The organism is Curtobacterium sp. PhB115 (genome assembly GCF_003752025.1).
In the GTDB taxonomy this organism is placed as follows: Bacteria; Actinomycetota; Actinomycetes; order Actinomycetales; family Microbacteriaceae; genus Curtobacterium.
This window is the reverse complement of sequence record NZ_RJKR01000006.1, coordinates 212808-439531: the sequence shown is the minus strand read 5'-3', so window position 1 is coordinate 439531 and position 226724 is coordinate 212808. Positions and strand designations below refer to the sequence as shown.

The following is a 226724-nucleotide window of genomic DNA, read 5'->3' as shown; positions in this document are numbered from 1 at the left end:
GAGTTCTGTCACGCCCCCAGGGTGGCACCGCCGGAGCGATCAGGTGGCGTCCGGTCCCGGACTGTGGACGGCACCCGCCTCCACCGCGTGGTGTGGAGGAACAGTGTGGGCGACGACGGCGACGCTCCCGACCGCCAGGACGAGGGCCAGGGCTCCGGCCGTGCACGCGGTGCCGATGCGCCGGAGTCGCGAGCGGGACGCCCGGTCGCGCGGTGCGAAGCGGGCCAGTCCCCGGCGCGGTTCGGGGCCGACGAGCCACGGGCCCGAGCCGTCCGCGTCGTAGGAGAACGGGCCGGAGCCGTCGGGTGCGTAGCGGTACGGCCCGCTGCCGTCCGACGCGTAGGCGGACCGCAGGTCCTCTGCGGTCCAGCCGAAGTCCTCCGGTGTCTGACGTGTCGTCGCCATGATCGCCCTCCTGCGGCTCTGGAACTGCGGAAGACCAGTCCACCGGGCGTTCCTATGTGTCGCCAGTGCGCCTCCAGGACGTCAGCCGAGTACCTGCCGGACGAAGGCCGCAGCATGTATCTTGATGTCGAGACATCCTGCGCCACGAGTACCGTGGACGTACCGACGGTCGAACAAGGGAGTACCCGCCAGCATGGCCAAGATCATCTACACCCTCACGGACGAGGCGCCGTTCCTCGCCACCCACTCCTTCCTCCCGGTCATCCAGGCCTTCGCCGGCACCGCGGGTGTCGACGTCGAGACCCGCGACATCTCGCTCGCCGGCCGGATCATCGCCCAGTTCCCGGAGCGGCTCACTGCCGAGCAGCGCATGGACGACGCCCTCGCCGAGCTCGGCGAGCTCGCGAAGACCCCCGAGGCGAACATCATCAAGCTGCCGAACATCTCGGCGTCGATCCCGCAGCTCAAGGTCGCGATCAAGGAGCTGCAGGCGCAGGGCTACGACCTGCCCGACTACCCCGACGAGCCGAAGACGGACGAGGAGCGCGACGCCCGCGCCCGCTACGGCCGCGTCCAGGGCAGCGCCGTCAACCCGGTGCTGCGCGAGGGCAACTCCGACCGCCGTGCGCCCCTGTCGGTGAAGAACTACGCCCGCAAGCACCCGCACCGTATGGGTGCCTGGTCCGCCGACTCGAAGACGAACGTCGTCACGATGGGTGTCGACGACTTCCGGTCCAACGAGCAGTCGTGGATCGCCCCTGCCGACGACGTCCTGACGATCACCTTCGTCGCCGAGGACGGCACCGAGCAGGTCCTCAAGCAGTCGATCCCCGTCCTGCAGGGCGAGGTCATCGACGGCACCGTGCTGCACGTCGCCGCACTCGAGGCCTTCCTGAAGGACCAGATCCAGCGCGCCGCCGCCGAGGACATCCTGTTCTCCGTGCACCTCAAGGCCACGATGATGAAGGTCTCCGACCCGATCATCTTCGGCCACGTCATCAAGGCCTTCTTCCCGTCGGTGTTCGAGCGCTTCGGTGCCGACCTCGCCGCCGCGGGTCTCACCCCGAACGACGGCCTCGGCTCGATCCTCGCCGGCCTCGACGCCCTGCCGAACGGTGCGGAGATCAAGCAGGCCTTCACCGACGGCATCGCCGCCGGTCCCGAGCTCGCGATGGTCGACTCGGACAAGGGCATCACGAACCTGCACGTCCCGAGCGACGTCATCGTGGACGCCTCGATGCCCGCGATGATCCGGACCTCCGGGCACATGTGGGGCCCGGACGGCGACGAGCACGACACCCTCGCCGTGATCCCGGACTCGAGCTACGCCGGCATCTACCAGACCGTGATCGAGGACTGCCGCGCGAACGGTGCCTTCGACCCCGCGACGATGGGTTCGGTCCCGAACGTCGGGCTGATGGCGCTGAAGGCCGAGGAGTACGGCTCGCACGACAAGACCTTCGAGATCAGCGGCTCCGGCGTGGTCCGCGTGACGACCGCCGCCGGCGACGTCGTCATCGAGCACGACGTCGAGCCCGGTGACATCTGGCGTGCCTGCCAGACCAAGGACGCCGCGATCCGCGACTGGGTGAAGCTCGCCGTCACCCGTGCCCGCGCCTCGGAGACCCCGGCGGTGTTCTGGCTCGACGAGACCCGTGCGCACGACGCGAACCTGATCGGGCTGGTCCGCCAGTACCTGGGCGAGCTCGACACCGAGGGCCTGCAGATCGAGGTCCTGTCCCCCGAGGACGCCATGCGGTTCTCGCTCGAGCGCATCCGCCGCGGCGAGGACACCATCTCCGTCACCGGCAACGTCCTGCGCGACTACCTGACCGACCTGTTCCCGATCATGGAGCTCGGCACCTCGGCGAAGATGCTCTCCGTCGTCCCGCTGCTCGGTGGCGGTGGACTGTTCGAGACCGGTGCCGGTGGGTCCGCCCCGAAGCACGTGCAGCAGCTCGTGCAGCAGAACTACCTGCGCTGGGACAGCCTCGGCGAGTTCCTCGCGCTGGCGGTCAGCCTCGAGCACCTCGCCGGTGTGACGGGCAACGAGCGGGCGAAGATCCTGGGCGAGACGCTCGACCGTGCCACCGGGACCTTCCTCGAGCAGGACAAGTCCCCGGGCCGGAAGCTCGGCTCGATCGACAACCGTGGCAGCCACTTCTACCTGGCGAAGTACTGGGCGGAAGAGCTCGCGGCGCAGACCGAGGACACCGACCTGGCCGCGTCGTTCGCCGAGATCGCCGGCAAGCTCGACGCACAGGAAGCGCAGATCGTCGAGGAGCTGAACAGCGTCCAGGGGCACCCGGCCGACATCGGCGGCTACTACCGTCCGGACGACGCCAAGACGAGCGCGGTCATGCGCCCGTCCGCGACGCTGAACGCGACGCTCGCCGCGCTCTGATCGCGCACCCATGACGGGACGGGAGGCCCGGTGCCAGCTGGCACCGGGCCTCCCGTCCCGTCCGTGGTCGCGACCAGGGCCGCGCATCGTGAGCAGAAATGGTCGGGTCCGCATCACGAACCCGACCATTTCTGCTCACGAAGTCACGTGCCACTCACGACGCGACGCGGGGCGGGCCGACGACCAGCAGCCCCGAGAAGACGAGGGCGACCGCCACGACTCCGATGCCGGCGGCGACCGCTGGCCGGCGCACCACGAAGAACAGCAGGCGGTCCCAGAACCCCGAGTGGGCGTCCGCCGAACGACGCCAGGGGCCCTCGAGCATGCCGCGCCGGGCGACCGCGACCTCGAACGGCACCGTCGCGTACGGCACGACGGCGCTGACCCACCCGAGCAGCAGCGCACCGACCGACCAGCGCTGGTTCACCGCGACGACCGTGGTGACGACGAGGTACGCCAGGAACACGAAGCCGTGCACCCCGCCGCCGATCCGGACGCCCCAGTCGCCGGCGTCCAGGCCGTACTTCAGCACCATCCCGGCGATGAGCATGGTCCAGGTCACGAGTTCGGCGACCGCGGCGGCACGGAACAGGGTGCGGGGAGTCATGCCCACATCGTCGCGGACGCGTCCCGGGAAACCCCCGACACTCCGGTGGTCGTATCGATTCGACGCCCGGGGAGGCTAGCGTTGGAGTCATGTCAGTGCCGACCGAGAACCGTCCCCTGAACATCGTCGTCTGGAACGAGAACGTGCACGAGACCCGCGGTGACGCGACGGTCGTCGAGCACTACCCCGACGGCATGCACACCGTGATCGCCGCGGCGCTGCGCGAACTCCAGCCGGGGGCCGAGGTCTCCACCGCGACCCTGCAGGAGCCCGACCACGGCATCACCGCCGAGCGGCTCGCGACGACCGACGTCCTGTTCTGGTGGGGCCACGCCGCCCACGACGAGGTCAGCGACGCCGTCGTCGACCTGGTCGTCGACGCCGTGCACGCCGGCATGGGCCTCGTGGTGCTGCACTCCGGGCACTACTCGAAGCCGTTCAAGCGTCTGATGGGCACCACCTGCTCGCTGAAGTGGCGGAACGACGGCGAGCGCGAACTCGTCTGGACGGTCGCCCCGGAGCACCCGATCGCCGAGGGTGTCCCGCACCCGATCGTGATCGACCGCCAGGAGATGTACGGCGAGTACTTCGACATCCCGCGTCCCGACGAAGAGGTCTTCCTGTCGACGTTCGCCGGCGGCGAGGTCTTCCGGTCCGGCGTCGCGTACCGCCGCGGCCTGGGGAAGGTCTTCTACTTCTCGCCGGGCGACCAGGAGTACCCCGTGTACCACCACCCGGACATCCAGCGGGTGCTCTCGAACGCCGCCTCGTGGGCGGCTCCGGTGTCCGAGCGGCGCGAGCTCACCGCCGACCAGCACCCCCGGGACTGGTTCCTGGGCGATGGTGCGGGTAGACAGGACGGATGACCCAGCTCGACACCGCCGCACACCGCACCGCCGTCGTCGAGGCGCTCGGTGTCCTCGGCAGCGGCCCGGAGGAGCGCTTCGACCGCATCACCCGGATGACGCAGGAGGCCTTCGGTGTCCCGCTGACGTTCCTGAACCTCGTGCACCACGACGTCGTGACGGCGCAGTCGACGCAGGGGTGGCAGCAGGGCGGCAGTGCGCCGGCCGAGCAGGTCTTCTGCTCCACGACGGTGCTGTCGAACGAGCCGATGGTCGTGCCGGACGCGACGCTCGACCCGCGGTTCAGTCACCTCGCGGCAGTGACCGAGCAGGGCATCCGGTTCTACGCGGGCGCGCCGCTGTCGATGCTCGACGGCACCCGGGTCGGCACGCTCTGCATCATGGACGCCACCCCGCGTGAGCTCTCCGCCGAGGACCTCGACCTGCTCCGGGACCTGGCACGGTGGGCGGAGCGCGAGCTCGGGCACGCCATCGACCGCGGACGCGTCCGCCGGGTGCTCGACGGACTCGTGCCGGAACCGGTCGACGTGCCCGGTTACGACGTGGACACCCTGGTTGTCCGCCGCGAGGACGGTGGCGGCGACGTCGTCGACTGGCGGGTCGCGTCCGACGGTGCACTCCACGTGACGATCGGTGCCGTCGCGGCAGCCGGCCGTGCGTCGGGTCTGCTCGCCTCGGCCGTCCGCGGTGCCGTCGTCGCACGCACCGAGACCGCCATGCAGGACGCGATCGGCGGCCTGGAGGCACAGATCACCGCCGACCTGTCCGCTGCGGACGCCGTCGGCTCGCTCTTCCACCTGCGGCTCGACCCGGCGTCGGGTCACGTCGTCCACGGCGACGCCGGCCACGGACTCGCGGTGCTCGTCCGGTCGGACGGCACGAACAGGGTCCTGCACTCGCTCGACCTGCCGCTCGGCCTGCAGCCCGACGCCATCCCCCGGTCCCCCGACGAGTTCGACCTCGAGCCCGGCGACCGGTTGGTGCTCTGCACCGAGGGGGTCCTGGCGCTCCGGGACGTCGGGCACCTCGACGCGCTCGCCGACCTGGTCCGGTCGGAGCCGGACGGCGCTGCGGTCGTCGAGCGGGTGCGGTCCCTGGTGCCGTCCGGCGACCTGGTGCAGGACGTCACCGTGGTCGTCGTCGCCCGCCACTGACCGTGGCGGATCGGCGTCAGCCGCGGGGGCGGTCCTGTCGGGTGCGCGGTGCCCCGGTGAGCGCGGCGACGAGCAGCGTCGCGAGCAGCCCGAAACCGGCGAGTTCGATGCCGAGGCCAGCGAGCTGCCAGTAGGCGCTCCCGACGACCTGCGGCTGGGTGATCGCCTCCGGCCACCAGCCGTCGATGAGCGGGAACGACCCCGGGAACGGGTCGAGGCCGAACACCACGAGCCCGCCGAGGAGCATCACGACGCCGAGCGCGGCCATCGCGCCGCGGGACCGTCCGAGCATGTGCACGACGAGTGCGGCCGCCATCCCGGCGAGCCCGACCACGGCGATCAGGAACGCGAGCACGACGATGGTCTGCGGCGCGAGCGCGACCCAGTCGAGCACCGCGATCGGCAGCAGCAGCCACCGTCCTGTGCGTGCCCACCGTGCCGGGTTCAGCGATCCGTCCATGGCCGGAACCGTATGGCACCTGTCCGTACGGACGCCGAACGCGTGACCGCGCACGACTACGATCGAGGGACCATGGCGCAGGACGGACGCACCCGGCAGCAGCGGGCGCAGGCGACGCGAGCGGCGATCGTCGCGGGTGCGGCCCGCGAGTTCGACGAACGCGGCTACACCGGCGCCTCGATGGACGCCGTCGCTGACCGGGCCGGGCTGACCAAGGGCGCGCTGTACTTCCACTTCACGTCGAAGGCCGACCTGGCGGGCGCCGTGATCGCCGAGCAGCACGAGATCTCCCGGCGCTACGGCGAGGCCGCGGTCACCCGGGGTGCGACGCCGCTGGAGTCGTTGATGTGGATGTCGCAGGGCCTCGCGACCCAGATGACCACCGAGGTCGTCGTCAGCGCGGGCATCCGGCTCTCGACCGAGGCGGCGACGGGCGACGTGGCGCGGCAGGACCCGTACACCGACTGGATGGCCGTCGTGTCGGACCTCGTGCGGCAGGCGATCGACGCCGGCGAGGTCGATCCGCAGTGGGACCCGGAACTCGTCGGCCGAGTGGTGATCCCGGCGTACACGGGCGTGCAGACGGTCTCCGACGTGCTGGCCGACCGGACGGACCTCTACGAACGGCTGCGCGAGCTCTGGACGGTCCTGCTCGCCGCGATCGCGACCGAGCGGACGCGGTCGGAGATCCCCCGACTGGTCGCCGTGATCGCCCCGGAGTGACGCGGGTCCCCCCAGGGAAACACCCACGTCACCTTCCCTATGAGGATACCAAGTGGTCGGTTTCGGCACCGGCCCCCGTTCGCGGGCATGTGTCCCGCGGCCCACTAGCCTGAGCCGGTGCCAACCCCCTCCGCCGAGTTCGACGTCGACGTCCCGCTGGTCCGGGCGCTGCTGCACGACCAGCACCCCGACCTGGCGGACCTGCCGCTCGTGGTCGTCGCCAACGGCTGGGACAACGTCATCCTGCGGCTCGGCGACGAGTACGCCGTGCGGCTGCCGCGTCGGGAACTCGCCGCACGCCTGGTCGAGCACGAGCAGCGGTGGCTGCCGGAGATCGCGGCGCTGGTGCGATCGGTGGTGGCGGTCCCGGACCCCGTGCGCACCGGCCGTCCGGCGCTCGGCTACCCGTGGTCCTGGAGCGTCGTGCGCTGGCTCCCCGGTGTCCCGGCGGGCGATGCGGCCCGAGGGGTCCGCGTCGCCGAGGGACTCGCCGCCTTCGTCGGGCTCCTGCACGTCCCGGCCCCGGCCGACGCACCGGCGAACCCGTTCCGTGCGGTGCCGCTCGCGTCGCGGAGCGACGCCGTCCTGCACCGGCTCGCGACCGCGGACGTGCCCCGTGCGGTGGAGCTGGCGGCAGCCTGGCGGACCGCGGCAGCGCTGCCGGCCCACGCCGGGCCTCCCGTCTGGGTGCACGGCGACCTGCACCCGTTCAACGTGCTCGTCGACCGCGCGGACGACGGTGTCGACCGCCTGTCGGCGGTCGTCGACTTCGGCGACGTCACCTCGGGGGACCCCGCCGTCGACCTCGCGACCGCCTGGCTGACGCTCGACCAGGAGGCCCGCCACGCGTTCCGGACGCTCGTCGCGGCCCCGGACGCGACCTGGGGACGCGCCCGCGGGTGGGCGATCGCCATCGCCTCCGCCCTCGCGACGTCCGACGAGCGCGCCTTCCGGACCGTCGCGCGACGCAGCATCGACGCAGTGCTGGACGGCTGAGACCCGGCGGGGCTATCGTGACCGCACCATCCGTGCACAGCCGATCGGAGGGGCCGTCATGAGCCTCGAGTTCCGCGTCCAGCACGACGTCGCCACCGACGCCTCTCCCGCCCCCACCCGAACCGACCGAACCGGCTTCCGCGGGCTCCTCGACCGACTCGCCGAGCGGCGCGCAGCCGCCCGTGTCCGACGCGTCGACGCCCGGCTCCGCGAACTCGGCGAACTCGGACAGCTGCTCTCCGACGCGCGTGGGGTGATCGAACGCGGCTGGATCCAGCACGCCTGGTTCGCGTACCTCGACGAGCACGGCCGTGTGCGCAAGGCCTCCAGTGCCGCGGCCATGGACGTACAGGGCCGGCCGCTCGTCGGCGCCTGCCTCGTCGGGGCGGTGGTCTCCGCCGCCGGCGGTCCGCACGCGGTGCACTCGCCGCGGGTGCAGCACTCCCTCGACCTGGTCTGGCACGCCCTCGTCGTGGAAGAAGGCTCGCCGGTGCTCTGGTGCCCCGCGCCGGACATCCGGATGGGCCGCGTCCGCGACCTGACGAGCTGGAACGACTCCGCGGCCCGCACCTCGGCCGAGGTCGCCGGGCTCCTGCTCACCGCGGAACGGGTCGCCGTCCAGGAATCAGCACGCCTGCAGGACGGTGGAGTGGCACGATCGAGGGCATGAGCGACATCGACGCGGTCCCCGACGTCCGACCGGCGGCGGCGACCGCGTCCCTCGTGTCGAGCGGCAACTCGCTGCTCTCCACCGAGGGCTCCTCGTCGCACCCCGACGAGGCCGTCGTCAAGGAGACCCTCCACCGGTACCTGCAGAAGCACCGCGCTGCCCTCCTCGCCAAGCTCGACGGCCTGGCCGAACGGCAGGCACGGTGGCCGGTCACCCCGACCGGCACGAACCTGCTCGGCCTCGTCAAGCACGTCGCCGGCGTGCAGTCGGGGTACTTCGGCGAGGTCTTCGGGCGACCACTGCCGGATCCGCCCGCGTGGATCGAGTCGTCCGACGGCGAGGACATGTACGCGACGCTCGACGAGACCCTCGACGACGTCGTCGCGTTCCACGAACGCAGTGCCGCGCACGCCGACGCGACGATCGAGGCGCTCGACCTCGACGCCCGCGGGACGGTGCCGTGGTGGCCGGAGGGGCACCGCGACGTCACCCTGCACCGGATCCTCGTGCACATGGCGTACGAGACCGCACGGCACGCGGGCCACGCCGACATCGTGCGCGAGATGCTCGACGGACTCGCGGGTGACGGCGACGGGAACCTCGCCGAGAAGACCCCGGAGGAGTGGGTGCTCTGGCGCGAGAAGCTCGTCGACATCGCGGAACGGTCGGAGCTGCGCGACCTGACCCCGTAGCCGATGGCACCTCACGATCGTTACCGTTCTCCCAGGCTTGACGTTCGTACAGGCACCTGACCAGGGATTCCTTGCAAGGTCCATGCAACCGGAACGATCGCATCGGCCGTCCCCGGTTGTACATCCCGTCCGGTCGCTGCGTAGCTTTGGCCGAGCTCGTGCCCCGATCTGTGGGCAGTTCAGCCGACCGGAAAGGGGAGCGCCCACTCGTGTTCCAGTACGTCGTGGAGCGATGGAGCCAGATCTGGTTCGCATCGTGGCAGCACTTCTCACTGGTGGTCCAGTGCACGGTGCTCGCCACGGCCATCGCCGTCCTCCTCGCCACCCTCGTCTACCGCAGCCCCCGGCTCACCTCCGTGGCGAACGGGGTGTCGGCGATCGGCCTCACCCTGCCGTCCTTCGCCGTGATCGGCCTGCTCATCGTGCCGCTCGGCTTCGGCGTCGTGCCGTCCGTCGTCACGGTCGTCTTCTTCGCCACCCTGCCGATCCTGCGGAACGCGGTGGTCGGCCTCGCCGAGATCCCGCCGACCGTCGTCGAGTCGGCGCGGGGCATCGGCATGAGCCGCTTCCGCACGCTCGTGCAGGTCGAGCTGCCGATGGCGTGGCCGATCATCCTGAGCGGCGTGCGGGTGTCCGCGCAGATGGTGATGGGCATCGCCGCGATCGCCGCCTACGCGCTCGGCCCCGGGCTCGGCGGCTTCATCTTCTCCGGGCTGTCGCGCCTCGGCGGCGCCAACGCCCTGTCCTCCGTCGTGGTCGGGGTGGTCGGCGTCGTGCTGCTCGCCCTCGTCCTCGACCTGCTCCTCATCGGCCTCGGCCGTCTGACCATCTCGAGAGGTATCCGTGTCCAGCACTGACTCCGCCACCACCACCGCTCCCGACGGCGACGTCACCGGCCGCAGCATCCTGCTCGACGAGGTCACCAAGCGCTACCCGGGGCAGGCGAAGCCCGCCGTCGACGGCATCACGCTCGAGATCCCGGCCGGCAAGATCGTCATGCTCGTCGGCCCGTCCGGCTGCGGGAAGACGACGACGCTCAAGATGATCAACCGCCTGATCGAGCCCACCGAGGGCCGCATCGTCGTCGGCGACGACGACGTGACCGGCATCGACGCCGACGAACTGCGGCGCCGGATGGGCTACGTGATCCAGGCCGGCGGGCTCTTCCCGCACATGACCGTCGCCGCGAACATCGCGATCGTGCCGAAGATGCTCGGCTGGTCCAAGGAGAAGACCGCAGCGCGCGTCGACGAACTGCTCGACCTGGTCTCGCTCGACCCCGACACCTACCGCGACCGCTACCCGCGGGAACTCTCCGGCGGCCAGCAGCAGCGCGTCGGCGTGGCCCGGGCGCTCGCCGCGGACCCGCCCGTCCTGCTCATGGACGAGCCGTTCGGTGCGGTCGACCCGATCACCCGCCAGCGTCTGCAGGACGAGCTCCTCCGCATCCAGGAGGAACTGCACAAGACCATCGTCATCGTGAGCCACGACTTCGACGAGGCCGTGAAGCTCGGCGACTGGATCGTCATCTTCACCGAGGGTGCGCACATCGTGCAGTACGACACCCCGGAGCGGATCCTCGCCGAGCCCGCGAACGAGTTCGTCGAGAACTTCATCGGCTCCGGCGCCGGGCTCAAGCAGCTCACGCTGAACCGGGTCCGCGACGTCGAGGTCGTCCCCGCGGTGACCTGCTCGCCGGGCGAAGAGGCGAAGGCCGTGCTCCAGCGCATGCAGGAGGCCGGTGGCCACGGGCACGCGGTCGTCGTGGACCGTCGACAGCGCCCGATCGGCTGGCCGACCCGCCGACAGCTCGAGCGCCTCGACCGCATCCCCGAGGGCATCGAGCCGGAGCTGCCGATCGTCGGTGAGGCCGCGACCCTCAACGACGCGCTCGACACCATGCTCGTCTCGAGTGCCGGCGCAGCGCTGGTCACCGGACGCGGCGAGGCGTTCCGCGGCGTCATCACCGTCGAGGTCGTCATGGACGCGATCACCCGGTCCCGCGCGGCGGCTGCCGACGACCAGGCGTACACACCGGTCGGGACGAACACGAACCCGATCGAGACCATGCCGTCCTCGCCGGCCGCACCCGTGGTGGCACCCACGGGAGAAGACCTGTGAGTGCGGTCGCCGCGGGTCCCGCCACCGGGGCCAGCACCTCGTGGAAGGGGCTGCTGTTCCAACCGATCGCGATCCTGGTCGTGCTCGGCGCGTTCGCGGTCTGGCTCGCGACGGCGGACCTCACCCCGACCGAGCGGACGACCCTCAACCCGGCGGACATCCTCGCCCTGACCGGCCAGCACCTCGTGCTGACCCTCGAGTCGACGGTGCTGGTGCTCGTGATCGGCATCCCGCTCGGGGTCCTGCTCACCCGCGGCCCGCTCCGGCGAGCCAGCGGCTACGTGCTCGCCGTCGCCAACTTCGGACAGGCGGCGCCCGCGGTGGGACTCATCGTCCTGCTCGCCGCGTGGCTCGGGTTGAACTCGTGGTCGGCCGTCGTCGCACTCGTGCTCTACGCGATCCTGCCGGTGCTCCGGAACACCATGATCGGCGTGCAGAGCGTCGACTCCCGCCTCGTCGAGGCCGGTCGCGGCATGGGCATGAGCGCGTTCAGCGTGCTGATGCGCGTCGAGCTGCCGCTCGCGGTCCCGGTCATGCTCTCCGGCATCCGGACGGCCCTCGTGCTGCTCGTCGGCACCGCGAGCCTCGCGACCTTCGTCGGTGCCGGCGGCCTGGGCCTCCTCATCACCACGGGCGTGACGCTGTTCCTGCCGAAGGTCCTCGTCGCCGGTGCGCTGCTCGTCGCGCTCCTCGCCCTCTCCATCGACTGGCTCGGCCGTGTGGTCGAGACGGTCGCACGACCGAAGGGTCTCCGATGAACCGCAGCACCCGTCGCCCCGCCCGCAGCACCCGTCGCACCGCCCGCAGCGTCCGCCGTGGTGCCGCCGTCCTCGTCGCCGGCACCACTGCGCTCGTCCTGGCCGGCTGCGGCCTGCAGCCCGCGACGTCGTTCGTCCCCGAGGCCGGCCCCGGCACCATCGAGCGCATCGACGACCTGCCAGACGGCGCCCACATCACCGTGACGTCGAAGAACTTCACCGAGCAGCTCGTGCTCGGGAAGATCGCGGTGCTCGCCGCGAAGGCCGCCGGGTTCGACGTCACCGACGAGACCAACGTGCCGGGCAGCGTCGCGGTCCGCGAGCTGATGACCTCGCACGCCGCCGACTTCACGTACGAGTACACCGGGACCGCTTGGCTGACCTTCATGGGCCACTCCGAGGGCATCCCGGACAAGACCGAGCAGTGGGAGGCGGTCAAGAAGGAGGACGCCGGAAACGGGCTCACCTGGCTCGACCCGGCGCCGATGAACAACACGTACGCGTTCGCCGTGCGGGACGAGGCGGTCAAGGAGCTCGGGGGCATCTCGAAGCTGTCGGACATCGCGAAGCTGCCGGCCAGCGAGCGGACGTTCTGCGTCGAGTCCGAGTTCAACTCCCGCGCCGACGGCTTCAAGCCGATGCTCGAGAAGTACGGTCTGCAGCTCGGCGGTTCCGGCGACTCGTCGATCCCCACGCGCAACGTCAGCATCCTCGACACCGGCACGGTCTACACCGCGACGGACCGGGGCAAGTGCAACTTCGGTGAGGTCTTCACCACCGACGGCCGCATCAAGTCCCTCGGACTGACCGTGCTCGAGGACGACAAGGGCTTCTTCCCGGCCTACAACGTCGCCCCGGTGCTCGACTCGGCCACGCTCGAGGAGTACCCGCAGCTCGCCGACGTCTACGACCAGATCTCACCGAAGCTCACCGACGCGGCGCTGCAGGAGCTGAACCGTCAGGTCGACGTCGAGGGGCGCGAGCCGGCCGACGTCGCGTTCGACTGGATGGTGAAGGAGGGCTTCATCACGAAGCCGTGAGGGCGGGCGGCGGTCGGTTCGCTCACCCGGTGAGTGGAAATGGTCGGGTCGCCGGGCGGGACCCGACCATTTCTACTCACCATCTGTCGGACGGGAGGCGCGGTGCCAGCTGGCACCGTCCCTCCAGGCACGGCCGTCGCCCCGCTGGCGCGGTGCGCCGGTACCGGCTAGTGGGGCCCACCTCCCGTCCGTGCCGTGGTGGCGTCTCAGGCCGCAGCGATGCGCGCAGCCGTGTCACGGATCGACGCGACCACGCGGGCACGGACCTCTTCCGGGTCGGACCCCTCGTGGCGCGCCGAGCTCCGCAGCCCGGTCATGCACATGCCGAGCAGCATCTCGGCAGCCTGCGGGGTCGCGGCGTCCGGCCCCCATGCCGGATCGCGTTCGAGGATCGTGCGCACCGCACCCGTCATCGCCTCGGCCACGGTCGTCATCCGGCTGACCTGGCGGCGCATGAGCTGCGGGAAGCGCACGATGACCTCTTTCCGGGCGAGCCGCTCGCGCTCGTCCCCGAAGGACTCGCCGAACACCAGGAACGCGAGGTCCACGACCGCCTGCGCCGCCGACTCCCCCGCGACCGTCGCCAGGTGAGCGTCGAGGGTCGAGGGTTCGAGGTCGAGCTCGGTGTGCCCGAGGACCGCGTCCTCCTTGCTCTCGAAGTAGTTGAAGAAGGTGCGGGGCGAGACCTCGGCACGCGCGGCGATCTGCTCGATCGTGGTGTGGTCGATGTCCTGCTCGAGCGCCAGGGACCGCGCGGCCTCGGCGATGCGGTGGCGGGTCTCGATGCGCTTGCGGTCGCGGAGGCCCAGCTCGGGGGTGCGCGCGGTGTCGGGCATGGGCTGACTGTAACCCGTACGTTCCACCGTCTACAGCAGATGCAAACTTGCAGTCGTGCAGCGGACAGTACGCTCGGCACATGACCACTCCCGTGCTCGAGGCCCGTGACCTCGCCAGGACCTACGGCCGAGGCGCGACACGGTTCGACGCGCTCAAGGGGGTGTCGCTCCAGGTGCACCAGGGCGAGAGCCTCGCGATCGTCGGCAAGTCGGGCTCCGGCAAGTCGACGCTCATGCACCTGCTCGCACTGCTCGACAAGCCGTCCGCGGGGCAGGTGCTCCTCGACGGCGCCGACGCCGCGACGCTCAGCCCGCGGCAGGTGAACCGCACGCGCAACAGCACCTTCGGGTTCGTGTTCCAGCAGTTCTTCCTCACCCCGAAGACCTCGGTCCTCGACAACGTCGTGCTGCCGCTCAAGATCGCCGGCGTCTCCGGAGCCGAGCGGAAGCGCCGCGGCATGGCGGCGCTCGACTCCCTGGGCCTCGCCGACAAGGCGAAGAACGACGCGAACGACCTGTCCGGCGGCCAGAAGCAGCGCGTGGTCATCGCCCGTGCGCTGGTCGGCGAGCCGAGCGTCATCTTCGCCGACGAGCCCACCGGCAACCTCGACACGAACACCGGGCAGGTGGTCGAGGACATGCTCTTCGGCCTGCAGCGCGAACGTGGGATCACGCTCGTCGTGGTCACGCACGACGAAGAACTCGCGGGACGCTGCGACCGCAGCGTCAACGTCCGCGACGGACTCATCGTCGGAGGATCGGACGGCATGCCCACCGCCGGTGCCGCCGTCGACCAGCAGGCCACGCACGGAAGGCACTCCGCATGAACTTCCTCGACCTGCTCCGCACCGCGGTCGCGAACACCTTCCGCTCGAAGCTCCGCACCACGTTGACCGTCATCGCGATCTTCATCGGTGCCTTCACCATCACGCTGACCTCGGCGATCGGCACCGGCGTCAGCAACTACATCGACACGCAGGTCTCGTCGATCGGCGACACCGGCTCGCTGACCATCACGAAGGCCGTCGAGACCTCGACGACCGACAGCGGGCCGGCGAAGTACGACCCCGACGAGTCCGGCCAGAGCGTCGACCGCGGTCCGGCGTCGTTCTCGTACCTGTCGCAGACCGACGTCGACGACATCCGCGGAACGAAGGGGATCGACACCGTCCGTCCCGCGGTCGCACTCGCCCCGAAGTACGCCGAGCACGACGACGACGGCAAGTACGTCGTCTCGCTCACCGCCAACGCTGGCGAGCTCGACGCGGACCTGGCGAGCGGGAAGCAGCTCGACGACGACACCGACGCGAACCAGGTGATCCTGCCGACGAACTACCTGGAGAACCTCGGGCTCGGCAGCGCGAAGGCCGCCGTCGGCAAGGAGCTCACCTTCGCCGTCGACGACTACCAGGGCAAGGAGCACACCCTCACCGCCACGGTGGTCGGCGTGCAGAACGAGTCGCTGTTCGGGGGCGGGGCCGGGGCGAACGCCGCACTGACCGACGCCATGCAGGCCGCGCAGGAGATCGGCAAGCCGGACTCGATCGCGACGTCGTACGCCAGTGCCACCGCGACGCTCGACCCCGGGGCCTCCGCCACCACGGTCAAGAAGGCGCTGTCCGACGAGGGCTTCACCGGTCAGACCATCCAGGACCAGCTCGGCCAGTTCCAGACGGTCATCAACGGCATCGTCGGCGTGCTCAACGCCTTCGCCGTGATCGCCCTGGTCGCGGCCGGCTTCGGCATCATCAACACGCTGCTCATGAGCGTGCAGGAGCGCACCCGCGAGATCGGCCTGATGAAGGCGATGGGCATGGGCGGGGGCAAGGTCTACACGCTCTTCTCGCTCGAGGCGGTGTTCATCGGCTTCCTCGGCAGTGCCATCGGTGCCGGGGTCGCGATCCTGCTCGGCACCGGGATCTCGAACGTGCTCGCGGGCACCGTGCTCAAGGACCTGCCGGGCCTGCAGATCATGCAGTTCGCGCCGAGTTCCGTCGCGACGATCATCCTCGTGGTGATGTTCATCGCGTTCCTGGCCGGTACCCTCCCTGCGCGCCGCGCCGCGCGGCAGAACCCGATCGAGGCGCTCCGGTACGAGTAGCGCCCGGCGTGCATAGTGTCGGGACGGTGACGGCATTCGGACGGGACCTCGGCGACGGGTACACGCTGACCCTGCGCGACCTGACGACGATCGAACCCGTGCTCGCACTCGTGCACGCGAACCGGGACCGACTGCGTGCCGCCGAGCCCTGGGCGTGGGGTCCGCAGACGCTCGACGGTGCCACCCTGCACACCGAGCGGCTGCTCGGCCAGTTCGCGATGGACCGCGCGCTCCCCTGCGTCATCCGTGCGGACGACCGGATCGTCGGAGCCGCCTCGTTGTCGTTCGACCCGTACCTCGGGCAGGCGTCGCTCGGCTACTGGGTGGACGCCGGCCTGGAGGGGCGTGGTGTCGTCCGGCGGGCCGCCACCGTCCTCGTCGAGGTCGCCCGGGCACGCGGCACCGCGCGGCTGGAGATCCGCACGGCCGTCGACAACACGCGCAGCCGCGGCCTCGCCGAGCGGCTCGGATTCACGCACGAGGGCACCCTGCGCAGCGGGATGCCGCTCGGTCCGAACCGCGTCGACGTCGCCGTCTACGGTCGGGTGCTCTGACCGGTCGTGCGCCGCGCGTGCGGACGGAGGGTCACCCGCCGCCGGTATCGTCGACGCATGGCCTTGTTCGGACGACGCAACCACGACGTGCGCGATCGACCCGTCAGCCAGGTCGAACTGAAGCGTGCCGTCGACGAGGGGTTCCTCATCGCGAAGGCCGCGGTCACGATCGCCGTCGGCAACCGGATCATCACCAACGCCCTGCGCGACCAGGGGTACTTCGACCACGCCCTGATCGCCGAGGCCACGCGCGAGGAACTCCACCGCATGGCCGAGGAACAGCGTGGCGACGCAGCGCGCATGCGTGACATCCGGTCGAAGTCGAGCAAGCAGAAGGGGCGTTCGCGGCACCAGCACGACTACCGCCGGGGCGACGACCTGAAGCTCCGCACGCGCGAGGCCACCTACGAGCAGCTCGCGACGATGCTCGACAAGCGCCGGGACGACCAGCACTTCGTCGACGGCATCGTGCTCGCCGCCCGTGCCCGCGCCTGGGACGACATCGGCACCACGGTCGTCGGGCGACTCGGCTGGGCGCAGCGTCCCGCCGATGACTACGAGGTCGGCCGCGACGACCGGCTGCAGCAGATGCTCGACGAGGACTTCGCCGCGCTGCTCGCCGAGCACCCCGTCGGCTCGACCCCTGTCGACGCCGACGAGCCCGACGACGCCGACGGCGACCAGGACGAGTCCGACCCGGCTGACCCGGACACCGCCCGCCCCTGACCGGGACCACACGCAGACGCGAGTCCCTAGGCTCGGAGCATGGTTGATGCGGTGGTCGTCGGAGCGGGACCGAACGGACTCGCGGCGGCGGTGACCCTCGCGCGTGCGGGCCTCTCGGTCGAGGTCGTCGAGCGGAACGACACCATCGGCGGCGGAGCCCGGACCGCCGAGCTCACCCTGCCCGGCTTCCTGCACGACGTCTGCTCCGCCGTGCACCCGATGGCGCTGCAGTCCGAGTTCTTCCGGCTGTTCAAGATGGAGGAGCGCATCGAGCTCCGCCTGCCAGAGGTGCAGTACGGGCACCCGCTCGACGGCGGCCGTGCCGGCATCGCGTACCAGGACCTCGAACGGACCGCGGCGGGGCTCGGCGTCGACGGGCCGGCCTTCGCGCAGCTGATGGCTCCGCTCGCGCGGAACGCCGACCAGGTCGCCGACTTCGCCACGGACGCACTGCTGCACGTGCCGCGCCACCCCCTCACGGTGCTGCGGTTCGGCCTCCGGGCACTCGAGCAGGGCAGCAGCGCCTGGAACCTGCGCTTCCGCGGCGACGCCGCCCCGGCGATGGTGTCCGGCGTCGCGGCGCACTCGATCCAGCACCTGCCCTCGCTGTCGACGGCAGCGGCGGCCCTGTCCCTCGGCTCCTACGCCCACGCCCGCGGTTGGCCGGTGCCGATCGGTGGCAGCCAGGCGATCGTCGACGCGCTCGCCGCGGACCTCGTCGCGCACGGCGGTCGGATCGTCACCGGGCACGAGGTCCGGTCGCTCGGTGACCTGACCCCGGCGAAGGCGGTGCTGTTCGACACGAGCGTGCCGGGGATGCTGCGGATCGCGGGGAAGCAGATCCCGACGCCGAAGCGCGGCGCCCTCCGCCGGTTCCGGTTCGGGAACGCCGCGGCGAAGGTCGACTTCGCGCTGTCGGACCCGGTGCCGTGGACGAACGAGGAGCTCCGGAAGGCCGGCACCGTGCACATCGGCGGAACCCGCGCGGAGATCGCCGCCGCCGAACGGGCCGTCGCGCACGGGCAGCACGCCGACCGGCCGTACGTCCTCGGTGCGGAGCCGACCGTGGTCGACCCGTCGCGCGCTCCCGAGGGGAAGCACGTCTTCTGGGCGTACGCGCACGTCCCCGCCGGCTCGGACGTCGACCCCACCGAGGTGGTCACGCGCCAGATCGAGCGCTTCGCGCCGGGCTTCCGCGACACGATCCTGTCGTCGAACTCCCGGACGGCCGCCCAGATGGCGGAGTACAACCCGAACTACGTCGGCGGCGACATCGCCGCCGGTGCTGCGAGCTTCTGGCAGCTCGTCAAACGCCCGGTCCTGTCGAGCGACCCGTGGCGGATGGGCGGCGGCATGTACCTGTGCTCGGAGGCCTCGGCGCCCGGACCCGGTGTGCACGGCATGGCCGGGTGGCACGCGGCGAAGAGCGCACTGCGGCACACCTTCGGGCTGCCCCAGGACGTCGATCTCACCCCGGAGGACTGATCACCATGGCCAAGAACGTCCGCATCCTGCACTGCTCACCGGAGGCCGTCTTCGACGTGCTCGGTGACGGCTGGCTCTACACGACCTGGGTCGTCGGGGCGTCCCGGATGCGCCAGGAGGAGTCCGGCTGGCCCGCCGTCGGCACGCGGCTGCACCACTCGTTCGGCGCGTGGCCGGTCGTGATCGACGACGTGACGACCTCGCTCGTCTGGGACCCGCCGCACCGCATGGTGATCCAGCCGAAGGGGTGGCCGATCGGTGAGGCCCGTGTGGAACTCACGGTTGAGGCGCACCGCAAGGGGTGCAAGGTCACGATCGTCGAGAACGCGGTCGCGGGACCCGGAGCGTACGTCCCCGACTTCCTCATGCAACCGCTCATCTGGATCCGGAACCGCGAGACGCTGCGCCGGCTCGGGTGGGTCGCCACCGGGCGCGCGGCGAACGCCTGAGACGTCCCCACGAGCGGACGGGAGGCGCGGCACCAGCTGGCACCGTCCCTCCCGTCACGGCCGTCGTGCCGCTGGCGCGTCACGCCGGAACCGGCGTGTGGGGCCCACCTCCAGTCCGGCCTGTGGTCGCGTCGACTACTCGGCGCGCGAGAACTCGCTGGCTCGCGTCACCTGGTCGTCCGTCAGGGCGACGCCGGTGTACCGCTCGAACTGGCGCGCTGCCTGCAGCGCGATGACCTCGGCGCCGGTGACGACGTGCTTGCCGGCCTCGCGGCCGGCGAGCACCAACGGGGTCTCCGACGGGAACGCGACCACGTCGAAGACGGTGTGCGCCGCCGCGATCCGCTCCGGGTCGAACGCGAGCGCGTCCTGCTGGTCGCCGCGCATGCCGAGCGGGGTGACGTTGACGACGAGGTCGGACTCCCCCGCCTCGCGTTCCTCGGCGACCCACTCGTACCCGTACTGCGACGCGAGCGCCGGCCCGGTGTCCTCGTTGCGGGCGACGACCGTCAGCCGCTCGAAGCCGGCGCCCCGGAAGGCCGCCGTGACCGCCTTCGCCATGCCGCCGGAGCCGCGGAGCAGCACGCGCGACGCCGTGTCGACCTGGTGGGAGGCGAGCAGTGCGGCGATCGCCTCGTAGTCGGTGTTCGACGCGGTGAGCACGCCGTCGTCGTTCACCACGGTGTTCACCGACTGGATGGCGGCGGCGGACTCCTCGATGTGGTCGACGAGCGGGATGATCGCTTCCTTGAACGGCATCGACATCGAGCAGCCGCGGATGCCGAGGGCGCGGATGCCGGCGACCGCACCCGCGAGGTCGGTCGTGGTGAAGGCCTTGTAGAGGAAGTTCAGCCCGAGTTCGTCGTACAGGTAGTTGTGGAACCGGGTGCCGATGTTGCTCGGCCGGGCCGCGAGCGACATGCAGACCTGCATGTCCTTGTTGAGGATGGGCATGCGCCCAGTCTCGCATCCCCGCAGCGATGGAGCGGTCCACATGAGCGACCCGGACACCCGCGGGGTACCGTCGGAGCCGATGCCTGAGATCCCGGAGACCATGCGCGCTGTCCGTTTCGACGAGTGGGGTGACCGCTCGGTTCTGCACGTCGCCGAGGCGCCCGTGCCCGAGGCGACCCCGGGTCGTGTGCTCGTGCGGGTGCGCGCCGCCGGGATCAACCCCGGCGAGTCCGCCATCCGCCAGGGCCTCGTCGGGGGTGACGTGCCGTCGGGTCAGGGCACGGACTTCGCGGGCATCGTCGTGGCCGTCGGCGCCGAGGTCGACGGGGTCGACGAGGGCGAAGAGGTCATCGGCTGGTCGTGGGACCGCGCGAGCCAGGCCGAGTACGTCTCCGTGCCGGCGACGCAGGTCGTGCAGAAGCCGCACCTGCTCGACTGGAACGTCGCCGGCGGGCTCGACGTCGTCGCGACCACCGCGGCCGCGGCCGTCCGGGCCGTCGACCCACGACCCGGCGAGACCGTCGTGGTCTCCGGCGCCGCGGGCGGTGTGGGCGGCTTCGTCACGCAGCTGCTCACGAACGAGGGCGTCGACGTCATCGCGATCGCGTCCGAGGCGAACCACGAGTGGCTCCGGTCGAAGCGTGCCCGACCCGTCACGTACGGCGACGGACTGCAGGAGCGCATCACCGAACTCGCCACGAACGGCATCGACGCCGTGATCGACACGTACGGCCCCGAGTACGTCCACCTCGGGATCTCCCTGGGGGTGCCGGCGGACCGCATCGAGACGATCATCGCGTTCGAGGCCGCCGCCGAGGTCGGGGCGAAGGCCTCGGGCAGCACGGACACCGCCGATCCGGAGATCCTCGGGGCCCTCGCGCTGCAGGTCGCCAGCGGTGCGATCGAGGTGCCGATCGCGGCGACCTACCCGTTCGAGCGGGTGCAGGACGCGTACGAGGAGCTCGAGCAGGGGCACACGCGCGGGAAGATCGTGCTGATCCCCTGACGGGGTTCGGGGTCTCGGCGGTCGTCGGGGTTCGTTCGGGGGTTTTCCCCACCATGATCAGGGCGCGTGCCGGATTCGGTGCGAGGCCCTCGGTGCGTAGCGTCGACACCATGAGCACACTCTCCCGCCCCCGCAACGGCCGACTCCTCGCCGGGGTCTGCGCCGGCCTCGCCGACCGCTTCGGTCTGTCCCGCACCCTCGTCCGCGTCGCCTGGGTGATCCTGAGCTTCTTCCCCGGACCCCTGTGGATCGCGTACGTCGTCCTCTGGTTCGTGATGCCGACCGAGGGCAGCACCCGCCGCTGAGCACCGGTCCGTCCGGACGGGTTCCAGCCCGCGGGCCGAGTTTCGCGGTGAGCGACATCTCTCGCGCTCGTGAGTCCGTGACCTGTCGCTCAGCCCGGAACTCGGCGCGGCCAGCTCGTGCCTCGGTCGTCCGGACGGGGCTGAGCACCGGTCCGTCCGGACGGGTTAGTGTGGCGGACGTGCCGGTCTCCGTCTTCGATCTGTTCAGCGTCGGTGTCGGCCCCTCGAGCTCGCACACGGTCGGGCCGATGCGGGCCGGTGCCGAGTTCGCCTCCCTGGTCGCCGGGCTGCCGGTCCGCTCGATCGCGGTCGACCTGTACGGATCGCTGGCCTCGACCGGCCAGGGCCACGGGACCCTCGGCGCCGTCGTCGCCGGACTGATGGGCTCGCACCCCGAGAGCGTCGACCCGGACCAGATGTCCGCGGCGCTCGACGCCCTTGAACGCGACGGCCTGCTCCGGCTCGACGCTGGGGCGACCGTGCCGTTCCGGCTGACCGACATCGTCCTGCACCCGCTGACCATGCTGCCGCGGCACCCGAACGCCATGCGGCTGCGAGCCCGTGACGAAGCCGGTGCCGACCTGGCCGACGAGACGTACTACTCGATCGGTGGCGGCTTCATCACCCGCGACGGGATCGCCGACGCCGACGCCGGCGCGGACGTTGCCGACGCAGACGTTGCCGCCGCAGACGTCGCCGGGGCGGCCATCCCGGTCGACGACACCGTCCCGTTCCCGTTCTCCAGCGGCGCGGAGCTGCTGGCCGCGTGCGCCGCCTCCGGGCTGCCGATCAGCGGTGTGGCGCTCGCGAACGAGTCCGTCACCCGCGACGAGCGGGCGATCCGGTCCGGGCTCCTCTGCATCCACCAGGTCATGGAGTCCTGCGTCGACCGCTCCGTGCGGCGCGCCGGTTGCCTGCCCGGCGGGCTCGACGTCCGCCGCCGGGCCGCGACGTGGCACGAGCAGCTCACCCGCGAGGACCCCGACCACGACCCGCTCTTCGCAATGGAGTGGGTGAACCTCGTCGCGATGGCCGTCAACGAGGAGAACGCCACCGGCGGCCGCGTCGTCACCGCCCCCACGAACGGCGCCGCAGGCATCATCCCCGCCGTCCTGTACTACGCACTCACCTACGTCCCCGCGATCACGCCGACGGAACGGGACGACGCCGTCGTGCGGTTCCTGCTCACCGCGGGCGCGATCGGCTCGATCTACAAGGAGCGCGCGTCGATCTCCGGCGCCGAGGTGGGCTGCCAGGGCGAGGTCGGGTCCGCCGCGTCGATGGCCGCAGCCGGACTCGCCGAGGTCCTCGGTGGAACACCCGAACAGGTCGAGAACGCCGCCGAGATCGCCATGGAGCACAACCTCGGACTGACCTGCGACCCGATCGGCGGGCTCGTGCAGATCCCGTGCATCGAGCGGAACGCGATCGCGGCGAACAAGGCGATCAACGCGGCACGGATGGCCCTGCGCGGTGACGGGGTGCACCACGTCTCACTCGATCAGGTCGTCGAGACGATGCGGCAGACCGGGGCGGACATGTCGACGAAGTACAAGGAGACCGCGATGGGCGGGCTCGCGGTGAACGTGCCGCTCTGCTGAGCGGTCCGTGCGGTGCCGCGGTGCCGCCGTGCCGCCGTGTCGCCGTGCCGCCGTGCCGCGGCGCCGGATTCGCGCCCGGTGTCAGGCGTGCAGCAGCGTGAGCAGCCGCGCGGTCTCGGTCGAGATCGCCTCCCGCCCCGCTGACACGTACTTGCGCGGGTCGACGACGTCCGGCCGCTCGTCGAGCACCGTTCGCAGCGCCCGGGTGAACAAGCCGTTCAAGTGCGTCGAGATGTTGATCTTCGTCATCCCGGCCTGCACGGCACCGCGGAGCTCGGCGTCCGACAGGCCGGACGAGCCGTGCAGCACGAGCGGGACCGGGACCGCTGCCCGGAGCCGTTCGACGAGGTCGCGGTCCACCGAGGCCTCGCGGGTCTGCATGGCGTGCGAGGTCCCGACGGCGACCGCGAGGGCGTCGACCCCGGTGTCGGCCACGAACGCGGCGGCGTCGGTCGGGTCGGTCCGGACGCCGGGGGCGTGCACGCCGTCCTTGCCGCCGACCTCGCCGAGCTCGGCCTCGATGGCGACACCCGCCGCGTGGCACCGGGAGGCCAGTTCGGCGGTCGCCGCGACGTTCGCGGCGAAGTCCAGGTGGGAGCCGTCGTACATCACCGAGTCCACCCCGAGCGCGACCCCGGCCGCCACCAGCTCCGGGTCCTCGATGTGGTCGAGGTGCACCAGGACCTCGACGTCGGCCGCGCGGGCGATCGCCTGGGTCGCGGTCGTGATCGGGGCGAGACCGCCGTGGTAGCGGACGCAGTTCTCGCTGATCTGCAGGATCACGGGCAGCCCGGCGCGTTCGGCCCCGGTGACGATCGCCTCGGCGTGCTCGAGCAGGACGACGTTGAAGGCGCCGACGCCGCGGTGTGCGGTGCGGGCGGTGTCGAGCAGGCCCGAGAGGGCGAGGTCGGTGATCATGCTGAGGTCCTCGTTCCGTTGTGGTCGTGGTCCAGGAACCGCTGGACGACGGCGGGGTCGACCTCGCCCGCGACGGGCTGCAGGACGGCCGCGGCACCGTGGGCGGCGGCGGAGCGGAGTGCGCGGCGGAGCAGGGCGTCGTCGAGCGGTCCCGTGTCGTCGAGCAGCCCGGTGTCGTCGAGCGGTCCTGTGTCGTCGAGCAGCCCTGTGTCGTCGATGAACGGGGCACCGACGAGCGCGCGGACCAGGCCGGCCGTCGCCGCGTCGCCTGCGCCGGTGGGGTTGCCCGACACCCCGGGCACCGCCGGGACCTCGATCGTGCGGTCGAGGGTGTGTGCCGCGATGCCGTCCGCCCCGCGCGAGACCACGACGATCCGTGCGCCCCGCCGCAGCAGCGCGAGCGCTCCCGAGCGTTCGTCGGGCGCTCCGGTGGCGTCGAGGAGTTCCTCGCGGTTGGGCTTGCAGATCGTGGCGCCGGCGTCGGCGGCGGCGAGCAGGGCGCCACCCGAGCAGTCGACGACGGTCAGGACGTCGTACCCACGCGCGGCCCCGACCCAGCGGCCGACCACAGCCGGATCGGTGCCGCCGGGCAACGACCCGGAGACCACGAGTGCGGTGGTGCGGGGGTCGTCGACCAGGGCGCTGACCACCACCGCGACCGCGTCCCACTCGGCAGGGTCGAGCACCGGCCCCGGTTCGCCGAACATCGTGGGGTGCGCGAGGTCGTCGACCACCGTCACCGTCGTCCGGGTCTCGCCGTGCACGGTCACGTCGGAGTGGGCGACCCCGAGGGCGTCGAGCGCGTCGGCGATCCAGCGGCCCGGAGTCCCGCCGAGCGGGAGGACCGCGCGGGTGTCGACCCCGGTGGCTGCGAGGACCCTGCCGACGTTCAGGCCCTTGCCGCCAGGACGCCGCGCGACGTCGAGCACGCGCTGGGTTTCGCCGATGCGCTGTTCGGCGACCCGGTAGGTGACGTCGACGGCCGGGTTCGGGGTGACCACGACGATCATGCGCGCACCGCCGTCGGCAGGGACCGCACCGAGCCGGCGACGGGATCGAGTACGAGGAGGTCCGCCGGTGCCCCGACCGTGAGCGGTGCGGGACGGCCGAGCAGGCGGGACGCACGCGTGGAGGAGGCGGCGACGACCTCGGGCAGCGGCGTGCCGGCGAGCACGAGACGGCGGACCGCGTCCGCGACGGTGATGGTGCTGCCGGCCAGGGACGACCCGTCGGCGAGCATCGCCACACCGTCACGGACCGAGACGGCGGACCCGGCGATGGTGTGGTCGCCGTCCGGGCAGCCGGTGGCCGACATGGCGTCCGAGACCAGCACGGTGCGGCCGGGCGCTGCCCGTTGGACGAGTGCGACGGTCTCCGGTGCGAGGTGGTGTCCGTCCACGATGCACTCCAGCAGGACTCGCTCGTCGGTCAGGGCGACGCCGACCGGTCCGGGCGTGCGGTGGTGGAGCGGCGGCATGCCGTTGAACAGGTGCGTCACGAGCGAGGCGCCGGCGTCGATCGCGCGGATCGTCTGCTCGGCTGTGGCGTCGGTGTGCCCGATGGCGACGATGATCCCGGCGGCGACGAAGCGCCGGACGGCGTCGAGTGCGCCGGGGAGTTCGGGGGCCAGCGTGACGATGCGAAGGGCATCGCCCGCGGCGGCGCAGTACGAGTCGACCTCTGTGGGCTCCGGGGCGTGCAGGAGTTCGAGTCGGTGGGCACCCCGTCGAGCGGGCGCGAGCCACGGCCCCTCGAGGTGCAGGCCCGCGAGCGTGCCGTCCGTGACGAGCGGGCGGAGGCGGGCGAGCGCTGCGGCGGTGTCCTCCGGGCGGCCGGTCGCGACGGAGGCCACCAGCGTCGTGGTCCCCCGCCCGCGGTGGTGTGCCGCGGCAGCGCGGGCGTCCTCCGCCGAGCAGCCGGCGAAGTCGCGGCCGAGGGCGCCGTGCGCGTGCAGGTCGACGAAGCCCGGGACGATCGTGCCCGGGACGGTCGTCGCGGTGTCGGTGCGCGGTGGTGTCCCGACCCCGAGCCGTGCCACGGCACCGGCGTCGTCGACGACCAGCCAGCCGTCACGCAGGTCGGCGTCGGCGGTCAGGACCCGCGGGGCACGGACGAGCGTGGTCATGCGGACACCACGACATCGGGACGGACGTGGGCGCGTGCGAGGAGAGCGGCACCGATGGCACCGGCGGCGTCGCCGTGGCGCGCGGGGACGATCGCGGGGACGCGGACGCCGGCGAGTCGTTCGGCGACGGCGGTGCGCAGCGGATCGAAGAGGAGCGCGCCGGACTCGGCGAGTCCCCCGCCGACGACGATGGTGTGGCAACCGGCGACGGCGGTGGTCCACGCGAGGGCATCCGCGAGGGCGCCGATGCACTCGTGCCACACGGCGGTCGCGGTCGGGTCGCCGGCGCGGACCAGGAGCATGGCGGCGTGGGCCGTTGCGGCACCGGAGCGCCGTGCGACTCCCCCGGCCGATGCGATCTCCTCGACCCGGAGTCCGGTGTGCGGGCCGGACGGCAACCGGACCTGGCCGATCTCGCCCGCCCAACCGCCGCCGGGCACGACGACCCCGTCGATGACCAGCGCGCTGGCGAGTCCGGTACCGACGGGGACGAAGGCGACGGAACCGCGCGCCAGGTCGGGACCGCCAGCGCGGACCTCGGCCAACGCTCCGGCTCGGACGTCGTGGCCGAACGCGACCGGGACGTCGATCCCCCGGCGGCCCAGCTCGGCCTGCACGACCGCGCGGACCGGGACGTCCTGCCACCCCAGGTTCACGGCCAGCACGACGGAGCCGCTGGCCTCGTCGACGACGCCGGGCGTCACGAGCCCGACCGCGTCGAGCGGACCGTGCCGGAGCGCCCCGGCGACCAGGTCGGCGACCACGACCGCGAGGGTCGTCGCAGCGGGGTCGTCGCGCGGTGTCGGCACCCGGGTCTCGTCCAGGACGAGGCCGTCGGCACCGGTCAGCCGGGCCTTGATGCCCGTGCCGCCGACGTCGACCCCGAGCACCGCACCTGCGCCGGGCATCAGGTGAGGATGACCGAACGGGTGAGCGACCGGGGGTTGTCCGGGTCGAGCCCGCGACCCTCGGCGAGTGCGACGGCGAACCGGTGCACGACGACGAGGCCGGCGATCGGGTCGAGGTCGTGCTGCACGAAGCGCGCGCCGGTGGCGGCGACCTCGGCGGCGAGCCCCTCGGGTGCCGCGCCGAGCGACCAGACGAGTCGGCCAGGCTGGGCGATGGCGATCGGGCCGTGCCGGTAGTCCATCGCCGGGTACGACTCGGCCCAGAACTGCGCGGCCTCGCGGGTCTTGAGCGCGGCCTCGAACGTCAGGCCGACGGCGGCGCCACGGCCGACGAACGTGACCTGCTCGGCGTCGAGCAGGTCGTCGATCGGCAGCACGAGTGCGGCTTCGGCCTGGGTCGCGAGTGCGTCGACGTCGTCACCGATGGACGCACGGAGCAGCGCGAGTGCCGTGGTGGCGAAGCGGGTCTGCACCACCGAACGCTCGTCGGCGAACGGCAGGGCGACGACGTCGTCGGCGACGGCGGCCGCGGGGCTGTCCGGGACGGCGGTGATCAGGACGGTGCGCTGCGACGGCAGTGCCTGCAGCAGGTCGACGATCTCGGTCGTGGTGCCCGAGCGGCTGATCGTGACGACGCGGTCGTACTCGCGTGACGCGGGGTACTCCGAGCCGGCGAAGGCGTCGGTCACCCCGAGGCCGGCCTGCTCACGGGCGACGGCGTAGCTCATCGCGATGAACCAGCTCGTGCCGCAGCCGATCACCGCGACGCGCTCGCCGGGCTGGGGGAGTGCGTCGGCGAACGTCGGCAGCAGCGCGGCGGCTGCACGCCAGGTCTCCGGCTGGGACGCCAGTTCGGCGCTCACGAAGGTGTCGGTCATGGGAGCCTTCCGGTCCGGTTCGATCCGGGTGATCGATGATCAGGAAGCGTAGCGAGCGATCGTGCGCGTGGGAAGAGCAAAACGTCATTTCCGATCATCGAGCGATCGTCGAGACGCCGTAGGATGACCGACATGACCCCCCAACAGCGGCTGAACGCCCTGCTCGAACTCGTGAGCGAGCGCGGCAACGTGTCGATCGCCGAGATCGGGGAGATGCTCGGGATCTCGCCCGCGACCGCTCGTCGTGACCTCACGACGCTCGCCGACCAGCGGCTCGTCACGCGCACGCACGGGGGTGCCGCGGCGCTCGGCGCCGGGTACGAACTCCCGCTGCAGTACAAGATCGCGCGACAGGCCGAGGCGAAGACGGCCATCGCGCGCGCCGCGGCGAAGCTGGTGCAGCCGGGGGAGACCGTCGGGCTGAACGGCGGGACGACCACCACCGAGGTGGCACGGGAGCTCGGCAAGAGCGAGCGGTTCATCCGCGCCGACGGCGAGTTCGGGATCACCATCGTGACGAACGCGCTCAACGTCGGGTACGAGCTGTCCGTGCGCGCCAACGTCAAGATCGTCGTGACCGGCGGTGTCGCCCGTCGGCAGTCGTACGAACTCGTGGGGCCGCTCGTGCGGGACACCCTCGACGAGTTCGCGCTCGACCTCGTCATCCTCGGGGTCGACGGCCTGACCGGTCAGTACGGCGCGACGACCATGCACGAGGGCGAGGCCGAGGTGAGTCGGCACTTCGCCTCGGTCGGACGCCGGGTCGTCGTGGTCGCGGACTCGACCAAGATCGAACGCTCGACGTTCGCGCGGATCTGCCCGCTCGACCGCATCGACGTCCTCGTGACGGACCAACCCGTGCCGCCGGCGTTCGCGGCCGACCTCGCCTCGGCCGGCGTGGAGCTCGTCGTCGCCGACTGAGCCGACCCTCGAGCGCCCCGGGAACGGGGCGCGACGTTTCGATCGTGTAAAACCCTCCCCGCGTGGACCCATGAGCGATCCGTGAGCGCCTATTGTGCATTCATGATCGATTCGGCATCATTGGCGTCACAATCACGCAAGGGAGCGAGATGAGCGCCTACACGGACAACCCCCTCCGCGTCGCGGTGATCGGGATGGGCCAACGGTCCGCCATCGCCCGGCACGTCGCCGAGGCAGTGGCAGCGGACCAGCGGCTGCAGGCCCGGGTCACCGCCGTCGCCGACGTCACCGCCGCCGGCAGCGAGCGTGGTCACGTCGAGTACCCCGACGCCCTGGTGGTCGAACACCACCGGGAGCTCGTCGGGCAGGTGGACGCGGCGATCGTGACCACCCCGGACTGGACCCACGCAGAGATCGCGATCGACCTGCTCCGCGCGGGCATCGCCGTCTACCTCGAGAAGCCCCTCGCCATCACGGTCGAGGACGCCGACGCGGTGCTGAACACCGCCGCCGAGACGGGAACCCCGCTCTACGTCGGCCACAACTTCCGTCACGCCGCGGTCGTCCGCCTGATGCGCGAGATCGTCGACCGCGGTGAGATCGGCGAGGTCAAGGCGGTCTGGTGCCGCCACTTCGTCGGCAACGGCGGCGACTACTACTTCAAGGACTGGCACGCCGACAGCTCGAAGGTGAACTCGCTGCTGCTGCAGAAGGCCAGCCACGACCTCGACGTCATCCACGCCCTCGGGGGCGGCGACACGGCCCGCGTCGTGGGCATGGGGTCGCTGTCGGTGTACGGGGACGTGACCGACCGGCGCGACCGCAGCGGTGAGCTGATGGGGGACTGGTTCTCCCACGACAACTGGCCGCCGCTCGCTCAGACCGGTCTCAACCCGGTGGTCGACGTCGAGGACGTCTCGATGGTGATGATGACCCTCGACAACGGTGTGCAGGCCAGCTACGAGCAGTGCCACTTCACCCCGGACTACTGGCGGAACTACACGGTGATCGGCACCGAAGGACGCCTCGAGAACATCGGTGACACCGGCGGCGGCGTCGTGAAGGTCTGGAACCACCGCCGGGGCTGGGACACCGCGGGGGACCGCGAGTACCCGATCGACGGCGTCCAGGACGGCCACGCCGACGCCGACCTGCTCACCATGACCGAGTTCCTCCGGTCCGTCGTCCTCGGCGAACCCGCGGAACTCTCCCCGATCGCGGCCCGTGCCGCGGTCGCCGCCGGAGCCCTCGCGACCCGTTCGCTGCGCACCGGCTCCGTCCCCATCGACGTCCCGCCCCTGCCGGCCGAGACCATCGCGCACTTCAGCCGACCCGCCACGCACTCCACCCGACCCACCACGCAGTCCCTCTCACCCACCCACCCCGCCCAGACCGTCGGTTCCTGACGGCCGTGCGAAAGGACTCCCTGATGACCGCACACATCCCCGCCCGAGGAACCGGCGTGCGCCGCCTCCTCGTCGGCGCCGTCGCCGCCCTCGGTGCGGCCGCACTCCTCGCCGGGTGCTCCACGTCCTCCGGAGCGTCCAGCTCCGGCGGCGACTACACCGCTGCCGCGAAGGACACGAAGGCGACCCTGACGTACGCCGTCTGGGACGAGAACCAGGTCAAGGCGATCAAGGCGAACCTCAAGGGCTTCAACGAGGAGTACCCGGACATCAAGGTGAACGTCGACGTCACGCCGTTCGCCAACTACTGGACGAAGTTGCAGACGCAGGGCTCGAGCAACACGCTGCCCGACCTGTTCTGGATGAACGGCCCCAACTTCCAGCTGTACGCAGCCAACGGCAAGCTCGCGCCGATCACCGGCGAGGTGAAGGCCGGCGACATCGACCCCGCCAAGTACTCGAGCGCCCTGAACGACCTGTACACCTACGACGACACCCAGTACGGCGTGCCGAAGGACTTCGACACGATCGGCGTCTGGGTGAACAAGGCGCTCTTCGAGAAGGCCGGCATGGACCTGCCGTCGAAGGACTGGACCTGGGACGACTTCCAGAAGACCGGTGCCGAGCTCAGCAAGAAGCTGAAGGCCGACGGCGCGTACGGTGCCGCCGGTGGCATGGACGGCCAGACGACCTACTACGACACGATCTTCCAGGCCGGCGGGTCCGTCGTGAACGCCGACGGCACGAAGTCCGAGTACGCGTCGAAGGCGTCCGAAGAGGGCCTGCAGTTCTGGACCGACCTGATCGCGTCGGGCGCCTCGCCGTCGATCAAGCAGCTCACCGACACCACCGCCGACCAGTGGTTCACCTCGGGCAAGCTCGCGATGTACCAGGGCGGCAGCTGGTTCCGCTCCGCCCTGACCGGCACGGACCTCGAGAAGGACATCGTCGTGTACCCGCTGCCGAAGGGCAAGGAGCAGGCGACCGTCATCCACGGCGTCTCGAACGTCGTGTCCGAGGCCAGCAAGAACAAGGCGGCCGCGCAGGCGCTCCAGGTCTACCTCGCCGGCAAGACCGCCCAGCAGCAGCAGGGCGACATGGGTGCCGTCATCCCCGCGTACGAGGGCACGCAGGACGCCTTCACGAAGACGATGCCCGACGCCGACCTGCAGGTCTTCCTCGACGCAGTCGACTACGCGAAGCCGCTGCCCGTCTCGAAGAACACCGCTGCGTGGAACACCCTCGAGACCACCCTCCTGCCGAACGCCTTCGACGGCTCGACCCCGGTCGACGACGTCGCGAAGGAGCTCGCGCAGAAGATGGACGCCGCCCTCGCCAAGGAACAGTAGGGCCCGCGCCGTGACGATCAACACCGAGCGGCCCCCGGCCGCCTCCGCCCCCGCCCGGACGACGCGTTCGTCCGGGCGGGGCGCCCCCGGCCCGGAGGCCGGCGGCAAGCGCCCCGCACGCCGGACGGACGGCTTCTGGCCGTGGCTGTTCGTGCTCCCGTTGCTCGTCGGTGTCGGCACGTTCTACATCTGGCCGATCATCCAGACGTTCTGGTACTCGTTCACCAGCTGGGGCGTCTTCGGCGGAGCGACCTTCAGCGGCGTCGCGAACTACGTCCGGCTCGTCGGCGACCCGCAGCTGTACCAGTCGCTGCTCAACACCGTGATCTACACGGTGATCGTCCTCGCCGGCATCCCGATCGCGGTCTGGCTCGCCAGTCTGCTGAACACCCCTGGTCTGCGGTTCGCGCAGTTCTACCGGGTCCTCTTCTTCCTGCCGTACGTCGCCATGCCCGCAGCCATCGCCCTCGTCTGGCGGATCATGTTCAACGGCGACTACGGCATCGTGAACTGGTTCCTCGGCAACTTCGGCATCGACGGCCCGTACTGGATCTCGACGCCCGGGTTCGCCCTCGTGGCGGTGAGCCTCGTCGGCCTGTGGTCGTCCCTCGGGTTCTCGATGATCATCCTCGGAGCGGGGCTCAAGGACATCCCGCCGGAACTCTACGAGGCCGCCGAACTCGACGGCGCGAGCCGCTGGCGACAGTTCCGCTCGGTCACCGTCCCGCTGCTCAGCCCGAGCATCTTCTTCGTGGTCATCGTCACGACGATCTCGAGCTTCCAGCTGTTCGACCTGCTGTACGCGATCCTCGGCAGCACCAACCCGGTCATCCCGAAGACGATGTCGCTCGTCTTCTACTTCTACAACGCCGGGTTCATCGACAACGACAAGGGCTTCGCGGCCGCGATCGCCATGGTGATCTTCCTGCTCATCGGCATCGTGACGCTCGTGCAGTTCCGCGTCCAACGGAAGTGGGTGCAGGCATGACCGCCACCGTCTCACCGCCCCGGGCCACAGCGCCCCGCGCCACCCGTCGACCTGGTCGTCGCGGCGGCAGCCACTGGTGGATCCACGTCGTCCTGGGCGTCGGCGGGTTCGTGATGGCGTTCCCGTTCCTCTGGCAGATCATCATGTCGCTGTCCACCAACGCGCAGGTGCAGTCGGTCACGCCGGTGTTCTGGCCGGGGGAGCTGCAGTGGCAGAACTACGCGCAGGTGTTCGAACGCCTGCCGTTCCTCAGCCAGCTCGGCACGTCCGTGTACGTCACGATCATCCGCACCATCGCGCAGATCGTGCTCTGCACGCTGGCCGGGTACGCCTTCGCCCGCATGCGCTTCCGGGGCCGCGCAGCCCTGCTCGCGATCGTGCTGTCGATCCTCCTGGTGCCCTCGCAGGTGTACCTGATCTCGCAGTACCAGATCGTGCAGGGACTCGGATGGCTCGACACCCTGATGGGGATCGTGGCTCCGGGACTGTTCAGCGCCTTCGGCACGTTCCTGATGCGGACCGCGTTCCTGAACATGCCGCCCGAGCTGGAAGAAGCTGCGCGGATGGACGGTGCGAACCCGTTCCAGACGTTCTGGCGGATCATGCTGCCGCTCGCCCGGCCCTCGATCAGCGTGCTCGCGATCACGACCGTGCTCTGGTCGTGGAACGAGCTGCTCTGGCCGCTCGTGGTGTCGACCCGTGCCGAGGACATGCCCTTGGCAGCTGGCCTCGCCACGCTGTCGAGCGACCGGACGATCGACTACCCGGTGCTGATGGCCGCGAGCCTGATGGCCATGGCGCCGGTGCTCATCATGTTCGTGTTCCTGCAGCGGCGGGTGATGGACGGGCTCGCGTCGTCCGGTCTGAAGTGACCACCGACACCACCGGCCTGGAGGCCCGTCCCGCGTCGGTCTCGGTCCTCGCCTCCGCCGTCGGGTCACCGGACGACACCGCGACGGTGGCGGCGGCGCTCGCCGCCACCGTCGCCGACGCGGAGCCCGCAGAGCGGGACACCCTCCTGGTGTCGGCGCTCCGCGCCGCGGTGCCGGTCACCGCGGCGGCGCTCGCGGCACGCGGGCTCCCGCCGGCGGTCGCCGACGCGTCCGTCGCCGACGTCGACCGCAAACTGGACCGGTACGGCCTGCGGGGCACGGGGGTGGACTGGCTCGTCGCGGTGGCGACCGGTCGTGTGGTGGCCGTGGAGCGCCTCCAGTTCGAGGTCCGTGACCACCTGGCGGACGGATCGCCGGCCTGGGGTGTGCACGTGCCGGAGACGGGGCCGCTCGATCCCGGGTCCTGCGACCGGGCGTTCGCCCACGCGCCCGACCTGCTCCGGTCCCTCGCGCCGGACCACGTGCCCGAGCGGTGGCGGTGCCGCTCCTGGATCCTCGACCCCGGTCTCGCCGCCGCACTCGGACCGGACGCCAACCTCGTCCGCTTCGCCCGTCGCTTCCGGCTCGATCCGAGCGGACCGCACGACGCAGCCGAGGGCGACGAGAGCGTCGCGAAGTTCGTGTTCGGGGTGCCGCTCGCGACTGCTCGTGCGGCTGCTCCGTCCGGCCGGCTGCGCGCCGCGGTGCTCGACCGGTGGGCGAGCGGGGCGCACTGGACCGAGCGCACCGGCACCGCGCCCGTCGCCTGACCGGGCGCAGGGGACTGCGGGTACCCTGCACCCCATGACGAAGCCCGACCACGACCACCTCGACGACGGTGTGGACATGACGTTCGAGGAACGCCGTCAGGACACCTTCCGGCGCATGTCCGGGTCCGACGAGCACGACGCCGACCCCCGGGTCGAGGTCTCGCGCGCCGAGGACGGCGACGTCCGGATCGACATCGCCGACACGGCCGCGGTCCGCCCGGGCGACTGAGTCCCCGGCTGACGGTCGGCCGGTGACGGTGGGGCACGGCATGATCGTTCCGTGCACCTCGTCCTCAGCCGTGTCGACGGCGGCGTCCTCGCGACGCCCCTGACCGACGCGGGGACCGCGGACGGCGAGCCGATCCGCCTGGACGAGCCGCGCCTCCCGGCCTTCATCGCCGAGCGGGACGCACCGGGCGTGCGATGGGTGTGGGACGACACGGCCCGCTGGTACCCGGCCGTCCTCGCCGCCGGCGGCCGCGTCGGTCGGTGCGTCGACCTGCGGCTGTGCCGCCGGATCCTCCGACAGGCGCTCGCCGCGCGCGGTTCGGCGCTCGCCGCCGCCCCGAAGGACGCCCTCGACGCCCCCGTCCCGGAGCAGCGCGTCGTCCGACCGACGCAGGCGCAGCTCTTCGACGACGCCCTCTTCGCCGGTTCCGCACCCGACGGCGACGTCGACCCGGTCGCCGAGTTCCGCGCCCAGCTCGACGCGGTCTCCGGCTCCGGCGCGCTCCGTCTCCTGCTCACGGCCGAGTCCGCCGGTGCCCTCGTCGCCGCAGAGATGCTGCACGCCGGGCTGCCGTGGCGCGCCGACGTGCACGAGCGACTGCTCGAGGAGACCCTCGGCCCCCGCGTGCCCTACGGCGTGCGGCCGCGACGGCTCGAGGAGATCGCCGCCGTCGTGCGCGAGCGGCTCGACGACCCGACGCTCAACCCGGACTCACCCGCCGACGTCCTCCGTGCCCTCCGACGGGTCGGCCTGATGGTGACGAGCACCCGGAAGTGGGAACTGCAGGAGATCGAGCACCCGGTCATCGAACCGCTGCTCGAGTACAAGCGACTGGCCCGGCTCCTCACCGCGAACGGCTGGACGTGGCTCGACGAGTGGGTGCGCGACGGCCGGTTCCACCCGAAGTACGTCGTCGGCGGCGTGGTCACCGGGCGCTGGGCGGCCGACGGCGGGGGAGCGATGCAGCTGCCCAAGGGGATCCGCGGGGCGGTCATCGCCGACCAGGGCTGGAAACTCGTCGTCGCCGACGCCGCGCAGCTCGAGCCACGGGTGCTCGCCGCGATGTCCGGCGACCAGGCGATGGCATCGGCCGGCGACGGTCGCGACCTGTACGACGGCGTGGTGGCCTCCGGTGCCGTCGAGACCCGGCAGCAGGCCAAGGTGGCGATGCTCGGCGCCATGTACGGGGCGACCCAGGGCGAGGGCGGTCGACTCGTGCCGCGCCTGGTCCGGGCGTTCCCGCGCGCGCTCGACCTGGTCGAGCGCGCCGCTCGCGCGGGGGAGCGGGGCGAACCCGTGACGACGCTGCTCGGACGCACCTCGCCCGTTCCCGAGGACTCCTGGTTCGAGGCGAGGAAGCAGGCCTACACGGTCGAGGGCACCCCGGCGATGCAGCGGGCCGTCGAGTCCCGCGCCCGGAGCTGGGGGCGGTTCACCCGGAACTTCGTCGTGCAGGGCACCGCGGCCGAGTGGGCCCTGGCGTGGATGGGGTCGCTGCGATCTCGGCTCGTCTCCCGGTTCCCCGGAGCGGTGACGGACGGGCCGCACCTGGTGTTCTTCGTGCACGACGAGATCGTGGTGCACGCGCCGGAGGAGCACGCCGAGTGGGTGGCCGTGCAGATCCGGCAGGCGGCGGTGGACGCCGGGCGGCTGTTGTTCCAGGACTTCCCGGTGACGTTCCCGTTGTCGGTCGCGGTGGTCGACGCGTACTCGGAGGCGAAGGACTGACCGACGCGCAGCTGTCGGGTCACTGCTGTTCGGCACGGTAGGCGACGGCGCCGTCCCGCCAGCGGTCGGCCTCGGCGTCGAAGTCCGGGATGCTGTCGAGGTCCGGGCCGCCGACGGCGTAGTGCTCGACGATGGCGTCGTTCGCGGCGCGCCCGATGGCAGCGCCGCGAGCGGTCATGCGTTCTTCGTAGGCGCGAACCGCGTCGTCGAGGGAGCTGCCGCCGTGGACCGCCGCCACGATCGCGCGTGCGAGTTCCGCACCGTCGAGGAGCGCGAGGTTGACGCCGTTGCCGCCGAACGGGGACATCACGTGTGCTGCGTCGCCGAGCAGTGTGACGCCGGCACGGTGTTCCCAGCGGGTCGGTGTGGGCAGCGCGAAGATCGGGCGGTTCGGCAGCGAGCCCTCGCTGTCGTCGATGACGCGGAGGAGCTCCGGCGCGAAGTCGGCGAACCGCTCACGGAGCGCCGCCCGGACGCGCTCCGTGTCCGTCGTCTGCGTCCCGTTCGCGTCCAGGACGCCACCGCGACCGTCGGCGACTCCGATCCCGGCGTGGGCGAGCCAGTCGAGTTCCGCGCGCATCGAGACGTAGCCACGGACGACGTCGCCGCTGTTGCGCTGGAGCACGAGTGTCCGTCCGTCGCCGTTGGCCCACATGTGACCGTCGCCGACGAGCTTCGCGATCTCGGGGTGCTGTTCGGAGACGTTGGTGAACAGGGCCTCGATGAACGTGACGCCGGTGTAGGACCGCACCGCATCGGTGAGCGATGCGCGAACTCGCGACCACGCACCGTCCGCGCCGATGACCAGGTCGGCCGACACCGTCGTGCCGTCCTCGAACGTGATCGTTCCGCCCTCGACGGCCGCGACCCGTTGCCCCCAGCGGATCGTGTCCGGCGCGAGTGACTCGACGAGCATCCGGCGGAGCTGCGCACGGTCGATCTCGGGTGCGGCGGTGTCGTCCGAGGCGGGGACCTGTTCGGCGAGGACCGTGCCCGCCTGGTCCAGGAGGCGGTGTGCCTGTCCCTCTGGGCGGGCGAGGGCGGCGAACTCGTCCGTCAGCTGCGCGTCCTCGATGGCGATCTGGCCGCTGTCGGCGTGGAGGTCGAGCGTCCCGCCCTGGTCGCGCGATGCGAGCGACGGGTCGGCGTCGTACACGGTGACGTCGATCCCGCCGAGCTGGAGCACCCGCGCGGCGAGGAGGCCGCCGGGGCCCGCACCGACGACGGCGATGGAAGGGGTGGTGGTGTCGGTGCTGCTCATGGGGTCTCCGTCCGTCGTGGCTGACCGAACGATCGTTCGGCGACAGTGACATTACTTACCGAACGATCGTTCTGCAACTACGATGAGGGCATGGACGCGACGACCACCCGGCGACCCGGCAGCGAGACGCGAGCGGAGATCCTGCGGGTCGCCCTCGAGCAGTTCACCGAGCGCGGGTACGAGGGGACGTCCATCCGCGACATCTCCGCGGCCCTGGGCATCACGAAGTCGTCGTTGTACTACCACTTCACGAACAAGGAGGCGATCGTCCGGGCGCTCCTCGACGGGCGGCGCAACGAGATCGACGACCTGATCGCTTGGGTCGATGCGCAGGACGCCGGTCCCGACCTCCTGCGTCGGACGGCGTTGCGGTGGGTCGAGTCCACCGGCCGTGAGCGCGTGCAGGGCATGCGGTTCGCCCACGCCAACCGGCCGATCATGCAGAAGCTTGCCGGCGAGGGGAGCGACCGTCGGTCCTGGTTCGACGCCGTGGTCGATCGCGTGCTCCCCGACACGGCCCCGCGTGCCGATCGACTGCGGGCGCAGATGGCGTTCGACACCGTGAGCGCGGCGCTGTTCGCCGCGCAGGGGTCCGATGCCTCCGACGACGAGGTCCTCGAGGCCGCTCGTGCTGCGACGATCATGCTGACCGCGACCGGTCACGAGGACGGGCGCTCGTAACGCGCTCCACCGCACCTGGGCAGGCTGGACGGATGGACACCGAACGCGGGGACGCCGCCGACCGTCGCCTCGGTGAGGTCGACCTGACCGACTGGCGCACCCGGGCCGGGCGCTCGACGGCCCGCGGCGCCACGGTGCTCGGGCACCGGTACGGGGCCATGCCGCTGCTGCTCGTGACGCTCGCCGTGGGGCTCGGCATCGCCGTCGTCGCCACCTGGGTCGCCTCCGAGGTCTACGACGCCGTGCGTGAGGCCGACGACGTCGCGGCGCTCGACCGTCCGGTGCTCGACTGGATGCTGACGCTCCGGTCTCCCACGGGGGACCGGCTCGTCACGTGGTGGACGGACATCGCCGGCACGATCGGCATGCCCATCGTCGCCCTCGGTTTCCTGGTCGGGTTCACGATCCAACGCCGGGCGTGGACGCCGTTGGTGCTGCTGGTGGCGGCGAGTGGCGGTTCGCTCCTCATGACGATCGCGGGCAAGGACCTCATCGGTCGGGCTCGGCCGCCGCTGTCCGACGCGGTGCCGCCGTACGAGCACTCGCCGTCGTTCCCGTCCGGCCACACGCTCAACGCGACGGTGATCGTCGGGACCATCGTGTACCTGCTGCTCCTGCGTCAGTCGCGTGTCGTCACGCGGGTGTGGACGATCGTCATCGGCACCCTGTTCGTGCTGTCGGTCGGGGTGTCACGGGTGTTCCTCGGGCACCACTGGCTCACCGACGTGCTGGCGGCGTGGGCGCTCGGGCTCGCCTGGCTCGCCCTCGTGATCACGGCGCACCGGTTGTACCTGACGGCGCTCCGGTACGGCGCCGAACCCGCACCCGCACCCGACCCCGCGAGCACTCGGTGAGCAGGAGATGTCGGGTCGGGTGGCGGGACCCGACATCTTCTGCTCACTCGACGCCGCTCGATGCCGCTCGACGCCGCTCGATGCCGCTCGACGCCGCTCGATGCTGCTCGACGCCGCTCGATGGCGATGGACGGGCCCGAACCCGCCCCCGCCCCCAGCAGATGAGCGGGGCCGTCAGCGGCGACCGGTAGGTTGCCCGTCATGGAAGAACGGGTCTTCGGCGGCAGGTACCGCGTCACGGGCACGCTCGGACACGGTGGCATGGCGTCCGTGTACCGCGCGGTCGACGAGCAGCTGGGGCGTGAGGTCGCCGTCAAGGTGTTCCGCATCGGACCGGTCGACCACGGGGAACGCGCCCGTGCCGAGGCCGAGATCCAGACCCTCGCGACGCTCCGGAGCCCCGCGCTGGTCACCCTCTACGACGCCGCACTCGACGACGTCGACGGCGACTCGTACCTCGTCATGGAGCTCGTGCCGGGCAGCGACCTCGCCACCCGGCTGCGCGAGGGTGCGCTCGATCCGGCGACCGCCGCCCGCGTCGGCGCGCAGGTCGCCGACGGGCTCGCCGCCGTGCACGCGCAGGGGATCGTCCACCGTGACGTGAAGCCCGCGAACGTCCTGCTCGAGAGCGACGGCAGCCACGTGAAGCTCGCCGACTTCGGGATCGCCCTGCTCCGTGACGCCTCGCGCGTGACGGGGACGGGGACCGTGATGGGGACGGCTGCGTACCTCGCACCGGAGCAGGTCCTCGCGCAGGAGATCACCGGCAAGGCCGACGTGTACGCCCTCGGCCTCGTGCTGCTCGAGTGCCTGACCGGAACGAGGCCGTTCCCCGGCAGTGCGGTCGAGTCGGCGACGGCGCGACTGACCCGTGGTCCGGCGATCGACCAGCACCTGCCGACGGCTTGGCGCACCCTGCTGCACGTGATGACGTCGCAGGACCCGGCCGATCGTCCGTCCGCAGCCGAAGCGGCCGAGCGGCTCCGGGCCCTCGGGCGTGACGAGCCGCCGACGGCCACGCACCTGCTACCGGGCGGTCCGGGGACCGTCACCCCGGCCGGAGCCGCGGGTCTCGGTGCCGCTGCGGGTGCTGCCGGGGCGGCCGCCGCTGCCGGAGCCGCGCACGCGGACGACGCGACGCGCGTGATGCCGGCGAGCAGTGCCTCCAGTCCGGGTGGGACGCAGGCTGCGGACGACGCGACCCGCGTCATGAACGCCCAGCAGCCCAACGCCGCGGACGACGTCTCGACGACGGTGCTCGGCGCGCAGGGCGGCGCACAGGGTGCCCAGGGCGGCCCCGGCGGCGCGACGCCCCCACCGGCACCACCCGTCCGCCCCGGTCCCGGGAACGACCCGACGAAGCGTGAGAAGCGTCGCAAGGGTCCGATCATCACGGCGATCGTCGTGGTCGTGCTCGTGCTGATCGGCATCGGCGTCGCCGTGTTCGCCCTGGGTGGCGACGACGACAAGACGCCGGCACCGACGGACACGACCTCGACCGCCCCGACCGAGCAGCAGCCGAGCGAGCAGCCCAGCGAGGAGCAGCAGCCGAGCCAGCCGACCGAGCAGCAGCCCTCAGAGCCCGAGCAGCAGCCGTCAGAACCGGAGCAGCAGCCCTCCGAGCCGAGCGAGGAGCCGAGCCAGCCGACCGAGCCGAGCCAGGACCCGTCCGTCGGGCCGGAGCCGAGCACCCCGGTGACGAACCCGGTGCAGGACCCACAGGACAGCGCCGACACGGAGTCGGACACCGGCCCGGCTGCCGACGCGGGCGCTGACGCGGGCACCGACGCAGTCTCCGACACCGCTCCGGGGAACTCCGAGAACGCACCGGGGCAGAACAAGGGCTGACACGCCGCGGGTTTTCGTCCAGACGCTGGAGCAAATAGGCTCGGACGGTGCGAGAACTGCAACGGAGCGGTGGGCCCACGACGGCCCTCGCAGCGCGGAACGGTGTCGGGTTCGGATCGGCCGAGGGGTGGCTGGTCGAACGACCAGACGGGGAAGGTGCCGTCACGGCGCTGGTCCCCGGCTTCGGTGGGCGCACGGTCGCGCCGGGCGACGAGCTCTCGTGGGTGTGGTTCCCGGAGCGCACCCTGCCGGACGGGGCATCCGAACCGACCGAGGCGGACCTGCCGCACTTCTGGGACGCGACGGCGTTCGCGCTCGACGTCGTCTTCACCGACGGCAGTCGGCTGAGCGCCGGCACCCGTGACCAGTACGGCGACGTCGACGACGCCGGCCACCGCGACGGCGACAGCGCCGGCACCCGTGACCAGTACGGCGACGCCGTCACCCCGGAAGCACAGGACCTCGCCCGCAAGACCTGGGTCGACCAGTGGAACCGCCGCGCGGTGGACCTCACGCCGTTCGCGGGCCGGGTCGTCGACCGCCTGGAGGCCCGGCTCGGCTCCGACACGTCCCCTGCGGAGGACGACGGGGAACGCCCGGCACTCCGCGGCTGGCTGGACGACGTCCGACTGGAGGCCGCACGCCCGGCCCCGTCGACACCGCTCGACCACGTCCGCACGACCCGGGGCACCCAGGCGTCGTCGCGGTTCTCCCGCGGGAACAACGCGCCGCTCGTCGGGATCCCGCACGGTGGCGTGTTCGGCCTGCCGATGACCGATGCCTCGAGCAACCGGTGGCCGTACGCGTACCAGGAGCACGACCGCACCGACGCCGAGGGCCGGGTCCGTCCGGCGATCCAGGCCTTCGCGACGAGCCACATCCCGTCGCCGTGGATGGGGGACCGCGGCGTCTTCCAGGTGATGCCGTCGCCGCTCGACACCCCGGACGTCGACCGGGCGGCACGCGCGCTCGGGTTCGACCACGACGACGAGCTCGACGGCCCGCACCGGTACCGGGTCGCCCTCGACCAGGGTGTCGCCGCCGCGGTGACCGCCGGGGAGTTCGCCCTCGGGTTCCGGTTCACCGGGGTCCGGAGCATCGTGCTCGACCACCACGGTTGGGTGTCCGACGTCTCCGTGACGATCACCGACGGGACCGCCGTGGTCGAGGCCGTCCTCGACGACCGTCCGGGCACGCCCCCGCACCACGTGCACGTCCGCGTGCCGCACGTGACCGCCGACCACACGACGATCGGCGAGCGTGAACTCCGCGGCTGGCTGTCGGTCTCCGGCGACGTCGACGTGCTGCTCGGCATCTCCACGGTGTCGATCGAGGACGCGCGTGCGAACCTCGACGCCGCCGGGTCCTTCGACGCGATGCTGGCCCGTGCCGAGGGACTCTGGACCGAGAAGCTCGCGACGCTGTCCTTCGACGGAGCGACGACGGACCAGCTGACGAGCCTGTACTCCGGCATGTACCGGCTGTTCCTCTACCCGAGCCGTGCCGGCGAGACCGCGCTGACCGGGTCGCCGCACCACCGCTCCCCGTACGGTGCCGTCCTGGCCGAACCGATCCGTGACGAACCGGGTCCGGAGATCGTCGACGGACCGTTCACGACCACGAACGGGTTCTGGGACACCTACCGGACGGCCTGGCCGATGCTCGCGCTCCTCACCCCGGAGACCGCGGGCGAACTCGCCCAGGGCGTCGTCGAGCACCACCACGACGGCGGGTGGACGCCGCGCTGGAGCGCACCCGGCGCCGAGGACTGCATGACGGGCACCACGAGCGACACCGTCTTCGCCGACCTCGCCGCGAAGGGCATCACCGGCTTCGACCTCGTCGAGGCGTACCGGAGCGCACTGCGGAACGCGACCGTCCCGCCGCGGGACGAGCGTGTCGGACGCAAGGGGAGCCTCCCGGGAGCCTTCCGCGGCCACGTCGACACCGCGACCGCCGAGGGGATGTCCTGGACCCTGGACGCCGCGATCAACGACTGGGGTCTCGCCGTGATGGCGGGCCTGCTCGCCTCACGCGCCGAGACGCCCGCGGACCTGTCCCGGTACGAGGCCGAGGCCGAGTGGTTCGCCCGTCGGTCACTGCAGTACCGGAACGTCTTCGACTCCGAGCGCGGGTTCTTCATCGGCCGCGACCCCGACGGCTCGTGGCGGGTCGGCACCGAGTTCGACCCGCGGAACTGGGGTGACGACTACACCGAGACGAACGCCTGGGGCACCGCGTTCACGGCACCGCACGACGGTGCCGGCGTCGTCGACCTGCACGGCGGACCCGACCGGTTCGACGCGGCGATCGACGCGTTCTTCGCCACACCGGAGACCGGCGCCACCGAGTGGTCCGGCTCGTACGGCTTCCCGATCCACGAGATGACCGAGGCCCGCGACGTCCGGATGGGCATGCTCGGCCTGTCGAACCAGCCGGCGCACCACATCCCCTTCTTCCCGATGTTCACCGGACGGCACGACGACGCGCACCGGGTCGTCCGCGAGTGCCTCGACCGCCTGTTCGTCGGCTCCGACCTCGGGCAGGGGTACCCGGGCGACGAGGACAACGGTGAGATGAGCGCCTGGTACGTCTTCGCGTCGATCGGGCTGTACCCGCTGGCGCCGTCGACGGGGTCCTACGTGCTCGTGCCGCCGTCGGTCCGGAAGACGGTGCTGCAGCAGCCGGGAGGCGCGGAGACCGTCATCGAGGTCGCCGACCGTTCCGCAGGCGCGTACGTCGCGTCGGTGACGGTCGACGGCTCGCCCTGGACGTCGGTCAGCATCCCGCACCACGTGGTGGTGTCGGCGTCGCACATCGTCTTCACGCTGTCCGCCGAGCCGCAGGGGTGGGCGTCGGACACCCGTCCGGTGTCGGCCTCGGAGGTGCACGGGTACCTGGACACCCCGGTGGACGTGCTGCCCGTCGGGGTCGCGTCGACCGGTCCGTCGGCGCTGACGGACGACGTCGGCCGGACCGTGACGGCGCTCGCCGCGGGGGAGTCCGTCGCGTTCGGCGTCGACTGCCTCGCAGCCTCGCTCTACACGGTGACCGTCGCGACGCCGGGCACGTACTCGTGGCAGGTGTCCCTCGGCGACGTGGTGACCGCGGTCGACGGTGCGGCGTTCGACTGGGCCGGCCAGACCCGGGTGTTCCGGATCACCGGCGGCGGCTCGGCGTTCACGTTCGCCGCCGGCACCGACCTGCCGCTCACCCAGCTCGAACTGATCGCGGCGGACGGACAGCGTTGACCCGGTGTTCACCCGGCGGGAGCATGCTCGGGCCATGTCGATGAGCGCACCGTTCGATCCGGAACAGCAGGGCCGGGCCGTCCCCGTGGACGGGTCCGACGAGACCGAGCTCGAGGTCGAGGAGGACCGCGGCGCCGACGTCGGCGAGGACTCCGCCGACCCGAGCGCCTCGCCCGTCAGCCACCGCGACGAGGACGAGGCCGGCGGCGGCCCGGTGTTCCGGCGCCCGCAGGCCGGCGACCGACTGCGCCCGGACGCGCTGGAGGCCGACCTCGACGGCTGATCGGTCGTTCTTCGGCGATTCAGAGGCGTCGCTCATGGTCGACCGGCATGCTCGTCGGCATGTCGATTGCGAACTCGTTCGATCCGTCCGGCGGCCGTGCGATCCCCGAGGACCAGGTCAACGAGAACGGGCTCGAGCTCGACGAGGACCCGGCCATGCTCGGGATCTCGTTCGACGTGGTGGGTGGTGCCTCTGCCGATCCCGCCGCGGTGTCCCCGGTCGACGTGAGCGTCCCGACCCCACGTGCTCCGGCGTCCGCGGACTGACTTCCGAGTCCCGTCGCGAACGACTGACATTCTGGGGTATCGCGCGCTACTGCCCTGTTGTAGCAGCAGAGGGCGCGTTGCAGTAGCGGCGCGAAGTGAGCTCGGCAGCCTTCCGGACGGTCGGTGAGCCGAGCTTTGCGCTTTCTACGGTCTGGCTGCTGCAGCACGAGGGCTCGTATCGTGCGCCGGAGCGTCGTCTGCTCACCTGGGGCAACGATGACGGCGACCATGAGGTAGCCCTTCGTCTTCGACTCGTCGACGAAGAGCGACGTCATCGACTCGGGTCGGTGGACCGGCCACCGAGAGAACTGGTGGGCTCCGGCATGGGACGAGTCTGTCACTGATGTTTCAGTGGGTCGGGCCGCCTCGCCGCTGCCGTGGATCGGCGACAGGGCGAGGCCGCGGGGACGACTCCACCCTGCCGCACCGACTCAGGGGACGGTGTGACCCGCCGCGGTGAAGATGCGGTACCACTCCTCGCGTGACAGCTCCACGTCCGAGCCGGCCGCCGAGTCGCGGACGCGCTGCGGGTTCGTCGTGCCGAGGACGACCTGGAAGTGCGCGGGGTGCCGGGTGATCCACGCCACGGCGATGCCGGTCGGGGTGACACCGTGTGCGGCAGCGATCTCCTCGAGGAGGTCGTTGAGCTCCGCGTACTGCTCGCGGTCGCCGAGGAAGACGCCGTCGAAGAAGCCCTTCTGGAACGGCGACCAGGCCTGCAGCGTGATGTCGTTGATCCGCGAGTAGTTCAGGATGTCGTTGTCGCGGGAGATGGACTGCTCGAGGCCGCCCATGTTCGCCGAGACGCCCTGCGCGATGACGTTCGCGTGCGTGATGCTCAGCTGCACCTGGTTGAACGCGAGCGGCTGGCGGACGTACTTCTTGAGCAGGTCGACCTGCCCGGGGGTGTGGTTCGAGACGCCGAAGTGGTGCACCTTGCCGGCGGCGTGCAGCTCGTCGAACGCCCTCGCGACCTCTTCCGGCTCGACCAGGGCGTCGGGGCGGTGCAGCAGCAGGACGTCGACGTAGTCGGTCTGCAGGGCGGTGAGCGATTCTTCGACCGACTCGAGGATGTGCTCGTACGAGAAGTCGAAGTACGCGCCGTTCGGGGTCGGCCGGATGCCGACCTTGGTCTGCAGGACGATCTCGGCCCGTTCGGCCGGAGACAGCGTCACGGCGGAACCGAACCGCTCTTCGCAGCCGTGCCACTCGCCGTACACCGCCGCGTGGTCGAACATGTTCACGCCCGCGTCACGCGAGGCGCTGTAGAGCGCGCGGATGTCCTCGTCGCTCATGTCGTTGATCCGCATCAGTCCGACGACGACGTCGGATGCGGTGAGGTCCGTCTGTGGCAACTCCAGTGTCTTCACGCCCTCGATCCTGCCAGTGGCCGCCACCGACAGGCAGGCCCTGGCAGTACCTCAGGCACCGTGCCACATCGCCGCTCGGTGCACCGTGGCGTTCAGTGGACGGAGAACCCGCCGTCGACCGCGATCGACTGCCCGGTGACGTAGGCGGACCCCGGGCCGGCGAGGAACACCGCTGCTGCCGCGAAGTCCGAGGCGAGCCCGTTCCTCCCGACCAGCGTCCGCGCAGCGAGGCGCTCCACCGTCGCGGGGTCGGCGCTGAGCCGCGCGTTCAGTGGGGTCTGCACGAAACCGGGGACGAGGACGTTGGAGGTGACCCCCTGCGCGGACCAGGCCTCTGCTTGGGACCGGGCCAGTGCCTCCAGGCCGGCCTTGGAGACCCCGTACGCGCCGCTGGCGGCGAACGGGCGGTGGGCCTGCTGCGAACTGATGCCGATGATCCGGCCGTACCCGCGCGCTGCCATGCCGGGCGCGAGCCGCTGGCCGAGCACGAACGGGGCGTCGAGGTTCACGGCCATCGTGGCGTCCCAGGTGGCCTCGTCGAGGTCGGCCATCGGCGGCCGGAGGTTGATGCCGGCGGAGTTCACGAGGACGTCGACGTCACCAGCCACGTCTGCGAGCACGTGTGCTCCGGCGCGGGAGGACAGGTCTGCGAGGACGCCGTCGGCCGAGCCCCCCGCCTGCCGGATCGCCTCGACGGTGTCGTCGATGGTCGCCCGCGTCCGCGCCGCGACCAGGACGTGCGCTCCCGCATCGGCGAGTGCTCCGGCGATGGCGCGACCGATGCCGGAGCTGCCGCCCGTGACCAGGGCGGTGCGGCCGTCGAGGCCGAAGAGCTGCTGCAGGCTCATCGCAGGACGGTCCCGGTCAGGAGTGCGTGCTCGACGTCCGGCCGGCCGTTGGCGCGGGCGAGCGCTGCAGCATCTGCCCAGGGGTACTCGACGGCGCGGAAGTCGACCTCCCAACGTCCGGTCGCGTCGTCGACCACGGCGTACCGCGCGTGCGGCGTACCCGACTCGACCTGGTGTGGACACGGCTGGTCGTCGTCGTACGCGGGGTAGCCGACGCTGCCCGGGTTGACGACGAACGGGCCGTCCTCGAGTCGAACGGCGCGCTGCAGGTGGGTGTGTCCGGCGAGCAGCAGGTCGTACCCGAGGCTGCCGGCGAGGCGGGCACGGACCTCGTCAGGAGTGGCGGGGCGGATGCCGTCGGGCTCCACCGTCTCGAGCAGGTACTGCAGGTCGTCGGTCGGTGTGCCGTGGAACGCCAGGACCCCGGGGGCGACCTCATCGGTGAGCGGGAGGGCGGTGAGCCAGGCACGGTGCGCCTCGGCGAGCTGATCGTGCGCCAGACGGTCCGAGGCACCCATCGCGGACGGCTCGGTCTCGAGGACCTGCCGCTCGTGGTTCCCCCGGACCGAACGCATCGGCGTGACGAGGAGCAGGTCAGCGGTCGCCCCGGGCGCGACACCGCCCGAGAGATGGTCGCCGAGGTTCACGACGAGGTCGACGCCGTCCTCGGCGACGCCTCGGAGGACGTGCTCCAGTGCGAAGACGTTGCCGTGGACGTCCGAGATCACCGCGATGCGCATCCGACGACGGTAGCGCCCGTAGCCTTGTGGACGTGCGCGACGACCTGCTGCCGATGCTCGCCTGCCCCGTGTGCGCCGAGCCGCTCGGTCGCGTCGACGGCGGGCAGGTGGGCTGCGCGAACGGTCACCGGTTCGACGAAGCGAAGCAGGGGCACCTGACGCTCCTGCCCGCGAAGCGTCGGGCGCTCACCGCGGACACCCCGGAGATGGTCGACGCTCGGCTGCGGTTCCTGGGGCGCGGGCACTACGCGCCGGTCGAGCGGGCGCTCGCCGCCGCCGTCGCGGACGCCACCGCGCCCGGCATCGTGCTCGACGTCGGGTCCGGCCCGGGGACCTACCTGGCGCATGCGCTGGACGCAGCGCACGGGAGGCTCGGGGTGGCGCTGGACCTGTCGGCCGTCGCGATCCGGCGTGCGGCACGCACCCACGAACGTGCGGGGGCCGTCGTCGGGGACGTGACCGAGCGCCTCCCGGTCGTCGACGCCGCCGCCGCGGTCCTGCTCGACGTCTTCGCACCGCGCAACCAGACCGAGTACGCCCGCGTCCTGCACCCTGACGGCGTGCTGGTCGTGGTGACGCCGCGCACCGGCCACCTGGCGGAGCTGGCCGAGGCGACGATCTCCGTCGACCCGGAGAAGGAGCGGCGGCTGCACGACTCGCTGACACCGTCGTTCGCGTTGCGCTCGTCCGACGACCTGACGTGGACGATGGAGCTGTCCGCCGAGGACGTCCACGACGTGGTGCACATGGGGCCGAGCCACCACCACGTCGCACCGGACACCGCGTTCGAGCCGGCGACGGTGACGGCCGCGGTCACCGTGTCGACGTGGACGCCGACGCGCTGACCACGACCGTCAGCACCGGCTACTCGCTGGCCGGGGCGACGTCGAGCTGCCAGATGACGCCGAAGCGGTCGCGGAGCTGCCCGGCGAGCGGCGCCCAGGCCGAGGGTGCGAGCGGCTGCCGGACCTCCGCGCCCTCGGACAGCGCAGCCCAGTAGCGCTCGATCTCGGCCGCGTCGTCACCGTGCACGAACACGTAGAAGGCGTTCGATCCCTGGTCGTACGGCTGCCCGGGCCAGACGTCGAAGGCCATGATCCGGAGGCCGGCGTCGGTGGAGACCTGCCCGAAGACGATCCGGTCCGCCCAGGCCGGGTCGTCCAGCGCGCCCATCTGGCCGTAGGTGGCCGCGGTCACCGCGCCGCCGAAGACCGATGCGTAGAAGTCGAGCGCCGCGCGGGCGTCGCCGTCGAAGTTGAGGTGGGTTGTCGTTTCGATGCTCATGGAACGAGGATGGCGGGTGTTGCGGTCAGATCATGTCCGCTTCTCGATGGAGAATGGAGATTATGTCCGGTCCTTCGTCCCGCATGCTCGCGCTGCTGTCACTGCTGCAGGTGCACCGCGACTGGCCGGGCGACGAGCTCGCCGGACGGCTCGAGGTCAGCCCGCGCACGGTCCGCCGTGACGTCGACCGGCTCCGCGGGCTCGGCTACCGGGTCGAGTCGCTCCGGGGCCCGGCCGGCGGCTACCGACTCGAGGCGGGGTCGGAGCTCCCGCCGTTGCTCTTCGACGACGACCAGGCCGTCGCCATCGCCCTGGCGCTCGCCGTCGCCCCGGCTTCCGGCGCGGACATCGCCGAGTCCGCGGCCCGGGCGTTGGCGACGGTCCGGCACGTCATGCCCAGCCGACTGCGATCACGCATCGATGCGGTGCAGGCGGTCACGACGTCGGGTCGGACCCGCACCGACCCGGACGTCCTCGTGATGGTGAGCGAGGCGGTGCACCTGCACGAAGTGCTGCGCTTCACGTACACGGGCGACGACGAGCTGCGACCGTTCCGCCGCGTCGAGCCGCACGCCGTCGTCGCCCGGAACGGCCGCTGGTACCTGCTCGACTGGGACCTCGACCGTGAGGACTGGCGCACCCACCGCATCGACCGGATCACGCCGCGGATGCGCACCCGCGTCCCCTTCACGCCGCGACCGATCCCCGGTGGCGACGCGGCCGCGTTCGTGTCCGCGCGCTTCAAGGGCTCGGACCAGCGGGACGTCTGGCCGTGCGTGGGGTCAGTCACCGTGGCCGCAGCGGATGCCCGGACGATCGCGCCGTTCCTGCCCGAGGACGCCGTCGTCGAGTCCCTGTCCGGTGATCGGAGTCGCGTCACGCTCGGCTCGTGGTCCTGGCCGGGGCTCGCGGGAGCGTTCGCCGGGTTCGCGGTCGACTTCCTCGTCGAGGGCCCGGATGGACTCCGCGTCGCAGCCTCGGCGCTGGCGGGCCGGCTCCGGGTGGCGAGCGCGCGTTAGCGGGGCGCATGCGTCCGGCGGGGCGGCGTGAGGGAACCGTTAGGACCGGCCTGGAGGCACGGCGCAGGACCCAGCATCGGTTCAGGCACCACACGTGGTGCCGTCCGCACCGCCCGGTGCGGGTACCGCAGACCTTCTGGAGTCCCTCGTGTTCGACGTGTTCGTCGTCGCCGGTGTCCTCGCCGTGTTCGGCGTGGTGGCACTGATCGCCAAGGGGGTGGAACGGCTGTGATCGGGATCACCATCGCGGCCGCCGTCCTCGGCATCGCCGCAGTCGTGTACCTCGTCTGGGCGCTCGTGCGTCCGGAGCGCTTCTAGTGGGCGCCGTGGGCGCGTCGGGCGCCGCGGACGTCTGGGCGGGCATCGTCCAGGTCGCCACGCTCGTCCTGCTGCTCGTCGTCGCGTACCGCCCGCTCGGTGACTGGATGGCGCGGGTCTTCACGCCCGTCCGGCACAACCGGGTCGAGCGCGGCGTGTACCGGCTGATCGGGGTGGACCCCGACGCCGAGCAGTCCTGGCCCGTGTACCTGCGCGGCGTCCTGCTCTTCAGCGTCGTCGGGCTCCTGCTCGTCTACCTGCTGCAGCGCATCCAGGTCGTGCTGCCCGGCGACCTCGGGCTCCCCTCCGTCGGACCGTCGCTCGCGTTCAACACCGCGGCGTCGTTCGTCGCGAACACGAACTGGCAGTCGTACTCGCCCGAGGTCACCGTCGGCTACACCGTGCAGATGGCGGGCCTGGCGGTGCAGAACTTCCTGTCCGCAGCCGTCGGGCTCGCCGTCGCCGTGGCCCTGGTGCGCGGGTTCGCCCGTCGGAAGTCGGGCACGCTCGGCAACGTCTGGGTGGACGTCGTCCGCGGTGTCGGCCGTCTGCTGCTGCCCGGGGCGTTCGTGTTCGCGATCGTCCTGATCGCGGGTGGTGTGATCCAGTCGTGGGGGAGCGGCACCGACGTCACGACGCTCGTCGGCGGCACGCAGCACATCCCGGACGGGTTCGTCGCCTCGCAGGAGGCGATCAAGGAACTCGGCACGAACGGCGGCGGCTACTTCAACGCGAACTCGGCACACCCGTTCGAGAACCCGCAGGCGTGGACGAACCTCGTCGAGGTCTTCCTGATGCTCGTCATCCCGTTCTCGCTCCCGCGCACCTTCGGGCGCATGGTCGGCGACGACCGTCAGGGGTACGCGATCCTCGCCGTGATGGGCGCGATCTTCCTCGTGTCCCTGTCGGTGATGTCGATCGCCGAGCTCGGTGGCGGTGGGCTCGCGACGCACGCTGCCGGAGCCGCGATGGAGGGCAAGGAGACCCGGTTCGGCATCCTCGGCACGACGCTGTTCGGCACGACGTCGACCGCCACCTCGACCGGTGCGGTGAACGGCATGTTCGACAGCTTCACCCCGATCGGCGGGATGATGGCGATGCTCAACATGATGCTCGGTGAGGTCACCCCGGGCGGCGTCGGCTCCGGCCTGTACGGCATGCTCGTGCTCGCTGTGATCACGGTGTTCATCGGCGGGCTGCTGGTCGGCCGCACACCGGAGTACCTCGGCAAGAAGATCCGCGCGAAGGAGATGACCTTCGCGGCGCTGTACATCCTGGTGACGCCGACCCTCGTGCTCCTCGCCACCGGGCTCTCGCTCGTGATCCCCGGCGTCCGTGAACAGGTGCTCGGCACGTCGATCTTCAACCCCGGCAACCACGGGCTGTCCGAGCTGCTCTACGCCTACACCTCGGGTGCGAACAACAACGGCTCGGCGTTCGGCGGGCTCACCGCGAACACGACCTGGATGAACTCCTCGCTCGGCGTCGTGATGCTGCTCGGCCGGTTCGTGCCCATGGTGTTCGTCCTGGCGCTCGCCGGGTCCCTCGCCGCGCAGGACCGGGTGCCGGAGACCGCCGGCACGCTGCCCACCCACCGCCCGCTCTTCATCGGGCTGCTCGGCGGCGTGGCCGTCATCGTCACCGCACTCACCTACTTCCCGGTGCTCGCACTGGGACCGCTCGCAGAAGGACTGTCATGACCGCCCCCGTGACCACCGAGCCGGAGCCGCGCACCGCCGTGGAGCCGACCACCCGCTCGACCGCGTTCGGGCCCCGCCAACTGGTGGCGGGCCTCCCGGGCGCCCTGCGGAAACTCGATCCGCGACTCATGTGGCGGAACCCCGTCATGTTCATCGTCGAGGTCGGCGCGGCGCTGACGACGGCGGCCGCCATCGTCGAGCCGTCCGCGTTCACCATCGCCATCGCCGTGTGGCTCTGGCTGACCGTTGTCTTCGCCAACCTGGCGGAGTCGGTCGCCGAGGGCCGGGGCAAGGCGCAGGCCGACACCCTGCGGAAGACCCGCTCGACCACGAGCGCCCGTCGGGTACTCGGCTACGACCAGGCCGACGCTGCGGCGGTCGGCAACGCGACCGAGGAGATCGCGTCCGTCGACCTGGCCAAGGGGGACGTCGTCGTGGTGGTCGCCGGCGAGGTGATCCCCGGTGACGGTGACGTCATCGACGGCATCGCCTCGGTCGACGAGTCGGCCGTCACCGGCGAGTCCGCACCCGTCATCCGCGAGTCCGGCGGCGACCGCAGTGCCGTCACCGGCGGTACCCGGGTGCTGTCGGACCGGATCATCGTGCGCATCACCTCGACCCCGGGCGAGACCTTCATCGACCGGATGATCCGGCTCGTCGAGGGCGCCGCCCGCCAGAAGACGCCGAACGAGATCGCGCTGAACATCCTGCTCGCCTCGTTGTCGATCGTCTTCGTGATCGTCTGCCTGACGATGCAGCCCATCGCGGGACTCGTCGGCGCGACGGTCAGCGTCCCCGTCCTGATCGCCCTGCTCGTCTGCCTCATCCCGACCACCATCGGGGCGCTGCTCTCCGCGATCGGCATCGCCGGCATGGACCGGCTCGTGCAGCACAACGTGCTCGCGATGTCCGGCCGCGCGGTCGAGGCCGCTGGCGACATCACCACCCTGCTGCTCGACAAGACTGGAACGATCACGTACGGCAACCGTCGGGCGTCGCGGGTGGTGCCGGTACCGGGGGTGCCGGAAGCCTCGCTCATGGAAGCGGCTGCGCTGTCGAGTGCTGCCGACAGCACCCCGGAAGGACGCTCGATCGTGTCGCTCGCTGCTGAGGCAGGGGTGACGCCGGCACTGCCGGACGGCGCCGTCGAGGTGCCGTTCACGGCGCAGACGCGCATGTCCGGCCTGGACCTGCCGGACGGGTCGCAGATCCGGAAGGGGGCCGCTTCAGCAGTGCTCGCCTGGGCAGACACCCCCGACACCGGTTTGGTGGCCGCGATCGACGCGACCGTCGCGGAGATCTCCGACCAGGGTGGCACCCCGCTCGTCGTCGGTCGCCGATCGTCCACCGGCGCGGTCGCGCTGCTCGGCGTCGTGCACCTGAAGGACGTCGTCAAGGACGGCATGGCGGCCCGGTTCGCCGAGCTCCGGTCGATGGGCATCCGCACGGTGATGATCACCGGCGACAACCCCCGCACCGCGGCCGCGATCGCGCACGAGGCCGGCGTGGACGACTTCCTCGCCGAGGCCACGCCGGAGGACAAGCTCGCCTACATCAAGCGCGAACAGGAGGGCGGCAACCTCGTCGCGATGACCGGTGACGGCACGAACGACGCCCCGGCCCTGGCGCAGGCGGACGTCGGCGTCGCGATGAACACCGGCACGACGGCGGCGAAGGAGGCGGGCAACATGGTCGACCTCGACTCCGACCCGACCAAGCTCATCGACGTCGTCCGCATCGGCAAGCAGCTGCTCATCACCCGCGGAGCCCTGACCACGTTCTCCATCGCCAACGACGTCGCGAAGTACTTCGCGATCATCCCGGCGATGTTCCAGGCGGCCTTCCCCGGGCTCGCGGCGCTCAACGTCATGGGCCTGCACAGCCCGTCGTCCGCGATCCTGTCGGCCGTCGTCTTCAACGCGCTCGTCATCGTGGCGCTCATCCCGCTGTCCCTGCGTGGCGTGCAGTACCGCGCTGCTGCAGCGTCGTCGATCCTCGGCCGCAACCTGCTCGTCTACGGGTTGGGCGGCGTGATCGTCCCCTTCATCGGCATCAAACTGATCGACCTCGTGGTCGGTCTCATCCCGGGGTTCTAGTGATGGCATCTGCACGTTCCACCTTCCGTTCCGCCGGTGTGGCCATCCGCCTCACCCTCGTCGCCACCGTCGTGCTCGGCGTCGGCTACCCGCTCGCCGTCTGGGGCGTCGGCCAGGCGGCGTTCCACGACCAGGCCAACGGCTCGATGGTCACGGACTCGTCCGGCAAGCTCGTCGGGTCGTCGCTCATCGGGCAGTCCTTCTCCGGCAAGCAGGCTGATCGCTGGTTCCAGTCGCGGCCGTCTGCCGCCGGGGACGGCTACGACGCGGGGGCGTCCTCCGGCTCGAACCTCGGGCCGAACAACCCGGACCTGCTCAAGGCTGTGGAGGAGCGTCGTGCGGCGCTGGCGAAGGCCGACGGGGTCCCCGCTGCGCAGGTGCCTGCCGACGCCGTCACCGCATCGGGCTCGGGTCTCGACCCGGACATCAGCCCCGCCTACGCGTCCCAGCAGGTGGCGCGGGTGGCGGCGGCACGCGGCCTGCCTGCGGACACCGTGCGGCAGTTGGTCGCATCGCACACCGAGTCGCGGCAGCTCGGATTCCTCGGCGAGCCCGTGGTGAACGTGCTGGCCCTGAACCTGGCGCTCGCGAAGGCGTCCTCGTGATCGATCGCGCCCCGCGGTGGTCATCGCGCCCCGACTCACCGGGGCGCGATGACCACACGGGGGCGCGATCCCGCACTGCGACGGGCCTCGCGCCCGCCGCGGAACCCGACGCGAGAGGATGAGCACGTGAAGCGCGGCAAGCTACGGGTCCTGCTCGGTGCCGCACCGGGCGTCGGCAAGACGTTCACCATGCTCGAGGAGGGCCGCCGGCTGCTCGACGAGGGCCGGGACGTCGTGGTCGCCGTCGTCGAGACGCACGAACGAGCTGCCACCGCCGCCCTCGTCGCCGGCCTCGAGGTCATCCCGCGCCGCACCGTGGACCACCGCGGTGTGGAGCTCGACGACCTGGACCTCGACGCCGTGCTCCGGCGGGCACCCGAGGTCGCGCTGGTCGACGAACTCGCGCACACGAACGCTCCCGGCAGTGCGAACGAGAAGCGCTGGCAGGACGTCGAGGCGCTGCGGGCCGCTGGCATCGACGTCATCTCGACCGTCAACGTGCAGCACATGCAGTCCCTCGGTGACGTGGTCCGCGAGATCACCGGCACCGTGCAGCGCGAGACCGTCCCCGACGCCGTGGTGCGCGCGGCCGACCAGATCGAGGTCGTCGACCTGGCACCGGCTGCCCTGCGCGAACGGCTCTCCGACGGGCTCGTGTACCCGGCTGCCCGGATCGATGCGGCTCTGTCGAACTACTTCCGGCTCGGGAACCTGACGGCCCTGCGCGAGATCGCGCTGCTCTGGCTGGCCGACGAGGTCGACGACGCACTCCGGGCGTACCGCGCCGAGCACGGCATCGAGCACCGGTGGGAGACCCGGGAGCGCGTGCTGGTCGCCCTGACCGGCGGCCCCGAGGGCGAGACCCTGCTGCGGCGGGGTGCCCGGATCGCGGCCAGGAGCGCCGGGGGAGAACTCGCAGCCGTGCACGTGACGACGAACGACGGCCTGCGCGAGCGGCACCCGGGCGCACTCGGCGCGCAACGCACCGTGCTCGAACAGCTCGGTGGCACCTACCACCAGGTGGTCGGCGACGACGTACCGTCGACCCTCGTCCGGTTCGCGCGGTCGATCGACGCGACGCAGATCGTCATCGGCGTGAGTCGCCGAAGCCGGATCGCCGCCGCGCTGACCGGTCCGGGGATCGGCAACACGGTCATCCGGGAGTCCGGGGACATCGACGTGCACGTCGTCACCCACGATCGGGCCGGCGGCGGCTTCACCCTGCCGAAGCTCGGCGGCAGCCTGTCCCGCGGGCGGATCGCCGCCGCGTTCGCACTCTCGCTCGTGCTCGGCCCCCTGCTCACCTGGCTGCTGTCGATCGGCAGCGACCCCGATGCCATCACCGTGGACGTGCTGGCGTACCAGTTGCTCGTGCTCGTCGTGGCGCTCGTCGGCGGGATGTGGCCCGCGGTGTTCACGGCGGTGCTGTCCGGACTGAGTCTCGACTTCTTCTTCGTCCAACCCCTGCACATGGTCACGGTGCAGCAGCCGTGGCACCTGTTCGCCCTGGTCATGTACGTGATCAGCGCCGTGCTCGTGAGCTTCGTCGTGGACCGGTCAGCCCGACGCTCGCGTGCCGCTCGCCGTGCGGCCGCTGAGTCGGGGTTGCTGATGGGGATCGCCGGCAGTGTCCTCCGCGGCGACGACGCCCTGCAGGCGCTGCTCGACCGCACCCGCGAGGCCTTCGGGTTCGCCGGCGTCCGGATCCGGCAGGGGAACGACGAGCCGGCCACCTCGGGGACGTTCGGCGAGACGCCGGACGCAGCCACGCGCCTCCCGTCCGGTGCCGTGCTCGAGTTCGCGGGTGCGCCGGACGACCCGACCCAGCGCCGACTGCTGCGCGTCGTCGAGCAGCAGCTCGACGCGGCGGTCGAGCACCGTGACCTGACGCGCACCGCCGTCGACGCGGAGCGGATCGCGGCAGCGGACCGCGTCCGCAGCGCGATCCTCGCCGCGGTCGGCCACGACGTCCGTCGGCCGATCGCGGCCGCCTCGGCCGCCGTGCAGACCCTCCGTGCGGTGGACATCGACCTGTCCGGAGCCGACCGGGAGGCGCTGCTCGCGACCGCCGACGAGAGCCTCGGTCAGCTCGCGGTGCTGTTGGCAGACCTGCTGGACGTCAGTCGGGTGCAGGCCGGAGTGCTCGCGGTCACCCCCGTGCCCACGGCCCTCGAGACGGTGGTCGCCCCCGCGCTCGACGAACTCGAGCTCGGACCGGAGACCGTCGACCTCGACCTCCCGCCGGACCTGCCACCGGTGCTCGCCGATCCCGGGCTGCTGCAGCGCGTGGTCGTGAACGTCCTCGCGAACGCCGCACGGTACGCACCGACCGGCACCCGGGTCCGCGTCGCGGCGAGCGCCTTCGGTGGCGGGGTCGAACTGCGCATCGCCGACCACGGCCCCGGCATCCCGTCCGACCGCGTCGACGAGGTCTTCCAACCGTTCCAGCGACTCGGTGACACCGACAACGACACCGGGCTCGGCCTCGGGCTCGCGCTCGCCCGGGGCTTCACCGAGGGCATGGGCGGCACGATCGAGGTCGACGACACCCCGGGTGGTGGGCTCACCGTCGTGGTGCGGCTGCCGATCGCCGGGCACGTGGGAGTGGAGGCCCGGTGAAGGTCCTGATCGCCGACGACGACGCACAGCTCGTCCGCGCACTGTCCGTCACGCTCGCCGCCCGCGGGTACGAGGTCGTGACGGCGACGGACGGCCGAGCCGCGATCGACGCCGTCATCACCGAGCGCCCGGACATCGTGATGCTCGACCTCGGGATGCCGCGCCTGGACGGGATCGGGGTGCTCGAGGGCATCCGCGGCTGGTCGCAGGTGCCGGTGCTCGTGCTCTCCGGACGGACCGACTCCTCCGACAAGGTCGACGCACTCGACGCCGGCGCGGACGACTACGTGACCAAGCCGTTCCAGATGGACGAGCTGCTGGCGCGGTTGCGGGCCCTCGGACGACGTCGTGCTCCGGCCGGCGTCGACAGCGCGCCGACGATCCGGATCGGCGACCTCGTCGTGGACCTCGTCGCGAAGCAGGTCACCGCACCGGAGGGCCCCGCGATCCGCTTGACGCCCACCGAGTGGCGACTGCTCGAGGTGCTCGTCACGAACCCCGATCGGCTGATGACCCGGGAGATGCTCCTGACCGAGGTGTGGGGGCCGTCGCACGGCAACGACTCCGGGTACCTGCGGCTCTACGTGGCGCAGCTGCGGCGGAAGCTCGAGCCGGACCCCGCGCACCCGCGCTACCTGGTCACCGAGTCCGGCATGGGCTACCGGTTCAGCCCGGCCGGGGTCACGCCCGGGAACTGAAGGCGGCGAGCTCGGCACGGGTGCGGGCGCCGTGCTTCCGGAGCAGGTTCGCCACGTGGTACTTCACGGTGTTGACGCTGATGCCCAGGCCCTCGGCGATCTCCCGGTTGCCGACGCCCGTCGCGAGCAGCCGCAGCACGTCGCGCTCCCGCGGGGTGAGGTCGTCGTCCGCGACCGAGTCCACCTCGGTCGGCGACGGGTCGAGGGGCAGCGAGATGTCGAGCACCGAGCCCCAGTCCGGTGTGCTCGACACCTGGACGCGGCCGTCGAGGGTGACGACCCGTTCCGCGATCGGCCGCATGGCGTCGTCGTGCACGTCGAGGGTTCCGGACCCGTCGTCGCGGAGCTGCATGAGCAGGTTCCGGCCGTCGCAGTCCCACTGGATGCGGACCCGCTTGGCCGCACCGCCGTCGACCAGGGCGAGCACGGCGGTCCGGACGATGGCCCGGGCCGCGTGGGCGACGTCACCGGGCAGTGCTCGCCCGGTGGTGGGCGGCTCGACGAACTGCACGTCGAGGTCGCCGAACCGGACGAGCGGGCGCAGGTCGGCTCGGAGGCGCGAGAACGCGCCGGTGACCGGCTCGAGCAGGGTGCTGCGCTGCTGGTCGGTCTCGGTGCGCAGGTCGACGAGTGCGGCCGACGCGATCTCGACGGCCTCGGCCCGCGCGGCGGCGTCGGACACTCGCGGTGAGCGGAGCACGGCGAGCACGGACTCGAGGGTGAGGGCGTGCCGGTCCGCCTGCTCGGCCACCGTCCTGGCGTGCTCCGATGCCGCGAGACGACTGGCGGGCTCGCCACGGGCCTCCCGGTCGGGTGCGATGGCGTCCATGGGAGCCGAACCTACCTGTCCCACCCGTGCGGACGGGGCCACCCGATCGGGTGGGATGCCCGCCGACGCGGGTAGCGGCGCCGTCGCCCTGCGCGCACCAGGCTCGAGGGCATGGCAGCACCCACCGTCACCGAGTCGCTCGCACTCGTCGTCCGCGAGGTCGACGACGTCACCGCGCACCTCGACGAAGCGTCCGCCGCACGGGCCGCCGAGCTGATCGAGGGCGCCGAACGGGTGTTCGTGCACGGCGCCGGGCGCTCCGGACTCGCGTTGCGCATGACCGCGATGCGGCTTATGCACCTCGGGCGCGACGTCCACGTCGTCGGCGAGGTCACCACGCCCGCGATCCGCCCCGGGGACGTGCTCCTCGTCGCGAGCGGGTCCGGCACGACCACCGGCATCGTGCAGGCCGCGCGCACCGCGCACGAGGTCGGTGCATCCGTCGTCGCCCTGTCGACCACCGACGACTCCCCGCTGTCCGAGGTCGCCGACGTCACCCTCGTGGTTCCCGCGGCGACGAAGACCGACCGCTCCGGCACGGCCTCGGCGCAGTACGCCGGCAGCCTCTTCGAACAGGCCGTCGCACTGATCGGCGACGCCCTGTTCCACACGCTCTGGTCCCGCGGCGGGCAGTCCGCCGACGACCTCTGGCCCCGACACGCCAACCTCGAATGAAAGGCATCCACATGCAGCTCCAGTTCGCCATGGACACCCTGACCACCGAAGCCGCCCTCGAACTCGCCGCCGCGGCCGCGCCGCACGTCGACGTCCTCGAGCTCGGCACGCCCCTGATCAAGAGCGCCGGCCTGTCCGCCGTCACCGCGATCAAGGAAGCCCACCCGGACAAGATCGTCTTCGCCGACCTCAAGACGATGGACGCCGGTGAGCTCGAGGCCGACATCGCGTTCTCGGCGGGTGCCGACCTGGTCACCGTCCTCGGTGTCGCCGGTGACTCGACCATCGTCGGTGCCGTCAAGGCCGCGAAGAAGCACGGCAAGGGCATCGTCGTCGACCTGATCGGCGTCTCCGACAAGGCCGCTCGTGCCCGCGAGGTCGTCGCCCTCGGCGCTGAGTTCGTCGAGGTGCACGCCGGGCTCGACGAGCAGGCGGAAGAGGGCTTCACCTTCGGGGCGCTGCTCGACGCCGGCAAGGAGTCGGGTGTGCCGTTCTCGATCGCCGGTGGCGTGAACGCGTCGTCCGTCGCATCGGTGCAGGAGGCCGGTGCCCGCATCGCCGTCGCCGGCAGCGCGATCTACAGCGCGTCGGACGTCGGCGCAGCAGCCGCCGAGATCCGCGCCGCGATCACCGCGCCCGCCGCGGTCTGACGCGCGCCACTTCGTGAGCAGAAATGGTCGAGTGCGATCCCCGCACCCGACCATTTCTGCTCACCATCCGCGCCCGACGAGCCCGACCCGCCCCTGATGCGCCGTACGGTGGTCGCATGAACCGAGTACTGCGGTGGACCGCGGGGATCGTCGCCGTGTTGCTGGTGGTCGTGGTGGTGTTCCTCGTCTGGGCGCACATCGTCATGCAGGGCACCCGGAGCGCCGCGCTGCAGGTCTGGCGTGACGACCGTGTGTCGGTCCAGGACGCCGGTGACTCCGTGGTGATGACGCCGACGGGGCAGGCCGACGGCAAGGGCATCGTGTTCATCCCGGGCGCCAAGGTCGATCCCTACGCGTACATGGCGACCTTCCGACAGGTGGTCGCGAACGGCACGACGGTCGTCATCACGAAGCCGACCCTGAACCTCGCGTTCTTCGACACCCGGCCGCTCTCCACCTTCGAGGCGCACGCGCCGGACGTCACGACCTGGGCAGTCGGCGGCCACTCGCTGGGCGGGGTCCGCGCCTGCCAACTCGCGCAGGACGCGGACGGCCTGCTGCTGCTCGGCAGCTACTGCGCGAACGACATCAGCAGCTCGTACATCGACGTGCTGAGCGTCTCGGGCTCGCGTGACGGGCTCTCGACGCCCGACAAGGTCGACGCAGCCCGGCACCTGCTGCCGTCGACCGCGACGATGACCGAGGTCCAGGGCTCGAACCACGCCGACTTCGGCGCCTACGGGGACCAGCCGGGCGACCGGACGGCGACCATCAGCCGCGAGGCCGCCCGCGAGCAGATCTCCTCGGCGATCGAGGAGTGGGCGCGCGACCTGCCGCCGGCCCCTGGCCTGCGCTGACCGGGAGGCCCGTGGCGCGTCGCCTCAGCGGATGACGCCCGCCTCGTGGTCGCGTCCAGAGCGTCGCCCGGTGATCCGGGCGATGAAGTACAGCACCACGCCGACGGCGAGCAGGATCGCCGCGTAGAGCCAGACCTGCCCGCTCTGCTGGGTCAGGAGCAGCACGCACGACGCGACGCCGAGCACCGGCACGAAGGTCCAGACCCGGAAGTGCTCGTGGTCGACGCGGTCCCGCCGGAGCACCAGGACGGCGACGTTCGTGCTGATGAAGACGAACAGCAGCAGGAGCACGACGGTCTCGGCGAGCGTGCCGACGTCACCGATCAGGGTGAGCAGCATCGCGACGACGGTGGTCGCGATGATCGCGGTCCACGGGGTCTTCCGGTTCGGCAGGACCTTGCCGAGCAGTGCCGGCAGCAACCGCTGTTCGGCCATGCCGTAGGTCACGCGGCTCGCCATGATCATCGTGAGCAGGGCACCGTTCGCCACCGCGACCAGCGCGATGAGGCTGAAGACCCAGTCCGGGATCGGGACGCCGCTCGCCGAGACGACCGCGAGCAAGGGGCCGCTCGAGTCGGAGAGCTCGTCGGCGGGCAGGGCGATGGAGCTGGCGAGGCCGACGAGCACGTAGACGACCCCGGCGGTCGCGAGCGCCCCGAACAGGGCCTTCGGGTACACGCGGCGCGGCTCGCGGACCTCTTCCGCGACGTTCGCCGAGGTCTCGAAGCCGACGAACGAGTAGTACGCGACGATGGCGGCGCTCAGGGTGGCGAGCGCCGGGTTCGCCTCGGCCGGGAACTCGCCGATGCGGGAGACGTCGCCGCCTCCGCCGCCGAGCATCACGGCGACGACCACGATGACGATGACCAGCCCGGAGACCTCGATGATCGTCATCACGACGTTGCTCTTCAGCGAGTCCGAGATGCCGCGGGCGTTCAGGCAGGCGATCAGCGCGAGGAACACGATCGCGGTCGGGACGGGCGGCAGGTCGACGAACGTGCCGAGGTAGTCCCCGGCGAACGCCAGCGACAGCCCGGCGGCGCTCGTCACGCCGGCGGCGAGCATCGAGAAGCCCACGAGGAACGAGACGATCGGCACCCGGTAGGCGCGCTCCGCGAAGACCGCCGCGCCGCCGGCCTTCGGGTACTTCGTGACGAGCTCGGCGTACGACCCGGCGGTGAGGAGCGCGAGCAGGAGGGCGAGCAGGAGCGGTGCCCAGAGCGCGCCGCCGACGTCCTGGGACAGGGTCCCCATCAGGGCGTAGATGCCGGCGCCGAGGACGTCGCCGAGGATGAAGAGGTACAGCAGCGGGCCGGTGATCGCCTGCTTGAGCTTCGAGTCGGTGCCGCCGTGCGGTGGTGCGGCGGTGTCGTTCGTCATGGTGGTGCCTTCCGTCCCGGCCAGCGTGGCGATCCCTCCCTCGGCGGGTTCCCAGCGCGCGCCTGAACACCTGGCCTGGAGCGGTCCTAGACTCGGCGGGAGCAACGTCCACGACCCCGTCCCTGGAGGGCTGCAGATGACGACGCCGACCCGGCGCACCCCCGCGCGCCTCGCAGACCAGCGAGCGCTGCTGTTCGACCTCGACGGTGTCCTCACCCCCACCGCCGACGTCCACATGCGTGCGTGGAGCCGACTGTTCACCCCGTACCTCGCCGCGCACGGTGCGGCGCCGTACACGGAGCAGGACTACTTCGCGTACATCGACGGCAAGCCCCGCTACGACGGGGTGCGCTCGCTGCTGGACTCGCGCGGCATCGACCTGCCCCAGGGCACGCCCGACGACTCCCCGGACGCCGACACCGTGTGCGGGCTCGGCAACCGGAAGAACGCCGAGTTCACCGCGGAGCTGGCCGAGCACGGCGTCGAGCCGTACCCGGGGTCGCTCCGGTTCCTCGTCGCCGCGATCGACGCCGGGCTGTCCGTCGCCGTCGTCTCGAGTTCGGCGAACGCGACCCAGGTCCTCCGCACGGCGGGCATCCTCGAGCGGTTCCCGGTCGTCGTCGACGGCCTCGTGGCTCGCGAGGACGGCCTGGCGGGCAAGCCGGCGCCCGACACGTACCTCGACGCCGCCAGCCGGTTCGGCCTCACCGCTGCGGAGTGCGTCGTGGTGGAGGACGCCACGAGCGGTGTCGAAGCCGGACGGAACGGGGCGTTCGGCCTCGTCATCGGCGTCGACCGCGGCGCGGGCGCGGACGCGCTCCGCGCGCACGGTGCCGACGTCGTGGTGACCGACCTCGACCAGCTGGTCGGCGACCTCCCCGAACCGGCCACGAGCACGACGTAGTCCGACGGGCCGGAGGCGAGTCGCGCCTCCAGGCCAGATCCGTCACGACCATCTCCTCCCTTCCCACGGAGCACCATGAACCCCATCACCTCGGACCCCCTCGACCGCGTCCGCTACCCGATTGACGAGTGGGCACTCGTCGAGACCGAGTACGCCCCCGACCAGCAGGGCGTCGCTGAGACGAACTTCGCCGTCGGCAACGGGTACCTCGGCCTGCGCGGCAACCTCGACGAGGGTCGCGGCGGCGTGCAGTACGGCACCTACATCAACGGGTTCCACGAGACCTGGCCGATCCGTCACGCAGAGGACGCCTTCGGGTTCGCGAAGACCGGGCAGACGATCATCAACGCGCCCGACGCGAAGGTCATCCGGCTCTACGTGGACGACGAGCCGCTCGTCCTGGCCGAGGCCGACATCCTCCGCCACACCCGTCGGCTCGACTTCCGGGGCGGCTACCTGTTCCGCGAGACCGAGTGGTCGACGCCGTCGGGCAAGCGCGTGCTCATCCGTTCGCGGCGTCTGGTGTCGTTCACCGACCGTCACCTCGCGGTCATCGACTACGAGGTCACCGTGCTCGACGCGGACGCCTCGATCCTGCTGTCCAGCCAGATCCTGAACCGTCAGGACGTGCAGGACGAGTACCACGCCGGCATGCGTGCGGCGGCGAACGCGTTCGACCCGCGCAAGGCCGAGGCGTTCACCGCGCGGGTGCTCGAGCCGAAGCTGAAGCGCAGCACCGGCGGTCGTTCGCTGCTCGGCTACCAGGCGGTGAGCTCGGGCATGACGATCTGCGTCGGTGTCGAGCACCACCTCGAGACCGAGAACACCTGGGACGAGTCGTCGTCGATCGAGGACGACCTGGCGAAGCACGTCTACCGGGTGCAGGCGAAGGCGGGACAGCCGATCCGCCTCGTGAAGCACGTCGTCTACCACACGTCCCGCGGCGTGCCGGCGCGGGAGCTCGCGGACCGCTGCGACCGCACCCTCGACCGGGCGCACGCCGAGACCCTCGACGAGACGTTCGAGAAGCAGCGCGTGTGGATGGACGACTACTGGGCACGCAGCGACGTCGAGATCGCCGGGCAGCCGGCGATCCAGCAGGCGGTGCGCTGGAACCTGTTCATGCTCGCGCAGGCGACGGCCCGCACCGACGGGCACGGCATCGCGGCGAAGGGCGTCACCGGCTCCGGCTACGGCGGCCACTACTTCTGGGACATGGAGATCTACGTCCTGCCGTTCCTGTCGTACACGGCGCCGATCGTCGCGCGGAACGCCCTGCGCTTCCGCTACAACATGCTCGACGCGGCGCGGGCCCGTGCCCGTGAGCTGAACCAGCGTGGGGCGCTGTTCCCGTGGCGGACGATCAACGGCGAGGAGAGCAGCGCGTACTACGCCGCCGGCACCGCGCAGTACCACATCGACGCCGACATCGCCCATGCGCTCATGCAGTACGTGCGGGCGTCCGGCGACACCGAGTTCCTGAAGCGCGGGGCGATCGACGTGCTCGTCGAGACCGCTCGCCTGTGGGAGGACCTCGGCTTCTGGCGCTCCAACGGCGACAAGAAGTTCCACATCGACGGCGTCACCGGGCCGGACGAGTACACGACGGTCGTCGACGACAACCTCTACACGAACGTGATGGCGCGGGCGAACCTGTGGTTCGCCGTCAACGCCTGCCGTGAGCTCGCCGCCGACGACCCGGAAGAGTACGACCGCATGGTGCGGCGCACCGGCTTGCAGCCCGACGAGCTCGTCGAGTGGGAGCACGCCGCCGAGTCGATGGAGATCCCCTTCGACCCGCACCGTGGCATCCACCCGCAGGACGCCCAGTTCCTGGACAAGGAACTCTGGGACCTCGAGAACACGCCCGAGTCGAAGCGTCCGCTGCTCCTGCACTACCACCCGCTGGTGATCTACCGCTTCCAGGTGCTCAAGCAGGCCGACGTGGTGCTCGCCCTCTTCCTGCAGGGGCACGAGTTCACCGCCGCCGAGAAGCGCCGGGACTTCGACTACTACGACGCGCTGACCACCGGCGACTCCACGCTGTCGGCGGTCGTGCAGTCGATCATGGCGGCCGAGGTCGGGTACCACGAGCTCGCCGAGCAGTACTTCAACACGGCGCTCTACGTCGACCTCGCCGACCTGCACAACAACACCACCGACGGCGTGCACATCGCCTCGACGGGTGGCATCTGGGGTGCGCTCGTCAACGGCTTCGGCGGCATGCGCGACCACGGCGGGCGGATGACCTTCAACCCGCGCCTGCCGAAGGAGTGGGACCGCCTGACGTACCGCCTGACGGTGCGGCAGTCGCGGGTCCGGGTCGACCTCGAGCCGGACACCATGACCTTCACCGTCGAGACCGGTTCGGGCTTCACCGCGTGGGTGCACAACCAGCAGTGGGACATCGAGGCGGGCGAGCCGACCGTGGTGCCGCTGCCGCACCAGGGGCCGCGGATGTCGGGGCACGCCCCGACGACGAGCGACATCCAGGGCACGCTGCGGGCCGACGGGTCGGTCATCACGGCGTCGATCCCGACGATCTCGCTGCAGCGCGAACTCGAGGTGGACGAGACGACGGCGTAGGGGGCGCGGCGCACGTCGCGCCGTGCGCACGGGCTCCGGCCTGGAGGCACGGGTCGGGTCCGCCCCGCCGCGCACCTCCGAACGCACCCAGCCCGGTACGGGCAGCGTGGTGCGCCGTGCCCCTCGGGCCGATGGCGTCTCCCCGGGCACGGACAGTGCAACGAGAGGAGACACCATGGGCAAGCGCTTCGAGGGCAAGGTCGCGATCGTCACGGGAGCCGGGTCCGGCATCGGTGAGGCGACGGCGCGGGCGTTCGTCGCCGAGGGCGCGTCGGTCGTGCTGACCGACAGCGTCGAGGACAAGGTGCGGGCGGTCGGCGACTCGCTGCCGACCGACCGTGTGATCGCCCTGACCGCCGACGTGGCGAGCTCCGCGGACTGGAGCACCGTCGTCAGCGCCGCCATCGACCGGTGGGACCGGCTCGACGTGCTCGTGAACAACGCCGGCACCTTCAGCTCCGGTGACGTCACCGAGATCTCGGACGACGAGTGGCGACGGGTGATCGAGACCGACCTGTCCGGGGTGTTCTACGGCACCCGGGCAGCGCTCCCGTTCCTCCGCGAGACGAAGGGGTCGATCGTGAACACCTCGTCGGTCTCGGGCGAGGCCGCGGACTGGCGGATGAGCCCCTACAACGCGGCGAAGGGCGGCGTCACGAACTTCACGAAGGCGGCGGCGCTGGACAACGGCCACGCCGGGGTCCGGGTCAACGCGGTCGCGCCGGGGCTCATCTGGACGGACCTGACCGAGGAGCAGGCCGAGGACGAGGCGCTCAAGCAGGAGTTCGCGGAACGGATCGCGCTCGGTCGCGGAGGTCGGGCGGACGAGGTCGCTGCTGCGGTGCTGTTCTTGGCGAGCGACGAAGCGTCGTTCATCACCGGGGCCGTCCTGCCGGTCGACGGCGGCACGATGGCGAGCAACGGGCAGCCGCCGCAGTCCTGACGTGGTGCCGGCCGCGGGGGTCAACCCGCGACGAGCTCGACCTTGAAGCGCTCAGTGTCCTGCAGGAAGGCGGCGTGGTGGTCCGGGCCGCCAGCGTACGGGTGACGGTCCTCGTAGAGGCGTGCCCAGCCGTGGTCGGGCGCAGTGTCCCAGAGCCGTTCGACCGCCGTGGCATCGCCGGCGTGGAACGCCAGGTGGCTCAACCCGGGGCGTCGGCGGTCGTGCGCGCCGTCCTGCGGTGCCGACTCGAGCACCACGTACAGGTCGCCGAGCGCCCAGCTCCGGCCCTGCTCCCACTGCTGGAACGGCTCGTAGCCGAGCTGCTCGAGCAGCCATCCCCAAGCGGCGCTCGCCGTCGCGAGGTCAGCGGTGCGGAGCTCGACGTGGTGGAGGCCGCCACGGGTCACAGGAGCTTCCGGAGGGTGTTCGTGTTGCGGGTGGTCGTCGTGCGCTTGAAGCGTGCGGCTCCGGCCCGCTTGGCGAACACCGTGTCCGTGCTCGAGCCCTTCGGGCAGGACCAGTAGACGACGCCGTCGCCGCGGGCGACCCGTTCGACGGCGTCGTCGAGGTCGAGGTCGGTCAGCAGGTCGTCGAGTGCCGTGTCGTCGGAGCCGAACACCACGTAGTCGTGGCGGTCGTCGGAGCGATCGAACGGGAACGCGTCGACGAGGGCGGCGAGGCCGTCGTGCGGGACGAGGACGATCCACGCGTCGTACCCGAAGCGATCGCGGAGCGCCTGCTCGATCGCCGCCTTGAGCGAGGGCGTGTCGTCGGTGCTGAACACGACGTTCCCCGAGGCGAGGACGGTCCGGACGTCCTGGAAGCCGAGCCCACGGAAGAGCGCTGCGAGGTCGGCGCTCTTGATCGTGATCCCGTTGACGTTCACTCCGCGCAGCAGCGCGACCCACCTGGCCATGTCCGGACCGTACCGCGCGGCGGCGGTCACGTCCACGTGCGGGCGACGCCCCAGCCGGCGCCCTCGGGCACGATGTCGACCACCAGTGACTCGCCGTCCTCGGCGGTGGCCTGGAAGCGCCAGCCGACCGTGCGCTCGGGAGCGTGCGTGATCGCCGTCGGCAACTCGGCCCGCGTCACGGTGAGCCGCGTGGGCATGTCGGTCACCCGCCAGCGGCGTCCGGCCCACACCAGCCGGGAGGGCGCGCCGTCGGTCCACCACACCGTGGCGGCCGTGTCGATGATCATCACGGGAGGCCTCCTCGTTCGAACGTGTGTTCGAATGCTAAGTCGGTAGCAGGGCCCCTGCAAGTCCACTTGCGTTCAGAACACGTTCTGAATACAGTTTCCGCATGACCCTCCTCGCGCCGCCTCGTACTCGGCGATCCGTCCAGTCCTCGGACCTGTCGCGTCACGCCAAGCAGGTGTTCGCGGCGGCTGAGGAAGAGCCGCTCGAGGTCACACGGCGCGACGGGAAGCCGTTGGTCCTGACGACGAAGGAGCGGTCGGATGACGACGATGCGGTTCTCGAGATCGCGGCGCAGCTGATCGCGGCGGTCACGGTCAACGAGCAGCTTCCACTCCACGACCGTCTTGCTGTCCCGTACCCCTGGATCAAGCTCCTGAGCCGTGACGACCAGAAGCGGTTCGCGCGCGAGATCGTGGACGTCGCGCGCGGCTCGTTCTCGCTCCGACAGCCGCGCAGGTTGCTCCTCGAGATGCAGGCGTGGCGCAACAGCGCCGAGGCGATCGCTGCGGGATGGGGAGCGCGCGACCCGGAAGTCCTCGAAGCGCCGGTCGCCGTCGAGCGGCCCTGACGAGATGGCTGGTCGCCGGGTCGGTGTGCCCCGCCCGGTGCGCTCGACCGAGTTCACCATCGTCTTCGGTACACGATCGGCCGAGCAAGGATGGCGCGACGTCCTCGCGACCCAGCGGAACGCCGTCGCAGCCGCGTGGGACCGGCTGACGGTCGACCCCGAAACCGAAGACCTGGCGTGCCACGCGCTTCGTGGGGAGCTCGGCGTCGTCCGCCACTCGGGTCGAGACTGGACCCGTCGGCAGTTCGAGCTGAAACGTGGCGCACGGATCTGGTACACGGTCGACGATGCCGACCGAGTCGTCTTCATCACGGATGTGCACACGCGGCACCCGAACCAGACGAAGTAGCTGCCGAGCATCTCCGGTGCCGTCGTGTAGACGGGACCCATGACGAACGACGACCAGGGCCCCGACGCACAGCACCAGGTACCGGAGGGCGTGTCGGACGCGACCGTCGAGGCGCTCGGCACCCTGTCCGCCGCGGTCGAGGTCATCGAGCACGCCCGTGGCCTGCTCTACGGCTTCCACCGGCTGACGGGCACCGCCGACCTCAACCTCGGCGAGGCCGTCGAGCAACTCCGGGACGCCGGCCACACCGAACTCGCCGACCGCATCGACACGGAGCTCGTCGGACGCAACGTCATCGCCGGCCGGTGGACGTTCCAGGTCGTCGAGGACTACGACGACGGGTACTACGCCCTCGCGAAGGAACTCGAGCGCACTGCTCGTGACGAACTCGTGCAGGGACGCCGCCACCTGTTCGAGGCGGGCATGAAGGAGGACCGGCGCACCGGCGGTCGACGCCACCACGAGGCGACGCCGGGCGACCTGCCGGGCTGACACCGAGCCTCCAGACCGGCCCGAACGCGAAAGCGACAGATCCCCGCGGATGATTCGCGGACAACTGTCGCTTTCGCGGACCGCCCTCGGGCGGCCCCGCAGGAACTGTCGCTCTTGCGAACCGAACGCCCCCCGCCCGGCCAGCGGACCGTCAGCCGACGCCGAGCATCGTCTCCAGCGGCCCCCGCGCGAAGTACAGCAGGAAGCCCGCGGCGACGACGTAGAGCAGCCACGAGACCTCACGGCCACGGCCGGACAGCAGCTTGATGAGCACCCAGCTGATGAAGCCGGCGCCGATGCCGTTCGCGATCGAGTACGTCAGCGGCATGACGACGATCGTCAGGAACGCCGGCAGCGCCGACCCGAAGTCCGTCCACGAGATGTCCGCGACCTGCGCCACCATGAGCGCACCGACGACGACGAGTCCGGCGGCGGCGACCTCGAGCGGGACGACCTGCGTGAGCGGGGTGAGGAACATCGACGCCAGGAACAGCAGGCCGGTGACGACGGAGGCCATACCGGTCCGGGCGCCCTCACCGATGCCGGCGGCGGAGTCGATGAACACCGTGTTCGACGACACCGAGGCGCCACCACCCGCGATCGCGCCGACGCCCTCGACGACGAGCGCCGACTTCAGGCGGGGGAACGTGCCGTCCGGCTTCGCGACCCCGGCGGCCTTCGCCAGACCGGTCATGGTGCCCATCGCGTCGAAGAAGTTCGTGAACACGAGGGTGAAGACGAGCATCGACGCGGCCAACGGCCCGATGCGGCTGAAGGCGCCGAACAGGTCGGCGTGCCCGACGAGCGACAGGTCGGGGAACGCGAAGAGCGCACTCGGCAGGCCAGGGGCGTTGAGGTTCCAGCCGGTCTTCGAGTCGACCGAGGTCGGCACCTGGAAGATCGCCTGCAGGATGATCGCGATGATCGTGGTCGCGACGATCCCGATGAGCAGCGCGCCCTTGACCTTGCGGGCCATGAGCGTGCCGATGATGACGAGGCCGATCAGGAAGACGATGGTCGGCAGGGCGCCGACGGAGCCGTCCTCGCCGAGCTGCAGGGGCGGCGACGCGAGCCCGGAGGAGCGCACGAAGCCCGAGTCGACGAGTCCGATGAACGCGATGAACAGACCGATGCCGACGGTGATCGCGGCCTTGAGCTGCGCCGGGACGGCGGTGAAGATCATCGTCCGGATCCCGGTCAACGCGAGGATCACGATGATCACACCGTTGATGACGACGAGGCCCATCGCCTCGGCCCACGTCACCTGCTGGACGACGCTGACGGCCAGGAACGAGTTGATCCCGAGGCCCGCGGCGATGCCGAACGGCAGGTTCGCGATCAGGCCCATCGCGATGGTCATCAGGCCGGCGACGAGGCCGGTGGCGGCTGCGACCTGCGCGTTCTCGAGCCAGCCGCCGTTGACGTCCTTCGCGGCCTGGTCGGCGCTGAAGCCGCCGAGGATCAGCGGGTTGAGGATGACGATGTACGCCATGGTCACGAACGAGACGAGGCCGCCTCGGACCTCGCGCGGGATCGTGGACCCGCGTTGCGTGATGGAGAAGAATCGATCGAGGCCGGTCGCGAAGCGGTTCCGGGGTGTGGTGTCGGTCTGCGGGGCGCTCACCGATCAAGGTTAAAGGATGCTGGGTTTCCGGCGTGTCACAGGATCCTCACAGGGCGCGCAGGGCCGGGACGCGCGGCTCGCCTCTCGGGGTACGTCACGCCGTGCGGGTGCTCGCGTTGTCCGGCCACGGCTGGTGTTGGATGGTCCGGTGACGTCACGCATGGACCGTGCCCGCGTCGAGGCCGCGGTGCGCGAACTCCTGCTCGGCATCGGCGAGGATCCCGACCGCCCCGAACTCGAACGGACACCCTCCCGGGTCGCCGACGCCTACGCCGAGTTCTTCGCGGGGATCGGCACCGACGCCGTCGCGATCGCCCGTGACGGCACGGTGCACGCCGAGGACGGTGAACGCGGCCGGCTGGTGATCGTCCGCGACGTCCGGTTCCGGTCGGTCTGCGAGCACCACCTGCTGCCCTTCACCGGGGTGGCGCACCTGGCCTACGCGCCCGGCGACCGGTTGATCGGACTCGGCACGCTGTCCCGGGTGCTCGACGCCGTGGCATCACGTCCGCAGCTGCAGGAGCGGCTCGGCGAGCAGGTCGCAGCGACGATCGCCGAGGGTCTCGGAGCCGCCGGGGTCCTCGTGGTCCTCGACGCGCAGCACCAGTGCGTGACGACCCGTGGTGAGCGGCAGACCGGGTCGACGACGGTGACGGTGGCGGCGACGGGGACGTTGTCCGAGCCGGCCGGACGGGCCGAGGCGATCGCGCTCATCGGCGCGGGGCGCGTGCCCGACCCCGAGGCGGACGCGTGACGACCGAGGGGGCCGCCACGGGCCTCCAGGCAGGATCGACCGCACCCGGCTGGGTCGTGCCGGACCTGCGGCACCCGGTCCGCACGATCGGCCGCCGCTCCTTCGACTTCGACCACCGCATCGCCGTCATGGCGATCGTGAACCGCACGCCGGACTCCTTCCACGACCGGGGCGCGACCTTCGAGCTCGACCGTGCCGTCGCCGCCGCGGTCCGTGCCGCCGAGCAGGGCGCCGACTGGGTCGACATCGGCGGCGTGAAGTTCGCACCCGGCCCGGAGCTCCCCGCCGCCGACGAGGTCGACCGCGTGGTCCCCGTCGTGCAGCAGCTCGCGCACGAGTCCGACGTCACGATCAGCGTCGACACCTTCCGGCCCGAGGTGGCCGCAGCGGCGATCGCGGCCGGGGCGAGCGTGGTCAACGACACCACCGGCCTGTCCGATCCCCGGATGGCGGCCGTCGTCGCCGACTCCGAGGCGACGATCGTCATCACGCACTCGCTCGCCGAGCCGCGCCGGGCACTCGCCGCGCCGCCGCACTACGACGACGTCACGGCGTCGGTGGTCGGGTTCCTGCGGGAGCGGGTCGACCGGGCGCTCGCCGCGGGGATCCCCGAGGAGCGGATCGTCGTCGACCCGGGGCACGACCTCAACAAGAACACCGTGCAGACCCTCGAACTCACGCGGCGGCTGCCCGAGGTGGTGGCGCTCGGCTACCCGGTGCTCGCGGCGGTGTCGAACAAGGACTTCGTGGGGGAGTCGCTCGGCCGTCTCCGTGGCGAGCGGTTGTCCGGGTCACTGGCCGTCGCGACCGTGAGTGCGATGCTCGGCGCGCGGATCGTCCGGATGCACGACGTCGCCGAGAGCGTCGACGCGATGCGGATGGTCGAGGCCACGCTCGGGTGGCGCGATCCGGTGGAAGCGAGGCACAACACGTGAACGTCCTGCCCCCGTCGATCGCGGAGCTCTCCGACGACGACCTGCTCGACCTGTACACCGCGGGCGCCGCGGTACCGTGGCTGCGGGTGAACTTCGTCGCGACGCTCGACGGCTCGGCCTCGGCGGCCGGCGTCTCCGGGTCGCTCGGCGGCCCGGACGACCTGCGGGTCTTCGACCTGCTCCGCCGTGTGGCCGACGTGGTGCTCGTCGCCGCGGGGACGGTCCGCGACGAGGGCTACGGGCCGATGGTCCTGCACGACGCCGACGTCACCTGGCGCCGCGCGCACGGGATGCCCGACCACCCGGTGTTCGCGATCGTGTCGCGGTCCGTGTCGCTCGACCCGGCGTCGCGGGTGTTCACCGAGGCGCCCGTGCGGCCCGTCGTGCTGACCTCTGCGGCGGCGGCCGCGTCGGATGCCGGGGTCGCGCTGGCGTCCGTGGCCGACGTCGTGCCGTGCAGCACCGGGGCCGACCCCGACTCGGTCGACGTGGCCGGCGTCCGTGGTGCCCTGGTCGGCCGCGGACTCGGCCGGATCCACTGCGAGGGCGGCCCGTCGTTCCTCGGGGCCCTGATCGCCGCGGACCTCGTCGACGAACTGACGCTGACGATCGACCCGACGCTCGAGGGCGGCGCCGGACCCCGGATCGCGCGGGGCTCGTCGCCGGAGCTGCGGCGGATGCGTCCCGCCCACGTGCTGCGCGGTGCTGGTGACGTGCTGCTGACACGGTACGTCCGGGCGTCGGGCTCGCGGCCCGGTCGCGGGGGCATCGGTTAGGGTCGGGCGCGTGATCGACATCGTGGCGTCCGGGGTCCTCTTCGACATGGACGGGACGCTCGTCGACTCGACGGCGGTGGTGGAGGCGACCTGGACCCGCTTCGGTCAGGACCGCGGCATCGACCCGGACGAGATCCTGGCCTTCTCGCACGGTCGCCAGGCGATCAGCACGATCCAGCGCTTCCTGCCCGACCTGGACACCGACGAGCAGCTGCGCATCGCCGCCGCGCTCGTCGCCGAGGAGAGCGCGAGCACCGAGGGCATCTTCGAGATCCCCGGCGCCGCGGCCTTCGTCGAACGGCTCCTCGACGCCGGCGTCCCGGTCGCGCTCGTGACGAGTGCGCCGCGCGACCTGGCCGTCGGCCGGATGGCGGCCGCGGGCCTGTCGATGCCGACGGCGTTCGTGCCCTCGGAGGACGTCGAGCACGGCAAGCCCCACCCCGACGGGTACCTGCGGGGCGCCGCCCTGCTCGGCGTCGACCCCCGTGAGTGCGTGGCGTTCGAGGACGCCCCCGCGGGCCTCGAGTCGGCGATCGCCTCGGGAGCGACCACCGTCGTCGTCGGGCCCCACGAGTCCGACGTCACCGCCGGGCTGTACCGGGTGACGGGGTACGACGGCATCACCGTGGAACGCGAAGGGTCCGCTTTCCGCATCCGCGGCTGAACGATCGGTCCGAGCTGCGGACACGTCCAGCGCTCGCCGACGACCGTGGGGGCCGCGGCCGGAACCACCGGGCCGCGGAAGGAGCGATCATGGAAACCCTCGACGGCAAGAAGGTCCTCGTCATCGCGACGAACTACGGCGTGGAGCAGGACGAGATCGTCGTCCCCACCGAGCAGCTCCGTGCGCGCGGGGCGACGGTGACCGTGGCGGCGCAGGACTCCGACGCCATCCAGACCCTGGTCGGCGACAAGGACCCCGGCAAGACGGTCGAACCAGACACCACCATCGCCGGTGTCAACGTCCAGGGCTTCGACGCCCTCGTGATCCCCGGCGGCACGATCAACGCGGACACCCTGCGGCAGGACGCCTCGGCCGTGTCGCTCGTGACGGCTTTCGTCGAGGCGGACAAGCCCGTCGCGGCGATCTGCCACGGCCCGTGGGCACTGGTCGAGGCCGGTGTGCTGCAGGGGAAGACGATCACCTCGTTCGCCTCGCTGCAGACGGACATCCGGAACGCGGGAGCCGAGTGGGTCGACCAGGAGGTCCAGGTCGACGGCGGCTTCATCACCTCGCGCACGCCGGACGACCTGCCGGCCTTCGTCGACGCGATCGAGAGCGCGCTGACCGCGTGAGCTAGGACCCCAGCGCGACGGGGCGGGTCGTCCGGAGCACCGCGGGTCCGAGGGCGAGCACGCCGTCGGACTCCGGGTCGCACCGCACCCCGCCCCGGCCGCGCATCGCCCGGAACGCGCCGGGCGCCACCTCGTGGTCCATCCAGGCGCACGGGTTCGCCGGCCGGTACCCGCGGAACAGCACGGCACCGCTGCCGGGGCTCTGCAGGGAGAACGGCTCGCCCCGGAGTGCTTCGACGTCGGCACCGCGCAGGAAGACGTTCCGCCGCGTCGCGACCGGGTCGACCTCGGCGCCGAGCTCCGCGCCGACCGCCTCGAGCGACTCCAGCCCGATGACCGTCACCGAGGCGTGCACGTGTGCCCGCGACGCGAAGTAGCGGTCGCCGACGATCCCGAGACCGGCGCGGAGTTCGATCCGGTCGCGCAGCTCGTCCGGGTCCTCCGACCGGACCGGCAGGGCACCGTCGGCCGGCCGGCCCTCGTAGCGGTGGCGGCGCGACACGAGCAGCAGCGCGACCTCGACGTCGGTCCGGAACGGCAGGTCGACGGAGTCGGCGAACTCGTCGGAGCCCACCCGGGCACGGGCACCGGCCACGTCGTCCACGGAGGTCACGCACCCGACGCTAGCCGCGCCTCCCGGCCGTGCACTGCCCCGTCCGATTCCCGCCAGTCGCTGTCGGTGCCGCGTGTCAGGCTGGACCCGTGTCCACCCCGGGAACCGACCAGCTGCACGCCGAGCGCCACCGCGCCGTCGCCTCGCGCGACGCGCGTTTCGACGGCCAGTTCGTCACCGCCGTGCACTCCACGGGGATCTACTGCCGACCGAGCTGCCCCGCGCGCACGCCGCGCGAGAGCGGCGTCACCTTCTACCGCACCAGTGCGGCCGCGCACCTCGCCGGCTTCCGCGCGTGCAAGCGCTGCCTGCCCGAGGCGACGCCCGGTAGCCCGGAGTGGGACCTCCGCGAGGACGTCGCCGGCCGCGCCATGCGCCTCGTCCTCGACGGCGTCGTCGAACGCGACGGCGTCCCCGGCCTCGCGGCACGGGTCGGGTACTCGGAACGGCAGCTGAACCGCATCATGACCGCCGAGCTCGGTGCCGGACCGAAGGCGCTGAGCCGGGCACACCGGGCGCAGACTGCACGGACGCTCCTGACGTCGTCGGACCTGCCGATCGCGGACGTCGCGTTCGCGGCGGGGTTCGCGAGCGTCCGGCAGTTCAACGACACCGTGCGCGAGGTCTTCGCCGTCACCCCGTCGGCGCTGCGTGCGCGGCGGACGGTGCAGCCGACGTCGGACGGAGCGCTGCACGTGCACCTGCCCGCGCGGCCGCCGTTCGACGTGCAGGGCCTGCTCGACTGGCACGCGCTGCACGCCCTGCCGGGTCTGGAGCAGGCGGAAACGGACGGCTCGGGGCGGGTCGCGTCCTACGGACGGCTGGTGGACCTGCCTGGAGGCCCTGGTTGGTTCAGCGCCTCGGCCCCCGCCGTCGGGGCGGCTCGGTCCACGGCCGCGGGGCGCGGCACCGGGATCGACCTGCGGGTGCGCGTCACCGACCTGTCCGACCTGCCGACGCTCGTGGCACGGGTGCGCGCGCTCTTCGACCTCGACGCCGACCCGGTCGCCGTCGACGCCGTCCTCGCAGCCGTCCCCGGACTGACCGCTGCCGTCGAACGGGTCCCGGGGCTCCGCCTGCCCGGCGCGGTCGACGCCCACGAGGTCGTGTTCCGCACCCTCATCGGCCAACAGGTCTCGGTCGCCGCTGCCCGGACGGCGCAGACGCGGCTCGTCACGGCCCTCGGTGCTGCCGTGCCCTCCGCGATCCTGCCGGACGGCCTGCTCTTCCCGTCCGCCGCCGTCGTCGCCGCACGCGGGCGCGAGGTGCTCCGCGGCCCGGCCGCCCGGGTGGACACGATCGTCCGGGTGGCCGAGGCCCTCGCCGACGGGTCGCTCGTGGTGGACGCCGCGCAGTCCCTCGCCGAGCTCCGCGGCGGGCTGTTGGCGGTGAAGGGGATCGGCCCCTGGACGGCGGACTACGTGGCACTCCGGGTGCGACACCACCCGGACGTCTTCCTCCACAGCGACCTCGCCGTGCGCAACGGTGCACAGGAACTCGGGCTGCCCGGTACGGCGCGCGAGCTCTCCCTATGGTCGGAGCAGGTGGCGCCGTGGCGGAGCTACCTGACGATGCACTGCTGGCGACCGATCATCGACCGCGCGATGGCGGCGACCACCGGTGCTCGTGCGCACCGTGCCCCCGACGACTCCCGGAAGGACGAACGATGACCGACGCAACCATCCAGACCCTGGACACCCCCGACGGGGCCTTCACCGTGCTCGAGGACAGCGAGGGGCGTGTCCTCGCCTCGGGCTGGACCGACTCTGCCGAGCGGATCCTCGGCCGGCTCGCCGACCGGCACCGACCGGACCGCGTCGCCGTGGGGACCGTGCGATCCGCCGATGCGGTCGACGCCTTCTACTCGGGCGAGATCGAGCACGCGATGCAGGTGCCCGTGCGGCAGTTCGGCACCGAGCTCTTCACCGAAGGGTGGCGGCAGCTGCGGCTGATCCCCGCCGGCGGCACCCTGACCTACACCGAGTTCGCCGGGGCGATGGGGCGTCCCGACGCCGTCCGTGCCGCCGCGAGCGTGTGTGCGCGGAACGCCCCGGCGCTGTTCGTGCCGTGTCACCGGGTGCTGCGGACGGACGGCACGCTCGGGGGCTTCGCGTGGGGGCTCGACGTGAAGCGGTCGCTGCTCGAACGGGAGTCGGTCGGGACGACGGCCCTGGTCTGACTCGTCCGTGGCGGGCACCGGGGGCGCTGATCGCCGCCGGACCGGCTGTCTCCCCCTGGTTGCGGGTGGTGACGTGGGAGCGCTCCGATGTCATGCTTCGATGACCGACCCGCACGGTCCACCCGAGGACCCGGCGCAGCGCCGTCGAACCACCCTCGGAAGGCCACCATGGACCAGCACGTCGACCGGACCGTCGTCTCCGCGGACGGCACGGTGATCGCCGTGTCCGACGCCGGGACCGGCCCGGCCCTCGTCGTGGTCGGTGGGGCCTTCGACCACCACGGCACCCCGTACCTCGAGCACCTCACCGCCGGGCTCCGCGACCGCTACCGCGTCGTCACGTACGACCGGCGCGGTCGCGGAGCGAGCGGTGACACCCTGCCGTGGGCGATCGAGCGCGAGGTCGAGGACCTCGCCGCGGTCGTCTCCGCCATCGACGAACCGGTGGCGGCCCTCGGCCTGTGCGTCGGTGCCGGCGTCGTGCTCCGTGGGCTCTCGGGTGGCGTGCCGATCGCGGCGGCGGTCCTCTACGAACCGCCGTACCGCGCCACCGTCGACCCGCACGCCGACGACGTGGTGTTCGCCGACCTGCTCGACGAGCACGTCGCCGCCGGTCGTCGGGCCCAGGCGGTCCGTGCGTTCCTGGCCCAGGTGCTCGGCGTCCCGATGGGCGTCATCACGGCGCTCCGGCTCAAGGGTGCGCTCTGGCGGTCCCTCGTCGTCGACGCCCACGTCCTGAGCCGTGACGTGCGGGTGCTGAACGGCCTCGCGATCCCGGAGCGGGTCGCCGCCGCGGTCGGCGTGCCCGTCGTCGTCGGCGCCGGCACCGACGGTCTCGAGTGGATGCGCGACGCAGCGCGCGCGGTGGTCGACGCCGTGCCGGGTTCGGAGTACGTCGAACTACCGGGGCAGGGGCACGTCCCCGACCCCGAGGCGCTCGGCACCGTGCTCGACCGCTTCCTCTCGCCTGCGATGATGGCGGAGTGAACGCACCGCGCCTCGGACTCCTGCTCGACGTCGACGGGCCCATCGCCAGCCCCGTCTCCCGCACGATCGCGATCCCGAGCATCATCGAGGACCTCGTCGCCCTCGCTGCCGAGGGCATCCCCGTCGTCTTCAACACCGGCCGGAGCGACGCCTTCATCCGGAGCGAGGTCGTGGGGCCGCTGCTCGCCGGCGGTCTCGCCGAGGGCGGCCGCGTGCACGCCGTCTGCGAGAAGGGCGCCGTGTGGTGCTCGATCGGACCGCAGTACGAGGGCGGCATGAGCGAGCTCACCGTCGCCGAGGACCTGGCGCTGCCCCGCGACTACGCCGACGAGATGCGCGAGCTGGTCCGCACCGAGTACGCCGACCTGGTGTTCTTCGACGAGACGAAGCGCGCGATGGTCTCGATCGAGCAGCGGGTGGAGGTGCCGAACGCCACGTACCTGGCCCGGCAGCCGGAGTTCGACGCGAAGGCGATGGCGGCCCTCGAGCGCCGCGGCCTCGGCGTGCGCCGCCTCGACGACGTCCGACCCGACGCCGACGGCGCCGTGCAGTGGCGGATCGACCCGACGATCATCTCGACCGACGTCGAGTCCGACCGGAGCGGCAAGGACATGGGCGCCGAGCGGTCGCTCGAGCTCCTCGCGCAGGACGGCGAGCTCCCGACGGCCTGGCGCACGATGGGTGACTCGCGCAGCGACTACGCGATGGCGGACTGGCTGCACGCGAACGGCCACCAGGTCGCGCACGTCGATGTCCGTCCCGCCGACGGCGTGCCGACGACGCCGTACCCGGTGCTCACCGCACCCGACGGCGTGATCCACGACGAGGCCGGAGCCCGGTTCCTCGGCGACTGGCGCCGATCCGCCTGAGCCGACCCGCGCCTCCTGGCCGGTCCTGGTTCCGCGCGCGACGCGAGCCGTGCATGCCCCCCGTTTGCGTGACGGGCTGGTACACCAGTACTCTCGCGTGGTCCGCCGCCAGCCGATGACGGGATCCACCCATGGCAACGAAGCTCCGCATCAAGTCGATCGAGGCCTCACTGGCCGACTCCGAGGAGCAGGGCCGGTCCCTGAAACGCTCGCTGCGGACGTTCGACATCGCCGCGATGGGGATCGCGGTCGCCGTCGGCGCAGGCATCTTCTCGGTCGGCGCGAACGCCGCCGCGAACTTCGCCGGGCCAGGCGTCATCGTCTCGTTCCTGCTCGCCGCCGTCACGTGCGGCCTGGCGATCATGTGCTACGCCGAGTTCGCGTCGACGATCCCGGTCGCCGGCTCCGCGTACACGTTCACCTACGCCACGATGGGCGAGCTCCTCGCCTGGATCGTCGGCTGGGACCTCATCCTCGAGACCCTCACCGCGAGCGCCGTCATCGCGAAGTACTGGGGCATCTACCTCAGCACCGCGTTCGGGGTGTTCGGCGTCGACCTGCCGGACACGATCCAGCTCGGCCCGGTGCCGTTCACGTGGGGACCGGTGCTCATCGTCGGCATCTTCACGGTGCTGCTCGCGTTCGGCACCCGCCTGTCGAGCCGTGTCTCGGCGGTCATCACGATCATCAAGGTCGCCATCGTGGTGTTCGTCATCGTCGTCGGTGCGTTCTTCGTCAAGGCCGCGAACTTCACGCCGTTCATCCCGCCGTCGCAGCCCGCGAAGGGTGCGGAGGGCAGCGTCTGGACCCAGTCCCTCGTGTCCTGGTTCACCGGCTCCGAGCCGGCGCAGTACGGCGTCTTCGGGTTGCTCGCCGCGGCGTCGCTGGTGTTCTTCGCGTTCATCGGCTTCGACGTCGTCGCGACCAGCGCGGAGGAGACCGAGAACCCGCAGAAGACCCTGCCGCGCGGCATCTTCATCGGCCTCGGCATCGTGACGCTGCTGTACGTCGGCGTCAGCGTCGTCATCACCGGCATGGTCTCGTACAAGCAGCTCGCGCAGGAAGACGCGCCCTCCCTCGCCTCGGCGTTCGACATCGTCGGCCTGCCGTGGGCTGCCGGCATCATCGCGATCGGATCCCTGATCGGTCTGACCACCGTCGTCATGGTGCTGCTGCTCGGGCTGTCGCGCATCGTGTTCGCGATGAGCCGCGACGGTCTGCTGCCCCGCTGGTTCTCGAAGACCAACCCGAAGACGCAGACGCCGGTGCGTGTGCAGGTCGTCGCCGGTGTCGTCGTCGCGCTGCTCGCCGGGTTCACCGCGGTGGACAAGCTCGAGGGCATGATCAACATCGGCACCCTGTCGGCGTTCGTGCTCGTGTCGATCGGCATCATCGTGCTGCGCAAGTCGCGGCCGGACGCGCCGCGGGCCTTCCGGGTGCCGTGGTCGCCGGTGATCCCGATCCTGTCAGCGGTGCTGTGCTTCTGGCTGATGCTGAACCTCGAGGTGGAGACGTGGCTGCGGTTCGTCGTCTGGCTCGTCATCGGCTTCGCGATCTACTTCGGCTACAGTCGCCGCAATAGTCGGGTGGGTCGCGGCCTGCAGTAGGCCCGTTCGCAGAACACCGGTGTTCGCGCGCTGAACACCCGCACACCGCGGTGCAGTGCGCGAACACCGGTGTCGTGCATTCGCCGAGCGTGCGCGGCGAGTGCGCCGCCTACGCGCCGACGACGAGCAGCACGCCGAAGGTCAGCATCACGACGGCGACCAGGCCGTCGAACACCCGCCAGGTGAGGGGCTTCGCGAACAGCGGCCGGAGCAGCCGACCGCCGAACCCGAGCGCACCGAACCAGAGGCAGCTCGCCGCGACGGCACCGATCGTCCAGAGCCAGCGGTCGTCGGCGCCCTGCTGGTTCGCGACGGACCCGAGGAACACCAGCGTGTCCAGGTACACGTGCGGGTTCGCCCACGTGAAGACGAGCATGGTCGCCACCGCCGTGCGCATGGTCACCGCCTGGCCGGGAGGCACGGTCCGCGTCCGCCCCGCCACCACCGTGGGCGCGTGGTCGGCTGCACTGCCCGTGGCCGGCTCCGGCACGCCGTGCGGCTGCGCGCCGTGCGGCTGCGCGCCGTGCGGCTGCGCGCCGTGCGGCTGCGCGTCGTGCGGCCGCACGCCGTGTGCCTGCGCGTCGTGCGTCCGGACGCCGTCGTCCGCCGCGTCGTCGGCCACCCGCATCGCCTCGCTCGACGGCCGCAGTGCCCGCCGTGCCGCGAGCACGCCGTAGGTCACCAGGAACGCCGCGCCGACGAACCGGATCACCACGAGCGCCACGGGGACCCGTTCGACCACGGCACCGACGCCGAGCACCCCGGCGACGATGAGCAGCGCGTCCGAGGCGGCGCACACCACGACCGCCGCCGTCACGACCCGCAGCCCCGACGTCACCGCGAGCCGCAGCAGGTACGTGTTCTGCACGCCGATGGCGACGATCAGGGCGAGTCCGGTGCCGAGGCCGGCGAGCAGGGGGAGGAGTGCGGTCACGGTCCGACGGTACGGCTCGCCCGTCGTGCAGTACAGCTCACGTTCCTGGTGCTGCGTAAGCTCAGCTGCATGCGACGGCTCCAGCGAGAACACCTCGAGACCCTGCTCGCCGCGATCGACTACGGCACGTTCGACGCGGCGGCCCGAGCGCTGGCGGTGACCCCCTCGGCGGTGTCGCAGCGGATCCGGTCGATGGAGCAGCAGGTCGGACGGGTCCTGCTCCGGCGCACCACCCCGGTACGCCCGACCCCGGACGGCGAGGTCGTCCTCCGGCACGCCCGCCAGGCGCAGCTCCTCGACGAGGAGACCGCGCGGGCCCTCGGGGGCGGGGACTCGGTCGTGCCGTCGATCCCCCTCGCGGTGAACGCCGACTCGCTCGGCACCTGGTTCCTCGACGCTCTCGCGCTCGTCCGCGCCGACACCGAGGTGGTGTTCGACCTGCACCGCGAGGACCAGGACCGGACCGCCGAACTCCTCCGCGCGGGCACGGTGATGGGCGCCGTGACGGCCGAGGCGGACCCGGTGCAGGGTTGCTCGTCTGTGCCGCTCGGGATCGACCGGTACCGGGCGGTGGCGTCGCCCGCGTTCGTGGACCGGTACCTGGCCGGCACCGACCTGGCGACGGCGTCGGAGCGCCGGATCACCGATCGGCTCGACCGGATCCCGCTCGTGGACTACGACCGCGCCGACGACCTGCAGCAGGGGTACCTCCGCCGGGTGCTCGGGCACGCGCCGTCCGGCCCGCGGCACTTCGTCCCGACGTCCGCCGACTTCGCACGGGCGGTGTCGCTCGGGTTCGGGTGGGGGATGCTGCCGGAGGCGCAGTGCCTCGACGCCCTGGAACGTGGGGACCTCGTCGAGCTCACGCCCGGGCGGCGTGCCGACGTCGCACTGTGGTGGCAGCGGTGGAACCTGGCGTCGCCGTTGCTCGAGCGGGTGACCGATGCGGTGCGGTCGACCGCGGCCGAGCGGCTGCACCCGGTGCGGCACCGGTGAGCACGTGCCGCGTCAGGCCGTCGCGCGGTACCGCAGCCCGTCGACGAGCAGTCCGACCATGAGCTGACTCTGCTCCGGCGTCGGGGCACCGTGGCAGAGGTCGGCCACGGCGCGGAGGAGCACGGGCGCATCGATGTCGGCGCGGATCGTCCCGGCGGCCGCCGCGGCGTCGAGCAGGCCACTGAGTGCGCCCCCGAGGCGCCCGATGAAGTACGCGGGCAGCGCCTCGAACGCCGGATCGCCGGACTGCAGTGCCGCCGCGAGCCCGCGCTTGGTCGCCACGAACTCGGTGAAACGCTGGATCCAGCGGGAGAGCGCTTCGTCCGGCGGGTGCGTGGCGGCGAAGTCGTCCGCGGCGGTCGCGCAGTCCTCGACCGCGTGCTGGAACACGGCGACGACGAGGTCGGACCGCTGCGGGAAGTGCCGGTACAGCGTGCCGACACCGACCCCGGCTCGATCGGCGATGACCTTCGCGGGCGCGTCGACCCCGTCGGTCGCGAACACCGCCGTGGCGGCGTCGGTCAGGGCGTCGGCATTGCGGCGGGCGTCGGCGCGCACGGGTCCTCCTGGTCGGGGTCTTGCGGAAACGGAAAGGCCTTCCGTATAGTTCCGGAAGGGCGTTCCACTTCGGTCCACGATACGGCACCGGAGCGCAGCACGCCATCGACAGCAGGAGGAACCGCACATGCAGTACCGCACCCTCGGCCGGACCGGCATCCAGGTCAGCCCCTTCGCGCTCGGCGCCATGATGCTCGGCACTGACGGCCGCATCGGCAACGGCGACGAGAAGGACTCCATCCGCATCGTCCACCGCGCACTCGACGCCGGGATCAACATCATCGACACCGCCGACCGCTACTCGCAGGGCGGCTCCGAGGCGCTCGTCGGGAAGGCCCTCAAGGGACGCCGCGACGACGTGGTCCTCGCCACGAAGTTCAACGGTCCGATGGGCGAGGACCCGAACCGCCGCGGGAACTCCCGGCGCTGGATCACCACGGCGGTCGAGGACTCCCTCCGCCGCCTGCAGACCGACCACATCGACCTGTACCAGGCGCACCGCCCGGACGACACCGTCGACCTCGAGGAGACCCTGTCCGCGCTCACCGACCTGGTGCGCAGCGGCAAGGTCCGTGCGATCGGGTCGTCGGACTTCCCGGCCCCGATGCAGGTCGAGGCACAGTGGACCTCCGAGCGCCGCGGCCTCGAGCGTTTCCGGACCGAGCAGCCCACGTACTCGATCCTCAACCGCGGCATCGAGCGTGAGGTCCTGCCGGTCGCGCAGCGGTACGGCATGGGCGCACTCGTCTGGAGTCCCCTCGCCGGTGGCATGCTCACCGGCCGCTTCCGCAGGGGCGAGCAGTCCGACCTCGCGCGGGTGCAGATGTTCCGGCACAACTCCGACGAGCGCCGCATCGACGCCGTCGAGCAGGTCGTCGCGCTCTCCGAGGAGACCGGTATCCCGATGACCCACCTCGCGATGGCGTTCGCGATCGCGCACCCCGGTGTCTCCAGCGCCCTGATCGGACCGCGGTCGATGGAGCAGCTCGAGGACCTGCTCGCCGGCGCGGACGTGGCGCTCTCCGACGAGGTGCTCGACCGCATCGACGCGATCGTCCCGCCGGGCACCGACGTCGGGCGACTCGACCAGCAGTACGAGCCGCCGGCAGTCCTGGACGCGACGCTCCGGCGGCGCGCCCCGGCAGACCGCGCAGCGCGGATCGTCTGAACCCGCTCCCACCGGGGTCGGCTTAGCGTGCCGGCCATGTCCACTCGTGTGAAGACCGCATCGGCGCTCGTCGGCGCCGCGACCATCGCCCTGCTCCTCACGGCGTGTGATCCCGGTGGGGCGCAGAACATCAACCCCGTCGGCAAGGTGCCCGGCTCCGAGGAGAAGTCACAGTCGGCACAGTGCGACGTGGCCTCGAGTGCCGTCGTCGACGTGATCGACAAGGCCGTCGGCAGCCACGACACCGCCGAGTTCGCGAACATCCAGAAGGGCGACGGTGGCTGGTACCTCGGTGCCACGATCGTCCCCGCCGACAGCAACGACCCCAACGAGGACGAGGTCACCGTCTGGGCGACGACGGAGGACCCGACCGCCGAGGACTTCGACGGCCAGGTCTACGCCGTGAACGAGACGGCGAAGGAGGCCGTCGCCGACGAGTCGACCACGACGTCGACCGCGCCGAGCTCGTTCAGCGCGGACTCCGACGCCGCGCAGCAGGTCGAGAGCTGCGTGGTCGAGGCCTCCGACCGATGAGTCAGGTCTGGCAGCGCGGGCACCAGTAGGTGTCCCGCAGGGTGAGCTCGGAGTCGCCGAGCTCACCGTGCCGGATCGGGGTGCCGCACCGCAGGCACGGCTTGCCGGCCCGGCCGTAGACCCAGAACCGCCGGCCCGGGCGGTCGACACCGGTCGTCACCCGGGCGCTGCGGTCACGGTTGGCCAGGATCAGCCGGCTCGCCAACGCGATCGTCCGCGCCGGGTCGCGCACCTCGGCCACGGGACGCGTCGGCAGCACGCCGCGCAGGAAGCAGAGCTCGTTGCGGTAGACGTTGCCCAGACCGGCGAGCACCCGTTGGTCCAGCAGTGCCAGCCCGATTGGGCGCGACGGGTCTCGCGTCAGGTTCTCCAGCGCGAGGTCGGCATCCCAGTCGGGGCCGAGCAGGTCCGGCCCGAGGTGTCCGACGATCTCGGACTCCTGGTCGCGGGGGACGACCTCGAGCACGCCGAGGGTGAAGCCGACGGTCGAGACGTCCGCGGCGTCGAGGACCGCCCGCGCCTGGTGCGCCGGCCGTCGCCAGCGGTCGCCGGGTGCGTAGACGTCCCACCGCCCCTCCATCTTGAGGTGCGAGTGCACGGTCAGGTCGCCGATCCGGTGCAGCAGGTGCTTGCCGCGGGGCACGACCTCGTCGACGGTGCGGCCGACCAGGTCGAGCGTCGCGTACGCGGGCACGCGGAAGTCGCTCCGGGTCAGCACCTTGCCGGCGAGGGCGGTGTGCAGACGGCGTGCGGCCCGGAAGACGGTGTCGCCCTCAGGCACGGGTCACCCCCGGCAGATGGTCGCGGATCTGCCGGGAGGCGCGGCTCGCCTCACACACGGAGGCGCAGTCCCTGCGGGGTCGCGGTGAACCCCGCCTCACGCAGCGCTCCGCCGAGCGGCGTCTGGAGCACGAACTCGCCGTCGACCCGCTCGACCGAGAGCTTCCCGAGCCCGGTCCGGACGGTCCCCGCGATCGAGGCTGCCGCCGCTGCGAGGTCGGCCGGGTCGTCCGTGAACGTGAGCACGGACTTGCCGCCACGCTCGACGTACACGGCGAGCTTGCCGTCGACCGTCGTCACGAGGGCCCCGGCCTTGCGGCCGGGTCGGTGCCCGCGGCCCGCAGTGCCCGACGTGCTCGTGGTGCCCGACGTGCCCGTGGTGTCCGGCACGCCCGCGGTGGCCGGCGACGTGTCGTCGGCGCTCGCGTCGCCGGTCGGCCACGGCAACGATGCGCCGTACGCGTTCGCGGGGTCCGTCGCGGCGAGCGTCAGTGCCTCGCGCTTCCGGTCGGGGTCGGCGCGCTCGTCGTCGTCGAGGTCGCGGGCGTACGTCCGGAGCCGGTCGACGGTCGGGCCGGTCGCGAACTGCGCTGCACCGAGCCCCTCGACGAAGTACCCGCGTCGTGCGCGGCCGGACTCCTCGAACCGGGAGAGCACCCGGTAGACCCCGGCGAACCCGCCCCGGACGCCCTCGACCTGCACGGCGCCGCGGGTGACGACGCCGTACCGCTCGAGCAGCTGTTCGGCGGTCGCGGCGGCCCGCACGGTGGCGTCCGACTCGGCCAGGGGCAACAGCGACCAGCGCCCGCCGACCGACGGCGGGCCGGACTGCGTCGGCATGGTCGGACGTCGACGGCCGCGGTAGGCACGGGCTCGCGGGGCGCTCGCGCTCTTCGCCTTGCCGCCGAGCATCGAGCGGAGCGGCGCGAACGTGTCGTTCGTGATCTGGCCGGCCCACACCAGGTCCCAGAGCGCTGTCGAGAGCGCCTGGTCGTCGGTGCTCCCCACGGCCTGCCCGAGCTGCCGGAAGAAGTAGGCGCCGCCGCCCGCGAGCGCGCCGAGCACGTCACGCTGCAGCTCGGTGGTCTCGTCGCCGGACGGCTCGGCGAGGGTGGTCGCCGCGGACTCCGCCAGGTGCAGGCGCACCCAACCGTCGTTGCCGGGCAGCGTCCCGCCGCCGGACCAGAGCACCTCGCCGGTGGCGGTCAGTTCGTCGAGCATGCTCGTCGCGTAGTCGGTGACGCGCGACGGCAGGACCAGGGTCTCCCACGCGCTCGCTGGCAGGGCGACGCCGGCGAGCTGGTCGATGACCTGCAGGACGCCGTCGACGCCGCGCAGCCCCCCGCGGGTACCCGGCGTGTGCACGTGCTGCCACGCCGGCAGGAACCGGGCGAGGGTGTCCGGTGTGACGGGCTCGACCTCGTGCCGGAGCGCCGCGAGGGACTTCGTCCGGATCCGGCGCAGGACCTCGGCGTCGCACCACTCCGCGCCCTGACGGTCCGGGCGGAACTCGCCCTCGACCACGCGGCGGTCGGCGACCAGCCGCCGGAGGGTGTCCTGCACGACGGCGATGCCGAGCCCGAGTCGTCCGGCGGCGTCCTGGGCGGAGAACGGCCCGTGGGAGCGGGCGTACCGGCCGACCAGGTCGCCGAGCGGGTCGGCGACGGGCTCGACGAACGCCGTCGGCACGCCGATCGGCAGCGGGACACCGAGGGCGTCGCGGAGGCGGGAGGCGTCCTCGATCACGGCCCACCGGGTCGCCCCGGCGTGCGAGAACGACAGGACACGGCGATCGCGTTCGAGCGCGGTGAGGATCCCCTCGGCCTCGCCGAGCGCAGCGGTGCGCGCGGCGGCGTCGGAGGTGGCGTCCGTGGCGGACGCCAGCCAGCTGCGGTCCACGACCTCGCCCACGTCGAGTGCACCGACCAGTCGGAGCACGTCCACGATCCCCTCGGCATCACGGGCACGGCGGTCCGGGGAGAGCCGCTGCAGGTCCTGTTCGACCCCGGTGATCACCCCCGGGTCGAGCAGCTCCCGCAGTTCCGCGCGACCGAGGAGTTCGCCGAGCAGGGTCGAGTCGAGCGAGAGCGCCGCTGCCCGACGTTCGGCGAGCGGGGTGTCGCCCTCGTACATGAACGCAGCGACGTAGCCGAACAAGATCGAGCGGGCGAACGGCGACGGCTGCTCGGTCTCGGTCTCGACCAGTCGGATGCGGCGACCGGCGATCTCGTCGGCGATGCCGAGCAGCGCCGGCACGTCGTACACGTCCTGCAGGACCTCGCGCACGGTCTCGAGCACGATCGGGAACGACGGGTACTTCTGCGCGACCTCGAGCAGCTGTGAGGCCCGCTGGCGCTGCTGCCAGAGCGGCGACCGCTGTCCGGGGTTCCGGCGGGGCAGCAGCAGCGCGCGGGCTGCGCACTCGCGGAACCGGGCGGCGAACAGTGCCGAGCCACCGACCTCGTCGGTCACCAGGGCCTCGAGGTCGTCGCGCTCGAACACGAACAGGTCGGCCCCCGGCGGCTCCGCGTCGGTCTCCGGGATGCGCACGACGATGCCGTCGTCCGCGGCCATCGCGTCGCCGTCGATGCCGTGCCGTTCCCGCAGCCGGGCCGCGACCGCCAGCGCCCATGGTGCGTGCACCTGCATGCCGTACGGCGAGTGCAGGATGAGCCGCCAGTCGCCGAGCTCGTCGCGGAAGCGCTCGACCACGAGCGTGGTGTCGTTCGGGACGTGGCCGGTCGCCGCCCGCTGGTCGCGGAGGAAGGCGAGCAGGTTCGTCACGGCACGCTCGTCCAGACCACCGGCGGCCACGCGGGCGCGGGCATCGTCGTCCGAAGCGCCCTCGACCTCGCGCACGAACGCACCGGTCGCACGACCGAGTTCTGCGGGGCGGCCGATGCCGTCGCCCTTCCAGAACGGGACGCGACCCGGTTGCCCGAACGCCGGGCTGACGATCACACGGTCGTGGGTGATCTCCTCGATGCGCCAGCTGGTCGCGCCGAGGGCGAAGACGTCGCCGACGCGGGACTCGTAGACCATCTCCTCGTCGAGCTCGCCGACGCGGGACGCCTTCTCACCGACCATGAAGACGCCGAACATGCCGCGGTCGGGGATCGTGCCACCGCTCGTCACCGCGAGCCGCTGCGCCCCGGGTCGACCGGTCAGGGTGCCGTGCACGCGGTCCCACACGAGCCGGGGCCGGAGCTCGGCGAACTCGTCGCTCGGGTACCGGCCGGTCACGAGGTCGAGCGTTGCCTCGAACGCGGAGCGCGGCAGCCCGCTGAACGGGGCGCTGCGGCGGACGAGCTCGAACCAGTGCTCGACGTCGACCGTGTCGATCGAGCCGGCGGCGACGGTGTGCTGGGCGAGCACGTCCAGCGGGTTCGCGGGCACCGAGATCGACTCGATCTGTCCGGACACCATGCGTTCGACGGTGACGGCGCTGTTGACCAGGTCCGCGCGGTGCTTCGGGAACAACACCCCTCGGGAGATCTCGCCCACCTGGTGCCCGGCGCGGCCGACACGCTGCAGGCCGCTCGCGACCGACGGCGGCGCCTCGACCTGGACCACCAGGTCGACCTCGCCCATGTCGATGCCGAGCTCGAGGGAGCTCGTCGCGACGACGCACCGCAGGCGCCCGGACTTGAGGTCGTCCTCGATGATCGCGCGCTGGTCCTTCGACACCGAACCGTGGTGGGCGCGGGCGAGCACCGGCACCGACGTGTCCGAGCCGCCGCCGCCGGTCTGCCCGGAGGCGCCGATCATCTGCGCCGGCGGCCGCTGCGGCGCGACGGCGTGGGCAGAGGTCCGGGCGGGCGACTGTGGCCGACCCCGAGCGACCGGCAGGCCGTCGTCGGCGGGCGAGGCACCCGCCGGCACCAGGACGCCGTCACCGGCCGCGGCGAGCACGCGTTCCTCGTGGATCTCGTTGAGCCGCGCGGTCAGTCGCTCGGCCAACCGCCGCGAGTTCGCGAACACGATCGTCGACCGGTGCTCCTCGATCAGGTCGACGACGCGCTCTTCGACGTGCGGCCAGATCGAGCCGTTCGACGGTGCGTCGGTCGCGTCCGCCCCGACCGGGGGAGCGCCGAGCTCGGCCATGTCGTCGACGGGAACGACGACCCGCAGGTCGAAGGTCTTCTGGGCGGGCGGCGCGATGATCGTCACCGGCGCGCGCCCACCGAGGAACCGCGCGACCTCTTCCGGTGGGCGCACCGTGGCGGACAGGCCGATCCGCTGCACGGGCTTCTCGAGCAGGTCGTCGAGCCGTTCGAGCGACACCGCGAGGTGTGCACCGCGCTTCGTCGACGCGACCGCGTGGACCTCGTCCACGATGACGGTGTCGACGTTCACCAGGGTCTCGCGGGCCTGGGACGTGAGCATCAGGTAGAGCGACTCGGGAGTCGTGATGAGGATGTCCGGCGGCTGTCGGAGCAACCGCTGCCGGTCGGACGACGGGGTGTCACCGCTCCGGACACCGACCGTGACGTCCGGTGGTTCGAGTCCGAGGCGCCGCGCGGTCTGGGTGATGCCGACGAGCGGACTGCGGAGGTTCCGCTCGACGTCGACGCCGAGCGCCTTGAGCGGCGAGACGTAGAGCACGCGGGTGCGCTGCTTGGCTGGCGGGTGGTCCGCCGCGCTGATCAGCCGGTCGATCGACCACAGGAACGAGGCGAGCGTCTTGCCCGAACCGGTCGGGGCGATGACGAGCGCGTGCTGGCCGGTCGAGATCGCGTCCCAGGCACCTGCCTGCGCCGGGGTCGGTGCGGCGAACGCGCCACGGAACCACTCCGTGGTCGCGGGGGAGAAGCGCTCGAAGACGTCCGTCATGGTCCGTCCCATCCTGCCCGCCACCACCGACAGCAGGCCGTGTGCGGATCACCCCTTGACAGAGCGATAGTTACCGATCTATCGTAAACACATCGCGATACGACGAAGACGAAACCAGTCAGACCGATCGCGAGCCGACTCAGCAACAAGGAAGGACGCATCATGCGCCCCATGCACAACGACAACGAGAACGACGTCCACGACCACCCGCGCGGCCCCCGCTTCGGCGGCGCGCGGCAGCACCACGGTGCAGGCTTCCCCGGCCGCGACCGCGGTGACCACGAGCACGGCCGCGGCGGCTTCGGCGGCCGCGGGTTCGGTGCAGGCTTCGGCCCGGGCTTCGGTCCCGGCTTCGGCGGACCCGGTTTCGGCCGCGAACGCCGTCGCCGCGGCGACGTCCGTCTCGCGATCCTCGGTCTGCTGGCCGAGGGCCCGCAGAACGGCTACGCCGTGATCAAGACCATCGCCGAGCGCACCGGCGGAGCCTGGAAGCCGAGCCCCGGCTCGGTCTACCCGACGCTCCAGCAGCTCGTCGACGAGGACCTCGTGGTCTCCACGGGGGACGGTCGCAAGACGCTCTTCGAGCTCACCGACGCCGGCAAGGCCGAGGCGGAGGCGAAGGCCGACGAGATCGCGGCGGCGCTCGACGCGGCGCCCGGGATCCCGGACGCGCAGCGCGAGTTCTTCGAGGCACTCCGGAAGACCATGGGCGTCCTGCACATGTACCGGACGACCGCGACCGAGGAGCAGGCCAAGGCCGCGACGGCCAAGGTCGACCAGCTCCGCAAGGACCTCCTGCAGATCCTCGCCGACTGACGGACGCACCCCGACACGGACGGGAGGCACGGTGCCAGCTGGCACCGTGCCTCCCGTCCGTCGTCGCCGGGGCCGACCCCCTCACATCGTGAGCAGGAATGGTCGGGTCCGCACCTCGGACCCGACCATTCCTGCTCACCGAGCGTGGTGCGAAGCGCGCCTACGACGCGTCGATGAACGCCGTGACGTCGGACAACTCCGCTGCGGACACCGCGTGCGGCAGCCCCTCGTACGTCCGGTCCGTCACGGCCGTGTGTCCAGCGGCCCACGCCTGCGTGCGCGCGGTGGCGTCTGCCGGGATCACCGGGTCGAGGTCGCCGTGCCCGAGGAACACCCGGGGCCTGACGTCGGCCACGGCCTCGTCCCGCGAGTCCGTCACCCCGGGCACCAGGAACCCGGACAGCGACACCGCGAACGCGAACGCGGCCGGCCGTGCCCGGAGGAGTTGCAGCGCCATCGACCCGCCCTGAGAGAACCCGAGCAGCCCGATCCGAGGGTGGTCGACGGCGACCGAGTCGATCCACGCGAGCACCTCGGCGACGGCGGCGTCGACCGGCTCGAGCGCGGGCGAGCCCGGCGTCCCGAGCGGGTACCAGCTGAACCCCTGCCCCCACGGCATCGGTGCCCGGAGTGACGCCATCGTCCACGCGGGCGGCAGTGCCGGTGCGAGTCCGAGCAGGTCGCGCTCGTTCGACCCCACCCCGTGCATCGTCACGAGGAGCGGTGTCCCCGTCCGCTCGGCGCCGTTCCTGGTCCACTGCACGAGGTCCGCATCGATCATGTGGACAACGCTAACCATCCCCGACTCCCGCGCCTTCCGCCGAACTCGCCGCCGTCCCTGGTAGACACGGTGCATGTCCTCGCTGCGCACCCCCGATCCCGACTCCGGCTGGCTGTCCGACGAGGAGCTCGCCAACGTCCGTCGCCGTCTCCCGATCTGCTACGTCGAAGCGGTCCCCGTCCGGACCGACGGCCTCGGCGTCGTGACCGAGGTGGGCGTGCTGCTGCGCGTGTCCCCCAGCGGTTCGATCGCCCGCACCCTCGTCTCCGGGCGGGTGATGTTCGGCGAGTCGATCCGCACCGCGCTCTTCCGGCACCTCGAGAAGGACCTCGGGCCGATGGCGTTCCCGCAGCTCCCCTCGAGCCCGACGCCGTTCACCGTCGCCGAGTACTTCCCGCTGCCCGGTGCCTCGGTCTTCACGGACGAACGCCAGCACGCGATCTCGCTCGCCTACGTCGTGCCGGTCACGGGCACGTGCGAGCCGCGGCAGGACGCACTCGAACTCACCTGGATGAGCCCGATGGAAGCCGCTTCCGACGCCGTCGCCGACGAGATGGAGGGCGGACGCGGTGCCCTGCTCCGCGCCGGACTCGCCTCGGTCGGTGCCCTGCACTAGCGGGCACGCCTGACGGAGCACCAACGACGAAGCCCCCGGATCCGATCGGATCCGGGGGCTTCGCAGCGCGGTTGCTGACCGGCTTACTTCTTGTCGTTGCTGAAGCTGTCGGCGACGCCGTGCGCGGCGTCCTTGACGTCGGTGACGCCCTGCTTGGCCGAGGCCTTGGCCTGGTCGGTCTGACCCTCGGTCTTCAGGCGGTCGTTGTCCGTCGCGTTGCCGACGGCCTCCTTGGCCTTGCCTGCTGCCTTGGCAGCGGCGTTCTTGATGTCATCGATCCCAGCCATAGGCTCTCCTTCCACCAGCGGACGTTTCCCCATCAGCCACTCGCGCGGCATCCGGTGCAACAGACCGTACGCCCGGCGGGGAACCCCACTTCCAGCCCCCGCCAAGGTTCGCGGGTCGGGCGGACCCTTGCGGGTCGGGTCAGTGGCGGTCGGCAGCGCCGGCCGGACGGGAGGCGCGGCGCGAGCCACCACGGCGGTTGCCGCCCGACTCGCTGCCGGCCCCACGGCCAGCGGCGTAGCCACCGTCGGAGGACCAGACCGCTGACGAGCCGCCGCGCACGACGTCGCCGCTACCCGAGCGACGGTTGCCGCCGCTGCGGCGACCACCCGTCGAACCGGCGGCCGCGGCGCCGGAGCGACCGGCACCCTCGGAACGCGCGCCACGAGCCGGACGGCCCTGACGGCCACCGGCCGAACCGGCGGACTCGGGAGCCGAACCGGAGCGTGCGGGCTGACCCGCGCCTCCCGAACGACCGCCGCGGCCACGGCGACGACCGCCGTCACCGGCGGACTCGGCCGAGCGCTGCTTGGGCTGGCGCTGCTGCTGCGCCGGCTGGTCCTCGGCCACGTGGCGGATCGGGGCGACCTCGCCGACGAGCGCGGTGACCGCCGGGGAGGTCGCGGTGACCTGCTGCGGGGTGACCTTGATGGCCGCGGCACGCATCATCTGCGCGACGTCGCGACGCTCGGCCGGCATGGTCACCGTGACGACGTCACCGGACGAACCGGCACGGGCGGTGCGGCCCGAGCGGTGCAGGTACGCCTTGTGCTCGGTGGGCGGGTCGACGTGCACGACGAGCTCGACGTTGTCGACGTGCACACCACGGGCGGCGACGTCGGTGGCGACGAGGACGAGGGCCTCGCCGGACGAGAACTTCGCGAGGTTCCGCTCACGGGCGCCCTGCGACAGGTTGCCCTGCAGGTCGACGGCCGGGATCCCCTGGCTGCTGAGCTGCTTGGCGAGACGCTTGGCGTGGTGCTTCGTGCGCATGAAGAGGATGCGGCGACCGTTGCCCGAGGCGAGGGTGCTCACGAGGTGCTTCTTCGCGTCGGCGTCGGCGACCTCGAACAGGTGGTGGGTCATCGCCTCGACGGGGCTGTTCTCGTCGTCGACGGAGTGCATCACCGGGTTGTGCAGGAACTTCTTGACGAGCTTGTCCACGCCGTTGTCGAGCGTGGCGGAGAACAGCAGACGCTGTCCCTGCTCGGGCGTCGCCTGCATGATCTTGGTCACACCGGGCAGGAAGCCCATGTCGGCCATGTGGTCGGCCTCGTCGAGGACGGTCACCTCGATGTCGCCGAGGTTGACGTGGCCCTGCTGCATGAGGTCGGCGAGGCGACCCGGGCAGGCGACGACGACGTCGACGCCGCCGCGGAGGGCGTCGACCTGACGGCCCTGCCCGACGCCACCGAAGATGGTCGTGGTGTTCAGGCCCATGGCCTTGGCCAGGGGGGCGAGCGTCGCGTCGATCTGCGTCGCGAGCTCACGGGTGGGGGCGAGCACCAGGGCGCGGGGGCGACCGGCACGGCGCTTGCGGCCGCTCGCGGCGAGGCGCGCGGCCAGCGGGATCGCGAAGGCGATGGTCTTGCCGGAGCCGGTGCGGCCACGGCCGAGGACGTCCTTGCCCTGCAGGGAGTCGGGGAGCGTGTCCTCCTGGATCGGGAACGCGGTCTCCTTGCCCTGGTCGGCGAGGACGGCGACCATCGGCGCGGGGACGCCGAGGTCGGAGAAACGGAGGTCATTGGTGGTCATGGTGACCTTTCGAGCCGGATGAGACCGGCTGTGGGCGCGCTCTGAGGCAGCGCGCGGGCGGGATGCGCGCCAACAGAGGTGGCTGGCGCAGTCGCCGCAGCAGAGAAGCCTGGGCACCTTCGGGAGGTGCTCGATCATCGACCAGAGGATCAGTGGAACGTGGTCGGGAGTTCGGGGCGTCCGTACGACGCACGAGACGATCGGCGTCTCGAGTACCACCAGCATAGCGGGTGCACGCCCCAGAACCCAGGACCGGTCCGTTCGCCGTGCGCGTGCGAGGATTCCCGGGTGCGCACGCGAACCGTCCTGATCACCACCGCGATGGCCCTGGTGGCCGTCCTCGGCACCGTCGGCTGCGCCGAGGCGGCTCCGACCAGTGCCGCCGCACGCTCCGCTGCTGCGTACGCGAACCTGCCGACCTCGGGACGCCCGGACTACCAGCTCGGCGGCTCGTACACGCCGCCGTCCGGCGTGACGATCGTCGAGCGGGACAGCACCGCCCGCCCGGCGAAGGGCAAGTACAACGTCTGCTACGTCAACGGTTTCCAGACGCAGCCCGAGTCCGCGCGCACGTGGACGAAGTCGTACCCGTCGGCGATCCTCCGCGACGGGGCCGGCAAGCCGGTGTCCGACCCGGGCTGGCCGGACGAGATGCTCCTCGACACCCGGACGGCGGCGAAGCGGGCGCTCATCACGAAGGTGCTCGCGAAGACCGTCGCCCGGTGCGGCGACCGCGGGTTCGACGCGGTCGAGTACGACAACCTCGACTCCTGGACCCGCAGCGGGAAGCGGCTCACCCGAGCGGGGAACCTGGCGCTGGCGAAGTCGCTCGTCGCCGTCGGGCACCGCCACGGCCTGGCCGTCGGGCAGAAGAACACGCCGCAGCTCGGGGCCTCGGGGCGGAAGCAGACCGGGTTCGACTTCGTCGTCGCCGAGGAGTGCGTGCAGTACCGGGAGTGCTCGGCGTACACGAAGGCCTACGGCAAGCGGGTCATCGACATCGAGTACGCGGACACCCTCGAGCGATCATGGAAGTCGGTGTGCGGGCTGACGAGCCGGCCCGCGATGACGATCCTGCGGGACCGCGACCTGGTGGCACCGTCGGACGACGCGTACGTGTACGAGCACTGCTGAGCGGACAGCGGACAGCGCACGACGCCGGAACACGGGCGACGCGGCCCGCGAACGGCGTGCTCCGCTCAGGCGGGCCAGGCGTCCCGGAGCGCGGTCGCCGCCTGGTCGGCGGAGAGCCCGGCAGCCCGTGCCGCGGCCGCCAGCGCCCGTGCGGCGTCCGCCACGGCGTCCGGCACCTCGGCCGGTCGCACCACCCGGGTGCCGGCGCCTCGCGCCGTGTGCACCAGGCCGGACTCCTCGAGCAGCTGGTACGCCTTGGCGACCGTCCCCGCCGCGAGACCGAGCTCGTCCGCGAGCCCGCGCACGCTCGGCAGGCGTTCCCCGTCGACGAGGTAGCCGGCGGTGATCTGCGCGGCGATCTGCGAGCGGACCTGTTCGAACGGCGGCACGCGTCCACCGGCGTCGAGGGCGACGAGACCTGTCATGCGTTCCACCCTAGAAGTCGTACTGCTCGCCGACGGGGATCGGGACCGGCACGGTGTTGCCCGGGGGCGCGAGCGGGCATGCCCACGCCGGGTCGTACGCGCACGACGGGTTGTACGCGAAGTTGAAGTCGAGGACGAGCGACCCGAAGTCGTCGCCGCCGAGGTCGGCGCCCTTGATCGTGTCGAGCAGGTAGCGCCCGCCGCCGTACGTCCCGCGGGCCTTGCCGGCGCTGGCGTCCTTCACGGGCACGAAGACCCCGCCCGCGTAGCCGCCGTGCGACCAGACGTCGAGCGTGCCGATGCCGGGCAGGCTGACCACACCGAGCCGGTCGAAGTGCACGATGCCGTCGGTCCCCGTCTCGACGTCGAGGTCGAGGGGCTCCGCCGCTTCGATCCGTGCCTGGAACCGCCACGCCGGGTCGTAGTCCGGCACCGGGAGGGCCTCGAAGTCACGGGCGTCGTCGTCGAGCAGGGGCGAGGCCGGGTGGTCGGCGAACATCGCGTCCCGCGTCTCCCGCCAGAGCGCGTGCGCCGTCTCCGGATCGGGCGTCGCCCGCACCCTGCGGTACAGGTCGAAGGTCATCCGCCGCCAGTCCACGGTCGCGAGCGTGCTGTGCACACGGTCGGTCTGCGCGGTGGTGTCGGTCGTCGGCTCCTCGGGGCGCGTCTGGCTCACGTGGTCGAGGCTACGCCCGCTGCGCGGTGGACGGGAGGCCCGGATCGCGTCCGTCAGGACCCGTCCGTCCGCCAGGTGGGCGCGAGAGCACGCATCCGGAGTGCCCGCCACTGCCAGATGACCCACATGCCCGGCCACAGTGCGACGCCGAGGGCCGCTGGACGCATCCGGTAGGTCAGGCGGTCGAGGAGCAGCGTCCCCCCGCCCGGCGCGGGCAGGACGGCCATCCGGTGCCGCATCATCATCCGGCCGAAGAGTCCCGACGTGCCGCCGCCGTTGTCGCGCTGCACCGGGACACCGTCGACCTCGTACAGGTCGAGGTCGACGTGGGTGTCCCCGCTCGGCAGCAGCCCGAACGCGTCCGCGGTGATCGGGTGCGGGTGACCCGGTTCCCACCGCTCCGGGAACCCGTCCGGGTCCCGCGAGCGGTACACCAGGAACGGCTTCGTCACCGCGACCATCACGGACGGGGACAACAGTGCGTCGCGCACGGCCTCGACCGGCGCGTCGAGGACGATCCGCAGGCCGACGTGCATGCAGCGGACCCTACGCCCGGGAGCCGTGCCCGCTTCAGTGAATGTGAAATACCAGTGTGTCAGGCTGTCCGGCATGCGCAACCGCTCCCGCCTTTCCCTGCTCGCCGCCCCTGCCGTGCTCCTCGTCCTCGCCGGCTGCACCCCCGACGCTCCGTCCGAGCGCACCCCGCACGACGCCGGTGCCGCCTGGTCCTACGCGGGCGAGGGGGCACCGGACCACTGGGGCGGCCTCGCGAACGAGTACGGCACCTGCGACGCCGGTGAGCAGCAGTCGCCGGTCGACCTCCCCGCTCCGGCCCGCGGTGCGCAGCTCGACCTGACCGCGTCCGGTGCCGTGCACGGCCTGACCGCCGACAACGGACACACCGTGCAGTTCACCGCCGACGACGGTGCCACGACGACCATCGACGGGACGGCGCTCGACCTCGTCCAGATGCACTTCCACGCCGCGTCCGAGCACACCGTCGACGGGGCCGCCGCTGCCGCCGAGTTCCACTTCGTGCACGCGGACCGGAAGGGGGAGCTGACCGTCGTCGGCGTCCTGGCCGAGGTCGGTGCGCACAACCCGGCGTACGAGAGCTACGTCGCCGGGGCGACCGCCGGCGCCGGCCGGGCCAGCACGGTGGACGTCGAGTCGATGCTGCCCGCCTCGCGCTCGTTCGCCACGTACGAGGGATCGCTCACCACGCCGCCGTGCTCGGAGGGCGTGCGGTGGATCGTGCTCGAGGACCCGATCGAGCTCGGCGCGGACCAGATCGCGGACCTCGAGGCGGCGCACGTCGAGAACGCCCGCCCCGTGCAACCGCTCGGCGACCGGGTCATCGGCCACGAGCTCTGAGCGACGGCGCTCGCCGCTGTCTCGTCTCGTCCGGCGTCAGGCGTGCCGTGCGGAACGGCGGCGCGACCCCTCGGCGCGGTCGTGCCGCCGGAGCCGTTCCGCCAGGGACAGCCGGACGGCCGGCCACTCCGACGCGATGATCGAGAACACCACGGTGTCGCGGAGCGTGCCGTCACGACCGATCGCGTGGTTCCGGAGCACGCCGTCCTGCTTCGCACCGAGCCCGGCGATCGCGGCCCGTGACTGCTGGTTGTGCCAGTGCGTCCGGAACTCGACCGCGATGCACTGCCACGCCTCGAACGCGTGCGAGAGCATCAGCAGCTTCGACTCCGTGTTGATGCCCGACCGCTGCGCCGACTTCGCGAGGAACGTGCTCCCGATCTCGACACGACGGTTGCCGGTGTCGACGTTCATGAAGGTCGTCGACCCCACCACCCGCCCGGTCGGACGGTCTCGCACCGCGAACGGCACCATCCGGCCGGCCTCGTGCTCGGCCAGGCGACGGTCGATCTCGTCCTCGACCTGCGCCGGAGCGGGGATCGACGTGTACCAGGTGCGCCAGAGATCGCCGTCGGTCACCGCTGCCCGCAGGTCGTCCGCGTGTTCCTGAGCCAGCGGCTCGAGCGTCACACGGTCACCGGTCAGGGTGGGCACGGGGGCGATCTCCATGGAAGTCGATCCTAGGGTCGCCGACCCTGGCGAAGCCCTCCGAGCGGCCACCCTGTGGAGAGGGACAGGTGTGCCCCGGCGGCTACCCTGACGGACGTGGCAGAACGCACCCAGGAGAAGTACCAGGTCCGGTTCGCGTGGGGCACCGGCGGGGCGGCGCGCATCGCCCACGGCGCCCACCTCGTCGTCTGGGTGGACGTGTTGCCCAGCGGGACCGACGCGGCCGCGCAGCGGCGTGCGATCCGGGACGCGACCGCGCTGCTGCCGGACGGTCCGGAGGTCGTGCTCGGCCACCTCGGCAACGCGAGCGCGGTCGCCGGACGGGTGACGGGCCTCCAGGCCGAACGCGGTGACCGGTGCGTCGTCGCGGTCGTCGCTGCCGGACTGCACCACCGCGGTGCGCTCGACGACGCGGCCGAGGCCGCCGGCGAGACCGTGGACGTGTCCGACGCCCCCGACTTCGCCGTGGAGGACCTGCTCGCGGCCGGAGCCGTCGTCGACGCGCTCGCCGCAGTCGGCATCGACCACACCTCACCCGAGGCCGCTGCCGCCTGCGCGGCCTGGACCGGACTCCGCCGAGCCGTGAAGCACCTCGTGAGCGCGTCCGAAGGGGCCACGGCGCTGCGCCCCGAAGACGTGCACGCGGCGCTCGCCGCCGGACCCGACCTCGTCGTCCTGCGGGAATCGGCACGCCGCGCGTAGCGTTCCCGACGTCAGGAACCCCGCAACGAGCGAAGGAGCACGTCATGAAGGCAGTCGTCGGCGACACCGTGATCGCAGAGGCCCCGCAGGAGGACCTCATCCAGATCGAGGGCAACTGGTACTTCCCGCCGTCGAGCGTGAAGTCCGAGCTGTTCACCGAGAGCCCCACCCAGTACCACTGCCCGTGGAAGGGCGACACCCAGTACTTCACGGTGAACGTCGACGGGCAGGCGCTGCAGGACCGTGCGTGGTCGTACCCGACGCCGATCCCGTCGTCCTTCGACCGCGTCGGCAAGGACTACTCGGGCTACGTGGCGTTCTGGAAGGACGTCAAGGTCGTCGACTGACGGCGCGGCCCCCGACCGACGGCTTCGTGCTCACCCGGCGAGGGTCAGCACGACCAGCGCGATGTTGAGCGACACGATGACCGCCGCGATCACCCACGCCACCACGCGGGTGACCGCGGCGTTCACGTCGGCGCCCATCACGCTCCGCCGCGACGTGTAGACGACCAGCGGCACGATCGCGAAGGCGATCCCGAAGCTCAGCACGACCTGGCTCACCACCAGCAGCATCGTCGCGTCGGCGTTCACCGCGAGCAGCACGATCGCCGGTACCAGCGTGACCACGCGCCGGGCGACGAGCGGGATGCGCACGTGCAGCAGCCCCTTCATGATCTCGGCACCGGCCATGCAGCCGACCGAGGTCGAGGCGAGCCCGGAGGCCAGCAGCCCCACCGCGAAGAGCACCCCGACCGCCGGTCCGACGTGCTCCGCGATCGCGCGCTGTGCCCCGGGGATCGAGTCCGTGCCGGGCACGCCGGGCAAGGTGGCGGCAGCGAGCACGAGCATGCAGATGTTCACGCCGCCGGCCACGATCAGGGCGAGTCCGACGTCCCACCGCGTCGCGACGAGCACCCGGCGCCGCTCCGGTCCGGCGGGGACGTCGCCGTGCCGGTCCCGGGCGAGTGCGGAGTGCAGGTAGACGGCGTGCGGCATCACCGTCGCACCGAGCATCGACGCTGCGAGCATGACCGACTCCGAGCCCTCGAACCGCGGCACGAGTCCGGCGACGAGTTCGGCGGGGGAGACCTGCGCGAAGAGCAGGCCGGCGCAGAAGCCGACGGTGAGGATCGCGAGCATCGCCGTCACCACGGCCTCGAACGTGCGGGTGCCGCGGCGACTGTGCAGGGTCAGCAGGAGCATCGACACGACCCCCGTGATGACGCCGCCGGCGACCAGCGGAAGGCCGAACAGCAGGTGCAGGGCGAGCGCGCCGCCGATCACCTCGGCGATGTCGGTCGCGGCGGCGACGATCTCGGCCTGCCCCCAGAACAGCAGCCGAGGAGTGCGGCGCATCCGCAGGCCGAGGTGCTCCGGCAGGGACTTCCCGGTGACGACGCCGAGCTTCGCGGACAGGTACTGCACGACGACGGCACTCGCGTTCGCGGCGACGAGGACCCAGAGCAGCAGGTAGCCGTACTTCGCGCCGGCGGTCAGGTTGGCGGCCACGTTGCCCGGGTCCACGTACGCGATGGCCGCGACGAACGCCGGGCCGAGCAGGGTCAGTCCGGCGGCACGACGACGGGGGCCGCCGGTCGGGGACTCGGTGACGTGCGGGGTCGCGGTGTCCGTCATGCCGCCCAGCATGCCAGAGGATTCGGCGTGCCGAATCTTTTTCTTCGAAGCCATTGCGTTCGATGGCCTGGTACCTCCACAACAGGTGACGCCCAGAAGGGGGCTTCCTGGCAGCGGCGCCGAGCCGGTTGGATCGACACGTCCGATCGGCGCGCCAGCGTCGAGGGAGCGACGGCCGGGGGACCGGCGCCAGGAGGATGACCCAGGGATGGAACCAGCACACCTGTCGGGACCCGGGGGCCTCGAGGCCACCCCGTCGCAGGAGCCCTCCCCGATGCCCCGGTTCGGCTGGACACGCGTCGCGATGGCGCTCCGGCCGATGTGGGACGCGCCCTCCGAGGTGCTGCGTGTCGAGATCGCCGGGCACCGCCCCCTGATCATCGACGTCGCCACCGACGCGTACTGGTCGGACACCGCACTCGACGCGCTGCCGATCGAGCCCGACGAGCTCCGGGTCGGCCGTGAATCACGCGACGCCGAGTCCGCCGTCTCCGACGGCCCCGGCAACGAGCTCCAGGCGTTCCTCTGGTACGTCGGCCTCAACTCGTTCCCCGGCGAACTCGCCTGGTGGCTGCAGCGCGACGACCGCTACCGCCTGCAGCGCTGGCCGAACTTCACCACCCTCGCGCACACCCCGGACCACGTCCGGATGACCTCGCTGCTCGGGTACGCCTCGCTGACCGTGGACGAGCTCGCCGAGCAGGCGAACGTCGCACCGACCGAGGCCCGTCGTCTCATCAACGCCTTCAGCCTGATGCGCATCCTCCGCTCGGAGACCCCGGACGTCGCCATGGCCCGCCCGGCCTTCGACCGGCCTGTGCACGTCGCCACTGCGGCCGCCCCCGCACCGCGCAGCGGACTCTTCCGCCGCCTGCTCGACCGGCTCGCCCGCTGATGGCCGAGCACGTCATCCTCTTCGCCGGCCCGATGGGCGCCGGGAAGACCACCGCCATCGAGGCGCTCAGCGAGGTCCCGGTGGTCCGCACCGAGGCCGCGAACACCGACCGCGAGACCGCCGACAAGGCGACGACGACCGTCGCGCTGGACTACGGCGAGATCACCGTCGGCGAGACCGACAAGGTGCGTCTGTACGGCATCCCCGGGCAGCGCCGCTTCGACTTCATGTGGCAGATCCTGAAGGACCGCGCCCGTGGGCTCGTCGTGCTCGTCAACGCGGACGCGCCGGACCCCGTCGCGAGCCTGATCGAGTACGTCGACGAGTTCCGTGAGCTGTACGACCGCGGCGGCGTCGTGGTCGGGCTGACGCGGGCCGACGTCGCGAGCCCGGCCGGTGCCGGGTCGTCCGCGGGTGCCCCGTCGTCCGCGGGTGCCCTGCCGTCCGCCGCTTCGCTGTCGGACGCGCTGCAGGCCGCGTACCCGGACATGCTCGTCCCGGTGTTCACCGTCGACCCGCGCCGGACCGAACAGATGACGACGGTGCTGCTCACCCTCGTCGCCAACATCGAGATGCGCGCGGCCATGGCGCCCGCCGAGGAAGTCCACTGATGTCGCTCGCCCCCCACCAGGACCCCGCCGTCATCGAGCTCGGCCGCGTCGAACTCACCGCGCTGCGCCAGTCCGCTAGCTCGCTCCTCACCGCCTCGCTCCTGACCGACGACGGCTTCGAGGTCGTGCGCGTCGCCGAGCCGACGACCGAGGCCGCCGACGGTGCCCGGTTCGCCAGCATGGCGAGCTCCATCCAGGCCCTCAGCGAGGCCGTCGCCCGCGAACTCACCATGGGCTCCGGCGAGTACGTGATCATCGCCGCCGAGCGCGGGCACCTGATCCAGATGCGGATCCCGGGCTCGACGATCGTCCTCGCCGCACTGTTCGGCACCGACGAGATGCTCGGGAAGGCCCTCACCGTGACCCGCAGGACCGCCACCCGCATCGCGGACGGACTGCTCCAGCACACCCGAACCACGGTCGCGCTCTGAACCGGAGCCGTCCCCTCCACCGGTCCGATCCACCTGGGCGACGACCGTCAGCACCGAACGACAAGGAAACCCGAATGTCCTCCATCACCGACTCCCTCAACGAGCTCGTCGCCGTCGACGGCGCCATGGCCGCAGCGGTCGTCGACAGCGGCTCCGGCATGCTGCTCGGCGGTGCCGGCTCCGGCATCGACCTCGAGCTCGCTGCCGCCGGCAACACCGAGGTCGTGCGCGCCAAGCTCAAGACCGCTCGGTCGCTCGGCCTCGCCGACTCGATCGACGACATCCTCATCACACTGTCGTCGCAGTTCCACATCATCCGACCGCTGGCCGCGCAGCCCGAGGTCTTCATCTACTTCGTGCTCGACCGCGCGAAGGCGAACCTGGCGCTCGCGCGCATGAAGGTCAAGTCCGTGGAGTCCGCGATCCAGTTCTGATCCCGGACACGACGAGAGCGGCCCCGCACACGCGGGGCCGCTCTCGTCGTTGCTGGGGTGGTTCAGACCGCGGCGCGGCGGGCGCGGTGCGCGCGCACCTTCGCGCGGTTCCCGCAGCGCTGCATCGAGCACCAGCGACGGGTCCCGCCGCGGGACGAGTCGTAGAACACGAGCGCGCAGTCGTCAGCCGAGCACCGGCTCAGCCGGGTCGGCCGGCCGTCGGCCTCGACGTCGTCGAAGCCGACCTCGGTGAACAGCGCGACCGCGTCGCGCGCGACGCTCGAGAGTGCCTGGGCGAGGCGCACACGGTTCGCTCCGGCGCGGCGTCGGCCACCCGGGAGGCTCGGGGGCACGTCCGGCAGGGCGGCGAACAGGTTGACGGTGTCGATGTCGTCGGGAGCGGGGCGGGTCCGTCCGGCCCCGGCGCGGAGACCCGCCGCCACTGCGGTGCGCTCGGCAGCCGTGGACGCTGGGGCTGGTGCCGCTGCGACCGCGAGCCGGGCGATCGCCGCGCGGAGGGCACGGGCGTCCTGGAGCTCGCGTGCGCTCGCCCCCACGTCGATCGGCTCGGTGTGGTCGCTGAGCCACTCGTCCAGGTCCGCCGGGCTCGCCAGCAGCTCACCGAGCTGGGACCGCGGACGTCGACCATCGGGGTCGTCGGCGAATCCACCGGTGTGCGCGAAGTCGAGGGCGATCCGTCCGGCGTCGAAGAACCAGGTGGAACCGGCGTCCGTGCGGATGTGCTGCCCCGTGTGCATCCGTCCAGGCTAACGGGTTACCGGCGCGCCTCCGTGCGCGGACCGAGTCATGCGGTAGTCGCGGCCACCTGTGCGGGGTCGTCGGCATCGGTCCGGCGCCGCCAGACGATGAGGTTCCGGCTGTCGAAGCGCCGTGCGCAGCGGGCACAGGCGAGCTGCCGTGTGGGGGTTCGGTACCGGAAGTGCTCGTGTCCGGCCGGGCAGGTGCCGATCCACGGCGCGAGTTCGCTCGCGATCGGACCGTCGTGCAGCCGGGAGCCGGTGTACCCGATCGACGCGGCCGTGCGCTTCCACTTCGGTCCGTGGCCCGCCCGGGCACCGGCGAGGGCGTGGGCCACCTCGTGGAGGAGCACCTGCTCGATGTCGTCCTCGGAGAACCGAGTGGCGAGGTGCCGGCTGACGGTGATGCGCTTGCGAGCGAAGTCGCACTGTCCCGCTCGGGTCTTCGCGTTGTCGAAGCCGAACGCCCACGAACCCGCACCGAGGTGCTCGGTCATGAGGGCTTCGGCCCGGGAACGGACCGCGTCGAGTGCGGTCACTGCTCGGCGCGGGGGTCGGCCTGGCCCTTCTTGGCTGCCCGTGCGGCGATCCGGCCCCAGATGTCGTCGGCCTCGGTCCGGGCGGCGTCCGGCGCACCGAGTACACGGCGGCGGATCGGCGGGACCTGCTTCACGGGCTCGGCGACGCGGGTGGTCGGCTCGTCGTCCTCGGAGCGGCGTGCCGCGACCTCGCGGGCGGTGCGCGGCTTGTCCGAGGGCTCTGCCGGGTGCGTGATGGAGGCGCGCATCGCGGCCTCGACCGCGGTGCGGAGGGCGTCGGTGCGCTCGGACGGAGCACCGGCCTGGCGGAACGCCTGGTAGGCGCGGGACAGCGCGGAGCGTGCTTCCTCGAAGCGGTCGTTCTCGAACAGCGACCACCCCTCGATCTCGGCTGCGGCGCCCTCGAGCTCCGGCCACTCCTCGGTCGCGGCGGTGTCGCGTGCCAGAGCGGCCTCGGACGCCGCGCGCTCGTAGCGGCCGAGGTCGTGCAGGATGTGCGCGCGGCGGATCCGGGCGGCGACCTTGTCCTGTCGCTCACCGGTGAACATCGCCAAGCGGAACACCTCTTCGGCGACGACGAGCGACTCGTCGAGACGGCCGAGCAGGCGGAGGAGCTCGGCGCGTTCCGCGAGCGCATCGGTGCTGCGGCTCTGGCCGAGGTCGCGCAGCCGCTGGTGCACCGCGTCCACGTCGACGGCGGGTCGCAGGCTGATGGGCGCGAAGGTGCTGCCCGGGCTCACCCCGGCCGTCACGGGAGCCGCGTGGCGCGGTTCGCGGGAACGGTCGGACGGGTCGGGCTGCTGACGGTCGTCGGGCGGGAGGGACATCGGTTCGAGGGTAGCCGCGCTCCCCTGGAATGCGGAACGGCCCGCCGTGCCGGAGCACGACGGGCCGCTCTGCGGTGGTGGTTCCGTCAGGAGCCGGCGCCGACGGCCGCGGCCGCCGCGACACCGATGTAGGTGACGAAGGTGGCGATCGTCGCCACGACCGCCAGGACGATCGCGAAGATCCCCCACCCGCGGCCACGCTTGGTCACGGCGGCGATGATGCCCTGGACGAACGCCCACAGGCCGAGGAGCGCGGCGACCCCGGCCACCACGCCACCGGTGCCGATCTGGGAGATGACCGCGGGGTCGTTCATGAGCTGCTGCTGCAGTTCCTGCTGGTCCGCGGCCGACCCGCCGTTCTGCATCAGGCTGTTGATCGCATCGCTGTTCGCGAGCGCCGAGCCCATGATGAACCCGCCGATGACGCCGATGACGAGGGCGGCGAGTCCGAGGATGAACGCCACGACCCCCAGCGTCTTCTTCTTGGTCTTCGGCTCGTCGTAGCTCTGCCACGCCGGGCCGCCGGCGTTCGCGGCACCGTGCTGCTGGCCGTAGGGCTGCTGCTGGCTGTACTGGTTCTGCTGCTGTCCGTACTGGTCCTGCTGGCCGTACTGTGCCGGCTGCTGCCCGTACTGCGGCTGCTGGCCGTACTGCGGTGCCTGCTCGCCGTACTGCGGGGTCGAACCCGGCGCCGGGTCGACCCGCTCGCCGTACCGCGGTGCGTCGGCGGCGGGCTGCTGCCGGGGGTCGCCCCAGGTCGGCGCCTGGCCGTCGCCCGTCCGGTCGTCGTTGCTCCGGTCGTCGTTCGTCATCAGGGATCCCATCGCTCGGTCGCGCACCTGCGCGGTCGTTCAGACCATCCTGACAGCCGTACCCGCCGAGTGCCCGAACCCGGGCGCGCGCCGCCCGTGCACCCGTCGTGCGACAGACCACGAGGCGATCGACTCGTGGTCTGTCGCAGATCGGGTGGGTGTCCGCGCGGCGTTCCCGCGTCAGCCGCCGAACACGCTCCGGTTCGGCTCCGGCGACGCGACCGCCGTGGCATCGGTCACGATCGGCGCCCCGGCGATGAACGCCCGCAGCTCCGCACCGTGCACGACCTTCGCCGGCATCGGGTCCGACGAGTACCGCCGCGGCATCTCGGCGATCGGCAGGTCGGTGGGGGAGCCGAGCAGCACGATGTTCCCGAACCGGCGTCCCTTGAGCATCCCGGTGTCCGCGACCGCCGCCACCGAGGGCAGCACCGCCTGCAACGTCGACGCCTGCCCCCGCGCGAACGCCAGGCCCGCGCCGTCCGCCACGTTCACGGCGACGATGCCGGTGGGCGACAGGAACGAAGCGACCTCGCGGTAGAACTCGATGCTCGTCACGTGTGCCGGGATCTGCGAGCCGCCGAAGACGTCCACGACGGCCAGGTCCACGGTGCCGTGCAGGCCGGCGGGGAGCTTCCCGAGGACCTCGCGGGCATCGCCGTACCGCACCCGGATCGAGGCGCCGCGGGGGAACGGCAGCGCCTCACGCACGTGGTCGACGAGGTCCCGCTCGAGCTCCACGACCTGCTGGCGGGAGCCCGGCCGGGTCACCGCGACGTACCGGGGGAGCGTCAGCGCCCCGGCGCCGAGGTGCAGCGCCGTGATCGGGCCGTCGGGCAGCAGGTCGATCGCGTGCCCGATCCGCCGGATGTACTCGAACGCCAGGTGCGTCGGGTCCTCGAGGTCGACGTGCGACTGCGGGGTGCCGTCGACGATGAGGGTGAAGGAGCCGGGGCGGTGCCGGTCCGGCTCGACCACCGAGTACCCCGCACCGATCCGGAACCCGTCGAACGCATCAGCCATGCCCCCAATGGAACACCACCGCGATCCCCACCCGGACCGCCACCCCTGGTTGGTGTGCCGGCGGACGCCCCGGAACGAGGCTGGTCCCACCGGTCGGGAACGCCCCGCCGGACCCCGTCGGAAGGCGCACACCATGTCGGTCCAGCTCGTCGTGAACATCCTCGTCGGACTCGCGCTCGTCGCGTTCCTCGCCTACCGCCAGGCGACGTGGCAGTACCTCGACCCCTCGCGCATCTGGCGCACGCCGCTCGTGATGGCCGTCGTCGGCGTGGTCGTCCTCGCCCAGTCGAAGGCCGCGATCACGACGACGGACATCGTCCTGCTCGGCGTCGAGGCGCTCGTCACGATCGGCATCGGCCTCACGATGGGCAGCATCACCCGGTTCCGCACCACGGACACCCCGGACGACAAGGGCCGGACGGTCCAGTCCCGCACCGGGTGGCTCGGCGCCTCGCTCTGGCTCGTGCTCATCGCCGTCCGCATCGGGCTCGACGTGCTCGGCGGACACCTCGGCGCCCACCTCCTCACCTCGACCGGCGCGATCCTGCTGGTGCTCGCGCTGAACCGCGCGGCTCGAGCGCTCGTCATCGACCAGCGCATCCCACGTGCCGGCCGCTCGGCACGCGGCATGATGGTCCGGTGAGCCTCCTGACCGACCGGGACGAGGCCGACCTCTCCGGAGGCCGGTCCCGTCCGGGCGTCGCCTGGGGCCTCAACGCCCTCGGCATCGCGATCGTCGGGTTCTGGTTCGTCCGCAACGGCGTCCTGCTCCACCACCCCGCATGGGTGTGGGTGCTCGGTGCGGTGGCGCTCGCCGCGTGGGCGGTCCGCGAGTTCGGACGGTCGCCCCGCCTGCTCGTGGTCGCCGGCATCGTGATGATCGCGGCGGGCTCGGCGACGGTGGTGGCGACCGACTCGCTGATGATCGTGCCCGTGATCGTCGGCATCGTGCGCGTCGGCGCGGACCTGCGGGTGCCGATCTGGACCGCGGCGGTGGCGGCGGTGGCCTCGATCGTCGTGATCGCGACGTTCGCCACCCTCGAGCACGCCTCGGTGCAGTTCGTCCTCGGGACGAGCGGGGGCCTGCTGCTCGGGATCCTCATCGGGTTCAGCCGCCGGCAGTTCCGGATCGCGGCGGTCCGGGCGCGACAGGCCGAGCAGGACCAGCAGCGCGCCGAGCTCCTCGCGGACCGGCAGCGTGCATCGCGGGACATCCACGACGTGCTCGCGCACTCCCTCGGTGGCCTGGTGCTGCAGCTCGACGCGGTGGAGGCCCTCCTCGAGGCCGGCCGGGTCGAGGACGCCACGAAGCGTGCGGGCGAAGCGCGGACCCTCGCGGCCGACGGCCTGGCCGAGGCCCGGCGAGCCGTGCACGCCCTGCGCGACGACCGCGACGACCGCGACGACCGCGACGACCGCGACCGCGACGAACTGGACGCGACCACCACCCCACCCGTCACCGACGCGCCCGAGCCGCCCCGCGCCTCCCGGCCGCCCGTCACCCACGGGACGGGCCTGACGGCCCTGCTCGACGCACACCGCTCCTTCGGCGGCGTGGTCGTGGTGCAGGGCGACACGGACCTCACGGCACTCGACGCGGCGCACCGTGGCGCCGTGGTCCAGGTCGTCCGGGAGGCACTGAGCAACGCCCGCAGGCACGCTCCCGGCCGCCCCGTGTCCCTGTCCGTGATCCGGGACGGCGACGCCGTGGACGTCGTCGTGGCGAACCCGCTCGCCGACGGCGGCCACGGGCTGCTCGGGATGCGCGAGCGCTTCGACGAACTCGGCAGCGGTGCGACGGTCGAGGCGGAACGCTCCGACGGCGAGTTCGTCGTCGCGATGCACCTGCCCGTCGACGTCCTCGCCACCGCCGACGAGGACTCCGCGTGAGCATCCGGGTGCTCGTCGTCGACGACCAGGCCATCGTGCGGGACGGCCTGGTGACGGTGCTGTCGCTGGTGCCCGACCTCGAGGTCACCGGCGAGGCCTCAGACGGTGCCGAGGCCGTCGCCGCCGTCGAGCGCGACCAACCGGACGTCGTGCTGATGGACCTGCGGATGCCGGGGACCGACGGGCCGACCGCGACCGCGCGCATCGTGGCGGAGCACCCGGAGATCGCCGTGCTCGTGCTGACGACCTACGCGGACGACGAGTCGATCGTGACGGCGTTGCGCGCCGGTGCCCGCGGTTACTTGACGAAGGACGCCGGGCGCACCGAGATCGCGACTGCGATCCGTGCCGTGGCCTCCGGGCAGTCGACGTTCGACGCGACCGTGGGCGCGCGGCTCGTGGCGCAGCTGGCGGGTGGCCCAGCAGCCGGCGGCAAGGGAACCGACGCGACCGCACTGCCTGCGCTGCGCGACCGGTTCCCCGACCTGACGCCGCGCGAGGCCGACGTCCTCGAACTCATCGCGGCTGGCCGGACGAACCCGCAGATCGCGGCGACGCTGTTCCTCACGGTGCCGACCGTGAAGTCCTACGTGAACCAGGTGTTCGCGAAGCTCGGGGTGCGTTCGCGCGCCGAGGCGGTCAGCCGCGTCCTTCGCTGACGCACCCTGCATCCCGCCCCGTCCCCGCCGCCCGCGCCCTTCCCAGCCGATCGCAGGCGGACGCTTGAATGCGTACACATGAACGGCCAGCGGACGCCAAGACTCGCGCCGTACCGTTGATGCAGTCGTCACCCGGCAACGGCGTCGATGCGTGCAGTGCCCCACACCTCGCGCGTCCGCCGTTTCCCCGTGACCACGACGTGCCCGTGAGCGACCCCCACCGCTCGAGCGTGCGCGTCGTCGGCGTGCCCTGAGCGCGCCGCCTCCCCCGGTCACCCGCGTGCGCTGGCCGTTGCACACCACGCGTTCGTCGTGCACCAGACGGAACGCGGCACTCCGGACCACGCAGGAGCCCCACATGACCGCAGACACCATGAGCGTGCCCACCACCCGCTCCGCCGTCGCGAACGGACGGATCGCCGCAGCCCGACGGGCGGAGGCGATCCGTGCCTCCCGGCCCTTCCACGCGGACGTCGAACGCGCGCCGCGCTGGATGCGCGTCCTGGGCGGCGTCCTGCTCGCCGGCGGACTCGCGCTCGCCGCCGCCGTGCTGGGATGGCCCGGCGACGCCCCGGAGACCGCGCTCATCGTGCCCGCACTGGTCGCCGTCGTCGCGGGCGTGCTGCTCCTGTCCGCCCGCGCGGGCTTCGCCGTGTCGGAGACGCACGTCACCCTGCACTTCCGGCCGCTCCCGCCCCGTCGCATCGCCCGCCGACGGATCGCCGACGTCCGGCTGGTCGAGGCGGACGCCTCCACCTACGGCGGTGTCGGCCTGCGCCTCGGCCGCGGTGTCCGTGCGCTGATCCTCACCCCCGGCCTCGGCATCGAGTTCACCGACGACCGTGGCCGGGTCACGTTCGTGCGCACCCGCCGTCCGGAAGACGCGTTCCGTGCCCTGGCGGGTCAGCAGCGACGGCCTGGAGGCACGGATCACGTCGAGCGCGAACGCATCGGCTGAGCGGGCGGTCGGGAATGGCGGGGGCGCTGACGCGCTTATACACGCCACTGCCGAATCCGGTCAAGCCGGGACTGGACAGCGCGCCTCAGCGCGAACTATGATGGCAGTTCGCGCTCCCTGGCATCCGTGTCGTCATATTGCGGTCGACGCAGAGTTCTGAACATCACGTTCATCCTCGCCCTGGTGCAGCCGGACCCGTATATGGCGGCGGGTCCCGCTCACGGAGATCATCCCACACGTGCACCGACGTTCCGCGTCAGGCACGCGTCGGCGTGGTCGCAGGGTCTCGAACTCGCGGGGATCGCCGAGCGATCAATCCACTCACCTACATGCTGCTCGTCAGTACCGGCCCGACGGGGCCTACGGAGGTCACACCCTTGGCTGCTGCGCCCAACGCATCCACCAACCCCAAGAACGGTCGCAACCACTCGCGACTCTCGTTCGCCAAGATCACGGACACCCTCACGGTTCCTGATCTGCTCGCACTCCAGACGGAGAGCTTCGACTGGCTCGTCGGCAACGACGTCTGGAAGGCCCGTCTCGCAGAGGGACAGGAGCAGGGTCGCACCGACCTCGCACTGCACTCCGGGCTCGAGGAGATCTTCGAGGAGATCTCCCCGATCGAGGACCTCGGCGAGACCATGCAGCTCTCGTTCACGGCTCCCGAGCTCGAGGACCCGAAGTACTCGATCGACGACTGCAAGGAGCGCGGCAAGACCTACGCCGCTCCGCTGTACGTCAACGCCGAGTTCATGAACCACATGACGGGTGAGATCAAGACGCAGACGGTCTTCATGGGCGACTTCCCGCTCATGACCGAGCGCGGAACGTTCATCATCAACGGCACCGAGCGCGTCGTCGTGTCGCAGCTCGTCCGTTCCCCCGGCGTGTACTTCGAGCGCCAGCAGGAGAAGACCTCCGACAAGGACATCTACTCCGCTCGCGTGATCCCCTCGCGTGGTGCATGGCTCGAGTTCGAGATCGACAAGCGCGACCAGGTGGGCGTGCGCATCGACCGCAAGCGCAAGCAGTCCGTCACGGTCTTCCTCAAGGCGCTGGGTCTCACCAGCGAGGAGATCATGGAGGAGTTCCAGGGCTTCGCCTCGATCGAGTCGACCCTCGAGAAGGACGCCATCCTCACCAAGGAAGAGGCGCTCAAGGACATCTACCGCAAGCTGCGTCCGGGCGAGCAGGTCGCTGCCGAGGCCGCGCGTGCGCTGCTCGACAACTTCTACTTCAACTCGAAGCGCTACGACCTGGCGAAGGTGGGCCGGTACAAGGTCAACCGCAAGCTCGGGATCGACGCCCCGCTGTCCGACTCGGTGCTCACCGTCAAGGACATCGTCGCGACGATCAAGTACCTCGTGTCCCTGCACGCCGAGAAGACCACCATCAACGGTGTCCGCGACGGCGAGCCGGTGCAGCTGCGCCTCGACGTGGACGACATCGACCACTTCGGCAACCGTCGCATCCGCGCCGTCGGCGAGCTCATCCAGAACCAGGTCCGCACGGGTCTGTCCCGCATGGAGCGCGTCGTCCGCGAGCGCATGACCACGCAGGACATCGAAGCGATCACGCCGCAGACGCTCATCAACGTGCGTCCCGTCGTCGCTGCGATCAAGGAGTTCTTCGGGACGTCCCAGCTGTCGCAGTTCATGGACCAGAACAACCCGCTCGCGGGCCTGACGCACAAGCGTCGCCTCTCGGCCCTCGGCCCGGGTGGTCTGTCCCGTGAGCGTGCCGGCGTCGAGGTCCGTGACGTCCACCCGTCGCACTACGGCCGCATGTGCCCGATCGAGACCCCGGAAGGCCCGAACATCGGCCTGATCGGTTCGCTCGCGTCGTTCGGTCGGATCAACTCGTTCGGCTTCATCGAGACCCCGTACCGTCGCGTCGTCAACGGCGAGGTCACGAAGACCATCGACTACCTCACCGCTTCGGAAGAGGACGACTTCGTCGTCGCGCAGGCCAACGCCCCGCTGACGAACGACTTCCACTTCGCCGACGACAAGGTGCTCGTCCGCAAGAAGGGTGGCGAGGTCGAACTCGTCGCCAAGGACGAGGTCGACTACATGGACGTCTCGCCGCGCCAGATGGTGTCGGTCGCGACCTCGCTCATCCCGTTCCTCGAGCACGACGATGCGAACCGCGCCCTCATGGGTGCGAACATGCAGCGTCAGGCTGTCCCGCTGCTCCGCTCCGAGTCGCCGCTCGTCGGCACCGGCATGGAGGGCTACACCGCCATCGACGCCGGCGACGTCGTCACCGCCGACAAGGCCGGTGTCGTCTCCGAGGTCTCGGCCGACGCCGTGACCCTGCAGCTCGACGAGGGTGGCACGCAGACCTTCTACCTGCGCAAGTTCGACCGCTCCAACCAGGGCACGAGCTACAACCACCGCGTCATCGTCTCCGCAGGCGAGCGCGTTGAGCAGGGCGAGGTCATCGCCGACGGTCCCGCGACGGAGAACGGCGAGCTCGCGCTCGGCAAGAACCTCCTCGTCGCGTTCATGCCGTGGGAGGGCTACAACTACGAGGACGCGATGATCCTGTCGCAGAACCTCATCAAGGACGACACCCTCTCCTCGATCCACATCGAGGAGTACGAGGTCGACGCCCGCGACACCAAGCTCGGCAAGGAAGAGATCACCCGCGACCTCCCGAACGTCAGCCCGGACCTCCTGGCCGACCTCGACGAGCGCGGCATCATCCGGATCGGTGCCGAGGTCCGCCCCGGCGACATCCTGGTCGGCAAGGTCACGCCGAAGGGCGAGACCGAGCTCTCCGCTGAAGAGCGCCTCCTCCGCGCCATCTTCAACGAGAAGTCGCGCGAAGTCCGCGACACCTCGCTGAAGGTGCCCCACGGTGAAGAGGGCACGATCATCGGCGTCAAGGTGTTCGACGCGCAGGACGGCGACGACGAACTCGGCTCTGGTGTCAACCAGCGCGTGGTCGTCTACATCGCCCAGAAGCGCAAGATCACCGCGGGTGACAAGCTCGCCGGTCGTCACGGCAACAAGGGCGTCATCTCGACCATCCTCCCGGTCGAGGACATGCCCTTCCTCGCCGACGGCACCCCGGTCGACATCGTCCTGAACCCGCTCGGCGTCCCCGGCCGCATGAACTTCGGTCAGGTCCTCGAGATCCACCTCGGTTGGCTCGCCAAGCAGGGTTGGAACGTCGAGGGCATCCAGGAGTGGGCGTCGGCGCTCCCCGAGGCAGCGCACAGCGCCGCTCCGGGCACGAAGGTCGCCACCCCGGTGTTCGACGGTGCGTACGAGCGCGAGATCGAGGGCCTCCTCGACTCGACCCTCCCGAACCGTGACGGCGAGCGCCTCATCGGCTCGTCCGGCAAGGCGCAGCTCTTCGACGGTCGCTCCGGCGAGCCGTTCCCGGAGCCCGTCTCGGTCGGCTACATGTACATCCTCAAGCTGCACCACCTGGTCGACGACAAGATCCACGCTCGTTCGACGGGTCCGTACTCGATGATCACGCAGCAGCCGCTGGGTGGTAAGGCGCAGTTCGGTGGCCAGCGATTCGGTGAGATGGAGGTGTGGGCGCTCGAGGCGTACGGCGCCGCTTACGCCCTCCAGGAGCTCCTGACGATCAAGTCCGACGACATCCTCGGCCGCGTGAAGGTCTACGAGGCGATCGTCAAGGGCGAGAACATCCAGGAACCCGGCATCCCCGAGTCGTTCAAGGTCCTCATGAAGGAGATGCAGTCGCTCTGCCTGAACGTCGAGGTCCTCTCGGCCGACGGCCAGGCGGTCAGCCTGCGCGACAACGATGACGAGGTCTTCCGCGCTGCGGAGGAGCTGGGCATCAACATCTCCTCGCGGTTCGAGTCGTCCTCTGTCGACGACATCTGATCCCGCCCGTACATCGAAGCCTGAATCAGCAAGAGAGAAGAACATTGCTCGAAGCAACTTCCTTTGACGCCATTCGGATCGGCCTCGCAACCGCCGAGGACATCCGTCAGTGGTCGTACGGCGAGGTCAAGAAGCCGGAGACCATCAACTACCGCACCCTGAAGCCCGAGAAGGACGGTCTGTTCGGCGAGCAGATCTTCGGGCCGTCCCGCGACTGGGAGTGCGCCTGCGGCAAGTACAAGCGTGTCCGGTTCAAGGGCATCGTCTGCGAGCGCTGCGGCGTCGAGGTCACCAAGTCCTCGGTCCGTCGTGAGCGCATGGGCCACATCGAGCTCGCTGCCCCCGTCACGCACATCTGGTACTTCAAGGGCGTCCCGTCGCGCCTCGGGTACCTCCTCGACATGGCGCCGAAGGACCTCGAGAAGGTCATCTACTTCGCGGCGTACATGATCATCGACATCGATGAAGAGGGCCGTCACGCGGACATGCCGGGTCTCGAGAACGAGATGCGTCTCGAGATCAAGACCCTCGAGGGCCAGCGCGACTCGATCATCGCCGACCGCCTCAAGAAGCTCGAGGACGACCTCGCAGCCCTTGAGGAAGAGGGTGCGAAGGCCGACGTCAAGCGGCGCACCAAGGACACCGCCGAGAAGGAGATGTCCCAGGTCCGCAAGTCGTTCGACGAGGACATCACCCGTCTCGAGCGTGTGTGGGAGGACTTCCGCAACCTCAAGGTGGGCGACCTCAAGCCCGAGGACGCCGTCTTCCACGAGCTCCAGGACCGGTTCGGGATCTACTTCGACGCCTACATGGGCGCCGAGGCGATCAAGCTCCGGCTCGAGGCGTTCGACCTGGCTGCCGAGGCCGAGGCGCTGCGTCTGCAGATCGCCGAGGGCAAGGGCCAGAAGAAGATCCGCGCGATCAAGCGCCTGCGCGTCGTCAGCTCCTTCCTCGCCACCGGCAACTCGCCGGCAGCGATGGTGCTCGGCGTCGTGCCGGTCATCCCGCCGGAGCTGCGCCCGATGGTGCAGCTCGACGGTGGCCGCTTCGCCACGTCGGACCTCAACGACCTCTACCGTCGTGTGATCAACCGCAACAACCGTCTCCGCCGCCTGCTCGACCTCGGTGCCCCCGAGATCATCGTGAACAACGAGAAGCGCATGCTGCAGGAAGCGGTCGACGCGCTGTTCGACAACGGTCGTCGTGGACGTCCGGTCACGGGTACCGGCAACCGCGCCCTCAAGTCCCTGAGCGACATGCTCAAGGGCAAGCAGGGTCGTTTCCGCCAGAACCTGCTCGGCAAGCGTGTCGACTACTCGGGCCGTTCGGTCATCATCGTCGGCCCGCAGCTGAAGCTGCACCAGTGCGGTCTGCCCAAGCAGATGGCGCTCGAGCTCTTCAAGCCGTTCGTGATCAAGCGCCTCATCGACCTGTCGCACGCGCAGAACATCAAGTCGGCCAAGCGCATGGTCGAGCGTTCGCGTCCGCAGGTGTGGGACGTGCTCGAGGAGATCATCCGCGAGCGCCCCGTGCTGCTGAACCGTGCGCCGACGCTGCACCGTCTGGGCATCCAGGCGTTCGAGCCGCAGCTCGTCGAGGGCAAGGCCATCCAGCTCCACCCGCTCGTGTGTGCTGCGTTCAACGCGGACTTCGACGGTGACCAGATGGCCGTGCACCTGCCGCTGTCGGTGGAGGCCCAGGCCGAGGCCCGCATCCTGATGCTCGCCTCGAACAACATCCTGAAGCCGTCCGACGGCCGTCCGGTGACCCTGCCCGCACAGGACATGATCATCGGTCTGCACCACCTCACGACCGTCCGCGAGGGCGCCGTGGGTGAGGGCCGTGCGTTCTCCTCGGTCGCCGAGGCGATCCTGGCCAACGACCAGCACACGCTGCACCTCAACGCGATGGCGAAGATCCGCATGACGGGTGTCCACTTCGCCGAGGGTGAAGCACCCGAGGGCTACGAGCAGGGCGACACTGTGCTGCTCGAGACGACCCTGGGCCGTGCGCTCTTCAACGAGACCCTCCCGGCGAACTACCCGTTCGTCCAGAAGGTCACCGACAAGGGCGTGCTCTCCGCGATCGTCAACGACCTCGCCGAGCGGTACTCCAAGACCGAGACGGCCGCCGCGCTCGACCGGATCAAGGACGCCGGCTTCTACTGGGGCACGCGCTCCGGTGTGACCGTCGCCCTGTCGGACGTCGTGACGCCTCCTCGCAAGAAGGAGATCATCGCGGGCTACGAGATCCAGGCCGCCAAGGTGCAGGGCGAGTTCGACAAGGGTCTGATCACCGACGCGGAACGTCGCGCCGACCTGATCAAGATCTGGACCGAGGCCACCAACGAGATCGCGCAGGAGATGCGGGACAACTTCCCCGTCGACAACACGATCAACCGCATGGTGTCGTCGGGTGCTCGTGGTAACTGGCTGCAGGTCCGCAACATCGCCGGTATGCGTGGTCTGGTGAACAACCCGAAGGGCGAGATCATCGCCCGCCCGATCATCAACTCGTACCGCGAGGGCCTGACCGTGGCGGAGTACTTCATCGCCACCCACGGTGCTCGTAAGGGTCTTGCCGACACCGCGCTCCGTACCGCGGACTCCGGGTACCTCACCCGTCGTCTCGTGGACGTCTCGCAGGACGTCATCATCCGCGAGGACGACTGCGGCACGACCCGTGGCCTCGAGCTGCCGATCGCGACCGTGGACGCCGACGGCAAGCTCGTCCGCGACCCGCGCGTCGAGAACACCGTGTACTCGCGCACCCTGGCCACCGAGGCCGTGGACGCGAAGGGCACGGTCGTCGCCGAGGCCGGCGAGGACGTCGGTGACGTCCTCATCGACAAGCTGCTCGCTGCCGGTGTCGAGAGCATCAAGGTGCGCTCGGTCCTGACCTGCGAGTCGGCCGTCGGTGTCTGCGCGAAGTGCTACGGCCGTTCGCTCGCCACGGGCAACCTGGTCGACATCGGTGAGGCAGTCGGCATCATCGCCGCGCAGTCCATCGGTGAGCCCGGTACCCAGCTGACGATGCGTACCTTCCACACGGGTGGTTCGGCCTCGGCCGATGACATCACCCAGGGTCTGCCGCGTGTCACGGAGCTCTTCGAGGCCCGTACGCCCAAGGGCGCGTCCCCGATCGCCGAGGCCCCCGGCCGCGTCGTCGTCGAGGACACGGACAAGGGTCGTCGGATCATCCTCACGCCGGACAACGGTGACGAGCCGTTCATCTACCCGGTGCTCAAGCGTGCGACGCTCCTCATCGAGGACAACCAGCACGTCGAGCTCGGCGAGCAGTTCATCGCCGGTACCGTCGACCCGAAGGAAGTCCTCCGGGTCAAGGGTGTCCGAGAGGTCCAGAAGCACCTGGTCAACGGTGTGCAGGACGTCTACGGCTCGCAGGGTGTGCCGATCCACGACAAGCACATCGAGGTCATCGTCCGCCAGATGCTCCGCAAGGTCACCGTCGTCGACCACGGCGACACCGACCTGCTGCCGGGTGAGCTCGTCGACCGGTCGCGCTACAACGCGCTGAACCGTGCGGCGCTGCAGGAGGGTCGCAAGACCGCCTCGGCTCGCCAGGAGGTCATGGGCATCACGAAGGCGTCCCTCGCGACCGAGTCGTGGCTGTCCGCCGCTTCCTTCCAGGAGACCACCCGCGTGCTCACGCAGGCGGCCATGGAGGGCAAGCAGGACCACCTCGTCGGCCTCAAGGAGAACGTCATCATCGGTAAGCTCATCCCCGCCGGGACGGGCCTCAGCCGGTACCGTGACGTGGACGTGAACGCGACCGAAGAGGCGAAGGCGGAGCGGTACCCCAACCGCATCTTCGCTGACGACTCGTCGTTCTCGGACGCCGACCTGAGCTTCGTCGACTTCGACAGCTTCTCGTCGGACGACTTCACGCCGGGCACCTACAACTGAGTCTGATGTGATTCCACGAAGGCCCCGTCTCCGCAAGGAGGCGGGGCCTTCGTCGTGTGGTCACCAGGTGACGGACGGGAGGCGCGGCGCGGGGCCGCCACGGGCCTCCAGGCCGTCACCGGTCGCGTCTACATCGCGCGACCGGCGCCGCTGTCGCGACCGGATCCGCGACCGGTCTCGTCGACCAGGGAGAACAGGCTGAGGACGTTGCCGTCGGGGTCGCGGACGTCGAACCAGTTGACCGCGCCGTCGACGCACTCGACGGGGCCGATGTCGATGCCGAGCGCGCCGATCCGGGCGTGCTGTGCGGCGACGTCGTCGATGCCGAACCGGACGCTGACGGGGTTCTCTTCAGCAGAGTCGTCCTCGTAGAGCTGGATCCAGATGCCGCCGACCTCGTACTCGGCGACGCCGTCCTCGGGTTCGAGGTCCGGCTCGGTGCGCTCGAACACGGCGCCGTACCAGAGGCAGGACGCCTCGATGTCGGTGACGGGCAGCCCCACGGTCACGCTCGTGATGTCCATGACTCATCATGTCCCCGAGCGACCCCGCTCGTCGAGGGCCTTTCTGCGGGTTCCGCGCTCCGCGGCGCAGCTGGCAGGCTGGTGGGATGGCGACCCTGCGCGAACGGATCACGGCCCCTGCACACCTCGAGCTGCCGGTGCCGGTGGGTGAGCTGACGTTCCGCGCGGGCACGCGGGACGACCTGGAGGAGTTGCACGCCGTGGCCGTCGCCGCGGCGGCCGTCGACGACCCGCACGCGCATCCCTCCACAGCGGACATCGACCGGTCGTTGTCCACCGAAGGGCTCGACGTCGCTCGGGACACGCTGGTCGGGGTTGATGCTGACGGGCATGTGCAGGCCTACGGCATCGTCATCGACGTCCCCTCCCGTGTCACCGCGGCACGGGCGGTGCTCGAGGGCGCTGTCCACCCCGACCTCCGGGGGCGGGGGATCGGCCGTCGGGTACTCGCGTGGCAGGTCGGTCGCGCGCGCCAGCAGTTGGCTGCCCTGGACCTCGACGTGCCCGCGACCCTGGACGTCGGCGGTCCCGCCGGTGCGGCCTCGCTGCGGCTCGCCGCGCGCTTCGGGTTCGAGCCGACGCGCAACTGGGTCGACATGCAGGTCGTGTTCGACGGCGCCGCCTCGGCGTCCTCCGTGCCGCCGGTCCCTGCCGGCTTCGTCGTGCGCGCTGCGACGGCAGACGACATCGAGCCGCTCCGTGTCGCGAAGAACGACGCCTTCCGCGACCACTGGGGGTCTCAGCCCATGGTCGAGTCGGACTGGCGCGGGTTCCTCACCGCGACGAAGAGCCGGCTCGACCTGTCGCGGGTCGTCCTCGGCACCGACGGATCGGTCCTGGCGTTCGCGATCGTCGAGGTCGACCCCGACGGGTTCGCTGCTCGCGGTCGGTCGTTCGGGTACGTGCACTGGGTCGGGGTCGTCCGGTCGGCGCGCGGACTCGGGCTCGCACCGATCGTCCTCGACGCCTCGTTGCAAGCGATCCGCACCGACGGGTTGTCCGCCGCCGTGCTGCACGTCGACGCCGAGAACCCGAGCGGCGCCGGGCGCATCTACGAGCGCATGGGGTTCGTCGCCGGCGAGGTCCACGTCACGGCGTCGACCTCGCTCTGACCGGGGAGTTCCCCGGCGGGGACCCCTGTTCTGGGTGCACCGGGACCCCCTCCGCCCCCTCTTTCTGGGACTGCGGTCGACGAGTGTCGCGGAAGTAGCGTGGTCGGGCGCCACACCCCTGGTGGCGCACCACCCGACGACGTCTCGCCGTGCGCGAGTCCAAGGAGGTAGGGGGCCCATGGCGACCCTGTCCGAGATCCTCATCCTCAACGGCGCCCTGCCGATCGAGCACCTCGACTCGATGACGGGTGACGAGGACCTCGACGAACGCGCCATCCGTGGCCTGGTCGACCAGGGCGTCGTCAGCGAGGCGCAGTACATCACCGCACGCGCCGCGTCGAACAACTCCCGCACCGTCCCGCTGACCGACTACCCGGTCGACGGCACCGCCGTCTCGATGCTCCCGGCCGCGCTCTGCCGTCGGCACGGGGTGCTCGGTGTCGGGTTCGAGGGCGAACTCCTCATCCTCGCGATGGTCAACCCGACGAACGTGCTCGCGCTCGACGACGCCCGCGCCGCCTCCGGTCGGACGATCAAGCCCCTGCAGGTCGAGGAGCGCGACCTCGCCGCCGCGCTCGACCGCTACCTGCGCGCCGACGACGAGCTCAACGACCTGACGTCCTCCCTCGAAGAAGAGGCCTCGGCGACCGCGAACGCGCAGGTCGACATCGGCGACGGCGCCCTCGACGACGTCCCGATCGTCCGGTTCGTGAACCTCCTCGTCTCGCAGGCGATCCAGGACCACGCCTCCGACATCCACATCGAGCCCGGCGAGCACGAGGTCCGGGTGCGGTACCGCATCGACGGCGTGCTGCACGAGATGGCCCCGGCACCGAAGAACATCCAGAACGGCGTCATCAGCCGCCTGAAGATCATGAGCGACATCGACATCGCCGAGCGTCGGAAGCCCCAGGACGGCCGCATGTCGGTCCGGCACGGCGGCCGGCAGATCGACCTCCGCGTCGCGACCCTGCCCACGGTGTGGGGCGAGAAGGTCGTCATGCGGATCCTCGACAACACGAACACGTCGTTGACGCTGAAGGACCTCAACCTGCTCGAGCGGAACTTCGAGGCGTACCAGCGGTCGTACTCGAAGCCGTACGGCATGATCCTCGTCACCGGGCCGACCGGTTCGGGCAAGTCGACCACCCTCTACACGACCCTCAACGCGGTCGCGAAGCCAGAGATCAACGTCATCACGGTCGAGGACCCGGTCGAGTACCGGATGGCCGGCATCAACCAGGTGCAGGTCAACCCCAAGGCCGGCCTGACGTTCGCCTCCGCCCTGCGGTCCATCCTGCGTTCCGACCCCGACGTCGTGCTCCTCGGTGAGATCCGTGACCACGAGACCGCGCAGATCGCGATCGAGGCATCGCTCACCGGTCACCTCGTGCTCTCCACCCTGCACACCAACGACGCACCGTCCGCGATCACCCGACTGACCGAGATGGACATCGAGCCCTTCCTCGTCGGCTCGGCCCTCGACTCCGTCGTCGCCCAGCGTCTCGCCCGGCGGCTCTGCGAGCGGTGCAAGGCACCCGCGGTGTACGAGGCCGACCAGCTCCGTTCGCTCGGTTTCCTGCGCCCCGGCGAGGAGATGCCCGAGTTCTGGGCGCCCGTCGGTTGCGCCGTGTGCTCGCACACCGGGTACCGCGGCCGGATCGCCCTGCACGAGGTCATGACCGTGACCGAGGAGATCGAACGCCTCGCCGTCACCCGCGCCTCGAGCGCCGAGATCAGCCGGGTCGCGCAGGAGCAGGGCATGCTCACGCTGCGGCAGGACGGCTGGGAGAAGGTGCAGCTCGGCATGACGAGCGTCGACGAGATCCTGCGCGTGGTCGCGTAGCCGGTGGAAGGCCCAGAAGATGACTGACTCCGTGTACGACATCACCACGCCCGGCGACGAGCCCGTGGCCGGGTGGCACCCGGGTGCCCCCGGTGCCGAGGTCGGTTCGCGCCGCGCGGCCCGGCTCGCTGCTGCTGCTCCGGCCTCCCCGGAACAGGTCTACGACCTCGGCGACGACACCGCCGGCTGGCCCGCGCCGACGGGTTCACCCGTCGCCGTGCCCGTCGCGCAGCCCCTCGCCGCACCGGCGACCCCGCCCGCAGCGGTGCCGTCGTCGACCGCGACCTACGGGTACGCCGAAGCGCCGACCCAGCAGCTGCCCGCCGTCCCGTACAGCGGGTCGCACTACGCCGCTCCGGCAGCACCCGCCCCGGCTGCTGCCACCTCCGCCGGTGACGTCGACTTCTCACGTCACGCACGCGAGGTCGCCGACCCCGACCTCATCACCGCGCTCGCCCAGGTCGTCTACCAGGGTGCATCCGACCTCCACGTCACCGCCGACGCCCCGCCCACGGTCCGCGTCGACGGGGCCCTCCGTCCCGCGGTGCCGGGTGGCGCGTGGTCGCGCGGCAAGGTCATCGCCGCCCTCAAGACGCTGCTCTCCACCGAGCAGATGGGGCAGTTCGACCACGAGCAGGAACTCGACTTCGCGTACTCGCTGTCGCCGGAGTACCGCTTCCGCGTGAACTACTACCAGCAGCGCGGCAACTGGGGCGCGGCCTTCCGCATCATCCCCACGAAGATCAAGACGCTCAAGCAGCTCGGCATCCCCGACCACGTCGGCGACTTCGCCGGCCTGCCCCGTGGCCTCGTCCTCGTGACCGGCCCCACCGGCTCTGGCAAGTCCACGACGCTCGCCGCCCTGATCGACCTGGTCAACGAGAGCCGTGCCGACCACATCGTGACGGTCGAGGACCCGATCGAGTTCATGCACGAGCACAAGAAGGCGATCATCAACCAGCGCGAGGTCGGCGCCGACACGCACTCCTTCGCGGCCGCGCTCAAGCACGTGCTGCGCCAGGACCCCGACGTCATCCTGATCGGCGAGCTCCGCGACCTCGAGACCATCTCCGTCGCGCTCACCGCCGCCGAGACCGGGCACCTCGTCTTCGCGACCCTGCACACCCAGAGCGCTCCCGGCACCATCGACCGTGTCATCGACGTGTTCCCGCCCCACCAGCAGGGACAGATCCGCACGCAGCTCGCGGCGACCCTGCAGGGCGTCGTCTGCCAGACCCTGGTGCCGAAGGCCAACGGCGTCGGGCGGGTCGTCGCCACCGAGATCATGACGATCACCCCCGCCATCGGCAACCTGATCCGCGAGGGCAAGACCTACCAGATCACCTCGGCCATGCAGGCTGGGCGTGACCTGGGCATGCACACCATGGACCAGGACCTCGCCGAACTGGTCAACGTCGGCACGATCTCGCGCAAGGCCGCGATGGACAAGGTGCACGACGAAGAGGGCTTCGACCGGCTGGTGCAGCGCGTCGAGTCCCCGTCCGACTCATCCGCCGCCGCGATCGCCGCCAGCGGCATCGACTTCGGCGACAAGTTCTCCGGAGGCTACTGATGTCGCTCGCGTTCGACTACCGCGGCCGGGACGGCGCCGGCAAGCTCGTCAAGGGTCGCCTCGACGCATCGTCCGAGGGGGCCGTCGTCCAGCGGCTCCGGGGGATGGGCGTCTCGCCGATCGCGATCACCGAAGCACGGGCCGGCACCGGGCTGCAGGCCGAGATCAAGATTCCCGGGTTCGAGAAGGGCGTCGGCCTGAAGGACCTCGCGATCATGTCGCGCCAGGCCTCGACGATGCTCACCTCGGGGCTCTCGCTGCTCCGCGCACTCACGATCCTCAGCGACCAGACCGAGAACAAGAAGCTCAAGGACATCCTCGGGAAGGTCCGCGACGACGTCGAGCGTGGTGTCTCGTTCTCCGACGCGGTCGCGAAGTACCCGGTGGACTTCCCGCCGATCATGATCAACATGATCCGCGCGGGTGAGACCGGTGGGTTCCTCGACCAGGCGATGGACTCCATCGCGACGAACTTCGAGAAGGAGCACAAGCTCCGTTCCACGATCAAGTCCGCGATGACCTACCCCGTGGTCGTCCTGGTGATGTCGCTGCTGGCCGTCGCGATCATGCTCATCTTCATCGTGCCGATCTTCCAGGACATGTTCTCGTCGCTCGGCGGCAAGCTGCCGTTGCCGACGATGATGCTCGTGTACATGTCGCACGCGATGAAGTTCATCGCCATCCCGCTCGCGATCGCCATCGCCGCGTTCTGGCTCTGGTGGCGCGTGAACAAGAACACCGACCGGGTGCGAGCCTTCGTCGACCCCATCACGCTGCGGCTGCCGGTGTTCGGTGAACTGCAGAAGAAGATCGTCATTGCTCGCTTCGCCCGGAACTTCTCGAACATGATCGGTGCCGGCGTTCCCATTCTGCAGGCATTGCGCATCGTCGGAGAAGTGTCGAACAACTTCGTCGTGAAACGTGCGCTCGACAATGTCGCAGAATCCGTGCGAAAGGGTGAATCCATTGCGGAGCCATTGTCGAAGGAAACCGTCTTCCCGACGATGGTGACGCAGATGGTGGCCGTCGGTGAGGACGCCGGTTCGCTCGAGATCATGCTCGAGAAGATCGCGGTGTTCTACGACGCCGAGGTCGAGGCGACCACGGATGCCCTGACGTCGCTGATCGAGCCGCTCCTCATCGCGTTCCTCGGGGTCATCGTCGGCGGCATGATCATCGCGCTGTACATGCCGATCTTCCAGATCACGAACGTCGTCCAGAACGCTTCCTAGGCCATTCCACCCCCATGCGGGGGCGGTGTGCAATTCGCGCATCCCCCGCACTGGGGGTGTTTTGTGCCCGGGTTGCCCCCCGTTCTCGGGATTACACCCTCGAATCGCCCCGAATACGCTGATGTGCGGCGGCCGAGCAAGCCCCGAAATCATCCCCCAACATTCCCCGCAGAATGGAATCAATCATGTACTTCGCTCTCATGGGCAAGCTCGACGCTCGCCGCAAGGGTCTCCTGAAGGACGACGAGAAGGGGTTCACCCTCATCGAGCTCCTGGTCGTCGTGATCATCATCGGCATCCTCGCCGCGATCGCCATCCCGGTCTACATCAGCGTGCAGAACAACGCGAAGAACTCGGCTGTGAAGTCCGACATCACGAACGCGAAGACCGCGATCGTTACCGTGGTCACGTCTTCGGACACCGGCACGTACCCCGCGTCGCTCGACGCCGCGGCCCTTGCCGCTGACCCCTACAAGGCCGCGGGGAGCACTGCTGGCGCGGACACGACCCTCGCGTACTCGGTGAACGCCGACAAGACCGCGTTCTGCATCTCGGGCAAGAGCACCGCGACCGGTAAGACGTTCGGCGCGACCGATGCGTCCGGCGTCGCCGAGGGCACTTGCGCCGCTGGCGTCTTCACGAAGAAGCCGTAGTCGAAGCGACGGGGAGTCATGGCGCAGGCGCCGTGACTCCCCGTTGTCCGTCCGAACCGAAAGGAACGCCATGATCTCGCGCATCGCCGAGCGACTGCGTTCCGCCCGTGACGACGAAGACGGTTTCACGATCATCGAGGTGATGGTCGCGATGACGATCTTCGCTCTGATCGCCGCCGGCATCGCCGTCGGGATCACCTCGTCCCTCGTCCTCTCGACGGACACCCGCGCACGCGAGGTCGCGTCGACGGTCGCGATGGAGGACATCGACGACCTCCGCGACACCCCGAGCATCTTCGACATCAAGAGCGCGACCAAGTCCGTGACGGTCGGGAGCCGGAGCTTCGACCTGGCCCGGAAGGTGTCGTGGACCCGCTCGTCCGGCGCGGCGACCGCCTGCGGCACCGGCGACGGCAGCCTGTCGTACAAGGCCGTGACGGTGACGGTCAGCTGGAAGACCAGCGCCACCACCTCCGGCACCCAGCAGGTGACGATGTCGAGCGCCATCGCACCGCTGACGAACATCAACTCGGACACCACCGGCTCGATCCTCGTCGGGGTCACGAACGCGAACGGTGTCGGGCTGTCCGGCATCGTGCCGACCGTGAGCGGTGGTCCCGCCGGCGTCACGTTCCCGGCCACCGACGCCGAGGGGTGCACCTACGCCTCCGGTGTCCCCGCCGGCACCTACAAGGTGTCCATCGCGCGTACCGGGTACATCGACTCCACGCAGCAGGCGAGCCCCTCCAGCCAGTCCGTCACGGTCTCCGCCGGCGCTTCGGGAGCGGCGGCGTTCACGTTCGACAAGGCCGCGTCGTACACGTTCAAGTACGGCACGAGCCCGGCGAGTAGCGCGATCTTCCCGACGAACCTGCCCCTGTCGGTCACGAACGCAACATCCGGCACCACGGTGCTCCCGAACTCCCCGACGAGCGCGTCGCTCTTCCCGTACCCGTCCGGGTACCAGGCCGTCGCCGGGCTGTACGCCGCCGACACGTCCTCGACCGCGTCGGCCACCTGCCTGAGCCCCGAGCCGGGAGCTTGGACGACCGCGAACAAGGCGGGCAAGAAGGGCACGGCCACGCCGCCCGGCGCCGCGGGAGTCCCGATCGACGTGTCGATGGGTGCGATCACACTCTCGAAGCCGAGCAAGACCCTGTTCCTCACCGCTGTGACCACCACGCCGATCACCGGAGACCCCGGCTGCGCGACGGGCATGACCCTCGCGTTCCCGAAGCCCACCACGGACAGCATGACGATCGCGTTGCCGTGGGGCACGTGGAAGCTGTACACGGGATCCACCGCTGGCGCGACGACGACCGCGCTCACGCTGACGACGTCGAACACCGCGATGGTCAGCAACGGCGTCGTGAACGGCGGCGTCGTGATGGTCGACCCGAGGCCGGCCGGCTGATGCGTGCGCTCATCCGACGGCTGCACCGGGACCAGCGGGGGATCACCCTGGTCGAACTGCTCGTCGCCATGCTCGTGACGTCGCTGCTCCTCACCCTGGTCGGGAGCTTCTTCGTGTCCATGACGAAGGCCCAACGAACGGTCGCAGCGGTGAACGACAGCACGCGACAGGGCACCACCTCGATGACCCAGCTCAGCCGGTACCTCCGCGAGGCGTCTCGTTGGCAGGAGAGCAAGGCGAAGCTCAACCCCGCGTTCACCCGCGCCACGGCGACCGGCCTGACCTTCTACTCCGCGGTGGACCTGTCGACGGCGCAGCCCGGACTGACGAAGGTCACGGTCGACATCGTGTCGAGCAAGCTGCGCATGCAGCTCCAGCAGGGGGCCTGCCCGGTCGGCGGGTACTGCACGTTCACCGGCGCCACCCGGACACTGTGGCTCGCCGACGTCGTCCGGACGACCGGCACCAACACGACCCAGTTCCTCTACAACGACGTCCTGGACAGCCCGATCACCCCGACCTCGGCCACGTTCGACTCGATCCGTTCCGTCGAGATCAACCTGGCCGTCGGATCCGCGAACGGGACGACCGCGAACGACACGACCTTCAACGCCACCATCAACCTGCGCAACCTCGACTACGGCGCAGCGACGGAGTCATGATGCTCATCCGGATCCTCCGCGGACTGCGCGCTCGCGACGACGAACGGGGCGTCGCACTCGCTGCCGTCATCGGTCTCGGCGCGGTGCTCATGATCGTGCTCTCGCTCGTCGTCGCGACGGCGACCAGCGGCGCGACCAAGGCGACGACCGACACGAACTACAACAAGGCGATCGCCGCCGCCTACGCCGGGCTCTCGGATTACCAGGGCCGGCTCGCGGCCGACAACGCGTACGTCAACTACGGGGTCCGCACGGCGTTCTCCGCGACGAGTACCTTCACCGCGGACTCGACGAACAAGGCCTTCGGCGTCGCGACGAACGGCACCTGGGCGAGCGTCGTCGGCAGCACCGACCAGTTCTACCGGTACGAGGTCGACAACTCCGACTACGCGACGACCGGCAAGGTCCGCCTGCGGGTCACCGGCAAGGCCGGATCCACCACGAGGACCATCGTCGTGGACCTCCGCGGTGACGGCTTCGTCAACTACCTCTACTTCACGAACTACGAGTCGCAGGACCCGAGCCTCACGGGGGCCGGCTGCACCTCCAACCACCGCAACGACTCGGACTGGACGTCGAGCAGCTGCGAGGCCGTCACGTTCGCCAGCGGCGACACCCTGGACGGCCCGGTCCGCACGAACGACGTCATCACCGCGTGCGGAGCGACCTTCAACTCGACCGTGCAGGACACCGGCCCCGCGGACTTCTTCTACACGAGCAAGGCGACCTCGGTCGACTCCGCGTGCCGGAGCTCGACGACGTTCAAGGGCGGGAAGATCTCGACGGTCGGGACGCTGCCGATGCCGAGCACGAACGCGAACATGAAGCAGGAGGCGCGGACCGACATCACGGACAAGGTCGCGAAGCCCGGCTGCATCTACACCGGCCCGACGTCGATCACCTTCCTGGCCGGCGGGAAGATGCGCGTGGTCTCCCCGTGGACGCTGAAGACGCAGCTGCAGGGCACGGCCAGCGGCGCGATCACCGGCGGGACCGAGAACAGCGCCCTGTGCGGTTCGGTCGCCGACCTGCACGGCTCCGGCGCCGTGATCCCGACCCTCCCGTCGAACCTCGTCTACGTGCAGAGCGTCCCGTCGACGGTCGGCGACCCGAACTACTGGGCATCGAGCGCGACGCCCTCGGGCACGGTCAACGGCACGGTGACCTCCGGATCGCCGGTGTACTGCCAGCAGAACGTGCAGACGACGACCACCACGTACGACGGACGTGGACGACCTGTCACCACCACCTCGAGCAGCTCCGACTACGGCAACGGGCTCGGGTACCCCCTCACCAGCGAGTTCACCGGAACGCGTGGCGATGCCGGGTACTACGGCTGCCGGAGCGGTGACGCGTTCGTGTCCGGGTCGTTCGGAGGGCAGATGACCCTCGCAGCCGAGAACTTCCTCTACGTGACCGGGAACATCATCTACCAGAACGGTCGGACGTCCGACGACATGCTCGGCCTCGTCGGGCAGAAGGCAGTGTCGGTCTACAACCCCGTCTCCTGCTCGTCGTACTCGAACACCTCGAAGACGGCGTGCAACACGGGGAGCACCTCGTACTCGAGCAACCTTGCCGCGACCAAGAACATCGAGATCGACGCGGCGGTCGCCAGCAACCTCGGCACCTTCAACGTGCAGAACTACCAGTACGGCTCCAACCTCGGCACGCTGACCATCTACGGGTCGATCGCGCAGCAGTTCCGCGGTGCCGTCCGCAGCCAGTACACCAACGGGCTGCTGACCGCCTACGCGAAGGCCTACGGCTACGACACGCGCCTCAAGACCTCGGCGCCACCGAAGTTCCTGCAGCCGGTGTCCACGACGTACGGCGTGACGACGGAGACCGAGTCGGCGACGGCGTTCCGGGCCGACGGCACCCCGACGGGCAAGTGACCATGACCGCGCTCACCTCGCTCGCTCCCTTCGTGACGGTCCTCGTCGGCCTCCTCGGCCTGGCCATCGGATCGTTCCTCAACGTCGTCGTGTTCCGCGTCCCTGCGGGGATGTCCGTCGTCGCCCCGGCCAGCTCGTGCCCCGGCTGCGGACACGAGATCCGGTCCCGCGACAACGTCCCGGTGCTCTCGTGGGTCCTCCTGCGCGCCCGGTGCCGGGACTGCCACGAGCCGATCTCAGCGCGCTACCCGCTCGTGGAAGCCGCTACGGGCCTCCTCTTCGTCGCCGTCGCGCTGTTCTCGGTCCTCGCGCCGTGGTCGCCCCTCGCGGATGCCGGGGGCGTGCGCGGCGCCGTGCAGAGTGCCGTGATCCTCGTCGCGTTCCTGTACCTGATGGCGATCAGCATCTCGCTGACGCTCATCGACCTCGACACGCACACGCTGCCGAACCGCATCGTGCTGCCCGCGTACATCGTCCTGCCGGCACTGCTCCTCGCCGCGTCCGCGGTCTCCGGCGACTGGGGCGCGGCGCTCCGCGGCCTGATCGGTCTCGTTGTGCTCGGTGCCGTGTACCTCGGGCTCGCACTCGCGGTACCCGGCGGCATGGGTCTCGGTGACGTCAAGCTCGCCGGCGTGCTCGGCTTCGTCTTGGCGTACCTCGGATGGGGACCCCTCGCAGTGGGTTCTTTCGGGGCCTTCCTGCTCGGAGGTACCTTCGCAATCGTCCTCCTGGCCGTGCGCCGGGCGGGCCGCCGGAGCGGGATCCCGTTCGGCCCCTGGATGCTCGCGGGTGCCTGGCTCGGCATCGCCGTCGGCGTGCCCGCGTGGGACCTCTACCTGGGCGTCCTCGGGCTCGCCTGACGCGTCCTCGGACCCGAACCGATCCATCAGACCGACCCGAAACGGTCACGGAAGGACCAGCAATGCCGAAGAGCATCGTGGGCGTCGACATCGGCGCCGCAGCGATCCGCGCGGTGGAGGTGCACGACCCCGACCGACCGAAGCCGACCATCGTGCGCTTCGCCGAGGTCCCCGTGCCCGAGGGGGCGACCCGGCAGGGCGAGGTCGTCGAACCGAACACCGTCGCCGGAGCGCTCCGCCAGCTGTGGTCCATCGGGCGCTTCCGCTCCAAGGACGTCGTGCTCGGCATGGGCAACCAGCGCGTGCTGTCGCGTGACCTGACCGTCCCGCGCGCGCCCATCGCCCAGATCCGCGAGTCCCTGCCCTTCCAGGTCCAGGACATGCTCCCGGTCCCCGTCGGCGACGCGATCCTCGACTTCTACCCCACCGGCGAGGGCATGGGCGAGAACGGCCCGACCATCAGCGGCCTGCTCATCGCTGCCGTGAAGGACGCCGTGCTCGCAAACGTCCGCGCGGTGCAGACCGCCGGCCTCAACCCGGTCGGTGTCGACCTCATCCCGTTCGCCCTGGCCCGGGTGCTCGCCCCGGCGAACCAGCGCGGCACCGTGGCGATCGTCGAGTGCGGTGGGAACACGACGACCGTGGTCGTCGTGACCGACGGCGTCCCGAAGTTCGTCCGCATCATCCCCACCGGAGGCGACGACATCACGCGGATGCTCGCCGGCCGGCTCTCGATCAACGAGGGCTCCGCCGAAGCGGTGAAGCGACACCTCGGCATGGACCCGCTCACGGCCAAGACGAGCGACGACGCCCTCGCCGTCGCCGCGGTCCGCGAGACGGTGAGCGAGTTGCTCGCCAGCCTCCGCAACACCATCAACTACTTCGTGAACACGCACCCGACCGAGCCGGTCGGACAGATCCTGCTCGGCGGCGCCGGCGGGGCCCTGCCCGGGTTCGCCGACGCGTTGTCCGAGTTCACCAGGACCCCGGTGCGGTTCGGAGCGCCGTTCGCGAACGTCGCGCTCGCGAAGTCGATCCGAGTCGAGGACCTCCACGCCCACGGTGCGTCCATCGCCGTCGCCTGGGGTCTCGCTGCCGGAGGGAGAGCAGCATGAGCCAGACGACGAAGGCCAAGCCGGCCCGCACGCCGAGCGGACGCAGCCGTCGGAAGGGCGCCGCACAGGTCGACGCGGCGGATCGTGTGGCCGCCGAGAGTGCCGAGCGCGCCAAGCGGCAGAGCCGGGGGAGCGCGAACGAGGTCGTCATCGGCGGCCGTCCGAGCGCCGACCTCCTGCCCACCGAGGTCCTCGCCGACCGGCGCAGCCGCCGAGTCGTCCGCCGCATGTGGGCGGGCGTCGCCCTGGTGGCTGTCGTCGTCGGGATCGGCACCGGCGCAGCGACCCTGCTGGCAGGACAGGCCCACGACGACCTCACGGACGCGCAGAACCAGACGCTCTCGCTCCTGCAGCAGCAGGCGACGTACAAGGACGTCCGCGACACCGAGGCGGGAACGGCCCTCCGCGAGGCCGCGCAGTCCGTCGGGGGCTCGACCGAGATCGCCTGGCAGCCCTACCTCGGCTCGCTGAAGTCCTCGCTCCCGTCCGGTGTGCAGATCACCGGTGTGAGCATCGACTCCGCCTCACCGCTCGAGGCCTACGCCCAGGCGGACACCCCGCTGCAGGGCGAACGGGTCGCGACGCTCACGATCGATGCCGAGAGCCCGACGCTCCCCTCCGTCCCGGAGTGGCTCGATGCAGTGAAGGGCCTGACGGGCTTCGTCGACGCGACCGCGAACTCGGTCACCCTCGACGAGACGACCGGCACCTACACGGTGAACATGACGATCCACGTCGACGACGCCGCCTACGACGGCAAGTACCAGGACAAGGGCGAGTGAGATGACCCGCAACCGACTCAACATGCTGATCGCCGTGATGGCGATGGTCGTGGTGGCGCTCGCCGGCTTCTTCCTCGGCGTCCAGCCACAGCTGGCCCAGGCCGCGAACGACCACGTCCAGCAGACCTCGGTGGACGCGACGAACCGCACCACCGCCGCGGAACTCGCACGGCTGAAGGAACGATCCAAGTCGCTTCCCGCGCTGAAGGCCGAGCTCGCGAAGCTGACCGCCTCGGTGCCGGGCAGCGCGAGCATGTCCTCGTTCTACGGCGCGGTCGACAAGGTGGCTGCCGGATCCGGCGTGAAGGTCTCGGCGATCACGACGTCCGACGCGGTGGCCTACACCGCACCGGTGCCGGCAGCGTCGACGGAGGACGCCGCCGCGACGGACGAGGCGACCGCGACGGCGAGCGCCTCGGCGACCGCTGCGCCGACGACCGGAGCGACGACGGCCACCGACCCGGCGATCTCCGGGAAGAACTTCTCCGCGATCCCGGTCTCGGTGTCGGTGGACGGCTCCTTCGACCAGGCGCTGGCCTTCGTCGGTGGACTGCAGGACGGCGCGCGGTTGTTCCTCGTGAACACGGTCTCGTCGTCGGCGTCGCAGGACTCCGCGGACGCGTCCGCAGCCGCCTCGACGACGTGGACCTTCGGCGGCTACGTGTACGTCCTGACGACCGACACGGACACCACCGCGAAGGGCTGAGCCGACCCCCGCGGACTGGGGTCGGACGCGCCACGCCGGACCCCCTTCCGCGACACCCGTCGGTGTGCGTACGATGCTCCCGACGCCGTGCTCACGGCTGCTCATCCTCTCTCGAACGGTCGGCTCGAATCGGCCGTTCCTCGTCGTGCCCGGAGTCGCGCGTGTTGGTCGGAATCGTGGAATTCCTCGGTTGGTTCGGAGCTGTAACCGTTCTTGCTGGTTACATTCTCTTCTCCACTGGCAAGATCCCGAACGGGCCGCTCTACCAGCTCTTCAACCTGGTCGGGGGCCTCGCGGTCGCGGTCAACGTCGCCGCCCACCACGCGATCCCGTCGACCATCGTGAACGGCATCTGGGCCGTCGTCGCCGTCGTCGTCCTGGTGAAGATGGCGCGCACTCGTCGCGCCGCGAAGCGGGGCGAACCGACGCCGGTCGAGGCGACCGTGCTGCACACCGAACCGCCGGCCACGACGGCGGTCCTGCCGATCATCGGACCGGCGCTGCGTGACCACGAGGTCGAGGCGACGCCCGCGTCGGACGCGGCCACGGGCCTCCAGGCCGGATCGACGGGGACGACGGAAGCCGCACCCGCCCCGATGACCGAGACGGTCCCGATCATCACCGCGACGATCGCACTCGCCCTCGTGGCGGCGGCGCAGGAGCAGGTGGACCAGCAGCAGGCCGACCGAGCCGCCGATGACCAGGCCGCCGACGACCACGCCGTCCAGCCCGATCGCGCGGACCACGCGGAGTCCTCCCGCTGATCAGCCCTGCGGCGATACGATCGACGCATGTCCCGGTGGTTGATCGCGACGATGACGTCGATCCTCTTCATCGCGCTCGTGATCGCGGTGACGGGGTTCGAGTCGCTGCTCGCCGACACCGACGTCATCTCGCAGCCCGACGCGACCCCGTACCTCGGCCCGGCCATGGTGATCGGCGGAGCACTCGTGGTGTTCCTCGCGACCGCGGTCGGCGCCCGAGACGGGAACCCAGGTGTGACCGGTCTGGTGGCCGCTGCCACGGCGTACCTCGTGATGCTCGGCGTCGGGGCGGTGGGCTACACGCTCATCCGCGGTGACGTGACCGAGCTCCTCGTCTTCCCCGCCGGCTACGCCCTCGGCCCGTTCGTCGTCGGCTCGGTCGTGGTCGCGCTGCTGTCCGTGATCGGCGGCATCTCGATGGCCCGGCACCAGGCGCGGACCAGCACCGCGTCCGACGGGCGCGGTACCCGGACGGAGTCCACGATCGCGGGCGAGGACCACTCCGCGCGGTAGTCTCGCGGGGCACGCGGACACGCAACGGGGGAACGATGAGCGACGAGCAGACGCCGGATCCGGACCAGCACGGCTGGGGGTCGGTGCCGCCCGTCGCCACGATCCGGGGGACGCAGGACGCACCGCAGGACCCGCAGCTCGGAGCACCGTTCGGCGCACCGCTCGGCGCGCGTCGGTCGCGGCCGCGCCGGAAGCTCCGCCGTGGCCAGGTCGTCGGGATCGTCGCCGGCATCGTGGTGCTCTCGCTGCTGCTGGTCGGCGGCATCGCCGGGTCCCTGATCGGGTCGTCCACGCACTCCGCCGACCGCCCGGTGCGCGCGTTCCTCGACGACGTGGTCGCCGGCAAGGTCGACGACGCACTCGACGACGCCGGCATCGACGCGGAGGAGTCCGACGTCCTGCTGACCGACGCGGCCTACGCGAAGGCCACGGCCAAGCCGACCGGCTACCGGATCGCCGCGGTCCGTGACGACGGTGACACGGCGACGGTCAGTGCCTACCTGCGCCAGGGCGGGCAGGACGTCGCCGCGAGGTTCACCCTCGACAAGGCCGGCACCGACTGGGGCGTGTTCCCGATCTGGGAGCTGCAGGCGCCCGACCTCGGCATGGTCGACGTCGACGTCCGTGGCCCGGGCGGCGCGACCGTCGAGGTGGCCGGCGGGTCGACGACCACGGCGAAGGACGGCACCGCGCGGCTCCGAGCCCTGCCCGGCACCTACGACGTCGCGCTCGACGGCGGCAAGTGGGTGCAGGCCGACGACGGCACGGCGACCGTGAGCGGGTTCGACACCCCGACGTCGACGCCGGTCGAGCTGACCACGACGCTGACCGACGCGGGCCAGCAGGCGGCGAAACGGGCGGTGGACGCCTGGGTCGACGGGTGCATCGCCTCGACCGACGCCGCACCGGCCGGGTGCAGCTTCTACGCGTACGGCCAGAACCCGGCCTACACGTACACGAACCAGAAGTGGACGCTCGACTCCCGCCCGACGGTCTCGATCGGGGACTGGACCTCGAACGGCTGGCTCGTCTCGACGACGACGTTCGGCAAGGCGACGTTCACGGCCGACATCGCGGGCGCCGGCGGGACGGGGACCGCCTCGGCCGGACCACTCAACGTCAACGCGAGCGGCTACATCTCCGGCTTCACCGCCGACGGTGCGACCTTCCGGTCCGCGGTGGGCAACGGGTCCTCCGACACCGGCTCGTGACGGTGTCCGTCCCCGCCCTGCCCCGGATTGATTTCGTCCCGTTACGCGGGTAGTCTCTATCGGGTGTGCGCCTTAGGGCGCGCCCGAAAAGTCCGGCGAGCGACATCGCCCAGCCGGACCACTCCGTCCCCCACTCGACCATCCGCCGTCCGGCGGTGATCAGCGTGGGACGAGGAAGCCGGCGGATCGCGCCGGCCAGAGAGCACGAGCGAAGAACCAGGAGAACAGTTGCCTACTATTCAGCAGCTGGTTCGCAAGGGTCGTACGCCGAAGGTCACCAAGACCAAGGCGCCCGCCCTGAAGGCGAACCCCCAGCAGCGTGGTGTGTGCACCCGCGTCTACACCACCACCCCGAAGAAGCCGAACTCCGCACTGCGCAAGGTCGCTCGTGTGAAGCTCTCGAACGGCACCGAGGTCACGGCGTACATCCCCGGTGAGGGCCACAACCTCCAGGAGCACTCGATGGTGCTCGTCCGTGGCGGTCGTGTGAAGGACCTCCCCGGTGTGCGGTACAAGATCATCCGTGGCGCCCTGGACACCCAGGCCGTGAAGAACCGTAAGCAGGCTCGTAGCCGCTACGGCGCGAAGAAGGGTTGAGTTAGATGCCTCGTAAGGGTCCCGCCCCCAAGCGTCCCGTCGTCGCCGACCCGGTCTACGGTGCGCCGATCGTCAGCCAGCTCGTGAACAAGATCCTGCTCGACGGCAAGAAGGGCCTCGCTGAGCGCATCGTCTACGGTGCACTCGAGGGCGTCACTGCCAAGAACCAGCAGGACGCCGTCGCGACGCTCAAGAAGGCGCTCGACAACGTCCGTCCGACCCTCGAGGTCCGTAGCCGCCGCGTCGGTGGCTCGACCTACCAGGTCCCGGTCGAGGTCAAGCCGCACCGCGCGAACACCCTCGCGCTCCGCTGGCTGACCTCGTACGCCAAGGCCCGTCGCGAGAAGACGATGACCGAGCGTCTCATGAACGAGATCCTCGACGCGTCGAACGGTCTCGGTGCCGCGGTCAAGCGCCGCGAGGACACGCACAAGATGGCCGAGTCGAACAAGGCCTTCGCTCACTACCGCTGGTAGTCCCGGCACCGTTCGGGCGCCGGCGGTCATGAACCCCGGCGCCCGGACGGCCGCCAACCTCTCCTACAACTCTTCCGGAGGAACCCTGTGGCACAGGACGTGCTCACCGACCTGAACAAGGTCCGCAACATCGGCATCATGGCGCACATCGATGCCGGCAAGACCACGACGACCGAGCGCATCCTGTTCTACACGGGCATCACGCACAAGATCGGTGAGGTCCACGACGGCGCTGCCACGATGGACTGGATGGCGCAGGAGCAGGAGCGCGGCATCACGATCACGTCGGCCGCGACGACCTGCTTCTGGGACAACAACCAGATCAACATCATCGACACCCCCGGTCACGTGGACTTCACGGTCGAGGTGGAGCGTTCGCTCCGCGTCCTCGACGGTGCGGTCGCCGTCTTCGACGGCAAGGAGGGCGTCGAGCCCCAGTCCGAGACCGTGTGGCGTCAGGCGGACAAGTACGACGTCCCGCGCATCTGCTTCGTCAACAAGATGGACAAGCTGGGCGCCGACTTCTACTACACCGTCGACACCATCGTGAACCGCCTCGGCGCGGAGCCCCTCGTGCTCCAGCTGCCGATCGGTTCCGAGAGCTCGTTCGAAGGCGTCGTCGACCTCGTCCAGATGCGTGCACTCACCTGGCGCGGCGACGCCAAGGGTGACGTCGCGATGGGCGCGAAGTACGAGATCGAAGAGATCCCGGCCGACCTGCAGGACCGTGCCGCCGAGTACCGCGAGAAGCTCATCGAGCGCGTGGCCGAGGCGGACGACGTCCTCATGGAGCGCTACCTCGAGGGCGACACCGACTTCTCGGTCGCCGAGATCAAGGCCGCGATCCGTGCCCTCACGGTGAGCAGCACGCTCTACCCGGTCCTCTGCGGTTCCGCGTTCAAGAACCGCGGTGTCCAGCCGATGCTCGACGCCGTCATCGACTACCTCCCGTCCCCGCTCGACGTGCCGCCGATGATCGGCCACGACGTCAAGGACGAGGAGAAGGAGATCATCCGCAAGCCCGACGCGACCGAGCCGTTCTCGGCTCTCGCGTTCAAGGTCGCGGTGCACCCCTTCTTCGGTCGTCTGACCTACGTCCGCGTGTACTCCGGCTCGATCGAGTCCGGTGCACAGGTCATCAACTCGACCAAGGGCAAGAAGGAGCGCATCGGGAAGATCTTCCAGATGCACTCCAACAAGGAGAACCCGGTCGCCAACGTGACCGCTGGTCACATCTACGCGGTCATCGGCCTCAAGGACACCACCACCGGTGACACCCTGTGCGACCCGACCAACCAGGTCGTCCTCGAGTCGATGACGTTCCCGGAGCCGGTCATCGAGGTCGCGATCGAGCCGAACACGAAGGCTGACCAGGAGAAGCTCTCCACGGCCATCCAGAAGCTCGCCGAAGAGGACCCGACGTTCCGCGTCGAGCTCAACGCCGAGACCGGTCAGACGACGATCAAGGGCATGGGCGAGCTCCACCTCGACATCCTCGTCGACCGCATGAAGCGCGAGTTCCACGTCGAGGCCAGCGTCGGCAAGCCCCAGGTGGCCTACCGCGAGACGCTGACCAAGGTCGTCGAGCGTTACGACTACACCCACAAGAAGCAGACCGGTGGCTCCGGTCAGTTCGCGAAGGTGCAGATCGCGCTCGAGCCGATGGAGGTCACGAGCGAGAAGGTCTACGAGTTCGTCAACGCGACCTCCGGTGGCCGTGTCCCGCGCGAGTACATTCCGTCGGTGGACGCCGGTATCCAGGACGCCATGCAGGTCGGCATCCTGGCCGGTTACCCGACGGTCGGCGTGCGGGCGACCCTCAAGGACGGCGCGGCGCACGACGTCGACTCGTCCGAGATGGCGTTCAAGATCGCCGGTTCGATCGCCTACAAGGAAGCGGCCCGCAAGGCCGGTCCGGCGATCCTCGAGCCGATCATGGCCGTCGAGGTCCGTACTCCTGAGGAGTACATGGGCGACGTCATCGGTGACCTGAACTCCCGTCGTGGCCAGATCGCCTCGATGGAGGACGCCTCGGGCGTCAAGGTGGTCCGCGCGAGCGTGCCGCTGTCCGAGATGTTCGGCTACGTCGGCGACCTGCGGTCGAAGACCTCTGGTCGTGCGGTCTACTCGATGACCTTCGAGACCTACAGCCAGGTCCCGGCCAAGGTCGCCGAGGAGATCATCGCGAAGAACGCGGGGGAGTGACGCTCAAGCGTCTCTCCACAGGCGAGGGTGCCCGGCGACGGGCCCCTCGTCACCAAGTACAGTAAAGACACACACCGCGAACCAACGGCTCCAGCCCATCCAGGGCCGGCCGGGGGTGTCGCTTCCGAGTCCTGAGGAGGACCCACAGTGGCCAAGGCCAAGTTCGAGCGCACCAAGCCGCACGTCAACATCGGAACCATCGGTCACGTCGACCACGGCAAGACCACGCTCACGGCGGCGATCACCAAGGTTCTGCACGACCAGTACCCGGACCTCAACGAGGCCCGCGACTTCGCGCAGATCGACAACGCTCCCGAGGAGCGCCAGCGCGGCATCACGATCAACATCTCGCACGTCGAGTACCAGACCGAGAAGCGTCACTACGCGCACGTCGACGCCCCCGGTCACGCCGACTACGTGAAGAACATGATCACGGGTGCGGCGCAGATGGACGGCGCGATCCTCGTGGTCGCCGCCACCGACGGCCCGATGCCCCAGACGCGTGAGCACGTGCTGCTCGCCCGCCAGGTCGGCGTCCCGTACATCGTCGTCGCGCTGAACAAGTCCGACATGGTGGACGACGAGGAGATCCTGGAGCTCGTCGAGCTCGAGGTCCGCGAGCTCCTCGGCTCGCAGCAGTTCGACGAGGACGCCCCCGTCGTGCAGGTCTCGGCGCTCAAGGCGCTCGAGGGCGACGAGAAGTGGGTCAAGTCGGTCCAGGACCTCATGGCCCAGGTCGACGAGCACGTGCCGGACCCGGTGCGCGCCACCGACCAGCCGTTCCTCATGCCGATCGAGGACGTCTTCACGATCACTGGTCGTGGCACGGTCGTCACCGGTCGTGTCGAGCGTGGCACGCTCAACCTGAACGAGGAGGTCGAGATCGTCGGCATCCGCGCGACGCAGAAGACCACCGTCACGGGCATCGAGATGTTCCGCAAGCTGCTCGACCAGGCGGTCGCCGGTGACAACACCGGTCTGCTCATCCGTGGCCTCAAGCGCGAGGACGTGGAGCGCGGCCAGGTCGTCGTGAAGCCGGGTTCGGTCACGCCGCACACCGAGTTCCAGGCGAACGCGTACATCCTGACGAAGGAAGAGGGCGGGCGTCACAACCCGTTCTACGCGAACTACCGCCCGCAGTTCTACTTCCGCACCACGGACGTCACCGGCGTCATCACGCTGCCCGAGGGCACCGAGATGGTCATGCCCGGTGACACCGTCGCCATGACGGTCGAGCTGATCCAGCCGATCGCCATGGAAGAGGGCCTCCGCTTCGCCATCCGTGAGGGTGGTCGTACGGTCGGCGCCGGTACGGTCGAGAAGATCCTCAAGTAACTCCGGTTGCCTGCGTCAGCGGGGTCGAGCCTTCGGGCTCGGCCCCGCTTTCGTGTTCCCGGGGGCGTCTCCCGGTGACGGAAGACGCCCCTGGCGGGCGCTGGTGGCCGGTGGTGGCCCTGACGGGCCGTCGGACGGGAGGCGCGGTGCCGGACGTGCGCCGTGCCTCCAGTCCGCCCGTGGTGCGTCCCAGGCACGGGGGAGTTGGCTCGGTCGGGTGACACGCCTCCGCCGCTCCGCGACCTCCGGTCGCGGCTACCACCGCCTCCGGAACGGGAGCGGGTTCACCTACCGGGACCCCGACGGCCAGACCGTCACCGACCCCGACGAGCGCCGCCGCCTCGAGGACTTCGTGATCCCGCCGGCGTGGGACGACGTCTGGATCTCCCCGTACCCGAACGGCCACATCCTCGCCACCGGCGTCGACGGTGCCGGTCGGCGGCAGTACGTGTACCACCCGTCGTGGCGCGAGCGGATGGACCGGATCAAGTACGACCGCGCGCTCGCCCTCGCCGAGTCGCTCCCGACTGCGCGGCGCTTCGTCACGCAGGACCTCCGCCGTCCGGAACCGGACCGGCAGCGGGCACTCGCCGCGGCGTTCCGGATGCTGGACCAGGGATCGCTGCGGGTCGGTTCGGAGCGCTACGCGAGCGAGCACGGCAGCCGTGGGCTGTCGACGCTGCTCTGCGCCCACGCGCACGTCTCCGGCGACGACATCGAGCTCGACTTCCCGGGCAAGAGCGGGCAGGAGTGGTCCTCCACGATCCACGACCCGGATCTCGCGACGGTCATCTCCGGGATGAAGCGCCGCGGACCGAACGCCCGGCTGCTCTCGTTCCGGGAACGTCGCGGCGCGGAGTGGGAGCCGCTCTCGGCAGAGGACATCAACGCCTACGTCAAGGAGCGGGCCGGCGACGAGTTCACCGCGAAGGACTTCCGCACGCTGCACGGGACGGTCGCAGCCGCCGTCGACCTGGCGAAGGCCGGGCCGCAGTCGTCGCAGGCGAAGCGGAAGAAGGCCGTCTCGCACGCGGTGAAGGCCGCGAGCGACGAGCTCGGCAACACCCCGACGGTGTGCCGGCAGAGCTACATCGACCCCCGGTTGCTCGACGCCTACGACCACGGTGAGACCATCGATCCCGACCGGATCCACGCCGCAGAGGCCGAGGTCCGGGCCCTCCTCTACCGACAATGACCCGGTGGTCGTCCGGATGACGTAGCGTTGGTCGACGTGCCGGACCACCCCACACGGCACGGAAGGACCCACAACAGTCGTGACTGACGAGTGCATCCACGGTTTCCCCACCGAGCTCTGCGACATCTGCGCGCCACGCGTGCGTGAGGAGTCGGCGATCCCGGCTGCTCCTGCGCCACGGCGGACCCGCATCACCACCAACCTCCGCGTCGACCCACCGGCCTCCGGCCCCGGGACGTCGCTCCGATCGCCGACCTCGCTCCGGTCGCCGGCGGCCGACCTGCCGGAGGCGCGCGTGTTCGCCAGCCTCCGCGCCCACCACGTGACCCACATCGACAACCTCGACGGCATCGTCGGGTCCGGTGCGATCCTCGCGGCGGACCAGGCCGAGCCCTCCGTGGACGTCAGCTCCCCGGAGACCCGCGCGGCCCGGACCGAGGCCGAGGCGCCCGACGGCTCCTCGATCGCCTCGCACGTGCCGTTCACGCTGTCGCCCGACGCCACCCGCTGGGACGAGCTCCGCAGCGGCGCCGAGGGTGAGCGCTGGTCCGACGCGGCCCGGCGCACCCGTGCGATCGACTACATCGTGCTCGTCGTCCCGGTCTCGGCCTTCGGTGCCTCGGTCATCGTCGCCGACCAGGACGCGGACGCCGACGACGTCCGGTTCGCCGTGGGCCCCGACGCCGGGACGAACCTGATCCGTCGGACGGACTTCAGCGACCCGGAGATGCAGGGCCTCGAGCTCCTGGCCGGGCCGAGCGTGCCGTTCACCTCCGTCGCGGTGATCGGTGTCCCGAACGACAGGGCCCGCCAGACGGTCCGTGCCGTCCTCGCCGACCACGGTGGGCACGCTCCCCGGGTCGCGGTCTTCCCGCCCTGGTTCGTGCCGCCGGTGGCAGCCGAGTAGTCCAGCAGGAGCGCTCTCCGGACCCGGTCCGCAGACCTCCCGAAGCGCCCTCCGGACCACGTCCGGAGGGCGCTTCGCGCTGCGGGGCCGACCCGTGCCTCCGGGCCGTCCGATCCGCGCGGATCCGGGGAAGTGAGCCGGGCCCGACACGCCCGGCATTTCGCGACACGCCCGGGTTGCACGTGGGGCGAGGCTATGCGAGACTTGTCCGGTTCCGAATTCCCCGTGGGTGCATGCCCACAGGATCACTGCTCTGGCAGTGCACAACCCCCTTGTTCAGCAGGGCTGGGTTGGGCCGCAGGCAGCAGAACGCGACTCCCCGAGTTCACGACGGACGCAGTGCAGTACGGCTGCGCCCAGAGTACGAGGAAGTCGATTGCCCACGCTGGACGGCCCAGGTCGCCCGCGCGGTTGACAGGTGAACAGCGGTCATCCCCAGCGGATGCGGCCGGTTGGTTCAGGAAAACAGCACGGTCTGCAGCAATGCGGAGCCGAGCGGCGTCAGGCGGCCTGCGGGTGCGCGGCGCAGAGAGAGGACAAGAGACACATGGCGGGACAGAAGATCCGCATCCGGCTCAAGTCGTATGACCACGAGGTCATCGACACGTCGGCCCGGAAGATCGTCGACACGGTGACCCGTGCCGGTGCAACCGTGGTCGGCCCGGTGCCGCTCCCCACCGAGAAGAACGTGATCGCTGTGATCCGTTCCCCTCACAAGTACAAGGACTCGCGCGAGCACTTCGAGAAGCGCACGCACAAGCGGGTCATCGACATCGTCGACCCGACGCCGAAGGCCGTTGACTCGCTCATGCGACTCGACCTGCCGGCAGACGTCAACATCGAGATCAAGCTGTAAGGGGGCTGACCAATGGCGAACTCAACCAAGACCGTCAAGGGCCTCCTCGGCAAGAAGCTCGGGATGACCCAGGTGTGGGACGAGAACAACAAGTTCATCCCCGTCACCGTGATCGAGGTCGGCCCGAACGTGGTCACCCAGATCCGCAACGCTGAGCGCGACGGCTACGAGGCGATCCAGATCGCCGCCGGTGCCATCGACCCGCGCAAGGTCAACAAGCCGGCCGCCGGCCACTTCGAGGCCGCTGGCGTGACCCCGCGTCGCACCCTCACCGAGATCCGGACCAACGACTCCGCTGAGTACACGCTCGGCCAGGAGCTCACCGTGGACGGCACGTTCACGGCGGGCCAGAAGGTCGACGTCGTCGGTACCTCCAAGGGCAAGGGCTTCGCCGGTGTCATGAAGCGCCACGGCTTCCACGGCGTCGGCGCCTCGCACGGTGCACACCGCAACCACCGCAAGCCCGGCTCGATCGGTGCTTCCTCGACCCCGTCGCGCGTCTTCAAGGGCATGCGCATGGCCGGTCGTATGGGTGGCGACCGTGTGACCGTCCTCAACCTCACGGTGCACGCCGTCGACGCCGAGAAGGGTCTGCTGCTCGTCAAGGGCGCCGTCCCCGGTGCTCGTGGCCGCTCCGTCTTCGTCCGCACCGCCGTGAAGGGTAAGTGATCATGGCCACCACGACCGCAACCACGATCGACGTCCTCGACGCATCGGGTGTCAAGTCCGGCACCGTCGAGCTGCCCGCAGCTCTCTTCGACGTCGAGACCAACGTCCCGCTGATCCACCAGGTCGTCACCGCGCAGCTCGCAGCCGCGCGTCAGGGCACCCACAAGACCAAGAACCGCGGCGAAGTCCGCGGTGCCGGTCGCAAGCCGTTCAAGCAGAAGGGCACCGGCCGCGCCCGTCAGGGTTCCGTCCGTGCTCCCGAGCACACCGGTGGTGGCGTCGTCCACGGACCGACCCCCCGCGACTACTCGCAGCGCACCCCCAAGAAGATGATCGCCGCTGCTCTGCTCGGCTCGCTCTCGGACCGCGCCCGCGGTGGCCGCATCTCGGCTGTCGACGGCTTCGTCGAGGCCGACGTGCCGTCGACCAAGGTCGCTCGCACGCTCCTCGAGAAGGTCGCGCCCGTCAAGCACGTGCTGATCGTGCTCGAGTCGAACGACGAGCTGACGCTCAAGTCGATCCGCAACCTGCCGAACGTCCACGCGCTCTCGTACGGCCAGCTGAACGCCTACGACGTCCTCAAGTCGGACGCCGTCGTCTTCAGCAAGAGCGCCCTCGACGCCTTCATCGCGTCGAAGACCGCGAAGGAGATCACCGCATGAGCGGCTTCAACAAGGACCCGCGCGACGTCATCATCTCGCCGGTCGTCTCGGAGAAGAGCTACGCGCTCATCGACCAGGGCAAGTACACGTTCATCGTGGACCCCCGCTCGAACAAGACCGAGATCAAGCTCGCCATCGAGAAGATCTTCGAGGTCAAGGTCGCGAGCATCAACACGCTGAACCGCCCGGGCAAGACCCGTCGCACCAAGTTCGGTCTCGGCAAGCGCAAGGACACCAAGCGCGCCATCGTGACGCTCAAGTCCGGTTCGATCGACATCTTCACGGCTGTCGGCTGAGGACCAGAGGGATAAATCATGGCTATTCGTAACTACAAGCCGACGACCCCCGGTCGTCGCGGCTCGTCGGTCGCCGACTTCGCTGAGATCACCCGTTCGACTCCGGAGAAGTCCCTGCTTCGTCCGCTGCCGAAGACCGGTGGTCGCAACAGCTCCGGCCGCATCACCACGCGTCACATCGGTGGTGGCCACAAGCGCCAGTACCGCGTGATCGACTTCCGTCGGTCCGACAAGGACGGCGTGGACGCCAAGGTCGCACACATCGAGTACGACCCGAACCGCACCGCGCGCATCGCGCTCCTGCACTACGTGGACGGCACGAAGCGGTACATCATCGCGCCGAACAAGCTCAAGCAGGGCGACGTCATCGAGCAGGGCCCCGGCGCCGACATCAAGCCCGGTAACAACCTGCCGCTGCGCAACATCCCCGTGGGTACCGTCGTGCACGCCATCGAGCTCCGCCCCGGTGGCGGCGCGAAGATGGCCCGCTCGGCCGGCGCCTCGGTGCGTCTCGTCGCCAAGGACGGCCCCTACGCGCAGCTCCGTCTGCCGTCGGGCGAGGTCCGCAACGTCGACGCCCGCTGCCGCGCCACGATCGGCGAGGTCGGCAACGCCGAGCAGTCGAACATCAACTGGGGCAAGGCCGGCCGCATGCGCTGGAAGGGCGTCCGCCCGACCGTCCGTGGTGTCGCGATGAACCCGGTCGACCACCCGCACGGTGGTGGTGAGGGCAAGACCTCCGGTGGACGTCACCCGGTCAGCCCGTGGGGTCAGGCCGAAGGCCGGACGCGCAAGCCGAACAAGCCGAGCGACAAGCTCATCGTCCGTCGCCGTAACGCCGGCAAGAAGCGCAAGTAGGAGTTCAGAAGATGCCACGCAGTCTGAAGAAGGGCCCCTTCGTCGACGAGCACCTGCTCCGCAAGGTCGTCACGCAGAACGAGGCCAACACCAAGAACGTGATCCGCACCTGGTCGCGACGGTCGATGATCGTCCCGAACATGCTCGGTCACACCATCGCGGTGCACGACGGCCGGAAGCACATCCCGGTGTTCGTCACCGAGTCGATGGTCGGTCACAAGCTCGGCGAGTTCGCGCCGACCCGCACCTTCCGTGGTCACGTGAAGGACGACAAGAAGGGCCGTCGCCGCTAACGCGGGGACGCAGAGGAGGAACGAAATGGTGGAGTCGATCGCACGCGTGCGACACATCCGCGTCACGCCTCAGAAGGCCCGTCGCGTCATCGAGCTGATCCGCGGCAAGCAGGCCCACGAGGCGCTCGCCATCCTGAAGTTCGCCCCCCAGGGCGCTTCGGAGCCCGTGTACAAGCTGGTCGCCTCGGCGATCGCGAACGCCCGGGTGAAGGCGGACTCGACGAACAGCTTCCTCGACGAGCGCGACCTCTACGTGAGCCGCGTCTTCGTCGACGAGGGCACGACCCTGAAGCGGTTCCAGCCGCGCGCCCAGGGCCGCGCCTTCCGCATCAACAAGCGCACCAGCCACATCACGGTCGTCCTCGCGACGCCGGAAGAGGCCGAGGCTGCCGCGACGAGCAAGAAGGCGAGCAACTAATGGGCCAGAAGGTCAACCCGTACGGCTTCCGTCTCGGGATCACGACGGACCACGTCTCGCACTGGTTCACCGACAGCAAGAAGGCCGGTCAGCGTTACGCCGACTACGTGGCCGAGGACATCAAGGTGCGCGAGTACCTGAAGAAGACCCTCGACCGTGCCGGTGTCGCCCGCATCGAGCTCGAGCGCACCCGTGACCGTGTCCGCGTGGACATCCACACGGCGCGTCCGGGCATCGTCATCGGTCGCCGCGGCGCCGAGGCGGAGCGCGTTCGCGGTGAGCTCGAGAAGCTCACCAAGAAGCAGATCCAGCTGAACATCCTCGAGGTCAAGAACCCCGAGACCGAGGCCCAGCTCGTCGCGCAGGGCATCGCCGAGCAGCTCTCCGCTCGTGTCGCGTTCCGTCGCGCCATGCGCAAGGGCCTGCAGGGTGCACAGCGCGCCGGCGCCAAGGGTGTCCGCATCCAGGTGTCCGGCCGTCTCGGCGGCGCAGAGATGTCGCGTTCGGAGTTCTACCGCGAGGGTCGTGTGCCGCTGCACACGCTCCGCGCGAACATCGACTACGGCTTCTACGAGGCCCGGACCACGTTCGGCCGCATCGGCGTGAAGGTCTGGATCTACAAGGGCGACATCACGAACAAGGAGCTCGCTCGCGAGCAGGCGAACCAGCGTTCGTCGCGTCCGGAGCGTCGTGGCGGCCCGCGTGGTGAGCGCGGCGACCGTGGCGGCGACCGTCGTGGCGGCGACCGCGGTGACCGTCGCCCGCAGCAGGCCCCGCAGGACGCGCCGGCCGGCGCAGGAGTTGAGGCGTAACCATGCTTATTCCCCGTCGAGTCAAGCACCGTAAGCAGCACCACCCGAAGCGTTCGGGTCAGGCAACCGGTGGTACCAAGGTCAGCTTCGGCGACTACGGCATCCAGGCCCTCACCCCGGCGTACGTGACCAACCGTCAGATCGAGTCCGCTCGTATCGCCATGACGCGTCACATCAAGCGTGGTGGCAAGGTCTGGATCAACATCTACCCGGACCGTCCGCTGACCAAGAAGCCCGCCGAGACCCGCATGGGTTCCGGTAAGGGTTCGCCCGAGTGGTGGGTCGCGAACGTGAAGCCGGGCCGGGTGCTCTTCGAGCTCTCCGGCGTCAGCGAGGAGATCGCCCGCGAGGCGTTGACTCGTGCAATCCACAAGCTGCCCCTCAAGGCACGCATCATCAAGCGCGAGGAGGGCGACGCATAATGGCGATCGGTTCCAAGGAGCTCCGTCCGACGGAGCTCGACACGTTCGAGAACGAGCGTCTCGCTGACGAGCTGAAGAAGGCCAAGGAGGAACTCTTCAACCTCCGCTTCCAGTCGGCCACCGGCCAGCTGGAGAGCCACGGTCGTCTCCGTGCCGTCAAGCGCGACATCGCCCGCATCTACACCGTCCTCCGCGAGCGCGAGCTCGGCATCCGTGCCACTCCCGCGCCCGTCGAGACCGCCCCCAAGGCCAAGAAGACGACGAAGAAGGCTGACAAGCCGGCTGAGTCGACCGAGGCCGAGACCGCCGAGGAGAAGTAATGGCGAACGAAGAGAAGACCTCCGCCGCCCTCACTCGCGGCTACCGCAAGACGCGTCGCGGCTACGTGACGAGCGACAAGATGGACAAGACCATCGTGGTCGAGGTCGAGGACCGCGTGAAGCACGCGCTCTACGGCAAGATCATCCGTCGCACGTCCAAGGTGAAGGCCCACGACGAGCTCGGCTCCGCCGGTGTCGGTGACCTCGTCGTGATCAGCGAGACCCGTCCCCTCAGCGCCTCCAAGCGCTGGCGCCTGGTCGAGATCCTCGAGAAGGCCAAGTAGGCCTCGGCCTGCTTCGGAATAGGAGACAGCAGTGATTCAGCAGGAATCCCGCCTGAAGATCGCCGACAACACGGGTGCCAAGGAGATCTTGACCATCCGCGTGCTCGGTGGTTCGGGTCGTCGCTACGCCGGTCTGGGTGACGTCATCGTCGCCACGGTGAAGGACGCCATCCCCGGCGGCAACGTGAAGAAGGGTGACGTCGTCAAGGCGGTCATCGTTCGCACCAAGAAGGAGACCCGTCGTCAGGACGGCTCCTACATCAAGTTCGACGAGAACGCGGCAGTGATCCTCAAGGCCGACGGCGACCCGCGCGGTACGCGCATCTTCGGTCCGGTCGGTCGCGAGCTCCGTGACAAGAAGTTCATGAAGATCATCTCGCTCGCGCCGGAGGTGCTGTAAGCCATGGCGAACATCAAGAAGGGTGACCTCGTCCAGGTCATCACGGGCGCGACGCAGGAGCGTGGCGGCGACCGTGGCAAGCAGGGCAAGGTCATCGAGGTCCTCAAGGACAAGCAGCGCGTCGTCGTCGAGGGCGTGAACTTCGTCACGAAGCACGTCCGCGTCGGCCAGACGCAGCGCGGCTCGAAGACCGGTGGCATCGAGAAGCACGAGGCCTCGATCCACGTGTCGAACGTCGCCATCGTCGACCCGAAGACGAAGAAGCCGACCCGTGTCGGTTTCCGTACCGAAGAGGTGGAGAAGGACGGCGTCAAGAAGACCGTCCGGGTCCGCTACGCCAAGAAGTCTGGTGAGAAGCTCTGATGACTGACACGACTGCCGCGCCCGCTGGCAAGATCCAGCCGCGCCTCAAGCAGAAGTACAAGGACGAGATCAAGGCCACGCTCACCGAGCAGTTCGGCTACGCGAACGTCAACCAGGTCCCCGGCCTGGTCAAGGTCGTCGTGAACACCGGTGTCGGCGAGGCCGCTCGCGACTCGAAGATCATCGAGGGGGCCATCAAGGACCTCACGGCGATCACGGGTCAGAAGCCCCAGGTCAACATCGCCCGCAAGTCCATCGCGCAGTTCAAGCTGCGCGAGGGTCAGGCGATCGGTGCGCACGTCACCCTCCGTGGTGACCGCGCCTGGGAGTTCCTCGACCGCCTGATCTCCCTCGCACTGCCCCGCATCCGCGACTTCCGCGGTCTCAGCGACAAGCAGTTCGACGGGAACGGCAACTACACGTTCGGTCTCACGGAGCAGTCCGTGTTCCACGAGATCGACCAGGACCGCATCGACCGTGTCCGCGGCTTCGACATCACTGTCGTGACCACCGCGAAGACGGACGACGAGGGACGCGCGCTGCTCCGCCAGCTCGGCTTCCCGTTCCGCTCGAACGAGCAGACGGTCTAAACTACTTCGGGTAGTGCGGGCCGGAGGATGAACGTCCTCCGGCCCGCACGCACGAACACACCGATCTCGGGGAACCGCTCCGGGATCACTCGATCGCTCAGGTCGGCATTCGTGGAACGGGTGTCGAAACCAGGCGAGAAATGGACGAACACCATGACGATGACCGATCCGGTCGCAGACATGCTGACCAGATTGCGGAACGCGAACTCCGCGCACCACGACGCCGTCGCGCTCCCCAGCTCCAAGCTCAAGAAGAACATCGCCGACATCCTCAAGCGTGAGGGCTACATCAGCGAGTGGAAGGTGGAGGACGCCCGCGTCGGGCAGACCCTCACCATCGACCTGAAGTACGGCCCCGAGCGCGAGCGTTCGATCGCCGGCATCAAGCGCGTCTCGAAGCCGGGCCTCCGGGTCTACGCGAAGTCGACGGAGATCCCCCAGGTCCTCGGTGGCCTCGGTGTGGCGATCCTCTCGACCTCGTCGGGCCTCCTGACCGACCGCGAAGCCGAGCAGAAGGGCGTGGGTGGGGAAGTCCTCGCCTACGTGTGGTGATCGAGAATGTCACGAATCGGACGTCTTCCCATCGACATCCCCGCCGGCGTCACCGTCTCCGTTGACGGTCAGAACGTGGCGGTCAAGGGCCCGAAGGGCGAGCTCGCGCTCGTCATCGCGGAGCCCATCCAGGCCAAGGTCGAGGAGAACCAGGTCCTCGTCACCCGTCCGGACGACGAGCGCGAGTCGCGTTCGCTCCACGGCCTGACCCGTACCCTCATCGCCAACAACATCATCGGCGTGACCCAGGGCTACACCAAAGGGCTCGAGGTCGTCGGCACCGGTTACCGTGTCGCGGCCAAGGGTGCCAACCTCGAGTTCGCGCTCGGGTACTCCCACTCGATCACGGTCGAGCCGCCCGCGGGCATCAGCTTCGCGGTCGAGGGCAACAACAAGGTCACGGTCGCCGGCATCGACAAGCAGGCAGTCGGCGAAGTGGCGGCGAACATCCGGAAGCTCCGGAAGCCCGAGCCGTACAAGGGCAAGGGTGTCCGTTACGCCGGCGAGAACGTGCGCCGCAAGGCCGGAAAGTCAGGTAAGTGATCATGGGACTCCTCAAGACACGAGGCAAGAGCAAGGCGGCCGCCAAGGCGCGTCGTCACAACCGTCTCCGCAAGAAGATCACCGGCACCGAGGCACGTCCCCGTCTCGCCGTCACCCGCTCGTCGCGTCACGTGTTCGTGCAGGTCATCGACGACGCGAAGGGTCACACCCTCGCAAGCGCCTCGACGATGGAGGCAGACCTCCGCTCGTTCGACGGCGACAAGACCGCCAAGGCCCGTCGCGTCGGTGAGCTCCTCGCCGAGCGCGCGAAGTCGGCTGGCGTCGAGGCCGTGGTCTTCGACCGCGGTGGCAGCAAGTACGCCGGTCGCGTCGCCGCGATCGCCGACGGTGCCCGTGAAGGAGGGCTGAACCTGTGAGCGACATCGCGAACACCAACGAAGACGCCAACACCGAGGCCACCCCGGCCACGGAGACCACCGAGGCCACCCCGGCCACGGAGACCACCGAGGCGAGCTCGGAGGCCACTGCGGCCACCGAGGCGAGCACGGAGGCCACCGAGGCGGGCGCCGAGGGCACCAAGACCGGCAAGGAGGCGGAGGCACCTGCCGTCGCCGAGCGTCCGGTCGAGACCGCCGCGGGCTCCGCGTCCAACAACCGCGACTCGGCCGACAACCGTGGCCGTCGTGGTGGCGGGCGTGACCGTCAGCAGGGCCGCGACCGCAACAACCGCGGTGGCGACAGCCAGTTCCTCGAGCGCGTGGTGACCATCAACCGCGTGTCGAAGGTCGTCAAGGGTGGTCGTCGCTTCAGCTTCACGGCGCTCGTCGTCGTGGGTGACGGCAACGGCCTCGTGGGCGTCGGCTACGGCAAGGCCAAGGAGGTCCCCACGGCGATCTCCAAGGGTGTCGAAGAGGCGAAGAAGAACTTCTTCCGCGTCCCCCGCGTCGGCAACACGATCCCGCACCCGGTGCAGGGTGAAGCCGCCGCTGGCGTCGTCCTCCTGCGTCCGGCCGGCCCCGGTACCGGTGTCATCGCCGGTGGTCCGGTCCGCGCCGTGCTCGAGTGCGCCGGCATCCACGACGTCCTGAGCAAGTCGCTCGGTTCGTCGAACACCATCAACATCGTGCACGCGACCGTCGAGGCCCTCAAGCAGCTCGAGGAGCCCCGCGCCGTCGCGAGCCGTCGTGGCCTCGACGTCGAGCGGGTCGTCCCGGCTCGTCTGCTCCAGGCCGAGGCCGCAGCTCTGCGTGCCGCGACCGAGAAGGCAGGTGCGTGATGGCGACGCTGAAGATCACGCAGATCAAGTCCGTTATCAGCGAGAAGCAGTACCAGCGCGACACGCTCCGCAGCCTGGGTCTCAAGCGCATCGGCCGTACGGTCGAGCGTGAGGACAACGCCCAGAACCGCGGGTACATCGCGACGGTGGCGCACCTCGTGAAGGTCGAGGAGGTCGACGCATGAGCGACGAGAAGAACGAGCGCGTGCAGGTGCTGAAGCTGCACCACCTCCGCCCCGCCGAGGGCGCCAAGAAGGACCGCACCCGTGTGGGTCGCGGTGAGGGCTCGAAGGGCAAGACCGCTGGACGTGGTACCAAGGGCACGAAGGCCCGTTACCAGGTCCGGGTCGGCTTCGAGGGTGGGCAGATGCCGCTGCACATGCGCACCCCGAAGCTCCGCGGGTTCAAGAACCCGTTCCGGGTCGAGTACCAGGTCGTGAACCTGGACAAGATCTCGGAGCTCTACCCCGACGGTGGCGACGTCACCGTTGCGGGCCTGGTCGCCAAGGGCGCCGTCCGCAAGAACGAGAAGGTCAAGGTTCTCGGTCAGGGTGACATCTCCGTGAAGATCACGGTCACGGTCGACAAGGTCTCGGCGTCCGCCGCCGAGAAGATCGTGGCTGCTGGCGGCACCGTCTCCCAGTAACCCCCGTCGGCGGCCCGTGCGTTTGCGCACGGGCCGCCGTTACGGTTTCCTTGACAGTGGTCGGCATCCGCCGGCCGGGTCGGCCCTGCCGACCGACACCGGCACGGTCGCGTTCGACGGCCCCGGTCCCAGAAGTTCGGAGTCCTCGTGTTCAGAGCGGTCGCGCGCATCATGCGCACCCCTGATCTTCGCAAGAAGATCGGCTTCACCCTCGCGATCATCGCGCTGTTCCGGCTCGGGTCGTACATCCCCGCACCGTTCGTCGACTACACGGCGGTGCAGAGCTGTCTCGCCAGCGCCTCGTCGTCCGGTGGGCTCTACGACCTCATCAACCTCTTCTCCGGCGGCGCGCTGCTGAAGCTCTCGGTCTTCGCGCTCGGCATCATGCCGTACATCACGTCGTCGATCATCGTGCAGCTCCTGCGCGTGGTCATCCCGCACTTCGACACCCTCTACAAGGAGGGCCAGTCCGGTCAGGCCAAGCTGACGCAGTACACGCGCTACCTCACGATCGCGCTGGGCGTGCTGCAGTCCACCACCCTGATCACGGTCGCCCGCTCGGGTGCCCTCTTCGGTACCAACGCCTCGTCCTCCTGCACGTCGATCATCTCGAACGACAGCTGGTACGCGATCATGCTCATGGTCGTCACCCTGACCGCCGGCACCGGCCTCATCATGTGGATGGGCGAGCTCGTCACCGAGCGCGGCATCGGCAACGGCATGTCGCTCCTCATCTTCACGTCGATCGCGGCGCAGTTCCCGTCGGCCCTCTGGGCGATCGAGCAGTCGCAGTCGTTCGAGCTGTTCCTGTTCGTGATCCTCGTCGGACTGGTCATCATGATGGCCGTCGTGTTCGTCGAGCAGTCACAGCGGCGCATCCCCGTCCAGTACGCCAAGCGCATGGTCGGGCGTCGCACCTACGGCGGCAACAACACCTACATCCCGATCAAGGTGAACATGGCCGGCGTCGTGCCCGTCATCTTCGCCTCGTCGCTGCTGTACCTGCCGGCCCTGGTCGCGCAGTTCAACCAGCCCTCCGACGGCTCCGAGCCGGCCGCCTGGGTGACCTGGATCCAGAACAACCTGACCTCGGGTGACAACTGGTTCTACATGGTCCTGTACTTCCTGCTCATCGTCGGGTTCACGTACTTCTACGTGGCGATCACCTTCAACCCCGAAGAGGTCGCCGACAACATGAAGAAGTACGGCGGCTTCATCCCCGGCATCCGTGCCGGGCGTCCGACCGCCGAGTACCTCGACTACGTGCTCACCCGGGTGACGTTGCCCGGCTCGCTCTACCTCGGTCTCATCGCGCTCATCCCGCTGGCAGCACTGGCGCTGTTCGGCGCGAACCAGAACTTCCCGTTCGGTGGCGCGAGCATCCTGATCATCGTGGGTGTCGGTCTCGAGACCGTGAAGCAGATCGACTCGCAGCTGCAGCAACGACACTACGAAGGGCTTCTCCGTTGAGCGCACGTCTCATCATCGTCGGACCTCCCGGAGCGGGGAAGGGCACCCAGGCCGGTCGCATCGCCGAGTCGTTCGGCATCCCCGCGATCTCCACGGGTGACATCTTCCGCAAGAACGTGACCGAGGGAACGCCGCTCGGCGTGCAGGCCAAGGCGATCATGGACGCCGGCGACTACGTGCCGGACTCGCTCACGAACGAACTCGTCAAGTCCCGCCTCGCCGAGCCGGACGCCGAGCACGGCTTCCTGCTCGACGGGTACCCCCGCACCGTCGGCCAGGTCGAGTACCTCGACGCACTGCTCGCCGAGCAGGGCACCGGGATCGACGCCGTCGTGCAGCTCGTCGCCGACCAGGACGAGCTCGTCGGCCGTCTGCTGAAGCGCGCCGAGGAGCAGGGCCGCAGCGACGACAACGAGGAGACGATCCGTCGTCGCCAGCAGGTCTACGCCGAGCAGACCGCCCCGATCGTGGCGGCCTACGGCGACCGCGGTCTCGTGGTGGACGTCGACGGCCTCGGTGGCATCGACGAGGTCGGCGACCGCATCCAGGTCGCGCTGTCCGCTCGCGGGCTCACCGCGGGCGTCTGACCCCACGTGGTCCGGTTCCGGAAGCCCTCGATCTACAAGACCGCGGACGAGCTCCGCGCCATGGTGCGCCCGGGGCTGCTGACGGCAGAGGCGCTCGACGCGGTCCGCGCCGCGATCTGTCCGGGTGTCACGACGGGTGAGCTCGACGACATCGCCGAGCGCACGATCCGCGACGGCGGCGGGATCCCGAACTTCCAGTTGGTCCCCGGGTACCGCCACACGCTGTGCGTGTCGGTGAACGACGAGATCGTGCACGGCATCCCCGGAGACCGCGTCCTCGCGCCAGGCGACATCGTGTCGGTGGACGCCGGCGCCGAGGTCGACGGCTGGAACGGCGACAGCGCGTTCACGACGGTGGTCCCCGGCGGGGACGCCGGTGTCACGGCTGCCCGCCAGACGCTCTGCGACACCACGGAGCGCTCGCTCTGGCACGGGATCGCAGCGCTCGCCAACGCGAAGAACCTGCACGAGGTCGGCGCGGCCGTGGAGGACGCAGTCGACGAGACGGGCACGTGGGGCATCGTGGAGGACTTCACGGGCCACGGCATCGGCCGCTCGATGCACGAGGACCCGCCGGTGTTCAACTACCGCGTCCGTGGCGGCGGCCCGGCCGTGAAGCCCGGCTTGGTCGTCGCCATCGAGCCGATGGTCACCGCCGGCACGATCGACAGCTCGGCGGACGACGACGACTGGACCGTCCGCACCCTCGACGGCTCGGACGCCGCGCACTGGGAGCACACCGTCGCGGTGCACCCCGGAGGGGTCTGGGTCCTCACGGCCGCCGACGGCGGCGCGCTGGGCCTGGCCCCGCTGGGTGTGACGCCCGTCCCGATCCCGTAGGACGGGCCTCCAGGCAGGGTCTGTTGCCCGTCTGCCGTCGCGAGACGCGGTCGTCTCCTTTCGGTGAGGTCGCAAGGGCGGCCTGGAGGCGCGGCGGGCGTCCGCCCCGCCTGGCGCGGCCCACAGGCGCCGCGTCCACGGCCGTGGAGCCCGCGGCGTGCGCCGGCTCAGTTGCCGACCGAGCAGGTCTCCTCGGAGGCGCTCTGCCCGGTGATCGACGAGGGCAGCGGCGTCGCCGTCGCGGTGCTGGTCGCAGTGGAGCCGCTGGAGCCGCTCGAGCTGCTCGAACTGCTCGAACTGCTCGACGACGACGGGGACGTCGGTGCACTCGATGCGGTGCCGCTCGACGTCGTGCCGCTCGACGTCGTGCCGCTCGACGTCGGTGACTCCTCGGAGGCCCGTCCGGTGCTCGAGTCGCTCAGCGAGGACTTCACGTCGTTCTGCAGCGCCACGTTGAGCGTGTGCGCGGTCTCCTGGTCGACGATCACCCGGGCGCTGTCGTCCGGGTCGTCGGCCACCGGGTACTGCACGAAGAGCATGTTCGACGTGCTCATGCCCCGGAGCGCCGAGGCGAGGCCGACCAGCGTGCGCACCCGTGCCAGGCCGTCGGACAACGTCATGTTCGACAGGGCGGCACCAGCGAGCTTGTAGAGGGTGACGGGGTCGGAGAGCGTGTTGTCCGACGAGACCTTGCGCAGCAGCGCCGACAGGAACACCTGCTGCGAGCTGATCCGTGCCAGGTCGCTGCCGTCGCCGACGCCGTGCCGGGTGCGGAGGAACGCGAGGGCGTCCGAGCCCTCGAGCGTGTGCGAGCCGGCGGTGAGGTGCAGGCCGGTGAAGGTGTCGTCGATCGGCTCCGCCACGCAGACGTCGACGCCACCGAGGGCGTTCGACATCTCGATGACGCCGTCGAACGTGATCAGGCCGGCGTAGGGGATGCTCAGGCCGGTCAGGTTCTCGACGGTGTCGACCACGCAGGAGACGCCGCCGTTGCCGAGCGCCGTGTTGAACATCGCCGACGTCGACGCCGGGTACGTCGTGCCGGTCGCGGGGTTCGTGCACGTCGGGATCGGGACCATCAGGTCGCGCGGGAAGCTGACGGCGGTGAGCTGCTGGTGGTCCTCGGAGATGTGGATCAGCATCGTGACGTCGTTGCGGGCGCCCTCGACGTCCTCGTCGGAGTCGAACTGCCCGACGCGGGTGTCACTGCCGATGAGCAGGATGTTCGCGCCGCCCTTGATCGCAGTGATGTCGGCGGTCTTCGCGGTGCTCTGGTCGTCGGTGCTGAGCTGCACGGTCTGCGGCGCGGTCGCGAGCTGTGCGCCGGCGATCGCGGCGACGCTGGTCCCGCTCACCAGGACGACGGCGAGGGCCGAGGCCACGACGGTCACGAGCGTGGTCCATCCGCGACGGCGGGCTTGCTTGCCGTGGCTGGCGAAGGGGCGTCGTGTGACGTCGGGCACGTGTTCTCCGATCGGTGGTCCCGCGCACCGGGGGTGCTGGGACGTGGCTGCGGAGCAACGCTATGGTTCGCTCACTTGCGCGCACCCGGAGCGCGCCGTCAAACCACTCTGGAACGTTCAGGCATCGTTCCGGAAGCCCCAGGTGTGGGGTCTTCGGTGACTCCACTTGGCAATTGTGGGTTTACCACATAAGATCGATCTTTGGTGTGTCATGCCCTCTCGGGTGTGGCGACCGACCCGCAGACCGGTTCGGGGATCACACCAGTTCCAGCAACCAAGCGACAGTGAGGCTATGGCCAAGAAAGACGGCGTCATCGAGATCGAAGGCTCGGTGCTCGAAGCTCTGCCCAACGCGATGTTCCGCGTTGAGCTGACGAACGGACACAAGGTCCTCGCGCACATCTCGGGGAAGATGCGCCAGCACTACATCCGCATCCTCCCGGAGGACCGCGTGATCGTGGAGCTGAGCCCGTACGACCTGACCCGCGGCCGGATCGTCTACCGCTACAAGTGATCCGCGAGCTGGAAAGGAACGGCACGGCAACCCTGCCGAGCACGAAGCCAGCGAGCACGAGGAAAGAACCATGAAGGTCAACCCCAGCGTCAAGCCCATCTGCGAACACTGCCGTGTGATTCGCCGCAAGGGCCGCGTCATGGTGATCTGCAAGAGCAACCCGCGTCACAAGCAGCGCCAGGGCTAGTCCCCGGCGTGTGACCGGAGCCGACGCCGCCCACTGGGCGGCATGGCTGCTCGAGCACGACCCACAACTCAAGATCGACAACGCAGTACCAGAACCCCGGTCGCACGACGGCCGGGGGGACACCTCGGGGCGGAGGCCCGAGCACCGGTACTGCGCCACACCTCCATCGACAACAGGAGCAGCCATCACATGGCACGTCTAGCAGGCGTCGACATCCCGCGCGAGAAGCGCGTGGAGATCGCACTCACGTACATCTACGGCGTCGGCCGTACCCGCGCCGTCCAGGCACTCGCGGAGACCGGTATCTCCGGCGACATCCGCGTCAAGGACCTGACCGACGACCAGCTCGTCGCCCTCCGTGACTTCATCGAGGGCAACTTCAAGGTCGAGGGTGACCTCCGCCGTGAGGTGGCCGCCGACATCCGCCGCAAGGTCGAGATCGGTAGCTACGAGGGTCTCCGCCACCGTCGTGGTCTCCCGGTGCGTGGTCAGCGCACCAAGACCAACGCTCGTACCCGCAAGGGACCGAAGCGCACCGTGGCAGGCAAGAAGAAGGCCCGATAGGAGATCATCATGGCTACCCCCAAGACTGCCGCGCGCAAGCCGCGCCGCAAGGAGAAGAAGAACGTCGCTGTGGGCCAGGCTCACATCAAGAGCACGTTCAACAACACCATCGTCAGCATCACCGACCCGTCCGGTGCCGTCCTCAGCTGGGCGTCCTCGGGTGCCGTCGGCTTCAAGGGTTCGCGCAAGTCGACGCCGTTCGCGGCGCAGCTCGCCGCCGAGTCCGCTGCGCGTCAGGCGCAGGAGCACGGCGTCAAGAAGGTCGACGTGTTCGTGAAGGGCCCGGGTTCGGGCCGCGAGACCGCGATCCGCTCGCTCCAGGCCGCCGGCCTCGAGGTCGGTTCGATCAACGACGTCACTCCGCAGGCGCACAACGGTTGCCGCCCGCCGAAGCGTCGTCGCGTCTGACGCGAGGAGCAACCGGCCGCTCCCTGCTCGTCCCCTGACCGGGGCGGGCAGGGCAAGCGGCCATTCCTGGTCGTTCGATCGCGCACATCGGTGCGCGTGATCACAACTCAACAGACCCGTCGGGGCCCGGTCGGCCCCGTCGTACCGCCAAGTGTCATATAGCGGACACTTCGCCGAAAGGAATCCCACAGTGCTCATTGCACAGCGCCCCACCCTGACCGAGGAGTCGATCTCCGAGCACCGCTCGCGCTTCGTCATCGAGCCGCTCGAGCCGGGCTTCGGCTACACCCTCGGCAACTCGCTGCGCCGCACGCTCCTCTCCTCGATCCCCGGCGCGGCTGTCACCAGCATCCGCATCGACGGCGTCCTCCACGAGTTCAGCACCGTTCCCGGTGTCAAGGAAGACGTCACCGAGATCATCCTCAACATCAAGAGCCTGGTCGTCTCCAGCGAGCACGACGAGCCGATCACGGCGTACCTGCGCAAGCAGGGTGCCGGTCAGGTCACCGCGGCGGACATCTCCGCTCCGGCCGGTGTCGAGATCCACAACCCGGACCTCGTCATCGCGACCCTGAACGACACCGCGCGCTTCGAGCTGGAACTGACGATCGAGCGTGGCCGTGGCTACGTCTCGGCGACCCAGAACCGTTCGGAGTTCAGCGAGGCCGGTCAGATCCCGATCGACTCGATCTACTCCCCGGTCCTCAAGGTCACCTACCGCGTCGAGGCGACGCGTGCCGGTGAGCGTACGGACTTCGACCGTCTGGTCGTCGACGTCGAGTCGAAGCCGGCCATCACGCCGCGCGACGCCATCGCGTCGGCTGGTCGGACGCTCGTCGAGCTGTTCGGGCTCGCTCGTGAGCTCAACACGGCGGCCGAGGGCATCGAGATCGGCCCCGCGCCGGTCGACGCTGTGCTCTCGAACGAACTGCAGACCCCGATCGAGGACCTCGACCTGTCGGTCCGCAGCTACAACTGCCTGAAGCGCGAGGGCATCAACACGGTGTCCGAGCTCGTCGCCCTGTCGGAGACGCAGCTCATGAACATCCGCAACTTCGGTCAGAAGTCGGTGGACGAGGTCAAGGACAAGCTCACCGAGCTCGGCCTGTCCCTCAAGGACACCGTCCCCGGATTCGACGGCGCCCACTTCTACAGCGGGTACGACGAGGACGAGTCCAACAACTGACCTCGCGCGAACGCGCACGCGCGCTGAGGCGCGCACCACCATCACCACTGGAGAACTGACATGCCGAAGCCCACCAAGGGCCCCCGCCTCGGTGGCGGTCCCGCCCACGAGCGCCTGCTCCTGAGCAACCTCGCCAACGCCCTGTTCACGCACGGTCGCATCACGACCACCGAGACGAAGGCCAAGCGCCTGCGTCCCGTCGCCGAGCGTCTCATCACGTTCGCGAAGCGTGGCGACCTGCACGCGCGTCGTCGCGTGATCAGCATCCTGCGCGACAAGTCCGTCGTGCACACGCTGTTCACCGAGATCGCCCCGCAGGTCGAGGACCGTCAGGGCGGCTACACCCGCATCACGAAGCTCGGCTTCCGCAAGGGCGACAACGCCCCGCTGGCCTCGATCGAGCTCGTCCTCGAGCCCGTCTCGAGCACGCCCGCGCCGGTGAAGCGCAACGCGGCCCCGGCCGCCGCCGCGCCGGTCGAGGAGACCCCGGCCGAGGAGACCGCCACCGAGGAGGCCCCGGTCGAGGAGACCGAGACCACCGAGGAGTCGGCTCCCGTCGAGGCTGAGACCGAGACCGAGGCTGCCGCCGAGGTCGAGGGCGACGCCGCCGAGAAGGCCGACGACGCCAAGTAGCACGCGTCATCACGAGGAAGCCCCCGCAGCGCAGGCTGCGGGGGCTTCCTCGTTCCCGCAGCACAGCGTCCGCCCGACAGCGTCCGTGGGACGTCTCCCAGCGCGGACGCCGTAGCGTGACCGCCCGACACGACGAGAGGGACCGATGGGCTTCGAGCACGTAGCGGGAGTGGGGACCCGGATCTGGCGGTGGAGCCGGACTTCGGGGACGCAGCCGCGCCTGCTGCACGCCGGCAAGGCCGCCGCTGCCGCGGTGATCGCCTGGTTCATCGCCCGGCACGTCCCCGGTGTCGCGGCCGAGTACCCGTACTACGCCCCGCTCGGTGCCGTCGTGGCGATGCAGACGACGGTCTTCGCGGGCATCCGGAGCGGTGTCCAGACGCTGCTCGGCATCGCGCTCGGGATCGTCATCGCCGGGTTCACCATGTGGGTCGGGGACCCGGGGTTCCTCGCGGTCGCGCTGGCCGTCGGGATCGGGGTGCTCGTCGGCGGGTTCCGGGTGCTCGGCGAGGGCAGCTCGTGGGTGTCGACCGCGGCGCTCTTCGTGCTCCTGGTCGGCGGGGCGCACGCCGAGGGCTACTCGCTCGGGTACCTGGTGCAGATGGCGGTCGGCGTCGTCGTCGGCCTGCTCGTGAACTTCCTGGTCTTCCCGCCGCTGCACTTCTGGGACGCCGAGCACCGCATCGACGCGGTGAACGAGGTCCTCGCCGACCACCTCGAGGGGCTCGCGAACGTGCTCGACGAGGGCAAGCGCGACGAGAAGGCGTGGGACCGTCAGCAGGACCGTCTCGACCGGGCCATCGCGGACGTCCGGTCCCGCGTCTCGATCGCACACGAGAGCCGTCGGCTGAACCCCCGCGGGGCGCTCCGGGGCTCGCGGGCGCGCCTGCAGAAGGACGGTGCCCGCTTCCGCGCACTGGAGCGCGTCGCCTGGTACACGACGGACCTCACGGAGCTCGTCGCGCGGTCCGGCCCGGTGTCCGAGGGGCTCGGGCGTCCGGACCCGGCGTTCGCGGGACCGCTCGCGGCGGCGATGCGGCAGCTGGCGTGCATGATCCGGGGCGAGTGCCCCGAGGAAGCCGGCGACGACGCGATCGCAGACGTCGAACGGGCCTTGGACGCATCCCGAGAGAACCCGTCGCACGTTGCCGTGACCTCGGCGGCGCTGGTGGCGTTGCGCGGCATCGTCGAGTCGGAGCGGCGGGCCACCGACGACCTGGACACCAGGACGGGGCCGACGGCGTTCGGTCATCCGCGGGGCTGACGCCGGCTGCGCCACCGCGTGACTTCATAACGCGTTGGTTATAGAGTGCCGGTGTGCACGCATTCGACGTCCTCGGCGACCCGGTCCGGCGGCGGTTGGTCGAACTCCTCGCCGAGGACGACCGCACCGCCGGCGGACTGACCGACGTCATCGGCGAGGAGTTCGGGATCTCGCAGCCCGCGGTCTCCCGGCACCTGCGGGTGCTGCGGGAGGCCGGGTTCGCGTCGTCCGCGCCGCGGGGCACCGCACGCGTGTACCGACTGGAACCGCGCGCGGTCGAGGAGCTCGACCGCGCCGTCGAGCGCTACCGCTCGCTGTGGCGGCAGCGCCTCGACGCCCTCGGCACCGAGATCGCCCGGGGCCGAAACGGCCCCGCTCGGGGCCGCGATGACCCAGCCCGAGGCAATGCCACACCACGACACGAGGAGCCATGACATGGGCAGCACTGACCGTACGAACGACGGCACCATCGAGGACTCGCCCCGCGGCGGGTACCTGATCCGCTTCGCCCAGACGTACCCGACCACCCCGGAGGACCTCTGGGACGCGGTGACCGATGCGGCCCGGATCTCCCGCTGGATGGCACCGCTCGACGGTGACCTCCGGCTCGGCGGGCACTGGACGGCGCACTTCGACGACGGGTCGGCGTTCACCGCAGGGACCGTCACCGCGTGCGACGCACCGACGTCGTACACGACGACGTGGCAGGCGAACGGTGAGGACGAGACCACGCTCGTCGTCCGGGTCGAAGCCGTCCCCGACGGTGCGGCGCTCCGGCTCGAGCACGACCGCGTCGCCAGCCGGAACTACGGCGCGGGCTGGCACACCTACCTGGAACTGCTGGCGCTCGAGGCGGCGGGGGACCACGACGGCATCGCCTCCTTCGACTGGGACGCGCGCTACGCGGAGCTGACCCCGCGGTACCGGGCGGCCTGACGACCCCCGGTGCCACCACCCGTCCGAAACGGCGCCGCTGGCCGCGACACCGCCTCCGGCCGCGACACCGCCTCCGTAGACTCGCACCGTGCCCGAGCAGCCCCGCATCGCCGTCCTCGGTCCCGTGACGGTCGAGGGGCCCGACGGGACACCGACGTCGGTGCCGGGCGCCCTCGCGCGGTCGTTCCTCACCGCCCTGGTCCTCGCCCGCGGCCACGCGATGCCGACCGAGGCGCTCATCGACGACCTGTGGCCGGACGACCAGCCGAGGGGCGCGCGGGCTGCCCTGCAGACGCTCGTCTCCCGACTGCGTCGGAGCACCGCCGAGGGCCTCGTGGTGTCGACGAGCACCGGGTACGCCCTGGGCTGCGGCGCCGACGACGTCGACCTCGCCCGAGCGGAGCGGACGGCCGCCGACCACGCCGGCCCGGACGCCGTCCGTGCGGCACTCGACCTCTGGCGGGGCAGCGCCGGTGACGACGTCGACGGCGACCTCGGCGACGCCCTGGCCGAGCGGGCATCCGTGGCACGCCGCGCGCTCCGACGACGACTCGGCACGGCACTGCTCGAGACCGGGGACGCCGGGCACGCGGGCGACGCCGACGAGGCCGCCGACCTCTGGGCCGCCGAGGCGCAGGCGAACCCGTTCGACGAACTCGCCGTCGCCGGCTCGATGCGCGCCCTGGCAGCGACGGGCCGCACCGCCGAAGCCCTGGCCGTCTTCGCGGCCCACCGTGACCGCCTGGCCGACGAACTCGGCGCCGACCCGTCCGTGGACCTCGTCCGGTTGAACGCGGACCTGCTCCGCCGGTCCGGCCCGACGACGGGGAGCGTCCGCCGCGTCGGGCTGCGGGCCGCGCCGAACGCGTTGCTGGGCCGGGAGGCCGACCTCGCCGCCGTCTCGGACCTGCTGTCCGCCAACCGGCTGGTCACCGTGCTCGGTGCGGGTGGGCTGGGCAAGACCCGCCTCGCGCAGGCGGTCGCCGCGGCGCTGCCGCCGACGTGCGGCGTCGTGGTGTTCGAGCTCGCGCCGCTCACCGCGGCGGAGGACATCGTGCCGGCGCTCGGCGCGTTGCTCGGGATCGCCGAGTTCCGGTCCGCCCGGTCCCTGCGCGACGCCGTGGCAGCCGACCTCTCGACCCGCGTCGTGCGGGCACTCGCCGACGGTCCGACCGTCCTCGTGCTCGACAACTGCGAGCACCTCGTCGCCGAGGTCGCCGCGTTCGCCTCCGACCTGCTCGCCACCGTGCCCGACCTCCGGATCCTGACGACCTCGCGGGCGCCCCTCGCGATCGCCGGCGAGGTGGTGGCACCCCTCGCACCGCTGCCCGTCGAGGCCGACGGCGCCGCGGTCCGGCTGTTCACCGAGCGCGCACGGGCGGCACGACCCGGTGCGGTCCTGCCCGTGGACACGGTCCGGCGGATCTGCACGCGGCTCGACGGGTCCCCGCTCGCGATCGAGCTCGCCGCGGCACGGATCCGCGGGATGAGCGCTGACGAGATCGAACGCCGGCTCGACGACCGTTTCGCACTGCTGCGGGGCGGCGACCGCAGCGCCCCGGAGCGCCACCGCACGCTGCTCGCCGTCATCGAGTGGAGCTGGCGCCTGCTCGACGAGGGCGCCCAGGACCTGCTGACCCGGCTGGCGCTGTTCCCCGACGGGCTCGCGGTCGACGCCGTCGAGGCCGTCGCGGCCCCGAGTCGAGCGGCGGACGCGCTCGACGACCTCGCCGAGCTGGTGGAGCAGTCCCTCGTCCAGCTCGTCGAGCACGAGGGCGACCCGGTGCGGTACCGGCTGCTCGAGACCGTCCGCGAGTTCGGCGCGGCCCGGCTCGACGAGCGCGGGACCACCGGCACGGTCCGTGCGGCGATGATCCGTTGGGGCCGGGACTTCGCGGCGACCAGGAACCTGCTGACCATCACCGGCGGCGCACAGCTCGAGCGGTTCCGCGAGGTCGCCCGCGAGGCCGACAACCTCGTCACGCTGCTCCGCTGGAGCCTCGCCGCCGAGGACGCCCCTGCCGTCGCCCACGTCTTCGCGGCCCTGAGTGGGTACTGGTCCCTCCGGGGCGCGCACGGCGAGGTCGTGGCGATCGCCCCCGAGGTGGTCCCGGTCCTCCGTCGATCGCTGCCCGCGGCCGAGGACCGCGCCGCGAGCGTCCTCGGGCTCGTCGTCACCGGCGCCTCGTCGGCGTTCACCGACCGCAGGACCGCCGTCCGCGCGGTGGCGACGCTCCGTCGGGTGATGCGTGACGGCACCACCGGGTTCGCGGTGCTCGACGCGCAGGCAGCCCTGCTCCTGACGCTCGGGCGACCGGCCGAGGGGCACGCCCTGCTCGCCCGGTACCGTGACGACCACGACAGCGGGGTCGCGTGCCTCGCCAACATGCTCAGTGCGCCGCTCGCCGAGAACGACGGCGACTCCGCGACGGCACTGCGGTACGCGACCCGTGCGGAGACGCTGTCCCGGGCGGGCGACGACGCCTGGACCACCGGGTCGATCGCCGTCACGATGACCCAGCTGCTCGCGCAGACCGGCCGCTACACCGACGCCCTGCGCTCCGCCGAGCTCGCACGGGAACAGCTCGAACGGTTCGGCGCAGACGACGACCTGTACGAGATCGGCTGGACGGTCGGGCTCTGCGCCGCCGTCACCGGGGACGTCGTCCGCGCCCGGTCCGTCGCCGACGAACTGCAGCACCGACCGCTCGAGGGCCGTGGCGGGTTCGACGACGACCGCGTCCAGATCGGCGTGCTCGCGACGGCGATCGGCGCCGAGTGCGCGCGCTGGGAGGGCTCCCTCGACACGGCCGCGGCTGAGTACGCCCGCGCCTGGGACTCCGTGCTGCCCGTCCGGAAGCAGACGCCGCACTGGACGCTGATGGCGGGCTCGGCGCGGATCGCGGCGTCGGACGAGGCGGCGGCGAGCCGGACCGACGGAGCCGCCCCGGGCCTCCAGGACGACGATCTGACGGTCGCGGCCCGCATCCGGGTCGGTGCGCTCGTGATGCTGCGCGTCCACCCGTGGTGGCTGGACCTTCCCGTGATCGGCACGGCGCTGCTCGGTCTGGCGCTCGCCGCTGCCCGCAGCGGCGAGCCGGCGCAGGCGGCGCGGTGCTGGGCGCTCGCGGCGCGGCTCGGCTCCCGGCAGGACTTCGGGGTGCTCGCGCACGCACGGATGCGGCCGATCCTGGCGGCCGCCCTGGGCGAGACGGTGCTCCTGGACGCCGAGACGGCCTCGGCCGGGTGGGACCGGGCCGAGGCCGTCTCGCGGGCGCGGCTCCTGCTCGAGGAACTGCGGTTCAGGAAGGACTGAGCCCGGGGATCAGGCCTTCCGCATGTACGCGCGGACCGTGAGGGGTGCGAACACCGCGACGACCACGGCGGCGCCGAGCAGACTGATCCAGAGGTCGACGCCCACCGTGCCCTGGTTCACGAGCTCGCGCACCGCGGTGATCAGGTGCGAGATCGGGTTCACCTCGGAGAACCAGCGCAGCCAGTCCGGCAGGGTGTCCGCCGGCACGAACGCGTTCGACAGGAACGTCAGCGGGAACAGCACCATGTTCGAGATGCCGGAAACGCTCGACGCGGTCCGCGCGATCACGCCGAAGTAGGCGAAGATCCAGCTGATCGCCCACGCCACCACGATCACGAGGAGCCCGGCCAGGACGACCGCGCCGAACCCGCCGGCAGGACGCAGGCCCATGATGATGCCGACCGTGAAGGTGATCGTCGTCGCGATGGCGTACCGGACGGTGTCCGCGAGCAGGGCACCGGCGAGCGGTGCGATGCGGGCGATCGGCAGGGACTTGAAGCGGTCGAACACACCCTTGTCCATGTCCTCGCGGAGCTGGACGCCGGTCACGATCGACGACGTGATGTTCGTCTGCACGAGGATGCCGGGGATGATGATCGGCAGGTAGCTCGCGACGTCGCCGGCGATCGCGCCACCGAAGATGTACGTGAACATCACGGTGAAGATGATCGGCATGAGCGTCACGTCGAACAGCTGCTCGGGCGTGCGGCGGACCTTGATGAGCCCGCGGTACGCCATCGTGAAGGACTGCCGGATCGTGGCGCCGAGTCCGGTGGTGCCGACGCCGGGACGGGGTGCGACGCGCGGCGCTGCTGTCCCCGCCGTGGTGAGGGTGGTGGTCATGCGTTGCTCCCTTCGAGCGCGCGGTCGGTGGCGTCGGCGTCGGCGGTGGCCGGCTTGCCGGTGATGGTGAGGAAGACCTCGTCGAGCGTCGGCTTCTGCACGCTGATCTCCGCCAGGGAGATGCCGGCCTCGCGGAACGCGACGAGCAGGTCCGTCACCCGGTCGGGGTCGGCCATCGGCGCGGTCAACCGCGACCCCTCGGGACTCGCGACCGCCGGGGTGCCGAGCACACGGGCGACCAGGTCGACCGCGGTGGCGAGGGACTCGGTGCCGGTGGCGCCGTCGGCGAGCCGGAGCTGCAGCGACGCCGTGCCGATGCTCGCCTTCAGCTCGTCGCCGGTGCCCTCGGCCACCACCCGGCCGTGGTCGATGACGGCGATGCGGTCGGCGAGCTGGTCCGCCTCGTCGAGGTACTGCGTCGTCAGGAGCACCGTGGAGCCCGTCGCGACGAGGTCCCGGATCGTGTCCCACATCTGCGCACGGGTGCGAGGGTCGAGGCCCGTGGTCGGCTCGTCGAGGAAGATCAGCGGCGGCTGCGCGATGAGGCTCGCCGCCAGGTCGAGCCGGCGACGCATGCCGCCGGAGAAGTTCTTGAGCGGACGCGAGGCCGCCTCGGTCAGGCCGAAGCGCTCGAGCAGCTCGGCGGACTTCCGCTTCGACTCGGGCCGGGACAGCCCCAGTAGCCGCGAGAAGATCACCAGGTTCTCGGTCGCGCTGAGCGTCTCGTCGACGCTGGCGTACTGGCCGGTCACCCCGATCAGGCTGCGGACCGTCTGGGCCTCGCGGCGGACGTCGCGGCCGAAGACACGGGCCTCGCCGGCGTCCGGCTTGAGCAGGGTCGCGAGCATGGAGATGGTGGTGGTCTTGCCGGCGCCGTTCGGACCGAGCACGCCGTAGACGGTGCCGGCCTCGACACGGAGGTCGACACCGTCCACTGCGCGGTTCGTCCCGAAGGTCTTCACGAGGCCGGTGGCCTCCACCGCGAGCGGTGTCGTGGTCATCGAAATGTCCTTTCGTCGATGTCGTGGTCGATCGTGCCGCGGGGCGCTCACGCGGCACTGACGTGGCGCTGACATCGGTACCGTGGGGACGTGAGCGAAACGGTGCGGCTGCGGTTGGACATCGCGTACGACGGGGCAGCGTTCTCCGGATGGGCCAGGCAGCCCGGGCTCCGGACCGTGCAGGGCGCGCTCGAGGCCGCGCTCGCGACCGTCTTCACCCGATGGGGGACCGCGCCGCTGCTCACCGTCGCCGGACGCACCGACGCCGGCGTGCACGCCACCGGGCAGGTCGCGCACCTCGACCTTTCCGCCGAGCAGTGGGACGCGCTCGGCGCCAAGCGCGGCTCGGGGCGCTCGCCGCTGGACGGACTGGTCCGGCGGGTCAACGGGATCGCCGCCCCCGACGGGGACGTCGTCGTCACGCGGGCGTCGGTCGCGCCGGACGGGTTCGACGCCCGGTTCTCGCCGCTCTGGCGACGGTACGAGTACCGGATCGCGGACGCCGACGCCCCGCGCGATCCACGTCGGCGTGGGTACACGGTCTGGCACGGGGCGAGCCTCGACCCGGCAGCGATGGAGCGCGGTGCGCTGACGTTGTTGGGGCTGCACGACTTCGCGACGTTCTGCAAGCCGCGCGAGGGCGCGACGACCATCCGGACGTTGCAGGAGTTCCGCTGGGACCGCGAGCCGGACGGCGTGCTGGTGGCGCGCCTCCAGGCCGATGCGTTCTGCCACTCCATGGTGCGCGCGATGGTGGGGGCGACCATCGCGGTCGGCGAGGGGCGGTTCGGGGCGGAACGGCTCGAAGAACTCCGCGTCGCCGAGACGCGGACGAGCGCGTTCAAGACGGCGCCGGCGAAGGGGCTGACGCTGACCGAGGTCGGGTACCCGGCGGACGACGAGCTCGCGCAGCGGGCGGAGCAGACGCGGGCACGTCGGGAGTGATCCACCGCGACTGATGTTGCGGAACGCAATCATTTACCTCGACGCAACCTGAATGTCCCCGCAGGTCGGTAGCGTGCGGGCATGGCCAACTCCCTCGGGCGCACTCTGCTGTGTGCCACGGCGGCTGCGACGCTCCTCGCGGCCCCGCTCGTCACCGTCACCGCCGCCACCGCGAACCCCGAGGGGAGCGACCTCGTCATCGAGGAGGCCTACCTGAAGGCGGGCAGCACCGGCGCCTTCTACAACCAGAAGTTCATCGAGATCGGCAACCCGACCGGTGCCGCGGTGTCGCTCGACGGGTGGTCGCTGCAGTACCGCTCGGCGACGAGCACCGGCACCTTCTCGACCAGCGCGCTCGAGGGCACCGTCCCCGCGAACGGCACGTTCCTCGTGTCGATGGCCGGCAACGGCAACGCCCCGGCCGGCGCCGACCTGCCGACGGCGGACGACACCGCGTCGCTGAACACCTCGGGCACCACGGGCACGCTCGTGCTCGCCGACCAGACCTCGGGCGTCACGCTGCCCGCCGGCCCGGTCGCCGCGGACGCCGCCGGCGTCGTCGACGTGCTCGGCTACGGTGCCTCGAACACCTTCGAGGGCACCGTCCGCACCGTCGAGGGCGCCAACACCGTGCCGAACGGGCTCGTCCGCCAGGGCACCACGGACACCGACGACAACGGTGCCGACTTCTCGGTGACGACGACGCTCACCCCGAAGAACGCCGCCGGTGAGACGACGGCACCCACGGAACCGACCGATCCGACCGATCCGACCGACCCGACGGAGCCGACCGACCCCGGCGCCCCGGCCGAGACGGTGACGATCGCGCAGCTGCAGGGCACCACGGACACCTCGCCGTACGCCGGCCGGAACGTCACCACCGACGGCGTCGTCACCGCGGTCTACGCGACCGGCGGCTTCACCGGCTACACGATCCAGACCCCGGGGACCGGCGGCGCGATCGACTTCGGCACGCACACGGCCTCCGACGCCGTCTTCGTGTTCTCGTCGGCGACCGCGGGACTCGTGAGCGAGGGCGACCACGTCCGCGTCACCGGCGCCGTCTCGGAGTACTACGGCCTCACCGAGCTCACCGTGTCGGGAGCGTCGTCGCTCGAGCAGCTGTCCGACACCGTCGCGGCACCGCAGCCCGCGGCCGTGGCGTTCCCGTCGGCCGACGCGCAGCGCGAGTCGCTCGAGAGCATGCTCATCGCCCCGCAGGGCTCCTACACGGTCGCCGACAACTACACGACGAACCAGTACGGCGAGGTCGTGCTCGCCAGCGGTGCCGGCCGGCTCGTCCAGCCGACCGAGGTGGGCCGCCCGGGCAGCGCCGAGGCGAAGGCCGCCGAGGCGTCGAACGCCGCGCGCAAGGTCACGCTCGACGACGGTGCCAGCACCAACTTCCTGACGAAGGCGAACCAGGGCATCCCGGTGTCGTGGCTCACCCAGGGCCCGGTCACCGTCGGTGCGACCGCCACGTTCGAGGGGCCGGTCGTCCTCGACTACCGCAACAGCGGGTGGAAGTTCCAGCCGACCGCGCCGATCACCGGTGCCACCCCGGCGGCCGGCCTGCCGGCGTCGTTCTCGAACGTGCGTCAGGCGAAGCCGCAGGACGTCGGCGGCGACCTCACGCTCGCCGGCTTCAACGTGCTCAACTACTTCCCGACCACGGGGGACCAGCTCACCGGTTGCACGTACTACACCGACCGCACGGGCGACCCCGTCACGGTGAACTCCGGCTGCGACGCCCGCGGTGCTGCCGAGCAGGAGGACCTCGACCGTCAGCAGGTCAAGATCGTCAAGGCGATCAACGGTCTCGGCGCCGACGTCGTCTCGCTCGAGGAGATCGAGAACTCGGCGCGCTTCGGTCAGGACCGCGACGCTGCCGTCGCGACGCTCGTGAACGCCCTCAACGCCGCCACCGGCGAGGACACCTGGGCGTACGCGAAGTCCCCGGCGACCCTGCCGGCCAGCGAAGACGTCATCCGTCTCGCACTCATCTACAAGCAGGACCGCGTCGCGCCCGTCGGTGAGTCGACGATCCTGCTCGACGACGCCTTCACGAACGCCCGTCAGCCCGTCGCCGACGCGTTCCGCCCCGTCGGCGGCACCGCGGACGACGACTTCCTGGTGATCGCGAACCACTTCAAGTCGAAGGGCTCCGGCACCGGCGAGAACGCCGACCAGGGCGACGGCCAGGGCGCCTCGAACGCCGACCGTGTCGAGCAGGCGCAGGCCCTCGTGACCTTCTCCACCGACATGCAGGAGCAGTACGGCACCGACAAGGTCTTCATGCTCGGCGACTTCAACGCCTACAGCAAGGAGGACCCGGTGGTCGTCCTCGACGACGCCGGCTACACCGACCTCGGTCCGGCGCTCGACTCCACCGAGTACTCGTACGTGTTCTCCGGGCTGAGCGGTTCGCTCGACCACGTCTTCGCGTCCCCGGCCGCCCTCGAGACGGTCACGGGCGTGGAGATCTGGAACATCAACTCGGTCGAGTCGGTGGGTCTGGAGTACAGCCGCTACAACTACAACGCCTCGGACCTGTACACCGACGACGTGTTCCGGGCGAGCGACCACGACCCGATCCTGGTCGGGTTCGACCTGGACGCGGACGACACGGACCCGGGCACGGACCCGACGCCCACCCCCACCCCGACCCCGACGCCGGGCGACGGCGGGACCACGCCGACCCCGACGCCGACGCCCGCGCCGAGCCCTGGTGCCGGTGTGACTCCGTCGCCGACCACGCCGGTCGCCCCGTCGGCCCCGTCGGAGACCGGTCTGACCGATGCGAACCGCGGGAGCGTCTCGGCGCCGTCGTCGGCTCGCGCGGGAGAGACCATCACGGTGACCGTCGGCACGCAGTACGCGGGTGACGTCGTGAACGTCTGGCTGTACTCGACCCCGACGCTGCTCGGCACCGTGACGGTGGCGACGGACGGGACGGTCCGGGTGACGATCCCGTCGGACACCCCCGCTGGCGCACACCGCCTCGCGGTGACGGCTGCGGACGGCACGCTGATCGGGTGGACCCCGATCACGATCACGGCGGACGGGCAGCTCGCGTTCACGGGTGCCGAGGGGCTCGGTGCCGGCGCGCTGGTCGCGTTCCTGCTGCTCGCGGCGGGCGCGGGTGTGCTGATCGTCCGACGCCGCAGGACCGCGGCCGCCGCGGAGTAGTCCCCACGCCCCACGGGGGCACTTCGTGAGCAGGAATGGTCGGGTTCGCACAGCCGACCCGACCATTCCTGCTCACCATGCGGGGGTGGTCGCGACCACAGAACGGCCTGGAGGCGCGGTGCGGGCCCGCCCCGCGCCTCCAGGCCGGCAGTCGGGCGCGTTTGACCGACGTGGCCCGGACCCGCTAGGCTCTCACCTTGGTCTGTGCGCCCCGTGCGCCGGACAGTCAGATGAGCCCTCCACCCGGGTGTTCCGCCGGCTTCTGCCGTGGGAACCCCGACCGGAGTGGGATTCACGGACTCCTCACCTCGACACGAAAGCAGCACTCCTGTGACTCGCACGTTCTCACCGAAGCCGGCAGACGTCCAGCACGACTGGATCGTCATCGACGCCACCGACGTCGTCCTCGGCCGTCTCGCCACCCACGCCGCGGCGCTCCTGCGCGGCAAGCACAAGGCCACCTTCGCCCAGCACATGGACATGGGTGACTACGTCATCATCGTGAACGCCGACAAGGTCGCCCTGACCGGTTCGAAGCTCGCGAAGAAGGTCTACTACCGTCACTCGGGTTACCCGGGCGGCCTCACGGCGACCTCCTACCCGGAGATGCTCGAGAAGCACCCCACCCGCGCCGTCGAGAAGGCGATCCGCGGCATGCTGCCGAAGAACACCCTCGGTCGCGAGCAGCTCAAGAAGCTGAAGGTCTACGCCGGCGCGGAGCACCCGCACGCCGCGCAGCAGCCCAAGGCGTACATCTTCGACCAGGTCGCACAGTAGTTCCGGCCACGACGACTTCAAGGACATAGAGAAACTCATGGCTCAGATCGCTGATTCCCTCGACCAGACCCCGGAGAGCTTCACCACGGAGAGCGCACCCGCCGCTGCCGAGGCCGCTCCCCGTCAGATCCTCAACGTCTCCGGCGGTGCCGTCGGGCGCCGCAAGGAGGCCATCGCGCGCGTCCGCCTCGTTCCGGGCTCCGGCACGTTCGTGGTCAACGGCCGCACGCTCGAGGACTACTTCCCGAACAAGCTGCACCAGCAGCTCATCAACGACCCGTTCAAGGTCCTCGAGCTCCTCGGCTCGTACGACGTCGTCGCCCGCATCACCGGTGGCGGCCCCTCGGGTCAGGCCGGCGCACTCCGCCTCGCCATCGCCCGCACCCTGAACGAGATCGACCGCGAGAACAACCGCGCGACCCTCAAGAAGGCCGGCTTCCTCACCCGTGACGCTCGCGTCATCGAGCGCAAGAAGGCCGGTCTCAAGAAGGCCCGCAAGGCTTCGCAGTTCTCGAAGCGCTAGTCGTCACCGGCTGAAGATCGCAATGCCGCGTCTGTTCGGTACCGACGGGGTTCGTGGTCTCGCCAACGGCGAGCTGACGGCCGCGCTCGCACTGGGTCTTGCCCAGGCGAGCGCGGCCGTCCTCACACACGGACACCATGCCGACGCCCGCCGGGCGTCCGGTCGACCGCGCCCGCGCGCGGTCCTGGCGCGCGACCCGCGCGTCTCCGGTGAGTTCCTCGGTTCCGCTGTCGCGGCCGGGCTCGCCTCTGCCGGCGTCGACGTGCTCGACGCCGGGGTCATCCCCACCCCCGCTGCGGCGTTCCTCGTCGCGGACATCGACGCCGACTTCGGCGTGATGATCTCCGCGTCGCACAACCCCGCCCCGGACAACGGGATCAAGTTCTTCGCCACGGGTGGCCGCAAGCTGCCGGACGAGGTCGAGGACCGCATCGAAGCGGCCATGCACGACCACTCCGCACCGACCCCCACCGGCGCCGACGTCGGCCGGATCACCCGGTTCGCCGACGCCGAGGACCGCTACGTCGTGCACCTGCTCGGCACGCTGCCGCACCGGCTCGACGGCATCCACGTCGTGCTCGACTGCGCGAACGGTGCCGCGGCCGGCGTCTCGCCCGAGGTGTTCGTCAACGCCGGAGCCCGCGTCACCCTGATCGGTGCCGAGCCGGACGGCATGAACATCAACGACGGTGTCGGGTCCACCCACATCGACAACCTGTCGCGCGCCGTGCTCGAAGCCGGTGCGGACGTCGGCATCGCCCACGACGGCGACGCGGACCGCTGCCTCGCGGTGGACGCCGCCGGCAACGCGATCGACGGCGACCAGATCATGGCGATCCTCGCGCTCTCGCTGCAGCAGCGCGGGCGCCTGAAGGACGACACCCTCGTCGCGACGGTGATGTCGAACCTCGGCCTGAAGCGGGCGATGGCGGACGCGGGCATCACGGTGCTCGAGACCGGCGTCGGTGACCGCTACGTGCTCGAGAAGATGACCGAGGGCGACTACTCCATCGGTGGCGAGCAGTCCGGCCACATCATCTTCAACGAGTTCGCCACGACGGGTGACGGCATCCTCACGGGGCTGCACCTGGTCGCCGAGATGGCCCGGACGGGCAAGAGCCTGCAGGAGCTCGCGTCCTGCATGACGATCTTCCCGCAGGTGCTCCTCAACGTCCGCGGGGTCGATCGCCACGGGCTCGCCGACCAGGGCGTGCAGGACGCCATCGCCGCCGCGTCGGCCGCGCTCGGCGACAGCGGCCGTGTCCTGCTCCGCCCCTCGGGCACCGAGCCCGTCGTTCGCGTGATGGTCGAGGCTGCATCCCAGGACGACGCCCAGCGCATCGCCGAGGAGCTCGCCGCCGTGGTGCAGGAGCGCCTGGCGCTCGACGCCGCATAGGGGTCTGTCGCTCGTTCGCCGCGGTGCGCTCGTGCTGCGCGGCGTTCGCGCCCCGCTGCGGTCGTTGCGCCCCGACTCTCCGGGGCGCGATGACCGTACCGGGGCGCAATCGGGCGAGCACCCGCGCACCGGCGCGGCCCGCCGCTAGATCTTGCGGAGCAGGACCGAGTTCACCTTGTGGTTCGCGCCCTTCTTCAGCACCAGGGTGGCGCGGGAGCGGGTGGGCAGCACGTTCTCGAGCAGGTTCGGCTCGTTGATCGCCCGCCACACCTCGGTCGCGGTGCGCACGGCGTCCTCGCGCGAGAGCGAGGCGAACCGGTGGAAGAACGAGTCCGGGCTCGAGAAGGCCTCTTCCTGCAGCGCCAGGAACCGGTCGACGTACCAGGACTCGATGTCCTTCGTCTTGGCGTCGACGTAGATCGTGAAGTCGAACAGGTCGGACAGTGCGAGCCGCCCGTGCACCGGTGGCGCGAGCACGTTGAGGCCCTCGACGATGAGCACGTCCGGCTGCCGCACCACGATCTCGGCGTCCGGCACGATGTCGTAGACCAGGTGCGAGTAGTACGGCGCCCGGACCTCGGCCGCCCCGCTCTTCACCTGGCTCACGAAGCGCAGCAGTGAACGGCGGTCGTACGACTCCGGGAAGCCCTTGCGGTCCATGATCCCGCGGCGTTCGAGCTCGGCGTTCGGGTACAGGAACCCGTCGGTGGTGACGAGCTCCACCCGCGGGGTGTCCGGCCAGCGCTTCGTGAGCTCGCGGAGCAGGCGGGCGACCGTGGACTTCCCGACGGCGACGGAGCCGGCGACGCCGATGACGAACGGCGTCCGACCCGCGCGTTCACCGAGGAACCGACTGGTCTCGGTGTGCAGGTTCCGCGCGCCGGCCGCGTACAGGGTCAGCAGCCGCGACAGGGGCAGGTAGACCTCCTGCACCTCCTGCATGTCCAGGCGGTCACCGAGTCCGCGCAGCTGCACGATCTCGGTCTCGGTGAGCGACAGGTGCTCCTTCGGTGCGAGCTGCGACCACTCGTCGCGTGGGATCTCCACGAAGGGGGTCGGGTGCGCGACGGCGGTCTCCGGGATCGGCATGGGGACGAGCGTATTCGGCCTGGAGGCACGTGGTGCGTGCCGCGCGCTGCGGACGCTGGGCGGGCCTCCTGTCCGTCCTCCGCGCTCCGCGCGCACGCGCTGCTGCGCGACGTCCGCGGTGCTGCCTGACGTCCGCGGTGCTGCGTGGCGTCCGCGGTCAGGCGGGCAGGGCCGCCTCGATGGCTGCGATGACCTCGGGGGCGTCGGGCTTGGTGGTCGGTCGGAAGCGCGACACGGTGCCGTCGGGGGCGACGAGGAACTTCTCGAAGTTCCAGGTGACCCGCCCGGCCTTGCCGTCGGCGTCGGGGGTCTCCTTGAGCGCCTGGTACAGCGGGTGGGCGCTCTTGCCGTTGACCTTGACCTTCTCGGACATCGGGAAGGTGACGCCCCACGTGGTGGAGCAGTACTCGTCGATGGCCTCGGACGAGCCGAGCTCCTGCAGGAACTGGTTGCTCGGGAACCCGAGGACCGTGAAGCCGCGCGGGCCGTACTCCTTCTGGAGCGCCTCGAGCTGCTCGTACTGCGGCGCGAGCCCGCAGCGCGATGCGACGTTCACGACCAGCACCGCCTTGTCCGCGAACGTGCCGAACGTGGTGTCCTCGCCGTGCAGCGTCGTGATCGCGATGTCGTCGAACCGTCCCATGGCCGAAACGTTATCCCCACCCCCGGGACTTCGCAGGGTGGGCGCCCAGGCAGACCGTAGGATCGGTGCCATGTGTGGAATCGTCGGCTACGTCGGCAGCAACAGCAGCCAGGACGTCCTCCTCGGTGGCCTCCGTCGCCTCGAGTACCGCGGCTACGACTCGGCGGGCATCGCCGTGGTCGACCCTGCCGGAGACCTCGTCTCCGCCAAGAAGGCCGGCAAGCTCCAGGCCCTCGTCGACGAGCTCGAGTCGTCGCCGATCCCGGACGGCACCACGGGCATCGGGCACACCCGCTGGGCGACCCACGGCGGCCCGACCGACGGCAACGCGCACCCGCACCTGGCCGACGGCGACAAGCTCGCGCTCATCCACAACGGCATCATCGAGAACTTCTCCGAGCTCCGCGCCGAACTGCAGGCCGAGGGCATCGAGTTCCGCAGCGAGACCGACTCCGAGGTGGCCGCGCACCTGGTCGGCCGGGCGTTCCGGCAGACGGGCGACCTGACCACCGCGATGCAGCAGGCCGTGCAGCGGCTCGAGGGCGCGTTCACGCTCCTCGTCGTGCACGCCGACCAGCCCGGCGTCGTCGTCGGCGCTCGTCGCAACTCGCCCCTCGTGGTCGGGCTCGGCGACGGCGAGAACTTCATGGGCTCGGACGTCGCCGCGTTCGTCGCCTACACGCAGCGCGCGCTGTCGATCGGCCAGGACGAGATCGCGACGATCCGCCCCGACGGTGTCGACGTCATCCACTTCGACGGCTCCCCGGCCAGCCCGAGCGAGTTCGAGGTGAACTGGGACGCCTCCGCCGCCGACAAGGGCGGCTGGAGCTCTTTCATGGCGAAGGAGATCAGCGAGGAGCCCGAAGCCGTCGCGAAGACGATCCTCGGTCGGGTGCACGACGGTGCGGTCACGCTGACCGACCTCGACCCGATCGCCGAGCGTCTGGCGACCGTCGACCGCGTCATCGTGATCGCCTGCGGTACCGCTGCGTACGCCGGCATCCTCGGCAAGTACGCCATCGAGCAGTGGGCGCGCATCCCGGTCGAGGTCGAGCTCGCCCACGAGTTCCGCTACCGCGACCCGGTGCTGGACGAGCGCACCCTCGTCGTCTCGATCAGCCAGTCCGGCGAGACCATGGACACGCTGATGGCCGTCAAGTACGCCCGTGAGCAGGGCGCGCAGGTCCTCTCGATCTGCAACACGCAGGGCGCCACCATCCCGCGTGAGTCCGACGCCGTGATCTACACGCACGCCGGGCCCGAGGTCGCCGTCGCGTCGACGAAGGCCTTCATCGCCCAGGGCGTCGCGCTGTACCTGCTCGGACTGCACCTGGCGACCCTCCGCGGCACGCTCACGACCGAGCAGATCGCCGAGCAGGTCGCCGAGCTCGAGGGCCTCGCCCCGAAGCTGCAGCAGACCATCGACGACGCCGCCGGCATCAAGGACCTCGCCCGCTGGATGGCGGACACCCGCAGCGTCCTGTTCCTCGGCCGCCACGTCGGCTACCCGATCGCGCTCGAGGGTGCGCTGAAGCTCAAGGAACTCGCGTACATCCACGCCGAGGGTTTCGCCGCCGGCGAGCTCAAGCACGGTCCGATCGCGCTCATCGAGCCCGGTCAGATCGTCTTCGTGATCGTGCCGTCGCCCCGCGACCCGCGCTCGCTGCACCCGAAGGTCGTCTCGAACATCCAGGAGATCCGCGCCCGCGGCGCCCGGGTGATCGCGATCGCCGAGGAAGGCGACGCCGCCGTGCTGCCGTTCGCCGACGAGGTCCTGCGGATCCCGCTCGCGACGCCGCTGTTCGAGCCGCTGCTCGCCGTGGCACCGCTGCACATGTTCGGCATGGAGCTCGCCGCGGCCAAGGGCCTCGACGTCGACCAGCCGCGCAACCTCGCGAAGTCGGTCACCGTCGAGTAGTCGCGGACGTGATCATCGGCATCGGGGTCGACGTGGTCGACCTGGAGCGGTTCGAGCGGGTGCTGGTGCGCACGCCGGCGATGCGGGCGCGCCTGTTCACGCCGTCCGAGCAGGTCCGCGACGGTGAACCGCGGCCGATCGCGTCCCTCGCGGCGCGGTTCGCTGCGAAAGAGGCACTGATCAAGGCCTTCGGGTCCAGCGCCGGGCTCAGCTGGCAGGACCTCGAGGTGGTGTCCGACGACCAGCGGAACCCGTCGCTCACGTTGCACCAGCAGGCCCGTCAGGTCGCCGACGCGCGTGGCGTGACGAGCGTGCACCTGTCGCTCTCGCATGATGGAGGGATCGCGACCGCGTTCGTGGTCCTGGAGGGGACATCGCATTGAGTGCGTTCACCGGCATCACGGTCGATCGTGAGGCCCTGATCGAGAACTACGCGACGATCGCCGAGCAGGTCGCTCCGGCCGGCGTCATCGCGGTCGTCAAGGCCAACGCCTACGGGCACGGAGCCCTCGACGCCGCACGGGCGTTCGTCGACGCCGGGGCCGAGTGGCTCGGGGTCGCGGACATCGACGAGGCCGTCGCGCTGCGGCAGGGCGGCATCGACGAGGGCGTCCGGATCCTGGCGTGGCTGCACGCCCCCGACGAGGACTTCCGCCGTGCCGCCCAGTACGACATCACCCCGGCGGTGTCGAGCGTCGAGCAGCTGTCCGCGGCGGCCGACTCCGAGGTCCGTGCGGTGCACATCTGCGTCGACACCGGTCTGAGCCGCAACGGCGCGGTGGAGTCCGAGTGGGCGGAACTGTTCGCGACCGCCGGTTCCCTGGCGCGCGGCGGGAACCGTACCCGCGTCGAGGGGCTCATGTCGCACCTGTCGAACGCGTCGCGGACCGACGACCTCGACCAGGACGCCGCGCTCCAGCGTGCACTCGACGGGCTCGCCGCCAACGGGATCGTGCCCGACGTGGTGCACCTCGCCGCCAGCGCCGCGAGCATCGCCGTCCCGGAGACCCGCCGCGACCTGTCCCGGGTCGGCCTCGCGCTCTACGGCCTCAGCCCGTTCGCCGACCGCACCTCGGCGGACCTCGGGCTCCGGCCGGCCATGCGCGTGACCGCCGCCGTGCTGCGCACCGTGCCGGTCGGCGCGGGAGAGGGCGTCTCCTACGGCTACACCTGGCGGGCGTCGACGGACACCCGTCTCGCCGTCATCGGCCTCGGGTACGCCGACGGCTTCGACCGCGACTTCGGCAACCGCGTCTCGGTCCGGATCGGCGACCGGACCTTCCCGGTGGTGGGACGGGTCGCGATGAACGCGATGCACGTCGACATCGGCGATGCCGACGTCAGCGTCGGCGACGAGGCCGTGCTCTGGGGTGACCCGGCGAACGGTGACCCCGCGGTCGAGGACTGGGCAGCAGCGATCGGCACCATCAACTACGAGGTGGTCGCCCGGGTCGGCCGCAGCGTCGAACGGAGGACCACGTGAGCTCCGCGCCGCTGCGTCAGGCACGCATCGACCTCGACGCCTACCGGGCGAACCTCGACCTCGTGCGCGAGTGGATGAACCCGGTGCAGGTGATGGCGATCATGAAGGCCGACGCCTACGGGCACGGACTCGAGCCGATCGCCCTCGCTGCCGTCGACGCCGGCATCCGCTGGATCGGTGTCCTCACCGTCCCCGCAGCCCTGCGCCTGCGGTCGATCGGCGTCGGCGAGGACGTGCACCTCTTCACGTGGCAGCACGACCCAGCGCTCGACTTCCGCGACGCCATCGACTCCGCGGTCGACCTCGGCGTGTCGAACGTGGCCGAGCTCCGGCGCATCGTCGACGCGGTCGACCAGCGTCCGGCACGGGTGCACCTCGGTGTCGACTCCGGACTGCACCGCGACGGCGCGCCCCCGGCCGACTGGCCCGCCCTGGTCGAACTCGCGCGGGACGCCCAGCGCGACGGCCGCATCGAGGTCGTCGCCGCCTACACGCACCTGGCCGAGTCCTCCGACCACGAGGACAGTGCGGCGGTGTCCGTGTTCGACGCGGCGATCGAGATCGCCGAGGACCTCGGGCTCGACCTCCCGATGGAGCACGTCGCCGCCTCGCTCGCCGGGCTGGAGCGCAAGGAGTTCCGCAAGGACATGGTCCGGATGGGCGCGAACCTGTTCGGGATCCCCGGTGCTGACGGTGTCTCGGCGGCCGACCTCGGGCTCGAGCCCGTGATGACCCTGACCGCCTCGGTCGCGAAGACCAAGCGCGTCCCGGTCGACACCGGCGTCTCCTACGACTACACGTACCGCACCGCTCAGGAGACGACCCTGGCGCTGGTGCCCGTCGGCTACGCCGACGGCGTCCCCCGGTTGGCGCAGGGTCGCATCGAGGTCGCGATCGGCGGCAAGCGGTACCCGATCGCCGGCCGTGTCGCGATGGACCAGTTCCTGGTGGACGTCGGCGACGACGACGTCCAGACCGGCGACACGGTGACGCTGTTCGGCACCGGTGAGCACGACGAGATGACCGTCCTCGAGTGGGGCCGCGAGCTCGGCACCATCGGCGAGGAGATCGTCTGCCGCATCGGCACCCGGGTGCCCCGCGTCTACGAGGGCCACGACGTCGAAGGACGCGTCGGGGAGTACCTGCGGGGCGACCGGCCGTGACCGAGTCCGCACGGGTCCTGCTCGACGTGGCCGTCGACGGCACCGAGGCGATGGGGGAACTCGGGGCGCGGTTGGCTGCGGTCCTGCGTGCGGGTGACCTCGTGGTGCTGACCGGGCCGCTCGGCGCCGGCAAGACGACGCTGACGCGCGGCCTCGGTGCCGCCCTCGGCGCGCGTGGTCAGGTGTCCAGCCCGACGTTCGTGCTCGCCCGGACCCACCCGACGACGGCCGGCCCCGACCTGGTGCACGTCGATGCGTACCGCCTGTCGGACCCCGTGGAGCTCGACGACCTCGACCTGGACTGGGACGCCGCGATCGTCGTCGTCGAGTGGGGGCGCGGCATGGTCGACGGCATCAGCGACAGCGTGCTCGACGTCGAGATCACCCGGGCGACGGGTGCTGAGGCCGGAGCCGCGACCGAGGCTGACGACCCCGACGACGTCCCCGACGAACCCCGACGCGTCGTCGTCACCGCGACCGGGCCGCGTTGGGACGGCGTCACGCTGTAGCAGCGGGCCTCGCGGCCTCGACGGGCACGCCTACGATGGACGGGTGCTGCTCGCCATCGACACCTCCGCCGGGACCTCCGTCGCCGTCGTCGACCCGGCCACCGGCCGAGCCCTCGCGACCCGCGACACCGAGGACAGCCGTCGGCACGCCGAAGTGATCGGCCCGTTCCTGGCCGAGGTCCTCGCCGAAGCGGGCATCACCGGCGCCGACGTCACGGGCGTGGTCGCCGGCATGGGCCCCGGCCCGTTCACCGGCCTGCGCGTCGGGATCGCCGCCGCCCGCACCTTCGCCGCAGCCATCGACGTCCCCGTCCTCCCCCTGGTCAGCCACGACGCCGTCGCCGCCGATCACCGCGCGGGCGGGCAGGACGGCCCGTTCGTCGTCCTGACGGACGCACGCCGGCGCGAGGTCTACTGGAGCGCGTACGACGAGACCGGCACCCGCGTTGCAGGTCCGGGTCTCGCGAAGCCCGCCGATCTCGACGACGTGATCCGTGCCTCCCGGCCCGGAGCGGTGGGCTGGGACCGCGTGACGGCCCTGTCCATCCCTGCCTGGAGGCTCGGATCACTCGCCGCGGACCGGCTCGCGTCCGGCGCGCGGTTCGACCAGGACACGCCCCTGTACCTGCGGGATCCCGACGTCACGGTGCCGGGTGCGCCGAAGCGGGTGAAGCAGTGAGCCTGCCGGACGGCTTCCGCCTGCGGCGGGCACACCCGCAGGACCTCGACGACATCATGTGGCTCGAGCACGTCTCGTTCCCGACCGATGCGTGGTCGGCGTCGCAGATGTCGGGTGAGCTGTACTCCCCGCACGGGTACTACATCGTCATCGAGACCGTCGACGAGTCCGCCGCACCGACGGTCGTCGGGTACGCCGGGCTGTCCTCGCTCGCGGGCAACCCGGTCGCCGACGTGCAGACCATCGCCGTCGCGGCCGAGCAGCGCGGGCACGGACTCGGCCGGGTGCTGTTCACGGAACTCCTCGACGAAGCGCGTCGTCGCGGCGTGCACGAGGTCTTCCTCGAGGTCCGCGCCGACAACCCGGTCGCGCAGACGATGTACACGGCGTTCGGGTTCGAGCACATCGCGACCCGGCCCCGCTACTACCAGCCGGACGGCGTCGACGCGTTGGTGATGCGGGCGGAGCTGGCCGAAGCCGCCCCGTCGTCGGCGGCGACCTCGGGAGTCGGACCGATCGGACAGGAGGCGCTCGATGAGCGTGGCTGAACCACTGGTGCTCGGGATCGAGACGAGCTGCGACGAGACCGGCGTCGGCATCGTGCGGGGGAGCACCCTGCTGGCCAACGTCATCGCGTCGAGCATGGACGAGCACGCCCGGTACGGCGGCGTCGTGCCCGAGGTCGCCGCACGGGCACACCTCGAGGCGATGACGCCGACGTTGCACGAGGCGCTCGAGCGGGCCGGCGTCACCCTCGACGAACTCGACGCCGTCGCCGTCACCGCGGGCCCGGGCCTCGCGGGCGCCCTGATGGTCGGGGTGGGGGCTGCGAAGGCGCTCGCCGTGGCCACCGGCAAGCCGCTGTACGGCGTGAACCACCTGGTCGGGCACGTCGGCGCGGACGTGCTGCGAGCTGACGGCAGCGAGATCGAGCTGCCCACCGTCGCGCTGCTGGTGTCCGGCGGGCACACGTCGCTGCTGCTCGTGAAGGACCTGGTCGGCGACGTCGAACTGCTCGGTGAGACCATCGACGACGCCGCGGGCGAGGCCTTCGACAAGGTCGCACGGCTGCTCGGACTGCCGTACCCGGGCGGGCCGCAGATCGACCGTGCCGCAGCCGAGGGCGACCCGAAGGCCATCCGCTTCCCGCGCGGGCTGACGTTGCCGAAGGACATGGCCGCGCACCGCTACGACTTCTCGTTCTCCGGGCTGAAGACCGCGGTCGCGCGCTGGGTCGAGCGCTGCCGTGACGAAGGGCGCGAGGTCCCGGTGGCCGACGTCGCCGCGAGCTTCCGCGAAGCCGTCGTCGACGTCCTGCTGACCAAGGCCCTCAACGCGTGCCGCGACACCGGCGTCGACCGGCTCCTGCTCGGCGGGGGTGTGGTCGCGAACGCGCGGCTGCGCCGAGTGGCAGAGGAACGGTGTGCGGCCGCCGGTGTGGCGCTGCGGATCCCGCCGTTCGACCTGTGCACGGACAACGGCGCGATGATCGCGGCGGTCGGGGCGCGCCTGGTCGCCGAAGGACACGCGCCGAGCGACCTCGGGATCGCGGCGGACTCGACGTTGCCGGTGACGACCGTCCAGGTCTGAGTCGGACGGGCCGTTGCCGTTCGGGCGTCGGGTCGCGCTGGTCGGTCGGGCGTCGGGCCGCGCTGGTCGGGCGTCGGCCCCGCGCCGGTCGGGCGTCGGCCCCGCGCCGGTCGGGCGTCGGGAGCCTGTGGGAGGATTCACACGGGCGTCGGAGAGACCGGACGCCCGAGAGGGGTGGACGGTGTCCGATCAGAACGAGTGGCCGAAGCCGGGCGAGACGACGCCGAACGGGGCAGCGGCCGGACAACCGGACGGCACGCCCGCACCGGATGCCCCGCAGTACCCCGATGCACCGCAGGCTCCGTCCGCTCCGGAGGCGCCGCAGAACCCGTACGGCCAGCAGCAGAACCCGTACCAGCAGCCCCAGCAGGCGCAGAACCCGTACGCGGCACCGCAGCAGCAGAACCCGTACGGTGAACCGCAGCAGCAGAACCCGTACGCGGCACCCCAGGCTGCCCAGCCGAACCCGTACGCGGCGCCCCAGGCCTCACAGAACCCGTACGCGGCTCCGCAGCAGCAGAACCCCTACGCCGCGCAGCAGCAGCCGAACCCGTACGCGGCACCCCAGCAGCAGAACCCGTACGCCGGTGCCTACAGCTCGACGGGGTACCAGCCCTACGCGCAGCGCCCGAAGACGAACACCCTCGCGATCCTGTCGATCGTGTTCGGCCTCGCCGCGATCCCGATGTGGTTCATCGCCATCGCGCTCGGCCCCGCGGGTGCGATCCTCGGCCACGTCGCGCTCGGCAAGATCAAGCAGAGCGGTGAGGCCGGCCGGGGGCTCGCCCTGACCGGGATCATCGCCGGCTGGGTGATGACCGGCGTCTGGCTGCTCTGGATCGTCTTCATCGTCATCCTCGCCGCGGTCGGCCAGAGCTCGTACTCCGACTACGGGTACGACTCCGGAACCGGCGCCTTCGTCAGCTGAGGCGCTCGCACAGGATCGCGGTGTGACGTCCCTCCAGGCGGGTGAGGACGAGGGTGACGCGCCCGGTCCCGCGCAGCCGCAGCCGCTTGCGGAACTGTGCCGGATCGACGTCGACGCCGCGCTTCTTGATCTCGACGGTGCCGATGCCGTCTGCGGCGAGCCGTGCTGACAGCCGCTTGACGTCGAGCGGCATCGTGTCGAGCACTCGGAAGCCCTGCGCGAACGGCGTCGTGGCGGCTCGGTCCGAGGTCACGTAGGCGATGCCGTCGGAGAGCATGTGCCCGTCGAGCGTGCGTGCCAGGTCCCCGATCAGGCGTGCGCGGATGACGGCGCCGTCCGGCTCGTACAGGTAGGCGCCGAGCGGGCCGACCTCGGCGTCCTCGGAGTCGGCGGGTCCCGTCATCTCGGCGATGCCGTGCGCACCGATCACGGTCGCGGCGCGACGGATCCCCGGCCGGGCGAGGGGGCCGAACCACAGCGCGAGCTCGACGACCTCGCGGTCGACGGAGGTCCACTGCGCCTCGGCCGTGTCCGGGATCAGGTCGCGGTCGATGCCGGGGCCGAGCTTCACGCCGGTCGGGGTCCGGGTGGCGGCGGCGAACACGGTGTCGAGCGACGGCGACCAGTCGTCCGGGTCGGCGAGGCGGCGGGTGTCCGAGTGGCCGCTCGTCCGCCGGGCTGGGTCCATCCAGATGCCGTCGACCCGGGAGACGTCGAACGTCGCTGCGTCGCCCAGTTCGACCCGGGCGTTCGGCCACGGAGCGAGGTTGTGCGTGGCGACGGCCGCGGTGACCTCGTCGCGGTCCACCGCCGTGACGTCGAGGTCGAGTGCCGCCATCGCGAGTGCGTCCCCACCGATCCCGCAGCCCAGGTCGGCAACGCGGGTCACACCGGCCGCGGCGAAGCGTCCGGCGTGCTGCGCGGCGACCTGCAGCCGGGTGGCCTGCTCGAGACCGGCCTCGGTGAAGAGCATGCGTCCGGCGAAGTCGCCGAACTTGCCACGGGCCTTCAGTCGCAGCTTCGCCTGGGTCAGGACCGCGGCGACGAGGCGCGGGTCGTGCCCCTCGGCGCGGAGGCGTGACACCACCCGGACGATCTCACCGCCGTCCGAGACGCCGGGGGTACGGTCGAGCAGGGCCATCCCGTCGGGGGTCAGCAGTGCGGCGAGTTCGGCGGCGTCCATCCTCCGATCCTCCCAGGTGCTGGGTGTTCTCCCGATCTGCTGGCACTCGGATTGACCGAGTGCCAGAGGCCCCCTAGAGTTGGGGTTGGCACTCTCCTGTGCGTAGTGCCAACCCGGTTTTCATCTGTACCGAGTCCGTACCGAGAAAGAAGAGGTCACCGTGGCCGTCAGCATCAAGCCGCTCGAGGATCGCATCGTCATCCGCCAGGTCGAGGCGGAGCAGACCACTGCATCCGGTCTGGTCATCCCCGACACCGCGAAGGAGAAGCCCCAGGAGGGCGAGGTCGTCGCCGTGGGTCCGGGTCGCATCGACGACAACGGCAACCGCGTCCCGCTCGACGTCGCCGTGGGTGACAAGGTCATCTACTCCAAGTACGGCGGAACCGAGGTCAAGTACTCGGGCGAGGACCTGCTGGTCCTGTCGGCCCGCGACGTCCTCGCGGTCATCGTTCACTGAGTCCAGTACTCGGTTCGCGACGCCCCGTCGGCCTGTTGGCCGGCGGGGCGTTCGTGCGTCCGGGTGTGCGTCGGCGTGCGTGCGTGCGTGCGTCCGTGCGTGCGTGCGTGCGTGCGTGCGTCGCGTCGCCGGCGTTCGGGAGGCCCGTGGTGCGTCCGGTGCGTCGGGGGTCGTTCCTAGGATGGTTCCGTGAGTGAACCGAGTCCGACGCGTCCCGTCCGCAGCGAGGCATCCGTCGGCGTGGTCCAGGCGATCATCGCGTACGGACTCTGGGGTCTCATGCCGCTGCTCTTCGCGGCGATGGCCCCCGCAGGCGCGTTCGAGATCGTCGCCTGGCGCATCGTCTTCGGCCTGGTGTTCTGCGCGATCGCGATCGCCGTCACCCGCTCCTGGCTCCGCACCCGCACGCTGATGGCCCAGCGCCGGGTGATGCTCGTGATGGGGCTCGCGGCCGTCCTCATCCTGGTGAACTGGACGGTGTACGTCCTGGCGACGACCACCGGCCACACCGTCGAGGCCGCCCTCGGCTACTTCATCAACCCGCTCGTCACGATCGCGCTCGGCGTCGTGGTGCTGCGCGAGCGGCTGCGGCCGGCGCAGTGGGCCGCGGTCGGCGTCAGCATCGTGGCGGTCGTCGTCATCGCGGTCGGCTACGGCCAGGTGCCGTGGATCTCGCTCGTGCTGGCGTTCTCGTTCGGGCTCTACGGCCTGGTGAAGAAGCGTGTCGGCGGGACCGTGGACGCACTGAGCGGCCTGACGATCGAGACCGTGTGGCTCCTGCCGATCGCGGTGGTCGCGCTGGTCGTCCTCGGCACGACGGGACTCGGCGGCGGCGTGACGTTCACGAGCGAGGGCGGCCTGCACGTCCTCGTCACCGTGCTGACGGGGCCGGCGACGGCGGTGCCGCTCCTGCTGTTCGCGTCCTCGGCGCGCCGGGTGAGCCTGTCCACGCTCGGCCTGACGCAGTACCTCGCGCCGGTGATGCAGCTGCTCGTCGGGGTCGTGGTGCAGCACGAGGAGATGTCGCCTGCGCGCTGGTTCGGCTTCGGCATCGTGTGGCTGGCGCTCGTGGTGCTGACGGCGGACTCGTTCGCTGCTGCGCGGGCGTCCCGTCGCCGCACGTTCGCCCCCACCCCGGCCGAGCCCGCCTGACGGACGCGGCCCCGGGCCTCCCGGCTGCGCCTGCCGGTCCACGTCCCCCACGTGAAAGCGACAGTCCCCCACGGAAGTTCCGCGGGGGACTGTCGCTTTCGCGAGTGGTGCTGGAGCTTCGGCCGGAGCCTTACTTCTTCACCGCGCCCTGGATGGCGCTCTGGTAGATCGGCTTGTTGTCGGCGTCGAACTTGTAGATGCCGATGTAGGCGCTCGACGGGTCGTTGTTGTCGTCGAACGGTCCGATGCCGGAGGGGCCGGTGTAGTGGATGTCCTTGCCGTCGTCGAGGAGCGCGACGCACTCCTTGAAGGTGGCGCACTCGGTGCCGCCGTCAGCACCCGACACCGCGGCCATGTTGGCCTGGATCGTGCCCGAGTCGGTGCCCTTGCCCTTCACCGCAGCGAGTGCGGCGAGGACGGTGGCGTCGTAGGACTCCGCGGCGTACGAGTAGTCGGCGAGCGTCTTGCCCGACGAGTCCTTGTAGAAGGCGGACAGCTGCTCCTTGAAGTCGTCCTTCGGCGAGGCACCGGGGATGGTGCCCTGGGCGCCGGTGAGGGTGCCCTTGTCGAAGTCCTTCGAGTAGTCCGCCGTGTTGCCGTCGGACATGTAGATCTTCGCCTTGTTCCCCTGCGAGACGAGCTCGGGGATGATCGACTTCGTCTCGTCGAAGGCCAGGACGACGATCGCGTCGGGCTTCGCCGCGAGTGCCGCCGTCACCTCGGACGAGAACGTGGTCTGTCCGGGCGGGAACTCCTCGCCCTCGCCCTTGCCGCCGTAGACGACCTGGCCACCGGAGGCCTCGACCGCAGCCTGCACGGAGTTGCGGAGGCCGGTGCCGTAGGTGTCGTTGAACACCAGGAAGGCGACCTTCGCGTTGCCGTCACCGGTCACGAGCTGCCCGAGCGCCGAACCCTGCACCGAGTCCGGCGGAGCGGTCCGGTAGTAGTACGACGAGTAGCCGGAGAGGTCGCTCGCGGTGTTCGCGGGGGAGATCTCCACGATGCAGTTGCTGGTGAGCTGGTCGATGACGTTGAGCGTCACCGACGAGGACTCGGCACCGATCGCGACCGGGACCTTGGCGTTCACGAGCTTCGTCGCGGCGGAGCTCGACACGGTCATGTCGTTGCTGTCACCCGAGTCGGTCGCGGGGTCGATCGTGACGTCCTTGTCCAGCACGCCACCCGCCGCGTTGATGTCCTTGACGGCCAGGCCGACACCGGACTCCGCCGGCGGGTTCAGATACGCCAGCGAGCCGGTGAGCGGCAGGATCGTGCCGATCTTCAGCGCGTCCGTGCTGGGGGTGTCCGGCGCCGTGCAGCTCGCGGCCGGGTCCTTCTTCGCATCGCTCGACGCCGAGCTGGAGGGAGATGCACCGCTGGTGGTGGAACACGCGGCGAGGAGGACGGCTGCTGCGCCTGCCAACGCCAGTGCCGTGGTGGCACGGGTGGTTCTGATCATCCGTGGAGCCCTTTCTCTGCGCGGAGGCTGTGCCGCTTCGGGTGAATGCGGCGCCTCCACTGGATGTCGAGAAACGTAGGGTCCGGGTGTTTCGCCCGTGTGACGGGGCGGTACGGAAAGTGTTTCGTTACCGAGCCGTGATCGTTTCTGTGCGGAGGATCAGGGATCGGGGTCGGGCGTGAACGGCGGGTGTCAGCCACGGAACGCACGAACGCCCCCGCTCCGGAGGGAGCGGGGGCGTCTCGTGGGGGTGCGTCAGCTGCGGTAGTTCGGCGCCTCGACGACCATCTGCACGTCGTGCGGGTGCGACTCCTTGAGCCCGGCCGGGGTGATCCGGACGAACTTGCCGCGTGCCTTGAGCTCCGGGACGGTCCGGCCGCCGACGTAGAACATCGACTGCCGCAGGCCGCCGACGAGCTGGTAGACGACGTTCGCGACCGAGCCGCGGTACGGCACCTGGCCCTCGATGCCCTCGGGGACGAGCTTGTCGTCGCTGGGGACGTCCGCCTGGAAGTAGCGGTCCTTCGAGTACGAGGTCTTCTTGCCGCGGGTCTGCAGCGCGCCCAGGGAGCCCATCCCGCGGTACGCCTTGAACTGCTTGCCGCCGACGAACACCAGGTCGCCGGGCGACTCGTCGGTGCCGGCCAGGAGTGAACCGAGCATGACGGTGTCGGCACCGGCCACCAGGGCCTTGGCGATGTCGCCCGAGTACTGCAGGCCGCCGTCAGCGATGACCGGCACGCCGGCCTCACGCGCGGCCAGGGAGGCCTCGTACACGGCGGTGACCTGCGGGACGCCGACACCGGCGACCACGCGGGTCGTGCAGATCGAGCCGGGTCCGACGCCGACCTTGACGGCGTCCACGCCGGCGTCGATGAGCGCCTGGGCGCCCTCACGCGTCGCGGCCTGACCGCCGATGACGTCGACCGCGGCGAACGCCGGGTCCGCCTTGAGTCGACGGACCATGTCGAGCACCCCGGCGCTGTGACCGTTCGCCGTGTCCACGACGAGCACGTCGACGCCGGCCTCGAGCAGGGCGGTGGCGCGCTCCCACGCATCGCCGAAGAAGCCGATGGCTGCACCGACGCGCAGCCGGCCCTCGTCGTCCTTCGTGGCGTCGGGGTACTGCTCGCTCTTGTCGAAGTCCTTGACGGTGATGAGGCCGCGGAGCTTGCCCTCGGCGTCGACCAGCGGCAGCTTCTCGATCTTGTGCTGCGCGAAGATCGCGATGGCTTCTTCGGGGTCGATGCCCTCCATCGCGGTGATCAGCGGCGCCTTGGTCATGACGTCGCGCACGTACGTGGAGGCCTGCTCGAACGCCGCCACGAACCGCATGTCGCGGTTCGTGATGATGCCGACGAGGGTGCCGTCGTCCTCGATCACCGGCAGGCCGGAGACGCGGAACTGTCCGCAGAGCGCGTCGACCTCGGCCACCGTGGCGTCCGGGGTGGTGGTCACCGGGTTGGTGATCATGCCCGACTCGGAGCGCTTGACCTTGTCGACGTAGGCCGCCTGGTCCTCGATCGAGAGGTTGCGGTGCAGGATCCCGATGCCACCCTGGCGGGCCATGGCGATCGCCATCCGGGCCTCGGTGACGGTGTCCATCGCTGCGGAGAGCAGCGGGACGTTGACGGAGATCCGCTTGGTGAGCCGGGACGTCGTGGACGCCTCGCTCGGGATGACGTCGGTGTGCCCGGGCAGGAGCATGACGTCGTCGTACGTGAGTCCGATGAATCCGAACGGATCCGGCTGGTCCATGGGTCCCCTTCGTGGGCGAGTGAAGTGGTCGAGACACCGAGAACGCAACGGCGGGTTCCGGATAGGACATGGTAACGCGCGTGTGCCCTCCCGCTATTCCGCGTTCCGCCCAGGGGAACGGATCGCGCCGTTCCTCCACAGACGTCACGGTTGCGCCACGACTCACAGCGGGAACGAGTTGGAAACACGGGTGTCACACAATCCCCATAGGTTCCTCGACATCCGAACGAGAGGCTCTTCCGTGGGATCCATCACTCCTCCGGGACGGGCGCAGCCGCGCCTGTTCCGCCTCCGCCGGGCTCGGCGACGACCGGTCCTGGCGGCCGTGCTCGTCGCCGCGTTCCTGGCGACCTTCCTGATCGACTGGGCGGTCACCCTGCCGGCCTTCAGTGCCACGTCGGCACCGGCGACCAGTCAGGCGTGCACCGTCAGCCCGACGAACGGGTGCATCCAGGGCACGATCACCGACTCCGAGCGTGAACCGGCCGAGGGCGTCGACGTCGACGTCGCCGGCCCCGGCTCCTTCGCCGAGACCGCCACGACGAACGCCGACGGCCGCTGGTCGGTCAGCGTCGACGAGGCCGGCGAGTACACGGTGAGCGTCGACCAGGACACCCTGCCGAAGGGCCAGTACCTGACGAACGCCGCCGACGCCGAGCGAAAGGTGCAGGCGGCGCTGAACGCCAACGTCGGGCAGATCTTCCAGCTGTCGGACCAGAAGGGCGCGACGACCTCGGCCGACACGTCGAGCGTCAGCATCCAGCGGGCCTGGCAGCAGTTCGCCTCCGGGATCCGGCTCGGCCTGCTCATCGCACTGGCGTCGATCGGCCTCTCGCTCATCTACGGCACCACCGGGCTGTCGAGCTTCTCGCACGGCGAGCAGGTCACCCTCGGCGGGCTCCTGGCCTACGTGTTCGCGAACCAGCTCGGGTGGAACATCTGGGTGACCGGCATCGTCGTCACCCTGCTCTGCGCGGCGACCGGGTACCTGCAGGACGCGGGGATCTGGCGGCCACTCCGGCGCAAGCGGATCAGCCTCACGCAGCTCATGATCGTGACGATCGGTCTGTCGATCGCCGCCCAGTACGCGTTCCAGTACTTCTTCGGTGCCTCGACGGTCCGCATCCAGCAGGGCAACCCGGAGACCATCCGGTTCGCCGGTGTCACCCTCACCGTGCAGTCCTACGTCGCGATGGGCATCGCGCTCGTGGTCCTCGTCGCGACCGGCCTGTTCCTGGCGAAGACGCGCTTCGGCCGTGCGACCCGCGCCGTGTCGGACAACCCGGCCCTCGCCGCGGCGTCCGGCATCGACGTCGACCGGGTGATCCGCTTCGTGTGGACGCTCGCCGCCGGCCTCGCAGGACTGTCCGGCGTCATGCTCGGCCTGGTCCTGAACGGTGTGAACTGGCAGACCGGCCTGCAGCTGCTCCTGCTCATGTTCGCCTCGGTCACGCTCGGCGGTCTCGGTACGGCCTACGGCGCGCTGGTCGGGTCGATGATCATCGGCGTCGTCGTCGAGCTCACGAACCTCGTGCTCCCCGGTGACTTCAAGTACGCCACCGCCCTCGTCATCCTCATCCTCATCCTGCTGTTCCGGCCGCAGGGCATCTTCGGCCGCGCCGAGCGGATCGGCTAAGGGAGCACGCGCATGGACTACATCCTCAACCTGCTGTCCTCGCTCACCCAGGAGGCACTCGCCCCGACCACGGCGGCGTTCGCGCTCGCTGCGATCGGCCTGAACGTGCACTTCGGCCTCACCGGGCTCGTGAACATGGGGCAGGCGGCGTTCCTGCTGCTCGGCGCCTACGGCTTCGCGATCTCGATCACGAACGGGCTGCCGTTCGTGATGGCCGTGCTCATCGCCCTGCTCGTCGCGATCGTCTTCGCGATCATCCTCGGCATCCCGACCCTGCGGCTCCGCGGCGACTACCTGGCGATCGTCACGATCTCCGGCGCGGAGATCATCCGGATGGTCGGACGCTCGAGCCTGCTCACCACGACCACCGGCGGCTCGAACGGCATCACCGGCTCGAGCTACCGCGACCCGTTCAACGCGCTCAGCCCCCTGCCCGACGGCACCACCACGATCCTGTGGTTCACGTACGCCAACAACGGCGTCAACGGCTGGTGGATCCGCATCGCGGCGTGGGGCATGGTGGCCCTGTTCACCCTCGTGCTCTTCCTGCTCATGCGCAGCCCGTGGGGCCGCGTCGTGAAGGCCATCCGCGAGGACGAGGACGCTGTCCGCTCGCTCGGCAAGAACGTCTACTCGTACAAGATGCAGGCGCTCGTGTTCGGCGGGGCGCTCGGAGGGCTCGCCGGCATCATCTACGTGCTGCCGAGTTCCGTGCAACCGGACGCGATGGGCCGGTCGATGACGTTCTTCATCTGGACGGCACTCATCCTCGGTGGCGCCGCGACGGTGTTCGGTCCGGTGCTCGGCTCGGTGCTGTTCTTCGTCGTCCGGCTCTTCATCCGCACCCTGGCCGGCGACTTCATCCCCGACTCGATCATGAACGCGCAACAGGCAGAGCAGTTCTCCTACGTGCTCGTCGGCGTCGCGCTCATGCTCCTCATCGTGTTCCGTCCACAGGGCTTGCTCGGCAACAAGAAGGAGCTGACGTTCAGTGTCTGAGACCTACGGCCACCCCAAGGCCGACCCGATCCTCACCGTCGACACCGTCACCCGGCACTTCGGCGGCATGACCGCGGTCGACGTCGACCACCTCGAGGTCCAGCGCGGCTCGATCACGGCCCTCATCGGCCCGAACGGTGCCGGCAAGACGACGTTCTTCAACCTGCTGACGGGCTTCGACAAGCCGAGCGCGGGTGCGCGGACGCAGTTCAACGGCGCCACCCTGCAGAAGACCAGCGCCACCCACATCGCGAACAAGGGCATGGTCCGCACCTTCCAGCTCACGAAGGCGCTCTCGCGACTCACCGTCATGCAGAACATGCTGCTCGGCGCCAGGGACCAGCCGGGGGAGAACTTCTTCGCCGCGCTGATCAAGCCGATCTGGTCCAAGCGCGAGCAGGAGATCACGGCGAAGGCCGAGGACCTCCTGGCCCGCTTCAAGCTCGACGACAAGGCCGACGACTACGCCGGGTCGCTGTCCGGCGGGCAGCGGAAGCTGCTCGAGATGGCCAGGGCGCTGATGTCCGACCCGACGATGATCATGCTCGACGAGCCGATGGCGGGCGTGAACCCCGCGCTCACCCAGTCGCTGCTCGGGCACATCCAGTCCCTCCGTGACGACGGCATGACCGTGCTCTTCGTCGAGCACGACATGCACATGGTCCGGCACATCTCGGACTGGGTCGTGGTGATGGCCGAGGGCAAGGTCGTCGCCGAGGGCCCGGCGGACACCGTGATGGACGACCAGGCGGTCATCGACGCGTACCTGGGTGCGCACCACGACACCGACCTGGGCGACGACTCGCTCCTCACCGAGGAGACCTTCGAGGAACTGGCCGAGGAAGTCGCGGAAGAAGACGCGGCGGACGCAGCAGCAGAGGAGAAGACCCGATGACGGACGCAGTCGACCCCACCAACGCGAGCAGCGCCTCCAGTCCGGAAGCGCCGAAGGCGAGCACCGCCACGCTGGAACGCGAGCCGGTGCTGAGCGCGAAGAACCTCGTCGCCGGGTACCTGCCGGGGGTGAACATCCTGAACGGCTGCGACCTGGACTGCTACCCCGGCGAGCTGATCGGCATCATCGGGCCGAACGGTGCGGGCAAGTCGACGCTCCTCAAGGCCCTGTTCGGCCTGGTGTCCATCCGCGAGGGCAGCGTGACCCTGCAGGGCGAGGACATCACGAACCTCAAGGCGAACAAGCTCGTGCAGGCCGGCGTCGGCTTCGTCCCGCAGACGAACAACGTCTTCCCGTCGCTGTCCATCGAGGAGAACCTGCAGATGGGGCTGTACCTCCGGCCCCGGAAGTTCGCGGAGCGGCTCGAGGTCATCTACGACCTGTTCCCGGTCCTCGCGCAGCGGCGGAACCAGCGGGCCGGGTCGCTCTCCGGTGGTGAACGGCAGTCGGTCGCGATGGCCCGTGCGCTGATGATGGACCCGAAGGTGCTGCTGCTCGACGAGCCGAGCGCCGGCCTGTCCCCGGTGCGGCAGGACGAGACGTTCCTGCGGACCCGCCGGATCAACAAGGCCGGTGTGTCGATCGTCATGGTGGAGCAGAACGCGCGACGCTGTCTGCAGATCTGCGATCGTGGGTACGTGCTCGACCAGGGGAGGAACGCGTACTCGGGCACGGGGAAGGAGCTCGCGGACGACCCGAAGGTCATCGAGCTGTACCTGGGGACGCTCGCCAAGGACGTCGACGCGGGGCGCTAGCGCTCGGCGTCGATGAGGTGTCGACGCGGGGCGCTAGCGCTCGCGTCGGCTGCGGGTACCGCTGTGGGGGTGGTATCCGCGACGGGTGGGGTCGTGCGTGGTCGCTTCGCGCCGCACGGCCCCACTCCTGTGCGCAGGCGCGCGTGTCGCGTCAGCGCGTGGTCGGTTCGCGGTCGGCCAGGAGGCGCGGATCACCTCCCACGCACTCGGTATCGTTTCGCAGGTGCGCAGTCCCGGACCCCTCGTGCTCGACGCCCTCGTCTGGCTGGTGTTCGCCGCGCTGTTCGTCGGCGCCGCACTGCTGGTGAAGGTGGCTGCTGCGCTCCTGGGCGTCCTCGTGGTGCTCTCGCTGCTGCTCGGCCTCGTGCTGCGCGCGCTCCGGAAACGCCGTACTCGTCGACCGTGACGGTGCGGGGTTCCGCGCACGGTGCGACCCGCGCGGCCTCGCACGGAGCACGGAACCTCGCACCGTGCGAGCCAGCACCGCACCCCACCGCACCTCGCACCGTGCGAGCCGGCACCCCGCCGCGCCCCGCACCGTCCGGCCCGTGCACGCCGCCGGACCCGCCCGGTAGGCTGTCCTGGTGAGCGAAGTCGAGATCGGTGCAGGCAAGCGCGGACGTCGGGCGTACGCGTTCGACGACATCGCAGTGGTCCCCTCGCGACGGACGCGTGACCCGCGCGACGTCAGCGTGCAGTGGTCGATCGACGCGTTCACCTTCGAGTCGCCGATCCTCTCGGCGCCGATGGACTCCGTGTCCTCGCCCGCCACGGTGATCCAGATGGGCAAGCTCGGCGTCCTGGGGGTGCTCGACCTCGAGGGGCTGTGGACCCGGTACGAGGACCCGACGCCCTACTACGACGAGATCAAGTCGCTGACCGACGGCAACGTCACGAAGCGCATGCAGGAGATCTACTCCGAGCCGATCAAGGCCGAGCTGATCACCGCGCGCCTCGCCGAGATCCGCGCTGCCGGTGTCCCGGTCGCAGGCTCGCTCAGCCCGCAGCGCACGCAGGAGTTCTCCAAGACGGTCGTCGACGCCGGTGTCGACCTGTTCGTCATCCGCGGCACCACGGTCTCGGCGGAGCACGTCTCCCAGACCGAGGAACCCCTCAACCTCAAGAAGTTCATCTACGAGCTCGACGTCCCGGTGATCGTGGGCGGTGCCTCGACCTACACGTCGGCACTGCACCTCATGCGCACCGGTGCCGCGGGTGTCCTCGTCGGGTTCGGTGGCGGCGCTGCGTCGACCACGCGCGCGGCCCTGGGCATCCACGCGCCGATGGCGACCGCGGTGGCCGACGTCGCCGGTGCCCGTCGTGACTACCTCGACGAGTCCGGCGGGCGCTACGTGCACGTCATCGCCGACGGCGGTCTCGACACCGCCGGTGACATCGTCAAGGCGATCGCCACGGGTGCCGACGCGGTCATGCTCGGCACGGCGCTGGCCCGCGCGACCGAGGCACCCGGTGGCGGTTTCCACTGGGGTGCCGAGGCGCACCACCCGGAGCTGCCCCGCGGCCGCCGGGTCGAGGTCGGCACGATCGCCCCGCTCGAGAACGTCCTGCACGGCCCGACCCCGACGTACGACGGCCGGGCGAACCTCGTCGGTGCACTGCGCCGATCGATGGCGACGACCGGATACTCCGACGTCAAGGAGTTCCAGCGAGTAGAAGTGGTCGTGGCGCCGTACCACCAGTAGTGACGGTGGCACCCGTGCAGCGTCGTGGGTGACGCCTCGGCGCCGACCGTGACACGGAGGCGACGATGGCGAAGACGAGCACCACGAGCACCACGAGCACCACGAGCGCGACCAGGCCCGCACGCGCGGACGACCGGTCGGACGGAACGGACCCGGGGGTGGGGTTCGATCCCTCCGCGAAGCTCGGCCCAGACGAACGTGCGGCCGCGATCGAGACGTTCAAGACGAAGGAGCTCGACGTCCTGGTCGTCGGCGGTGGCATCGTCGGCGCGGGCAGTGCGCTCGACGCCGTCACCCGCGGCTTGAGCGTGGGGATCGTCGAGGCCCGCGACTGGGGTTCCGGCACCTCGAGCCGGTCGTCGAAGCTCGTGCACGGCGGCATCCGGTACCTGGAGCAGCTGAACTTCGGCCTCGTCCGCGAGGCCCTCATCGAGCGCGGTCTGCTCCTGCAGCGGATCGCCCCGCACCTGGTGAAGCCGGTGCGCTTCCTCTACCCGCTCAACCACCGGGTGTGGGAGCGCTTCTACATCGGCATCGGCATGGCGATGTACGACGCGTTCAGCTGGTCCGGCGGCCGTCCGCCCGGCGTCCCGCACCACCGGCACCTCAGCCGGACGCAGGTGCTCCGCTCGATGCCGTCGCTCAAGAAGGACGCCTTCGTCGGCGGCATGACCTACTACGACGCCCAGGTCGACGACGCCCGGTACGTGGCCGCACTGGTCCGCACGGCCGCGTCGTACGGTGCGCACGCCGCGAGCCGCATCCGGATCGAGGGGTTCGTCAAGGTCGGTGAGCGGGTCGTCGGGGCGAAGGCGCACGACATCCAGACCGGCGAGCGGTTCGAGATCCGCGCGAAGCAGGTCGTCAACGCGACGGGTGTGTGGACGGACGACACCCAGGCGATGGTCGGCACCCGCGGGCAGTTCAAGGTCCGGGCGTCGAAGGGCGTGCACCTCGTCATCCCGCGCGACCGGTTCCAGTCGAACATGGGCATGATCCTCCGCACCGAGAAGAGCGTGCTGTTCGTGATCCCGTGGGGCCGGCACTGGCTCGTCGGCACGACCGACACCGACTGGTACCTCGACAAGGCACACCCCGCGGCGACCGCGGCGGACATCGACTACATCCTCGAGCACATCAACAAGGTGCTCCGGGTCCCGCTCACCCGCGAGGACGTCGAGGGTGTCTACGCCGGCCTCCGTCCGTTGCTCGCGGGGGAGTCCGACCAGACCTCGAAGCTCAGCCGCGAGCACGTCGTCGCGCACACCGCTCCCGGGCTCGTCGTGGTCGCCGGTGGCAAGTGGACGACGTACCGCGTGATGGGCAAGGACGCCATCGACGAGGCCGTCGCGGCGATGGACGGCAAGATCCCGGCGTCGACGACCGAGGACATCCCGCTGCTCGGTGCGGAGGGCTACCCCGCCGCGTGGAACCGCCGCGGCCGTACCGCCAGGTCGTCGGGGCTGCACAAGGTCCGGATCGAGCACCTGCTCAACCGGTACGGCACCCTGGCGACGGAGATCCTGCAGCTCGTCGAACAGGACCCGTTCCTCGCCGAGCCGCTGCCCGGCGCGGACGACTACATCGGTGCCGAGGTGGTCTACGCGGCCTCGCACGAGGGCGCCCTGCACCTGGAGGACGTCCTCGCCCGCCGCACCCGCATCTCGATCGAGGCCTGGGACCGTGGCGAGTCGGCGGCTCCGGTCGCCGCGCGGCTGATGGCCGACGTCCTCGGCTGGGACCTCGAGACGACGGAGCACGAGGTGTCGAACTACCTCAAGCGCGTCGCCGCCGAGCGTGAGTCGCAGCTGCAGCCCGACGACGCGAGCGCGGACCGCGTCCGCCTCGAGGCCCCGGACATCGCGTTCGGCTTCGACGAGGACGACGTCGTCGTCGACGGCGGACGCAGCAGCGGCGCGGAGGGCGCGAAGGCGTCCGACGAGCAGGTGGTGGGGGAGAAGACGAGCGAGCCGGAGTAGCGACCCGCGTTGCGGGCGCAGCCACGGGCCTCTCCCCACCGGGAACACCGGACTGGAGGCCCGTGCTGCGTCCGTCAGGCGGCCAGCGTCCCCGAGGCGGTCCGGCGCACGTGCCCCGCCCGGCCGAGTACGAGCACGAACGTCAGCGCGACCAGCGCGATCACACTCGTGACGTAGAGGACACCGGCCCAGATGGTGTGGTCACCGCCGCCGACGCCGTAGCCGTCGGCGACGTCCATGCCGAGTGCGAACCCGCTCCAGAACGACGCAGGGCCGCCCATCACGAGCACGGCGAGCAGCACCGCGACGACGACGTGGGTCGCCGCCCGTGTGGCGAGCAGCAGCGCCGAGAGCACCGCGGCCAGGACGACGCCGAAGGCGGCGATCCCGATCACGACCGCGATGTCGGTCTGCACCCGGAACCCCTGCGCCTCGAGGTGCCGGTGGATCGCGTCGAGTGACTGCCCCGGCACCGCTCCGAGCGGATCCAGCACGAGTGCGTTCACCGCGAGCAGTGCTGCGTAGACGGCCACGACCAGGACCCCGACCCCGGCCACGACGATGCGTGTTCTCCCCATCCACGGAACTGTAGCGAGCGGAATGCACCGGCGCCCCTGGTGGTTATCATCGGGGTACTCGAAAAGGGAGCCATCATGGTCGACGTCCATCGCGTCAAACTCCCCGGAGTCGGCGTGCTGCACAGCTTCTACACCGACGACGGTGGCAAGTGCGGTGTCATCACGCACCGGTCGGGTCACTCCGACCTCATCTCGTTCGCCGACGTCTCCGACGGCGCGGACAAGTCCGAGAAGGTCTCGCTGCGCCTCAGCGAGGACGAGGCGCACACCCTCGCCGAACTCCTGGGCGGTACCCGGATCACCGAGGGCCTCGACAAGCTCGACGAGATCCCCGGACTGTCCATCGACTGGTTCTCGGTCGACTACGACGACGCGATCGCCGGCAAGCCGCTCGGTGACCTGCACGACTCCGGCTTCATCGGCCTGACCGTCGTGGCCGTGGTCCGCGGCGACAGTGCCAACCCGGCCCCCTCGTCGGACTTCGTCGTCTTCCCCGGTGACACCATCGTCGTCGCCGGTTCCCCCGAGAAGGTCGCCAAGGCCTTCTCCTTCTACCGCAGCGGAGAGCTTGCGGCCGCATCGGCCGAGGCCCCGCGGAAGAGCTAGCGCATGCACCTGGGCGGTGAACTGCTCACCATCGGTGTGCTGTTCGTCATCGCCTACGTGCTCGGGCGGCTCGGCAAGACCATCGGTCTGCCGGCCATCCCGATCTACATGGTCGTCGGGCTCATCGCGAGCCCGCACACCCCGTGGATCGGGTTGAACGTCGAGTCCCACACGATCGAGCTCATCGCGACCTTCGGGCTCATCCTGCTGCTGTTCAACCTCGGGTTGGAGTTCGACCAAGAGGAGTTCTACGGCAACGCCGGGAAGCTCCTGGTCTCCGGCGGGACCTACGTCGTCATCAACATGGGCGTCGGTTTCGCGTTCGGGTTCTCGCTCGGCTGGGGGACCCGAGAGGCCCTGATCATCGCCGGCATGACGGCGACCTCGTCGAGCGCGATCGTCACGAAGCTCCTCATCGAGCTCCGGCGACTCGCGAACGACGAGACCCCGATGATCCTGGGCGTCACGGTCATCGAGGACGTCTTCATCGCCATCTACCTGGCGATCGTCTCGGTCGTGCTGTCCGGCGACACCAACGCGTGGGCCGTCGTCGGCAAGCTCGCGCTCGCGTTCGGCTTCCTCATCGTGATGTTCACGCTCGCCCGGTTCGCCGGCAAGTGGGTCTCGAAGATCTTCGCGACGCGTGACGACGAACTCTTCACGGTGCTGTTCTTCGGGCTCGCCGTGATGTTCGGTGGCATCGGCGACCTGCTCGGCGTGACCGACGCCATCGGCGCGTTCGTCATCGGCCTGCTCTGCGGTGCCACCCGGTACCGCGACCGCATCGAACAGCTCGCCCTGCCGATGCGCGACGTCTTCGCAGCGTTCTTCTTCGTGAACTTCGGGCTCGGCCTCGACCTGTCGACCTTCGGCGAGGTGCTCTGGCCGGTCCTCGGCGCGATCGGCATGACGGTCGTGCTCAACGCGATCGCCGGGCAGATCGTCGCCCGCATGAACGGCTTCAACGTCCAGCAGGGGATCAACACCTCGGTGATCCTGGTGAACCGTGGCGAGTTCGCACTGATCCTCGCGACGCTGTCGGCCGCCGCCGGGCTCGAGGCGCGGATCACCGCGTTCGCAGGCCTCTACGTCCTCGTCATGGCGATCCTCGGGCCCCTGCTCGCGGTCAACTCGGACCGGATCGGCCGCCTCGTGGTGCGCCCCGCCCGCCTCGTCCGCCTGCGCGGACGACTCGGCGGTCGTCGCGCCGTCGCCGCGGCTGCCGCCGCCGAAGCAGCAGAGGCCGCAGATGCCGAAGCAGCCTCCGCCGCCGCGGTCCGCCGCGCCGAGCGGGACCGGCAGTTCGCGGAGGAGTTCGCCCTCGTGGAGGCCGCTGGCAGGGACGAGCAGGAGAATGGTTCACCGGAGGCGACCGACGAGCCCGTCACGTCGCCCGTCGAGATCCCCACCGAGCGTCCCGAACGCCCGGTCCGACAGCGCGATCCGGAGTACTGATACGAATGTGGGCCGTTGCCCGACGACCGAGGTGGATCGCGCTGCTCCTGCTGGCGCTCGTGCTCGCGGCGGTGTTCGCCGGGCTGGGCAAGTGGCAGCTCGAGCGGTCGATCGCCAACGGCAAGCCACTGCCGGCGACCACCGAGACCCGCAAGACGCTCGAGGCGGTGACCAAGCCGGAGACCCCGGTCAGCGAGACGATCGCCGGCCAGAAGGTCACGGTCACCGGGACCTTCGTCGCCGGTGACACCACCGTCCTGACCGGCCGCACCGGGGGTGGGACGTACCAGACCGTGGGTCACTTGGTGGACTCGGATGGTGGGGCGAGCCTCCCGGTCGTCATCGGGTGGTCCGACCAGCGGTCGGCCGCCGTCGCCGGTGGTGACCGCCTGGCGGACGGCCAGACGATCACGGTCGAGGGCCGGTACTACCCGGCCGAGTCGCCCGACCAGGACACCTACAAGCAGGCCGAGTACTCGGCCGTCGCACCCGCACGGTTCGTGAACACGTGGAAGGCGTTCGACGACCGGATGTACCTCGGGTACGTCGTCGCCGACGGCACCACCGCGCAGGCCGCCGACCTCGGCACCATCGCGGACCGGGCCCCCTCGCGCGAGGTCCAGTTCGACTGGCTCAACCTGTTCTACGCGATCGAGTGGGTCGTCTTCGCCGGGTTCGCCGTCTTCCTCTGGTACCGGTTCGTGAAGGACGCCTGGGAGCGCGAGCAAGAGGACGAGCGCGATGCAGCCCTCGCCGCCGAAGCCGCTGCGCTCCGACGGTAGGATGGCCGATATGGCTCTGACCGTCCGAACCCGCGACATCCCGAAGATCCCGGGTGCGGTGAAGTGGTACCGCGTCTCCGCGTACATCACCGGTGTGCTCCTGCTGGCCCTCGTGATCGAGGTCATCATCAAGTACACGCCGCTCCAGCTCGAGATGCAGCTCGGCAACGGCCCGTTCTTCGTGCCGAACGGCACGGCCGGCGAAGCACCCGGCACGTTCAACCTGTCGATCGCGATCCTCATCGCCCACGGCTGGCTGTACGTCCTCTACCTCTTCACGGACTTCCGTCTGTGGAGCATCATGCGCTGGAGGCCCTCCCGCTTCCTGCTCATCGCCCTCGGCGGCATCATCCCGTTCATGTCCTTCGTGGTCGAACACCGGATGCAGCAGAAGGCCATGGACACCTACCACGAGCTGACCGCTGCCCAGCAGCGTGAGAAGGAGGCCGCTCGGTGAGCGAGACCGAACAGCGTCCCGTCCTCGTCGTCGACTTCGGGGCCCAGTACGCGCAGCTCATCGCGCGTCGGGTCCGTGAAGCGAACGTCTACAGCGAGATCGTCCCGCACAACATCACCGCGGACGAGATCCGCGCGAAGGACCCGGCAGCGATCGTGCTGTCCGGTGGTCCGTCGTCCGTGTACGAAGAAGGGGCACCGTCGCTCGACGGCGAGATCCTCGACCTCGGCGTCCCCGTGCTCGGCATCTGCTACGGCTTCCAGGCCATGGCGACCGCCCTCGGTGGCGAGGTCGCGAACACCGGCCTGCGCGAGTACGGCGCGACGTCCGTCGACGTCAGCGGGACCGACAGCGTCCTGCTCGGCGGCCAGCCGTCGGACCAGGTGACGTGGATGTCGCACGGCGACTCCGTGGCCAAGGCACCCGAGGGCTTCGAGGTCCTCGCATCGAGCGCCTCGACCCCCGTCGCCGCCTTCGCGTCCGACGAGCGGAAGCTCTACGGCGTGCAGTGGCACCCCGAGGTGAAGCACTCCGTACACGGCCAGGCCGTCCTGGAGAACTTCCTGCACCGCGCCGCGGGTCTGCCCGGCGACTGGAACTCGAGCAACGTCATCGACGAGCAGGTCGCACGGATCCAGGCTCAGGTCGGGTCGAACCGCGTCATCGCCGGGCTGTCCGGTGGTGTCGACTCCGCCGTCGCCGCAGCCATCGTGCACAAGGCCGTCGGTGACCAGCTCACCTGCGTCTTCGTCGACCACGGGCTCCTCCGCGCCGACGAGCGCAAGCAGGTGGAAGAGGACTACGTCGCCTCCACCGGTGTGCGGCTCATCACGATCGACGCCGAGCAGCAGTTCCTCGACGCCCTCGCCGGCGTGAGCGACCCCGAGCAGAAGCGCAAGATCATCGGGCGCGAGTTCATCCGCACGTTCGAGGCCGCGGCCGAGGCGCTCGTGCTCGAGGCGCGCGGGGACGGTGACGACGGCGAGGTCAAGTTCCTCGTGCAGGGCACGCTCTACCCCGACGTCGTCGAGTCCGGCGGCGGAGCGGGTACCGCGAACATCAAGTCGCACCACAACGTGGGTGGCCTGCCCGAGGACATGACCTTCGAACTCGTCGAGCCGCTCCGCGCGCTCTTCAAGGACGAGGTCCGTGCCGTCGGCCGCGAGCTCGGTCTGCCCGAGGTCATCGTCGGCCGCCAGCCGTTCCCCGGACCGGGGCTCGGCATCCGCATCGTGGGTTCGGTCGACAAGCAGCGGCTCGAGCTGCTCCGCGCTGCCGACAAGATCGCGCGCGAGGAACTCTCCGCAGCGGGCCTCGACGGGGAGATCTGGCAGTGCCCGGTCGTCCTGCTCGCCGACGTCCGCTCCGTGGGCGTCCAGGGTGACGGCCGCACGTACGGGCACCCGATCGTGCTCCGTCCGGTCTCGTCCGAGGACGCCATGACCGCGGACTGGACACGCCTGCCGTACGACGTGCTCGCGAAGATCTCGAACCGCATCACCAACGAGGTGCCCGACGTCAACCGGGTCGTGCTCGACGTCACGTCGAAGCCGCCGGGGACGATCGAGTGGGAGTAGTTCTCCTGCGCTGAAGGCCCGGTACGCGTCACGCGTGCCGGGCCTTCGTGCGTCCGGGGGCGGTGCTGCCGGGGGCGTGGGCGTGGGTGCGTGGGTGCTGCCGGGGGCGTGGGCGTGCATGCTGCCGGGGAGGGCGGCGGTGCGGTACTGGTGTCCGTCGAGTGGTCACAACACCCCGCGGGGCAGTGCGGTACTGGTGTCCGTCGAGTGGTCACAACACCCCGCGGGCCCGGTGCCGAGTGGTCACGAAGTGTCGGCTGGCGCCGGTGCGGGCAACCCTTTGTGACCACTCGGCGGGCGACCGGCGGGGTGTTACGACCACTGGGACCACCCCACCCCTACCCCCACCCCTACCCCCACGCCCACCCCCGCCCCCGCTGTCGCCACCCACCGGCCCGGGAACCGCCCACCGGCCCGGGAACGACGAAGGGCCCCGGCGGTGCCGGGGCCCTTCGGGTGTTCGGGGGAACTAGTTGCGCTGGCTGCTCGCGATGATGGCGAGGATGCGCAGGATCTCGAGGTAGAGCCACACGAGCGTCACGATGAGGCCGAACGCTGCGGTCCACGAGTAGATCCGGGGGGCGCCACGCTGGACGCCGGTCTTGATCTGGTCGAAGTCGAGGACCAGCGAGTACGCGGCCATGATGACCACGAAGATGCCGATGAGGACGCCGAGCGGGATGCCGAAGACCGTGATGCCCAGGGCGCCGAAGGCCGTGTCCGTGACGCCGGTCCACATCAGGATCAGGTTCACGATCGAGAACGCCATGTACCCGACCATCGCGATGATGAAGAACCGCGTCGCCTTCGGGGTCGCACGGATCTTGCCCGAGCTGAACAGCGCCAGGGTGATGCCGAACACCGCGAGGGTGCCGAACACCGCCTGCGTGACGATGCCGCCCCACATCGAGTTGTAGACACCGGAGATGCCACCGACGAACAGGCCCTGTGCGAAGGAGTACGTCAGGATCAGACCCGGCGACGGCTTCTTCTTGAAGGTGTTGACGAGGGCCAGGACGAACCCGACGACCGCGCCGACGATCCAGACGATCGGGGGCAGGTTCCAGCCGGCCACCGCACCGACGATCAGCACGCCGAAGGCGAGGAGCGTCTTGACGATGGTGTCCTCGTACGACATGCGGTCCGTGTCGACGGTGGAGGCCGCCGGACGGTCGTACATGTACTGCAGCTGCTCGGGGGTCATCCCGCCCTGCGCCTGCTTCGGGGTCTGTCCCCAGCCGGCCTGCTGCTGACCAGCGCCGGCGCCCCAGGCGTTTCGGCCCTGGTCGTTGAAGGCGGGGGACTGGTCGAAACCGGGCTTGAAGGCCATGGTGTCCTCTTCCTTGGAGATTCGAGTCCTCTCAGCCTAGGTGCGCGTCGTGGCGAAAGGCTGAGGATTCGCGGCGAGCGGACGCGGACCCGGAGGGCCCTGACGAGGGAAGCGTATGGGCGAGGGCTGCGCGTACGCCTCGAACTCGTCGGAAGTCTGCCGGGACCGCCGGGTAGACCCAGGTCACGAGGGCGACCGAGATCGTCATGAGCAGGAACCACGCGACGATCTTCGTCGGGGCGACCGGCTGCCAGACCGCGAGCTGCGCCGGGTAGCTCCACGCGCCGGCCCAGGTCGCGACGTTCTCCGCCAGCCAGATGAACACCGCGACGAGCCCCATGGCGAGCAGCACCGGCATCCGCACGGTGGCCCGGTGGATGCGGACGTGCATGGTGGTCCTGGCGAACAGGATCACCACGAGGGCCAGCAGGACCCATCGTGCGTCCCAGGTGAAGTGGTGCCCGAAGAAGTTCAGGTACACGCCGGCCGACACGAGCGCGAGCCGCCGCTGCCGCGGGTACCGGTCGAACCGCAGGTCGAACAGGCGGTACACCCGGACCATGTAGGACCCGACTGCGCCGTACATGAACCCGGAGAACAGCGGGACCCCGGCGACGGCGAGCACACCACCGTCGTCGTAGGTCCACGACCCCATGTGCGTCTTGAAGACCTCCATCACGGTGCCGACGACGTGGAAGAGGAGCACGACGCGGAGCTCCCGGACCGTCTCGAGGCCGAACACGAGCATCCCCACCTGCAGCAGCACGGCGACGATCGTCAGGACGTCGTTCCGGGACCCCTCCGGGACGGTGAGGTGCACGACGGCCATGGCACCGAGCAGCAGCGCGCCGAACGTGCACGCCCAGGCCTGCTTCGCGCCGAAGACCAGGAACTCCGTGACGAAGACCCGGACGGGCCGGTGCGGTTGGTGGCCGGCGTCGAGCACACGGCGGGCGGCTCGGTCGATCCGGGCCTCGACGGCGGTGGAGAGCGAACGGACGGTCATGCGGCGATGGTCAGCGCCGATGCTGGGAACGATCGTCCCCGGGGGCGCGCATGTGTCCCGCGACACAGGACGGCCCACGGTCACCACCGGCCAGTAGGGTCGCGCCATGACCCTCGTGATCGCCCACCGTGGTGCGTCCGGCTACCGTCCCGAGCACTCGCGGAGCGCGTACGAGCTCGCGATCGAGCTCGGGGCCGACGCGATCGAGCCGGACCTGGTGCCCACGAAGGACGGCGTGCTGGTGCTCCGGCACGAGAACGAGGTCTCCGGCACGACCGACGTCGCCGATCACCCCGAGTTCCGGCACCTGCGGACGACGAAGACGATCGACGGGCAGACGATCACGGGGTGGTTCACCGAGGACTTCACCTGGGACGAGCTGCGGACGCTCCGGACCCGCGAACGCCTGCCCGCCCTGCGCCCGGGATCGGCGGAGCACGACGGCGAGGAACCGATCCTCCGTCTCGAGGACCTGCTCGCGATCCTCGATGCGGCTCCTCGGCCGGTCGGCCTGGTCGCCGAGGTCAAGCACGCGGCGTTCTTCGGACGCGCCGGCTTCGCGATGGACGAACTCGTCGACCGCACGCTCGGTGACGCCGGCTGGCGCGGCGACGACCGGCTCACCATCGAGTGCTTCGAGAAGACCGTGCTCCGCCTCCTGCGCGAGCGTCGCACGGGTGGTCGGCTGGTGTACCTCCAGGAGGCCCGTGGCAGCGCCGCCGACGAGGTCGCGTCCCACGGGTCGCTCGCCCCCACCTACGCCGCGGAGCGCTCCGAGGACGCGCTCGCGTCGTTCGCGACGGAGTTCCACGGCATCAGCGTCGACCTCGGGACGCTCATGGCCGGCGTGGACAGCGTCGCGCTCGAGGACCCGACGCCGGTCCGGAGCCCGATCGTCGACCGCGCGCACGAGGTCGGTCTGGCGGCGTACACCTGGACCCTCCGACCGGAGAACCGGTTCCTGCCGGCGCCGCTCCGACGCGGCGGTGAGGTCGCGGCGTTCGGCGACTGGGAGCGCTGGTTCACGTCGATCATCAGGACCGGTGTCGACGGGGTGTTCGCGGACCACACCGACCTGGCCGTGCTCGCCAGGTCGGCTGTCGGGGGTCCCGCCTAGACTGTCCCGGACATGACGATCGTGCTCGACCCCTTCGATTCGACGCCCGAGCCGGGCGCCGGTGCCCGCGCGTACGAAGACCCGTTCACCGCGGGTCTGAACCCCCAGCAGAAGGAAGCCGTCGAGTACCGCGGCGAGTCCCTGCTGATCGTGGCCGGAGCCGGTTCCGGCAAGACGAGTGTGCTCACGCGGCGCATCGCCCTGCTGCTCGCCAACCGTGAGGCCTGGCCGTCGCAGATCCTGGCGATCACGTTCACGAACAAGGCCGCAGCCGAGATGCGCGAGCGCGTCCGGGCCCTGGTCGGCGGCGAGTCCGACGGCATGTGGATCTCGACCTTCCACTCGGCGTGCGTGCGGATCCTCCGGCGGGAAGCCGAGCGGTTCGGGTTCGCGCAGTCGTTCACGATCTACGACTCCGCCGATTCGAAGGCACTGCTCAAGCGGATCATCAAGGACCTCGAGGCGGACACGCTCGGGCTGACCGTCGGTGCCGCGGCGTCGAAGATCTCCAAGCTCAAGAACGAGCTGCAGGACATCGACTCGTACGCCCGCAACATCAACGTGAACGACCCGCAGGAAGTCATGTTCACCGAGGTCTTCCGGCGCTACACGAACGACCTGCGCCGGGCGAACGCCTTCGACTTCGACGACCTCATCGGTCAGACGGTCTTCCTGTTCCGGGCGTTCCCCGAGGTCGCGGCGCTCTACCAGCGGCGATTCCGCTTCATCCTGGTCGACGAGTACCAGGACACGAACCACGCGCAGTACTCCCTGATCCGCGAACTGACCCGCCCGGTGCCGGTCGAGCAGGTCGACAAGCTCGAGGACTCCGGGCAGCACGTCGCCCGCATGCGGGAGCGCGACGGGTCGATCGCCGGGGCGTCCCTGACCGTCGTCGGAGACTCCGACCAGTCGATCTACGCGTTCCGCGGGGCCGACATCCGCAACATCGTCGAGTTCGAGCGCGACTTCCCGAACTCCAAGGTCATCCTGCTCGAGCAGAACTACCGCTCGACGCAGACGATCCTCGACGCTGCGAACGCGGTCATCGCGAACAACTTCGACCGCCAGGCGAAGAACCTGTTCACCGACGTCGGTGCCGGCGAGAAGATCGTCGGCTTCACCGGGTACACCGGCCACGACGAAGCCCAGTTCGTCGCGGACGAGATCCAGCGCCTGCGTGAGGACGGCATGGACTACCGCGACATGGCGGTGTTCTACCGGACGAACTCGCAGACCCGTGCGCTGGAGGAGATCTTCATCCGCGCCGCGATCCCGTACCGGGTGCTCGGCGGCACGAAGTTCTACGAGCGCGCCGAGATCAAGGACGCGATGGCGTACCTGATCACCGTCGCGAACCCGGCCGACCCGATGGCCCTGCGCCGGGTGCTCAACGTGCCGAAGCGCGGTATCGGCTCCGTGACCGAGACGACGCTGCAGCGCTACGCCGACGAGCACGAGACGACGATGCGCGACGCCCTGCGGCACGCCGACGAGCTCGGCTTCGGCCCGAAGGTACGCAACGCGATCACGGCGTTCGCGGCGCTGCTCGACTCCGTGTCCGAGAAGGCGCAGACGCAGCCGGTCGTCGACACCCTGACGCAGCTGCTCGACGGCTCGGGGCTGCTCGAGAACCTCCGGAAGTCGCCGGACGCGCAGGACGCCGCCCGCGCCGACAACATCGACGAGCTCGTCGCCGTCACGCGCGAGTTCCAGAAGAACAACCCCGAGGGCACCCTGACGGACTTCCTGACCGAGGTCTCGCTGGTCGCCGCGGCGGACGAGCTCGACGACTCGTCCGGGACGGTGTCGCTCATGACGCTGCACACGGCGAAGGGCCTCGAGTACGAAGCCGTGTTCCTCACGGGCGTCGAGGAAGACCTGCTGCCGCACCGGATGTCCGCGAACGAGCCGGGCGGCCCGTCGGAGGAACGCCGACTGTTCTACGTCGGCATCACCCGCGCGAAGAAGGTCCTGTTCCTCTCGCTCGCCATGACCCGCGCGCAGTTCGGCGACGTCAACGTGGCGATGCCGTCGCGCTTCCTGCAGGAGATCCCCGAGGGGCTCATCGAGTGGAAGCAGTCGCCTGGCATGGCGAACAGCCGTGGTGGCACGCAGCCCCGGGCGCTGAACGCCAAGCGCGAGGGCGGCATCGGCGGCGGTGGCGGTGGGGGCTACCGCGGTGGGGGTGGTTGGGGCGGCGGCTCGTACGACCGCGCGGCTGCTGCGTCGAAGACCCGCCCGAAGACCGAGTGGGCCAACCGGGTGTCCGGCCAGGTCCGCGACAACGGGGACATGGAACTCGTCGCCGGTGACCGGATCAAGCACGTCGACTTCGGCGAGGGCACGGTGTCGGCGGTGACCGGTCAGGGCGCGAAGCGCATCGCGGAGATCGCGTTCGACTCCGCTGGTCGCAAGAAGCTGCTCATCAAGATCGCCCCGATCGAGAAGCTCTAGCCACACCCACCAGGCCCCGGCCCGGCCGGGGACCGCTACGGCTGCAGGCGCGTGGCCGACCAGGCGCCGTCGGCGAGCACGTACTGCAGGCGTCGGTGCATCCGGTCGCGACTGCCGTGCCAGAACTCCACGACGTCGGGCTCGAGCCGCCACGCCACCCAGCCGGCGGGCCGCGGTACGGCGTCGTCGGACTCGTCGAGCAGCACGTTCGCGTCGTCGATCAGGTCCTGCAGGGTCCGGGGCTCGAGCACGGCGGACTGGTCGGCGATCGCGGTCGCTGCGCGGGACTTCGGCGAGCGGTCGGCGAACAGGGCATCGGACTCGTCGTCGGAGAGCTGCACCGCGCGGCCCTCGAAGCGGAGCTGCTGCATGGTCTCGCGCCAGTACACCTGCAGCGCCGCGTGCGGGTTCTCGGCGAGCTGGCGCCCCTTCGGGCTGAGGGTGGAGGTCCCGAAGACCAGCCCTCGGTCGTCGAGCCGCTTGACGTCCACCGTTCGGGCGCTGACCCGGCCGTCCGACCCGGCGGTGGCGAGCGTCATCGACCTGGGCTCGGAGACCTCCCGCTCGTCCGCGGCGTCGAGCCACTGCTGAGCGAGGTCGAGCGGCGACTCCGGGGGTGCGTCGAACTCGGGCAGGTGCAGGGAGTCGTCACCGGACAGGGAGGAGGACATGCCCCCACCCAACCGTGGTCAGCCCTGCCACGTCCAGGCTGCCGGGGGACGTCCGCCTCGGGGCCCGGCGGCGGCGGGCGCCTCGACGCGGGTGAGCGCCGGGTTGGTGCGGAGCATCCGGTTGAGGTTGCCGGGGTCCGGAGGCGTCCCGGTCAGTGCCGTGCGCAGGCGTGCGGCGTCGGCGGTGGTGAACGGGTCGCCGAGCAGCGCGCGGGTCAGCGGCAGGTCCGACCAGAGGCGCAGCCGGGCGTGCTCGAGCGCGGCGTCGACGATCCGGTCGTGGTCGAACGGCAGGCCGAGCGGCAGGGACGCCGTCGTGTCGTGCCACGTCGCGTCGGCGTTCGCCGCGGGGTCGACGACCGCGAGGAACGCGATGCTGATCGCCGTGCTGCGCGGGTCGCGGTCGGGGCCGTCGAACGCGCCGACCTGTGCGAGGTGGCGGACCGCAGCTGCCTCGATCCCGGCCTTGGTCCGCAGTGCGCGTCGCGCACCGTCCTGCAGGATCTCGGAACCCTGCAGGAGCACGCCGGGGAGCGCCTCCAGGCCGGCGAAGGGGGCGTACGCCCGACGCGCGGTGGCGACCCGCAGACCGTCCGCCCCCGCGAACGACATCGGGACGACGTCGATCGCGATGAGCGGTTGGTCGCGGGTCGCCGGACCGGCGTCGGTCACACCCGTGCCGCCCGTCGGTCTGCGCGTGCTGCGCGTTCGTCACGGAGCGTCTGCCGGACGTCGGCGAAGGACTGGAGGCGCGTGAAGCGCCCGTCGATCCACACCGGCTGGAGCAGGCTGGTCGCCTCGTCCTCTGCCGTGGCCTGGTCGGTCTGCCGGATCTCGCCGGTCTCGTCGCGGTGCAGGGCGATCCGACCCTTCGCGCTCTTCTTGCCGCTGCCGGTCTTCGGGTCCTTCTGGATGTCGACCGGCTCACCGTCCACGAGCGCCCAGGTGGCCTTGACGGCACTGCCGAGGTTGTCGCGCGTCATGTACTGGTACGTGTACGAGCCGATGCCGAGCACGATGTTGTCGCTCGCGTAGCCCTTGGCGGCGAGGCGCTCGTAGATCCGACGGGCACGGTCGAGCGTGATGCTGTCGCCGTAGATGACGCCGATGTGCTGGTCGAGGACCTTGAAGCCCTGCTCGTTCACGGTGTGGCCGAAGATCTCGTCGAGGAGCTCGACGACACCCTTCTGCTCGTCGCTGCGGTCGGCGGCGGACAGCTCGGCCTCGTCGACGCCGTGGACGGTGCCGGTGACGATGTCGACCGGGTCGCCCGAGTCGGGACGGATGACGAGCTTGCCGTCGCGGCCGGTGATGCGGCCCTTGAGCTGCGGGAGGGTCTCGGTGATGACCTTGAACAGGTCGAAGCCGTCGCTGACCGCCGAGACGATGCCCGTCGGGTACACGTCGAGGATCTGCTCGAAGGTGGCGAGCTCGCCCTCGGCCCCGCGGACGCACATCACGCTGTGCTCGGTGGCGGGGACGCTCGCGGCCACCCAGCCGTTGTCGCCCGGGTAGTACCGGTCGATGAAGTCGAGCGACGGCATCGAGTCGGTGCCGAGGAAGGAGAGCAGGTGTCCGGCGCCACCGGCTGCGGCCGACTCGATGCTCGACTGCCCGCGGAACGAGAAGTCGTGGGCGGCGAAGTCGATGCTGGCGGGGACCGCACCGGTGCGTGCGGCCCAGTCCTCCATCAGGTCGCGGTACTCGAGCGCCTTGGTCGCGACGGTCGAGGGGTGCCAGATCGAGGCCGACAGGGCGGTCTCGATGTAGTTGGGCAGCCAGAAGAACTCGTCGATGGTGTTCTCGACGGTCAGGGTGGCGACGCCGATCGGGGCGAGGGTGCCCTCGGGCAGCGCGCGGATCTCGAGCGGCAGGTACCCGAGTCGGTGCAGGGCGCGGACGTGGTCGGTGCCGATGTGGTTCGGGCCGAAGTAGCCCTGCAGCGCCTCGTCGAACAGGCGGGCGACTTCGTCCTCGTCCGCGGCGAAGAACGGCGCCCAGGCCTCGACGAGCGAGCGCTGGATGAACGCCTGCAGGCCGAAGACCACGGCGTGGGTCGACTCGGGCATGTGCGCGTTCGACCGGTTCGTCCAGTTGATCAGGATGCGGGTGGTGCCGGCGGGGTAGACCTGCCGGTGCGAGTGCTTGTAGCCGTCGACCGCCAGCAGGGGTGCGATCGGGCTCGCCGTGGTGATGCGCGGCTCGATCCCCGTGGTCGTCCCGGTGGTCGTGCTGGTCGTGCTGGTCGTGGTGCTCGCGGTCTGCGTCATCGGATCTGCTCCGTCAGGTAGGGGGTGAGTGCGATCGTGCGCAGGCCCTCGATGGCGTTCTGCGCGGGGTACGAGTCGGTGGTGACGATCTCGCCGAAGTGCTCGGCGAGCTGCGGGGCTCGGCCGGAGAAGACGCCGTGCGAGACCCAGAGACCGAGTCGCTCCTTCGGCAGTCCGGTCGAGCCGGCGAGGCCCATGAAGGTGCCGCCACCGTCGCAGATGTCGTCGACGACCAGGAACCGGCCGGTCTCGGGCAGGGGCTCGCAGGTGAACCCGTCGAGCTTGCCGGTGTCGGGGTTGCGGTGCTTCTCGGCGCGGTACAGCGGGAGGCCGCAGGCATCGGCGACGGCGGTGGCCCGCGCGACGGCGCCCTTGTCGGGAGCGATGATGCCGTCGTACGGCGAGCCGCCGTCGTGGCCACGGATGACCGCCTCGGCGACGACCCGTTCGCTCGTGACGACGGTCAGGTTGTCGACCAGGCCGACGATGACCGGCGAGTGCGGGTCGAACGCGATCACCTGGTCGAGGTGGAACCCGTTGAGCACGTCGGCGTAGACCTTCGCGCCGAACGGGATGCCGCGGTCCTGCCGAGCGCCCGGCAGGTACGGGATGAGCGCGACGGACTTCGATCCGCGCTGCCGGACGGCGTCCGCCCACATGCCGAGCATGAGGAGGTCGTCGCCGCTCGTGCCGCGCAGGGTCGCGATCTCGGTGGTGCCCCCCGGCTCGGCGGTGTCGTTCGCGACCTTGACGTGGGCTTCACCGGCGGGGAACCGCATGGTGGAGAACGTCGGTGTCGTCTGGTTGCCCTGGGCGTCCCAGGTGCTGAGTTCGACTGCCATGACTCGACCGTACCACGGTAATTGTCAATGCGACAAGAAACAGTGGCGACTGCCCGACCTCAGGGCGTCGGCACCTGCACGGACACCAGTTCGCCGTCGCCCAGGTGCACGATCGCCGAGCCGACCTGCACGCGCTCGACGATGCTGCTGCGCGGGAGTCGCATGCCGAGCAGGTCGCCCTCGGTGATCGCCTGCGGACTGAGCAGGGCTCCGGACCGGCGGCGCTTCATGTCGACCTGCCACCCGGTGAACCCGACGCCGAACTCGGCCGTCAGGCCCGCTGCGACGATCGCCTGACCGTTGTCCGCCGCGCTCTTCACGAAGGCCTGCAGCCAGCTCTTCGCCGGGGCGTCCTTGACGAGCTCGGCGTCGTCGATGACCAGGACCCGGCGGCCGGGCTGACCGTCGAACAGCGGTGCGAGGTCGTCCTCGGCGATGTCGACGCCCTCGTGCGCCGCGAGGACGCCCGGCTCGGCGGCGAGTGCGCGGAGCGGGGACTGCCGCGGGGTGACGAGGACGATCTCGCCGCCCTCGCGCAACACCGACCGTGCCATGGACAGCAGGACCGAGCTGCGGCCGGACTTCGCGGGACCGCCGACGACGAACGAGCCGGCGGCGGCGAGGTCGGGTCCGATCGCGGTGAGGTCGTCCCCGCCGATGCCGACCAGGCCGAACAGGTCGGCGTCGTCGTCGCGCATCTCCCACGCGCGATCGAACGGCACCGGCCCGGACAGCTGGTCCACCCGGAACGGACGGCGGGCACGTTCGACGGCTCGGTCGCGCTCGGTGGCGAAGGTCGCCAGGGCGGTGATCGCCGCGGCCTGCGACTGGCCCGTCCCGGCGGCGGCGAGCAGCGCGATCTGGGTCTCCGTCGCGGACTCGGACGCGAACGCCCGGCCGTCGGGCACCTGCTCGGGGAGCTTGCGCGGGTTGAGCGACGCCAACCCGTAGTCGCCGCGGTCGGAGAGCCGGAGGACGAGCTTGTCCTCCACCAGGGTGGCCATGCGGCTGGAGAGCAGCTGGCGGTCCCCGGTCACGACGAGGTGGATGCCGACGCTCGCGCCCTCGCGCAGCAGGGTCATCACCTGGTCGGTCGGGGCACCGTGGTCGAGTTCTCCGAGGGAACCGACGAAGCCCTCCCAGCGGTCGAGCATGAACACGACGTGGGGGAGTCGCTCCGCCGGGACGACCGCCGCCGCCCGCTGTTCGACGATGCTCGCGAACCCGCCGTCCGCCAGGACCTGCTGCCGCCGTGCGAGCTCCTGCGTGAGCTTCGTGAGGAGGCGCTGCGCCCGCTCGGTCTGCACCCGCTGCACGACCGCGCCGGCGTGCGGGAGGGCCTGGATCGGCAGGAGTGCGCCGTTGCCGCAGTCGAGCGCGTACACGTGGACGTCGGCCGTCGAGGTGTTCCGGGCGATGGCCGCTGCGATCGTGCGGAGGACCTGCGAGCGGCCGCTCCGCGGGGCGCCGACGACGTACAGGTGGCCGTCGGAGTCGAGGTCGAAGCTGCGCACCCGCTGGGCCTGCTCGGCCGGGAAGTCCTGCAGCGCGAACGGCAGCGGACCGACGCGGGCATCGGTCGCGGTGCTGTCGTCCAGCTCCCACGCACGGTCGTTGAGGTCGGTGAAGAGCAGGGTCTCGGGCAGGGCGTCGAGCCACGGCCGGTACGGCGCCGGGCCACCGAGGTCCGCCGCCGCCTGGGTGACGGCGCCGACGAGTTCCTGCAGGTCGGTGCGCTCGTCGGTGTGCTGTTCCTGCGACTTCGGCGGCGCCGGCGGGGTGGTGCCGAGCGCCGACCAGGAGACGGCACCGGCCCAGACGTGCTTCCGCTGGGTCGACTGCCCGGGGCGGCGGCCACCGACGCGACCGGACTGGAACGGCAGCAGCGCACCGGCGCCGAGCCGGATGTAGCCACGGCCGGGCGTGCTCTTCTGGATCTGCGCGGCGTCACCGGCGTCGATGACGTCGGTGCTCTCGCTCGAGTCGGTCACACGCAGCGCGATCCGCAGGTTCGTGTTGGCGCGGATGTCGTTCGAGACGACACCCGTCGGTCGTTGCGTCGCGAGGATCAGGTGGATGCCGAGCGAACGGCCGCGCTGTGCGATGTTGACGAGCCCCGTGACGAAGTCGGGCAGCTCGCGCACCAGGCTCGCGAACTCGTCGATCACGATGAGCAGGCGCGGCATCGGCGGGAGCGGCTCACCCCGGCCGAGGCGGTCGAGGTAGTCCTCGATGTCCTTCGCGGCGGCGTCGGCCAACAGGTGCTCACGGCGGCGCAGCTCGGCGCCGAGGGACTCCAGCGCGCGCTCGACCAGGTGCGTGTCGAGGTCGGTCACCATGCCGACGGTGTGCGGCAGGGGCGCGAAGTCCCGGAAGGCAGCGCCGCCCTTGTAGTCGATGAGGACGAAGTTCATGCCCTCTGGCGTGTTCGTGGCCGCGAGCGAGGCCACGATGGTCTGCAGGAGTTCCGACTTGCCGGAGCCCGTGGTGCCGGCGACGAGCCCGTGCGGGCCGTCCCGCCGCAGGTCGAACGCGAACGGACCGTCGAGGCTCTCGCCGACGACGACCTCGGTCGTCCGCGGTCGGGCGGTCCACTTGCCGGTGATCGCGCGAGCCGTCGGCGGTTCGAGCAGCATGACGTCGAGCAGGCGTGACGAGGACGGCAGCCCGCCGGCGTCGCTCTCGTCGTCGGCGTCGACCATCGGGGCCACCGCACGGGCGACCGTCTCGAACCAGCCGTCCGGGATCCGGTCCGGCCGGACGTCGGTGACCGTCGCCTGACGCTGGGCAGCGACGCGGATGCGCTCCGGGCCGACGGTGACCACGACCGAGCACTCCTCGGGGAGCAGCCGTGCCTCTTCCTCGATGCAGATCGCCCGCACGCCGACCGCCGGCCCCTCTTTCAGGATCCGGATCAGGCCGGGCAGCGCACGCAGGCGTCGAGCGCCGTCGAGCACCACGACGACGTCGGGACCGGGGAGGCCCCGGACGTTCGACTCGCGCATCGCCCGCTGGCGCGCGTCGATGAGCTGCCCCACTTCGGCGACGCGCGACCCGAGGGTCTCGGCGTCGTTGCCGATCGCGATCACGGCGTCCTGTCCGAAGCCCGGACGGGCCTGCGGGATCCAGCGCAGCCACGACCACTCGTCCGCCGACCGCGCGTCCGTCAGCACCACGAACTGGGTGTCGCGCGGGCTCTGCAGGACCGCGAGCTGTGCGACGAACCACGACGTCAGGTGCCGCGTGTGCTCGTCGCGGCCGGCGACACCCACGACGCCCTGCTCGCCGAGGTCGACGACCACCGGGACGTCCTCGGCCAGCTTGTCGACCGCGCGACGGTGCTCGAGGGCCGCCGGGTCCTCGAGCACCACGCCGGACGGCACGTCGGCCGTGCCGACGCGCAGCGTCAGGTAGTCCGGATCGGTGCGCCGCCGTTCCCACAGTCGGGCGCGACGTCGCAACGCCACGTCGAGCACGGCAGCAGGGTCTGGTGCGCTGGCACGCAACTCGCGCTGGTACCGGACCACTGCCTCCAGGGCGTCCGCCTCGACCGCCTTCTTGGTCTCCTCGTACTCGGCGACGCGCTGCTTGTGGGTCTTCTTGCCGTTCCGACGGTCCCACCAGGCGTTGCCGAACATGATGATCGGCGACATCAGACCGAACGCGAGGTAGGCGACGTTGTGGAAGATCGAGATCATCACCGCGGCCATGCCGAGCGGCGCGAGCGCCGCGATGATCGGGATCGACCGCCGCGACTGCTGCGCCGGCACCGCCGGCAGCTTGAAGACCGACGGGTGGTCCTCGGGCAGGAGCCGTGGCGGGCGCGTGTAGTCCAGCGAGCCGCCACCGGCGGTGAGCGTGATCGCCGCGCGGTCGGCGTCCGGCACCGCCACCGACAGCAGGGTGTCACCGATCGTGACGATGCTGCCCGGCTCGACCGCGGTCTCGTCGTCGATCTCGGTGCGGTCGAGCAGCACCCGCGAGCCCTCGGTCGGGATGATCGTGAAGCGACGGTTGAGGTCGAGCCGCAGGACCGCCGCGTACTCCGGCGCCGTCCGGTCTGGCAGGTGCACCGTCGCGTCCGGTGCGGAGCCGACGTGCGCGATGCCGGCGTCGAGGACCACGACGGTGCCGGCACCCGGACCACCGACGATCCGCACGCTCGGCAGGTCACCCGGCAGGGGCAGCACCGGTGCGGGTGCGCCGAAGGTCAGCCGAGCGCCCTCGAGCAGGACGCCGTCGCCGATCCGCGCGTGCGGGGTCGTCGGGACCGCGTCGACCGCGACGTCGACGATCGAGTCGGAACCCTGACCGAGACGCCGGGCGACGATCTCGACGATCTCGCCGAGGATCGTGTCCTCGTCGCACTCCACCACGAAGTCGGCGGAGGACCCCGAGGGCAGGTGCGTCGCGGTGAAGGTCAGACGCACGCGCGGCGCTCCGGATCGGGCGTCGTGGACGTGGTGGTCGCAGCGCGGTGGTCGGACGAGGCCCCCCGCAGCGTCGTGCTGCCGCTCATTCGTCGATTCTCGCAGGTTCCCCGGTCCGGCAGGCGCGGTCCGGTCGTTCCTGTGGAAGGAAGTACAGCCTGGAGGCGCGGTGGAGGAATCGGGGACGGGTCACGCCGTGTGACGGTCAGCGGGAACCAAGGCGAATGCCCTCGAGGAGATCGGCAACGTGCCCGTGCATGGCGCGCAGAGCGCGGCCGTCGACGTCCACCTTGACCTGCACGCCGATGTCGTCGAGCGGGAACGCTGCACCGGGTACGTCGAGGTTCGTCAACGGTGTCCTGATGCCGCTCGGTCGTGCCTGACGGCTGTCACTCTGCACCGGGGGTGACCACGAGCCCGAGGGCGAACTGATCGATCAGAGGTGCCGCGAACGACTCGTCCGTGCGCTTCGGGATGACCGTCGTCAGGACCGCAGTGAGGGGCTCGGTGAGCTGCTCGACGGGCTGGACCCAGCGGATCGTCGTGGAGGGGGTCGCACGCCGGAATCGCGATGATGCCGGAGTCTCCGTCCGGTCGAGGATCCGGGTCGCCGTCCCGAGCGCCGTCGTCACCGTCGAGACATCCGGCTGTCCGGTCCGGTTGGGGAGGGGCGCCAACGCCTCGTCGACCGCACGGTCAGCCGCTTCGAGACCGCGCTCGTACTGGACGATCGTGTAGGCGATCACCTCGACGGTCGGCGCGTCGGTGGTGAGGACGAAGAAGTCGTGGGCGTCGAACGCATCACGGAGCTGTGCCAGTTCGCGCATCACTGATTCGACGGAGGCAGCGGCCCGCTTCGGAACCCGGCACTGCGCGTGCCGGATCGCGTTCGCGGCGGCATCGCGGCCGGTCGTCTCAGGATCACCGTCGATGAACTTCGTCCAGGCGTTCACGTAGTCGAATTCGAGCCCCATCAGGCCTCCGTCGTCGAGTGTTCGGTCCCTCGGCATCCCGTGCGGAGCCAGGCGAAGAGGTTGAGGACGCCATGCTCCGCCCGGATGGCGCGATGGCGGTACAGGCACCACTGGAACGGGATGCTCGCGATGGCGAGCACCGCCGCGTACCAGGCGGCACCCGGCTCCCCGAGCGGAACGAGGATCGCACAGACCGCGGCGAAGAGGACGAACCACCCCACGACCGACGCGAAGTCCCGTGACGGTCGGAACCCACGAGGGTGTGGTCCAGCCCACGGAAGACGCCGACTGAGTTCGGCGCCGACGACGGTGAGCAACACTGCGATCGATGCGAAGCCGAGTGCGAGTGCGACCGCTTGCGTCGGCGCTCCCCCGATCCGGGCGAACAGGGACACCATCAGCTGCAGCACGGTCGCGAGCGCGAGGGGAAGCAGCGGGACGACGCCGAGGGATGTCCACGTGACGAGCGACGCCCCCGGTACGCCGGCACCGCGGTTCGTGTCGAACCGCACCCCACCGGAGGATCGCCGCTCCGTCGCACCGTCGCGGACGATCGACAGTTCGGCGAGCAGCGCGTTGAGGTGCTGCTCTGACCAGAACCGCAACGGGAGCTCGGCTCGCACGACGTCGGCGCCGTCGATCAGCACGATCCGTGGGTCCCTGCCACGAACCACGCGAGCGCGCACGACCGCTGAAACGGCTGACGTCGCCAGAGGAGTTGCGAGGAGGATCGTCCTCCACCGCCCGTCGGCGATCGCGATGACCCCGCGATCGACGTCGATGTGGGCGTTCCGCTGGAACCACCGCGGGCCGTCCGTGGGCCGCAGGACTCGCTCCCCGAAAGCCGTCGGATGTTGCCTCCGGCCGAGGACGCCGCGGACGACGTTGACGAGCGCGGCCGCCGATGCGGCCACGCACACCCAGCCCATGACCGCCAGTCCGTCCGACCATCCTCTGGCGAAGACCGTCAAGAGGAGTGGTAGCGGCAGGAGGGCGGCGGCGAGGATGAGCGCGATGACGGTGGTCACCCGTCGGGACCGCACCATCGCTTCGCTCGAGAGCGGCACGTGGGCGGTCGCGTTCGATGCCTTGCTGAGTCCAGCGGTGGAGTCCGGGTCGTAGGAGACAGCCAGGCCGAGTCGTTCAGCCAAGTCCTCGAAACCGCTGGAGGCGACTGCCTGTCGAGGTGTCGCGGGCGGTGCCGGATCGATCCACCACGCATCGACGGGGAACACGTGGACTCCGCCGCGTGTGGTCAGCACCACGGCTCCCGACGAGTTCACGACACCGAGCTCCTTGGGGAGCGCTGCCCAGGGCGCCCACGCAACAGAACGAACGTCGGTGCACACCACCTTGCTCCGGCCATCCGTGCCGACAGTGTGCACGGCCCCATCGATGACAGCCAGTCCGATCCGTTGCCCGATCGCAGCCGCTCGATCACTGACCGACGCAGCGCGGACGACCAGCTCGACGAGCTCAGCGGACAAGGTCGATGCCGAGCGCCACCCGATCGACCTGGTCGGCGACCCAGTCGGCGTAGACGAGCTGTGTGGTGTTCGCGTTCACGGACAACATCATGTCGGCGGGCAGAGCCCACGACCAGTCGAGACTCTCGCTCACGATCGTGCCCGCGGTGTCCTGCACGCTCGGCGCTGGCACGGCGACGCGTTGCCGAAGGCGGTGGGCCGGTCCGAGGGCCGTGTCCCGCATGTCCTCTTCGACCTCGATCGGATCGTCGTGGCGTGCTCCTCGACGCAGGGCGCCCGGTGTCGTGCCGCGGAGTGGGACGAACGTCAAGGCGACCCAGGATGCGATCGATTCATCAGCCCCGTCGAGGATCGCCCATGCGGCGTCCGCCCCGCGCGCCGCGAGCAATCGACCGAGCTCCAGCAGGTCCTCACGGTCGCGCGGTGCCGTGTCCCCGCCGATCTCGATGCGCGTGGAGCGGACCTCGAGCCGGGACATCGCCTTCGTGACCGGGACGTGCAGTTCGGTCATCCGGTCCAACCGAATCCGGCCATCAACATGTCGAAGTGGCCGACTCGCGCTTCGACGTGCAACGCGCCCGGCGCGACCAGGGAGACCACGACGAAGGTCCCGACCTCGCCCGGGATGGGAACGAGGTAGTCGACCGTCGTCTGCGACACCTCGACATCTGCGTGATCGGCAGCGAACCCGTAGAGCGCCCGCACCGCCGCCTGGTTCGCAGCCGACAGAGCGCCGGCTTCGTTGCCGACCGGTTCTGCGCGGTGCAGGGCGGCCCCGGCTGGTTCGAGTGACCGCCGTTCCGTCCGGATCATCTCGCCGGCAGGGAAGTCGACGACCTGTGTGTCGCCGGAGGTGCTGATGCCCGCGGCGAACGTCTCGAGCGGCAGGGCCCCGACGGACGCCCCGAGGTGAGCGACCGACACGGAGAAGCTCATCGGGAGGCGGATGCCTTCCACGTCGCCCTCGAACGAGTACATGTCGACGCCCCCCGCATCCGCAGCGGCCGCCAACGACTTCCGGAGCTCGTCGCGGAGCCGCCACCGGGCCGCGGCCCCGTCAGAGTCGCCGAACTCCGCTCGCGGAAGGGTCCGTTCGACGACTTCGCCGACCGCGCGGTCGAGATCGCCGGTGAGGCGCGTCCGGACCCACCCTGCTGGGAGCTGCAGGCGGTACCCGGTCACAACGAACCGACCTGCACCGACGTCGCGTTCTTCCAGTACTCGTGGGTCCAGAGGTCGTGCACGTCCCCCGCGAAGTCGTTGACGCCGTCCCACAGACCCTTCGCGCCGAGCACCGACGCGGTGACTGCGGGCACGAGGATCTTGGGCAGCGCCTGCTGGGCGATGGGCCCGCCGTTGGCGAGCTGCCTGATCAAGACCGGTGCGATGGCTCCGTTCATGACGGTGTTGTCGGCGATGGTCACCCACGCCTTGCCGCTGACCTCCGCTGCTCTCGCCTGGATCTCGGCGTACTTCGCAGAGTAGACGGGGCCCTCAGCGATGCCCGAAGCCCGTGCGCTGTTCGCCGCTGCGCGCGCTCCGGACTGCGCCGTGGACCGCGTCAGTGCAGGCAGGGCGGATGATGCAGCCTTCGCTGCCCCGAGGCCGACAGCGGATGCTGCCACTCCGACGGCCACCCAGGCGACATCGGACGCGCTGGCATCTCCGGCGGTGGCTTGAGCCGCCGTGATGCCGAAGACCAAGCTGGACACCACCAGGCCCGCCACCGCGAACGCGATGAGGTTGACCCCGGGGATGGCCAGAGCGACGATGACGGCTGCCACGACGAGGACGAGCGCAACGGTGTTCAGAACGGACTTGATGACCTCCAGGACGCCCTTGGCGTTGTGGATCGCCTGTTTGACGTGGTCGAACCAGCCGTCCTTCATGCCGTCGTCCGCGCCCTGACGGATCCGGTTGGCCACGCGGTCCGCGAGGTCCCCGTACTCACCGCCCTCGCCGAAGGAGCCGGCCAGTCGACGGATCGTGGCCTTCGCAGCATCGATGTCCCCTTGGGCCGAATCCAGCGCACGATGCTGCGCGTCGACCTGGTCCTGGTGTTCGGGGGTGTCGGCCGCGGCCGAGATGGTCTGGTTCGCCGCGGCCTGGTGTGCGTGCTGCGCGTCCTGCGCTGCGAGCAGGGCTGCGTCTGCCTGTCGCTGGATGCCGTCGAGACCCGCGGCCCATTCGTCGAGTGCGGCGGCGAGCTCGGTGTACCGGCCCTTGGCTTTGGCGATCGCCCCTGCGAGGTCGCCGGCCGAGTCGCGGAACGTCGTGCCGGACTCGCTTTCCCAGCCGTGGCCGTCCTTCAGACGGTTGAGCCGGCTGACCTGCTCGTCGATCGCCTGTTCGACGGATCGGGCGTTCGCTGCGGACTGCCTGATCTCGGTGGTGTCGCCCGGAACCGGGTCGGTCGGCAGGTCGAGCGCGCTCCAGTCGCTGGGACGGCTCATCAGCTGGCCTTCCCGAGGATCTTGTTCGCCAGGTCCATCTCGGTCTGGGTGAAGCCCTCGTGCGCGCTCTCGGCCATCTCGGCGACGGCCTTGATCGACTCCTGGAGGCGCCCCCGGCGGATGTCCCAGTTGCTCCCGAACTCGTCGATCGCGTCGCTGACGGTGGATGACCCGATGCCGGACTTGTAGTCAGCGGCGGACGCTGCAACGTGGTCGAAGTCGCTGTGCAGCCTCGACAGGTCCGACGCGAGATCCCCGATCAGGTCGAGATCGAGCTTGATGGTGCCGCCCACGGTTCCCCCAGTGGATTCCTAGCAGTGTGATGTGGTCGCCGCTCACGACGGCGAGAGCGGTGGCCGACGCCCGAAGACGCCGGCCACCACGGTTCGTGCCTGGTCTCAGCCGATGCTGGACGCGAGCTGCTCGTCCGTCGACTCGAGGGTGTTCGCCGCGCTCTCGAGGAACCCGGCCATGCCGTCGATGGCCTGGATCGTCTGCGTCGCGCCGGAGTTGAACTCCGAGTACGTCGAGTCGAACGCCTTCGAGGACTTGTCGGTGACGTAGCCCGACGAGACGAGGTTGTCGATCTGGCTCTTGAGCTGGCTCAGCTGGTCCTCGATGGCCTTCTGGCCGTTGCGAAGCTGCGAAGCCTGGTTGCGAAGATCGTCGTAGGTGACGTTGACATTGGCCATGGCGCATGCCCTCCCGATGCGTATGTGAAGTACCGGGCGGCCCCCGGCGCGGTTCGACCATACTTGATCGCGTTGCATCTCGCACCACTTCTGAACAATCACCAGAACGAGGGGTACACGGTGGCTCGACGCCGGAAGGACGACGACACTCCGAAGCGCCCGGTGGTGACCCGCGCCGAGGTCGAGCGCGACCGTCAGGCCGGACACCTCTCTCGCGCGTGGGTGCTGCCCTCGGCGCCGGTGTCGGACCGCGAACCGGACTCCGTGGTGCGGAGCGAGCAGCCGCTGCCGACGATCGGCGTGGTGCCGCGCCTGGTGCTCGAGGTCGCCCCTGGGAACGTCGTCCCGCTCGACCAGCCCGTGGTGCTCGGCCGTCGCGTCGAGGCCGCTCCCGGTCGGCGCGCGGTGCTGCTCGACGACCCTGGTCGCTCGGTGTCGCGGGAGCACGCGGCGATGCGTCCGACCGGGGACGGCGGCCTGGTGGTCGAGGACCTCGGCTCGGCGAACGGCACCGTCGTGGTGCGGGCGTCGGGTGCGCAGGAGCCGAGCGTCGGCGGCGCGCAGGTCGTCGCGCGACCCGGCGACGTCGTGATGGTCGGCGACTACGCGGTGCGCGTCCTGGCCGGCTGAGCCGCGTACCGCCGCATCGCCCGGAGCAGCAGCGGCCCCGGCAGCCGCAGCAGCCACCCCGGCACGACGGCCCGCACACGCCGCACGAGCCCGACCGCACGTCGGAACCGGCGCTCCTCGCGCGGCCCCCACGCGAAGCCGTACTGCGCCCGGAGCGGTGCGGGCAGCATGCCGACCGTGACGATCCGCACCAGGGGCATCGCCGTCCGGACCCAGAGCGGTGCGAAGCGCGGGTGCAGCAGGTCGCGGACGACCCCGCGGGCGTCGTCGGTGACCGCGAGCCGGTCGAGGCCGTCCCGCCAGTACTGCTCGAACGCCTCGGTCGAGGTCGGCCAGCGGTCCGCGGGGACCCGCAGGGCGGTGGCGATCGGCGCGTACGCGTCGAGTACCTGCTGCGCGCGCGCGGGCGAGACGGGGTCGCCGAACAGCTCGTGCGCCCGCAGCGCGGAGTCGACCAGGGTGGCCGCCACCCAGAGCTGCCGGTCCACGTCGTCCGCACCGGTCACCGGCCGGTGGGCGCGGTTCACGAACCCCACGGCGGTCACGGCGTCGGAGTCCGTGCCGACCACGACGGCGTAGACGAACATCAGGGTGTGGGCGAGCCGCTGCTGCGGCCTCCTGGCGAAGTCCGAGTGCCGTCGCACCCCCGCTGCGACGGCCGGGTCCGCGATCTGCAGCAGGATGGCGCGGCCACCGGCCGCCACGGGTGTGCTGTCGGCGAGGAACCGACGCAGGTCACGGTCGTGGACGTGACCGGATGACGGACGGGAGGCGCGGTGCGGGTCGTGCACCGTGCCTCCAGGCCGGTTCCCGGTCACGTCCGCACCCGTCCACGCCGGCCGCGCAGGACCGTCACCAGGTCGACGGCGAGGCAGACCGCGAACGCGACCGCTCCGGCGACCGCAGCGACGAGAACTCGGCCGCCGTCCGCACCGCCTGCGGTGGTGACGGCGAGCGCCGTCGCGACCAACCAGATCGCGGGGAGCGGCCAGAGCCGGCTCGGGGAGCCGGCGACGACCGCACCGACGACGCCGACGACCAGCAGGGTGACCCACCGGCCGGCGGGGTCTGCACGGACGGCGAGGTGGGCCGAGGCCGCGACCAGCAGGAGCGCCGCGATCGCGATGAGCCGCGCGGCGGCCGGCGAGCGGCGGACGCTGGCGCGGACACGGCTGAGCACGGCCCGATGGTACCGGGCCGTGCTCAGGGGGAGTCGTGTCAGAGGGGGCTCGTGCCGAGGTCGCCACCGAGGTCCGGACGGTCCTCGTCGCCGTCGTGCTCCCAGAGGTCGGGGGAGCCCTCGCGGGGCGAGCCGCCGGTCGGTCCGTCGTCGGTGCCGTCGCCGATCTGCGGTTCGACCGTCTCACCGGCAACCGCGTCGTTCGTCACGGTCTCGAGCGCTTCCTCCGCGTCGTCGACCTCGTACGGACCGACGTGCTCGCGGTCGATGTCGTCGTCGCGCTGCTGGCTCGCGGTGGGGTCGTCGGAGGGGCTGGTACCGGGGTCGCTCATGGCGTCGTCCTTTCCGTTGGGCGTCCTGTCTACGCCGCGGGCCTCGACGACCGTCCGGTTTCGTGTCGCGTTCACCTGCCGGTCACCTTCCCGTCACGGCGCACGGGCAGCATCGCGGGTGCTCGGGGGAGTGGAGCGCGGTCGCCGACGGGTGGTCGAGCGACCGCGCCTTCCCCCGGAGGCTTCAGACACGCTCGAGCAGGTCCCGCTCCTCGACGTCGGCGAGCGAGAGCGTGCGGTACCCCGCCGACTCGAAGAACACCGTGATGCAGTCGTCCTCGGTGCTCATCACGGTCCCCCGGCCCCACTCCGCGTGCTCGACGGTGGCGTCCGGCGGCCACTCGACGTCGTGCGAACCGTCGGCCGGGTGCGCGTCGGCCGCGGTGGCGGTG

General features: G+C 70.7%; 235 protein-coding genes (2 of these 235 cut by a window edge). 166 read left to right on the top strand and 69 right to left on the bottom strand.

Annotated features, from left to right (window positions below; translation table 11 throughout):
- Nucleotides 1-12, bottom strand: partial view of a sodium:proton antiporter gene (locus EDF19_RS07640; RefSeq protein WP_123680304.1) — the start only. 1692 nt of this gene lie to the left of the window's left edge; 12 of the gene's 1704 nt are visible here — the first part of the coding sequence; it begins with the start codon at nt 10-12; its stop codon lies beyond the left edge, outside the window.
- A 27-nt stretch (nt 13-39) separates the two neighbouring features.
- A complete protein-coding gene (locus EDF19_RS07635) occupies nt 40-405 on the bottom strand; it encodes a hypothetical protein (RefSeq protein ID WP_123680303.1) in 366 nt (121 codons plus the stop codon).
- Nucleotides 406-598: 193 nt separating this feature from the next.
- Between EDF19_RS07635 and EDF19_RS07630 the strand changes: the two genes are divergently transcribed.
- Nucleotides 599-2809, top strand: coding sequence for an NADP-dependent isocitrate dehydrogenase (locus tag EDF19_RS07630; protein WP_123680302.1), 2211 nt, complete (start codon nt 599-601; stop codon nt 2807-2809).
- Nucleotides 2810-2963: 154 nt separating this feature from the next.
- On the opposite strand, the gene EDF19_RS07625 is transcribed toward EDF19_RS07630, so the two are convergent.
- On the bottom strand, nt 2964-3416 hold the full coding sequence (locus EDF19_RS07625; RefSeq protein ID WP_123680301.1) for a DUF3817 domain-containing protein: 453 nt from the start codon (nt 3414-3416) through the stop codon (nt 2964-2966).
- A gap of 89 nt (nt 3417-3505) precedes the next feature.
- Between EDF19_RS07625 and EDF19_RS07620 the strand changes: the two genes are divergently transcribed.
- Complete coding sequence (locus EDF19_RS07620; RefSeq protein WP_260217012.1) at nt 3506-4282, top strand: ThuA domain-containing protein; 777 nt, start codon at nt 3506-3508, stop codon at nt 4280-4282.
- Nucleotides 4279-5436 (top strand): PP2C family protein-serine/threonine phosphatase, encoded by a 1158-nt coding sequence (locus EDF19_RS07615; RefSeq protein ID WP_123680300.1) that lies wholly within the window; start codon nt 4279-4281, stop codon nt 5434-5436. Before EDF19_RS07620 ends, EDF19_RS07615 begins: the two co-directional genes overlap by 4 nt.
- A 16-nt stretch (nt 5437-5452) precedes the next feature.
- On the opposite strand, the gene EDF19_RS07610 is transcribed toward EDF19_RS07615, so the two are convergent.
- Nucleotides 5453-5896: a hypothetical protein gene (locus EDF19_RS07610; RefSeq protein ID WP_123680299.1), complete on the bottom strand. Its 444-nt coding sequence runs from the start codon at nt 5894-5896 to the stop codon at nt 5453-5455.
- A gap of 72 nt (nt 5897-5968) precedes the next feature.
- Between EDF19_RS07610 and EDF19_RS07605 the strand changes: the two genes are divergently transcribed.
- The 8 genes from EDF19_RS07605 (at nt 5969) to EDF19_RS07570 (ending at nt 12896) form a co-directional block, all read left to right on the top strand.
- Nucleotides 5969-6619, top strand: a complete 651-nt coding sequence (locus EDF19_RS07605; RefSeq protein ID WP_185022738.1) for a ScbR family autoregulator-binding transcription factor — start codon at nt 5969-5971, stop codon at nt 6617-6619.
- Between the two features lie 117 nt (nt 6620-6736).
- Nucleotides 6737-7615: an aminoglycoside phosphotransferase family protein gene (locus EDF19_RS07600; protein WP_123680297.1), complete on the top strand. Its 879-nt coding sequence runs from the start codon at nt 6737-6739 to the stop codon at nt 7613-7615.
- A 58-nt stretch (nt 7616-7673) separates the two neighbouring features.
- Nucleotides 7674-8285, top strand: a complete 612-nt coding sequence (locus EDF19_RS07595) for a hypothetical protein (protein ID WP_123680296.1) — start codon at nt 7674-7676, stop codon at nt 8283-8285.
- Entirely contained in the window at nt 8282-8977 is a 696-nt protein-coding gene (locus tag EDF19_RS07590; RefSeq protein ID WP_123680295.1) for a DinB family protein, read from the top strand. Before EDF19_RS07595 ends, EDF19_RS07590 begins: the two co-directional genes overlap by 4 nt.
- A 209-nt stretch (nt 8978-9186) precedes the next feature.
- On the top strand, nt 9187-9834 hold the full coding sequence (locus EDF19_RS07585) for an ABC transporter permease (RefSeq protein WP_123680294.1): 648 nt from the start codon (nt 9187-9189) through the stop codon (nt 9832-9834).
- Complete coding sequence (locus EDF19_RS07580; RefSeq protein WP_123680293.1) at nt 9821-11098, top strand: ABC transporter ATP-binding protein; 1278 nt, start codon at nt 9821-9823, stop codon at nt 11096-11098. The genes EDF19_RS07585 and EDF19_RS07580 overlap by 14 nt, the downstream gene beginning before the upstream one ends.
- Nucleotides 11095-11856: an ABC transporter permease gene (locus EDF19_RS07575; protein WP_123680292.1), complete on the top strand. Its 762-nt coding sequence runs from the start codon at nt 11095-11097 to the stop codon at nt 11854-11856. The genes EDF19_RS07580 and EDF19_RS07575 overlap by 4 nt, the downstream gene beginning before the upstream one ends.
- Nucleotides 11853-12896 (top strand): glycine betaine ABC transporter substrate-binding protein, encoded by a 1044-nt coding sequence (locus EDF19_RS07570; protein ID WP_123680291.1) that lies wholly within the window; start codon nt 11853-11855, stop codon nt 12894-12896. The genes EDF19_RS07575 and EDF19_RS07570 overlap by 4 nt, the downstream gene beginning before the upstream one ends.
- Before the next feature lie 206 nt (nt 12897-13102).
- On the opposite strand, the gene EDF19_RS07565 is transcribed toward EDF19_RS07570, so the two are convergent.
- Entirely contained in the window at nt 13103-13732 is a 630-nt protein-coding gene (locus tag EDF19_RS07565; protein ID WP_123680290.1) for a TetR/AcrR family transcriptional regulator, read from the bottom strand.
- Nucleotides 13733-13812: 80 nt separating this feature from the next.
- Here EDF19_RS07565 and EDF19_RS07560 point away from each other — a divergent pair, with 80 nt between their 5' ends.
- Genes EDF19_RS07560 through EDF19_RS07535 form a run of 6 tightly spaced genes read left to right on the top strand, consistent with a single transcriptional unit; the run spans nt 13813 to nt 19047 of the window.
- A complete protein-coding gene (locus EDF19_RS07560) occupies nt 13813-14559 on the top strand; it encodes an ABC transporter ATP-binding protein (protein ID WP_123680289.1) in 747 nt (248 codons plus the stop codon).
- Complete coding sequence (locus EDF19_RS07555) at nt 14556-15833, top strand: ABC transporter permease (RefSeq protein WP_123680288.1); 1278 nt, start codon at nt 14556-14558, stop codon at nt 15831-15833. Before EDF19_RS07560 ends, EDF19_RS07555 begins: the two co-directional genes overlap by 4 nt.
- 26 nt (nt 15834-15859) lie before the next feature.
- On the top strand, nt 15860-16387 hold the full coding sequence (locus tag EDF19_RS07550) for a GNAT family N-acetyltransferase (protein ID WP_185022737.1): 528 nt from the start codon (nt 15860-15862) through the stop codon (nt 16385-16387).
- Nucleotides 16388-16444: 57 nt separating this feature from the next.
- Entirely contained in the window at nt 16445-17113 is a 669-nt protein-coding gene (locus EDF19_RS07545; RefSeq protein ID WP_123680286.1) for a hypothetical protein, read from the top strand.
- Nucleotides 17114-17152: 39 nt separating this feature from the next.
- Nucleotides 17153-18598, top strand: a complete 1446-nt coding sequence (locus EDF19_RS07540) for an NAD(P)/FAD-dependent oxidoreductase (RefSeq protein WP_123680285.1) — start codon at nt 17153-17155, stop codon at nt 18596-18598.
- A 5-nt stretch (nt 18599-18603) separates the two neighbouring features.
- Nucleotides 18604-19047: an SRPBCC family protein gene (locus EDF19_RS07535; RefSeq protein WP_123680284.1), complete on the top strand. Its 444-nt coding sequence runs from the start codon at nt 18604-18606 to the stop codon at nt 19045-19047.
- A 135-nt stretch (nt 19048-19182) separates the two neighbouring features.
- On the opposite strand, the gene EDF19_RS07530 is transcribed toward EDF19_RS07535, so the two are convergent.
- Nucleotides 19183-20001 (bottom strand): shikimate 5-dehydrogenase, encoded by an 819-nt coding sequence (locus tag EDF19_RS07530; protein ID WP_123680283.1) that lies wholly within the window; start codon nt 19999-20001, stop codon nt 19183-19185.
- A 79-nt stretch (nt 20002-20080) separates the two neighbouring features.
- Between EDF19_RS07530 and EDF19_RS07525 the strand changes: the two genes are divergently transcribed.
- The 3 genes from EDF19_RS07525 (at nt 20081) to EDF19_RS07515 (ending at nt 22913) form a co-directional block, all read left to right on the top strand.
- Complete coding sequence (locus EDF19_RS07525; protein ID WP_260217006.1) at nt 20081-21007, top strand: NADP-dependent oxidoreductase; 927 nt, start codon at nt 20081-20083, stop codon at nt 21005-21007.
- Nucleotides 21008-21117: 110 nt separating this feature from the next.
- On the top strand, nt 21118-21312 hold the full coding sequence (locus tag EDF19_RS07520) for a PspC domain-containing protein (protein ID WP_123680282.1): 195 nt from the start codon (nt 21118-21120) through the stop codon (nt 21310-21312).
- Nucleotides 21313-21491: 179 nt separating this feature from the next.
- Nucleotides 21492-22913 (top strand): L-serine ammonia-lyase, encoded by a 1422-nt coding sequence (locus EDF19_RS07515; RefSeq protein ID WP_123680652.1) that lies wholly within the window; start codon nt 21492-21494, stop codon nt 22911-22913.
- Nucleotides 22914-22994: 81 nt separating this feature from the next.
- Here EDF19_RS07515 and EDF19_RS07510 read toward each other — a convergent pair whose 3' ends face one another.
- The 5 genes from EDF19_RS07510 to EDF19_RS07490 are packed head-to-tail and all read right to left on the bottom strand — an operon-like array spanning nt 22995 to nt 27742.
- Nucleotides 22995-23831, bottom strand: a complete 837-nt coding sequence (locus tag EDF19_RS07510) for a class II fructose-bisphosphate aldolase (protein WP_185022736.1) — start codon at nt 23829-23831, stop codon at nt 22995-22997.
- Nucleotides 23828-24841 carry a 1-phosphofructokinase family hexose kinase gene (locus EDF19_RS07505; RefSeq protein WP_123680281.1) on the bottom strand — a complete coding sequence of 338 codons (1014 nt, stop codon included), beginning with the start codon at nt 24839-24841 and terminating at the stop codon, nt 23828-23830. The genes EDF19_RS07510 and EDF19_RS07505 overlap by 4 nt, the downstream gene beginning before the upstream one ends.
- Nucleotides 24838-25956, bottom strand: coding sequence for an N-acetylglucosamine-6-phosphate deacetylase (nagA, locus tag EDF19_RS07500; protein ID WP_185022735.1), 1119 nt, complete (start codon nt 25954-25956; stop codon nt 24838-24840). Before nagA ends, EDF19_RS07505 begins: the two co-directional genes overlap by 4 nt.
- Entirely contained in the window at nt 25953-26864 is a 912-nt protein-coding gene (locus EDF19_RS07495; protein WP_123680280.1) for an ROK family protein, read from the bottom strand. The genes nagA and EDF19_RS07495 overlap by 4 nt, the downstream gene beginning before the upstream one ends.
- A complete protein-coding gene (locus tag EDF19_RS07490) occupies nt 26864-27742 on the bottom strand; it encodes an SIS domain-containing protein (protein WP_123680279.1) in 879 nt (292 codons plus the stop codon). Before EDF19_RS07490 ends, EDF19_RS07495 begins: the two co-directional genes overlap by 1 nt.
- Before the next feature lie 132 nt (nt 27743-27874).
- On the opposite strand from EDF19_RS07490, the gene EDF19_RS07485 reads away from it, so the two are divergent.
- The 8 genes from EDF19_RS07485 to EDF19_RS07450 all read left to right on the top strand — a co-directional run bounded on the left by EDF19_RS07485 (nt 27875) and on the right by EDF19_RS07450 (nt 36005).
- Nucleotides 27875-28663 (top strand): DeoR/GlpR family DNA-binding transcription regulator, encoded by a 789-nt coding sequence (locus EDF19_RS07485; protein WP_185022734.1) that lies wholly within the window; start codon nt 27875-27877, stop codon nt 28661-28663.
- A gap of 149 nt (nt 28664-28812) precedes the next feature.
- Nucleotides 28813-30069: a Gfo/Idh/MocA family protein gene (locus EDF19_RS07480; RefSeq protein ID WP_123680277.1), complete on the top strand. Its 1257-nt coding sequence runs from the start codon at nt 28813-28815 to the stop codon at nt 30067-30069.
- A gap of 23 nt (nt 30070-30092) precedes the next feature.
- A complete protein-coding gene (locus EDF19_RS07475; protein WP_123680276.1) occupies nt 30093-31418 on the top strand; it encodes a sugar ABC transporter substrate-binding protein in 1326 nt (441 codons plus the stop codon).
- Nucleotides 31419-31428: 10 nt separating this feature from the next.
- Nucleotides 31429-32406 (top strand): carbohydrate ABC transporter permease, encoded by a 978-nt coding sequence (locus tag EDF19_RS07470; protein ID WP_123680275.1) that lies wholly within the window; start codon nt 31429-31431, stop codon nt 32404-32406.
- A complete protein-coding gene (locus EDF19_RS07465; RefSeq protein ID WP_260217005.1) occupies nt 32403-33278 on the top strand; it encodes a carbohydrate ABC transporter permease in 876 nt (291 codons plus the stop codon). Before EDF19_RS07470 ends, EDF19_RS07465 begins: the two co-directional genes overlap by 4 nt.
- Entirely contained in the window at nt 33275-34048 is a 774-nt protein-coding gene (locus EDF19_RS07460) for a hypothetical protein (RefSeq protein WP_123680274.1), read from the top strand. The genes EDF19_RS07465 and EDF19_RS07460 overlap by 4 nt, the downstream gene beginning before the upstream one ends.
- Before the next feature lie 34 nt (nt 34049-34082).
- Complete coding sequence (locus EDF19_RS07455; RefSeq protein ID WP_123680273.1) at nt 34083-34277, top strand: hypothetical protein; 195 nt, start codon at nt 34083-34085, stop codon at nt 34275-34277.
- 51 nt (nt 34278-34328) lie between these two features.
- Complete coding sequence (locus EDF19_RS07450) at nt 34329-36005, top strand: bifunctional 3'-5' exonuclease/DNA polymerase (RefSeq protein WP_123680272.1); 1677 nt, start codon at nt 34329-34331, stop codon at nt 36003-36005.
- A gap of 19 nt (nt 36006-36024) precedes the next feature.
- Here EDF19_RS07450 and EDF19_RS07445 read toward each other — a convergent pair whose 3' ends face one another.
- Nucleotides 36025-37266, bottom strand: a complete 1242-nt coding sequence (locus tag EDF19_RS07445) for an NAD(P)/FAD-dependent oxidoreductase (RefSeq protein ID WP_123680271.1) — start codon at nt 37264-37266, stop codon at nt 36025-36027.
- Nucleotides 37267-37356: 90 nt separating this feature from the next.
- Between EDF19_RS07445 and EDF19_RS07440 the strand changes: the two genes are divergently transcribed.
- The 6 genes from EDF19_RS07440 (at nt 37357) to EDF19_RS07415 (ending at nt 44449) form a co-directional block, all read left to right on the top strand.
- Nucleotides 37357-37947 (top strand): TetR/AcrR family transcriptional regulator, encoded by a 591-nt coding sequence (locus tag EDF19_RS07440; RefSeq protein WP_123680270.1) that lies wholly within the window; start codon nt 37357-37359, stop codon nt 37945-37947.
- Nucleotides 37948-37979: 32 nt separating this feature from the next.
- Nucleotides 37980-38801 carry a phosphatase PAP2 family protein gene (locus tag EDF19_RS07435; RefSeq protein WP_123680269.1) on the top strand — a complete coding sequence of 274 codons (822 nt, stop codon included), beginning with the start codon at nt 37980-37982 and terminating at the stop codon, nt 38799-38801.
- Between the two features lie 201 nt (nt 38802-39002).
- Nucleotides 39003-40649 carry a serine/threonine-protein kinase gene (locus tag EDF19_RS07430; protein WP_123680268.1) on the top strand — a complete coding sequence of 549 codons (1647 nt, stop codon included), beginning with the start codon at nt 39003-39005 and terminating at the stop codon, nt 40647-40649.
- A gap of 47 nt (nt 40650-40696) precedes the next feature.
- Nucleotides 40697-43900 (top strand): GH92 family glycosyl hydrolase, encoded by a 3204-nt coding sequence (locus EDF19_RS07425; RefSeq protein ID WP_260217003.1) that lies wholly within the window; start codon nt 40697-40699, stop codon nt 43898-43900.
- A 34-nt stretch (nt 43901-43934) separates the two neighbouring features.
- Nucleotides 43935-44183 (top strand): hypothetical protein, encoded by a 249-nt coding sequence (locus tag EDF19_RS07420; RefSeq protein ID WP_123680267.1) that lies wholly within the window; start codon nt 43935-43937, stop codon nt 44181-44183.
- Between the two features lie 59 nt (nt 44184-44242).
- The gene (locus tag EDF19_RS07415; protein ID WP_148071055.1) at nt 44243-44449 is read left to right on the top strand and encodes a hypothetical protein; all 207 of its coding nucleotides are present in this window, start codon (nt 44243-44245) and stop codon (nt 44447-44449) included.
- A 431-nt stretch (nt 44450-44880) separates the two neighbouring features.
- Here EDF19_RS07415 and EDF19_RS07410 read toward each other — a convergent pair whose 3' ends face one another.
- The 3 genes from EDF19_RS07410 to EDF19_RS07400 all read right to left on the bottom strand — a co-directional run bounded on the left by EDF19_RS07410 (nt 44881) and on the right by EDF19_RS07400 (nt 47407).
- Nucleotides 44881-45819 carry an aldo/keto reductase family oxidoreductase gene (locus EDF19_RS07410; RefSeq protein WP_123680265.1) on the bottom strand — a complete coding sequence of 313 codons (939 nt, stop codon included), beginning with the start codon at nt 45817-45819 and terminating at the stop codon, nt 44881-44883.
- Between the two features lie 92 nt (nt 45820-45911).
- Nucleotides 45912-46667: an SDR family NAD(P)-dependent oxidoreductase gene (locus EDF19_RS07405; protein WP_123680264.1), complete on the bottom strand. Its 756-nt coding sequence runs from the start codon at nt 46665-46667 to the stop codon at nt 45912-45914.
- The gene (locus EDF19_RS07400) at nt 46664-47407 is read right to left on the bottom strand and encodes a metallophosphoesterase (protein WP_123680263.1); all 744 of its coding nucleotides are present in this window, start codon (nt 47405-47407) and stop codon (nt 46664-46666) included. Before EDF19_RS07400 ends, EDF19_RS07405 begins: the two co-directional genes overlap by 4 nt.
- 32 nt (nt 47408-47439) lie before the next feature.
- On the opposite strand from EDF19_RS07400, the gene EDF19_RS07395 reads away from it, so the two are divergent.
- Nucleotides 47440-48252 carry a putative RNA methyltransferase gene (locus EDF19_RS07395; RefSeq protein ID WP_123680647.1) on the top strand — a complete coding sequence of 271 codons (813 nt, stop codon included), beginning with the start codon at nt 47440-47442 and terminating at the stop codon, nt 48250-48252.
- 19 nt (nt 48253-48271) lie between these two features.
- Here EDF19_RS07395 and EDF19_RS07390 read toward each other — a convergent pair whose 3' ends face one another.
- On the bottom strand, nt 48272-48691 hold the full coding sequence (locus EDF19_RS07390) for a VOC family protein (RefSeq protein ID WP_123680262.1): 420 nt from the start codon (nt 48689-48691) through the stop codon (nt 48272-48274).
- A gap of 62 nt (nt 48692-48753) precedes the next feature.
- Here EDF19_RS07390 and EDF19_RS07385 point away from each other — a divergent pair, with 62 nt between their 5' ends.
- From EDF19_RS07385 to EDF19_RS07355, 8 genes are all read left to right on the top strand, one after another.
- On the top strand, nt 48754-49710 hold the full coding sequence (locus tag EDF19_RS07385; protein ID WP_123680261.1) for a YafY family protein: 957 nt from the start codon (nt 48754-48756) through the stop codon (nt 49708-49710).
- A gap of 94 nt (nt 49711-49804) precedes the next feature.
- A complete protein-coding gene (locus tag EDF19_RS19100; RefSeq protein WP_185022733.1) occupies nt 49805-49942 on the top strand; it encodes a hypothetical protein in 138 nt (45 codons plus the stop codon).
- Complete coding sequence (locus EDF19_RS07380; protein ID WP_017887940.1) at nt 49939-50028, top strand: potassium-transporting ATPase subunit F; 90 nt, start codon at nt 49939-49941, stop codon at nt 50026-50028. The genes EDF19_RS19100 and EDF19_RS07380 overlap by 4 nt, the downstream gene beginning before the upstream one ends.
- A gap of 8 nt (nt 50029-50036) precedes the next feature.
- Nucleotides 50037-51728 (top strand): potassium-transporting ATPase subunit KdpA, encoded by a 1692-nt coding sequence (gene kdpA, locus EDF19_RS07375; RefSeq protein ID WP_123680646.1) that lies wholly within the window; start codon nt 50037-50039, stop codon nt 51726-51728.
- Nucleotides 51725-53824, top strand: coding sequence for a potassium-transporting ATPase subunit KdpB (gene kdpB, locus EDF19_RS07370; RefSeq protein ID WP_123680260.1), 2100 nt, complete (start codon nt 51725-51727; stop codon nt 53822-53824). Before kdpA ends, kdpB begins: the two co-directional genes overlap by 4 nt.
- Before the next feature lie 2 nt (nt 53825-53826).
- On the top strand, nt 53827-54429 hold the full coding sequence (kdpC, locus tag EDF19_RS07365; protein ID WP_123680259.1) for a potassium-transporting ATPase subunit KdpC: 603 nt from the start codon (nt 53827-53829) through the stop codon (nt 54427-54429).
- A 126-nt stretch (nt 54430-54555) separates the two neighbouring features.
- Nucleotides 54556-57048: an ATP-binding protein gene (locus EDF19_RS07360; RefSeq protein WP_123680258.1), complete on the top strand. Its 2493-nt coding sequence runs from the start codon at nt 54556-54558 to the stop codon at nt 57046-57048.
- Nucleotides 57045-57746: a response regulator gene (locus EDF19_RS07355; protein WP_123680257.1), complete on the top strand. Its 702-nt coding sequence runs from the start codon at nt 57045-57047 to the stop codon at nt 57744-57746. The genes EDF19_RS07360 and EDF19_RS07355 overlap by 4 nt, the downstream gene beginning before the upstream one ends.
- On the opposite strand, the gene EDF19_RS07350 is transcribed toward EDF19_RS07355, so the two are convergent.
- Nucleotides 57730-58575, bottom strand: coding sequence for a LuxR C-terminal-related transcriptional regulator (locus EDF19_RS07350; protein ID WP_123680256.1), 846 nt, complete (start codon nt 58573-58575; stop codon nt 57730-57732). The two genes, EDF19_RS07355 and EDF19_RS07350, sit on opposite strands and share 17 nt — an antisense overlap.
- A 111-nt stretch (nt 58576-58686) precedes the next feature.
- On the opposite strand from EDF19_RS07350, the gene hxlB reads away from it, so the two are divergent.
- From hxlB to EDF19_RS07335, 3 genes are all read left to right on the top strand, one after another.
- Nucleotides 58687-59250 carry a 6-phospho-3-hexuloisomerase gene (hxlB, locus tag EDF19_RS07345; RefSeq protein WP_123680255.1) on the top strand — a complete coding sequence of 188 codons (564 nt, stop codon included), beginning with the start codon at nt 58687-58689 and terminating at the stop codon, nt 59248-59250.
- 11 nt (nt 59251-59261) lie between these two features.
- Nucleotides 59262-59900 (top strand): 3-hexulose-6-phosphate synthase, encoded by a 639-nt coding sequence (gene hxlA, locus EDF19_RS07340; RefSeq protein ID WP_123680254.1) that lies wholly within the window; start codon nt 59262-59264, stop codon nt 59898-59900.
- A gap of 116 nt (nt 59901-60016) precedes the next feature.
- Complete coding sequence (locus EDF19_RS07335) at nt 60017-60757, top strand: alpha/beta hydrolase (RefSeq protein ID WP_123680253.1); 741 nt, start codon at nt 60017-60019, stop codon at nt 60755-60757.
- Between the two features lie 24 nt (nt 60758-60781).
- On the opposite strand, the gene EDF19_RS07330 is transcribed toward EDF19_RS07335, so the two are convergent.
- The gene (locus tag EDF19_RS07330) at nt 60782-62137 is read right to left on the bottom strand and encodes an APC family permease (RefSeq protein ID WP_123680252.1); all 1356 of its coding nucleotides are present in this window, start codon (nt 62135-62137) and stop codon (nt 60782-60784) included.
- Nucleotides 62138-62273: 136 nt separating this feature from the next.
- Between EDF19_RS07330 and EDF19_RS07325 the strand changes: the two genes are divergently transcribed.
- The 3 genes from EDF19_RS07325 (at nt 62274) to EDF19_RS07315 (ending at nt 66570) form a co-directional block, all read left to right on the top strand.
- Entirely contained in the window at nt 62274-63041 is a 768-nt protein-coding gene (locus EDF19_RS07325; protein ID WP_123680251.1) for an HAD family phosphatase, read from the top strand.
- A gap of 75 nt (nt 63042-63116) precedes the next feature.
- On the top strand, nt 63117-65627 hold the full coding sequence (locus tag EDF19_RS07320) for a glycoside hydrolase family 65 protein (RefSeq protein WP_123680250.1): 2511 nt from the start codon (nt 63117-63119) through the stop codon (nt 65625-65627).
- Between the two features lie 175 nt (nt 65628-65802).
- On the top strand, nt 65803-66570 hold the full coding sequence (locus EDF19_RS07315; RefSeq protein ID WP_123680249.1) for an SDR family NAD(P)-dependent oxidoreductase: 768 nt from the start codon (nt 65803-65805) through the stop codon (nt 66568-66570).
- 20 nt (nt 66571-66590) lie between these two features.
- On the opposite strand, the gene EDF19_RS07310 is transcribed toward EDF19_RS07315, so the two are convergent.
- From EDF19_RS07310 to EDF19_RS07300, 3 genes are read right to left on the bottom strand one after another with little or no spacing between them, the layout of a single operon-like run.
- On the bottom strand, nt 66591-66977 hold the full coding sequence (locus tag EDF19_RS07310) for a VOC family protein (protein ID WP_123680248.1): 387 nt from the start codon (nt 66975-66977) through the stop codon (nt 66591-66593).
- The gene (locus tag EDF19_RS07305) at nt 66974-67486 is read right to left on the bottom strand and encodes a DUF1697 domain-containing protein (RefSeq protein ID WP_123680645.1); all 513 of its coding nucleotides are present in this window, start codon (nt 67484-67486) and stop codon (nt 66974-66976) included. Before EDF19_RS07305 ends, EDF19_RS07310 begins: the two co-directional genes overlap by 4 nt.
- Nucleotides 67487-67512: 26 nt before the next feature.
- On the bottom strand, nt 67513-67776 hold the full coding sequence (locus EDF19_RS07300) for a hypothetical protein (protein WP_148071054.1): 264 nt from the start codon (nt 67774-67776) through the stop codon (nt 67513-67515).
- A gap of 101 nt (nt 67777-67877) precedes the next feature.
- On the opposite strand from EDF19_RS07300, the gene EDF19_RS07295 reads away from it, so the two are divergent.
- From EDF19_RS07295 to EDF19_RS07285, 3 genes are read left to right on the top strand one after another with little or no spacing between them, the layout of a single operon-like run.
- A complete protein-coding gene (locus tag EDF19_RS07295) occupies nt 67878-68342 on the top strand; it encodes a prevent-host-death protein (protein WP_123680246.1) in 465 nt (154 codons plus the stop codon).
- A 4-nt stretch (nt 68343-68346) separates the two neighbouring features.
- Complete coding sequence (locus EDF19_RS07290) at nt 68347-68691, top strand: hypothetical protein (RefSeq protein ID WP_260217002.1); 345 nt, start codon at nt 68347-68349, stop codon at nt 68689-68691.
- A gap of 39 nt (nt 68692-68730) precedes the next feature.
- Nucleotides 68731-69183, top strand: a complete 453-nt coding sequence (locus EDF19_RS07285) for a hypothetical protein (protein WP_123680245.1) — start codon at nt 68731-68733, stop codon at nt 69181-69183.
- Nucleotides 69184-69334: 151 nt separating this feature from the next.
- Here EDF19_RS07285 and EDF19_RS07280 read toward each other — a convergent pair whose 3' ends face one another.
- The gene (locus tag EDF19_RS07280) at nt 69335-70807 is read right to left on the bottom strand and encodes an NCS2 family permease (RefSeq protein ID WP_123680244.1); all 1473 of its coding nucleotides are present in this window, start codon (nt 70805-70807) and stop codon (nt 69335-69337) included.
- Nucleotides 70808-70967: 160 nt separating this feature from the next.
- Between EDF19_RS07280 and folE the strand changes: the two genes are divergently transcribed.
- The 5 genes from folE to EDF19_RS07255 all read left to right on the top strand — a co-directional run bounded on the left by folE (nt 70968) and on the right by EDF19_RS07255 (nt 74568).
- Nucleotides 70968-71561, top strand: coding sequence for a GTP cyclohydrolase I (folE, locus tag EDF19_RS07275; protein WP_123680243.1), 594 nt, complete (start codon nt 70968-70970; stop codon nt 71559-71561).
- Nucleotides 71558-72496: a dihydropteroate synthase gene (gene folP, locus EDF19_RS07270; protein WP_123680242.1), complete on the top strand. Its 939-nt coding sequence runs from the start codon at nt 71558-71560 to the stop codon at nt 72494-72496. Before folE ends, folP begins: the two co-directional genes overlap by 4 nt.
- Nucleotides 72493-73272, top strand: coding sequence for a pyrimidine reductase family protein (locus EDF19_RS07265; protein WP_123680241.1), 780 nt, complete (start codon nt 72493-72495; stop codon nt 73270-73272). The genes folP and EDF19_RS07265 overlap by 4 nt, the downstream gene beginning before the upstream one ends.
- Nucleotides 73273-73282: 10 nt before the next feature.
- The gene (locus EDF19_RS07260) at nt 73283-73936 is read left to right on the top strand and encodes an HAD-IA family hydrolase (RefSeq protein ID WP_123680240.1); all 654 of its coding nucleotides are present in this window, start codon (nt 73283-73285) and stop codon (nt 73934-73936) included.
- Nucleotides 73937-74025: 89 nt separating this feature from the next.
- A complete protein-coding gene (locus EDF19_RS07255) occupies nt 74026-74568 on the top strand; it encodes a type 1 glutamine amidotransferase domain-containing protein (RefSeq protein WP_123680239.1) in 543 nt (180 codons plus the stop codon).
- Between the two features lies 1 nt (nt 74569).
- Here EDF19_RS07255 and EDF19_RS07250 read toward each other — a convergent pair whose 3' ends face one another.
- Entirely contained in the window at nt 74570-75142 is a 573-nt protein-coding gene (locus EDF19_RS07250; RefSeq protein ID WP_221180641.1) for an MOSC domain-containing protein, read from the bottom strand.
- A 128-nt stretch (nt 75143-75270) separates the two neighbouring features.
- On the opposite strand from EDF19_RS07250, the gene EDF19_RS07245 reads away from it, so the two are divergent.
- From EDF19_RS07245 to EDF19_RS07225, 5 genes are all read left to right on the top strand, one after another.
- The gene (locus EDF19_RS07245) at nt 75271-76851 is read left to right on the top strand and encodes an AlkA N-terminal domain-containing protein (protein ID WP_123680238.1); all 1581 of its coding nucleotides are present in this window, start codon (nt 75271-75273) and stop codon (nt 76849-76851) included.
- Nucleotides 76848-77360, top strand: coding sequence for a methylated-DNA--[protein]-cysteine S-methyltransferase (locus EDF19_RS07240; RefSeq protein WP_123680237.1), 513 nt, complete (start codon nt 76848-76850; stop codon nt 77358-77360). Before EDF19_RS07245 ends, EDF19_RS07240 begins: the two co-directional genes overlap by 4 nt.
- A 168-nt stretch (nt 77361-77528) precedes the next feature.
- A complete protein-coding gene (locus EDF19_RS07235) occupies nt 77529-78347 on the top strand; it encodes an alpha/beta fold hydrolase (protein ID WP_185022732.1) in 819 nt (272 codons plus the stop codon).
- Nucleotides 78344-79216 (top strand): hypothetical protein, encoded by an 873-nt coding sequence (locus EDF19_RS07230; protein ID WP_123680235.1) that lies wholly within the window; start codon nt 78344-78346, stop codon nt 79214-79216. The genes EDF19_RS07235 and EDF19_RS07230 overlap by 4 nt, the downstream gene beginning before the upstream one ends.
- Nucleotides 79217-79347: 131 nt before the next feature.
- Nucleotides 79348-80823: an amino acid permease gene (locus tag EDF19_RS07225; protein WP_123680234.1), complete on the top strand. Its 1476-nt coding sequence runs from the start codon at nt 79348-79350 to the stop codon at nt 80821-80823.
- A 109-nt stretch (nt 80824-80932) separates the two neighbouring features.
- On the opposite strand, the gene EDF19_RS07220 is transcribed toward EDF19_RS07225, so the two are convergent.
- The gene (locus EDF19_RS07220; protein WP_123680642.1) at nt 80933-81757 is read right to left on the bottom strand and encodes a LysE/ArgO family amino acid transporter; all 825 of its coding nucleotides are present in this window, start codon (nt 81755-81757) and stop codon (nt 80933-80935) included.
- A 69-nt stretch (nt 81758-81826) separates the two neighbouring features.
- Here EDF19_RS07220 and EDF19_RS07215 point away from each other — a divergent pair, with 69 nt between their 5' ends.
- Nucleotides 81827-82753 (top strand): LysR family transcriptional regulator ArgP, encoded by a 927-nt coding sequence (locus EDF19_RS07215; protein ID WP_123680233.1) that lies wholly within the window; start codon nt 81827-81829, stop codon nt 82751-82753.
- A gap of 12 nt (nt 82754-82765) precedes the next feature.
- On the opposite strand, the gene EDF19_RS07210 is transcribed toward EDF19_RS07215, so the two are convergent.
- Nucleotides 82766-83311, bottom strand: a complete 546-nt coding sequence (locus EDF19_RS07210) for a TetR/AcrR family transcriptional regulator (protein WP_260217000.1) — start codon at nt 83309-83311, stop codon at nt 82766-82768.
- A 127-nt stretch (nt 83312-83438) separates the two neighbouring features.
- Here EDF19_RS07210 and EDF19_RS07205 point away from each other — a divergent pair, with 127 nt between their 5' ends.
- Complete coding sequence (locus EDF19_RS07205; protein WP_123680231.1) at nt 83439-84479, top strand: aldo/keto reductase; 1041 nt, start codon at nt 83439-83441, stop codon at nt 84477-84479.
- A 36-nt stretch (nt 84480-84515) separates the two neighbouring features.
- Nucleotides 84516-85013: a hypothetical protein gene (locus EDF19_RS07200; protein WP_148071053.1), complete on the top strand. Its 498-nt coding sequence runs from the start codon at nt 84516-84518 to the stop codon at nt 85011-85013.
- Nucleotide 85014: 1 nt separating this feature from the next.
- Here the strand turns inward: EDF19_RS07200 and EDF19_RS07195 are convergent, their stop codons facing one another.
- Nucleotides 85015-85794 carry an Fpg/Nei family DNA glycosylase gene (locus EDF19_RS07195; protein WP_123680229.1) on the bottom strand — a complete coding sequence of 260 codons (780 nt, stop codon included), beginning with the start codon at nt 85792-85794 and terminating at the stop codon, nt 85015-85017.
- Between the two features lie 50 nt (nt 85795-85844).
- Nucleotides 85845-90626: an ATP-dependent helicase gene (locus EDF19_RS07190; protein WP_123680228.1), complete on the bottom strand. Its 4782-nt coding sequence runs from the start codon at nt 90624-90626 to the stop codon at nt 85845-85847.
- A 171-nt stretch (nt 90627-90797) separates the two neighbouring features.
- Between EDF19_RS07190 and EDF19_RS07185 the strand changes: the two genes are divergently transcribed.
- A complete protein-coding gene (locus EDF19_RS07185) occupies nt 90798-91442 on the top strand; it encodes a PadR family transcriptional regulator (RefSeq protein WP_123680227.1) in 645 nt (214 codons plus the stop codon).
- A 160-nt stretch (nt 91443-91602) separates the two neighbouring features.
- Here EDF19_RS07185 and EDF19_RS07180 read toward each other — a convergent pair whose 3' ends face one another.
- Nucleotides 91603-92223 (bottom strand): alpha/beta hydrolase, encoded by a 621-nt coding sequence (locus tag EDF19_RS07180; RefSeq protein WP_123680226.1) that lies wholly within the window; start codon nt 92221-92223, stop codon nt 91603-91605.
- 73 nt (nt 92224-92296) lie between these two features.
- Between EDF19_RS07180 and EDF19_RS07175 the strand changes: the two genes are divergently transcribed.
- The gene (locus EDF19_RS07175; RefSeq protein WP_123680225.1) at nt 92297-92839 is read left to right on the top strand and encodes an NUDIX hydrolase family protein; all 543 of its coding nucleotides are present in this window, start codon (nt 92297-92299) and stop codon (nt 92837-92839) included.
- An 83-nt stretch (nt 92840-92922) separates the two neighbouring features.
- On the opposite strand, the gene EDF19_RS07170 is transcribed toward EDF19_RS07175, so the two are convergent.
- Both EDF19_RS07170 and EDF19_RS07165 read right to left on the bottom strand, forming a co-directional pair.
- A complete protein-coding gene (locus tag EDF19_RS07170) occupies nt 92923-93126 on the bottom strand; it encodes a CsbD family protein (RefSeq protein ID WP_123680224.1) in 204 nt (67 codons plus the stop codon).
- A gap of 139 nt (nt 93127-93265) precedes the next feature.
- Nucleotides 93266-94879: a DEAD/DEAH box helicase gene (locus EDF19_RS07165; protein WP_123680223.1), complete on the bottom strand. Its 1614-nt coding sequence runs from the start codon at nt 94877-94879 to the stop codon at nt 93266-93268.
- A gap of 288 nt (nt 94880-95167) precedes the next feature.
- On the opposite strand from EDF19_RS07165, the gene EDF19_RS07160 reads away from it, so the two are divergent.
- Nucleotides 95168-96013 carry an endo alpha-1,4 polygalactosaminidase gene (locus tag EDF19_RS07160; protein WP_123680222.1) on the top strand — a complete coding sequence of 282 codons (846 nt, stop codon included), beginning with the start codon at nt 95168-95170 and terminating at the stop codon, nt 96011-96013.
- A 65-nt stretch (nt 96014-96078) separates the two neighbouring features.
- On the opposite strand, the gene EDF19_RS07155 is transcribed toward EDF19_RS07160, so the two are convergent.
- The 3 genes from EDF19_RS07155 to EDF19_RS07145 all read right to left on the bottom strand — a co-directional run bounded on the left by EDF19_RS07155 (nt 96079) and on the right by EDF19_RS07145 (nt 97650).
- Nucleotides 96079-96438 carry a GntR family transcriptional regulator gene (locus EDF19_RS07155; RefSeq protein WP_123680641.1) on the bottom strand — a complete coding sequence of 120 codons (360 nt, stop codon included), beginning with the start codon at nt 96436-96438 and terminating at the stop codon, nt 96079-96081.
- 10 nt (nt 96439-96448) lie between these two features.
- Complete coding sequence (locus EDF19_RS07150) at nt 96449-97021, bottom strand: DUF1684 domain-containing protein (protein ID WP_123680640.1); 573 nt, start codon at nt 97019-97021, stop codon at nt 96449-96451.
- Nucleotides 97022-97167: 146 nt separating this feature from the next.
- Nucleotides 97168-97650: a hypothetical protein gene (locus EDF19_RS07145; RefSeq protein ID WP_123680221.1), complete on the bottom strand. Its 483-nt coding sequence runs from the start codon at nt 97648-97650 to the stop codon at nt 97168-97170.
- A gap of 73 nt (nt 97651-97723) precedes the next feature.
- Here EDF19_RS07145 and EDF19_RS07140 point away from each other — a divergent pair, with 73 nt between their 5' ends.
- On the top strand, nt 97724-98488 hold the full coding sequence (locus EDF19_RS07140) for a carbonic anhydrase (RefSeq protein WP_185022730.1): 765 nt from the start codon (nt 97724-97726) through the stop codon (nt 98486-98488).
- A gap of 36 nt (nt 98489-98524) precedes the next feature.
- Here the strand turns inward: EDF19_RS07140 and EDF19_RS07135 are convergent, their stop codons facing one another.
- Nucleotides 98525-99157, bottom strand: coding sequence for a GNAT family N-acetyltransferase (locus tag EDF19_RS07135; protein WP_123680219.1), 633 nt, complete (start codon nt 99155-99157; stop codon nt 98525-98527).
- 96 nt (nt 99158-99253) lie between these two features.
- Here EDF19_RS07135 and EDF19_RS19095 point away from each other — a divergent pair, with 96 nt between their 5' ends.
- Together EDF19_RS19095 and EDF19_RS07125 are read left to right on the top strand one after the other, a co-directional pair.
- Nucleotides 99254-99859 carry a hypothetical protein gene (locus EDF19_RS19095; RefSeq protein ID WP_185022729.1) on the top strand — a complete coding sequence of 202 codons (606 nt, stop codon included), beginning with the start codon at nt 99254-99256 and terminating at the stop codon, nt 99857-99859.
- A gap of 44 nt (nt 99860-99903) precedes the next feature.
- Nucleotides 99904-100206: a DUF427 domain-containing protein gene (locus EDF19_RS07125; protein ID WP_123680218.1), complete on the top strand. Its 303-nt coding sequence runs from the start codon at nt 99904-99906 to the stop codon at nt 100204-100206.
- Nucleotides 100207-100236: 30 nt separating this feature from the next.
- Here EDF19_RS07125 and EDF19_RS07120 read toward each other — a convergent pair whose 3' ends face one another.
- The gene (locus EDF19_RS07120) at nt 100237-101496 is read right to left on the bottom strand and encodes an Nramp family divalent metal transporter (protein WP_123680639.1); all 1260 of its coding nucleotides are present in this window, start codon (nt 101494-101496) and stop codon (nt 100237-100239) included.
- A gap of 208 nt (nt 101497-101704) precedes the next feature.
- On the opposite strand from EDF19_RS07120, the gene EDF19_RS07115 reads away from it, so the two are divergent.
- The 4 genes from EDF19_RS07115 (at nt 101705) to EDF19_RS07100 (ending at nt 103867) form a co-directional block, all read left to right on the top strand.
- Nucleotides 101705-102391: a hypothetical protein gene (locus EDF19_RS07115; RefSeq protein ID WP_123680217.1), complete on the top strand. Its 687-nt coding sequence runs from the start codon at nt 101705-101707 to the stop codon at nt 102389-102391.
- Entirely contained in the window at nt 102391-103002 is a 612-nt protein-coding gene (locus tag EDF19_RS07110) for an ATP/GTP-binding protein (protein ID WP_123680216.1), read from the top strand. Before EDF19_RS07115 ends, EDF19_RS07110 begins: the two co-directional genes overlap by 1 nt.
- Nucleotides 103002-103433, top strand: a complete 432-nt coding sequence (locus tag EDF19_RS07105) for a roadblock/LC7 domain-containing protein (RefSeq protein ID WP_123680215.1) — start codon at nt 103002-103004, stop codon at nt 103431-103433. The genes EDF19_RS07110 and EDF19_RS07105 overlap by 1 nt, the downstream gene beginning before the upstream one ends.
- Nucleotides 103434-103507: 74 nt before the next feature.
- Entirely contained in the window at nt 103508-103867 is a 360-nt protein-coding gene (locus EDF19_RS07100; protein ID WP_123680214.1) for a hypothetical protein, read from the top strand.
- Between the two features lie 62 nt (nt 103868-103929).
- Here the strand turns inward: EDF19_RS07100 and EDF19_RS07095 are convergent, their stop codons facing one another.
- The 5 genes from EDF19_RS07095 to EDF19_RS07075 all read right to left on the bottom strand — a co-directional run bounded on the left by EDF19_RS07095 (nt 103930) and on the right by EDF19_RS07075 (nt 107826).
- A complete protein-coding gene (locus EDF19_RS07095; protein WP_123680213.1) occupies nt 103930-104625 on the bottom strand; it encodes a CGNR zinc finger domain-containing protein in 696 nt (231 codons plus the stop codon).
- A gap of 47 nt (nt 104626-104672) precedes the next feature.
- Nucleotides 104673-105122, bottom strand: coding sequence for a SprT-like domain-containing protein (locus tag EDF19_RS07090; protein ID WP_185022728.1), 450 nt, complete (start codon nt 105120-105122; stop codon nt 104673-104675).
- Nucleotides 105123-105160: 38 nt separating this feature from the next.
- A complete protein-coding gene (locus tag EDF19_RS07085; RefSeq protein ID WP_123680211.1) occupies nt 105161-105991 on the bottom strand; it encodes a hypothetical protein in 831 nt (276 codons plus the stop codon).
- Nucleotides 105992-106077: 86 nt separating this feature from the next.
- Nucleotides 106078-106803, bottom strand: coding sequence for a DUF4064 domain-containing protein (locus EDF19_RS19090; RefSeq protein WP_185022727.1), 726 nt, complete (start codon nt 106801-106803; stop codon nt 106078-106080).
- A 180-nt stretch (nt 106804-106983) separates the two neighbouring features.
- Nucleotides 106984-107826 carry a spermidine synthase gene (locus EDF19_RS07075; RefSeq protein WP_123680210.1) on the bottom strand — a complete coding sequence of 281 codons (843 nt, stop codon included), beginning with the start codon at nt 107824-107826 and terminating at the stop codon, nt 106984-106986.
- A 133-nt stretch (nt 107827-107959) separates the two neighbouring features.
- Here EDF19_RS07075 and EDF19_RS07070 point away from each other — a divergent pair, with 133 nt between their 5' ends.
- The 6 genes from EDF19_RS07070 to rpoC all read left to right on the top strand — a co-directional run bounded on the left by EDF19_RS07070 (nt 107960) and on the right by rpoC (nt 119125).
- A complete protein-coding gene (locus EDF19_RS07070; protein ID WP_123680209.1) occupies nt 107960-108469 on the top strand; it encodes a hypothetical protein in 510 nt (169 codons plus the stop codon).
- On the top strand, nt 108466-109716 hold the full coding sequence (locus EDF19_RS07065) for a sensor histidine kinase (RefSeq protein ID WP_123680208.1): 1251 nt from the start codon (nt 108466-108468) through the stop codon (nt 109714-109716). Before EDF19_RS07070 ends, EDF19_RS07065 begins: the two co-directional genes overlap by 4 nt.
- Complete coding sequence (locus EDF19_RS07060) at nt 109713-110375, top strand: response regulator transcription factor (protein WP_123680207.1); 663 nt, start codon at nt 109713-109715, stop codon at nt 110373-110375. Before EDF19_RS07065 ends, EDF19_RS07060 begins: the two co-directional genes overlap by 4 nt.
- A 358-nt stretch (nt 110376-110733) precedes the next feature.
- Nucleotides 110734-111333, top strand: coding sequence for a hypothetical protein (locus EDF19_RS07055; protein WP_123680206.1), 600 nt, complete (start codon nt 110734-110736; stop codon nt 111331-111333).
- Between the two features lie 377 nt (nt 111334-111710).
- Nucleotides 111711-115199, top strand: a complete 3489-nt coding sequence (gene rpoB / locus EDF19_RS07050; RefSeq protein WP_123680205.1) for a DNA-directed RNA polymerase subunit beta — start codon at nt 111711-111713, stop codon at nt 115197-115199.
- Between the two features lie 44 nt (nt 115200-115243).
- A complete protein-coding gene (gene rpoC, locus EDF19_RS07045) occupies nt 115244-119125 on the top strand; it encodes a DNA-directed RNA polymerase subunit beta' (RefSeq protein ID WP_123680204.1) in 3882 nt (1293 codons plus the stop codon).
- A gap of 128 nt (nt 119126-119253) precedes the next feature.
- Here rpoC and EDF19_RS18800 read toward each other — a convergent pair whose 3' ends face one another.
- Entirely contained in the window at nt 119254-119649 is a 396-nt protein-coding gene (locus EDF19_RS18800) for a VOC family protein (protein WP_148071052.1), read from the bottom strand.
- Nucleotides 119650-119735: 86 nt separating this feature from the next.
- Here EDF19_RS18800 and EDF19_RS07035 point away from each other — a divergent pair, with 86 nt between their 5' ends.
- The 44 genes from EDF19_RS07035 (at nt 119736) to map (ending at nt 155823) form a co-directional block, all read left to right on the top strand.
- Nucleotides 119736-120761 carry a GNAT family N-acetyltransferase gene (locus EDF19_RS07035; RefSeq protein WP_123680202.1) on the top strand — a complete coding sequence of 342 codons (1026 nt, stop codon included), beginning with the start codon at nt 119736-119738 and terminating at the stop codon, nt 120759-120761.
- Between the two features lie 178 nt (nt 120762-120939).
- Nucleotides 120940-122607 carry a GspE/PulE family protein gene (locus EDF19_RS07030; RefSeq protein ID WP_123680201.1) on the top strand — a complete coding sequence of 556 codons (1668 nt, stop codon included), beginning with the start codon at nt 120940-120942 and terminating at the stop codon, nt 122605-122607.
- A 19-nt stretch (nt 122608-122626) separates the two neighbouring features.
- A complete protein-coding gene (locus EDF19_RS07025) occupies nt 122627-124180 on the top strand; it encodes a type IV pilus twitching motility protein PilT (RefSeq protein WP_123680200.1) in 1554 nt (517 codons plus the stop codon).
- Entirely contained in the window at nt 124180-125412 is a 1233-nt protein-coding gene (locus EDF19_RS07020) for a type II secretion system F family protein (protein WP_123680199.1), read from the top strand. The genes EDF19_RS07025 and EDF19_RS07020 overlap by 1 nt, the downstream gene beginning before the upstream one ends.
- A gap of 185 nt (nt 125413-125597) precedes the next feature.
- Entirely contained in the window at nt 125598-126065 is a 468-nt protein-coding gene (locus EDF19_RS19500) for a prepilin-type N-terminal cleavage/methylation domain-containing protein (RefSeq protein WP_185022726.1), read from the top strand.
- Nucleotides 126066-126135: 70 nt separating this feature from the next.
- Nucleotides 126136-127479, top strand: a complete 1344-nt coding sequence (locus tag EDF19_RS07010) for a prepilin-type N-terminal cleavage/methylation domain-containing protein (protein WP_185022725.1) — start codon at nt 126136-126138, stop codon at nt 127477-127479.
- Entirely contained in the window at nt 127479-128141 is a 663-nt protein-coding gene (locus tag EDF19_RS07005) for a PilW family protein (protein WP_123680197.1), read from the top strand. The genes EDF19_RS07010 and EDF19_RS07005 overlap by 1 nt, the downstream gene beginning before the upstream one ends.
- A complete protein-coding gene (locus EDF19_RS07000) occupies nt 128138-130039 on the top strand; it encodes a hypothetical protein (protein ID WP_123680196.1) in 1902 nt (633 codons plus the stop codon). Before EDF19_RS07005 ends, EDF19_RS07000 begins: the two co-directional genes overlap by 4 nt.
- Before the next feature lie 2 nt (nt 130040-130041).
- Complete coding sequence (locus EDF19_RS06995) at nt 130042-130899, top strand: A24 family peptidase (protein WP_185022724.1); 858 nt, start codon at nt 130042-130044, stop codon at nt 130897-130899.
- 62 nt (nt 130900-130961) lie between these two features.
- Nucleotides 130962-132014 carry a type IV pilus assembly protein PilM gene (gene pilM / locus EDF19_RS06990; RefSeq protein ID WP_123680194.1) on the top strand — a complete coding sequence of 351 codons (1053 nt, stop codon included), beginning with the start codon at nt 130962-130964 and terminating at the stop codon, nt 132012-132014.
- Nucleotides 132011-132796, top strand: a complete 786-nt coding sequence (locus tag EDF19_RS06985; RefSeq protein ID WP_123680193.1) for a hypothetical protein — start codon at nt 132011-132013, stop codon at nt 132794-132796. Before pilM ends, EDF19_RS06985 begins: the two co-directional genes overlap by 4 nt.
- A 1-nt stretch (nt 132797) precedes the next feature.
- Nucleotides 132798-133502, top strand: coding sequence for a hypothetical protein (locus EDF19_RS06980; protein WP_123680192.1), 705 nt, complete (start codon nt 132798-132800; stop codon nt 133500-133502).
- 176 nt (nt 133503-133678) lie between these two features.
- The gene (locus EDF19_RS06975) at nt 133679-134266 is read left to right on the top strand and encodes a hypothetical protein (protein WP_123680191.1); all 588 of its coding nucleotides are present in this window, start codon (nt 133679-133681) and stop codon (nt 134264-134266) included.
- 27 nt (nt 134267-134293) lie between these two features.
- Nucleotides 134294-134779, top strand: coding sequence for a DUF6121 family protein (locus EDF19_RS06970; RefSeq protein WP_123680190.1), 486 nt, complete (start codon nt 134294-134296; stop codon nt 134777-134779).
- 35 nt (nt 134780-134814) lie between these two features.
- Complete coding sequence (locus tag EDF19_RS06965) at nt 134815-135990, top strand: hypothetical protein (RefSeq protein WP_123680189.1); 1176 nt, start codon at nt 134815-134817, stop codon at nt 135988-135990.
- A gap of 228 nt (nt 135991-136218) precedes the next feature.
- Nucleotides 136219-136587 (top strand): 30S ribosomal protein S12, encoded by a 369-nt coding sequence (rpsL, locus tag EDF19_RS06960; protein ID WP_017885540.1) that lies wholly within the window; start codon nt 136219-136221, stop codon nt 136585-136587.
- Nucleotides 136588-136592: 5 nt separating this feature from the next.
- Entirely contained in the window at nt 136593-137063 is a 471-nt protein-coding gene (gene rpsG / locus EDF19_RS06955; protein WP_071259751.1) for a 30S ribosomal protein S7, read from the top strand.
- Between the two features lie 87 nt (nt 137064-137150).
- The gene (gene fusA / locus EDF19_RS06950) at nt 137151-139268 is read left to right on the top strand and encodes an elongation factor G (RefSeq protein ID WP_123680188.1); all 2118 of its coding nucleotides are present in this window, start codon (nt 137151-137153) and stop codon (nt 139266-139268) included.
- Nucleotides 139269-139415: 147 nt separating this feature from the next.
- Entirely contained in the window at nt 139416-140603 is a 1188-nt protein-coding gene (gene tuf, locus EDF19_RS06945) for an elongation factor Tu (RefSeq protein ID WP_123311734.1), read from the top strand.
- A 217-nt stretch (nt 140604-140820) separates the two neighbouring features.
- The gene (locus tag EDF19_RS06940) at nt 140821-141798 is read left to right on the top strand and encodes a DNA topoisomerase IB (RefSeq protein WP_123680187.1); all 978 of its coding nucleotides are present in this window, start codon (nt 140821-140823) and stop codon (nt 141796-141798) included.
- Between the two features lie 79 nt (nt 141799-141877).
- On the top strand, nt 141878-142705 hold the full coding sequence (locus EDF19_RS06935; RefSeq protein WP_123680186.1) for a DarT ssDNA thymidine ADP-ribosyltransferase family protein: 828 nt from the start codon (nt 141878-141880) through the stop codon (nt 142703-142705).
- Between the two features lie 547 nt (nt 142706-143252).
- Nucleotides 143253-143561: a 30S ribosomal protein S10 gene (gene rpsJ / locus EDF19_RS06930; RefSeq protein ID WP_017885534.1), complete on the top strand. Its 309-nt coding sequence runs from the start codon at nt 143253-143255 to the stop codon at nt 143559-143561.
- Nucleotides 143562-143573: 12 nt separating this feature from the next.
- The gene (gene rplC, locus EDF19_RS06925) at nt 143574-144230 is read left to right on the top strand and encodes a 50S ribosomal protein L3 (protein WP_027466731.1); all 657 of its coding nucleotides are present in this window, start codon (nt 143574-143576) and stop codon (nt 144228-144230) included.
- 2 nt (nt 144231-144232) lie between these two features.
- Nucleotides 144233-144892: a 50S ribosomal protein L4 gene (gene rplD / locus EDF19_RS06920; RefSeq protein WP_111083469.1), complete on the top strand. Its 660-nt coding sequence runs from the start codon at nt 144233-144235 to the stop codon at nt 144890-144892.
- A complete protein-coding gene (gene rplW, locus EDF19_RS06915) occupies nt 144889-145188 on the top strand; it encodes a 50S ribosomal protein L23 (protein ID WP_111083468.1) in 300 nt (99 codons plus the stop codon). Before rplD ends, rplW begins: the two co-directional genes overlap by 4 nt.
- 18 nt (nt 145189-145206) lie before the next feature.
- Complete coding sequence (gene rplB / locus EDF19_RS06910) at nt 145207-146046, top strand: 50S ribosomal protein L2 (RefSeq protein WP_111083467.1); 840 nt, start codon at nt 145207-145209, stop codon at nt 146044-146046.
- A gap of 11 nt (nt 146047-146057) precedes the next feature.
- Complete coding sequence (gene rpsS, locus EDF19_RS06905; protein ID WP_017885529.1) at nt 146058-146339, top strand: 30S ribosomal protein S19; 282 nt, start codon at nt 146058-146060, stop codon at nt 146337-146339.
- Nucleotides 146340-146364: 25 nt separating this feature from the next.
- Nucleotides 146365-146757, top strand: a complete 393-nt coding sequence (gene rplV / locus EDF19_RS06900; protein WP_111083466.1) for a 50S ribosomal protein L22 — start codon at nt 146365-146367, stop codon at nt 146755-146757.
- Entirely contained in the window at nt 146757-147569 is an 813-nt protein-coding gene (gene rpsC, locus EDF19_RS06895) for a 30S ribosomal protein S3 (RefSeq protein WP_017885527.1), read from the top strand. The genes rplV and rpsC overlap by 1 nt, the downstream gene beginning before the upstream one ends.
- A gap of 2 nt (nt 147570-147571) precedes the next feature.
- Entirely contained in the window at nt 147572-147991 is a 420-nt protein-coding gene (gene rplP, locus EDF19_RS06890; RefSeq protein ID WP_017885526.1) for a 50S ribosomal protein L16, read from the top strand.
- Nucleotides 147991-148311 carry a 50S ribosomal protein L29 gene (rpmC, locus tag EDF19_RS06885; RefSeq protein ID WP_017885525.1) on the top strand — a complete coding sequence of 107 codons (321 nt, stop codon included), beginning with the start codon at nt 147991-147993 and terminating at the stop codon, nt 148309-148311. Before rplP ends, rpmC begins: the two co-directional genes overlap by 1 nt.
- Nucleotides 148311-148595, top strand: coding sequence for a 30S ribosomal protein S17 (gene rpsQ / locus EDF19_RS06880; RefSeq protein ID WP_123680185.1), 285 nt, complete (start codon nt 148311-148313; stop codon nt 148593-148595). Before rpmC ends, rpsQ begins: the two co-directional genes overlap by 1 nt.
- Before the next feature lie 31 nt (nt 148596-148626).
- Complete coding sequence (gene rplN / locus EDF19_RS06875; RefSeq protein WP_111083462.1) at nt 148627-148995, top strand: 50S ribosomal protein L14; 369 nt, start codon at nt 148627-148629, stop codon at nt 148993-148995.
- Nucleotides 148996-148998: 3 nt separating this feature from the next.
- Nucleotides 148999-149358, top strand: coding sequence for a 50S ribosomal protein L24 (gene rplX, locus EDF19_RS06870; protein WP_123680184.1), 360 nt, complete (start codon nt 148999-149001; stop codon nt 149356-149358).
- On the top strand, nt 149358-149948 hold the full coding sequence (gene rplE / locus EDF19_RS06865; protein WP_123680183.1) for a 50S ribosomal protein L5: 591 nt from the start codon (nt 149358-149360) through the stop codon (nt 149946-149948). The genes rplX and rplE overlap by 1 nt, the downstream gene beginning before the upstream one ends.
- 153 nt (nt 149949-150101) lie before the next feature.
- On the top strand, nt 150102-150500 hold the full coding sequence (gene rpsH / locus EDF19_RS06860; RefSeq protein ID WP_017885519.1) for a 30S ribosomal protein S8: 399 nt from the start codon (nt 150102-150104) through the stop codon (nt 150498-150500).
- A 6-nt stretch (nt 150501-150506) separates the two neighbouring features.
- Entirely contained in the window at nt 150507-151043 is a 537-nt protein-coding gene (rplF, locus tag EDF19_RS06855; protein ID WP_123680182.1) for a 50S ribosomal protein L6, read from the top strand.
- A gap of 2 nt (nt 151044-151045) precedes the next feature.
- Nucleotides 151046-151420 (top strand): 50S ribosomal protein L18, encoded by a 375-nt coding sequence (rplR, locus tag EDF19_RS06850; protein WP_031259041.1) that lies wholly within the window; start codon nt 151046-151048, stop codon nt 151418-151420.
- On the top strand, nt 151417-152280 hold the full coding sequence (rpsE, locus tag EDF19_RS06845; RefSeq protein ID WP_123680181.1) for a 30S ribosomal protein S5: 864 nt from the start codon (nt 151417-151419) through the stop codon (nt 152278-152280). The genes rplR and rpsE overlap by 4 nt, the downstream gene beginning before the upstream one ends.
- Nucleotides 152280-152465: a 50S ribosomal protein L30 gene (gene rpmD / locus EDF19_RS06840; protein ID WP_173168934.1), complete on the top strand. Its 186-nt coding sequence runs from the start codon at nt 152280-152282 to the stop codon at nt 152463-152465. The genes rpsE and rpmD overlap by 1 nt, the downstream gene beginning before the upstream one ends.
- Nucleotides 152462-152926 carry a 50S ribosomal protein L15 gene (rplO, locus tag EDF19_RS06835; protein ID WP_071259834.1) on the top strand — a complete coding sequence of 155 codons (465 nt, stop codon included), beginning with the start codon at nt 152462-152464 and terminating at the stop codon, nt 152924-152926. Before rpmD ends, rplO begins: the two co-directional genes overlap by 4 nt.
- A gap of 147 nt (nt 152927-153073) precedes the next feature.
- Nucleotides 153074-154396 carry a preprotein translocase subunit SecY gene (gene secY, locus EDF19_RS06830; protein WP_123680180.1) on the top strand — a complete coding sequence of 441 codons (1323 nt, stop codon included), beginning with the start codon at nt 153074-153076 and terminating at the stop codon, nt 154394-154396.
- Nucleotides 154393-154983 (top strand): adenylate kinase, encoded by a 591-nt coding sequence (locus tag EDF19_RS06825; protein WP_123680179.1) that lies wholly within the window; start codon nt 154393-154395, stop codon nt 154981-154983. Before secY ends, EDF19_RS06825 begins: the two co-directional genes overlap by 4 nt.
- Nucleotides 154984-154989: 6 nt before the next feature.
- The gene (gene map / locus EDF19_RS06820; RefSeq protein WP_123680178.1) at nt 154990-155823 is read left to right on the top strand and encodes a type I methionyl aminopeptidase; all 834 of its coding nucleotides are present in this window, start codon (nt 154990-154992) and stop codon (nt 155821-155823) included.
- Between the two features lie 167 nt (nt 155824-155990).
- On the opposite strand, the gene EDF19_RS06815 is transcribed toward map, so the two are convergent.
- Complete coding sequence (locus EDF19_RS06815; RefSeq protein WP_148071051.1) at nt 155991-157286, bottom strand: LCP family protein; 1296 nt, start codon at nt 157284-157286, stop codon at nt 155991-155993.
- A gap of 292 nt (nt 157287-157578) precedes the next feature.
- Here EDF19_RS06815 and infA point away from each other — a divergent pair, with 292 nt between their 5' ends.
- The 10 genes from infA to EDF19_RS06765 all read left to right on the top strand — a co-directional run bounded on the left by infA (nt 157579) and on the right by EDF19_RS06765 (nt 166294).
- Nucleotides 157579-157800 carry a translation initiation factor IF-1 gene (infA, locus tag EDF19_RS06810; protein WP_017885509.1) on the top strand — a complete coding sequence of 74 codons (222 nt, stop codon included), beginning with the start codon at nt 157579-157581 and terminating at the stop codon, nt 157798-157800.
- Nucleotides 157801-157870: 70 nt separating this feature from the next.
- Complete coding sequence (rpmJ, locus tag EDF19_RS06805; RefSeq protein WP_022903266.1) at nt 157871-157987, top strand: 50S ribosomal protein L36; 117 nt, start codon at nt 157871-157873, stop codon at nt 157985-157987.
- Between the two features lie 189 nt (nt 157988-158176).
- Entirely contained in the window at nt 158177-158551 is a 375-nt protein-coding gene (gene rpsM / locus EDF19_RS06800; RefSeq protein WP_058728274.1) for a 30S ribosomal protein S13, read from the top strand.
- A gap of 9 nt (nt 158552-158560) precedes the next feature.
- The gene (gene rpsK, locus EDF19_RS06795; RefSeq protein WP_017885507.1) at nt 158561-158959 is read left to right on the top strand and encodes a 30S ribosomal protein S11; all 399 of its coding nucleotides are present in this window, start codon (nt 158561-158563) and stop codon (nt 158957-158959) included.
- Between the two features lie 190 nt (nt 158960-159149).
- A complete protein-coding gene (locus tag EDF19_RS06790; RefSeq protein ID WP_066656999.1) occupies nt 159150-160145 on the top strand; it encodes a DNA-directed RNA polymerase subunit alpha in 996 nt (331 codons plus the stop codon).
- 60 nt (nt 160146-160205) lie between these two features.
- A complete protein-coding gene (gene rplQ / locus EDF19_RS06785) occupies nt 160206-160778 on the top strand; it encodes a 50S ribosomal protein L17 (RefSeq protein ID WP_123680176.1) in 573 nt (190 codons plus the stop codon).
- A gap of 145 nt (nt 160779-160923) precedes the next feature.
- Nucleotides 160924-162042 (top strand): aromatic acid exporter family protein, encoded by a 1119-nt coding sequence (locus EDF19_RS06780; RefSeq protein ID WP_148071050.1) that lies wholly within the window; start codon nt 160924-160926, stop codon nt 162040-162042.
- 53 nt (nt 162043-162095) lie between these two features.
- On the top strand, nt 162096-162476 hold the full coding sequence (locus tag EDF19_RS06775) for a helix-turn-helix transcriptional regulator (protein WP_123680174.1): 381 nt from the start codon (nt 162096-162098) through the stop codon (nt 162474-162476).
- A gap of 1 nt (nt 162477) precedes the next feature.
- Entirely contained in the window at nt 162478-162978 is a 501-nt protein-coding gene (locus EDF19_RS06770) for an SRPBCC domain-containing protein (RefSeq protein ID WP_185022723.1), read from the top strand.
- Between the two features lie 88 nt (nt 162979-163066).
- Nucleotides 163067-166294 (top strand): BTAD domain-containing putative transcriptional regulator, encoded by a 3228-nt coding sequence (locus tag EDF19_RS06765; RefSeq protein WP_123680172.1) that lies wholly within the window; start codon nt 163067-163069, stop codon nt 166292-166294.
- Between the two features lie 9 nt (nt 166295-166303).
- Here the strand turns inward: EDF19_RS06765 and EDF19_RS06760 are convergent, their stop codons facing one another.
- Both EDF19_RS06760 and EDF19_RS06755 read right to left on the bottom strand, forming a co-directional pair.
- The gene (locus EDF19_RS06760) at nt 166304-167137 is read right to left on the bottom strand and encodes an ABC transporter permease (protein WP_123680171.1); all 834 of its coding nucleotides are present in this window, start codon (nt 167135-167137) and stop codon (nt 166304-166306) included.
- A complete protein-coding gene (locus EDF19_RS06755; protein ID WP_123680170.1) occupies nt 167134-168138 on the bottom strand; it encodes an ATP-binding cassette domain-containing protein in 1005 nt (334 codons plus the stop codon). Before EDF19_RS06755 ends, EDF19_RS06760 begins: the two co-directional genes overlap by 4 nt.
- Before the next feature lie 90 nt (nt 168139-168228).
- Here EDF19_RS06755 and truA point away from each other — a divergent pair, with 90 nt between their 5' ends.
- The 5 genes from truA to glmM all read left to right on the top strand — a co-directional run bounded on the left by truA (nt 168229) and on the right by glmM (nt 174968).
- A complete protein-coding gene (gene truA, locus EDF19_RS06750) occupies nt 168229-169083 on the top strand; it encodes a tRNA pseudouridine(38-40) synthase TruA (RefSeq protein WP_260216995.1) in 855 nt (284 codons plus the stop codon).
- Between the two features lie 81 nt (nt 169084-169164).
- Nucleotides 169165-172272 (top strand): ExeM/NucH family extracellular endonuclease, encoded by a 3108-nt coding sequence (locus EDF19_RS06745; protein WP_185022722.1) that lies wholly within the window; start codon nt 169165-169167, stop codon nt 172270-172272.
- A gap of 330 nt (nt 172273-172602) precedes the next feature.
- Entirely contained in the window at nt 172603-173049 is a 447-nt protein-coding gene (rplM, locus tag EDF19_RS06740) for a 50S ribosomal protein L13 (RefSeq protein WP_017885500.1), read from the top strand.
- A 37-nt stretch (nt 173050-173086) separates the two neighbouring features.
- Nucleotides 173087-173572 carry a 30S ribosomal protein S9 gene (gene rpsI, locus EDF19_RS06735; protein WP_027466716.1) on the top strand — a complete coding sequence of 162 codons (486 nt, stop codon included), beginning with the start codon at nt 173087-173089 and terminating at the stop codon, nt 173570-173572.
- Between the two features lie 22 nt (nt 173573-173594).
- Nucleotides 173595-174968 carry a phosphoglucosamine mutase gene (gene glmM, locus EDF19_RS06730; protein ID WP_123680168.1) on the top strand — a complete coding sequence of 458 codons (1374 nt, stop codon included), beginning with the start codon at nt 173595-173597 and terminating at the stop codon, nt 174966-174968.
- 144 nt (nt 174969-175112) lie between these two features.
- Here the strand turns inward: glmM and coaA are convergent, their stop codons facing one another.
- Together coaA and EDF19_RS06720 are read right to left on the bottom strand one after the other, a co-directional pair.
- Nucleotides 175113-176057 carry a type I pantothenate kinase gene (coaA, locus tag EDF19_RS06725; RefSeq protein ID WP_123680167.1) on the bottom strand — a complete coding sequence of 315 codons (945 nt, stop codon included), beginning with the start codon at nt 176055-176057 and terminating at the stop codon, nt 175113-175115.
- 157 nt (nt 176058-176214) lie between these two features.
- A complete protein-coding gene (locus EDF19_RS06720; RefSeq protein ID WP_123680166.1) occupies nt 176215-176700 on the bottom strand; it encodes a glutathione peroxidase in 486 nt (161 codons plus the stop codon).
- A gap of 70 nt (nt 176701-176770) precedes the next feature.
- Between EDF19_RS06720 and glmS the strand changes: the two genes are divergently transcribed.
- The 9 genes from glmS to EDF19_RS06675 all read left to right on the top strand — a co-directional run bounded on the left by glmS (nt 176771) and on the right by EDF19_RS06675 (nt 184970).
- A complete protein-coding gene (gene glmS, locus EDF19_RS06715) occupies nt 176771-178618 on the top strand; it encodes a glutamine--fructose-6-phosphate transaminase (isomerizing) (RefSeq protein WP_123680165.1) in 1848 nt (615 codons plus the stop codon).
- An 8-nt stretch (nt 178619-178626) separates the two neighbouring features.
- The gene (locus EDF19_RS06710; RefSeq protein WP_123680164.1) at nt 178627-179001 is read left to right on the top strand and encodes a holo-ACP synthase; all 375 of its coding nucleotides are present in this window, start codon (nt 178627-178629) and stop codon (nt 178999-179001) included.
- On the top strand, nt 178998-180101 hold the full coding sequence (alr, locus tag EDF19_RS06705; RefSeq protein ID WP_260216994.1) for an alanine racemase: 1104 nt from the start codon (nt 178998-179000) through the stop codon (nt 180099-180101). Before EDF19_RS06710 ends, alr (EDF19_RS06705) begins: the two co-directional genes overlap by 4 nt.
- On the top strand, nt 180098-181264 hold the full coding sequence (gene alr / locus EDF19_RS06700; protein ID WP_185022721.1) for an alanine racemase: 1167 nt from the start codon (nt 180098-180100) through the stop codon (nt 181262-181264). Before alr (EDF19_RS06705) ends, alr (EDF19_RS06700) begins: the two co-directional genes overlap by 4 nt.
- Nucleotides 181261-181773, top strand: coding sequence for a tRNA (adenosine(37)-N6)-threonylcarbamoyltransferase complex ATPase subunit type 1 TsaE (gene tsaE / locus EDF19_RS06695; RefSeq protein WP_260216993.1), 513 nt, complete (start codon nt 181261-181263; stop codon nt 181771-181773). Before alr (EDF19_RS06700) ends, tsaE begins: the two co-directional genes overlap by 4 nt.
- A 43-nt stretch (nt 181774-181816) precedes the next feature.
- Complete coding sequence (gene tsaB, locus EDF19_RS06690) at nt 181817-182452, top strand: tRNA (adenosine(37)-N6)-threonylcarbamoyltransferase complex dimerization subunit type 1 TsaB (protein WP_123680161.1); 636 nt, start codon at nt 181817-181819, stop codon at nt 182450-182452.
- Entirely contained in the window at nt 182449-183000 is a 552-nt protein-coding gene (gene rimI, locus EDF19_RS06685; RefSeq protein ID WP_260216991.1) for a ribosomal protein S18-alanine N-acetyltransferase, read from the top strand. Before tsaB ends, rimI begins: the two co-directional genes overlap by 4 nt.
- A complete protein-coding gene (gene tsaD, locus EDF19_RS06680) occupies nt 182987-184042 on the top strand; it encodes a tRNA (adenosine(37)-N6)-threonylcarbamoyltransferase complex transferase subunit TsaD (protein WP_123680160.1) in 1056 nt (351 codons plus the stop codon). Before rimI ends, tsaD begins: the two co-directional genes overlap by 14 nt.
- Before the next feature lie 181 nt (nt 184043-184223).
- Nucleotides 184224-184970 (top strand): DUF4190 domain-containing protein, encoded by a 747-nt coding sequence (locus EDF19_RS06675; protein ID WP_123680159.1) that lies wholly within the window; start codon nt 184224-184226, stop codon nt 184968-184970.
- Here EDF19_RS06675 and EDF19_RS06670 read toward each other — a convergent pair.
- Nucleotides 184963-186153 (bottom strand): class I SAM-dependent methyltransferase, encoded by a 1191-nt coding sequence (locus tag EDF19_RS06670; RefSeq protein ID WP_123680158.1) that lies wholly within the window; start codon nt 186151-186153, stop codon nt 184963-184965. The two genes, EDF19_RS06675 and EDF19_RS06670, sit on opposite strands and share 8 nt — an antisense overlap.
- A gap of 160 nt (nt 186154-186313) precedes the next feature.
- Here EDF19_RS06670 and groES point away from each other — a divergent pair, with 160 nt between their 5' ends.
- Both groES and rarD read left to right on the top strand, forming a co-directional pair.
- A complete protein-coding gene (gene groES / locus EDF19_RS06665; RefSeq protein ID WP_017885484.1) occupies nt 186314-186610 on the top strand; it encodes a co-chaperone GroES in 297 nt (98 codons plus the stop codon).
- 189 nt (nt 186611-186799) lie between these two features.
- A complete protein-coding gene (gene rarD / locus EDF19_RS06660; RefSeq protein WP_185022720.1) occupies nt 186800-187762 on the top strand; it encodes an EamA family transporter RarD in 963 nt (320 codons plus the stop codon).
- A 130-nt stretch (nt 187763-187892) separates the two neighbouring features.
- On the opposite strand, the gene EDF19_RS06655 is transcribed toward rarD, so the two are convergent.
- Together EDF19_RS06655 and guaB are read right to left on the bottom strand one after the other, a co-directional pair.
- A complete protein-coding gene (locus tag EDF19_RS06655; protein WP_123680157.1) occupies nt 187893-189221 on the bottom strand; it encodes an ABC transporter substrate-binding protein in 1329 nt (442 codons plus the stop codon).
- A 255-nt stretch (nt 189222-189476) separates the two neighbouring features.
- Nucleotides 189477-190979 (bottom strand): IMP dehydrogenase, encoded by a 1503-nt coding sequence (gene guaB, locus EDF19_RS06650; protein WP_123680156.1) that lies wholly within the window; start codon nt 190977-190979, stop codon nt 189477-189479.
- Nucleotides 190980-191220: 241 nt separating this feature from the next.
- On the opposite strand from guaB, the gene EDF19_RS06645 reads away from it, so the two are divergent.
- The 7 genes from EDF19_RS06645 to EDF19_RS06615 all read left to right on the top strand — a co-directional run bounded on the left by EDF19_RS06645 (nt 191221) and on the right by EDF19_RS06615 (nt 199006).
- Complete coding sequence (locus tag EDF19_RS06645) at nt 191221-192615, top strand: branched-chain amino acid ABC transporter permease (protein ID WP_260216989.1); 1395 nt, start codon at nt 191221-191223, stop codon at nt 192613-192615.
- A gap of 12 nt (nt 192616-192627) precedes the next feature.
- Nucleotides 192628-193614, top strand: a complete 987-nt coding sequence (locus tag EDF19_RS06640; protein WP_123680154.1) for a branched-chain amino acid ABC transporter permease — start codon at nt 192628-192630, stop codon at nt 193612-193614.
- Complete coding sequence (locus tag EDF19_RS06635) at nt 193607-194509, top strand: ABC transporter ATP-binding protein (protein ID WP_123680153.1); 903 nt, start codon at nt 193607-193609, stop codon at nt 194507-194509. The genes EDF19_RS06640 and EDF19_RS06635 overlap by 8 nt, the downstream gene beginning before the upstream one ends.
- A complete protein-coding gene (locus EDF19_RS06630) occupies nt 194506-195324 on the top strand; it encodes an ABC transporter ATP-binding protein (protein WP_123680152.1) in 819 nt (272 codons plus the stop codon). Before EDF19_RS06635 ends, EDF19_RS06630 begins: the two co-directional genes overlap by 4 nt.
- 223 nt (nt 195325-195547) lie before the next feature.
- Nucleotides 195548-195730, top strand: a complete 183-nt coding sequence (locus EDF19_RS06625) for a hypothetical protein (protein ID WP_123680151.1) — start codon at nt 195548-195550, stop codon at nt 195728-195730.
- 178 nt (nt 195731-195908) lie between these two features.
- Nucleotides 195909-197027: a GuaB3 family IMP dehydrogenase-related protein gene (locus EDF19_RS06620; RefSeq protein WP_123680150.1), complete on the top strand. Its 1119-nt coding sequence runs from the start codon at nt 195909-195911 to the stop codon at nt 197025-197027.
- Nucleotides 197028-197092: 65 nt separating this feature from the next.
- Complete coding sequence (locus EDF19_RS06615) at nt 197093-199006, top strand: glycerol-3-phosphate dehydrogenase/oxidase (RefSeq protein WP_123680149.1); 1914 nt, start codon at nt 197093-197095, stop codon at nt 199004-199006.
- A 74-nt stretch (nt 199007-199080) separates the two neighbouring features.
- Here EDF19_RS06615 and EDF19_RS06610 read toward each other — a convergent pair whose 3' ends face one another.
- Nucleotides 199081-199584 (bottom strand): hypothetical protein, encoded by a 504-nt coding sequence (locus EDF19_RS06610; protein WP_148071049.1) that lies wholly within the window; start codon nt 199582-199584, stop codon nt 199081-199083.
- Between the two features lie 75 nt (nt 199585-199659).
- Between EDF19_RS06610 and EDF19_RS06605 the strand changes: the two genes are divergently transcribed.
- From EDF19_RS06605 to guaA, 5 genes are read left to right on the top strand one after another with little or no spacing between them, the layout of a single operon-like run.
- Entirely contained in the window at nt 199660-200190 is a 531-nt protein-coding gene (locus EDF19_RS06605) for a cation:proton antiporter regulatory subunit (protein WP_017885470.1), read from the top strand.
- Nucleotides 200191-200193: 3 nt separating this feature from the next.
- A complete protein-coding gene (locus tag EDF19_RS06600; protein ID WP_123680147.1) occupies nt 200194-201645 on the top strand; it encodes a cation:proton antiporter in 1452 nt (483 codons plus the stop codon).
- A gap of 5 nt (nt 201646-201650) precedes the next feature.
- Nucleotides 201651-202427 (top strand): SURF1 family cytochrome oxidase biogenesis protein, encoded by a 777-nt coding sequence (locus tag EDF19_RS06595; RefSeq protein WP_123680146.1) that lies wholly within the window; start codon nt 201651-201653, stop codon nt 202425-202427.
- Between the two features lie 10 nt (nt 202428-202437).
- Nucleotides 202438-202884, top strand: a complete 447-nt coding sequence (locus EDF19_RS06590) for a DUF3817 domain-containing protein (RefSeq protein WP_071292490.1) — start codon at nt 202438-202440, stop codon at nt 202882-202884.
- On the top strand, nt 202881-204461 hold the full coding sequence (gene guaA, locus EDF19_RS06585; protein WP_123680144.1) for a glutamine-hydrolyzing GMP synthase: 1581 nt from the start codon (nt 202881-202883) through the stop codon (nt 204459-204461). The genes EDF19_RS06590 and guaA overlap by 4 nt, the downstream gene beginning before the upstream one ends.
- 469 nt (nt 204462-204930) lie before the next feature.
- On the opposite strand, the gene EDF19_RS06580 is transcribed toward guaA, so the two are convergent.
- Nucleotides 204931-205791: a Bax inhibitor-1/YccA family protein gene (locus tag EDF19_RS06580; RefSeq protein ID WP_123680143.1), complete on the bottom strand. Its 861-nt coding sequence runs from the start codon at nt 205789-205791 to the stop codon at nt 204931-204933.
- A 31-nt stretch (nt 205792-205822) separates the two neighbouring features.
- On the bottom strand, nt 205823-206797 hold the full coding sequence (locus EDF19_RS06575) for a DUF817 domain-containing protein (RefSeq protein ID WP_123680142.1): 975 nt from the start codon (nt 206795-206797) through the stop codon (nt 205823-205825).
- Between the two features lie 106 nt (nt 206798-206903).
- Here EDF19_RS06575 and EDF19_RS06570 point away from each other — a divergent pair, with 106 nt between their 5' ends.
- A complete protein-coding gene (locus EDF19_RS06570; protein ID WP_123680141.1) occupies nt 206904-207914 on the top strand; it encodes a glycerophosphodiester phosphodiesterase family protein in 1011 nt (336 codons plus the stop codon).
- Between the two features lie 12 nt (nt 207915-207926).
- Entirely contained in the window at nt 207927-210371 is a 2445-nt protein-coding gene (locus EDF19_RS06565; RefSeq protein ID WP_123680140.1) for an ATP-dependent helicase, read from the top strand.
- A 35-nt stretch (nt 210372-210406) separates the two neighbouring features.
- Here the strand turns inward: EDF19_RS06565 and EDF19_RS06560 are convergent, their stop codons facing one another.
- From EDF19_RS06560 to EDF19_RS06505, 13 genes are all read right to left on the bottom strand, one after another.
- Nucleotides 210407-211042 carry a pyridoxal 5'-phosphate synthase gene (locus EDF19_RS06560; RefSeq protein ID WP_123680139.1) on the bottom strand — a complete coding sequence of 212 codons (636 nt, stop codon included), beginning with the start codon at nt 211040-211042 and terminating at the stop codon, nt 210407-210409.
- Nucleotides 211043-211060: 18 nt separating this feature from the next.
- Nucleotides 211061-211714: an NUDIX domain-containing protein gene (locus tag EDF19_RS06555; RefSeq protein ID WP_123680138.1), complete on the bottom strand. Its 654-nt coding sequence runs from the start codon at nt 211712-211714 to the stop codon at nt 211061-211063.
- Entirely contained in the window at nt 211711-213312 is a 1602-nt protein-coding gene (locus EDF19_RS06550; protein WP_123680137.1) for a nicotinate phosphoribosyltransferase, read from the bottom strand. Before EDF19_RS06550 ends, EDF19_RS06555 begins: the two co-directional genes overlap by 4 nt.
- Nucleotides 213309-214154 carry a phosphoribosyltransferase family protein gene (locus tag EDF19_RS06545; protein ID WP_123680136.1) on the bottom strand — a complete coding sequence of 282 codons (846 nt, stop codon included), beginning with the start codon at nt 214152-214154 and terminating at the stop codon, nt 213309-213311. The genes EDF19_RS06550 and EDF19_RS06545 overlap by 4 nt, the downstream gene beginning before the upstream one ends.
- A gap of 59 nt (nt 214155-214213) precedes the next feature.
- Nucleotides 214214-218584, bottom strand: a complete 4371-nt coding sequence (locus EDF19_RS06540) for an FtsK/SpoIIIE domain-containing protein (RefSeq protein WP_123680135.1) — start codon at nt 218582-218584, stop codon at nt 214214-214216.
- A 205-nt stretch (nt 218585-218789) separates the two neighbouring features.
- Complete coding sequence (locus EDF19_RS19085) at nt 218790-218936, bottom strand: hypothetical protein (protein WP_185022719.1); 147 nt, start codon at nt 218934-218936, stop codon at nt 218790-218792.
- Between the two features lie 37 nt (nt 218937-218973).
- Nucleotides 218974-219558, bottom strand: a complete 585-nt coding sequence (locus EDF19_RS06535) for a hypothetical protein (RefSeq protein ID WP_123680134.1) — start codon at nt 219556-219558, stop codon at nt 218974-218976.
- On the bottom strand, nt 219558-220709 hold the full coding sequence (locus tag EDF19_RS06530) for a hypothetical protein (protein ID WP_148071048.1): 1152 nt from the start codon (nt 220707-220709) through the stop codon (nt 219558-219560). The genes EDF19_RS06535 and EDF19_RS06530 overlap by 1 nt, the downstream gene beginning before the upstream one ends.
- Nucleotides 220710-221034: 325 nt before the next feature.
- Nucleotides 221035-221556 (bottom strand): hypothetical protein, encoded by a 522-nt coding sequence (locus EDF19_RS06525; RefSeq protein ID WP_123680132.1) that lies wholly within the window; start codon nt 221554-221556, stop codon nt 221035-221037.
- Nucleotides 221553-222227: a hypothetical protein gene (locus tag EDF19_RS06520; protein ID WP_123680131.1), complete on the bottom strand. Its 675-nt coding sequence runs from the start codon at nt 222225-222227 to the stop codon at nt 221553-221555. Before EDF19_RS06520 ends, EDF19_RS06525 begins: the two co-directional genes overlap by 4 nt.
- Nucleotides 222224-223498 carry a putative T7SS-secreted protein gene (locus tag EDF19_RS06515; protein WP_123680130.1) on the bottom strand — a complete coding sequence of 425 codons (1275 nt, stop codon included), beginning with the start codon at nt 223496-223498 and terminating at the stop codon, nt 222224-222226. Before EDF19_RS06515 ends, EDF19_RS06520 begins: the two co-directional genes overlap by 4 nt.
- Nucleotides 223498-223791 carry a hypothetical protein gene (locus EDF19_RS06510; RefSeq protein WP_123680129.1) on the bottom strand — a complete coding sequence of 98 codons (294 nt, stop codon included), beginning with the start codon at nt 223789-223791 and terminating at the stop codon, nt 223498-223500. Before EDF19_RS06510 ends, EDF19_RS06515 begins: the two co-directional genes overlap by 1 nt.
- 105 nt (nt 223792-223896) lie before the next feature.
- Nucleotides 223897-224190, bottom strand: coding sequence for a WXG100 family type VII secretion target (locus tag EDF19_RS06505; protein WP_111089241.1), 294 nt, complete (start codon nt 224188-224190; stop codon nt 223897-223899).
- A 120-nt stretch (nt 224191-224310) separates the two neighbouring features.
- Here EDF19_RS06505 and EDF19_RS06500 point away from each other — a divergent pair, with 120 nt between their 5' ends.
- Nucleotides 224311-224820: an FHA domain-containing protein gene (locus EDF19_RS06500; protein ID WP_185022718.1), complete on the top strand. Its 510-nt coding sequence runs from the start codon at nt 224311-224313 to the stop codon at nt 224818-224820.
- Here EDF19_RS06500 and EDF19_RS06495 read toward each other — a convergent pair.
- From EDF19_RS06495 to EDF19_RS06485, 4 genes are all read right to left on the bottom strand, one after another.
- Nucleotides 224793-225638, bottom strand: coding sequence for an oxygenase MpaB family protein (locus EDF19_RS06495; RefSeq protein ID WP_185022717.1), 846 nt, complete (start codon nt 225636-225638; stop codon nt 224793-224795). The two genes, EDF19_RS06500 and EDF19_RS06495, sit on opposite strands and share 28 nt — an antisense overlap.
- A complete protein-coding gene (locus EDF19_RS19080) occupies nt 225635-226000 on the bottom strand; it encodes a hypothetical protein (protein WP_185022716.1) in 366 nt (121 codons plus the stop codon). The genes EDF19_RS06495 and EDF19_RS19080 overlap by 4 nt, the downstream gene beginning before the upstream one ends.
- Nucleotides 226001-226038: 38 nt before the next feature.
- Nucleotides 226039-226332, bottom strand: coding sequence for a hypothetical protein (locus EDF19_RS06490; RefSeq protein WP_123680126.1), 294 nt, complete (start codon nt 226330-226332; stop codon nt 226039-226041).
- Between the two features lie 184 nt (nt 226333-226516).
- Nucleotides 226517-226724 carry the 3' portion of an ATP-dependent DNA helicase RecQ gene (locus tag EDF19_RS06485; protein ID WP_123680634.1) on the bottom strand. The gene runs 1424 nt beyond the window's last position, so the window shows 208 of its 1632 coding nt (coding positions 1425-1632); the start codon falls outside the window, past its right edge; the stop codon is at nt 226517-226519.

Bases quoted from the DNA above. Each gene is read 5' to 3' on its own strand.
- EDF19_RS07635 (WP_123680303.1), bottom strand. From the start codon at position 405: ATGGCGACGACACGTCAGACACCGGAGGACTTCGGCTGGACCGCAGAG.
- EDF19_RS07630 (WP_123680302.1), top strand. From the start codon at position 599: ATGGCCAAGATCATCTACACCCTCACGGACGAGGCGCCGTTCCTCGCC.
- EDF19_RS07625 (WP_123680301.1), bottom strand. From the start codon at position 3,416: ATGACTCCCCGCACCCTGTTCCGTGCCGCCGCGGTCGCCGAACTCGTG.
- EDF19_RS07620 (WP_260217012.1), top strand. From the start codon at position 3,506: ATGTCAGTGCCGACCGAGAACCGTCCCCTGAACATCGTCGTCTGGAAC.
- EDF19_RS07615 (WP_123680300.1), top strand. From the start codon at position 4,279: ATGACCCAGCTCGACACCGCCGCACACCGCACCGCCGTCGTCGAGGCG.
- EDF19_RS07610 (WP_123680299.1), bottom strand. From the start codon at position 5,896: ATGGACGGATCGCTGAACCCGGCACGGTGGGCACGCACAGGACGGTGG.
- EDF19_RS07605 (WP_185022738.1), top strand. From the start codon at position 5,969: ATGGCGCAGGACGGACGCACCCGGCAGCAGCGGGCGCAGGCGACGCGA.
- EDF19_RS07595 (WP_123680296.1), top strand. From the start codon at position 7,674: ATGAGCCTCGAGTTCCGCGTCCAGCACGACGTCGCCACCGACGCCTCT.
- EDF19_RS07590 (WP_123680295.1), top strand. From the start codon at position 8,282: ATGAGCGACATCGACGCGGTCCCCGACGTCCGACCGGCGGCGGCGACC.
- EDF19_RS07570 (WP_123680291.1), top strand. From the start codon at position 11,853: ATGAACCGCAGCACCCGTCGCCCCGCCCGCAGCACCCGTCGCACCGCC.
- EDF19_RS07565 (WP_123680290.1), bottom strand. From the start codon at position 13,732: ATGCCCGACACCGCGCGCACCCCCGAGCTGGGCCTCCGCGACCGCAAG.
- EDF19_RS07560 (WP_123680289.1), top strand. From the start codon at position 13,813: ATGACCACTCCCGTGCTCGAGGCCCGTGACCTCGCCAGGACCTACGGC.
- EDF19_RS07555 (WP_123680288.1), top strand. From the start codon at position 14,556: ATGAACTTCCTCGACCTGCTCCGCACCGCGGTCGCGAACACCTTCCGC.
- EDF19_RS07545 (WP_123680286.1), top strand. From the start codon at position 16,445: ATGGCCTTGTTCGGACGACGCAACCACGACGTGCGCGATCGACCCGTC.
- EDF19_RS07540 (WP_123680285.1), top strand. From the start codon at position 17,153: ATGGTTGATGCGGTGGTCGTCGGAGCGGGACCGAACGGACTCGCGGCG.
- EDF19_RS07535 (WP_123680284.1), top strand. From the start codon at position 18,604: ATGGCCAAGAACGTCCGCATCCTGCACTGCTCACCGGAGGCCGTCTTC.
- EDF19_RS07530 (WP_123680283.1), bottom strand. From the start codon at position 20,001: ATGCCCATCCTCAACAAGGACATGCAGGTCTGCATGTCGCTCGCGGCC.
- EDF19_RS07525 (WP_260217006.1), top strand. From the start codon at position 20,081: ATGCCTGAGATCCCGGAGACCATGCGCGCTGTCCGTTTCGACGAGTGG.
- EDF19_RS07520 (WP_123680282.1), top strand. From the start codon at position 21,118: ATGAGCACACTCTCCCGCCCCCGCAACGGCCGACTCCTCGCCGGGGTC.
- EDF19_RS07510 (WP_185022736.1), bottom strand. From the start codon at position 23,831: ATGATCACCGACCTCGCCCTCTCGGGCCTGCTCGACACCGCCCGCACC.
- EDF19_RS07505 (WP_123680281.1), bottom strand. From the start codon at position 24,841: ATGATCGTCGTGGTCACCCCGAACCCGGCCGTCGACGTCACCTACCGG.
- nagA (WP_185022735.1), bottom strand. From the start codon at position 25,956: ATGACCACGCTCGTCCGTGCCCCGCGGGTCCTGACCGCCGACGCCGAC.
- EDF19_RS07495 (WP_123680280.1), bottom strand. From the start codon at position 26,864: ATGCCCGGCGCAGGTGCGGTGCTCGGGGTCGACGTCGGCGGCACGGGC.
- EDF19_RS07490 (WP_123680279.1), bottom strand. From the start codon at position 27,742: ATGACCGACACCTTCGTGAGCGCCGAACTGGCGTCCCAGCCGGAGACC.
- EDF19_RS07485 (WP_185022734.1), top strand. From the start codon at position 27,875: ATGACCCCCCAACAGCGGCTGAACGCCCTGCTCGAACTCGTGAGCGAG.
- EDF19_RS07480 (WP_123680277.1), top strand. From the start codon at position 28,813: ATGAGCGCCTACACGGACAACCCCCTCCGCGTCGCGGTGATCGGGATG.
- EDF19_RS07475 (WP_123680276.1), top strand. From the start codon at position 30,093: ATGACCGCACACATCCCCGCCCGAGGAACCGGCGTGCGCCGCCTCCTC.
- EDF19_RS07465 (WP_260217005.1), top strand. From the start codon at position 32,403: ATGACCGCCACCGTCTCACCGCCCCGGGCCACAGCGCCCCGCGCCACC.
- EDF19_RS07455 (WP_123680273.1), top strand. From the start codon at position 34,083: ATGACGAAGCCCGACCACGACCACCTCGACGACGGTGTGGACATGACG.
- EDF19_RS07445 (WP_123680271.1), bottom strand. From the start codon at position 37,266: ATGAGCAGCACCGACACCACCACCCCTTCCATCGCCGTCGTCGGTGCG.
- EDF19_RS07440 (WP_123680270.1), top strand. From the start codon at position 37,357: ATGGACGCGACGACCACCCGGCGACCCGGCAGCGAGACGCGAGCGGAG.
- EDF19_RS07435 (WP_123680269.1), top strand. From the start codon at position 37,980: ATGGACACCGAACGCGGGGACGCCGCCGACCGTCGCCTCGGTGAGGTC.
- EDF19_RS07430 (WP_123680268.1), top strand. From the start codon at position 39,003: ATGGAAGAACGGGTCTTCGGCGGCAGGTACCGCGTCACGGGCACGCTC.
- EDF19_RS07420 (WP_123680267.1), top strand. From the start codon at position 43,935: ATGTCGATGAGCGCACCGTTCGATCCGGAACAGCAGGGCCGGGCCGTC.
- EDF19_RS07415 (WP_148071055.1), top strand. From the start codon at position 44,243: ATGTCGATTGCGAACTCGTTCGATCCGTCCGGCGGCCGTGCGATCCCC.
- EDF19_RS07405 (WP_123680264.1), bottom strand. From the start codon at position 46,667: ATGAGCCTGCAGCAGCTCTTCGGCCTCGACGGCCGCACCGCCCTGGTC.
- EDF19_RS07400 (WP_123680263.1), bottom strand. From the start codon at position 47,407: ATGCGCATCGCGGTGATCTCGGACGTCCACGGCAACGTCTTCGCACTG.
- EDF19_RS07390 (WP_123680262.1), bottom strand. From the start codon at position 48,691: ATGAGCATCGAAACGACAACCCACCTCAACTTCGACGGCGACGCCCGC.
- EDF19_RS07385 (WP_123680261.1), top strand. From the start codon at position 48,754: ATGTCCGGTCCTTCGTCCCGCATGCTCGCGCTGCTGTCACTGCTGCAG.
- kdpB (WP_123680260.1), top strand. From the start codon at position 51,725: ATGACCGCCCCCGTGACCACCGAGCCGGAGCCGCGCACCGCCGTGGAG.
- kdpC (WP_123680259.1), top strand. From the start codon at position 53,827: ATGGCATCTGCACGTTCCACCTTCCGTTCCGCCGGTGTGGCCATCCGC.
- EDF19_RS07350 (WP_123680256.1), bottom strand. From the start codon at position 58,575: ATGGACGCCATCGCACCCGACCGGGAGGCCCGTGGCGAGCCCGCCAGT.
- hxlB (WP_123680255.1), top strand. From the start codon at position 58,687: ATGGCAGCACCCACCGTCACCGAGTCGCTCGCACTCGTCGTCCGCGAG.
- hxlA (WP_123680254.1), top strand. From the start codon at position 59,262: ATGCAGCTCCAGTTCGCCATGGACACCCTGACCACCGAAGCCGCCCTC.
- EDF19_RS07335 (WP_123680253.1), top strand. From the start codon at position 60,017: ATGAACCGAGTACTGCGGTGGACCGCGGGGATCGTCGCCGTGTTGCTG.
- EDF19_RS07330 (WP_123680252.1), bottom strand. From the start codon at position 62,137: ATGACGAACGACACCGCCGCACCACCGCACGGCGGCACCGACTCGAAG.
- EDF19_RS07325 (WP_123680251.1), top strand. From the start codon at position 62,274: ATGACGACGCCGACCCGGCGCACCCCCGCGCGCCTCGCAGACCAGCGA.
- EDF19_RS07320 (WP_123680250.1), top strand. From the start codon at position 63,117: ATGAACCCCATCACCTCGGACCCCCTCGACCGCGTCCGCTACCCGATT.
- EDF19_RS07315 (WP_123680249.1), top strand. From the start codon at position 65,803: ATGGGCAAGCGCTTCGAGGGCAAGGTCGCGATCGTCACGGGAGCCGGG.
- EDF19_RS07305 (WP_123680645.1), bottom strand. From the start codon at position 67,486: ATGGCCAGGTGGGTCGCGCTGCTGCGCGGAGTGAACGTCAACGGGATC.
- EDF19_RS07295 (WP_123680246.1), top strand. From the start codon at position 67,878: ATGACCCTCCTCGCGCCGCCTCGTACTCGGCGATCCGTCCAGTCCTCG.
- EDF19_RS07290 (WP_260217002.1), top strand. From the start codon at position 68,347: ATGGCTGGTCGCCGGGTCGGTGTGCCCCGCCCGGTGCGCTCGACCGAG.
- EDF19_RS07285 (WP_123680245.1), top strand. From the start codon at position 68,731: ATGACGAACGACGACCAGGGCCCCGACGCACAGCACCAGGTACCGGAG.
- folE (WP_123680243.1), top strand. From the start codon at position 70,968: ATGGACCGTGCCCGCGTCGAGGCCGCGGTGCGCGAACTCCTGCTCGGC.
- EDF19_RS07255 (WP_123680239.1), top strand. From the start codon at position 74,026: ATGGAAACCCTCGACGGCAAGAAGGTCCTCGTCATCGCGACGAACTAC.
- EDF19_RS07240 (WP_123680237.1), top strand. From the start codon at position 76,848: ATGACCGACGCAACCATCCAGACCCTGGACACCCCCGACGGGGCCTTC.
- EDF19_RS07235 (WP_185022732.1), top strand. From the start codon at position 77,529: ATGGACCAGCACGTCGACCGGACCGTCGTCTCCGCGGACGGCACGGTG.
- EDF19_RS07225 (WP_123680234.1), top strand. From the start codon at position 79,348: ATGGCAACGAAGCTCCGCATCAAGTCGATCGAGGCCTCACTGGCCGAC.
- EDF19_RS07215 (WP_123680233.1), top strand. From the start codon at position 81,827: ATGCGACGGCTCCAGCGAGAACACCTCGAGACCCTGCTCGCCGCGATC.
- EDF19_RS07205 (WP_123680231.1), top strand. From the start codon at position 83,439: ATGCAGTACCGCACCCTCGGCCGGACCGGCATCCAGGTCAGCCCCTTC.
- EDF19_RS07200 (WP_148071053.1), top strand. From the start codon at position 84,516: ATGTCCACTCGTGTGAAGACCGCATCGGCGCTCGTCGGCGCCGCGACC.
- EDF19_RS07190 (WP_123680228.1), bottom strand. From the start codon at position 90,626: ATGACGGACGTCTTCGAGCGCTTCTCCCCCGCGACCACGGAGTGGTTC.
- EDF19_RS07185 (WP_123680227.1), top strand. From the start codon at position 90,798: ATGCACAACGACAACGAGAACGACGTCCACGACCACCCGCGCGGCCCC.
- EDF19_RS07180 (WP_123680226.1), bottom strand. From the start codon at position 92,223: ATGATCGATGCGGACCTCGTGCAGTGGACCAGGAACGGCGCCGAGCGG.
- EDF19_RS07175 (WP_123680225.1), top strand. From the start codon at position 92,297: ATGTCCTCGCTGCGCACCCCCGATCCCGACTCCGGCTGGCTGTCCGAC.
- EDF19_RS07170 (WP_123680224.1), bottom strand. From the start codon at position 93,126: ATGGCTGGGATCGATGACATCAAGAACGCCGCTGCCAAGGCAGCAGGC.
- EDF19_RS07165 (WP_123680223.1), bottom strand. From the start codon at position 94,879: ATGACCACCAATGACCTCCGTTTCTCCGACCTCGGCGTCCCCGCGCCG.
- EDF19_RS07155 (WP_123680641.1), bottom strand. From the start codon at position 96,438: ATGACAGGTCTCGTCGCCCTCGACGCCGGTGGACGCGTGCCGCCGTTC.
- EDF19_RS07150 (WP_123680640.1), bottom strand. From the start codon at position 97,021: ATGACCTTCGACCTGTACCGCAGGGTGCGGGCGACGCCCGATCCGGAG.
- EDF19_RS07145 (WP_123680221.1), bottom strand. From the start codon at position 97,650: ATGCACGTCGGCCTGCGGATCGTCCTCGACGCGCCGGTCGAGGCCGTG.
- EDF19_RS07140 (WP_185022730.1), top strand. From the start codon at position 97,724: ATGCGCAACCGCTCCCGCCTTTCCCTGCTCGCCGCCCCTGCCGTGCTC.
- EDF19_RS07135 (WP_123680219.1), bottom strand. From the start codon at position 99,157: ATGGAGATCGCCCCCGTGCCCACCCTGACCGGTGACCGTGTGACGCTC.
- EDF19_RS07125 (WP_123680218.1), top strand. From the start codon at position 99,904: ATGAAGGCAGTCGTCGGCGACACCGTGATCGCAGAGGCCCCGCAGGAG.
- EDF19_RS07120 (WP_123680639.1), bottom strand. From the start codon at position 101,496: ATGACGGACACCGCGACCCCGCACGTCACCGAGTCCCCGACCGGCGGC.
- EDF19_RS07115 (WP_123680217.1), top strand. From the start codon at position 101,705: ATGGAACCAGCACACCTGTCGGGACCCGGGGGCCTCGAGGCCACCCCG.
- EDF19_RS07110 (WP_123680216.1), top strand. From the start codon at position 102,391: ATGGCCGAGCACGTCATCCTCTTCGCCGGCCCGATGGGCGCCGGGAAG.
- EDF19_RS07105 (WP_123680215.1), top strand. From the start codon at position 103,002: ATGTCGCTCGCCCCCCACCAGGACCCCGCCGTCATCGAGCTCGGCCGC.
- EDF19_RS07100 (WP_123680214.1), top strand. From the start codon at position 103,508: ATGTCCTCCATCACCGACTCCCTCAACGAGCTCGTCGCCGTCGACGGC.
- EDF19_RS07095 (WP_123680213.1), bottom strand. From the start codon at position 104,625: ATGCACACGGGGCAGCACATCCGCACGGACGCCGGTTCCACCTGGTTC.
- EDF19_RS07090 (WP_185022728.1), bottom strand. From the start codon at position 105,122: ATGACCGAGCACCTCGGTGCGGGTTCGTGGGCGTTCGGCTTCGACAAC.
- EDF19_RS07085 (WP_123680211.1), bottom strand. From the start codon at position 105,991: ATGTCCCTCCCGCCCGACGACCGTCAGCAGCCCGACCCGTCCGACCGT.
- EDF19_RS19090 (WP_185022727.1), bottom strand. From the start codon at position 106,803: ATGACGAACGACGACCGGAGCAACGACGACCGGACGGGCGACGGCCAG.
- EDF19_RS07075 (WP_123680210.1), bottom strand. From the start codon at position 107,826: ATGGCTGATGCGTTCGACGGGTTCCGGATCGGTGCGGGGTACTCGGTG.
- EDF19_RS07070 (WP_123680209.1), top strand. From the start codon at position 107,960: ATGTCGGTCCAGCTCGTCGTGAACATCCTCGTCGGACTCGCGCTCGTC.
- EDF19_RS07055 (WP_123680206.1), top strand. From the start codon at position 110,734: ATGACCGCAGACACCATGAGCGTGCCCACCACCCGCTCCGCCGTCGCG.
- EDF19_RS18800 (WP_148071052.1), bottom strand. From the start codon at position 119,649: ATGGACATCACGAGCGTGACCGTGGGGCTGCCCGTCACCGACATCGAG.
- EDF19_RS07035 (WP_123680202.1), top strand. From the start codon at position 119,736: ATGGCGACCCTGCGCGAACGGATCACGGCCCCTGCACACCTCGAGCTG.
- EDF19_RS07030 (WP_123680201.1), top strand. From the start codon at position 120,940: ATGGCGACCCTGTCCGAGATCCTCATCCTCAACGGCGCCCTGCCGATC.
- EDF19_RS07025 (WP_123680200.1), top strand. From the start codon at position 122,627: ATGACTGACTCCGTGTACGACATCACCACGCCCGGCGACGAGCCCGTG.
- EDF19_RS07020 (WP_123680199.1), top strand. From the start codon at position 124,180: ATGTCGCTCGCGTTCGACTACCGCGGCCGGGACGGCGCCGGCAAGCTC.
- EDF19_RS19500 (WP_185022726.1), top strand. From the start codon at position 125,598: ATGTACTTCGCTCTCATGGGCAAGCTCGACGCTCGCCGCAAGGGTCTC.
- EDF19_RS07010 (WP_185022725.1), top strand. From the start codon at position 126,136: ATGATCTCGCGCATCGCCGAGCGACTGCGTTCCGCCCGTGACGACGAA.
- EDF19_RS07005 (WP_123680197.1), top strand. From the start codon at position 127,479: ATGCGTGCGCTCATCCGACGGCTGCACCGGGACCAGCGGGGGATCACC.
- EDF19_RS07000 (WP_123680196.1), top strand. From the start codon at position 128,138: ATGATGCTCATCCGGATCCTCCGCGGACTGCGCGCTCGCGACGACGAA.
- EDF19_RS06995 (WP_185022724.1), top strand. From the start codon at position 130,042: ATGACCGCGCTCACCTCGCTCGCTCCCTTCGTGACGGTCCTCGTCGGC.
- pilM (WP_123680194.1), top strand. From the start codon at position 130,962: ATGCCGAAGAGCATCGTGGGCGTCGACATCGGCGCCGCAGCGATCCGC.
- EDF19_RS06985 (WP_123680193.1), top strand. From the start codon at position 132,011: ATGAGCCAGACGACGAAGGCCAAGCCGGCCCGCACGCCGAGCGGACGC.
- EDF19_RS06980 (WP_123680192.1), top strand. From the start codon at position 132,798: ATGACCCGCAACCGACTCAACATGCTGATCGCCGTGATGGCGATGGTC.
- EDF19_RS06970 (WP_123680190.1), top strand. From the start codon at position 134,294: ATGTCCCGGTGGTTGATCGCGACGATGACGTCGATCCTCTTCATCGCG.
- EDF19_RS06965 (WP_123680189.1), top strand. From the start codon at position 134,815: ATGAGCGACGAGCAGACGCCGGATCCGGACCAGCACGGCTGGGGGTCG.
- rpsG (WP_071259751.1), top strand. From the start codon at position 136,593: ATGCCTCGTAAGGGTCCCGCCCCCAAGCGTCCCGTCGTCGCCGACCCG.
- rpsJ (WP_017885534.1), top strand. From the start codon at position 143,253: ATGGCGGGACAGAAGATCCGCATCCGGCTCAAGTCGTATGACCACGAG.
- rplC (WP_027466731.1), top strand. From the start codon at position 143,574: ATGGCGAACTCAACCAAGACCGTCAAGGGCCTCCTCGGCAAGAAGCTC.
- rplD (WP_111083469.1), top strand. From the start codon at position 144,233: ATGGCCACCACGACCGCAACCACGATCGACGTCCTCGACGCATCGGGT.
- rplW (WP_111083468.1), top strand. From the start codon at position 144,889: ATGAGCGGCTTCAACAAGGACCCGCGCGACGTCATCATCTCGCCGGTC.
- rplB (WP_111083467.1), top strand. From the start codon at position 145,207: ATGGCTATTCGTAACTACAAGCCGACGACCCCCGGTCGTCGCGGCTCG.
- rpsS (WP_017885529.1), top strand. From the start codon at position 146,058: ATGCCACGCAGTCTGAAGAAGGGCCCCTTCGTCGACGAGCACCTGCTC.
- rplV (WP_111083466.1), top strand. From the start codon at position 146,365: ATGGTGGAGTCGATCGCACGCGTGCGACACATCCGCGTCACGCCTCAG.
- rpsC (WP_017885527.1), top strand. From the start codon at position 146,757: ATGGGCCAGAAGGTCAACCCGTACGGCTTCCGTCTCGGGATCACGACG.
- rplP (WP_017885526.1), top strand. From the start codon at position 147,572: ATGCTTATTCCCCGTCGAGTCAAGCACCGTAAGCAGCACCACCCGAAG.
- rpmC (WP_017885525.1), top strand. From the start codon at position 147,991: ATGGCGATCGGTTCCAAGGAGCTCCGTCCGACGGAGCTCGACACGTTC.
- rpsQ (WP_123680185.1), top strand. From the start codon at position 148,311: ATGGCGAACGAAGAGAAGACCTCCGCCGCCCTCACTCGCGGCTACCGC.
- rplX (WP_123680184.1), top strand. From the start codon at position 148,999: ATGGCGAACATCAAGAAGGGTGACCTCGTCCAGGTCATCACGGGCGCG.
- rplE (WP_123680183.1), top strand. From the start codon at position 149,358: ATGACTGACACGACTGCCGCGCCCGCTGGCAAGATCCAGCCGCGCCTC.
- rpsH (WP_017885519.1), top strand. From the start codon at position 150,102: ATGACGATGACCGATCCGGTCGCAGACATGCTGACCAGATTGCGGAAC.
- rplF (WP_123680182.1), top strand. From the start codon at position 150,507: ATGTCACGAATCGGACGTCTTCCCATCGACATCCCCGCCGGCGTCACC.
- rplR (WP_031259041.1), top strand. From the start codon at position 151,046: ATGGGACTCCTCAAGACACGAGGCAAGAGCAAGGCGGCCGCCAAGGCG.
- rpmD (WP_173168934.1), top strand. From the start codon at position 152,280: ATGGCGACGCTGAAGATCACGCAGATCAAGTCCGTTATCAGCGAGAAG.
- rplO (WP_071259834.1), top strand. From the start codon at position 152,462: ATGAGCGACGAGAAGAACGAGCGCGTGCAGGTGCTGAAGCTGCACCAC.
- infA (WP_017885509.1), top strand. From the start codon at position 157,579: ATGGCCAAGAAAGACGGCGTCATCGAGATCGAAGGCTCGGTGCTCGAA.
- rpmJ (WP_022903266.1), top strand. From the start codon at position 157,871: ATGAAGGTCAACCCCAGCGTCAAGCCCATCTGCGAACACTGCCGTGTG.
- rpsM (WP_058728274.1), top strand. From the start codon at position 158,177: ATGGCACGTCTAGCAGGCGTCGACATCCCGCGCGAGAAGCGCGTGGAG.
- rpsK (WP_017885507.1), top strand. From the start codon at position 158,561: ATGGCTACCCCCAAGACTGCCGCGCGCAAGCCGCGCCGCAAGGAGAAG.
- rplQ (WP_123680176.1), top strand. From the start codon at position 160,206: ATGCCGAAGCCCACCAAGGGCCCCCGCCTCGGTGGCGGTCCCGCCCAC.
- EDF19_RS06780 (WP_148071050.1), top strand. From the start codon at position 160,924: ATGGGCTTCGAGCACGTAGCGGGAGTGGGGACCCGGATCTGGCGGTGG.
- EDF19_RS06770 (WP_185022723.1), top strand. From the start codon at position 162,478: ATGGGCAGCACTGACCGTACGAACGACGGCACCATCGAGGACTCGCCC.
- EDF19_RS06760 (WP_123680171.1), bottom strand. From the start codon at position 167,137: ATGACCACCACCCTCACCACGGCGGGGACAGCAGCGCCGCGCGTCGCA.
- EDF19_RS06755 (WP_123680170.1), bottom strand. From the start codon at position 168,138: ATGACCACGACACCGCTCGCGGTGGAGGCCACCGGCCTCGTGAAGACC.
- EDF19_RS06745 (WP_185022722.1), top strand. From the start codon at position 169,165: ATGGCCAACTCCCTCGGGCGCACTCTGCTGTGTGCCACGGCGGCTGCG.
- rpsI (WP_027466716.1), top strand. From the start codon at position 173,087: ATGGCTCAGATCGCTGATTCCCTCGACCAGACCCCGGAGAGCTTCACC.
- glmM (WP_123680168.1), top strand. From the start codon at position 173,595: ATGCCGCGTCTGTTCGGTACCGACGGGGTTCGTGGTCTCGCCAACGGC.
- coaA (WP_123680167.1), bottom strand. From the start codon at position 176,057: ATGCCGATCCCGGAGACCGCCGTCGCGCACCCGACCCCCTTCGTGGAG.
- EDF19_RS06720 (WP_123680166.1), bottom strand. From the start codon at position 176,700: ATGGGACGGTTCGACGACATCGCGATCACGACGCTGCACGGCGAGGAC.
- glmS (WP_123680165.1), top strand. From the start codon at position 176,771: ATGTGTGGAATCGTCGGCTACGTCGGCAGCAACAGCAGCCAGGACGTC.
- tsaD (WP_123680160.1), top strand. From the start codon at position 182,987: ATGAGCGTGGCTGAACCACTGGTGCTCGGGATCGAGACGAGCTGCGAC.
- EDF19_RS06670 (WP_123680158.1), bottom strand. From the start codon at position 186,153: ATGGACGCCGCCGAACTCGCCGCACTGCTGACCCCCGACGGGATGGCC.
- EDF19_RS06655 (WP_123680157.1), bottom strand. From the start codon at position 189,221: ATGATCAGAACCACCCGTGCCACCACGGCACTGGCGTTGGCAGGCGCA.
- guaB (WP_123680156.1), bottom strand. From the start codon at position 190,979: ATGGACCAGCCGGATCCGTTCGGATTCATCGGACTCACGTACGACGAC.
- EDF19_RS06640 (WP_123680154.1), top strand. From the start codon at position 192,628: ATGGACTACATCCTCAACCTGCTGTCCTCGCTCACCCAGGAGGCACTC.
- EDF19_RS06630 (WP_123680152.1), top strand. From the start codon at position 194,506: ATGACGGACGCAGTCGACCCCACCAACGCGAGCAGCGCCTCCAGTCCG.
- EDF19_RS06615 (WP_123680149.1), top strand. From the start codon at position 197,093: ATGGCGAAGACGAGCACCACGAGCACCACGAGCACCACGAGCGCGACC.
- EDF19_RS06610 (WP_148071049.1), bottom strand. From the start codon at position 199,584: ATGGGGAGAACACGCATCGTCGTGGCCGGGGTCGGGGTCCTGGTCGTG.
- EDF19_RS06605 (WP_017885470.1), top strand. From the start codon at position 199,660: ATGGTCGACGTCCATCGCGTCAAACTCCCCGGAGTCGGCGTGCTGCAC.
- EDF19_RS06600 (WP_123680147.1), top strand. From the start codon at position 200,194: ATGCACCTGGGCGGTGAACTGCTCACCATCGGTGTGCTGTTCGTCATC.
- EDF19_RS06595 (WP_123680146.1), top strand. From the start codon at position 201,651: ATGTGGGCCGTTGCCCGACGACCGAGGTGGATCGCGCTGCTCCTGCTG.
- EDF19_RS06590 (WP_071292490.1), top strand. From the start codon at position 202,438: ATGGCTCTGACCGTCCGAACCCGCGACATCCCGAAGATCCCGGGTGCG.
- EDF19_RS06580 (WP_123680143.1), bottom strand. From the start codon at position 205,791: ATGGCCTTCAAGCCCGGTTTCGACCAGTCCCCCGCCTTCAACGACCAG.
- EDF19_RS06575 (WP_123680142.1), bottom strand. From the start codon at position 206,797: ATGACCGTCCGTTCGCTCTCCACCGCCGTCGAGGCCCGGATCGACCGA.
- EDF19_RS06570 (WP_123680141.1), top strand. From the start codon at position 206,904: ATGACCCTCGTGATCGCCCACCGTGGTGCGTCCGGCTACCGTCCCGAG.
- EDF19_RS06565 (WP_123680140.1), top strand. From the start codon at position 207,927: ATGACGATCGTGCTCGACCCCTTCGATTCGACGCCCGAGCCGGGCGCC.
- EDF19_RS06560 (WP_123680139.1), bottom strand. From the start codon at position 211,042: ATGTCCTCCTCCCTGTCCGGTGACGACTCCCTGCACCTGCCCGAGTTC.
- EDF19_RS06550 (WP_123680137.1), bottom strand. From the start codon at position 213,312: ATGACGCAGACCGCGAGCACCACGACCAGCACGACCAGCACGACCACC.
- EDF19_RS06545 (WP_123680136.1), bottom strand. From the start codon at position 214,154: ATGGCAGTCGAACTCAGCACCTGGGACGCCCAGGGCAACCAGACGACA.
- EDF19_RS06535 (WP_123680134.1), bottom strand. From the start codon at position 219,558: ATGGGGCTCGAATTCGACTACGTGAACGCCTGGACGAAGTTCATCGAC.
- EDF19_RS06525 (WP_123680132.1), bottom strand. From the start codon at position 221,556: ATGACCGAACTGCACGTCCCGGTCACGAAGGCGATGTCCCGGCTCGAG.
- EDF19_RS06515 (WP_123680130.1), bottom strand. From the start codon at position 223,498: ATGAGCCGTCCCAGCGACTGGAGCGCGCTCGACCTGCCGACCGACCCG.
- EDF19_RS06505 (WP_111089241.1), bottom strand. From the start codon at position 224,190: ATGGCCAATGTCAACGTCACCTACGACGATCTTCGCAACCAGGCTTCG.
- EDF19_RS06490 (WP_123680126.1), bottom strand. From the start codon at position 226,332: ATGAGCGACCCCGGTACCAGCCCCTCCGACGACCCCACCGCGAGCCAG.